Raw genomic sequence first — 190,134 nt, forward strand, 5'->3', positions numbered from 1 at the left:
TTAGTAGATGCTTCTTTTTTATTTAAGACTGGATTGCGAGATGAGATGAAGAAAGTGGTAGCTCAATATCAACAATCGTACCTTTATTTAATTCGCTTGAAATGTGTAATCTACCATGATGTTCTTCAATTATTTTGTAACACATCATTAATCCTAGTCCTGTGCCTTTTTCTTTTAAACTATAAAAAGGTTCGCCTAGACGGGAGATACGATCTTCAGGAATGCCGCAACCTTCATCGATAATTCGTATTAAGATGAAATTATCCTCTAATGGTTTTGTTTGGATGAAAATATTTCCGCCATTTGGCATTGCTTCTATCGCATTTTTTAATATGTTTATAAACACTTGTTTTAATTGGTTACCGTCACATTGAATATCATATACGTAATCAAAATGATCCATGATGATATGAACGCTATGCATAATTGCAGTCGGTAAAATAAATGTAACTACCTCTTCAATTAAAGTTTGTATGTTACAAGTTTGGATAGATAATACTTGTGGCTTAGACATCGCCATAAATTGACTCGTGATGGATTCCATTTGTGAAATCTCACTTAACATAACATCGATATACCATTTCTGCTCCTCACTTATTTCAGGGAGGAGCAACGTTAGAAAACCTTTTAGAGAAGTGAGTGGATTTCGAATTTCATGGGCAATTCCAGCTGTCAGTTGTCCGACTACTGCGAGCTTCTCTGATTTTCGTAGTAACTTTTCAGTTTCTTTTAGCTCAGTAACATCTCTCCCCATCACGATAAGACCTTTGCGAGAACCATCAGGATGATAAAGCGGAACTTTTGATATACTTAAGATTAGATCGAAATCATCTCTATGTATAATAAATTCCTCGCCATGAAGAATTTGTCTTTGTTGCCATGCTAGTTCATCGATTTCTTCACAATGTAAAAAAGCTTCTCGGTATGCTTCATTATATTGAATGAGTTCGCTATCTTTTTTCCCGTGGTAAGGTACATGATGGAAATTGAAGCAAGAAAGTGCGTAATCATTTGCCTCAAGCCAGCGCCCTTCATGATCTTTAAATATAACAAACGCAGGCATGGAGTTTACTAATGTACGTAATCTCTTCTCACTTTCTTTTAGCATATTCTCAATTCTTTCTGATTTTTCAAGTGGCTTCATAATAGCATATACGCCAGTAAGACGATTTTGAACAAAAATAGGAACTAGTTTTGTCACAACATCTAATAAGAATCCATTTTTATGATAAATAGATAAGATATACTCTTGTTGATTATCCGCTTCAGTATTCTTTATATTTTGTAATACTTGCTCAGAAATATGGGCTTCTAAAATAGAGGTAATATTTTTCTGTTCTAATTCTAAAGAAGTGTAACCTAATATTCTTTCGGCAGAAGGATTTATATGTAGAATAACTCCTTCTAAATTTAATGAAATAATACTATCAGGATTGTGTTCGAACAGAGATGCGTACATTTCTGTTAATGAACGATCTTGTATATGGTTTCGCAAACGTCTAGAAATGTTCGGATGACGTTTTTTTTGAGTTGGTGAATATTTTTTACGACTCATAATAGTTCCTCCGTACAAATAGCATCTAAAAAGATTTGTCTATTCATAACTATAATATAGATGTAATGTGTATTTCTATAAAAAATGGAAGTTATAGAATAAATTTTGTTTTTTTTATTTTTTGCAAGGTGAATGCAGGATGGTAATAAGGGGAGCTTATATTGTTTTATAAACCTTTTGTAAGTTACAGACGGCTGTTTTCCGTATAACATTAGGGTAGAGGAGGGGGAGAGAAAATGAAAAATTATATTCAAGGGATTGATCACGTGCAAGTAGCTGCACCTGTAGGGTGTGAAGAAGAGGCGCGTGATTTTTATGGGAATACGATTGGTATGGAAGAAATTCCAAAGCCAGAAGAGTTGAAAAAACGAGGTGGATGTTGGTTTAAATGCGGAAATCAAGAAATCCATATTGGTGTCGAGCGGAACTTTACACCAGCTAAAAAGGCTCATCCAGCTTTTTATGTGAATGAAATTAATGAATTTAAGCAAACACTTATAGAGCAAGGTGTTAAAGTGATTGATGATTATGCACGGCCAGATGTAATTCGATTTTACGTGTCAGATCCATTTGGAAACCGAATTGAATTTATGCAAAATAAAGACTAGGTGGATTCCCACCTAGTCTTTAACTTCTTCTGAAAAGTCCTAACACTTCTACAGTTTCTGTAATATTAACGAAAGCATTCGGGTCGATTTCAGAAATTGTTAGTTTCATACTTGCTAATTCTTCACGAGAAACGACGGTCATAAGTACACGCTTTTTCTCGCTTGAATAAGCACCTTCGCCATCAAGTAACGTTATTCCACGTACAACAGTTGAAAGAAGTTGTTTTTTCATTTTTTCTGCTTCATTTGTTACAATCATAAGTGTAACTTTACGATGTTTTGTATGAACAGCATCAATTACTTTACCAGTTACATAAATTGAAAGTAAGCTTGTAAGTGCAACATCCCAGGTGAAGAAGAATCCTGCGATTATTACAACGACTGCATTTAAAATAATAAGGAATCCGCCAAGTTTAATGTCTCGCTTGCGGGATAAAAGCATACCGATAATATCAAATCCACCAGTGGATCCATTACAGTTAAAAACAAGACCAATACCAGCTCCGGCGATGACACCTCCGAAGATAGAAGATAACAATGGGTCTGTTGCTACGACTTTTACTGGAACGTAGTATAATGCAACAGATAATACAACTACAGAGACAACTGTGTTAAAAATTACTTTTTTTCCAAGACCTATGTACCCTAAAATAAGGATAGGTAAGTTTAATACAAAGTTAATAATGCCTGTGTTTACAGGGGTTACAATCCCTAAAATAATAGCAATTCCGCCAATTCCACTACTTAAAATTTTGTGGGGGATAAGGAAAAGATTAAAGGCAACCGCAATAATAATAGAACCGATAATAACACCAAGGAATCTGACCATTTCTTTCCCGTCCTTCACTGAAAAATTCATATTATTTCAAGATTATATATGATATTGAAAGTTTTGGGTAAAAACAGTTTATTTAGGTAAATTAGATTAATCAAAAGAATTTGAGTATTTTATCATTTGAAAGGGGATACAGTTGTGAAGATAAAAACATATCAACAGAAAAGCCCGTTGAAGCAAGAATGTGAGGATTCTTATTTTTGTAATAAAGAAAAAAAGATTTATGGTGTATGTGACGGTGCAACACCACTTGTCCCGTTTCGTGATGAAAAGGGACATAATGGAGCATACATCGCTTCGCATTTATTTGCAAGTTATTTTACTGCATTACGAGAGAATCATAGTTTACAATTTGCAGTTGCCAAAGCAAATGAAGCATTGCAAAGCAAAATGTTAGAATATGAAGTAGACACGAGAAAAAAAGAGCATTTGTGGTGCACATGTATCGCGGCAGTCCAAATAGTTGGTGAGAAAATTGAATATGCGCAGCTTGGGGACTGTATGATTGTCGCAACTTTTCAAAATGGAACGATGCAAGTATTAACGAAAGACACAGTTGAAGGAATTAGTAAAAGAGCAAAAAAGAAGAGGGAAGAAGATCGTAAAAAAGGGTTATCTGTACCAGAAGAATATGTTTTTCAAGATGTTCGAGAACAGTTAAAATACAATCGTTATCTTGCAAATATGCCAAATGGTTATTCAGTTGCAAATGGAATGAAAGAAGCGATACATTATTTACAACATGGTGAATTACATACAGATGAAGTGAGTGGGATTTTTATTTGTTCAGACGGGTTATTTCACCCAGATTGGTCATTAGAACAAACTGTTGCATATATAAGAAAGAATAGTATAAACGAATATATAGCAATTATTGAAGAGCTAGAAGCGGAAAAGAGAATAAGGCCAGATGATAAAACGATTATTATGATTGATTTTTAAGAGGAGGCAGTTCAAATGGAAATTAAACGTGTCAATCTAACATTTCAAGATGAATTAGTTTCTTTAGAAAAAGTAAACAAACTGATTATTCACCATACAGCTGAAGATGGATGGGACGTGTATAAAACGCATGAATTTCATCAAACTGTAAGGGGGTGGAGCGGAATTGGTTACAACTATTTTATCGAAAAGGATGGAACTGTAGTGGAAGGACGAGGTTTACATATTGGAGCGCACGCGAAAGACCATAACCGCCATACAATTGGAATATGTATGACGGGAAATTTCGATAAATACGATCCAACTCCTGCACAAGTGAATGCATTATATTCTTTATGTAAACTGTTTATGAAGCAATTTGCTATAAAGAAAGAAAATATACTCGGTCATAGAGAGTTAGAAGGAGTTACAAAAAGCTGTCCTGGTAATCGTTTTTCTATGGTAGAGTTAAGGAAGATACTATCTTAAATATAGAGGAGTAACAACGATGATGAATATAAAAATACCAAATGATAAAAAAGAAGAACTTGTAGCACAAATTCAGCAATTTTTTATGGAAGAAGATTTAGATGAAATTGGACGTTTCCAAGCAGAGCGTTTAATAGAAGAAATGATTAAATTAGTTGGACCGTTTGCATATAATCAAGCAATTGGAGATGCAAGAAAGCTTGTAAGTGAGAAATTAACGAATATGGAAGAAGATTTATACGTGCTAGAAAAGAATGAAGGAAAATAAAAAAAGAGCCGATGGGCTCTTTTTTTATTTTTCTTTCTTGTGTTCTTTATATTCATGTACTTTTTCTTTTACATTACCAACTGTATCTTTAGCAGTGCCTTTCACCTTATCCCATTTTCCTTCAGCTTGTAATTTCTTATTGTCAGTTACTTTCCCAACAACTTCTTTTACTTCACCTTTTACCTTATCAATGGCACCTTCTACTTTTTCTTTTAAACCATGATCATGTTTAGTCATACATTTCTCCTCCTTGTAGTTTGATTAGAATTCTCTTTTCATATTGCAAGTTGAATGATGTATCTAGTAATATCGTAACAAATCTAGTTTGAATATTCAAATGATTAATAGGATAGAAAAGGATTTGTCATAAAATGTTTAAAAATGTAACGGAAGGAGAAATAAAGTAAATTATATGTCTTTTGCGGTCCATATTGATTTTGTATAAGCAATTTTCATGTGGGCACGTTCCATGTTATTTTGACTGCCGCTACCGAACCTTGCTTGTCCAACTATTAAAGTACAATTTGATTCAATAGCTGTCTTAATTCGTTTTTGAATTAATGCAGTATGACAGCCTTTACGCTGAAATTCTGGCAAAGTAGCAGAAGCAGCTAATGATGCGACACCCTTATTTATATACAGGACACCAATACCAGCAGGGATATTTTGAACTTCAGCTATGAAAAAATGCCATCCTGGTTCATTGTAAAGAATTTCATTATTTTGGCGCACGCTATCTTTTGTAAAGGATGGCATATTAAATCCATGTACATAAATGTTTGCAAAAATATCAAACTCATTTTCTTTTAGTTTTCGTATTGTAATATTAGAAGGAAGAAGTGATGAACCCTCTCTCGGTATACTATACAAAGCAGTATGGAAGCTAGATTGATAAAACCCTTTTTGAGATAAGTATTGAAATAATTTAGTTGTACCTTGTGCTGGGGTAATTTCAAAACGACAAGGGATTTGTAGTGATTCATAATAAGAAATGATTGCATCAATCGCATCTGCATTTGTGATACCTTTTACCGTATTAAAAGCAGGACCAGCAATTATTTTTGATGAAAAGGCAGTGGCGCTACCGAATTTTTTCATTTGCACTTGCATTGGGTTTCCGCTTATTGTTTGTAGTCTCTCTAATCTAGAAGAGAGCATATCAATTTCTGCATTTTCAATTTCTGTTGCTATATCGAGTGTCATAACAGTAGTCATAAAATTCCTCCGTTAATAAATATATTTCATAGTACATATACGATTTTTGTTTTGAGATTCCTGTTGAAATGTGAGAGAATAAGAGGCTTTTTGGAAGGGAAATGGAAGTGAGCTGTCGAAGGGAGTGGAAACAGATTAAAGGTGGTGCTCTCATGAAACAAAAAACCGTGCAGACATGCTCTAATTGTGGTTCTCAAAACATAGGAGAAGGTGAGTTTGTCGGATATGCACAAATACGGAAAAAGGAAACGATGTTCACATCTTCACCAGTAGATGCTTATATTTGTACAGATTGCGGGAATGTCCTTTTATTAAAAGTACGACATTATGAAAAGTTTAAGCAGAAGCCGTTATGATTATTGAAAAGTGTTTTTATTAAAGAAGCTAATAGGAGTAATATTTTACATATATATGAATATGCCTTATATAAAGAGATGACAACATATACTGTACATAGTTCGTTATATGACACATAAAAATATATAGAAGAAATTGTGAGGCAGTAGGAGGAAGAAAAAACAGCTCCTCTTGGAATATTTCATATTTAAAACTCCTTTAAATAAATAAAGGAGTTTTTTGTTTTTTTATAACAATAATTACCTTTAATTGTTATAAATGTTTATTAGGAGAGGGTGGTTTATTAACGCCATAATCATAGAAGAATAATAGCTAAATCGTATACAAAACCACTATATAACACATTCGCAACCGTAAGTTGACAAAGTGCAACCGCGGGAAGATAGAGATAAAGGCAATGTTTACATACAATTTAGGTAAGAAAACAAAGGGGGGACACACATATGGGATTTGGTGAAAAGCTTTTTAAATTAAGAAAAGAAAAGGGCCTTTCTCAAGAAGCATTAGCTGAAAAATTAAACACAACAAGGCAAGCGGTTAGTAAATGGGAAAACGGTCAAGGTTTTCCTGAAACTGAAAAGTTAATAATGATTGGAAATGTATTTGAAGTATCACTTGACTATTTATTAAAAGAAACTGCTGAGCAAAGTAACGAAAAGGAAAATAGTTATTATGTAAGTAAGGAAATGGCAGAAGGGTATGTAGTGTATGGACAAAAAATTTCTAAATATATTGCATTAGGATTTAGCTTGCTTATTTTATCTACAATACCGTACTTATTATTTAAAGAAAATGCAACAATGTCTACGTTTCTTGTCATTATCATTGCAGTGCTTGGAATCGGAGCAATGATGGCACCTGTAACGATAGAAGAGAGTCGATACAATGTATTGAAAAAGGAAGAACTACTATTTGATCAAAACTTTCTAAAAGAATTGACCAAAAGATATGCGACTATTAAGAAGAAGTATACGGCAGTAGTGATCGTTGGATTTTGTTTTATTGCAGCAGGAGCGATACCGTTTTTATTTGAGAAAAAACGAATTACTTCAGGAGAACTCGTACAGTATTATCCTTATTGTGTTGTACTTATTGCTATCGGAGTTTATCTTTTTGTTCGTGTGTTAGGGGTGTTAGAGACGTATCGGATTTTAGTAGAAAATAAGGAATACAGTAATCGTTTTATTTTTAAATTGAAAAAGAAAGTAAGGAAAATGGTAGATAGTTTATAAAAAATAAAAAACATGTTTCGAATCAATGTATTCAAAACATGTTTTTTATCGTTCTGAATTATTTCCAAAGAAATAATTCAGAAAATACAGAAAAATATCGTAATCATTTGTAGAAGTCTGTTATAATAAACGGAAAATGAAAACGTTTTAAAGGGGGACATAACCAATATGATGATGAATGTACCGCTAACAATTAGTTCTATGATGGAAAGAGCAGAAAAGTTATTCTCAAAGAAAGAAATTGTTTCTCGCACACATGATACCATTACGACATTAACGTATAAGCAGCTAGGAGAAAGGACGAGAAGACTTTCTAGTGCGTTAAAAAAGCTTGGGATTAAGGAAGGCGAACGTGTAGGAACGTTAGCGTGGAATCATCATCGACATGTGGAGGCGTATTTTGCTATTCCTGGTATTGCTTCCGTTTTACACACAATTAATATTCGTTTATCTCCTCAACATATTTCATACATTATTCAGCACGCAGAAGACCGAATTGTACTTATAGATGAAGATCTCGTACCGCTTGTTGAAAATATTCAATCACAATTATCAACTGTACAAGCTTACATTATTATGACTGATAAAGATGAACTCTCGAACACTACGCTGAAGCCTGTATATCATTATGAAAAGCTATTAGAAGAAGGCGATCCCAATTTCCAATTTGTAAAAGATATTGATGAAAATACACCAGCTGGTATGTGTTATACGTCAGCGACTACAGGAAATCCGAAAGGTGTTGTATATACGCATCGTAGTACTGTATTACACTGTATGGCACTCGGTTTAGCTGATACAGCTGCTTTATCGGAAAGTGATGCAGCAATGGCAATCGTCCCGATGTTTCATGTGAACGCTTGGGGACTTCCTTTTGCGGCTACTTGGTTTGGATCAAAACAAGTTCTTCCAGGACCGATGTTTACGCCAAAAATTTTATTAGAAATGATCCAATCTGAAAAAGTGACGTTAGCTGCCGGTGTGCCGACAATTTGGCTTGGTGTATTACAAGAGTTAGAAAATAATAGTTACGATTTATCTAGTATGACGAGAATACTATGCGGTGGTGCAGCTGCACCGAAAAGTGTTATTAAAGCATTTGAACAGAAACATAATGTTCCGTTCATACATGCATATGGTATGACTGAAACGAGTCCACTCGTAACACTTGCACGTTTAAAAAGTTATGAAACGGAATTATCGTATGAAGAGCAACTAGAAATTCGCTCTAAACAAGGATATCTTGTACCTGGTGTCGAGATGAAAGTAGTCGGTACAAATGGTGAAGTGAAGTGGGATGGTACTGAGATGGGAGAATTATGTTTACGAGCACCTTGGATCGCTGAAAGCTATTATAACGATGATCGTACTGTCGAAGGTTTTCGCGATGGATGGTTATATACTGGTGATGTTGTCACAGTGGATGAGGAAGGTTGCGTGAAAATTGTTGACCGTACGAAGGATGTTATTAAAAGCGGGGGAGAATGGATTTCTTCGGTCGATCTTGAAAATGCTTTAATGGCACATGATGCTATATTTGAAGCGGCTGTCGTTGCAGTTCCTCACCCTCAGTGGCAAGAGCGACCAATTGCCTGCGTTGTTCAAAAGAAAAATAGTACGGTTACAAAAGAAGAAATATATGAGTTTTTAAAACCACAGTTTGCGAAGTGGTGGTTGCCAGACGATATTGTCTTTATGGAAGAAATACCGAAAACATCTGTTGGGAAGTTTTTAAAACAGGCGCTTCGGAAAGAACTGGAGCATTTGCATAGAGAGAAATAAGTGAACTTTTATTTGTAAACTCTAATACATTAACGGTTGACAAAAGAGGAGTGGAAAGATAATATAATTTTTGTGATATGTTATCTAAAAACAATTTTAAGTTTACAAATAGGAGAAGCAAATATGAATACAAAAAATTTAGTTTTCGTCGCTTTATTTAGTTCTATTATGGGAGTGTTAGGGTTAATACCTCCGATTGCTCTTTCTATTACACCAGTTCCAATTACATTGCAATCACTCGGTGTTATGCTTGCGGGTGGGTTGTTAGGATCACGTCTAGGTGCGTTAAGTCAGCTTATTTTCTTACTTATTGTAGGAGTTGGAGCACCATTGCTTGCTGGTGGACGCGGTGGCCTTGGTGTATTTGTTGGACCAAGTGCAGGATATTTACTTGGTTACATCATTGGGGCGTTTGTTATTGGTTATTTAATTGAGCGTTTACGTGAAGTTTCTATTATAAAAGTATTATGTATTAATATAATTGGTGGTATTTTCGTAGTTTATGTATTTGGTATTACTGTACAAGCGTTCTTAATGGAAGTTTCTGTATGGGAGACAATGAAAGTGAGTGCTGTGTTTTTACCAGGGGATTGTATAAAAGCAATTATTGCGGCAGTTCTCGTAACAAAATTACATCGTTCATTGAAACATATTATTACGCCCGCTTTAAAGAATGGAAAATATACAAATGCGGGATGATAAAGGGAAGAAACACGTTAATTGCGTGTTTCTTTTTATTATTATTGTAAAGAAAGGACGTCTCATATGGGGATTACAAAAGAATATAAAAAGCATGCCTCTTTACAACCAAATAAAATAGCGATAAAGGAAAATGATAGAGTTTTAACATATAAAGAGTGGTTTGAATCAGTTTGTAAAGTAGCAAGCTGGTTAAATGAAAAAAAATCGAAGAATAAAACGATAGCAATCCTATTAGAAAATCGTATAGAGTTTTTACAACTATTTTCTGGTGCCGCTATGGCCGGGTGGGTTTGTGTTCCGTTAGATATAAAGTGGAAACAAGATGAGCTCAGAGAAAGAATTGAAATTAGTAATCCGGATATGATTGTGACAGAACGATATAAGGTGAATGATCTATTGGATGAAGAAGGAAGAGTAATTGAAATTGATGAGTGGAAAAGAATGATAGAGAAATATCTTCCTACATATTCCACTGTAGAAAGTGTACAACATGCTCCTTTTTATATGGGATTTACATCAGGATCAACAGGAACAGCAAAAGCATTTTTACGTGCACAACAATCGTGGGTTCATAGTTTTGATTGTAATGTACATGATTTTCATATGAAAAGGGAGGATTCGATTTTAATAGCTGGGACGCTCGTTCATTCTCTTTTCTTATACGGGGCAATAAGTGCATTATATGTAGGACAAACAGTGCACATTATGAGAAAGTTCTTTCCAAATCAAGTATTAGATAAGTTAGAAACTGAAAATGTATCAGTTATGTATACAGTTCCGACAATGCTTGAATCTTTATATAAAGAAAGTAGATTAATAGAAAATAAAGTGAAAATTATTTCGTCAGGAGCGAAATGGGAAGCTGAAGCGAAAGAAAAAATAAAGAATATATTTCCTTATGCGAAAAGATATGAATTTTATGGTGCATCAGAGTTAAGTTTTGTAACAGCACTAGTCGATGCAGAAAGCGAAAGAAGGCCAAATTCAGTAGGAAAACCTTGTCATAATGTGCAAGTTCGAATATGTAATGAAGCAGGCGAAGAAGTACAAAAAGGTGAAATAGGAACTGTTTATGTGAAAAGTGATCAGTTTTTTATGGGATACATAATAGATGGGGTTTTAACACGGGAGTTGAATGCAGAAGGTTGGATGACAGTGCGAGATGTAGGCTATGAAGATGAAGAAGGCTTTATATATATTGTTGGTAGAGAGAAGAATATGATTTTATTTGGAGGAATCAATATTTATCCAGAAGAAATAGAAAGTGTATTACATGAACACCCAGCTGTTGATGAAATAGTTGTAATTGGTGTGAAAGATAGTTACTGGGGTGAAAAGCCCGTCGCGATCGTAAAAGGAAGTGCTACGAAACAACAATTAAAGAGTTTTTGCTTACAGAGATTATCCTCTTTTAAAATACCGAAAGAATGGCATTTTGTAGATGGAATACCTTATACAAATAGTGGGAAAATCGCTCGTATGGAAGCAAAAAGTATGATTGAAAACCGGGAGAAAATATATGAATAGAGCAGTTATTGTAGAGGCGAAAAGAACACCTATTGGTAAGAAGAATGGGATGTTAAAAGAGTATGAAGTTCAGCAATTAACAACGCCGCTTCTTACGTTTTTAAGTAAAGGGATTGAGAGGGAAATAGATGATGTCATATTAGGTAATGTTGTTGGGCCAGGAGGGAATGTTGCGAGACTATCTGCTTTAGAGGTGGGACTTGGCTATCATATTCCTGGTGTAACGATTGATCGGCAATGTGGTTCTGGTTTAGAAGCAATTCGAACTGCGTGTCATCTCATTCAAGGCGGGGCAGGTAAGTGTTATATCGCCGGGGGAGTAGAGAGTACAAGTACGTCACCTTTTCAAAAAAGAGCAAGATTTTCACCTGAAACAATTGGTGATCCTGACATGGGAGTAGCGGCTGAATATGTTGCGGAGCGTTATAATATAACGAGAGAAATGCAAGACGAGTATGCTTGTCTTAGTTATAAGCGGACACTGCAAGCGTTAGAAAAAGGATATATACATGATGAAATATTTTCTTTTAATGGATTATTAGATGAATCTATAAAGCCAGAAATGAATTATGAACGAATCATTAAAAGAACAAAGCCCGCATTTTTACAAAATGGAACAGTAACGGCAGGTAATTCGTGCGGTGTAAATGATGGGGCATGTGCTGTTCTTGTAATGGAAGAGGGACAAGCCCGAAAGTTAGGATACAAGCCTGTACTTCGTTTCGTTCGTAGTGCTGTAGTGGGAGTGGATCCCAAGCTTCCAGGGACTGGTCCGATATTTGCGGTGAACAAATTATTAAACGAAATGAATGTAAAAGTAGAGGACATCGATTATTTTGAAATAAATGAAGCATTCGCCTCAAAAGTTGTTGCTTGCGCAAAAGAGTTACAAATTCCGTACGAAAAAGTAAATGTAAATGGTGGAGCAATTGCGCTCGGTCATCCGTACGGTGCATCTGGTGCTATGCTTGTAACACGTTTGTTTTATCAGGCACAAAGAGAGTCTATGAAATATGGAATTGCTACATTAGGAATTGGAGGCGGGATAGGGATTGCGCTATTATTTGAGAAAGTAGAAGACTAGCGAGGTAACTAGTTTTCTACTTTTTGAGGAACATAAATATTGCTACCAGGCTTCGCTTTCATTTCGTTCCAAGCAGCAATCGCATCAGCTTTTGCTTTCCCTTTATTATTTGGATCTTCGAAAAAGTCACGAGTAAAGCGATTATATTCAAATTGTGTACCGATAGTTGTTTTGTATGTAGGGTCTTTTTTTCGTTCGTTTTCTTCATGCCAAAAAGCTATCGCGTCTTCATATGTTTTTCCAACATTCTCTTTGAAAAATTTTTGAAGAGCTACTGTAAAGCGGAAGTTTGTTCCGATTTTTTCTTTGAAAAAAGCACGAACATCTTCGCTACAGCGGTGATTGTTAGTAATAATCGTTTGAAGAGAAAGGTCTTTATAGGATAGGGAAGCTTTACTCACCTTTTGAACAGAGCTGTTTTTTAATATTTTACCAGTAGTTAAATAATGTGAGATACGCTCGGTTATTTCGATCTTAGAGCCACTAGCTGGCAACCCATTCTCACGACAAAATGTTTGGAGTTCTGCTTTTAACCAATAATAGTTTTGGAAATCTTCAAGTGATATAGACTTTGTTAAAGTTGGACGCATGAATGTAACAACTACTTTCTTCCATAATTTTCTTCAATTATAAAACGTATGTTCTTTTTATGGAAGGGTTAATTTGTAAATATAATGGGAAGAGGAGATTACATATGGAAAATGTAATGCAAGTTCGAGTTACGGGAATTTTAATTGAAGATGAAAAAGTATTGCTAGTAAAGCAAAAAGTTGCTAATAGGAATTGGTCTTTACCTGGAGGAAGAGTGGAGAATGGTGAAATGTTAGAAGAGGCGATGATTAGAGAAATGAGAGAAGAAACGGGATTAGAAGTTAAAATTAAGAAGCTACTCTATGTTTGTGATAAACCGGATGCCAGTCCATCTTTATTACATATTACATTTCTACTTGAAAAGCTTACAGGGGAAATTATGTTACCCTCTAATGAATTTGATCATAATCCAATTCATGATGTGCAAATGGTGCCGATTAAAGATTTAAGTCATTATGGTTTTTCGGAAACTTTTATAACTCTTATAAGTGAAGGTTTTTCAAATGCAGGGAGTTACCAAGGATTGAAACAAAATATTGGCCTGTAACTATAGAGTAAGGATAGCTGTTAGCTATCCTTACTAAAAATGCTTTACACCGCCGACTGTAAAGAAGAAACAAGCTGATTTAAAAATTCATCTCCGCTCATAATTGCTTTCCCGCCACCGCGAGCACTCTTCTTATTTCCGCCACCTTTTCCTTCGATTGTAGGAAGAGCGTCTTTTAAAAGAGCATTCATATCGAGTGATACTGATTTTCCGCAAGCGAGAATACATTGTAGTTTGTCATCATTTTCGATGACGAAATACGTAATTGCATGCTCTTGTTGTTCTGTAATAATAGCGGAAAGCTTTGCGATTTCTTGCATAGAACGATTTGTAAATACTTTAGAAATAAGTATGTCAGCATGAATTTTTATAGGCTGTAGAAGTAGTTCATTTGCCTCTGCAAATAATAATTTTTCATTCATTGTTTGTATTGCTTTTTCGTTTTCTTTTTGAGAAGTAAGCAGTTGCGCCACTTTTGCTGGAATATCAGTTTCGCTACTGTTTAATTGTTTAGAAACATCTTTCATAATTTGTTGCTGTTGTTCCATTAATTTAAGTGTACGCCAACCAGCGATAAACGTTAAGCGTATACCACCTTTATTGCGCTCCCATCCTAGTACTTGAATAGGACCAACTTCACCAGTTCGTTTCGGATGCGTTCCACCACAGCCGTTGTAGTCAAAGTTTTCGATAATAACAACCCGTATATTTTCTGTCATAGTCGGTTCTTTACGAAGGGGCAACGTTTTCGCTTCTTCTAAGTTCATCCACTGGATGCGGATTGGATGGTTTTCAAAAACAATTTTGTTTGCAATTTGTATTGCTTTTTCAACCGTTTCTGCATGAAGATTTTCTGTTTCTAAATCAATTGTTACTGTTTCTTTACCAAGATGGAATCCAATTGTAGGCATGTTAAAATGGTCCCAAAAAGCAGCAGATAAAATGTGCTGAGCTGCATGTTGTTGCATATGATCAAAACGGCGCTCCCAATTGATTTTACCTTCTACGTCTTCTGTATGTAATTGTTCTGCAATGTAGTGACGAATTTCTCCGTTTATCTCTTCTACATTGATTACATTGATATCATTTAATGTACCAGTATCATATGGTTGTCCGCCACCTGTCGGATAAAATGCTGTTTCATTCAAAATAACGTATAAGTTACCGTCTTTATCATAATCTTGCTTTATAATTTTAGTAGTAAAGTCTTGCTTATAAGCGTCAGTGTAATATAATTTGTGCTCCAATTTTCTTTCTCCTCTCGCATTAACTAGTTTCATTGTAATGCAATTGAAATTAGTTTCCTAATATTTCAGAAGAAAGAAACTATTTTTAGAATTTTCTTGCTATAATAAGGGAAAGAAAATGCGGGGGTGGAATAAATATGTTATATGAAAACGGCGTAGATAAACTGCTTAGTTTAAGTAGAAATATTTCCGAATTATATCGAGAATTAAACGAAATGACCCGGATTTTAACGGATTGTAATCGAGAAAGTGTGAAGTTTGATCGATTATATGTAAAAGAGTTACTTTGGAAGAAAGAAGATGTAATAGAGAAATATGACCAGCTACTTGTACAACTTTGTATTAACGAATGCTTTGATCTAAAAAGTGTCATTACAGGGGAATATAAGTATACATATGAAGAAGTAGAAAACATAGTTTTACAATTTAATGAAAAGTATAATGTCGCAATCTTAATTAAAGATGTGTGTAAAGAATTACAGTTCACATATGGAATTGATATGGACATAACGAGAACAACTCGGGTATCAACAGCTCAAGTATAGAAAAAGGAAAAGAAAGCAGATCCTTTGCTTTCTTTTTTTTGTGAAAATAGAGAGAGTAGGTTTAACGATGAAGGGGAAGTTACAGCATATTCATCCGCTTGGAATGAGTATTATTTTAGGGACATTGTTTGCTAGGTTTGCAACTTCAATGAGTATCCCTTTTTTAGCGATTTATTTAACGACTGTTAAAGGTGTATCAGCTGGAATGACTGGTGCTATTATCGGAACGAGTGCACTTGTTGGTGTTTTTGCTAGTTTTATCGGAGGGAATTTATCAGATCGATTTGGCCGGAAAACGATTATGCTCTGGTCCATGATCGTTTGGATTTTTGTGTTTATAGGTTTTTCACTTGCGGATCATGTTTTAAGTTTCTTTTTATTAAACGCTTTAAATGGATTATGTAGGTCGTTTTTTGAGCCAACATCAAGAGCATTATTATCAGATTTAACAAAGCCTGAGTATCGGTTACTCGTCTATAATTTACGATACGGTGCAATAAATGTTGGAGTTGCAATTGGACCAATTGTTGGATTACAGATTGGAAGTGCAAAATCAACAATTCCTTTTTTAGTAGCAGCTGGGGTATATATTCTATATACAGCTATATTAGCGTTCCAATTTAAGAAGTATCCAATGGAAAAAAAGAAATTGAGTAAAGAAAAACCTGTTACAATGCTAAATGCAATACGTATATTGCGAAAAGATATAGTATTTTTAGTTGCTTTAGTCGGTATTATTTTGAGTAATTGCGGTTTTTCACATTTAACGACGACAGTATCTCAATATTTTGCAAATGCACATATATTTGAGGGTGGGGTGAAGCTATTCTCATATATGCTCGCTTTAAATGCAATTGTTGTAGTGATGATCCAATACCCTGTTATTCAAATGTGCAAAAAGTATACACCGTTAACATCAATTATGGTTGGGACTTTATTTGTGAGCGGGGGATTATTTGGCTTTGGAATAGTAGAATCTATGCTAGGTGCTGCCGTTTGTACAATTATTTTTACAATTGGAGAAGTCTTAATGTTTTCGATGACGGATGTATTTATTGATGATATTGCTGTTGCGCATCTAAAAGGAACATACTTCGGTGCGATGGGCTTTTCGGGAATTGGAGCAGTAATAGGTCCGTGGTTCGGAGGAGTACTTCTCGATTACTACGGGTACCAAAATGGGTTTGCGGTATTTTCAGCACTAGCTATATTTTCAACTGTGGCATTTCCTGTGCTTTTAGTTACAAAAGGTTTATCGAAAAAAAGATATGATAGAAATTCTAATATAGAAATGCATGCGAAATAACATAAGCCCCAGTAACCAACTGGGGCTTAGTTTGAATTATATTAACTCTTAATTTGAAAAAAGAACTTTTTTTTCATGCTTATCAGCAACTTCATTTTTGGAAATATGAATGGCTAAAAATCCGTTTTCTAAGCAGGCTAGCATCTTTTTATAAATGATAGTAGTAGGTAAAGGGATTGTTCGTTGTAAGGAAATGTTTTTATGAAGTATGCATATAGCTAGGCCTGTCTCTAACTTTTTAATGAGTACATTTTGTTCCGTGACATTTTGTACATCTGTTTCCAAAATATATTCTTCTTCGGTTTCGCAAAGATCGATGTGAATTTGATTTGGAAAGCTAAAGTTACTATAAGAATCGGAACAAAATTGATCCATCCATTCTTCGAAACCATCAACATGAAAAAGACAATTCTTCTTTTTCTTGCCCATGTAAGACACCCTCCGTAAAATATCAATTCATATCATGTTATGCATGAATGAATTAGGGGTGAAGAATAAATGGAAAAATATAAACATTGTATGTGGAAAAGATAGCTAGTGTGCACTTTTTGTTTTACATATCATGATGCGCATGATGTTTTTGGCGTGAATGGTTACGGTTTTTTACTTTATGAGATCCGCTTAATGGTTCAGGTTGTCCTTTTTTTTCTTTCGCTTCACGATTGTTTTTTCCCATTGTATATGACACCTCCTCTTTCTTTTTAGAATGAGAGAAGTTGACGATTTTATACGAGAATGTTTTTAGAAAAAAAGGTAAAGATAAAGGGGACTAACAATTATAGAAAGGGGATTATATAATGCCATATCATAAAGATAAGCAACAAGCCTTTCAAGCGGCACAGCAAGGAGTTACACAAGCAGAAAATGCATTTAATAATATTGTGAAAAATGACCCTAACTACGGTCATGATTTAAAAGAGTTACGCCAAGAGGTCCAGGAAGCATATGAACAAATTCAAAATGCACTAGAGGTAGCTTCAGAAACACAACGTCCACAACTTGAGCAATATGAAAATAATCTCCAAAATATAATGCGAAATGTAGATCAATTAGAAAAGTAAATGAGGTTGTTGTTTATTCGACAACCTTGCTGCTTTAGTGAACGTTATGCTAAAACAGAAAATTTTTCTATTAGTTTTTTCTTTGCTATGTGCAGTACATATATTTCAAGTGGAAAAAGTGGAAGCGAAAATGTTGCTCAGAAAAGAGTTAGAACCAACTGGTTATGTAACATGGGAAGTACCTAATAATGAAAAAATTATTGCAATTACATTTGATGATGGGCCAGATCCAACGTATACACCACAAGTTTTAGATTTATTACGTCAATATAAGGCGGAAGCGACATTTTTTATGATTGGATTTCGAGTTCAGCGTAATCCATATTTAGTGAAGCAAGTGTTAAAAGAGGGACATGAAATTGGAAATCATACGATGAATCATTTGTACGCAAGTAATTCGTCAGATGAAAAATTAGAAAATGATATTTTAGATGGAAAGAAATTTTTTGAAAAATGGGTGAAAGAACCTTTGCTATTCCGTCCTCCTGGCGGATATATTAACGATGCTGTATTTAAAACAGCGAAAGAGGCTGGCTATCAAACCGTTCTATGGTCGTGGCATCAAGACCCGCGTGATTGGGCAAATCCAGGGGTTGAATCCATTGTAAATCATGTAGTGAAAAATGCTAAAAGTGGCGATATTGTATTGTTACATGATGGAGGGAATGATCGTAGTCAAACGGTAGCAGCACTAGCAAAAATTTTACCTGAGCTGAAAAAACAGGGCTATCGATTTGTAACGGTTTCGGAATTACTACGTTATAAACATTAGAAGAAATCCCAAAAGGAAAATAGACCTTTTGGGATTTTTCTTTACTGGTTCTTTTTACGTTTCTTATTATTTTGTCGCTCTGCTGGAGTTAAAGGCTCGTTTGCAAATTCTTCATTGTAACCAGTTCCTTGTCCTTGTGCAGATGCAGCATTCATTCCTGAAATAGTATGATTTGCTTTTCTTTTACCCATTTTATTTCACCTCTATAACATTTTTTGTATGTTGAATGATGAGCAGTTCATAGTATGTATGAACTGTAAGTAAACCGCTGATAGAGCACTTTACTTTATGATAATAGTATTCATAAGGAGCATGAAAGCTATTCAAATTTAGAAACATAAAGAAAACTTATGATAATCTATAAGTTTCTTATTATTTACTTATTTAGAAAGTTGTAATAAGATATTATCGTAAGGTATTGAAAAGTTTGTCTACATTTTATATTCAGACAACTTAGTCACGTTTAACAGGGGGGAAACATAATGGTCAAACATAATCCATTTCAATCACGTGCAACTTTTGAAGTAGATGGAAAAACGTATCATTATTATGATTTGAAAGCGCTTGAAAATGCAGGGGTTGGCAACGTATCTCAATTACCATATTCCGTGAAAGTTTTACTTGAATCAGTACTTCGTCAAGTAGACGGACGTGTAATCACAGAAGAGCATGTTACAAATTTAGCGAAATGGGGAACGAAAGATGTGCAAGATATCGATGTTCCATTTAAACCATCTCGTGTAATTTTACAAGATTTCACTGGTGTTCCAGCTGTTGTTGATTTGGCTTCGCTTCGTAAAGCAATGGCAGACATGGGTGGGGATCCTGACAAAATTAATCCTGAAATTACTGTAGACCTTGTAATTGACCACTCTGTACAGGTTGATAGAGCGGGTACGGCAGACGCGCTTGCATTCAACATGGACTTAGAGTTTAAACGTAATGAAGAACGTTATAAATTTTTAAGCTGGGCACAAAAATCATTTGATAACTACCGTGCAGTTCCACCAGCTACAGGCATTGTACACCAAGTAAACCTTGAATATTTAGCACCAGTTGTTCATGCTGTGAAAAATGCTGAAGGTGACTTAGTTGCATACCCAGATTCATTAGTTGGAACAGACTCACATACAACAATGATTAACGGTATCGGCGTTCTTGGATGGGGCGTTGGTGGTATTGAAGCAGAAGCAGGAATGCTTGGACAGCCTTCATACTTCCCAGTACCTGAAGTAATCGGTGTGAAATTAACTGGCACACTTCCAAGTGGTACTACAGCAACAGACGTTGCATTAAAAGTAACACAAGTATTACGTCAAAAAGGTGTAGTTGGTAAATTTGTTGAGTTCTTCGGTAATGGACTAAAGAGCATGCCTTTAGCTGACCGTGCAACAATTTCAAATATGGCACCAGAATACGGCGCAACTTGTGGATTCTTCCCAATCGATGATATTTCATTAGAATACTTACGTTTAACAGGTAGAGATGAAGAGCAAATTCGTATTGTTGAAGAATACTGTAAAGCGAACGGTTTATTCTATACAGCAGACAGTAAAGATCCAATCTACACTGATCTGGTTGAAATTGATTTAAATACAATTGAATCTAACCTTTCTGGACCGAAACGCCCACAAGATTTAATTCCACTTTCAGATATGAAAGATGCGTTCCACAAAGCTGTTGTAGCACCAGTTGGAACACAAGGACTTGGATTTAATGAGCAAGAGTTCGATAAAGAAGTGAAGGTTACATTAGAAGATAAAGAAGTAACGATGAAAACAGGTGCAATTGCAATCGCTGCAATTACAAGCTGTACAAATACATCAAACCCATATGTATTAATTGGGGCAGGTCTAGTTGCGAAGAAAGCAATTGAAAAAGGACTTGTAGTACCTGAGTACGTAAAAACATCATTAGCACCAGGATCTAAAGTTGTTACAGAGTACTTAGATAAGTCTGGTTTAACAACATATTTAGATCAATTAGGTTTCCAAACAGTTGGTTACGGCTGTACGACTTGTATCGGTAACTCTGGTCCATTAGCGCCAGAATTAGAAGAAGCAATCGCAGCAAACGACTTATTAGTAACATCTGTTTTATCTGGTAACCGTAACTTTGAAGGTCGTATTCATCCACTTGTAAAAGCAAACTACTTAGCATCACCACCACTTGTTGTGGCATATGCACTTGCAGGTACTGTTGATATTGACCTGAAAAATGATGAAATCGGTAAAGATGCAAATGGCAATGCTGTTTACTTCAACGATATTTGGCCATCAGCTAAAGAAATTGAAGATGTAGTTCAAAGTGTTGTTACATCTGAACTGTTCAAGAAAGAATATGCACAAGTATTTAACAGCAATGAGCGTTGGAATGAAATCCAAACTTCAAACGAAGCTTTATATACTTGGGATAATGATTCAACATACATTCAAAACCCACCATTCTTTGAAGGTTTATCTAAAGAGCCAGGTGAAGTTGAAACGTTATCAGGTTTACGCATAGTTGGTAAATTTGGTGATTCTGTAACGACAGATCACATTTCACCAGCAGGTTCAATTGGTAAGCACACACCAGCTGGACGCTACTTATTAGAAAACGGCGTACAACCAGTTGACTTTAACTCTTACGGTTCTCGTCGTGGTAACCATGAAGTTATGATGCGTGGTACATTTGCAAACATCCGTATTAAAAACCAAATCGCACCAGGAACAGAAGGTGGATATACAACATATTGGCCAACTGGTGAAGTAACATCAATCTATGATGCTGCTATGAAATATAAAGAAGATGGAACAGGTCTTCTAGTTGTTGCTGGTAAAGATTACGGTATGGGAAGTTCTCGTGACTGGGCTGCGAAAGGTACTAACTTATTAGGTATTAAAGCAGTAATCGCAGAAAGCTTCGAACGTATTCACCGCAGTAACTTAGTATTAATGGGTGTATTACCACTTCAATTTAAAGATGGCGAAAGTGCTGAAACGTTAGGTCTTGTTGGTAACGAGTCATTTGAAATTCAAATTGACAAAACAGTTAGACCGCGCGATCTTGTAAAAGTAGTTGCAACTGATTTAGATGGCAACGAAAAACAATTTGAAGTAGTAGCTCGTTTCGATAGTGAAGTAGAAATTGACTACTACCGTCACGGTGGTATTCTGCAAATGGTTCTTCGTGAGAAAATCGAAGAGTCAAAAGTGTCAAACTAAATAATTGAAATGAAAAATAAGGAAGCTAACAATAGTTAGCTTCCTTATTTTATGGAAAGGGATGAAACCATATGGTTTCATCCCTTTCTTTTTACTACGAAAAGTGGAGGGAACGTCATGAAAGAATATAAAAGAATATTGTGGCCGTTACGAAAAGAGAAAATATTAGTAATGGCAGCTGTATGTAGTGGGATAATTGCTGCTATTTTAAATTTATCACGCCCAATTTTCATGGGATTAATTGTAGACAATCTTATTCAAAGGGAGCTAAAAGGTGCGTATTTATATATAGCTTTGTTTGCGGGTATTCGCTTTTTAATGTGGACGAACAATCTTTTATTTGATTATATAAGCTCAAAAGCCAGTCAACGTATATTACAAACGAAACGTATAGAATTATTGCGTCACTATTTCTCATTACCGTTTGAAGAGAGTGAGAAGATTAAGCAAGGGGAGTTAGAAACTTTGGTCGTATCTGATATTCCGAACTGGGTCAGATTATATGGTTCTATATTAATAGAGTATATACACGCTATTGCCCAATTTATTGGAGCTTTCATAGCACTACAACATATAGATATACAGTTTATATTGTGGGTAACTCCGTTTTTATTTTTCAGTGCAATTGTTCCAATACTGATGGGAGAAAAGGTAAGGGATATTGCAAGCATTGCTCAAAAAAATCAATCGAGTGTTGTAGAGATGGTGTCACAGTTTGTAAAGGGTATACAAGATTTACGTAGTGTACAAAAAGAAAAATGGGCCATTCGCTTATTTAAAGGAGTAACGGCACAATCTTATAAATCGGAAGTAAAGAAGACGATGATGCAACATTGCATTGGAGTAGTTGGAACAGTGATTGAAACAGGAGCATATATCGTTGTTCTCATTGTAGGCGCACAAAAAATAATGAAAGGGGAAATGGAAGTTGGTTCACTTGTTGCAGTGTTAGCTACAATTGAAATGCTCTTTTTCCCAGTCCGTTACGTGGGCGATTTATTAATGATGACACAAGTTGCAGTCGCTTCGGCAAATAGAGTTTTTTCCTTTTTAGATAAAAGAGTGGCAGATAGTAATGTAGAAAGAGCGATGGGGATGATAATAACAAATGTTTCATTTCAGGAGAGTGAAGAAGAGAAATGTAGAATTAATAATATTGATTTGCAAATTAATCCTGGTGAATTCGTTATCATTGTCGGAGAAAGTGGTGCAGGAAAAACAACACTTTTAAAATTAATGACAGGTTTGTATAAACCATCTAACGGTAGTGTTGTTTATTATGGTCAAAAGGCTCGAATGACTACAGTGTGGCAAGAACCTCGTTTCTTTCGGACGACAGTAAAAGAGAATATGTATTTCCGGGAGGAGTATTTAGAAAACGAATTAGAAAAAAATATTGACCTTATAAATATGAAGCCGATAATTAGAGATTTACCTAAGGGGATTCAAACTGTACTACATAAAAGTGGAGAAGAGCTTTCGGGAGGAGAAAGAAAACGTCTTGCATTATTACGAGCGATTGGTTCAAATCCGAATCTTATTATTTTAGATGAACCGACTGCGGGGTTAGATCCGAGTAATCAAGAAACTGTTTGGAATATGATTGAAGGACTAGGAAGAGATGTAACGAGAATTGTGGCAACACATGATGTAGAGAAAGTGATACTAGCGGATCATGTTGTCATAATGAGAGAAGGAAGTATTGTTGCATGTGGAAGTCCTGAAAAATTAATAAATAGTCATTCATTTTGAAAGAGATGTGAATAAAGATAAGAGCAGCGCCCTTATCTTTATTCAATATCATTTATTTGATATTGGATAGATTCTGAATGATTTAGATCTACGTTAAAAGTAGCAGTCATAAGGAAAGTTGCAATTCCAAGGATTAAGAAAAGGACGAATGAGACTAGAGAGATGTAAAGACAAATACGCCCTACTTTCTTTTTTTCAAGATCGTTACTAAAGAGTGAAATGATCCATGTAATAATACCGATTGGGTATAAAAGAAAACTAAGAATATATAATGTTATTTTTTCGAATGAATTCATAAAAAATCCCCCTTTTGTTGAAGTTTATATAACTACGAAAGTAAAAAGGTGAATGGGCCCATAAGAAGATAAACAACACTTCATCTGTTTTTCTAATTATATGATAAAAAGGAAAAGATTACACTTCAAATGAGAATATTCTAATTATTTCGACTCTGAATATTTCCAAGCTTGTCCGTATAAGCTAAAATAAGGTATATAGTATTTGAGTAATTAAGTTATAAGAAGATAAATACGTTAGGGTGATATAACATGTGGCGGAAGCTTACGATTATTGTAGTGTTACTTTGTTTAGCGGGATATGCAGCTTATGAACAGTTTGGTAAAAAAGAGCAGATGGTACAAGGGGAGCAAGAACAAAGTGAAGCTGCTATGAAAGAGATGATTGCAAGTAATGGTATTGAAATAGGGAAGAGTGCGCCAGACTTCGAATTAACGAAGTTAGATGGAACGAATGTAAAGCTATCAGATTTAAAAGGAAAGAAAGTGATTTTAAACTTTTGGGCAACGTGGTGTGGACCTTGCCAACAAGAAATGCCGGATATGGAGGCTTTCTATAAAGAACATAAAGAAAACGTAGAAATTTTAGCAATCAACTATACGCCTTCAGAAAAAGGTGGGGGGGAAGAAAAGGTAAGCAATTTTGCTAAAGAAAAAGGAATTACTTTTCCTATTTTATTGGACAAGAACATTGATGTGACAACAGCGTATAAAGTAATTACGATTCCAACTTCGTATTTTATAGATACAAAAGGTGTCATTCAAGATAAGTTTATTGGGCCGATGACGCAAAAAGAGATGGAGAAAAGGGTTGCTAAATTAAAATAATGGTGAAAAGGTAGAGGTGGAGAGTTCCCATTTCTGCCTTTTCTTTTTCAAGTAGTAATAACTTCATGATATGATGTAAGAAATATAATCGTTTAGAGATAAAGGAGTGTATGGAGTGGGGAATGTATCCTTACCGTTAGATTATGTTGTAATTGATTTTGAAACAACAGGATTTAACCCTTATAATGATAAAATTATTCAAGTTGCAGCGGTGAAATATCGTAATCATGAACTGGTAGATCAATTTGTTTCATACGTGAATCCAGAGCGACCAATTCCGGACCGAATAACGAGTTTAACCGGTATTACCAATTATCGTGTTTCAGATGCACCGACGATTGAAGAGGTATTACCTTTATTTTTAGCATTTTTACATACAAATGTTATTGTGGCCCATAATGCTTCTTTTGATATGCGCTTTTTGAAAAGTAATGTAAATATGCTAGGGCTACCTGAACCTAAAAATAAAGTAATTGATACTGTATTTTTAGCGAAGAAATACATGAAGCATGCGCCTAATCATAAACTTGAAACGTTAAAGCGAATGCTTGGAATTCGTTTAAGCTCTCATAATGCATTTGACGATTGCATTACGTGTGCAGCTGTTTATCAAAAGTGTGCAGCTATTGAAGAAGAAGGACAGAGAAAAGTAAATAAGGTCTCACTTGATGAAATCGTAGTATACGAAGCGGTGAAAGAAATGCTTGCACGTAATAAGCGTAATGTAGAATGGCTACGTTGTATGAACGTAGGAAGTTATTTAGATATAAAAGCTTTTTATCCAGTTATGAGATTAAAGGTAAAAGGGCGAAAGAAATATGTATTAACAGAGATATTAGAAGAAGATGTGAAAGAAATATGTACAAGTTTAAAATGTGAACCGGCGTTAAAAAGTGAAGTTGGTAATACGAGAATTATGCTTAATAGCTTAGAGGATGTTATGAAATTAGAAAGTTATATTTTAGAGCAGTATGATTTTGTATTACAGGCGCTTCATGATTATAAAGAAAATGAAATGAATGCAGATGAAAAGTTGAAAGAGTATTTAAATATTATGGTATGAAAAACTCCGTGTGCAATATATTGTACACGGAGTTTTTTTAGGAGTACCAAAACATAAAATTTTCTTACAAATCTGATTAAAGAGTTTTTCGTTTGCTCATACTATGTAATAAGAAAGTGAAGGAGAGAGGGTGAACAACATGAGAAGAAGTCGCCGTAAATCGTTTGAAGAACTTGTAAATGAAAATAAACAACAATTATTAAGCGATCGTGATGCAATTGATCGCATTGAAGAGCGCATCGAAAAACGTTATGAAATGAAACTTTTTAAGCAAGCTGAATAATTCTTAACGCTAGTACGATACTAGTGTTAAGGAGGCGATAGTAATGGGTAATCCGAAAAAAAATTCAAAAGACTTTGCACCAAATCATATTGGAACACAATCGAAAAAAGCTGGTGGAAATAAAGGAAAGCAAATGCAAGATCAAACAGGTAAACAACCGATTGTTGATAACGGTTAAAAAGGAGAATGTTATCATTCTTCTTTTTTGTGAGGAAATGAAAGATGAGTTTTTAGCAGTAATATGAAAAAAAGGGCTGACTTTTGTCAGCCTTTTTTCGTAATCGTAAAATTTTCAACGAGTAAACGCCAATTTTGCGGGAATGGTAAACCGATTTTCCAGTAACTAATACCGCCTATACCTTGTTCTTTCATTAAATTGAATTTACTTTGAACAGACCGTGAATCTTCAAACCAAACTTCGTGTTGCACGCCGTTTTCATCAAAGTAATTAAAATGAGGAGCTTGGGCTGTGAAATCATAACGAATAGGAACATTATATTTACGAGCTAGTGCAACAGCTGCGACAGAGCTAATTGCTTTTGCGGGTGGATTTCCTTGTTTAAATGGAAGCTTCCAATCAAACCCGTATAAATTTTGCCCCATCATAATTTTTTGTGGAGGCATTTGAGATTTTGCATATTGAAGTACTTCTTTCACTGGACCGATAGGAGAAATCGCCATCGGTGGACCGCCTTGCCATCCCCAGTCATATGTCATAATGACGACGAAATCAACAATTTGCCCTTGCGCTTTATAATCGTGAGCTTCGAAAAATTTTCCCTTTTGATTTGAACTTGTTTTCGGTACGAGAGTTGTGCTCAATGTGTACCCGCTAGGTAAGCGTGTTTTTACATTTCGTAAAAAGCGATTATACGCCTCGCGGTCTTCAGGTGCTACACTCTCGAAATCGAAATGAATGTCTCGCATGCCATATTTTTGAGCTGTTTGCAAAATGTTAGTAATGAATTTGTTTTGAATCGTTGCGTCGCGTAAAATAACTGATGTTAGATCGGCACTGAAATTACCATTTTCAATATTTGTAATAACGAGCATAGGGATTGTTTTACCTTGCGTTGCAATATTAGCAATTTTAGCTGTTTCAGTAGGTTCTTTTAATGTGCCATCTCTTTTTGCCTCAAAACTAAAATAGGCTAAGTATGTTAAAAATGGATTGATGGCGCGTGTCGCATTAACTAAACTCTCTTTAATCGGTATAGTTGAAGGTTGTAAATAAGCGATGGATTCTACAGCTCGTTTTGTGCCTTTTGGTACATATAATTGTTGTCCGACATGGAGAATAGATTTTAAAGATAAATTATTAACTTTAGCTAAACTAGCGAGGGGGACATTATATGTTTGAGAAATTCGATATAGGCTGTCACCAGGCTGTACATAATAATTATTTCCTTTCGTATTAACGATAAGTGCCTGACCAACAACGAGCGTTTCAGCTGGATTTAGTCCATTGTCTTTTACTATTTCGTCAGGTGTTGATCCATATTTTGATGCCAAGCTATATACGCTATCACCACTACGAACAGTTACAATTTGAATCATATGCTGGCTCCTTTCAGTAAAAGATTCACTGTTTTTATTTTATTTTTGATGTCACTGTATTATGATTAAATGTATGCAAGGTAGCAGAAGTGAAAGAAGGCGAATACATATGTTTGTAGCAGAACATGAAGTTGAAATCCGTTATGCGGAAACAGATCAAATGGGTGTTGTTTACCATTCAAACTACTTAGTGTGGCTTGAGTTAGGTCGCACGAAACTTATACAAGATTTAGGTTTTTCATATGTTGAAATGGAGAAAGAAGGAATTATTTCTCCTGTGTTAGATTTACAAATTTCATATCGTAAAGCGATGCGTTATGGAGAAAAGGCAATCGTAAAAACATGGGTAGATACTGTGAGCCCGCTTCGCGTTGTATATGGATATGAAATATATAATGGTGATGGTGATCTTTGTATTACTGCAAGTACGACGAATATTTGTGCGAAAAAAGAAGGATTCCGCCCTGTATCATTTAAAAAGTTATATCCTGAGTGGTATGCGAAATATGAGGAAATTAAGAAAAAATAAAAAAGCGTGGCAGAAGCCGCGCTTTTTTATTTTTCATAATTAAATTGTGGGAAGTCGTCACCTTCATTAAGTGTAACAGATAAATTATGTCCATCGAAGAACCATTCATCATCGCCTTCAATAAAGAAGTTAATACCTTCTTCTTGAATTTGAACAGCAGGGTGTGCAGGATCATCTTTACGAATACCTAAAGAAAGTCCTTTTTGCACAGTACTGCAACCACCGTATTGTACGAAAAAGCGTAGTGTTTCATTTGATTGTAAGTTTAATTCAGTTTTATACCATTGTGCTGCTTCTTTTGTTACGGAAAGATTCATGTATAGTTCCTCCAAGTTATGTTGCTTTTTCTTTAGTATAAAAAATAACGCAAAAAGACGCTATTAATATGCTTCACGTTTTCTTTTTGCGTTATGTGGGTTACGATCTTATTTTTGCTTTTTTGAAAAGTTTGCTTTTGGTTCAGTTTTATTTATAATTCGTCCGATATTTGCACGGTGTTTATAAATAACCATACCTGCTAATAAACACATCGCAATAATGAAGATTTTATCCCCGCTAACAATGGATGCAATAACAGCAACAACTGCTGTTACCATAGAAGAAAGTGATACGTATCTTGTTGTAAATAAAAGGGTGAAAAATACAACAGCCAATATTGCAAAAACAACTGGTGAATAGCATAATAGCACCCCAGCAGAAGTTGCAACTGCTTTACCACCACGGAATTTCGCGAAGATCGGGTAGACATGTCCAAGAACAGCCGCTAACCCGAACCATAGTGGGTGAATATCTAATCCGAAAATCATTGGTAGACTTGTTGCTAATGTCCCTTTTAAAATGTCAGCAATTGTAACGGTAAAACCTGCTTTTTTCCCTAATGTACGGAATGTGTTTGTTCCGCCTAGATTACCGCTCCCGTGCTCACGAATATCGATTCCGTAGCCAATTTTTCCAACAACTAGTGCAAATGGAATCGAGCCAAGCAAGTAGGCAACGATAAATAAAAGATATGTAGTAACCATAAGTTCAGTCTCCTTTATTCAAATGTGTTGATAAAGGGTAAAAAGAGTTTTTCCCGTATATTGTACCATACATTTGTAAAGAGCACATTTCTTTTTTGTAAATGAAAAATTCATTATTTCGTGAAAAAAATTTCACAGTAATGTTACATTTCTCACAGAAACAGCAAGACTATATGTAGTAACATTTTAATCAAAAGACAACAACATATTGGTGGAGGGTTATAAATGTTACAAAATAATACACGTGGAGAAGAATTAATGAAAGTGTTCGAGACGATAGTCCACGGCAATGAACAAGATTTAATGCAAGAAAATGCAAATGTAGACGGCCGCTCTCCAATGGGTGTAATGGGAACGTTCGCATCTGAGAGTGCAAAATATTATGCTGTTGAGAATTTATTGTCAGATCAAGTGAAAAAAGCGATAAATGAAAATATATTATATCCACATGATTTAGATTTTTATGCGACAGGAACGACGACTTGTTCGCAAATTCCGTTAGCGCAAATGCTTGCTAACGGTTTTCATACTGGACATGGACATATGAGACAACCACAAGACATTAAAAGTGCATTGGCTCTTTCGTCTATTATTTTTCAAGCGAATCAAAATATGCAGCATGGCGGTCAATCGTTTGCACTCTTTGATATTGATTTAGCACCTTATGTACGAAAAACAATTGAGAGACATAAAAAACGATTACAATCATATCCGCTTACGAAAGAACAAATAGAAGAATTTGCATGGAAAGAAACGGAAAATGATACGTATCAAGCGTGTGAGGCTTTCGTTCATAATTCGAATAGTATGCATAGTAGGGGCGGAGGACAAGTCCCGTTTATTTCTATTAATTACGGAACAGATACATCAAAAGAAGGAAGAATGTTAATTAAACAACTATTAAAAGCAACACAAGCTGGACTTGGTAAAGGAGAGACACCAATTTTTCCGATTCAAATTTTCAAGATGAAAAAAGGTGTGAATTTTGAAGAAAGTGATCCGAATTACGATTTATTTGAATTAGCATTAGAGACAACTGCAGAGCGATTATTCCCTAACTTTTCATTTTTAGATGCTCCGTTTAATGCAGTGCATTATGATGGAAGACCAGAAAGTGAAGTATGTTACATGGGATGTCGTACCCGTGTTATGTCTAATATACATGGAGAAGAAACAGCGATTGGTAGAGGGAATTTATCATTTACGTCTATCAATTTAGTGAAATTAGCGTTAATTAGTGGTTCAAAAGAAGCATTTTTTGAAGCGCTAAACTACTATTTAGATTTAGGAATTAAGCAGTTATTAGAAAGATTTGCGTATCAATGTACGAAGCGAGCAAGAGATTTTCAGTTTTTATATTCACAAGGTGTATGGCGTGGTGGAGAAGCATTGCAGCCTGAAGACTCCGTAGCTTCGATTTTAAAACAAGGGACGTTAAGTGTTGGTTTTATCGGTCTTGCGGAATGTTTAGTAGCTTTAACAGGAAAGCATCATGGGGAAGATGAAGAATCATGGAAACTTGGGTATGAAATTATTTCCTTTATGAGAGATAGAATGGATAAAGCGACAGAAGAACATCAACTGAATTTCTCGATAATTGCAACTCCAGCAGAAGGATTATCAGGAAAGTTTGTGAAAAAAGATAGAGAAGAATTTGGCGTAATTAGCGGTATAACGAACCATAATTACTATACGAATTCATTCCATATTCCAGTTTATTATAACATTCAAGCGATAAATAAAATCCGTTTAGAAGGCCCGTTCCATGCTCTCTGTAATGGAGGACACATTACGTATATTGAACTGGACGGAGCAGCGATGCATAACAAAAAGGCATTAAAACAAATTGTACAAGCCATGGCAGAACATGGCGTTGGATACGGTTCAATTAATCATCCTGTTGACCGTTGTAAGTGCTGTAGTTATCACGGGGTTATTGGAAATGAATGTCCAAGTTGCGGGAATGAAGATGAGGCTAATATAGAAAGAATTCGCCGCATAACAGGCTATCTTGTAGGAGATATGTCGAAGTGGAATAGTGCGAAACGTAGTGAAGAGATAGATCGGGTGAAACATAAATGAAAGTGATGAATATTATTCATGATAGTGTAGTAGATGGAGAAGGATTGCGGACAGTCGTGTTTTTTGCGGGCTGTCCGCATCGTTGTGTCGGTTGCCATAATCCAAAATCGTGGAATATTTGCAACGGAACGGAAATGACAGTAGAAGAAATTGTGAAAGAGATTGCAAGTAATCCATTAACTGATGTAACATTTTCAGGTGGAGATCCATTTTTTCAAGCTGCTGAAGTGAAAAAGGTAGCAAAAATCGTGAAAGATTTGAAAAAAAACCTATGGATGTATACAGGTTATACGTTAGAAGAGATACAGAGTTCTCAAAATAATGATATGATAGAGTTGTTACATTATGGGGATGTTTTAGTCGATGGAAGGTTTGAAATTGAGAAAAAAGATTTAACACTTCCATTTCGCGGAAGCTCCAATCAACGTATTATTCGATTGAAAGAGTAAAAAGGCGGGATAGATTATATGAATAAAACAGTATTGCTTGTTGAAGATGAAAGAAGATTACGTGAAATTGTTAGTGATTATTTTCGTAATGAAGGCTTTGAAGTAATCGAAGCAGAAGATGGGAAAAAAGCGTTAGAGTTATTTGCAGAGCATGAAATTGATTTAATTATGTTAGATATTATGTTACCGGAAATAGATGGATGGTCTGTTTGTAGACGAATTAGAAAAGAATCAGCAGTACCAATTATTATGTTGACAGCGCGTTCGGATGAGGATGATACATTGCTAGGTTTCGAATTAGGTGCAGACGAGTATGTAACGAAACCATTTAGCCCGAAAGTATTAGTAGCTCGTGCAAAGACGTTATTGAAACGTGCGGATGGTGCGGTAGGAGTAGCGGAAGAAAATGCTATGTCTTTAGCTGGAATAGAAGTGAATCGTCTATCTAGAACTGTTTTAGTAGATGGAGAAGAAATTATATTGACACATAAAGAATTTGAACTTCTTGTGTATTTAATGGAGAACAAAGGAATTGTGTTATCACGTCAACATTTATTAGACCAGTTATGGGGATATGACTATTACGGTGATGACCGAACGGTTGATACCCATATTAAAAAACTTCGAAATAAGTTAGGAGATAAAGCGAAGCATATCGGTACTGTTATTCGAGTTGGTTATAAATTTGAAGAATAATCTAGAACGATTTGTGTAATTTAGCCTAGGAAAATGGCGATTTTATACTCTCTTTTGAAGGTAGAATGTACAAAAAATACTTTTCTTGTCTACAATGTTAGATAGGAGTATTTTTTAAATTGGATTTCACGATGAGTTCACAAGAAGGACACAAAACGTGACTATACTGAAAATACGAATTCACCAGAGAGGGGAAATAAAACATGGGATATTACGACGGACCAAATTTAAATGAAGAGCATAGTGAAACGAGAGAAGTGAGAAAATCAGGTAGTAAAAAAGGCTATTTCTTCACAGGTTTAGTGGGAGCTGTAGTCGGAGCGGTTTCGATTAGTTTTGCAGCACCATATATGCCATGGGCTCAAAATAATGGAGCACCAGTATCATCATTTAGTTCGGATTCAAAAGTAGAAGGTACTGTAGTTCCTGTTGTAAATAAAGCGAAAAATGAAACTGATTTACCTGGTATGATTGAAGGAGCGAAAGACGTTGTTGTAGGTGTTATTAATATGCAGCAAAGTGTTGATCCATTTGCAATGCAACCGACAGGTCAAGAACAACAAGCTGGTTCAGGATCAGGTGTTATTTATAAAAAAGCAGGAAATAAAGCATATATTGTAACAAACAACCACGTAGTAGATGGTGCAAATAAACTTGCTGTAAAACTAAGTGATGGTAAAAAGGTAGATGCAAAGTTAGTAGGGAAAGATCCTTGGTTAGATTTAGCTGTTGTTGAAATTGACGGCTCTAATGTGAATAAAGTTGCAACTTTAGGTGACTCAAGTAAAATCCGTGCGGGTGAAAAAGCAATTGCAATCGGTAACCCACTAGGATTTGATGGAAGTGTAACGGAAGGCATTATTAGTAGTAAAGAACGTGAAATTCCAGTTGATATTGATGGCGATAAACGACCAGATTGGCAAGCACAAGTTATTCAAACAGATGCAGCGATTAACCCAGGTAATAGTGGTGGTGCATTATTTAACCAAAATGGTGAAATAATTGGGATTAATTCAAGTAAAATTGCACAGCAAGAAGTTGAAGGAATTGGATTTGCTATTCCAATTAATATCGCAAAGCCAGTTATTGAATCACTTGAAAAAGACGGAGTGGTAAAACGTCCAGCTCTTGGAGTAGGTGTCGTTTCGTTAGAAGATGTGCAAGCTTATGCAGTCAATCAATTGAAAGTACCGAAAGAAGTAACGAATGGTGTTGTATTAGGTAAAATTTACCCAATATCACCGGCAGAAAAAGCTGGTTTAGAGCAATATGATATTGTAGTAGCATTAGATGATCAAAAAGTAGAAAACTCACTTCAATTCCGTAAATATTTATATGAAAAGAAAAAAGTAGGCGAGAAAGTAGAAGTTACATTCTACCGTAACGGTCAAAAAATGACGAAATCGGCTACTTTAGCAGATAATTCAGCTACAAAGAATCAATAATCGAAATAAAAGAAAGTCTCTTTCATATTGAAAGAGACTTTCTTTATCGGCTATACTAAAGGAATAGGAGGGATTAATTATGACAATTGAAAACCCAACTCGTACGGAAATTGGTGAAGTGTTAAAGAAAAGCAAAACAATTGCGGTTGTTGGATTATCAGATAAGCCAGAACGTACATCGTATATGGTTTCAAAAGCAATGCAAGATGCTGGATACCGTATTATTCCAGTTAATCCAACAGTAGATGAGGTGCTTGGAGAAAAGGCAGTTTCTTCACTAAAGGATATTAAGGAACACGTTGACATAGTAAATGTATTTCGTCGCTCAGAGTTTTTAATGGGTGTTGCAAAAGAATTTGTAGAGATTGATGCAGATGTTTTTTGGGCACAATTAGGAGTACAAGATGAAGATACATATAAACTTTTAAAAGAAAAAGACTATACTGTAATAATGGATCGTTGTATTAAAGTAGAACATGCGATGACAAAATAGTATAGATTTAAAAGTAGAAAGATTGATTCAGCCCTCATTATAGATAAGTAGGGCCGATGAACGAGGTGTTCATCATGAGATTTTTTAAAGGCTGTTTTTGGGGATTGTTATTTGTAATCCCATTTTGGATCTTGATCATTTGGATCATAATAAAGGTTTGGAATGTGTAATCTTGGAATACATATCCATTTCTCGTTGACAAACGATTATTTTTCTGAAATAGTAGCCTAGAGGAATCCTTGTGAGAAAACAAGGATTTTTCTATTGAAGATGGTATATAAAAGAGATAAGATAACTTGCCAAAACTATAGTCGAGGCGTTATTCTATAATAGAAACATATGTTCTGATTTTGGATTAGGAAAGGGGCAAGGAGTTTGGCGAAGCATCAGTTCCAATATAATGAAGATGCGATTCAAGTGTTAGAAGGACTTGAAGCCGTTCGAAAACGCCCGGGTATGTATATCGGGAGTACGGATAGCCGTGGATTGCATCATTTAGTATATGAAATAGTAGATAACTCCGTTGACGAAGCGTTAGCGGGATTTGGCGACGAAATTTCAGTCGTAATACATAAAGATAATAGTATTAGCGTTATAGATAAAGGGCGAGGAATGCCTACGGGAATGCATAAACTTGGGAAACCTACACCTGAAGTTATTTTAACTGTACTTCATGCAGGTGGTAAGTTTGGTCAAGGTGGCTATAAAACGAGTGGTGGTTTACACGGTGTTGGGGCATCAGTTGTAAACGCTTTGTCAGAATGGTTAGTAGTAACAATTAAACGTGATGGTAACATTTATGAACAACGCTTTGAAAATGGTGGCGTTCCTGCAACGACGTTAGAGAAAATCGGGAAAACAAAAGAGTCTGGTACGACAATGCACTTCAAACCAGATACAACGATTTTCAGCACGACAAATTACAATTATGAAACATTATGCGAGAGATTACGTGAATCTGCATTCTTATTAAAAGGAATGAAAATCTCGATAAAAGACGAACGTAATGATTTAGAAGATATATTTCATTATGAAACAGGAATCGAAGCTTTCGTTTCATATTTAAACGAAGAAAAAGATTCAATTCACCCGGTTGTATATTTCACTGGTGAACAAAACGGGATTGAAGCAGAACTAGCATTCCAGTTTAATGATGGTTACTCAGAAAATATTCTTTCGTTTGTAAATAACGTACGTACAAAAGATGGTGGAACACACGAAGCTGGATTTAAAACAGCAATGACGCGTGTGTTCAATGAGTATGCTCGTAAAGTTTCATTATTAAAAGAAAAAGATAAAAATTTAGAAGGTACAGATATTCGTGAAGGTGTAGCGGCTATCGTTTCTGTACGTGTACCAGAAGAAGTACTTCAGTTTGAAGGACAAACGAAAGGGAAACTTGGTACAAGTGAAGCTCGTTCTTCTATTGATGCCATTGTCTCAGAGCATTTAGCTTACTTTTTAGAGGAAAACCCGGATGTAGCTACACTTCTTGTGAGAAAGGCAGTTAAAGCAGCGCAAGCACGTGAGGCTGCTCGTAAAGCGAGAGAAGAAGCACGTAGTGGTAAGAAGAAGAAAAAATCAGAAGGTACGTTAAGCGGGAAGTTAACACCTGCACAATCACGTAATCCTCAGAAAAACGAATTGTATTTAGTAGAGGGTGACTCTGCTGGTGGTTCAGCGAAACAAGGACGAGACCGTCGTTTCCAGGCCGTATTACCATTACGTGGTAAAGTAATTAATACAGAGAAAGCAAAGCTTGCTGATATCTTTAAAAATGAAGAGATTAATACAATCATTTATGCGATTGGCGGCGGTGTAGGAAATGAATTTGATGTTGAAGATATTAACTACGATAAAGTTGTAATTATGACCGATGCCGATACGGATGGAGCTCATATTCAAGTATTGTTATTAACGTTCTTCTACAGATATATGAAGCCACTTATCGAAGCGGGTAAAGTGTTTATCGCACTCCCTCCTTTATACAAAGTAAGTAAAGGAAAAGGTAAGAGTGAAGTAATTGAATACGCTTGGTCAGATGAGGAATTAGACGGTGTAACGAAAAAAGTTGGAAAAGGCTATATGTTACAACGTTATAAAGGGCTTGGTGAAATGAATGCGGATCAATTATGGGAAACAACAATGAATCCTGAAACGCGTACATTAATTCGCGTGAAAATTGATGATGCAGCAAGAGCAGAGCGTCGCGTTACAACATTAATGGGCGATAAAGTAGAACCGCGCCGTAAATGGATTGAACGCAATGTACAGTTTGGCATGCAAGAAGAAGGAAATATTTTAGAAAATGAAATGATTATGGAGACGGAGGTGGAATAACATGCAAGCAGAGAAGTTTCATGACCTCCCGCTTGAAGACGTGTTAGGTGATCGCTTTGCACGTTATAGTAAATATATTATTCAAGATCGTGCACTTCCAGATGCACGTGATGGCTTAAAGCCAGTACAAAGACGTATTTTATATTCTATGTATGTAGAAGGTAATGTACATGATAAAGCGTTTCGTAAATCAGCTAAAACAGTAGGTAACGTTATTGGTAATTATCATCCACATGGAGATTCCTCTGTATATGAGGCAATGGTACGCTTAAGCCAAACTTGGAAAGTACGTAATGTTTTAGTTGAAATGCATGGTAATAATGGTAGTGTAGATGGGGATCCAGCGGCAGCAATGCGTTATACGGAAGCTCGTTTATCACCAATCGCATCTGAATTATTACGTGATCTTGATAAAGAAACAGTTGAATTCGTGTCAAACTTTGATGATACGAGTGAAGAACCAGTTGTATTACCAGCAGCGTTCCCGAATTTATTAGTGAACGGATCTACAGGGATTTCCGCTGGTTATGCAACAGAAATTCCTCCGCATCATCTTGGAGAAGTTATTGATGCTACAATGATGCGTATTGATAAGCCAAATAGTACTGTTGATGATTTATTAACAGTTATGAAAGGACCAGATTTCCCAACAGGCGGTATTATTCAAGGGATTGATGGTATTAAAAAGGCGTATGAAACAGGTAAAGGTAAAATTATTATTCGCGGAAAAGCAGAAGTTGAAACAGTGCGCGGTGGGAAACAACAAATTGTAATCACTGAAATTCCTTACGAAGTGAATAAGGCAAACCTTGTAAAGAAAATGGATGAATTACGTCTAGATAAAAAGTTAGATGGTATTGCTGAAGTGCGTGATGAGACAGATCGTACTGGTTTACGAATTGTTGTTGAATTAAAGAAAGAAGCAAACGCCGAAGGTATTTTAAATTATTTATATAAAAATACAGATTTGCAAATTCCATATAACTTTAATATGGTAGCGATTAATAATCGTCGTCCAACACTTATGACATTACCAAAAATTTTGGATGCTTATATTGGACATCAAAAAGAGGTTATTACGAGACGTTCGCAATATGAATTAAGAAAAGCAGAAAATCGTCAACATATTGTAGAAGGTTTAAAGAAAGCATTATCGATTTTAGATCAAGTAATCGAGACAATTCGAGCTTCAAAAGATAAACGTAATGCGAAAGATAATTTAAGTGCAAAATTTGGCTTTACAGAAGCACAGGCGGAAGCAATTGTTTCCTTGCAATTATATCGCTTAACGAATACAGACATTACGGCGTTACAAGAAGAAGCAGATGAGCTTAATAAGAAAATTCTAGAGCTACAGTCAATTTTACAAAGTGAAAAAAGATTACTTCAAGTCATTAAAACTGATTTGAAGAGAGTTAAGAAAACATATAGTGATGATCGCCGTGCTATTATTGAAGAACAAATTGAAGAAATTAAAATAGACGTAGAAGTGATGATTCCACAAGAAGATGTCATCGTTACTGTAACGAAAGAAGGATATGTGAAACGTACTGGATGGCGCTCACATAATGCATCAAACGGCAAAGACTTCGGTATGAAAGAGGGTGACATCTTACTTGAACGATTCGATACGAATACGACTGAAACAGTTCTTTTATTCACAAGTAAAGGGAACTATATATATCTTCCAGTATACGAAATGCCAGATATTCGTTGGAAAGATTTAGGTCAGCACGTTGCAAATATCGTTTCACTCGACCGAGATGAAACGATCATTTGGGCAACGGTTGTACCGAACTTTGAGGAAGAAAAACGATTTATCGTATTTGTAACACGAAATGGTATGATAAAGAAAACAGAATTAAATCAATATAAAGTTCAGCGTTATTCAAGGGCATTCGTTGCTGTAAACTTGAAAAAAGATGATGAAGTTGTCGATATATTTGCGACAGATGGAACGAGTGATATCGTTCTTGCTACACATGGTGCATATGCACTTATTTTCCATGAAGATGAAGTAAGTCCAGTCGGTGTAAGAGCTGCTGGTGTGAAAGCAATTAATTTAAAAGAAGATGACTATGTCGCTTCTGGTAAACCGTTAAATGGTGATAAAGATCAACTTATTCTCGTAACGCAGCGTGGTGCTGTAAAACGTCTAAAAGCATCAGAAATTGAAAAATCAACGAGGGCGAAGCGAGGTCTTGTTATTTTCAAAGAGTTAAAACGTAATCCGTACCGCATTGTCGGTATTGAAATTGTTCGGGACGATGAATTAGTTTACATGAAGACAGAGAAAAACATTGTAGAAGAGATTGATCCGAAAGCGTATCGAAATAAAGACCGGTATAGTAATGGTAGCCTAGTGCTAGATGTAAATGATACTGGTGAAGTAGTAGAAACGTGGACGAAAAAACGACCGGAGTAAAAAAAGCATCTTGCTATGAATAGTAGCAAGATGCTTTTTTCTAGGCAATTTATTATGTAAATAATAATAATCTTGTTATAATAACTGAATGAAATCGTTCTCATAAAGTGAAACTTTAATCAATGGGGATTTTCTTCATCCTCACTGATTATTAGTTGAACTAATCGGGCTTTAACAAGCAGTTGATTCCTCACCTAATTCCTTAGCTTTCACTGAATTTTGGGTTAGGAATCTTACTGCCCGTTAAAGCGGCACAAATGGAGGGGCAACATGAAAAAAATAGGTGTAGGGATTGTAGGATTTGGTTTTTCTAGTACGACATTTCATATCCCACTATTACAAACAATAGAAGAATATAATATTCGAGCTGTATTATCCTCAAAAGAAGAGGTAGTAAAAGAAACATTACCAAACGCTAATGTTGTTAGTACAATTGATGAATTGGTGAAGCGAGCTGATGTTGACTTAGTTGTTATTACATCACCTAATACAACTCATTTTCCATATGTAAAAGAAGCAATTTTAAACGGTAAGCATGTTGTTGTAGAAAAACCATTTGTTGTTTCAATTGAAGAAGGGGAAGAGCTTATTACATTAGCAGAGCAGCATAATGTAATGTTAAGCGTATATCATAATCGTCGTTTTGATAATGATTTCTTAACAATTAAGAAATTGTTAGGAGAAAACAGAGTAGGGAATGTATACGCATATGAATCAAATTTTGATCGTTTCCGTCCACATGTACGTGATCGATGGAGAGAAAAAAATCTACCAGGTTCCGGTATATTATACGATTTAGGATCGCATTTAATTGACCAAGCGTTATCAATATTCGGGAAACCAGATGCGATAAGTGCAGATGTAATAAAACAACGACCAGGTGCAGAGGTGGATGATTATTTCCACATAGTACTGCATTACGGAGTTAAACGTGTCATTTTACGTAGCAGCAGTTATGTGAAAAAAGCTGGACCGCATTTTATAGTGCATGGAGAGAAAGGTTCTATCGTGAAGTACGGTATGGATTCGCAGGAAGAGCAATTAAAAAATGGAATGAAGCCAGGCAATAACGGTTATGGGGTAGACGATGAAGAGAATTTTGCTACTTTAGAAACAGAAGAAAGCTTAGAGCGTATTCCAACAGAAGTCGGTTGTTATGACAATTATTATAAAGGTGTACGAGATAGTATATTAAATGGTGAGGAACTACCTGTAACAGCAAAAGAAGGTTTAGATGTTATTAAACTGATTCAATTAGCGATTGAAAGCAGTGAAAAGGGTAGAGTCATTTCTATAAAATAAAAAGACACGAATTTCGTGTCTTTTTTATTAGGAATATGTGAATATGATTAATTAATTAGTTTAGTCGTTTATCATACATTAATTGGATTTGTATGCCATAAGGATCTTCAATAATACCATATGCTTCACTAAATATATTTTTTTCTAGCTGAGAGATTATTTTCACATGCTTATCGGAAATTAAATTATTATAAAACCTTTGTATTTCTTCTAAATTAGCGCTTTGAATGCAAAGTGACATGTTATTTCCAACGTTATAACGTTCATTAGTATTCATTGTATCTTCTGCTATCATTAGCTTTGTATTCCCAATTTGTAAAACAGAGTGAGCAATATGATCTTTATTTTCACTTGTAATTTTAAAAGAACTATCTCTTTTCGCCAGTTCTTCATACGTAACAATCATTAACTTTTTGGCTTCTAAATTACGTATATAAAAATTAATCGCCTCCTTTGCTTGCCCATTCATTGAAAGAAAAATAGCTATTTCTAATGTCATAAATATATAACTCCTTTATTAGTTGATAATTATAATATAGATTAAAAGGGTTTCAATACATGACACCTTTTTGGGAGGGAAATATGAAAAAAACGGAACGAATAAATGATATGCTTATTTTCTTAAAGAATAAAAGATATTTTAATTTAAAAGATTTAATGACTAGATATGATATTTCTAAAAGTACCGCGTTGCGAGATATTCAATCATTGGAAGAAATAGGTGTACCCATATATTCAGAACTGGGTAGAAATGGAAGTTATAAAATTATAGAAAATAATGTGTTATCACCAATTTATTTTAGTGTGGATGAAATGTATGCGTTATACTTTTCAATTCTTACGCTAAATGGATACAAGACAAAACCATTTAATGTAGAAAGTATTGCGCTTGAAAATAAATTTAAACATGTATTACCTGATAATGTGAGTAAAAATATTTCAATCATGGAACTAACGCTTTCCTTTGAAGTAACAAATCATAGTAATTTTAGTCCGTTCTTAAAAGAAATTTTACAGGGGATTTTTGCTGAGCGAGTTTATCATTTAACATATTTAAAAAAAGGTGAGGAGAAAGCATTGGTTGCCCAATTTATTCGAATAGAATCTAAATTTGGCCAGTGGTATGCTAAAATCTTTAATTTTGAGACAAATCATGTTCAAATAATTAGATGTGATAAAATTCTTTCTATTGTGGAAACAAGCAATGTTCATCCAAAAAATCTTGAAGAATTATTAAGTTATCTTACTACTTTTCACAGGAAGCCTGATGCAATTGATTTTAGCGTCATTGTTAATCAAAAAGGAAAAGACATTTTTGATAAAGAGAATTACCCTTCCATGAGGTTGCAAAAGGAAAATGAAAATTACATTATAACAGGCTATTTTAACAAGCAAGAATCTGATTTTATTTCAAATTATTTTCTGAATTTCGGTGAAACGATTATTTCGATTCAGCCTGTTATGCTAAAAGAGTTAATCTATAATAAGGTGTTATCTATAAAGCAGCATTTAACTTCTTTAAGATAAAGTTAGTTTTAGCTATTTATTTGATATGAGAAAGCCCTTGAGATTTAAATATCCAAAGGGCTTTTTGGTGATTGTATTTGTTTTTTAGAAACAATTATTTTTCTGGGACGGACAGTCCATAAAAGAACATCGTGACGATATCTTGTATATGTTTTTCGCGATTTCCTTCAAGAAGTTGTGCCCCAAAATCATCACCTAATTTAGTAAACATTTGAATGTAAAGTAACATCATTTCTTTAGTAAGGTGTGGATTAATTTCGTTTTTGCGCTGAGCTTGTTCTAATATTTCTAAATACCAGGGCAGGATTTTTTCATTTTGATAACTATAAATAAACTTACGGAGTTCTTCATCCCTTTGCATCATTTGCAGTAACATATCAGGTTGAAATAACCCGCCAGTATTCATTTTTCTTACAATCATTTTTTGCATCATATCATGAAAAGGTAATTTTTCTTCTGCAAGCTCTTTATAATATTGAAATTCAGATATGATAAATTCTTGTATAAGCTCCCTAAATAACGCATCTTTACTTCCGAAATGATTATAAATTGTAACTTGAGAAACGTTTGCTTCTTTTGCGATATGTTCTATTTTCACTTCATTAAATCCACGTTCTGAAAATAATACGAATGCTGCTTCTTTAATGGCACGCTTTTTCTTTTCTTTTACTCTTTCAAAGCCGTTCAATGCAATCACCTCACTTAAAATATACAAGAAAAAATAATGGAAAACAATAATTTTGAAATATGGACTAATAAATATTTCAAAAAGTTGTTGCGAATATGGAAGGTGAGGAGTACAATAATTTTGAAATATCACATATTCAATATTTCAAAAAATGAGGTGGAATTATGATTTCAGTTCAAGATGTCACAAAACAGTTTTCGAATGGAAAAGGTTTGTTTCATATTACATTTGATGTAAAAGAGGGAGAAGTATTTGGTTATTTAGGACCGAATGGTGCCGGAAAATCAACGACGATTCGTAATTTAATGGGATTTATAAAACCGACAGCTGGTAAAGCGACAATTTTTGGATTAGATTGTTGGAATGAAGCAGCGAAAATTCAAAGGGAAGTTGGTTATCTACCGGGTGAAATTTCTTTTATTGAAGGAATGAACGGATTAGAGTTTTTAAAATTAATGCAGGGAATGCGTGGATTAAAGGATACGAAAAGACGAGATGAACTGATAGAGCGTCTGCAATTTGATGTGAAAACACCGATTCGCAAAATGTCTAAAGGAATGAAGCAAAAAGTAGGGATAGTCGCTGCATTTATGCACGATCCAGAGGTGTTAATTTTAGATGAACCAACATCTGGACTTGATCCACTTATGCAGCAAGTGTTTATAGATTTAATATTAGAGGAAAAGCAAAGAGGAAAAACAATCCTAATGTCATCACACATTTTTACTGAAATTGAGAGAACTTGTGACAGAGTAGCTATTATTAAAGATGGTCGACTCGTAACGGTTGAAAATATTCACGATTTACAAGGAATGAGAAGACAGGTGATAGATGTAACAGTATCATCACAAGAAGAGATTGAGTCCCTTACAAAGTGTAATTTGCAATTTGAAGCGGTAAAAGGCAGAGAGGCATCTATCATTGTACAAGGAAACTATCAAACTGTTTTACAAACACTTTCAAACTATAATGTAACGGCACTTCAAACGAGAGCGATGGATTTAGAACATTTATTTATGCATTATTACGATAAGAAAGAAGGGGTAACGCATGAATAAGCAATTGTTTTTAGCTAGTTTGAAAGAAACACAAAAAAGTATTTTGAGTTATGCGTGTGGTGCGGCTTTATATTTGTGGTTATTAATTTGGATATTCCCGTCAATGGTATCAGCGAAAGGGCTAAATGAATTAATAGCTGCCATGCCTGATAGTGTGAAAAAAATCGTTGGTATGGAAAGTCCGATTCAAAACGTAATGGATTTTCTAGCGGGCGAATACTATAGTCTATTGTTTATTATAATTTTAACAATTTTTTGCGTAACAGTTGCGACACATTTAATTGCTCGTCATGTAGATAAAGGAGCAATGGCATACTTGCTAGCAACACCTGTATCTAGAGTGCAAATTGCTATTACACAAGCTACTGTTCTCATATTGGAACTTCTGATTATTGTATCTGTTACGTATGTAGCTGGGTTAGTAGGTGCAGAATGGTTTTTACAAGATAATAACTTAAATAAAGAATTATTTTTGAAGATAAATATAGTCGGAGGGCTCATATTTTTAGTCGTTAGTGCGTATTCATTTTTCTTTTCTTGCATATGTAATGACGAAAGAAAAGCACTAAGTTATTCAGCGAGTTTAACTATCCTATTTTTCGTATTGGATATGGTAGGGAAGTTAAGTGATAAGTTAGAATGGATGAAAAACCTATCATTATTCACGCTGTTTCGTCCGAAAGAAATCGCTGAAGGATCATATAATATATGGCCGGTAAGTATAGGTTTAACTGCTGGAGCGCTTTGTATTTTCATCGTAGCAATTGTAGTGTTTAAGAAGAGGGATTTACCGTTATAAAGTAGAAAGTCCACTGAGAAAGTGGGCTTTTTTTATTTGTAAATTTAAACTAGTATTGTTTATCGCATAACACTTATAAAGGGTATTTATCTTTTGGATTACAAAAATATTCAAAAAATTGAACCTTTTTCTAGGTTCATACGTCTAATACATGTAAAGTTAAATTGGAAGTGATGAAGTGAGGATGAAACAGGAGGAGCAATTGTGAAAGTAATCCCTTTATATAAAATAATTATAAAAGAAGAAACGGATGTTGCTTTAGCGAAAAAAGGTGATCATGAAGCCTTTATAGCGCTTATACATACAGAAAAAGTGAAGATGTATCGAATAGCAAAGGCGATGTTACGTGATGAGACAAATATAGAGGATGCGATACAGACAACAATTTTAAAGGCCTATGAAAATATAAAAAAATTAAAAAAAGAAGAATTTTTTCAAACTTGGTTAATTCGAATACTAATAAATGAGTGTAACAATATTATTAGAGCGTATAAAAATGTAATTGTGACAGAAGAGAATGATTACAATATGAGTGCGTGTGATCAGTATGAAGATATAGATTTGTGTAATGCGATTCAATCGTTACATGAAGAATTAAGAGCTGTTACGGTGCTTTATTATTATGAAGATATGAATCAAGAGAGTATAGCAAAGCTGTTAGAAATACCGAAAGGAACAGTGAAATCAAGATTGTCACGCGCGAGGGAACAACTACAAAAACGATTAAAGATGGAATAGGGGGTGTAAAGGATGGATAATGAAAAATTATTTGATGAGAAATTAAAAAAGAGAATAAAAGATGAAAATGTTATAGTACCTCCAGAGTTAAATGAAAAAATTAATGGCACGCTACATAATCTTAAGGTAAAAAAGAAGAGTTACAAAATTCATATGATGATAATTAGTGCAGCGGTTTGTATACTTTCAGTGGTATCTATGTCTGAGTTTTCTATACAAAGTTTTGCGCAAAATGGTGGAGTATTTGAATATGTAAAGAAAAAAGCGTTTTCTGATTTTGAAAATGAAGAAGAAATAAAATCGAATGTACATTATCCAGATAAAGAAAAGATTCATCAAAAAATGCTAGATTCTATTGATTATTTTAAAAATATTTCAGGACAATTTGAGGAATATTCTAGCTCATCAAGAATTGCTACAACATATAAGTATGCGATTGATACGGAGAAACAAAGAGGTATCTCTTCGAAAGAAGATAAACTAGCCAAAAAACGAACAATTATATATAACGAGGGGAAGAAAAAAGAGTTTGATGATGAGAAGTATACCTATAAAGAGACAAAATGGAACCCGAAAGAAAGAAACAATGAACTATTAAAATTAAATCCTACGGAAAGGTTAGTGAGAAAATCAGATGAGAAAAAGCGATATGATGATGAATATATAGGGCTAGCTAAATATAGTATTCAATCAGAATTCGCAGATTTGTTAATTCGATATAAAGATTGGAATTATAAAGAAACGAAATATCTTGGATTAGATTGTTACAAAATTGAAGGAGTCATCAACATAGAGATGCCTGTTAGCACCTCTGAAGATTTAAGAGGGAAATTCGAAATGGTTGTGGAGAAAAATACAGGGATTATGTTGAAATTTCTTAGTTTTCAAGAAGGCTTGATTCAATATTCAGTTACGACTGAATGGATACAAATAGATAAGGGATTGAAAGAAAGTATGTTTCAAAAGGATAGCGCTAAATATGAAAGAATGAAAAACATATTGGATGAATAGAAACAGGAGGAGAGTAAATGGAGAATCATTCATCTTTAAGAGAAGAGAAAAATAAGCAAAAATATAAAAAGAAAACGATAATAAGTTTACTACTGGCGGTATTACTATTTGGTGGAATTGGCTATGGAGCCTATGTATATATGAAAACTTCTAGTCTCGTACAAAAATCTAATTTGAATTTAGCACGAGGTGAAAAATCCAATTTACGTGAGAAATCTGTAAAGCCAATTGCAAATCATGTTTCACTTTTAATTATGGGAATTGATGAAAATCAAGAACGACAAAAGGAATATAATGGTGCATTTCATACAGATGCATTATTGTTAGCGACTTTTAATAAAGACGATAAATCAGTGAAATTAACGAGCATACCGCGTGATACATATACATATGTTCCAGTTGAAAAGAAAAAAGATAAAATAACCCATGCATATGGAAGTGGTTTCGTTAAAAATGGTAGAGATGGAGGACCGCAAGCTTCTGTGGAAGCGGTAGAAAAATTGTTACAGGTGCCCGTTGATTATTTTGTGAAATTTAATTTTGGTTCCTTTACTAAAATTGTTGATGGGTTAGATGGTATTGAAGTGGATGTCCCGGTTGAATTTACGGAGCAAAATAGTAAAGATGAACCTGATGCGATTCATTTGAAAAAAGGATTACAAAAATTAAATGGGGAAGAAGCACTTGCACTAGCAAGAACGCGCCATATTGATAGTGATGCAATGAGAGGACAGCGCCAACAACTTGTTATTGAAGCGATTTTAAGTAAATTAAAAAGTGTAGGATCGATTACGAAGCTAGAAAAAATAGTTGAGGCGGTTGATAGTGATTTTAAAACAAATTTAGTAATGGATGATATTTTATCTTTTTATAAATACGGTTTAAACGGTTCAGTTGAAAAAATACAATTAGCTGGTGATGATTTATACTTACCTAATGGCCCAAACGGGCAACGTGTATATTATTATAACCCTAATAAAAAAGATCTACAGAGTTTGAGTAATACTCTTAGAACACATCTAGGGTTAAGTGAAAAGCAAATTGAGGAGAATTAAAGCAGACGAAATGTCTGCTTTTTTATTTTTGTAGAAAAGAGGTTTGTTACGATATACATTATTTATTAACAATAATTTACAAGTTTGTTTATAGTGAAGGGATATAAAGACTATTAAATCAATACATAGAATTCCATGAGGTATAGTGTTTCGAAAGGTTAAGGAATTTTTATGAATATTACTGTAAAAAAATAATTTTTTAAAAATTTTCAATAATAACACTTTACAAAACTCAAAAAATTAGTAGAATAATAGTTAATAAGAATCTTCTGATAAATATATAAAGAAAAACAGAATTATCAGAAAATTCTTAAGTGAGAGCGTTAAGAATTAGGGAGGGTACAGAAAGTGAAAAAGAAAAAAATGAAAAAACTAACAGCGGTTGTAGTACCAGTTTTAGCAATGAGTATGGCATTAACAGCATGTTCTACATCAGGTGGAGATAAGAAGACAAGCACAAATTCTAGCTCTGGTGGAGATAGTAAATCAGAAGGAAAATTAGCAGCAAAACAAGTACTAAATCGTACTGAAACAAATGAGATTCCAACAATGGATACTTCTAAAAATACAGATACATTAGGTTCTCAAATTTTAGGGAACACAATGGAAGGTTTATATCGATTAGATAAAGATAACAAACCAATCCCAGCTGCTGCAGAATCAAGCACGAAGAGTGAGGATGGTAAAAAATATACATTTAAATTACGTAAAGATGCAAAATGGTCAAATGGTGATCCTGTAACAGCGAAAGATTTCGTATATGCATGGCAACGCCTATTAGATCCAAAAACAGCTGCTGAGTATGCATTTATCGCATTCCCAATTAAAAATGCAGAAGCGGTGAATAAAGGTGAAAAACCTGTAACAGAACTAGGAGTAAAGGCAGTAGATGATACTACTTTAGAAGTTGAATTAGAACAAGCAGTACCATACTTCTTAAACTTAGTAGCATTCCCATCGTACTATCCGTTAAATGAGAAGTTTGTAAAAGAAAAAGGGGATAAATACGGTTTAGAGTCTGATACAACAGTATATAATGGACCGTTTGTTCTAACTGATTGGAAGCATGAGCAAGGCTGGAAATTAAAGAAAAATGATCAATATTGGGATAAAAAGACTGTAAAACTAGATGAGATTAATTATAGTGTTGTAAAAGAACCAGCAACACGTGTGAATTTATATGATAGTGGTCAAATTGATGTTGCTTTATTAACGGGAGAGTTTGTTGATAAGTATAGAAATAATAAGGAAGAGTTTGGGACTTATTCACAAGTAAGTACTTACTTTATTCGTATGAACCAAAAACGTGGTGGACAAGATACACCATTAAAGAGTCAAAAATTACGTGAAGCAATTGCCTACTCTATTGATAAGAAAAATTTAGCAAATGTTATTTTAAATGATGGATCTAAACCAGCAGACTTCTTAGTACCGAAAGGATTAGCAACTGGACCAGACGGTAAAGACTTCCAAGAAACATTTAAAAACGGTATCAAACCAGATGCGAAAAAAGCAGCTGCTGCATGGGAAGCAGCGAAAAAAGAACTTGGAAAAGATCAAGTTACAATTGAGCTATTAAACTATGATACTGGTAATGCGAAAAAAGTTGGGGAATATGTAAAAGATCAAATCGAGAAGAATTTAAAAGGTGTAACAGTTAATATTAAACTTCAGCCGTTCAAGCAAAAACTAAAATTAGAAACAGAGCAAGATTATGATATTTCATATGGCGGTTGGAATCCAGATTATGCGGATCCAATGACATTCTTAGATATGTTCCAGTCTAATCATTCTCATAACCAAATGAGCTTCGCTGATTCTAAGTATGATGATATGATTAAAAAAGCTGGTGGAGAATTAATGGGCGATGCGAAGAAACGTTGGGAAGAGCTAGGACAAGCTGAGAAATTACTTCTTGAGAAAGATGTAGCAATTGTGCCTTTATACCAACGTGGTGATGCATATGTTCAAAAACCAAATGCAAAAGGCATCGTTCACCATAACATTAGCCCAGAGTATAGCTTCAAGTGGACATATATGACTGAAAAAGATGGAAAATAATTTTTAAACAGTGATGCTATATTTAAGTGGATGTATACAAGTTTCTTAGCTTATTTTGTAGTGAGAATCTCGTTAGCCACAATAGAAAGATAAAATGATAGAGCATTCCAAAAGTAGATTATTTACTTTTGGAATGCTCTTTTTATTATGAGATTACATGTAAATAAATCGATAGATGTAAGGAAGAATTTGTATCATGACAATTGTAAAAAATACGTTTTACTATAATGAAAAAATAATTTTTAGAATATTTTAAAAATAACTTTACAAAAGCGGAAAAAATAGTAGAATATTAATTAATAAGAATTTTCTGATAACTAGTTATTAGAAAGTCTATCAAAAATGGTTTCGTACATATAATTGGGGAGGGTACAAAAATGAAGAAAAAGATGAAAAAGTTCACGGCGGTTGTAGCGCCAGTTTTAGCAATGAGTATGGCGTTGACAGCGTGTTCTGGATCTGGTGGGGAGAAGAAATCAACTACGACGTCTAGTGGTGGTGGGGAAGAGAAAAAAGCTGAAATTAAATATGCAGCGAAACAAGTATTAAATCGTACAGAAAATCAAGAAATTCCGACGATGGATGTTTCAAAATCTACTGATACATTAGGTTCTCAAATTTTAGGGAACACAATGGAAGGTTTATATCGATTAGATAAAGATAATAAGCCAATCCCAGCTGTGGCAGAATCTAGTACGAAAAGCGAGGATGGCAAAAAATATACATTTAAACTACGTAAAGATGCAAAATGGTCAAACGGTGATCCTGTAACAGCGAAAGATTTCGTATACGGATGGCAGCGCTTACTCGATAAAAATACAGCTGCAGAATATGCGTTTATCGCTTTCTATATTAAAAATGCAGAAGCAATTAATAAAGGTGAAAAACCTCTAACAGATTTAGGAGCAAAAGCGGTAGATGATTATACACTAGAAGTAGAATTAGAAAAGCCAGTACCGTATTTCTTGAATTTAATGGCATTCCCATCGTACTATCCTTTAAATGAAAAGTTCGTAAAAGAAAAAGGAGATAAGTTCGGTTTAGAAGCAGATACAACGTTGTATAACGGACCGTTCGTTATGGCGTCATGGAAACATGAACAAGGATGGCAATTAAAGAAAAATGATCAGTATTGGGATAAAAAGACTGTGAAATTAGAAGAAATTAACTATAGTGTAGTAAAAGAAGTTGCGACGAAAGTAAACTTATATGATACAGGATCAATTGATTTTACACTATTATCAGGAGAATTTGTTGATAAATATAAATCGAACAAAGAGGAGTACGGTGAGTATTCAGAAGCAAGTACATTCTTCTTACGTTTAAATCAAAAGCGTAACGGACAAGATACACCGTTAAAGAGCAAAAAACTACGTGAAGCAATCGCATTATCAATTGATAAAAAAGGTTTAGCGAACGTTATTTTAAATAACGGTTCAAAAGCAACAGATCAATTAGTACCAAAAGGGCTTGCGACAGGGCCTGACGGTAAAGATTACCAAGATACATTTAAAAATGGTCTAAAATATGATCCGAAAAAAGGTGCAGCAGCTTGGGAAGCAGCGAAAAAAGAACTTGGAAAAGATCAAGTGACAATTGAACTACTAAGCTATGATGATGGAACTGCGAAAAAAATTGCTGACTATTTTAAAGATCAAATTGAGAAAAACTTAAAAGGTGTAACGGTTAACACGAAAATTCAGCCGTTCAAACAAAAACTGAAATTAGAGTCAGCGCAAGATTATGAAGTTTCATTTGCAGGTTGGAGCCCAGATTATTCGGATCCAATGACGTTTATTGATATGTTTGAATCGAAGAGCCCATATAACCAAATGAGTTATTCGAATCCAAAATATGATGAAATGGTAGCGAAAGCAGGTAATGAATTATTGTCTGATCCGAAGAAGCGTTGGGAAACGTTAGGAAAAGCAGAGAAATTGTTCCTTGAAGAAGATGCGGGATTAATTCCTTTATATCAAACAGGTAGAGCGTATGTAATGAAACCGAATGTTAAAGGAATTGTGAAACATAACATCAGTCCAGAATATAGCTTTAAGTGGGCTTATGTAACGGAAGGGAAATAATAAATAAGAGCGTTTTAAAGGTAGATAAATGACTTTTAGAACGCTCTTTTACTATTAAATTAAATAGAGAAGAATAAGAAAAGTGGTACTTACATATAGTAGATGTGGGAGAATTCGTATAGTAGTAATAGATTGTTATTGAAGTAAATAAATTAATTATTATGAATGTTTTTAAAAATACTTTACAATTCGAGAAAAAATAGTAGAATGATAATTAGTGATAATTTTCTGATAATTTAAATTAGAAATCTCTCAAAGTTAGTTTCGTACATATAATTGGGGAGGGTACAAGAATGAAGAAAAAGATGAAAAAGTTTACGGCGGTTGTAGCGCCAGTATTAGCAATGAGTGTGGCGTTAACAGCATGTTCTGGATCTTCTGGTGGGGAGAAGAAAACGACTACGACGTCTAATAGTGGCGGGGAAGAGAAAAAATCCGATATTAAATATGCGGCACAGCAAGTAATGAATCGTACAGAAACGAATGAAATTCCGACGATGGATACTTCTAAAAATACAGATACGTTAGGTTCTCAAATTTTAGGAAACACGATGGAAGGGTTATATCGTCTAGATAAAGATAACAAGCCAATTCCAGCGGCGGCAGAATCTAGTACGAAAAGCGAGGATGGCAAAAAATATACATTCAAATTACGAAAAGATGCAAAATGGTCAAACGGTGATCCTGTAACAGCGAAAGATTTCGTATTTGCATGGCAACGTCTAGTAGATCCAAAAACAGCTGCTGAGTATGCGTTTATTGCTTACTATCTTAAAAATGCAGAGGCAATAAATCAAGGGAAAGCAGAAGTTTCTACATTAGGTGTAAAAGCGGTAGATGATTATACGCTGGAAGTTGAACTAGAGAGACCAGTACCATATTTCTTAAATTTAATGGCATTCGCGTCATACTATCCATTAAATGAAAAGTTCGTAAAAGAAAAAGGAGATAAATACGGTTTAGAGTCTGATACGACAGTTTATAATGGACCGTTTGTACTTACTGATTGGAAGCATGAACAAGGTTGGAAATTAAAGAAAAATGATCAGTATTGGGATAAAAAGACTGTAAAACTAGAAGAAATCAACTATAGTGTAGTAAAAGAACCAGCTACAAGAGTAAATTTATATGATACAGGTGCGATTGATTTTACACTTTTATCAGGTGAATTTGTTGATAAGTATAGAAATAATAAAGAAGAGTTTGGTGCATATTCAGAAACAAGTACGTTTTACTTGCGTCTAAATCAAAAACGTGGTGGGCAAGATACACCGTTAAAGAGTAAAAAATTACGTGAAGCAATTGCATTATCAATCGATAAGAAAGCTTTAACGAATGTCATTTTAAATGATGGTTCAAAACCAGTGGATTATTTAGTACCAAAAGGTTTAGCAGCTGGACCAGACGGTAAAGATTTCGCAGAAACGTTTAAAAATGGTTTTAAACAAGACTCTAAAAAGGCAGCAGCAGCCTGGGAAGCTGCGAAAAAAGAACTTGGAAAAGATCAAGTGACAATAGAGCTATTAAATTATGATACTGGTAATGCGAAAAAGGTTGGGGAGTATGTAAAAGATCAAATTGAAAAGAATTTAAAGGGTGTAACAGTAAATATTAAACTTCAGCCATTTAAGCAAAAACTAAAATTAGAATCAGACCAAGATTATGATTTCTCATATGGTGGCTGGAATCCAGATTATGCGGATCCAATGACATATCTTGATATGTTTGAAACGAAAAATTCACAGAATCAGATGAGCTATTCAAATTCAAAATATGATGACATTATTAATAAAAGTAAGACGGAATGGATGGCTGATGCAAAAAAACGTTGGACAGAGCTAGGGAAAGCAGAAAAATTGTTACTTGAAGAAGATGTAGCGCTCGTACCTTTATATCAAAGTGGTAGATCGTATGTTATGAAACCAAATGTAAAGGGAATTGTAAAACATAATATTAGTCCGGAATATAGTTTCAAATGGGCGTATGTAGAAGAGAAATAGTAAAAGAAAAAAGCGTTCTCAAGTTGCAACATTGCACTTGAAAATGCTTTTTTTTCTGTGCACTATTTTTTTGAGGATGAATATATGTATTATAGAAAACTTGAAGGAGAGTCCTATGAAGCGAAACACATACATCGATTTCCTAGCTTATTACGGAATAGGAAGTGCTCATCCTGGTGGTTTTACGTTAACAAAACAATTGTTAGCACAACTGCCTTTTAAATATGGAGCGAATGTCCTTGAAATAGGTTGCGGTACGGGAAAAACAGCGGCATATATGACAAGGGAATTTGGTTATAAAGTAACAACTGTTGAAAAGAATGAAATTATGATTCAAAAGGCAAAAGATAGATGGTTGTTTGAAGGGTTAGCTATACAATTAATTGAAGGAAGTGTAGAGCAATTACCTTGTTTGAATAACTCATTTGAGTTCGTACTTGGAGAATCAATCATCGCTTTTACAGAGAAAGAAAGGGTTATCTCGGAGTGTTATCGTGTATTACAGCAGGATGGTAAGCTTGTTGTCATTGAAATGATTATTGATAGGCACATTGATAAGGGTGAGGAAGAAAAAATCGCCCAATTATATGGCATGAAAGAACTATTAACTGAGAATGAGTGGGTACAATTATTTCAGAAAGCAAATTTTAAAAGAATCACAATTGCTGGCGGTGGCACGATTGCAGAAACAATCTCTGGCTATGTAGAAGAGCCAGAATGGAATGTATCCTCACATATTCCGAATGAGTTATATGAGGCGTGGGTACAGCATGAAAATGTACGGCTTATGTACCAACACATTTTAGGGCATCGTATTTTTATATGTGAAAAATAAAGAGAAAGAGTTGGCTAAAGGTAGCCAACTCTTTACTATGTTAAATGAAAAATAATGCAGCTAATGTGATTCCGAAGATGAAACCAAATCCGAGTTCAACACCCCAGCCACAACCGCCGCCACCCCAGCCGCCGCCACCACAACTACCGCAACCACGGCCACCACATCCGCAGCTGCTAAATCCACCACCGCATCCAAATCCGCAACTATCACATCTGCTAAGGCCGCCGCAAAGGTCACAACCACCGTTTGCATAAGCATCATAGTATCCGAATCCTGAATCAAAAGATGAGCGCTGTTGCACCGGTTCGATCCATACAGAGTTTTGTGTCAAATCAATTATTTTACCTAAATGTATACGGCCATCACGGTCTTCAATCCGAACAACTTTTCCGAAATAACGTCGGCATGTATCATAACATTTTTGTCTATGCATGTTCTTTCCTCCTTCCGCATTACAGTAATACGATATGTAAGGGGGACAAGTGCGGCTTGTACGAATGTCCTATCTATCATAATTGTTATAGGAAAGGGGAAATATAAGAAGAGGATATATAAGGAGGAAAAGGCATGAAATCTACAGATCAGTTTCAGACATACGAAGTACCGTGGGAAGAATTTATTGAAGCGTTGCGAGAGGAAATGAAGAAGCAAGTAGGAGCAGATATTATTGATACAGTAGTTTGCAATTTAGAAGATGGTTTTGAAGTGTATACATATGTGCAGGGGGATTTAGATTTTGAATATAAGGAAGGGCTTGAGAGAAAATATGGAAGTGATGCGAAGATACCTAATGTGTTAACGATAATGTTATTAGCTAGTATTTATAATACAAGTGAAGCGAATATACGCTTGCATGCGGATAATAAAGAGAATCCGATTGTTGAAGTGTATGTAAAGCAATGAAACACGCTGTGAAAAGCGTGTTTTTTATTTGTATGATAAAATGTTAGAAAATTGAGAAATGAGGTGGGGGATTGGGAATTAAACATCTTAATTTAACAGTTACAGATGTAACAGCATCTAGAGAGTTTTTAGAGAGGTATTTTGGTTTAATTTGTAGTGGAACAAGGGGGAATGCCTTTGCAGTTATGCGTGATAATGATGGATTTATACTAACTTTAATGAAAGGAAAAGAAGTTCAGTATCCAAAAACATTTTACGTAGGATTTCCACAAGAAAGTGAAGAACAAGTAGATAAGATAAATCAAAGATTGAAGGAAGATGGATTTTTGGTCGAGCCTCCTAAGCAAGCCCATGCGTATACGTTTTACGTTGAAGCACCCGGTGGATTTAAAATAGAAGTGATGTGTTAAGTTAAAAATCAAACTTTTTGTTATGTGTTTTTAAAATAAAAAGTAGGAAAAGTCTGTTTTAAGCGTGGAGCTTAAACAGGCTTTTTTACTTATATAATTGGATAGAGAATGCTAGAAGGAATATTACCAAGTGTATAACCTGTTTACATAATAAAGTTATGGTGGGTTAGTTGTCCTAAAATACAAGTCATATATCTTGTTTCCTCTCATAAATTTAAACATAGGAATTTGTCTACAAAGGTGGCGAAGCCTCATCATGAAAATCCGAATTTGTGCCACGTTCATGCTGTTTCTATTTATATGTTTACCTTTATCAGCTTTTGCAAAAGGAGAGGAGGCAAAGGAAAGGGTCGTTTCACTTGTATATGACGATTCGGGCAGCATGAGAAATAACGATCGCTGGAAATATGCCAATTATGCTTTGCAAAGTTTAGTTGCGCTATTAGATGAAAAAGATAAATTTTCTTACGTTCAAATGAGTAAGCCGAATGATCCATTAAACATTTCGTTAACGAAGGATAAAAGGCAAACAGAAATTGAGGGAATTGGAGCGTGGAAAACGTATTTAAATACTCCATTTAGCGCGGTAGAAACGGCGATGCAATCTATAAAAAAGGAAGCAGATATAGATGGAAAACGTGAATTTTGGCTTATTGTATTAACTGACGGGGCATTTAATGATTTAGAGAAAGATAAGGTTGGCGGAAAAGAACAAATTTTGCAGAAATTAGCCCAGTTTAAGAAAGAAATGGATGCAAAAAAGATATCGTTACACCCAGTCTTAATTACGATGGAAGAAGATTTAGGACAACAAGAAAAAGAACAATTAAACACGTTTAAAGAAATATGGAAGAAAGAGATAAATGGTGTTACGATGCCGTCAAGCGGAGAAGATGGCATTGTAAAAAGTGTAAATCAGGTGGCAGCATTAGTTGCAAATCGTGATCCATTCTCCTCTGTTGAATCGATTGTAAAAACGAAAGTAGTGGGGAAAAGAGTAGAGATTACAACACCGTTTCCATTAAAGCGTATGACGCTTGTACGACAATCGCCTTCTCTGCCCGATTATCAGGTCACACAAATTTCTAAACCGTTACAATTACAATCTTCTTTTTCCATACATGCACCAGGAGAAGCAAAATTGTTCGGAAATATAGTTCATATAAGTACGGAAAATCAGGAAGTTATTAAACCAGGAACTTATACGATAGAAGTAGACCAGGACATTGAGAAAGAAGGACTACAAGTACTAGTTGAACCAGCGCTTAATTATACGGTTTCTACTTATGACAAAGATGATAGTAGTCAAAAAAATGTAGAGGAAATGCACGAAGGGGTTACTGCTGTTATTGAAGCGAAGCCTACGGAGTTGCCAGTTCAGTCTTCTTACTTTCAGGCAGAAGTAGAAATAGACGGAAAACAATATCCGATGAAGTGGGACGATAAAAGGCATGTGTTTTATTATGAAACTAAGCTTGGTAAAGGGTTAGTACGCGGGAAAGTTCATATGAATATAAAGGGGTTTTATAGACAGACGAAAGAATTTAAAATTGAAACAGCTGAGAAACCAAAATTATCACTTCAAACTGTTACAAAAGATTATGAAGAAAAAGTGACAAATTTAGAGAATAGTAAACCATTTGTTTTGCAGCCACAGTTAGATGGTAAGCCGATGACAGAAGAAGCTGTAAAAAAACTATTAAAATCTACTGGTGTCACATCTAAACAATCAATCAATTATGAAATAAAGCAACATGGAAATCAGATCTATGTTTATCCTCGTCCCTATTACTCCGACACATTTAATTTTACAGATACCGGCACCGTAGAAGCTACCATCGTAATGCAGGATTCAAAATTACAAGAAGTAAAGAAAAACATAACATTCCATATTCAAGATGCTCCGTTTTATGAAAAATATGCGCTTATTTTTAAGTTTGTCATTCCTATCACTTTATTACTGCTAGTAGTAGGAATCATTGTTTTAGGATGGATTGTTCGGCCGAGATTTCACCGGAAGGCACTACTGTATTATGAATGGGATCAAGAGGTAGCGAAAGATTGGCTATATCAATCTGAGCCAGAATTACTTCGAAATAAATGGTGGAACCATTATTTTGGTATCCCATTTAGAGCAGAAAGAAAAACAGTGCAATCCGTTACGTTTATAGCGAAGAAAGGTTCGAAATCTGTCTTTGTAGCGAAAGAATCACAAGTAGTTGGAATGATTATTGATGGGATGTTTATAACAAAAGATGAAGTAGGAATGGAACATAAGACACTATATCCAAATGAACTTTTACTAATTGATAGAGGATATGGTAAGGAGATTTACAAGTATGAATGTGAATAGTAGATAGGGATAAGACGGGGATGGAGTATTGATTCTCTTTCCCTTTTTTCAAACAAGCAAGAATAGGAAGGTGGTTCACATGACATTACAAGTTCCAACAATATTAATTGGTTTAGGTGGAATCGGTAGTACTGTGACGCATCAAATATATGAAAAATTGCCTGAAGAGCGCCGGAAAAAGGTAGCAATGCACGTATTTGATACAGATGTGAATACATTAAGTAAATTTGATCATATTCGAAAGTTTAAGACACAAACAAGTTCTAGTAAAACGCCTAGGGAGTATATTGCGGGAGATCCAACGATCCCAGAGTGGTTTCCGATGGATCCGACTATACTTGATAAGCCATTAACAGAAGGAGCAGGACAGTTACGCGTCATTTCACGTTTAGCATTACGTGCTGCGATGAAAGAAGATAAATTGACGTCTTTTTGGCAAGAAATCGAGAAAATTTTTCCGGTTACAAGTGATCAAACGGAATATGGTGTGCGTGTCATTATAGTAACATCACTAGCAGGCGGAACAGGTTCAGGGATGTTTCTGCAAATTGCATTATATTTACGTGAAATGCTTCGGAAGAAATTGCAGCATCATAACATTTTAATACGCGGTGCGTTTTTAATGCCGGATGTTTTAGTAAAGACGAGAACGGTTAGTGCGAAAGAGTTTGAAACGGTGCAAGCAAATGGCTATGCATCGTTAAAAGAATTACATGCTATTACGCTCGGTTCTACTGGAGAATTATCAAAACGCGGTGGCGTAACAATTGAATTAGAGTATCGCCCTGATCAAGTAGATGAAGACGGAAGAACGAATCATACAATTAAACAACATCATTTACCGTACAATTATTGTTTCTTATACGATTACGAAAATCTACATGGACACCATTTACACAATTTATCAGACTATATGGAACAGATGGCAAATACAATTTATTTACAGTTATTTAGCCCGATGTCTACAAGTCATTTTGCACAGGAAGACAATCAAATTCAGCAATTAGCAGAATCAAGTGGAAAAGGACGATATTGCGGGGCAGGAACGGCAAAACTCATTTATCCATATGAGCATGTGTTAAAATATTGTGCTTTAAAATGGGCGGTGCAAGGTTTAGATGAATCGTGGCTGCATTTAGATCAACTGTTTCAAGAGAAGAAGCAAAGATACGACCAAGATGTAAAACGTGGGATGCAGCGTGAAAAGCCGGAGAGAGGTAAAAGTTATTTAGAGGACTTGGAGCATCTTGCTACCCGTCCAGAGCAAGCTCATATTTTCTATAGACAAATGTACAATGAAACACGTGAAGGAGCAGAAGGTGGTAAGCTCGGAGTTGCGAAATCAAAACTGTTTTTAGAAGCTGTAGAAAGTTATGTACAACGAACGGTGCAAAAAGATGAGGAATTAAATCGTCTGCAACATGAGTGTAAAATTTCAGCTGCGAAACTGAAAATGATGGAACAAATGAAAGGTGAAGTGGCAAGAGTGGATCATGCGGTTCGCTTATATGCATATGCGATTCCGAGCCGTGTACATGAACATGTAACGACACTTTTATATGACATGATTGAATCAGACCGCTTTTCACCAAGTGGTTCTGAAGGGCAGTCCTATCAATTAAATACATGGTTTTTAAAGAAAACAGATCCAGTTCACCCAGTAGCAGCACGTTTTATGTTATATGAAATTCGAAAACAGTTAGTAGAAAAAATGAATCGATTACATGAAAATAATGAACAAAAGCGTAATGTAATTCAAAACTACGATAAAAAATTTAATGTAGGTAATATCGATGGCACGGTAACGGCTGTACGCCGAGTAGAAATTGCTCAACAACAAGGCTGGTTCGGAAAAATGATTAATAATCAGCAACGTTTATTCAAAAGAGAATTTGAAGACATCGTAACGCAATATGTACACAAATTAAATGAATATCGAAAAGAAATGCTATTAGAACTTGTGTATCAATCGCTATATCAGGCAGTTAATAAAATGATTCAATATTGGGAAAGATTTTTTGATAATTTACATGAAACACGTGAAAATTTATTGTTTGAAATCCAAAAGCGCAGTAAGGAATTTGAAGGGAAAACAAACCCGACGAATGTATATGTATTAGCAGAGGAACAGCTGCAAGAAAAGATATGGCAAGATATGCAGCAACATTTAAATTTAGGTGTACTACCGAAAGATATATCAGCGGAAATTTATATGAGTTTGTATGGGGAATATTGTCGTGATGCGAAAACAGAAGAGATTCAGTCGAAAAAGGTAGAGGATTTCTATCGCGAACATATACTGAGCTATTGTTATGACGAACTGCAAGTACGCTATCGTGATAAATTAGAATTGAATATTATTGAAGCATTGCGAAAAGAAGCAGATTATAAGAAACGTGATCGCAATGAATACGTGCGTGAAAAAATTGAAGACCTGTGCCATTTAGCAAGTCCGTTCATTCCGAAAGTTGCTCATCATAGGGAATTACAATATTGGGGTATACATCCTTCTTTAAAGAAAGAGCTACAAGAGGAATTGATTCAAGAAATGTTTAAAGAAAAAGATACAGTACACGAAGCCTTTTCGCCATTTGAAGTGATCTGTTATCGAGCACATTATGGCTTATCGCTGCAAGATTTTCCTAAATTATCATCAGGACATATTTCAAACGGATTTATGAATGATAAAGGGGACTATTTCCAATCGTATTATCGCCGTGTAAACAAATTAAATAGTAAAAAATCTAGTTTAACGCCGCATTTAGATAAGTATTGGCACTTACCAGCCTTTATGCCAGATTTGAATGCGACTCAAACAAAATTAGATTATGATAAATGTAATCGTGCATTACTATACGCATATATGTATCGCTGGATTAGTTTAGTTGCTGTTGATGGACAGTTTGTGTATCAATATAACGGTGTGGGACGTAGCTTTTTAATTCAGTCGATGGGGAAAAATATTTCAAGCGAAAGTTATAAATTACACAGAGCATTGCTTCATAATCCGTTTATTTATGAAAACATCTTGTCACGATTTGAAGAAGAGCAAGAAAAGGCGATGATACAAGGTGGACATTTATATACACATCCGTTCGTATTAGGAGCCCAAGATGTAAGATGGCTTAGAAAAGAACATGTCCACAATCTTTTAGACATGATTTTAATGTATGACCGTGAAGCGAAGTATGATCCGACGTTAGAAGAAACATCAGATGAATTATTAAGACTATTCCTTGATGAAATCGAGTTGTATTTCCAGAACTATTACGGTACAGGTGCTGATATGGTTGCAAAGAAAGAGAAAGAAATGTTTATTAAACAATTGTGGGATCGCTCGCATGCGAAAGGATATGTAGATCCAAATAGCGCTCCGTATAAAAAATGGCAAAATTTATTAAGTATTCAAGATGAAGAAGAAACGCCAAAAACGAATGTATAGTGAATGAAAAGGGAATCCTTAAAAGTGGCAATACAACTTTAGAAAAGAGGGATTCTGATGCCGTTTTTAGGAAGTGTATATCAAATATTTGGGTTATATCCGGAACTTTATTATGGGATGATTTCAGCAGAGTTGCAAGAGGAAGCTCAGAAGGAGCATCTTGAAAATAGTAGTGCAGAAGCTGAAGTGGAAGAATAAAAAAAGTGCAGATGAAAATCTGCACTTTTTTGTTAGTATTAAAATGGTGAAATAACCTCAAATTAATTATTATTTTTGAATAGTAATTAATTTGAGGTTATTATGATTTTCATTACATTGTATGTAATGAAGGTTGTATGAAAATCAATGTAATAAAATGAATATGAATATTAAGGTGGAAAACAACAATGTTTTTAAGAAAATAATTATGTATAAAAATAACATTTGATACATAATCAACCGATTATTTTTGAGTGATTTATTATTGACAATATAATTAATTGTATGATAAATTCAATCAGCATTCTTAATGGTTTTTTGGTATGATTACTATTTTGAAAATTCAATACGGTATAAAGAGATTGAATTTTCTGTTTTTATGAGGTGGGTTACTAAGTCTATAGGGGAAGTGAACTATGTATATTTTTATTTTTAAAATAGAACAGTAATAAAGAATGTAACAAGTAAGAGATAAACTTGAAAAAGAGGTTTCAAAGAATGAGTCTTTTCATAAAGAAAGCAATGGATGAAGAAAAGAAAAAAGTATTGAATCAAACTTTAGGAGCGATTGATTTAACTCTTTTAGGTATTGGAGCAATTATTGGTACAGGTATTTTCGTATTAACTGGTATTGTAGCAGCGAAACATGCTGGTCCGGCGATTGTATTATCTTTTGTATTAGCGGCAATTATATGTGCATGTGTAGCTTTCTGTTATGCTGAATTTGCATCTACAGTTCCAGTTTCGGGAAGTGTATATTCATATACATATATGACACTAGGTGAGATTTTTGCATTTATAGTTGGCTGGTGTGTTATGCTGGAGTATTTATTAGCGACTTCTGCGGTTGCAGCAGGCTGGTCAGCATATTTTCAGTCATTGCTACTAGGTTTTAATATTCACATTCCTACGGTTTTTGCTTCGGCACCAGGAATGGGGAAGGGTGGAATCATTGATTTACCAGCAGTTCTTATTATTTTAGTTGTTACATTTTTATTAAGCCGTGGTGCAAAAGAAAGTGCACGAATTAATAATATAATGGTTATTATTAAACTGGCTGTTATTGTAGGATTTATTGTTGTAGGGACACAATATGTAAGACCAGAGAATTGGCAACCATTTCTACCGTTTGGTTTTCACGGTGTGGTAGGGGGCGCTGCTACTGTATTTTTTGCTTTTTTAGGATTTGATGCAGTTGCAACAGCCGCAGAGGAAGTGAAGCGTCCACAACGTAACGTGCCAATTGGGCTACTTGTTTCCTTGTTCATTTGTACCGTTCTATATGTAGGTGTTTCATTCGTGCTAACTGGAATGGTTCCGTTTACGGAATTAAATGTTGCTGATCCGGTTGCATATGCGTTGCGCACTGTAGGAGAAGATAGAATTGCTGGGTTGTTATCGGTGGGAGCGATAGCGGGGCTAACAACAGTTCTGTTAGTAGCTATGTTTGCATTTGTTCGTGTATCTTACTCGATGAGTCGAGATGGACTGTTACCAAAAAGACTTTCAAGTGTCCATAAACGTTTACAAACTCCATTTTTTAATACGTGGGTTACAGGTATACTAGCAGCTTTATTAGCGGGATTAGTGGATTTGAATTTATTAGCTAATTTAGTGAATATGGGAACGATAACAGCATTTGTGTTTGTATCTATAGCTGTCATTGTATTAAGAAAGACGCATCCTGATATGAAGAGGCCATTCCGTGCCCCTCTAGTACCTTTTTTACCTATCGTTTCAATAGTAAGTTGTATATATTTGGCTTTGAACCTTTCTAAGCTTACTTTAATTAGTTTTGTGGCATGGATTATAATAGGCGTTTTCATATATTTTGTATATGCTAAAAAACATAGTAATGTTAGAAATGGAAATAGAGTATAGTCCATTGAAATAATACTTGTAATGGAAATGAAAACACGCTACTTATTCATATAAGAACAAGTAGCGTGTTTTTTCTATTTAATAATCCCATTTTCTAAAATTTTAATAGTTGGTGCCACTTTCACATTAGCTTTTGAAAAGGAACTTGGCCAATCATCTTCAACTTGTTTCCATTCTTCATATTGAAACGCTCTCGCATAATCACCAAATCCGAATGGATCAAGCTGCTGTTTTTGAATTTTGTGGATTAAATCGTTTAAATCATTGTTTAGTTGTTTTGTAATAAGAGAAGTTAATTTTTTTCTATCATTTTCTATATCCATGTTGAATGTAAGTTCAGATACGGCAATTTTTAAATCCATTTTAATATTAAATTTGAAGCGGTTATCGCTATAGTCTGTACCGATATCATGATTCATACTAAGAATATTTATTGTTATAAAATCGTCGCCTTTTGTATCTTTTAGATGGCTATTACTTTCAACTAAATTAGAGGGGATTTTCATTGTAAGTGAAACGGGTATATTAGCTTTCTTTTGCACCATAAGAAGAAGGGCACTTTCGTAGCGATTTAAAGACATCTTATAAGTTCCACGAGAGGTTAATAGTGCCGAACCGGTAACAATAACATCTTTCTTCCCTTTTTTTATTTCTGAAATAGCAGGAGTTACGCCTTTATTAAAAGTTTGTCTATGAAATTCATGGAATGTCGTAAACACGGTCCGATTGTATAGTTTGTTCGTATTAATTAAATCTGTTAAATATTCAGGAAGAGCAGGCTTATCTTTGAAATTATTATATATAACAGAAGAAATGGAGCCATCTACTGCAACCATGCGCATATTCCCTGTATTTTTAGGGTCGCGATACCAAACATCCAGATAAGGCATAGCTCCTTCTTGTTTTAAAAAATTCGTGCTAAACAATATAAGCTGTAACTTTTCTGTGGACACTAAACCGCTGCTTGAACTGTTAAACGTATCTTTTGCTTCTCGGGGTGTATGTACTTTCGCTTTATGAATTTCGTACTTTTTCTCTACATCTTCATTGAAAATAGGGTTTACGTGATACACAATTAATTTTCCTTTTGCTTTTGCGTCAAAACCGTAAATTAATGAGATGGATTGTTTTTCTAAATCAAGCCGATCTTCACAACCTGCTAAAAAAATTATGAGAAAACAAAATATAATAAAATGAATAAAGCGTCTCATTTAAACTTTTCTCCTTTTCCAATGCTGATAAAGTGTCATGTATAAGAGAAATACAACTGGGAATAGAAAAACGATAAAATAACTAGCAGTTCCCCAAAATTCCCGCAACGAACTTATCTGATAAGAAGAAGGGATATAAAAGAATAAGATGAAAATACACCCGAATAATAAAAAATAAATAGGTAATGAACTGCCTTTTTTGTTAAGTAATTGATTAATACCATCTGAAGCAGTAAAAATATAAGGAATACAGGAATCAAAAATAATAAAGAGATAAAATGACAAAAAGATAATTTCAAACCGCTCAAGAAATGAGAAATGAAACGGTGTAACAAGAGAAAGAGTTGGCCATAAAAACTTTGTTATACCATCTGGACTAAAATAAATAAAAGAAACGAACGTGATTTGAAGATAAATAAATAACGTAATCAAATTTGCAATAACAATTCCTTTTTTTGCAGATGCTTTGTTAGTTAAATAAGGATAAAGGACAAACGCAAACTCGAATCCGAGAAACGCAATGATAGTTGATTTTACGGTGTTTATAATTGGTAGCCATCCTTCCTTGATAAGAGGAAGAAGATATATAAAATGCCCATCTTTAAGAGGAATAAATAATAATAATGGCATCCAAAGTGTAAAGATGACAGTGAAAACAGCAAAACGACTAATAATAAGTGCTCCTTTACATGCAAGCATAAGCATTGGAATAGATAGCAAAATCATAATTAAAGACATAGGAGATCTAGGTAAAATCCAAATATGAATAACGTATAAGAGGGAAAAAATTAAGGAAACAGCTGCGAGTACAGCATATAAAATCCAAAAAATCATTACTACTCTTCCTAGCCATTTTCCAAGATAGCGTATCAGCACATCAAGTAAAGTATATCCTGGATGTTTTTCCATGATTTTTACAATACATAGACTGACTAAAGTAGTAATGACACATCCGATAATAATAGACATCCAGCCATCTGTATTCGCTCCTTGTGCAACTTCACGCGGGAGTGTAAGTACGCCGAATCCGACTTGAACACCACTAATAGTTAAAATGTATTGAAATAAAGTGATTTCCCTCTTTGCACGTTTTGTCACTTATTCTCCTCCTTTTCCTCAACATCTCTTTGCCGGTTATCTTGTTTTAATTGTAGAGATAGTGGCCGTTTCTTCATAATCTTCCAGGGGAAACGTACAAGGGTATCTTTTAAATCCGAAGCATATGACGGAGAAAAAGGACTACCATATGGCACACCAAGTGATTCCATAGAAAGAATATGGATGATAATGATTGCCATTCCAACCATAATTCCAATGACGCCAAATAAAGAGGCAGCTATCATCATTGGGAATCGAAGAAGCCGAATTCCTGCTGACATTTCTAAGTTAGGAATAATGAAAGAGGCAACCGCAGTAATTGATACGACGATAACCATAACGTTACTAACAATCCCAGCTTGAACCGCAGCTTGTCCAATTACAATTCCTCCTACGACGCCGATTGTTTGTCCAACAGGCCCAGGAAGCCGAATCGCTGCTTCTCGGAGCATTTCGAGAACTAATTCCATTAATAAAGCTTCTAATATGGGGGGAAAAGGAATTTTGGCTCGAGATTCTCCAATCGTTAACAACAATTTAAGCGGAATCACTTCATAATGGAAGGAAATCATAGCAATATAAAGAGCAGGAGCAAATATTGCAATAAATAACCCAGTGAAACGAAGGAGTCGTATAAAAGATGGAATCATAGGTCTGAAGCTGTAATCATCTATCGTCTGAAAAAAGGATGAAAAGGTCATCGGTCCTATTAATACGCCTGGTGAGCGATCTACAACAACAGCAATTCGCCCATTCAAAATATGATGTGCCGTTGTGTCAGGACGTTCAGTGATAGACAATTGTGGGAAGAGAGTATAGGAATTATCTTCAACAAATCCTTCTAATTCACCGGTAGTAAGAATAGCATCTACTTTGATTGATTCAATGCGGCAGGCCATATCTTGTACAACATCTTCGTTTGCAACATCTGCAAGATAAAGTAAAAAAACTTTAGAGGTTGCTCGTTCGCCAACAGTGAATTCCTTCACTTTTAATTCGCGATTTGGAATATAGCGACGAATAAGTGCGATACTATCACTTGCCACTTCATTAAATCCTTCGTGTGAGCTTTTTATGGAAGTCTCTGTTGTAGGTTCTTCAATACTCCTTTTTGGCGCCGCTTGCGTATCTAGTTCTAAAGCTGATAATTGCCCGTTTATAAATAAAATACTTTTGCCATGTAAGAGAGATTGCTCAATGTCTATCCACTTCTGAACTTTTTTAATATTCCCTATAGAAACAGAAGATTCCCAAAAATCATCTTCATTCCATTCTTTAAATAAGAGAGGACGAAGAATATCTACATTAATAACAGTTTTATCTACAAGTCCTTCCATATATATAAGAGCAGCTTCTTTTCCGTTTTTTAACGGGAAAGTGCGTGTAATTAATTCTGGAATACCACTAAATAATTTAGATAAGTGTTTAAGATTAAGCGGCATGGAGGAAGAAATTTCTTTATTTAATACAGTTTCAGATTGCTCATGAGTAGAGAAAGATTTTTCGCCCCTTATCCATTTTCGAAAAGATCCCATATATTCACCTTATTCCTCGTTGAACTTTATATGGGTTATTATGGATAGTTACATACAGACATATGCGCAGTTTAAAATTTATATTGTATATTTGTACATTTAACGCTATAATTATAGTGTTAAAGATGGAATCGTGATATGACCTGTTATGAATCTATCGTTTTATTTATGAATAAATGGATTGGTATTTTAGCAAGATGTGCTAATAAACTACTCCACCATGATGATAGCGTGCCCAAAATGTGGTGCGTATATTTTCGTGGTGGAGTTTTTTTATTCTCAAAAAGGGGGAGAGACCATGAATGACAACATGGTTCATATTACAATTGACGGAAAAAAGTATACAGCGGAGCCTGGTTCAACGATATTGGGTGTTATTAATGAGAACGGGATTGAACATCCGCAAATTTGTTACGTGCCAGAAGTAGATCCTATTCAAACATGTGACACTTGTATTGTAGAAGTTGACGGAAAGTTAATGCGTTCTTGTTCGACGATAGCAACGGAAGGTATGGACATTGAACGTGCTTCTGTTCGCGCAAAAGAAGCACAAACAGAGGCGATGGATCGGTTACTAGAAAATCATTTATTATACTGTACAGTATGTGACAACAACAATGGGAACTGTAAATTGCATAATACAGCAGAATTAATGGAAATTGAACATCAAAAATATCCTTATGAACCGAAAGTAGATGTAAGTGAAGTTGATATGACGCATCCGTTTTATCGCTATGACCCTAATCAATGTATTGCATGCGGTCAATGCGTTGAGGTGTGTCAAAACTTACAAGTAAATGAAACGTTATCGATAGACTGGGAAGCGGAACGCCCACGAGTTATTTGGGATGAAGGAGTAAATATTAATGATTCTTCATGCGTTAGCTGTGGTCAATGTGTAACGATTTGCCCTTGTAACGCTTTAATGGAGAAAACGATGCTCGGTGAAGCTGGATTTATGACGGGATTAAAACCAGATATTCTTGAACCGATGGTAGATTTAATTAAAGAAGTTGAGCCTGGATATAGCGGTATTTTTGCGGTATCAGAAGTGGAAGCGGCCATGCGTGATACTCGTACGAAGAAAACGAAAACAGTATGTACATTTTGTGGTGTAGGTTGTTCGTTTGAAGTGTGGACGAAGGGGCGTAAAATCCTTAAAGTACAGCCATCTTCAGATGCACCAGTTAACGCAATTTCCACTTGTGTAAAAGGGAAATTTGGTTGGGATTTCGTAAATTCTAAAGAACGAATTACAAAACCTTTAATTCGTAAAAATGGAACGTTTGTTGAATCTACATGGGAAGAAGCACTGAATGTAGTTGCAAATAAATTAGGTACTATTAAAGAAGAGTACGGTAAAGGTTCTATCGGATTTATTTCTTCCTCTAAAATTACAAATGAAGATAATTATGTAATTCAAAAATTAGCTCGACAAGTATTTGGAACGAATAATATTGATAACTGCTCACGTTATTGCCAATCACCAGCAACGGATGGTTTGTTCCGTACAATTGGTATGGGCGGTGATGCAGGAACGATTAAAGATATTGCGCAATCTGGTCTTGTTATTATTGTAGGATGTAATCCGACAGAAGGTCATCCTGTTTTAGCTACACGTATTAAACGTGCACATAAATTACACGGACAAAAGTTAATTGTAGCTGATCTTCGTAAAACAGAAATGGCAGAGCGATCAGATGTCTTTATTAGTCCAAAACAAGGAACAGATCAAGTTTGGTTAATGGCTGTTACAAAATATATGATTGATCGAGGTTGGCATGATCAGGAATTTATTAATGAGAATGTAAACTTCTTTGAAGATTTCAAAGAAAGTCTAGAAGAATATACACTTGCATATGCAGAAGAAGTAACAGGTATTTCAAGAGAAACACTTATTCAAATGGCTGAAATGATTCGTGATGCAGATGGTACATGTATCCTTTGGGGTATGGGGGTAACGCAAAATACAGGTGGTTCTGATACTTCCGCTGCAATTTCAAACTTACTTCTTGCAACAGGGAACTATCGTCGTCCAGGAGCAGGTGCATACCCACTTCGAGGTCACAATAACGTACAAGGTGCTTGTGATATGGGTACTTTACCAGGATGGCTTCCAGGATATCAGCACGTTACTAACGAAATGGAACGTGCGAAATTTGAAACTGCTTACGGAGTGAAAATTGATAGTGAACCAGGTCTTAATAATATTGAAATGCTTCACGCAATTGACGAAGGAAAAATGAAAGCAATGTATCTTGTCGGAGAAGATATGGCTCTTGTAGATTCTAATGCGAATCATGTACATGAAGTGTTGTCGAGCCTTGATTTCTTCGTTGTGCAAGATGTTTTCCTTTCTAAAACTGCTCAATATGCAGATGTTGTATTACCAGCAGCGCCATCTCTTGAGAAAGAAGGTACTTTCACAAATACAGAGCGCCGTGTCCAAAGATTATATCAAGTTCTTCCTACGTTAGGAGATGCGAAACCAGACTGGTGGATCGTCCAGGAGGTTGCGAATAAACTAGGGGCAAACTGGAATTATAGCCACCCAAGTGAAATCTTTGCTGAAATGGCAAGTTTATCACCATTATTCTCGCAAGCGAACTATGAAGTGCTTGAAGGATGGAACAGTTTCCATTGGGGAAGTTTTGATGGAACAAATACACCACTTCTGTTCCAAGATGGATTTAACTTCCCAGATAAAAAAGCTCGTTTTGCGATTGCTGACTGGGTACGTCCAGCTGAATTTCCAGCGGAGTTCGACCTTCACATTAACAACGGTCGTATGCTTGAGCATTTCCATGAAGGGAATATGACAAATAAATCAACAGGTATCCAAACGAAAGTACCTGGTGTTTTCGTTGAAATCTCTCCAGACCTTGCAAAAGAACGTGGCGTAAAAACGGGTTCGTTAGTTCGTCTTGTCTCTCCTTTTGGAGCATTAAAATTACGTGCACTCGTTACAGATCGTGTAAAAGCGAATGAGTTATATTTACCGATGAACTCTACAGATAACGAAACGGCAATTAATTTCTTAACAGGTCCTGCTGTGGATGTACGTACGAATACACCTGCGTATAAACAAACGAAAGTGCGTATGAAAGTGTTAGAAGTTGATGGCGAAAATCCGATGCCAAAAGCGAACCCACGCAATAAAAAACGTCACCCTCAAGCTGGAATTGAGGTACATCGTAAGTGGGCACGTCCAGGGTATGTGCATTTAACGGATAAGTAGGAGGAGAAAACTATGGCTGCACCTATAAAAATGATTCAAAAACAAGAATTAACTGAGGAAGAAATAAAACAGCAAAAATTAGATGATTTAAAGGAGCTTTTAACAAATAATGAAGAAGCTCTAAATCAGATGTTTAATATAGTAGGGGAATTAAATGACATTGGAATGCTAGAAGCTGCAAATTCTATGCTGAAAGCGAAAGAACCAATTGCAAAGATTGTTCTAGGTCAAGTAACTCGTGAGCCTGTTACAAATTTAATTAATAATATGATGGGTGCGGCAGGTGCGTTAACTGAACTTGACCCAGAACTTACGAAAAAGCTTATAGGTAGTTTATTAGTCGGGCTAGAAGAAGGTAATGAACATCTAGAAAGTAATAAAAAAGTAGGGGTATTCGATCTTATGAAAGTATTGAAAGACCCAGATATTAACCGCGCTATCGGGTTTGGGCTTCATTTCTTAAAAGGAATGGGGAAAGGGTTAAAAGACGAATAAACTTCATGAAGTGAACCTTTCCGCCCAAATATTTGTAGGAAATAGTTTGGGCGGAAGGCTCATTTTGGTAAAATATATAATAAAGTAAAATGAGGCTTTTGGGAGGTATAATTGTATGTCAAAAAAAGTACATGAATTTAATGATATGATCCGAAAACTTCGAAAGGAACTTTTCGGAAAAGGACCAGAACGAATTCATACTGTTTTTGCGGAAAATATGGCTATAGCGACTCTTTATGGAAACTTAACACCTACTGAAAAATTTATTTCAAGTACGATGGACGGTGCGGAAATGGTTCATATGGCTAGAACGAAAATGATTCAAGAAGTGTATGCTGCGAATTCCCGTGAACATTTGGAGGAACTTGTTGGAGCGAAATTAGTGAATTTGTTTTCAGATATGAAAGTAGAAGAAGATATTGCAGTTTCTGTATTTGTTTTTGATAAAAATATAACGTGAGAGAAGGATACTGATCGTGAAACCGATACGGGTAGAAAGAGAAATCTTTCGTTATGAACAGGGAGCATTTAAGCACATAGAGGACAGCATTGTAACAGAGTTTCCTGTCACCATTAAAATGAACGGACAGGAGTTTGTTACAATGGTTAGTACTCCAGAATATATAGAAGATATGGTAATAGGCTTCTTAGCGTCTGAAGGAATCATTCGGAAGTATGAAGATATTGATAGTGTATGGGTGCAGGAGAAAGAAGGCTTTGTGCATGTAACAACGACAAAAGTAAATCCGTATTATGAACAAATGCAAAATAAACGCTATATTACGTCTTGTTGTGGTATGAGTAGGCAAGGGTTTATTTTTGCAAATGATGCACTAAGTGCAAAAAAAATGAAGGGTGTCCATGTACAGGTTACGGCAGAGGATTGTTTTCGGTTAATGAAAGAAATGCAGCAATCTGCGGATACGTTTCATCATACTGGTGGGGTTCATAATGCAGCTTTATGTGATGTGAATGGTATTATTTTAAGCCGAATGGATATTGGTAGGCATAATGCACTAGACAAAATTTACGGTTATTGTTTAAGAAACGATATTTCTATAAAAGATAAAATCATTGTTTTTAGTGGTCGTATTTCTTCGGAAATATTATTGAAAGTTGCAAAAATCGGTTGTGAAATTATACTATCAAAATCAGCTCCAACTGAGTTAGCTTTGCAACTAGCGGAAGATTTAGGTATTACGACAATAGGATTTATTCGTAATCACTCCTTAAATGTATATACCCATCCAGAACGTGTTTTAAATATAAAATAAAAGTGAGGCAATGAAGATGAAATCAGTTACATTAGACAAGTTGCAACGTCCGTTAAAGGATTTACGTATTTCAGTTACTGATCGCTGTAATTTTCGCTGCCGATATTGTATGCCAGAAGAAATATTTGGTCCTGATTACTCGTTTTTGTCTAATGATAAAATTTTATCTTTTGATGAGATTGAAAGGATAACACGTATTTTTGTTTCTTTAGGTGTAAGAAAGTTACGAATTACGGGCGGAGAACCGTTACTTCGAAGAGGTCTTCCAAAGCTTATTGAGCGCCTTAATAAAATTGATGGTGTAGAAGATATCGGTTTAACAACCAATGGATCGTTACTTAAAAAGTTTGCTCCTGATTTATATAAGGCGGGACTATCACGTGTAACAGTTAGCTTAGATTCCTTGGAAGAAGATCGGTTTTTCTATTTAAATGGTAATAGGAGCAAAGTGCAAAGGGTTCTGGAAGGAATACAGGCTGCTGCTGAAGTTGGTATGAAAATTAAAATAAATATGGTCGTTCAAAAAGGGAAAAATGAACAAGATATTTTGCAGATGGCGCAATACTTTAAAGAAAATAAGCATATTCTTCGGTTTATTGAGTATATGGATGTTGGGAATTATAATGGCTGGGAGTTAGGTGAAGTTATTTCCAAACAAGAAATAGTAGATACGATTCATCAAGTTATGCCGTTAGAACGGATAGAAGCAAATTATTCTGGTGAAGTGGCTACTAGGTATCGTTATATAGGAAGCGATGAGGAAATAGGTATTATTTCATCAGTAACAGATTCTTTTTGCTCATCATGTACGAGAGCTCGTATTTCTGCAGAAGGAAAATTATATACTTGCTTATTTGCTTCTAAAGGAAATGATTTAAGAGAATTGCTTCGTTCTGAACATACAGATGAGGACATTACAGATGTAGTACGCGATATATGGAATAATAGGGAAGATCGTTATTCAGATGAACGCTTAAATCATACAAATAAGAAAGCAATACCTAAAATTGAAATGTCACATATCGGTGGTTAATATATAAAGCTAGCTTCATAGTGAAAAATGGAAAATTTACAAGAGTTGTGGATTTTCTATTTTATAGTAAAAGTGATGATTGATATCTCTGTAAAAGATGTGCAGAGAAATTAAGCAGCATTCAAAAACCTTTATTTGAGGAGGTTTTTTGAAGCTGCTTTTTTATTTGGAGAAAATGGAGGAATGGGTAATGGCATTTCATAAGCCGGAACAAATTGCTGAGCTTGTCATTGAGGCCGGTGTTCAAAAAGTAAGACAGACATTGCCAGCGATGCTTATTCTCGGTTTTTTAGGAGGAGCGTTTATTGCGATAGGTTTTTTACTTAACATTCGAGTTTTAGGGAATTTACCTGAGCGCTGGGGAAGTCTAGTGAATGTTTTAGGAGGAGCAGTATTTCCTGTTGGACTCATGCTCGTAGTATTAGCAGGAGGAGAATTAATTACGGGAAATATGATGTCACTGTCTATGGCGCTTTATGCAAAGAAAATTACATTGATAAGTGTACTGAATAACTGGGTTTGGATTACTCTCATGAATTTTATTGGGGCAATTTTTGTTGCGTATTGCTTTGGGCATCTTGGCGGATTAACAGAGGGAGAGTATTTAAATAAAACGGTAGCGATAGCGGAAGGGAAGTTACATGAATCATTTGGGAGAACTTTAATTTTAGCAATTGGTTGTAATTGGCTCGTTTGTCTTGCTCTTTGGCTCGCTTACGGGACGAGTGATTTTGTCGGAAAAATCATCGGAATTTGGATTCCAATTATGGCATTTGTAGTGATTGGATTTCAGCAAGTAGTAGCAAATATGTTTGTCATTTCCGCTGTTATTTTTGCTGGTCATCTAACGTGGATGGATTTGGCTAAAAATTTTGTTCCTGTTTTTATCGGGAATGTAATTGGAGGAGCTGGGTTTGTTGGTTTTGCTTACTTTGCTTGTTATCAGAAACAACATTCTAATATGAAATAGAGTTCTTGAGAGGAAGGGTATGTAATGGCTGATCGGTATTCACGACAACAGTTGTTCAAACCAATTGGGAGTAAAGGACAAGAAAAAATTCGAAATAAACATGTGTTAATTGTAGGGGCAGGCGCATTAGGAAGTGCAAGTGCCGAAAGTTTCGTACGTGCAGGTGTTGGCAAGTTGACGATTATTGATCGTGACTACGTTGAATGGAGTAATTTACAAAGGCAACAATTGTACTCTGAACAAGATGCGAGAGAGAAAATGCCGAAAGCAATTGCTGCAAAAAATCGGTTAGAACAAATTAATTCGGAAGTACAAATACATGCTTTCGTAATGGATGCAACTTCAGAAAATATGAAAGGTCTATTAAAAAGTGTAGATGTAATCATTGATGCAACAGATAATTTTGATATTCGATTTGTAATAAATGATTTATCACAAAAACATAATATTCCTTGGGTATATGGTTCTTGCGTTGGATCGTATGGTATGAGTTATACAATTATTCCGCAAGAGACACCGTGTTTACATTGTATGCTGAAAAATATTCCTGTTACAGGTGTGACATGTGATACCGCTGGAATTATTAGTCCGACTGTTCAAATCGTCGCAGCATATCAAGTGGCAGAAGCACTCAAAATTTTAGTGGGAGATTTCTCAGCAATTAGAAAAACATTTTTCATGTTTGATATATGGAGTAATCAAAATCATTTTATAAAATTAGGGAAAATAAAAACAGACACTTGTCTCTCATGCGGTTTGAATCGAACTTATCCTTATTTATCATACGAAAATCAAACGAAAGCAGCTGTTTTATGCGGAAGAAATACAGTTCAAATTAGAACAGTAGACAATAGGAAATACAATTTTGATGATATAGAAAAAGTATTACAAAAACTGGGGAAAGTAGATCGGAATCCGTATTTACTATCTTGCCAATTCGATGATTACCGCGTGGTTGTTTTTCGAGATGGTCGTGTTTTTATTCATGGTACAAATGATGTTTCGAAAGCGAAACAACTATATTATCGCGTATTCGGTTAATAGAGAGGGTGTCAACAATGGAAAGAAGAGTGCCAATTACGGTTGAAGAAGCTGTTCGTAAAGTGATGGGATTTGCTGATAAAGGCTTAAAGGAGCTATTACCAATTGAATTAGCTTATGGACGTATATTAGCAGAGGATTTAGTAGCTGACCATGATGTACCGTCATTTAATCGTTCGCCGTATGACGGATTTGCTATTCGAGCAGAAGATACTAATTTAGCAAGTTATGAAACGCCAATTGTATTTGAAGTAGTGGGTGAAATTGGTGCAGGATCGCTATTCCATGAGAAAGTAGGTCCGTTTCAAGCAGTTCGAATTATGACGGGAGCACAAATTCCGAATGGCTGTGATGCGGTTGTTATGTTAGAGCTGACTCGTCAATATGAGAAGAATGGCAACAATTATATGGAAGTGAAGCGATCATTCAAAACGGGCGACAATATTTCTTTTCAAGGTGAAGATGCTCGTAAAGGAACGGTTCTTGCAAAGAAAGGATCGTACATTAATCCAGGTATTTCAGCTCTTCTTGCTACATTCGGTTATAGTGAAGTACCAGTTGCGAGAAAGCCTGTAATTGGACTGTTAGCGACTGGGAGTGAATTGCTCGATGTCGATGATTCATTACAGCCAGGGAAAATCCGAAACAGTAATACGTATATGATATTGTCTCAAATTCGAAGAGCGGGCGGCAGAGTAAAATATTTTGGGAAGTTTAGTGATGATTTTAATACGTGTTTTACAGCTGTGAAAGAAGCGCTTGGCCAAGTAGATATGTTAATTACAACGGGCGGTGTATCAGTAGGAGATTATGATTATTTACCAGCTATTTACGAAAAGTTAGGTGCATCTGTTCTTTTTAATAAAGTTGCAATGCGACCAGGAAGTGTTACAACTGTAGCACAATTAAATGGCAAGTTATTATTTGGTTTATCAGGAAATCCATCAGCTTGTTATGTAGGGTTTGAATTATTCGTAAGACCGTGTATTCGGACGTATATGTTTAGTGAAAAAGTACATTTAAAAAGAGAAAAAGCGTTATTAGGAGAAGATTTTCTAAAACCGAATCCATTTACAAGATTTGTACGAGCAAAATTGCAATATGATGAGGGAAAATTAATCGCTTATCCATCAGGGTTTGATAAATCTAGCTCAGTTTCTTCATTGGCAGAATCAAATGCGTTTATCGTATTGCCGGGCGGGACAAGAGGATATAAAAAAGATATGTTTGTTGATGTTCTTTTATTAGAAGATAACGAAGGTAGTGAATGGCCTTGGACATTTCATAAAGTGAGAGGTGGTTCTAATGAGACAAGCGCTATTTGAAATTGTAGATAATCCGATTTTAGTTGAAGAAGTAACGAATAAAGTCGCAAGAAGGGAAGCAGGTGCGATTACAACATTTATTGGTACGGTGAGAGAATTAACAAAAGGAAAACGAACGCTACATTTAGAGTATGAAGCATATAAACCGATGGCAGTAAAACAACTTATGAGAATTGGTGAAGAGATTAGTGAAAGATGGCCGGATGCAAAAGTAGCAATTACGCACCGTGTAGGGTGGCTAGAAATAATGGATATTGCGGTAGTCATTGCAGTTTCATCACCGCATCGTAAAGTAGCTTATGAAGCGAATGAGTACGCGATTGAACGTATAAAACGAATTGTTCCAATTTGGAAAAAAGAATTTTGGGAAGATGGAACGATGTGGATTGGAGATCAACTTGAAAACACACCATATCCAGAAGGAAAACCAAAGAAGGAAGAATGAGAAAATGATTACAATTTTATTATTTGCAAATCTGCGTGAGGAAGTTGGATCGGATCGATTAGTAATTTCAGAAAAGCAAGAAATGACAGTGCAGCAATTAAAAGAATGGCTCAAAGTCAGCTATTGTTTACAATCGCTGGATAAAGTGATGGTGGCTGTTAATGAGGAGTTTGTAATGAATGAAGAGATGATAAAGGCTGGAGATATAGTCGCATTAATCCCGCCCGTTAGCGGCGGGTAATAAGCTTTTTCACCAGATGAAGCGCCAAGAAGATGTTGTATATAAATTAGAATAAGAGAAGGGATGAGTTCCATGCTTACTCAAGAACAAATAATGAATGCATTAAAACATGTAGAGGATCCAGAGTTACACAAAAGTGTTGTAGAATTAAATATGGTTAGAAATGTACAAATGAACGGAACAGAGGTTAAACTTGAAGTAGTACTAACAATCCAAGGTTGTCCGTTAAAAGCAAAAATTCAACAAGATATTGAAGAATCACTTCATGCAATTGGTGCCTCTAAAGTGGAGGTAACATTTGGTTCTATGACACAAGAAGAACGTGCAGCTTTAACAGAGAAATTAAAGAAAAGTACTAGAACAGAAACTGGTATGCCGAGCATGCTTCGCCCGGATTCAGGAGTACGTTTTATTACTGTAACGAGCGGAAAAGGCGGAGTTGGAAAATCAACGGTGACAATTAATCTTGCAACTGCACTAGCGCGTATGGGCAAAAAAGTGGGGATATTAGATGCAGATATATATGGTTTTAGTATTCCAGCTATGATGGAAACGAATAAGAAACCAACGATGATTGATCAAACGGCAATTCCAGTCATTAGTCACGGTGTTAAAATCATGTCGATGGGATTTTTTACAGAAGGAAATAACCCAGTGATGTGGCGCGGACCGATGCTAAATAAATGGATTCAAAATTTCCTTGCGAATACGCACTGGGGAGAATTAGATTATTTATTACTTGATTTACCACCAGGTACAGGAGATGTTGCGATCGATGTTGCAGCGATGATTCCGCAAGCGAAAGAAATAATTGTTACAACTCCGCACAATGTAGCTTCATTCGTTGCTTCAAGAGTCGGTGTAATGGCAAAACATACGAAGCATGAGATTTTAGGTATTGTGGAAAATATGGCTTATTATGAAGAACAAGATGGATCGAAAAATTATCTCTTCGGAAAAGGCGGCGGCGAAATGCTTGCAGAACAATTGCAAACAGAAGTAATTGCCCAAATACCTTTTGCGAAACGTGAAGAAAATAATGGTTCATCTGTATATGATGAAGATTCTCTTGTTGGAGAAGTGTTTACATCGTTAGCTGAGGATATTATTTATAGAGGATAGAGGGGGAAGTTTAATATGGCGTGTAACATTGATCATTCTATTGAAGATGTGATGAATAAGCTCGAAAGTCAAAAGAATTCTTTACCTGAAGGGATCTTTAAAGAGTTAAAGAATTTTTTACAAGGTAATCATTCACAGAAATTATTAAATGATATTTTTCACCTTCTAAAAAAGTATGATTTAGTCAGTGAAGAAGAACGAGAGACGAGAAACGCACAATTATTGCACATTTTGAATTAAGTACTCTTTGGCTTTAGAATTTTTTCAGAAGGGGTGAATGTGATGGATATGAAAAAGATGATTGAAACGATAGAAGTAACTAGAGTGACTGACGAGGAATTATCGATTTCGAATTTACATCCAAAGCTTGTGAAGTTGTATAGTCAAAAAGATAGTACAGAGTATACGAAGCTATTAAAATATATTTTATCATTATCCGTGCAGCTGAAGCTGAATCTCGTATTGAAATATTTTGGTGTGCGTCCGATTGTTGCTGCAGACGAGCGTATGCAATTTCAAGAGATATTTAAATGCTTAGCTAAGAAAGATGAGGATGGGGAATGGTTTCTAAATTTGGTTTCTTTATATGTAGGGCTAATTGTAGTTCTTCATTTTGAGGAGAAAGTGATTGAGAGCAGTTTTTTTGATGATATGGTAGTGGGTGAATGTAATGAAATATAAGATTCTGCTCATAACATTTTTCTATTTAAATGCTTTAATTGCGATTTTAGTTGGTTTTGTAAATATGAAGGTAACTAATTAAGAAAAAGGAATGAAACTAGTTTGATAAAAAGAGTTCTTCAGTTGTTTCCGGCGTTTTTTCGTGTTACCATTAAGCGAATTTTTCATAAGGAGAGAAAGCGATGAAATGGATTTATTTTCTTATTATTAACGTTATAGCTTTTAGCCTTATGGGGCTTGATAAACGAAAAGCAAAGAAGAAACAGTGGAGAACGCCAGAAAGTACGTTGTTTTTATCAGCGGCAGCTGGGGGAGCAGTTGGAGCTTGGATCGGTATGTATATGTTTCATCATAAAACTCATAAAAAGAAATTTGTTTTCGGCATACCGTTACTTGTTGTAATAACGGTATGTTTATTATTCGTTGTATGAGAAATGTCGAAAGAAATGCAGATTGATTATTGGTAAAGTGAGCATGTGAGACCGTATAATGGAGAAAAAATGAGAAGAGGAGAAAAAGGAAGATGGGGAGTCAATCAGCAGAGCAAAAAAAAGGGATACTATATGCGGCTGGTGCTTATACGATGTGGGGAATTCTACCGATTTATTGGAAATGGGTTGAGGAAGTTCCAGCAGATGAAATATTAGCACACCGTATCGTTTGGGCGTTTGTTTTTATGTTACTTGTATTAGGTGTTACGAAGAGGTTTCGCCAGTTTATTGGGGAATTTGTGAATCTTTTTAAACGACCTAAATTATTAATGTCATTAACAATAGCTTCAGTCTTGATTAGCGGAAACTGGTTTGTTTATATATGGGCCGTTAATCATAATCATGTTATTGAAGCGAGTCTTGGCTATTATATTAATCCGCTTATTAGTATTTTACTTGGTACAGTCGTTTTAAAGGAAAAGTTAAACTTTTGGCAATATGTTGCAGTTGGTTTAGCAGGAGTAGGGGTTGTCATTTTAACAGTACGTTTCGGATCTATTCCGTGGGTTTCTCTTTCACTTGCCTTTTCATTTGGATTATACGGATTAACGAAAAAACTATTAAATTATGATGCTACAATTGGACTTACGATGGAAACGATGTTAGTGACGCCGTTTGCAATCATTTATCTTGTTATGACAGGAGCACATGGTTTCGGCTCATTTGGATCTATTTCAATGTTATCAACGCTACTTTTAATAGGAGCAGGTATCGTAACAGCATTACCACTATTTTATTTTGCAAAAGGAGCACAACTTATTCCGCTTTATATGGTGGGATTTTTACAATATATTGCACCAACAATTAGTTTGATTTTAGGTGTATTCGTATTTGGTGAACATTTCACATCTACTCATATGATTGCATTTTTCTGTATATGGGTTGCATTATTTGTATTCTCGATAGCGAAAACAAAGTTCTTAGTGCAGAAACAACCGAAATTTATAAAAAATAAATCAGCAAAAGTATCATAATGCGTAGTATTTTCTACGCATTTTTCTTTATACTGATACTATATAGGATTTCCATCATAGCTAGTAGGGAGCTGAGAACGTGGAAACAATTTTACATAATGATCCGCTTATGGCCGCTGTAATTTCATGGTTTTTAGCACAATTAACGAAAGTAGTCTTTAAATTAGTCAAAACGGGTGAATTTGATTTTGCAAAGTTTTTCGCTTCAGGTGGGATGCCGAGTTCTCATGCTTCAACTGTTACAGCACTTGCTACAGGAGTTGGGGTAGTAGAAGGTGTGGAAAGCTCGATGTTTGCGGTTGCTACTATTTTTGCCATTATTGTTATGTATGATGCTTCAGGAGTAAGGCTTGCAGTAAGTAAACAAGCAAAAATATTGAATGAGTTTTTTCACGGTAGAGAAACAGAATATAAGAAGTTAAATGAACTTGTTGGGCATACACCGTATGAAGTAGTAGTTGGTGCTTTATTAGGGATTATTGTCGGAGTAGGATATTGTTTATGAGCGGAACATTTTATATGTTCTGCTTTTCTTTGTTTTTATACATATTCAGCTACCTTTTTGAATATCGTTATACGGATTTCGAAAGGGTGGGTGAGTAACTTGTTATTATATGAAAAAGTGCATGAAGAAATAGCGAGAAGAACAACTGCACTTCAAACAATGCAACGGCAAGATGGTACGTGGCAGTTTTGTTTTGAAGGAGCGCCACTAACAGATTGTCATATGATTTTTTTATTAAAATTATTAGGTAGAGATAAAGAGATAGAACCGTTTGTAAAAAGATTAGCATCACTTCAAACAAATGAAGGAACATGGAAATTGTATGAAGATGAAATGGGTGGTAATTTATCTGCTACAATTCAATCTTATGCTGCCTTACTTGCATCGGAAAAATATACAAAAGAAGATGCGAATATGAAGCGAGCGGAAATGTTTATAAATGAGCGTGGGGGGGTAGCGCGTGCTCATTTTATGACGAAGTTTTTATTAGCAATTCATGGAGAATATGAATACCCTTCTCTCTTTCATTTGCCAACACCAATTATGTTTCTGCAGAATGATTCCCCTCTCAGTATTTTTGAACTGAGTAGCTCAGCACGTATTCATTTAATTCCGGTGATGTTGTGTTTAAATAAAAGATTTCGAGTAGAGAAAAAGTTATTGCCAAATTTAAATCATATTGCAGGCGGGGGCGGAGGATGGTTTCGGGAGGACCGATCTCCAGTTTTTCAAACGTTAGTAAGTGACGTGAAGAAAATTATAACGTATCCACTTTCTTTGCATCATAAAGGATATGAGGAAGTAGAACGTTTTATGAAAGAGCGTATTGATGAAAATGGAACATTATATAGTTACGCAACTGCCTCGTTTTATATGATTTATGCTTTACTTGCATTAGGACATTCTATTCAATCACCAATTATTCAGAAGGCTATAACGGGAATCACATCTTATATATGGAAGATGGAGAGAGGGAGCCATTTGCAAAACTCTCCGTCAACTATATGGGATACAGCTTTACTCAGTTATGCTTTACAAGAAGCTCAAGTTCCGAAAGCAAGTAAAGTGATTCAAAATGCATCAGCGTATTTACTAAGAAAACAGCAAACAAAGAAAGTAGATTGGAGTGTACATGCACCGGATCTCTGCCCAGGTGGTTGGGGCTTTTCGGATGTGAATACGACGATTCCAGATATTGATGATACAACTGCTACGTTAAGAGCATTGGCGCGAAGTAGAGGGAACGAAAATGTAGACAATGCTTGGAAGCGAGCGGTTAATTGGGTTAAAGGATTGCAAAATAATGATGGTGGTTGGGGGGCTTTTGAAAAAGGGGTAACGAGCCGTATATTAGCAAATTTACCAATCGAAAATGCAAGTGATATGATTACAGATCCTTCTACACCAGATATTACAGGAAGAGTGTTAGAATTTTTCGGGACGTATACGCAAAATCAATTGCCCGAGAAACAAAAACAAAGTGCGATAAATTGGTTAATGAATGTACAAGAGGAAAATGGATCGTGGTATGGGAAATGGGGAATTTGTTATATATATGGTACGTGGGCAGTGTTGACGGGTTTACGGTCACTCGGAATACCATCTAGCGATCCATCATTGAAACGAGCAGCTTTATGGCTTGAACATATACAGCATGAAGATGGTGGCTGGGGAGAATCTTGCCAAAGTAGTGTGGAAAAAAGATTTGTTACTTTGCCATTTAGTACACCATCCCAAACAGCATGGGCGTTAGATGCCCTCATTTCTTACTATGATAAAGAAACGCCAGTCATTCGCAAAGGTATTTCATATTTGCTCTCCAACCCTTATGTAAATGAAAAATATCCTACTGGAACAGGCTTGCCAGGTGGGTTTTATATTCGTTATCATAGTTATGCTCATATATATCCGTTGCTTACTTTGGCTCATTATGCAAAAAAATATAGAAAATAAACCGAGAGATGTCTCTCGGTTTATTTTGTTGGGTAGTAGGTCCCTTTTGAAAAGAATAAGGTTGTGATGTACCTTATTTTTCGGTTGATTGGCGTTTTTGACGTGCATCAGCGGCATTTGCACGTGCGTTTGCTTCTAAGTCATTGTGGTCAGCGAGTTCGCGAGAGAACTCAACATCAATGCCATCAGTTGCTTTGCTTTGTTTGAAATTCTTTTTGTTCATTCGACATAATCTCCTTGCACTTTATGCGACGTTGCAAAGTTAGTTTGACACAAATAGACTTTTTTATACAAAGAGGAATTGAAAAGCAAAAAGCCGAAATATACAGTATAAGTAATAGAAATGGGGGATAGGAATGGAGTTTTTAAATGGGAAAACAGCTGTTGTAACAGGAGCTGCACAGGGAATTGGAAAAGAGATTGCAAGGGTTTATGCAAAACTAGGGGCGAAAGTATTAATTAGCGATGTAAATGAAGAGAATCTACAAAAAACGACACGTGAGTTATCAGATGAAGGATATGAAGTGTGCTCATATCGATGTGATGTGAGTAATCAAAATGAAGCGAAGTCGTTAATTGAATATGCGGTTCAAAAATTCGGTACATTACATATTTTGGTGAATAACGCCGGGATTACAAAAGATGCAATGTTACATAAAATGGAGAAGTCTGCTTGGGAACAAGTATTACAAGTGAACTTAACTGGTGTTTTTTATTGTATGCAACCAGCGCTTCTTTACATGAGACAACAAGGGTATGGACGCATTATTAATATATCTTCAATTAGTAGAGAAGGAAACATAGGTCAAGCAAATTATGCGGCTACAAAGGCAGGAGTTGTCGGTTTAACGAAAACAGCAGCGAAAGAAGTTGGAAGCTTCGGTATTACTTGTAATGCGATTTGTCCGGGTTTTATGGATACAGATATGACAAAAACGATACCAGATAAAGTGAAAGAAAAGATGGTTGGTGCTATTCCAGTTGGTAGAATTGGAACGCCAGAAGATATTGCGAACGCAGCAGCTTTTTTAGCATCAGAATACGCATCTTATATTACAGGTGAAGTATTAAATGTGAGCGGAGGACTGCAAGTTTAAAGGAATACATAATGAAAAGAACCTGACCAGGTAGGTCAGGTTCTTTCTCATTAATTTAAGTTAAGCCAAACGCTCTTTACTTCTGTATAGTTATTTAATGCGTAAGATCCCATTTCACGGCCAAGACCAGATTGTTTAAATCCTCCAAATGGAGATGCTGCATCAAAGACGTTATAACAGTTTACCCATACTGTACCTGCACGTACTTTACTTGCAACATAGTGTGCTGTTTTAACATTTTCTGTCCACACACCAGCCGCTAAGCCGAATTGTGATTTATTTGCACGTTCAATTACTTCATCAATATCGTTAAACGGTATTGCAGAAATAACTGGACCGAAAATTTCTTCTTTTGCGATCGTCATTTCATCATTTACGTCAGCGAATACTGTAGGAGAAACGAAGTAGCCTTGATCGAATGGATTACTTCCTCCGCATAGTACTTCAGCTCCTTCTTCAATCCCTTTTTCAATGTAGCCCATTACACGTTTTTGTTGTTCTTCAGAAACGAGAGGACCAATTGTTGTTTCAGGGTTAAGACCGACACCTTGATTTAGTTTTTTAGAATAGAGGACGAGATCAGCCATGACATTATCATACATTTTCTTCGGAACAAATAAGCGTGATCCAGCAGAGCATACTTGTCCTTGGTTAAACATAACACCAGAAAGTGCACCAGGAATCGCGCGAGATAAATCAGCATCTGGCAAGATGATATTTGGTGATTTACCGCCTAATTCAAGTGTAACGCGTTTTAATGATTCGGATGCTTGTCGCATAATTTGTTTACCGACAGGAGTAGAACCGGTAAATGCAATTTTATCAACGAGTGGATGATTAACGAGAGCTTGTCCAGCTGATTCACCGAATCCAGGTACGATATTAATAACACCTTTCGGGAATCCAGCTTCTTCAATTAATTCAGCTAAGTATAGAGCAGATAGTGGAGTTTGTTCTGCAGGTTTTAAAACGATTGTACATCCTGTAGCAAGCGCTGCTCCCATTTTCCACATTGCCATAAGAAGCGGGAAGTTCCAAGGGATAATTTGACCAACGACACCAACAGCTTCATGGCGTGTATAGTTAAAGTAATCACCGGAAACAGGAATTGTTTGACCAACGATTTTCGTAGCCCATCCAGCGTAATAGCGCATATGCTCAATTGCAAGTGGTATGTCTGCTGCCATTGTTTCACGGATTGGTTTTCCGTTATCTAATGTTTCGAGCTGTGCAAGCTCTTCTTTATGTTCTTCCATTAGATCAGCTAACTTGTACATGAGACGGCTTCGCTCAGCAGTGCTCATAAGAGACCAAGGACCTTCGTCAAAAGCCATACGAGCTGCGACTACAGCTTTATGAATATCTTCGCGACCAGCTTCAGAAACGACGGCAAGTGTTTCACCAGTTGCTGGGTTAGGTGTTTTAAACGTTTTACCGGAAGCGCTTTCAATGAAAGATCCATTCACATATAACTTTTTTGTACCTTGAAGAAACTTTTCTACCTTTTCATGAAGATTTACAGCTAGTTGACTCATTGTATAACCCCCTTGAAAATATAATGTAAACGCAGTACGAGACGGCGCTTATTCCGAAATCAAGGATGTGGAAACTAGATGGAAAGCCTCTAATTAAAATCATAATTAATAAATACTGAAAATTCAAATTTCATTTGTGTTACAATTGTAAAAAATATGTAATGTAAGAGAAGCTTCTATATGATTATAAAAAATCCTGCTTGTTTTTGCTTTCTAGTAGGAAAAACTAGAAGAACAATGGTACAATAATACATCGTGAGAGGAGGGGGAAAAATGAAAGATTATCATGATGATCCACGCTTTCGAATAGCCCATAGAGAAGCGTTAATTGGTCTTGGACTTGCTATTATTAATTTTATAATATGGTACGGATTTGCTTATGGGCTTGGTAGTAAAGATCCAAGTGAATATACATATGTATTAGGTTTTCCCGCATGGTTTTTTTATAGCTGTATCGTTGGATTTATCGTTATGGTTATTTTACTTAGTTTAGTTGTTCGTTTTGTATTTCAAGATATTTCACTCGATGAGGAAGAAAAAAGTGAGGAATAATAGATGAATTGGTATGTAATCATTCCAATGATAATTTCGTTTATCGTTGTATTTTTAATTGGTGTATATGCTTCAAGACGCGTGCAAGCAACAGCACATAATAAATTTTTACAAGAATATTTTCTTGGTGGGCGTGAGTTAGGCGGTTTATTATTAGCGATGACAATGATTGCTACGTACGGTAGTGCAAGTAGCTTTATTGGTGGTCCCGGTATTGCTTACAATATGGGGCTTGGATGGGTACTATTATCTGCGATTCAAGTTGTAACAGGATATATCGTTTTAACGGTTATCGGTAAAAAGTTTGCAATTATTGCTAGGAAGATGGAAGCAATTACTCTTATCGATTATTTAAAAGGGAGATACAATAATAAAGCAGTTGTTATACTCTCTGCGTTATGTATTATTATCTTTTTATTTTCAGCGACAGTAGCCCAGTGGGTCGGCGGTGGACGATTAATCGAGTCACTAACGGGTCTATCGTATACAACAGCACTATTTTTATTTACTTTTTCTGTACTTGTGTACGTATTAATTGGTGGATTTCGTGCAGTCGCGCTATCAGATACATTATTAGGAATCATTATGTTAGTTGGAACGACAATCATTTTAATTGCTACTGTCATTGCTGGTGGTGGAATTGAAAAGATTATGCAGGAACTTGTTCAAATTAATCCAAATTTAATTACACCATTCGGAGCAGATGGCAGTTTAACGAAATCATATGTTACATCATTTTGGATTTTAATTGGAATTGGCGTTGTAGGTTTACCGCAAATTAGCGTGCGTGCCATGTCTTATAAAAATTCAAAAGCTATGCACCAAGCTTTAATAATCGGAACAGTTGTCGTTGGTACAATTATGATTGGTATGCATTTAACAGGTGTATTTGCAAGAGTAGTACTTCCAGGTATAACGGTACCAGATAAAGTAATGCCGCTACTCGCGATGGAAGTGTTGCCACCTTGGTTAGCTGGAGTTTTCTTAGCTGCACCAATGGCGGCGATTATGTCTACAGTAAACTCTTTATTATTACTTGTAAGCTCGTCAATTATTAAAGATATATACGTAAATTACATAAATAAAGATGCAGCAGACAGTACGATAAAAAAAGGAAGTTTGTGGATTACTGGTATTGTAGGGCTACTCGTTTATGCAGCGGCGATTAAACCACCAGATTTTTTAATATGGCTAAATTTATTTTCTTTCGGTGGATTAGAAGCAGCATTCATTTGGCCAATCGTATTAGGGTTATATTGGAGAAAAGGAAATGCTACAGGAGCGCTTGCTTCCATTTTCGTTGGAGTAGGTTCATATATGTGTATTCATCTTTTCTATCCAAATCCGTTCGGTATACATACAGTTGTCTTCCCAATTTGTTTTGCGTTTATCGCTTATGTTATTGGAAGTATGAGTGCTGTAAAAAAAACAGTATAGGTTAGCTGAAGAACGTAGTCCTTATAAGACTGCGTTTTTTCGTATGAATTTGTTCTTTTTTATTCTGTATATCCACGTTTATTCATAAATTAATAACAACTGAGGGGATGGAGTTGAGGTCGATGAAAAAAGTGTTATTTTTAGGAGACCCAGGCATTGATGACTCTTTAGCAATTATGTATGGATTGTTGCATCCTGATATTGATATTGTTGGAGTAGTAACGGGATATGGAAATGTAACACAAGAAAAGGCGACAAGTAATGCCGCATATTTATTGCAAATGGCAGGACGGGAAGATATACCTGTTATTAATGGTGCGAAAATTCCTTTATCCGGAGATGTTACAACGTATTATCCAGAAATTCATGGGGCAGACGGTTTAGGGCCAATTAAACCTCCAAAAACTTTTTCGCCAAATATAAAGCCTTTTTGTGCATTTTTTGATCTTCTTGAAAAATATAAAGGGGAATTAATAATAGTCGATGCTGGTAGATCAACAACACTAGCGACGGCATTTATTTTAGAAAAGCCGATGATGAAGTATGTGAAAGAATATTATATAATGGGCGGTGCTTTCTTAATGCCTGGCAATGTAACACCAGTCGCAGAGGCGAATTTTCATGGTGATCCGATTGCGTCGCAATTAGTTATGCAAAATGCTAAAAATGTGACATTAGTACCACTTAACGTTACATCTGAAGCAATTATTACGCCGGAAATGGTAAAATATATTACGAAACACTCTAAAACGAGTTTTAATAAGTTAATCGAGCCGATATTTACGTATTATTATAAAGCTTATAGAAAGTTAAATCCGAAAATAAAAGGAAGCCCAGTACATGACGTCGTTACAATGATGGTTGCGGCAAATCCATCCCTTTTAGACTATGTATATCGTCGTGTCGATGTAGATACAGCTGGAATTGCAAAAGGAGAGAGTATTGCTGATTTTCGGCCTCAACCTGATGCAAAAGCATTAAAAAATTGGGTGCGAATTGGTTGGTCGTTACATTATAAAAAGTTTCTTGAGGATTTTGTGAAATTTATGACGTAGACATAATAGGAGCATACAAGTTAAAATAATGGAGATGGTTATTTAAATGACCATCTCCATTATTTTGTTTTTTAATCATAAATAGAGAAGAGTTACACAATAGGAGAGGAATTTTACTTGAAAAAAAATATAGTATGCGCAGTAATTGTGGGTATTTTTGTTTTGCTAATATCGGGTAACTTTTTAGTGAAAAAAGTGTGGAGTTCAAATAATGATGATGCACAGTATATTGCATCTTTTATTGAAGAACATAAAGATGAAAAAAATAGTGCGCTTCTAGTAAAGAGAAATGATAAAGTTGTTTATTCTGTAAACCCAAATGTTGTATTGCCAGTTGCTAGTACGATGAAATTAATTGTGGCGCTTGAATATACGAAACAAGTTACTGAAGGGAAAATTGATTCGTCTAGTTTTGTGTCGATTAACGATGTGAATCGCTATTATGTGCCGAATACAGATGGTGGTGCACAAGATAGATGGCAAAAGTATTTGGAGAAGACGGGCAAGATAACTGAAGGAGCGGTTTCTTTAGAAGAAGTGGCAAAAGGAATGGTTAAGTTTAGTTCGAATGCAAATGCTGAATACTTAATGGAATTGTTAGGATTAGACAACATCAATCGAAATTTACAAAGTTTATCACTTCCTGCACATCAACCACTATTTCCAATCGTTTCATCTTTGTATATCCCGGGATATTTGCATAAAGAATTACATGTTCCAAAATATAAAATAGAGAAAAAGTTAAAAGAAATGTCTCAAGAGCAATATCGTGAATATTCGATGATTATTCATGAACGCTTAAAGAAGAAGGGACCATTATTACAGAAGGAAATTCCGCTTTATTTAGAGGAACGTTACGACAAAATTTGGTCAGATAGATTACCAGCAGCTTCTGCAAATGATTATATGGTATTACTTCAAAAGGCAAACCATAAAGGTGGCTTGACAGAAGCTGAAGAAAAAGTGTGGGCAAATATCGTTGAAACAGACATGAGTGCTAAGAAATACCGTAAAACATTTAGACATGCTGGACAAAAGAATGGTTACACACCATGGACGGTTACAAAAGCGGTTTACGCTATGGATAAACGTGGAAACTGTACAGAAATTGTGTTTTTGGCGAACAATTTAAATGAAGACGATAGTGCAGAAATACGGAAACATTTAGCAAACTTACATTTCCAAGTGTTGCAAAGTGATAAGTATGATGCGACTTTTATTAAATAAACTCGGTGCAGAGAGCACCGAGTTTATTTTTATGTACAGGCACTTTTTTTCTATCAATGGGTATGATGGGTAGTAATACTTAGGTGAGAGGGGAAAAGGTGATGAAACAGAGTAAGGAAGAGTTTATAAAGAGTGAAGGCGCTGATTTCCCTGGAAAAACATATGTGGATTGTGTATTACAACATGTATTTGATTTTCAACGAAATTACTTATTGAAAGATATGTTTCAAGTGCATAAAGCACATATTACGATGCTAACTGAAGAAAGTTTAATAAAAATAGAAGAAGCTAAAGTTATATTAAACGCACTTAGAAAAGTAGAGCGAATACCAAAAGATAAATTGGTATATACAGAGCAGCATGAAGACCTCTTTTTTTTAATCGAACATTTAATTTCTCAAGAAGCGAAATGCGATTTTGTAAGTAATATGCATATTGGTAGAAGTAGAAATGATATGGGTGTAACGATGTATCGCATGAGTTTAAGGCGGTATATATTACGATTAATGGAACATCATTTGCTATTGCAAGAAAGTGTACTGCAACTTGCTGATGATCATAAGGAAACGATCATGCCAGCTTATACACATACACAACCGGCACAGCCAACAACATTTGGTCATTATACTTTAGCAATTTATGATACGATGCAAAGAGATTTAGAACGAATGAAAAAAACGTACCAGCTTTTAAATCAGTCTCCAATGGGGGCGGCTGCACTCTCTACAACAAGTTTCCCGATTAAACGAGAACGAGTTGCTCATCTACTTGGGTTTACAACTGTAATTGAGAACTCATATGATGCTGTTGCCGGAGCGGATTATTTATTAGAAGTTAGCTCGCTACTTATGGTAATGATGACGAATACGAGTAGATGGATTCATGACTTTTTGTTGTTAGCAACGAAAGAATATGACGGTATTACTGTTGCAAAGCCATATGTACAAATTAGTAGTATTATGCCGCAAAAACGAAATCCGGTTTCAATTGAACACGCTCGTGCAATTACGAGTAGTGCTTTAGGAGAAGCATTTACAGTATTTCAAATGATTCATAATACACCATTTGGTGATATTGTCGATACGGAAGATGACTTGCAGCCATATTTATATAAAGGGATTGAAAAGGCGATTCGTGTTTTTTGTATGATGAATGCAGTGATCCTAACGATGAAAGTAGAAGAAGAAACGTTAAAAAGTCGTTCCTATAAACATGCAATAACAATAACGGATTTCGCTGATGTTTTAACGAAAAATTATGAAATTCCATTTCGGCATGCTCATCATGCAGCAAGTGCTATTGCAAATATGTCATTGGAGCAGAAAAAAGAACTACATGAATTACACTTCAAAGATGTAAATATGTATTTGCAAGAACGTTTTAAAATAAATTTATTAGAAAAAGAGTGGAAAGAAATTATATCGCCAGAAGCTTTTATTCAAAAAAGAAATGTATACGGTGGACCGAGTAAAAAAGAAATGAAGCGTATGATTAAAAATCGAAAAGAGTCCTTTCGAAAAGAAGAAGATGTATTTGAAAAGGAAAAACAGAGAATTTTACAAGCTGAAAATGCCTTGAATACATTAGCTTTGAATATTATTGAATCGTAAAAGAGGGATTTAATGAATTAATCGCCAATACTTAATTAAAATATAAATAGAGAGAAGAGATTGTCGATGATTCAATTACATGTATATGAAGAGATTTTTCATTTTAAAGAAGATGTTACACCATTTCTAGAAAAGAATGAGCAGGAAAACAATCTCATATTAGGTGTATTACAAATGGTTCAAGAACCGATATTTATGGGGATAGCGAAACAAGGAGAAGACATTGCGGTTGTATTTCTGCAAACAGAAGAGAAGAAACAAATCATTGTTGCAACTTCTGAAATTTCGGGAGTAGCTATTGAGGAACTTGCAAAAGAGTTAACGAAAGTATATCCGGATATTCCTGGATTGATCGGTAATAAGAAAATTGTACAGAAATTAGCGGAAGAGATTGCGGTATTAGAAAATAAGAAAATGAATGTTGCAATGGAGCAAGGTGTGTATGAGCTGAACAGAGTAAAGAAGAAGTGTAATGCGAACGGACTTTTCCGGGCGGTAAATAATGATGAATTACCATTAATAGAACAGTGGATATATCAATTTTGTGAAGACGTAAAGCTTCCTACTACGAAAGAAGAAGCAAAACAAACTGCGCATACATTAATAACTACAAATCGACTGTTTGGTTTGGAAGTAGATAGGAAACTTGTTTCTGTAGCTGCAAAAACGAGACCAACGAAAAATAATATAACAGTTAATTTCGTATACACGCCGAAAGAAGCAAGGAAAAAGGGATACGCATCTAATTGTGTAGCGGCACTTAGTCAACGTATGTTAGATGAAGGGTACAAGACGACTACGTTATATACTGATTTAGCGAATCCGATATCGAATAAAATTTATCAAGAAATTGGTTATGAGCAAATTGCGGAGTCTGTGCTTATATTTTTAGAGAAGTAAAACAAAAAGGTGTGCAATTTTAGCACACCTTTTTGTTATTCATCAATTCTAATAATCTCGCCTTGAGGGAAGTCCTCAGTTTCTAGTAAGTTACGAATAGCTTTCGCAACATATTCAGGTGATAATAGTTTTCCTTCTTCTTTTAATGCAATGAAGCGGTCCAAATTTATGAAATCTTCTTTATTTGTTTCACGAATTTGTGATTGCATATTAGTATCAACAACACCAGGTGCAAAAGCGACGATTTTTACTGGATATTCTTTTTCTACTTCTTCAGTTGCTACGCACTGTGTAAACATATTTACACCAGCTTTTGTTGTACAATAAGCGCCCCAGCCAAAGTAAGGATTTTTTCCTGCACCAGATGAAATGTTAATAACGCGTTTATCTACTTTCCAGTCTTTCGTATGTTTCATAAATGTAGATGTAAGAATCATAGGTGCAAGTAAATTAATGTGAACGTTCGTAATGAATTGTTCGCTTTTAGCTTTTTCAATTGGCTTCATAGGTGCAACTGTACCCGCATTATTAATTAAATGAATAGAGGATACATTGTCTTTTTTAATAGATGAAATGATCTCTTTAAAGTTAGTTTCTAAGTTATGTACATCTTGAAGATCTAGGGAATGAAAAATGCAATTGCTGTTATATTGCTCTGCAAGTTTTGTAAGCTCTTTATTTTCTCTTCTAGAAATAGAGATGACAGTTGTATTTTTTTCTAATAATTGCGTAGCGATTGCCTCACCTAAACCTTGTGAAGTTCCTGTTATGATAACGTAGCGCATAGTTTTATAAACCCCTCTCATATGTGCGGAATTTTGTTGGACAACGTACATTGTATAGTTTGTCTACATTTTATAGTATAGAGCACTTTTTACTATAATTGAAATGAGATGATTGTGTGCCTTTTATAAATAGGTTTACGACAACAGTACCTGGTGCCGTCACGTTTACTGGGAATACGCTGGGACTTAGCCCTACATCACCTGCACCAGGTAATATTTTTGGTACACTTGCTGTGTTTACGACAGTAAATACAGCATTGCAAGTACCAGGGTTCCCAGCAGGGACAACAGATGAATGGCAATTGAATTCTTCAAGTGCAATTTTAAATCTTCCAGCGGGAAGCAGTGTATTATATGCAGAATTAGTTTGGGCTGGTACTTTCCGGACTGATACGGAAGATGTGTTACCATTTTTAAATGATAACATTACATTTACAACGCCAGCAGGGACGTTTTCTGTTACGCCAGATCCTGCTACCGCGCAGCAAGGTTCAGTAGGAAATCAGTTTTATTATGCTCGCTCTGCCAATGTAACAAATCTTGTTAGTGCAGGTGGAGCAGGCACATATACAACGGGTGCTGTGCCAGCTGCAAGAACTTCAGCCGACCCAACAATCAGTCGTTCAGCTGGATGGACGCTTGAGGTTGTGTATCAAAATGCAAGTTTACCACTTCGAAATTTGTCAGTATATGCAGGTCAAGAAATTATCGATGCTTCATCCCCGCCAGTTGATGCTACAATTTCAGGTTTTGCTACGCCGGCAACAGGAGCTGTTACAGGAAGAGTGCTCGTAACTGCTCAAGAAGGTGATTCTAACATTGTTGGAGATCAACTTCGCTTTGGGCCGAATGCAAATGCTACAGTTGCATTATTCGGACCGAGAAATCCTGCGAATAATTTCTTTCAGTCACAAATTTGTAATGATAGTGGAAATTTAGATACGAGCGGCACGTTTGGAGATTTGAATCAGCCGTTAGGGGTAGCTTTGGCCGTCCGAAGACAAGGGTGGGATATTACGAATGTAGATGCCTCCTCATCTTTAGTAAACAGTCAAACATCAGCAACGGTTCGATTTGTTACAAATGGAGATGGATACGCAGCAGCTGGTTTTGGTGTTCAAATTGATGCAACAGGTCCAATTATTAATCCTGTTAAATCAGTTAATAGAACAGTCGCGGGGGTAGGGGATACTCTCACTTATACAATTACGGTCCCAAATACAGGAACAGGAAGTGCAGAAAACGTTGTATTACGTGATAGTATTCCGAACGGAACGACGTTTGTTGCAGGTAGTGTTACGGTAGGGGGAGTAACACAGCCGAATGCAAACCCTGCTAATGGAATTAATTTAGGTACAATCCCAAATAACACGCAAAGAATTGTTACATTTCAAGTTCGAATAACATCATTCCCGAATCCCAATCCTATTTTAAATCGTGCAATGGTGTCATATCAATTCCGTCCCTTCGTTGGTAGTCCTCCTATTACAAGTACGTCTTCTTCAAACACAGTACAAACGACAGTGAACCAAGCAACTATTAGTATGCAAAAATCTGTAGATTTACAGACGGCAACACTTAATGATGTATTAACGTACACAGTTAATGTCACAAATAATGGAAACGTCACTGCGAACAATGTTATTTTTGTTGATAGTATCCCTGCTGGAACAACATTTGTCGCAAATAGCGTTACGGTAAATGGAGTAGCGCGTCCAGGAGCGAATCCAGCAAGTAGTATTAATCTTGGAAGTATTAATGCATCGCAAACGACTGTAGTGCGCTTTCAAGTTCGAGTAACATCGAACCCTCTTGTCAATCCAATTCCAAACCGTGCGAGTGTAACATTTAACTTTACTCCAGTGCCTGGTCAACAACCAGTTTCAGGGCAAGCGACAAGTAATACTGTAGTTACGACAATTAATATAGCTGATATAACAACGAGAAAAACAGTGGATAAAGCTTTTGCAACGGTTAACGACGTTCTTACGTACACGGTAACAATTCAAAATACAGGAAATGTACTTGCAACGAACGTTATTTTTCAAGATCCGATCCCAATTGGAACGACATTTATCGCAAATAGTGTGACTGTGGATGGGGTTTCACAACCTGGGGTAAATCCAGCGACTGGGTTTACAGTAGCTAATATATCTCCTGGCGGAAGTAGGACTGTTACATTTCAAGTACGAGTAACATCTACACCATCGGGAGGTACGATTGCGAATCGCGGAAATGTATCTGCTAATTTCGTCGTTATTCCGAATCAGCCACCGATAACAATTAATAGACAAACGAATACAGTTGTGACACAAGTTAATACAGGCGGTTTAAATGTAATAAAAGAAGTAAATACAACGCAAGCGGCGGTAGGGGATACTTTAACGTACACAATTGCCGTCCAAAATACAGGGAATGTTCCGTTAACAAATGTATTTTTCCAAGACCCTATTTCTTCTGCTGTTTCATTTGTTGCAAATTCTGTAACAATTAATGGAGTACAGCAAAGTGGACTAAATCCGAATACAGGATTCTCTCTTCCGAATATTCCTGCGGCTCAAACGGTTGTAGTCACATTTGACGTAGTAATTGTACAGAATCCAGAAAATGAAGATATTTTAAATCAAGCAAATGTAACAGCAAGCTTTCAAGTGAATCCGAATGAACCAGCAGTAACAATCAATGTACCGAGTAATGTTGTGAATACGACAGTACAATCAGGAAACTTTGAAGTTGTGAAAGCAGTCAATACGGATGTTGCAACAGTAGGGGATATTTTAGTATATACAATAGAAGTCATAAATGCAGGTAGTGTACCAGCTACGAATGTATTTTTCCAAGATTCAATTCCCCAAGGGACATTATTTATTGAAAATAGTGTAGTTGTGAATGGTGTTTTACAAGAAGGGGCAGATCCAGAACTTGGATTCCTATTAAATAATTTGCCTACTGGCGCCAGTGTTATTGTTACATTTGAAGTATTAATTGATGAAATTCCCCAAGGAAATAATGTTGTAAATAATGCGAATGTAACTGGAGATTTCCTTGTAAATCCAACAGAGCCGCCGATTACTGTAACAGTACCAAGTAATACTGTTATGACGATCGTGAATTCTTCAGGGTTAAATGTAATGAAAAGTGTAAGTGCTACTGAAGCCGGTGTAGGAGATACGTTAACGTATACAGTTCGTATACAAAATAGTGGAACGGTGACAGCGACAAATGTATCATTCCTTGATCCGATTCCAGTTGGAACCACTTTTGTAGCGAATAGTGTAACAATAAACGGGACACCTCAACCAGGTTTAAACCCGACAACTGGATTTCCACTTGCTAATATTCCAGTAGGAGGAATGGTGACGGTCACTTTTCAAGTGACAATCACGAGTGTACCACCAAATAGAGTTCTTCCGAATAATGCGAATGTCACTGCTGATTTCCAAGTAAGTCCTCTCCAGCCACCAATTACAATTGTAACGATTAGTAATATTGTTGTGACGCGAGTGAATGTAGGATCACTTAATGTAATGAAGAGTGTAAATACACTACAAGCCGGTGTAGGAGATACGTTAACGTATACGATTCTTATTCAAAATACAGGAACTGTTCCTGCAACGAATATTGTTTTTCAAGATCCAATTCCGTCTGGTACTGCCTTTGTAGCAAATAGTGTGACGATAAATGGAGTCGTACAGCAAGGCGCGGATCCTATGCTAGGTTTCCCGGTACCAAATATTCCGGTCGGGCAAACGGCTACGATTACGTTTCAAGTTACAGTGACGAGTGTTCCGAGCGGTGGAAATATAAGAAACCAATCGAACGTTACTGCAAGTTTTCTTATAAATCCAGCAAACCCTCCAATAACGACTGTTACAAATAGTAATTTTGTAGTGACGCAAGTAAACACAGCACAGTTAAATATACAAAAATCTTCATCTGTACAACAAGCAGCACTTGGAGAAACTTACACGTATTCTGTTGTCATTCGAAATAACGGTACAGTAACAGCAACGAATGTCTCTTTCCTTGATCCAATTGCTTTAGAAACAACTTTTGTAGCAAATAGTGTAACGATAAATGGAACGCCACAACCTGGATTTGACCCAAATGTTGGTTTCCCGCTTCCTAATATTGCAGCTGGAACATCATTGACAGTAACGTTCCAAGTTACGGTAGTTGCACCGTCTACACGTGGAGCAGTATTAAATACAGCATCTGCTACAGCCACTTTCTTATTAAATCCTTTACAGCCACCTGTAACAACAATGAATTCAAGTAATACAACGGTAGTTACAATACCGTTACCTCCTCCTGGTGAAGTAACTGCAACAAAAACAGTTGATGTTGCAACTGGGGCCGTTGGGGATGTATTAACGTATACTGTGCTCATTTCAAACGTAGGAATTATCCCTGTTACAGATGTGTTCTTCCAAGATGTCATACCAGAAGGAACGACGTTTGTTGACAATAGTGTAACGATAGGTGGAGTGCAGCAACTTGGTTTAAATCCAGAAATAGGATTTACAGTTACTCCATTATTAATCGCTGGTGGAAGTATTGAGATCACATTCCAAGTGACGATTACAGAAATTCCAGATAATGAAGTCATATTAAATGATGCAGATGTTACATTTACTTCACAACCAAATCCGCAGGAACCACCGATTACGGAAACGATATTAACAAATTTAGTCGTTACGACAATTAATATAGCGTTTATTTTTCCATTGAAACTAGTAGATAAAGAAGTAGCGACGGTGGGAGAAATATTAACGTATGATGTATTGATTTTTAATTTCGGAACAGTGCCAGCGACGAATGTTCAATTTATCGATACTACTTCCGCGGGTGTAGCATTTGTACCAGGAAGTGTGAGCATAAACGGGGTACCAGCACCAGGATTAGATCCTTTCATTGGTTTTACAGTTCCAGATATACCTGTCGATGATTTTGTACTTGTCACATATCAGGAAGTGGTTACAAGCATACCAGAAGGTGGAACGATTGTTAATTTTGTAGACGTTACAGCTACATTTGCTGTAAGTGAAACAGAACCGCCTATTACGGAAACAACGACAAGTAATACGACATTAACAGAAATCAATGAGCCTGGTTTGAATGTTTTAAAATCAGTAAGTCAGCCGGTTGTTGCAGTAGGCGATACAATCACATATACAACAGTAGTTCAAAATACAGGAACAGTGCCAGCAACGAATGTTCAATATAGTGATGTATTACCTTCCTCTATAGCATTCGTGCCGAACACTGTAACGATAGACGGTGTGTTACAACCTGGATTCAATCCGAATAATGGATTCCCGCTTCCAGATATAAACCCAGGTGAAAGTGTAGAAGTCACATTCCAAGTAACCGTTGTTAGTGCGCCATCAAACGGAACAATTGCTAATACGGCAAATGTAACTGGAAGTTTTGTATTAGTACCAGGAGAACCACCAGTTATAGTAACAGAGCCGAGCAATACAACACTTACAACTGTAAATAGAGGGCAATTTAATGTTATTAAACAAGTAAATAGGGTTGCTACTCTCGTTGGAGATATATTAACGTATACGGTTCAAATAACGAATACAGGAACAGTAACAGCTAATGCTGTTCAGTTTGTTGATACCATTTCAGCAGGAGCGTCATTTGTACCAAATAGTGTAACGATAAATGGAGCCTCGCAACCAAACTTAAATCCAATTACTGGATTTGGAGTTGGTGATATACCGGTAGGTGAAACAGTTATAGTGACGTTTCAAGCGACAGTTACAAACATCCCGTCATCAGGAACAATTACGAACGTTGCAAATATAACAGGAAGCTTTACTTTAGTGCCAGGAGAACCACCAGTTGTAGTAACAGAGCCGAGTAATACGACGATAACTAGAGTGAATAGAGGACGATTCAGCGTTATAAAATCTGTAAATAAAGAAGCGACACGATTAGGAGATACGTTAACGTATAGTGTGCAAGTGACAAATACGGGAACGGTAACAGCAACGAATGTTCAGTTTATCGATGTTCCATCACCTAGTTTAGAATTCGTTCCTGGAAGTGTACAAATAAATGGGATTCCGCAAGTAGGTTTAGATCCATTTGTAGGCTTTGCATTGCCTGATCTTGCAGTAGGGGATAGTGTATTAATTACATTTGAAGTAAATGTAATCGCAGTTCCGCCTTCTAGTAGCATTATGAATACAGCAAGAGTAACGGGTGATTTCGAATTGATTCCAGGAGAACCTCCGTCTACAATTACAAATTCAAGTAATACGGCGGTTACGCCGGTAAATAGAGGCAGCTTAGATATGCTAAAAGAAGTAGACCATTCAGTTGTTGGTGTAGGAGAAACGGTAACGTATACTGTTCGTATATTAAATACTGGTACTGCTGATGCAATGAATGTTCAATTTATCGATGTGCTATCTCAGGAAGCTGATTTCGTTCCAAATAGTGTAACGATAAATGGGGTTCCGCAACCGGGTTTAAATCCGCAGATTGGATTTACGATACCTGATATACCAGTTGGTGAGACGTCACTTGTAACATATGAAGCTACGATTACAAGTTTTCCGGATGGTGGTACAGTAGTGAACGTTGCTGGGGCGTTAGCAGAATATATTTTAGTACCAGGGGAGCCGCCAGTTACAGTGATGGATACAAGCAATACAGTTATAGTGACGGTAAATACTGCAATCTTATTTGTTGCAAAAGGAGCAAACTTTGAAGTAGCGATGATAGGGGATGTTGTCACTTACGGAATCGCTGTTATAAATGATAGTACAGTTCCTGTGACCAATATTGTGTTAACAGATATCATTGATCCGAATACGCTATTTATAAATGGTACGGTAACGGTAAATGATGTACCTCTTCCATTTGCTAATCCGAATACTGGTATTCCGTTAGGTGATTTTCAGCCAAATGATGCAGCAATTATTAATTTCCAAGTTGTAATAATAGGAGGGCAAGTAAATAATTTAGTTACAAATACTGCTACAGCGAATGGGCTTGCAACTGTAAATCCGAATGAGCCGCCAGTAGTAGTTGAAGGTGATAGTAATACAGTTGTTATCCCGTTTATTCCTCAAAATGTCTCAACGACAGTCGTAAAAACGGCAGATTTACAGGTAGCAACAATTGGAGATGTCATTACGTTTACGACAGTCATCACAAATACGGGTGATACTGTAATGCAAAATATTCGTTTTCAAGATATGTTAGATAGTAGTGTTCGATTTGTTCCTGGAAGTGTAACGGTTGATAATACGCCAGTGCCGAATGTAAGCCCGGCAGTAGGGTTTCTTATCGGAAGTTTAAATCCTGGTGAAGCAAGGACAGTTTCGTTCCAAGTAGCAGTACAGAGCGCGCCAAATGGTTCAGGAAATTATATAAATCAAGCGAGTATTCGTTTTGAACATCAAGTAGGCACAGTATTGCCACCTGTTACACAAATAGTAGAAAGTAACATAGTTGTCATTCCATTTGTTCCAACGATTGAACAAATTTGCGAAACAAACTTTAATTGCTTAGATAAGATTCCATTTCAATGTTCTCCGTGTAATCATTTGCATGGACATAAAAAATAAAAACAGAAAGAGCATCCAATTATTTTTCAGGATGCTCTTTCTGTTTTAATCATATAGATTCATTTTCGGGCGAGGTGAAAAATTCTTCGATTTTGTCGGAGAGTAGTAATGGAATGGCTCCTTTTATAACAGAAATGTCCCAGTCCCACCATGCGAGATTCTCTAGTTTGTCAATCGTTTCTTGCGGGAAACGATATCGAACAAATTTTGCAGGATTACCAGCTACAATTGCATACGGGGGTACGTCTTTTGTAACAACGCTTCTGGCGCCGATAATGGCCCCGTTACCAATTGTAACACCAGATAAAATGCAGGATTGATAACCAATCCATACATCATTGCCGACTACGATATCACCTTTTGAAGAAGGGTGACCAGTAATATGTGCTCCTTCATCAAAAAGTGCATTAAATGGATAAGTTGTTATCCAGTCTGCGCGATGTTCACCGCCAAGTATGAAAACGACTTCTTCTGCTAATGAACAAAACTTACCTATTTTTAATTTTGTTTCATCGTTCCAAGAAAAAATGGTTGGCCCTACTTTACTATAAGTATAATCACCAATATCATATTTATTATATTCAGGTTTTTGATTTAAATATAACATGCTTCTTCAGCCTCCTTTCTCAATTAAGTGATACGTATGGAATATTATATGCAAGATGTAGTAATGTGAACTGTATTAATAGGTGAAATGAACAAAAGGGAGTGGGATGTATGCGATACGAAATGGGTTTATATAATAAACCGTTTCACTCAATTCAATCAGGAAAAAAAGTATATGAAGTACGCCTATACGATAAAAAACGTCAACTAATAAACAAAGGTGATGAAATCGTATTTACGAATCTTACGACAACAGAAATGATGACGGTAAAAGTAACGGAAATAAAGCGATACGAGAGCTTTAAATCTATGTATGAACAAATTGATAAAAAATTATTGGATTGTGAAAATGATAGTTTAGAGGAAATGTTAGAAAGTACATACAAAATATATACGAAAGAACAAGAAAAAGAGTGGGGAACAGTCGCGATTCGTATTGAGGAAATAAAATGATAAGAAATCGCGGGGCGGCTATTATTGTACAGGAAGGGAAAATCGCTCTTATAAAACGTATTCGAGAAGAGGAAATATATTATGTTTTTCCTGGCGGAGGGATTGAGGAAGGTGAAACGCCTGAAGAGGCAACGAAAAGAGAGGTATACGAAGAATTAGGGCTACATATAAAAGTGAAGCACCTTATTGCAAAGGTAAAATATAAAGGAAATGAATATTATTATGGTGCCTATATTACAGGTGGAGTGTTCGGAAGTGGAACAGCTGAGGAATTTCAGCGGGAAGGTAAAGGAAGTTATATTCCGTTATGGCTACCGATAAACGAGTTGGAAAAAGTGAATATAAAACCTTATGAAGTGGTCGGAAATATATTTAATCATTATAAAATATAACGTCTGACAACATACAAAAAAAACCATTGACATAGGCTTCTGATTTAAGTATTGTATTCGAGTATGTTTATAATCAGGAGGTTTATATGAGCAATCAAACTACTACACATCATGTGAAAATGACAACAGCGGATCCATCTGGAATTGGTCTATTTGGATTAGCGATGGTAACACTTGTAGCATCATCTCAAAAGTTAGGCTTAACAGATGGCGTTTCACTTGTATTACCATGGGCAATCTTTTTAGGAGGATTTGCACAAATCTTTGCTTGCATTCACGATGCAAAGCATAACAATACATTCGGTACGACAGCATTTGGTGCGTACGGCCTATTTTGGTTAGGTGTTGGAATGACTTGGTTAATTCAACTTGGAGTATTTGGCGAAAAATTAGCACAAGCTGCAGATTCAAAACAGCTTGGTGTAGCCTTTATCGGATATTTGATTTTCACAATCTTTATGACGATTGGTGCAATGGAAACACATAAAGTATTATTTATGATCTTCGTCCTTATTGATTTCTTATTTATTGGTCTTTCATTAAGTACTTTAGGTGTTATGCCGCACGCAATGCATAATTTAGCAGCATATTCTGAACTTCTTATTTCATTATTATCTTTCTATGGTTCAGCAGCAGCAGTGTTAAACACACACTTCGGAAAAGTTGTTTTACCAGTAGGGAAGCCTTTTGGTATTTTTAAAAAGTAATAAAAAAGCACAGATGATTGTATAGTCATCTGTGCTTTTTTTATTTATTCCTCTATTTGTGGGCTGTCTGAAAAATCCTGATTGGTGAGGGCTCATTAAAGTTTCACTTTATTTGAAATAAGTAATGTGAAATGTAAATAAAAGTAGAAAAAAATCAATTGAAATTGATTCTCATTATTAATATAATGAGAATGAGAATCATTTATTGTTAGAGGGGGATGCCAAAGTGGCAAAAATTTTAATAGCTTATGCAAGTATGTCAGGAAATACAGAGAGTATTGCTGATTTAATTAAAGTTAGTTTAGATGCTTTTGATCATGAAGTAGTATTGCAAGAGATGGAAGGCATGGATGCTGAAGAATTATTAGCTTATGATGGAATCATTTTAGGATCTTATACGTGGGGCGATGGTGAATTACCATTTGAAGCAGAAGATTTTCATGAGGACTTAGAAAATATAGATTTAGCTGGGAAAAAGGTAGCGGTATTCGGATCAGGTGATACGGCGTATGAACTGTTTTGTGAAGCGGTAACGATATTTGAAGAACGCCTTGTAGAACGAGGTGCAGAGCTTGTACAAGAAGGGCTGAAAATTGAATTAGCTCCAGAAGATCAAGAGGATGTTGAAAAATGCAGTAATTTTGCAATTGCATTTGCTGAGAAGTTCTAAGAATGGGAGTGTCAACGTGGAGACGATGTTAAGTGCAACTGCTATTACAAAGTTAAGAGATGGAAAACTGTTGTTAGCTACTACATATAATGGCTTATTTGTTGAACAAGACGGAGAATGGAAACGAATTTTAAATGGTTTTCAAAAACGAATTAGGGATTTACATAGCGAAGATAATGTAGTTTATGGTGTAGGTGACGAAGGGATTTTTATTCGTAGTATGAATGGTGGAGAGAACTGGACAATTCAGCGTTTTCCAACAAAAGCAACAAGTTGGAATGTATGTAGCAATGTACAAGGAACTGTTGTTGCTCATGGAGAAAAAACGCTGTATCTTTCTAATAATTTCGGTTCGACATGGGAGACTATTCATCCGTTTCTTGAGTATGGCAGTGCGGCACCATCTATTCGATCATTATTTTTATATAAACATTACTTATTTATTGGTACGAAAATACATGCTAAGTATGGTGGTGTTTGGCTCTTTGATTTGAAGACACGTAAATTAAAGAGGATTAAAATTACGATGAATCAAATGATCTCTGCGTTGACTTTACACAATTCTTATTTAGTAGCGGCAAGTGGATCGTGCAAGGGAGTTAGCGGGAATATTTCTTATTGTAAAATAGATGACAGTATTGCGAGTGAAAAAATATATTGGCATACATGTCAAAGTGAGCAGAAAGCAAGTAGTTATTTAGACTTAAGTGTAGACCAACATGTCTTATATACAACCTCAACACAAAATAAGGCGGGTATTAGTAGTGTGTGCCGTGTACTTCTTGACGAAGGTATTGTTACAGTATGTGATTCAGTTAAAGGGCACGGATGGCGCATTGTTAATCAAAAAGATGGTTATGTAGTAGCTGGATCAGGTGAATTAAAAGCAATGCAGTGGGAACAAAAAATAATTTAAGAAAAAACTTTACTTTTATTATATTGATATGATATAGTATGTTTAAACCATTTTACTTTTAATAATATAGAGATTTAAATGAGCTGTAACTTCCGAGGAGGATAGCAATGTTAAATCTCCTCAGGGGTTGCAGTTTTTTAATATCTGGCTTATTATTGTAAGGTGGTTGAAAATGAATATGTACATATAGGTACATTGTAGGAGGATTTTTTTCATGCAAAACGGTAAAGTAAAATGGTTTAACTCAGAAAAAGGTTTCGGTTTCATCGAAGTTGAAGGCGGAGAAGACGTATTCGTTCATTTCTCAGCTATCCAAGGCGAAGGCTTCAAAACTTTAGAAGAAGGTCAAGAAGTTACTTTCGAAGTAGAACAAGGTAACCGTGGACCTCAAGCTACTAACGTAAACAAGAAGTAATTTTTGAAAAAAGAAGGGCTCGCCCTTCTTTTTTTTGCATTTTTATAGATGTCCTCCTACTTACATATCATAATAAGACTGAATTTTCATTTATTTATTCGAAGGATTTTTGTATAAAGTACATGAATAAATAAATACTGAAAATAGAGTGTTTGTGTGAAAAAGGAATTTAGAAAGAGGTAAATAAATTGAAAAACGCTACACATTTCATTGTGTTTGATATTGAGAGGAATTTCAGACCGTATAAATCAGAAGATCCGTCAGAAATAGTTGATATCGGAGCTGTAAAAATAGAAATAGGTACAATGAAGATAATTGAAGAATTTTCGGAGTTAGTAAAACCAAGTGCACGATTAACTCGTCATACAACAAAATTAACCGGTATTACGAAGACAGATTTAATGGCTGTAGACAAATTCCCTCAAATTATAGAGAAATTTATTCAGTTTATCGGAGAAGATTCTATATTTGTTTCATGGGGAAAAGAAGATTATCGCTTTCTATCTCATGATTGTACATTACATGGTGTTGAATGCCCCATTATAGAAAAAGAAAGTAGAATTGATTTGCAAAAATTTGTTTTCCAAGCATATGAGGAATTGTTTGAACATACGCCAAGTTTACAATTTGCGGTAGAACAGCTCGCTTTAACGTGGGAAGGGAAACAGCACCGTGCTTTAGCAGATGCCGAAAATACAGCAAATATACTTCTTAAAGTGTATAGCGAGAGAGATATTAATAAGCGATACAAAAGACATGGTGAACTTGAACTTGTAAAAAACGGAAAACTAACAGAAAAAGCGAAAAAAAAGATGCGGAAATGGGTGTTTAAAGAACTAAAGAAAAATACAGAACGCCCTTTTGAATGGAGTACATTTGAAAGTAGTGACACGTGGGAAAGTATAACGGAAAGATATTATATAAGTGAAAATACAGTAGAACTCCTGAAAAAACATTTTCGTACGGCAGTGAGAAAAGCGGAACGACAGATTAGGTATTTGGCTGAGATGGAGGAGAATGTAGAGGTTAAATGACATTCTCCTCTATTTCTAGCTACATAAATTTAACATCATTATACTGATGGATGAATAAAGTATTCATATTAAATAGGAATTGATTTGTTGTGATTGGGCCATTATAATTGCTTTGAAAATTAAGGGGTGGTAAGAATTTTTAAATACATTCATAAAATTAGAGCCCATAGAAATGAAAGAGGGTAGAGTTAAATGGAAGCAATCTTTAACATTGTAACAGTTTTAGTTTTGGGGATAATATTTGCCACGCGATCAGCAGTAATTATACTTCCTTTCATAGCAAAGAAGAAGAATTGGAAAAAGCTTAATATATCTTTAAAGCGTGGTGTATTAAAGGTTAAAATCGAAGAATAAAATATGAGTTTTATACAAGGGAGGTGTGATAGTGATAGACTTGGATATTAAAGATGTCACCGTACAGATGGAATTAAACGGTGTCTTTTGGAATGAGGATGGGGTTGCTGAAATGACGGTGACTACAAAAGCTGAGTATTCTCTTCTTCTTCGTTTAGTAGTTGACTTAAAAAGTAAAACTATTAGGGCGACAAGTGCCGACATAGTAAATGGATTCTGCCCTCTGTGCAAACAGAAAAAGGACAAATGTAGTGAACTTAATGACCTACAAAACAAAATGGGAATTTTAGAAGAAGCCTACGATTGGGTGAGAGAGCATCCGGAATATCGTTTTCAATTATCTTTTTACGAGTATAATAAATTTGAGGTAGTGAAGTGAAGTTTTCATTTTACCAACATACATAGTGACTACTCTAATGGAAATACGCTTGTACAACAAGGAAGGAATTTACTGGATTCTGCAACAAGTGTTATCTTGGATTAAAAATAAATATTTTTGTTATAAAGCAGAAAAACTGATTCTTAGTAGAATCGGTTTTTTATATAACTATAAAATATGTCCACAATAAAAGAGCGCTTATTAAAAGCGCTCGGTAAAAATAGTTATATGGAAGGATTTATTCAATCCCGTTCGGATCATAAGAATATTGCTGCTTATTCTCAATCCGCTCAATCACATCTTGCAACTCATCCGGCTTCAGGAATTCAATAGGAGAGAAGCCTTTCTCAAACGTAAGTGTATCAGCCTCAATCATTAATACGTATCGGTCATTTACCTTCGCAATATGTATTTGATCCCCGAAATCAGCAAGCAAAGCCTTCACAGAGATATGATCTGCTTTTAGTTTTAATTCCACTTCAGGAGCGTGCTCGACGATTTGAGCGGTAGCTTCCATTACTTCTTCGGTTGAAAATTGTTCCATAATTTCCCGCTTCGGACTAGCAGCCCATACTTCCATCGCTTGGTCGAATTGTTCGCGTTCTTCCGTACCTTCTTCAAATACATCTTCAATTTGGTCGTATACCATGTCCATTACTTGTGTTTTCATAATTTCAGGCATAGAGCGTTCATATTCGACGAATTTTAAGAAGTCTTCAAAGTAGCGGGCATGTGATGCTTGGTGTATTTTTAGTTCGCCTACTTCAACCATCCCTTCTTCAGGCATGTACGGATATTGGATAGATTTCATATTCTTTGTTGTGATGGCCATTTCAACGTTACGAATCAGTGTTGATTCATCAGAAATAGAAGCAACCTTTGGTTCGAAGTCGCATTTCATTACGAATACAAATGGATCATCAAAGTATTTGCGTAGTTTTGCCTGAGCAATTAAAAATACACCACCGCGTACAGCGCTTGTGTCAAGATATGTATAAACGAGAGGTTCGCTCATATCTTTAAAGTTGTCCTTTGTTTCTGCAAAGCGAATACGATTAAAAAGGTTGTAATGAGGGTTTGAATCAAGTTCGTGCCCTTCCTCTACAATAAAGCGACCAATCTTTGTTGGGGCTTGTTCTGTTTTTGCATGACGTTCTACTTTTCGCTTCGATATTTTTAATAACTCACCATTCAAAAATTCTTTTAAGGAGCTATCTTCATATTCTTCAGCGTCTAAAGTTTGAAAATGTTTGTAGCGTTTATCAACTGCTTCACCTTTTCCTTCTACTTGTACAACATAAAAGGAAAGATAATTTATTTCAAAATCCATATTTATCACCTTGTTTCATTTCATTAACTCTTATCAGTATAGAGATGGAAAAAACTTTCGTCAATTTATATAAGGAAGGGGGAGCCCCTTCCTTATATAATTTTTATTTTCTTGATTAAAATCCGTCTTCTAATGCTGCGAATGGAATGTTTAGTCTGTTTTCTACTGTACGTAAACGTTGGTTTAAGCGGTTTAGTCTACGTGTATGGCGCTCAACTGTATTTTCTAGTTGACGTACTCTTTGTTCAAGCTCATTTACGCGTCTTTCTAATTGACGATTTCCAGTGCCAGGAAAAGAGATTGGAAGTTGGAATTGTCTATTTTGGTCATATGGATTCGTTTGCTCTGCTTGATCTATATTAGATTGATATTGTGCTTGTAAGTCATACTGTGGTTGTTGGTACGCATATTGATTATATGGATCATATGGATTGTAGGGATACATAATAACATCCTCCATTTCTTTAAAATAGGTTGAATTCACCATAATGTATGTGCAAAAGCGGAGCGGTGGCACGGCAAATACCTATTTATGTTGACGGGATTTCTCTTTATCCCGCATTAACGGGCAGTAAGACCCCACTGATTAAAGTTTCACTTTATAAAAAATAGCTTGAGGGTTTTTGATTTGTATTTCTTTTGCTTGATGGTATATACTGGATAAAAGAGAGAGTTTACATAAAAGTTACAATTCTATCAAACTCAAACTTTTATGTAAATATGTATAGACATTTATAAAAGAAAAGAGTAATTTATATAGAGTGAAAAATAACTTGTAACATTTTATAAACATATTGTAAAATGATTGTAACAAAACATACATAAAAATGAAATAAATACATAATAGTGATGTTGGGGAAAGGGAGAGAGTATATTGTTCCGTAAAGTAAAGGGTATATTAGTTGGGGTGTTATGTGTAGCTGTAGTGAGTGGCTGTGGTGCAAAAGTAAGTGATGTTGCATTGGTAAGTGATATTGGTGGGCACACTGTAGAGGCTAAAGCAGAAGTGCAGGATACTATTAGTTTAGTTGATGGTCGAACTGGTACTGAAGTGAAAAAATTAGATTTATCTGGTTTAGGCTATTTTGAAGATGAAGCGGAATTTAAAAAGTCTGTAACAAAGGTTGTTGGTGAGGTTGGAAAAAGCGTCGACAAAAAAATGGTTCCTTCACGTATAGCACCTGATGGAAGTTGGCAAGAAGGAAAACCTTCTTATGAATTAATGGAAAAAGAATTAGTAGATAAATTGTTAAACGTTGGTATGTGGGATGCTACGTATCAGTTGCCGATTGTGGAGAAAAAACCAGTCGCAACATTAAGTGATGCGCAAGGAAATGGTACGGTAATTGGTAGATATGAAACGAACTTAGGTGGTTCAACAGGTGGCCGTATTGAGAATATTCGTTTGTCAGCAGCGAGCATAAATGGAGTTGTGTTAGCAAAAGGAGACCGTTTCTCTTTTAATTCTTTAATCGGTGATACAACACCAGATAAAGGATATCAATTAGGGAAAGAAATAGTTGATGGTAAATTAGTAGATGGATATGGCGGTGGTGTTTGTCAAACATCTTCAACTTTATACAATGCAGCAGATCAAGCTGGCCTGAAAATGGTGGAGAGAACTACACATTCTAAAACGGTAGGTTATGTTCCACAAGGAAGAGATGCTACAATTGCATATCCATATTTAGATTTAGTATTTGAAAATACGAATGATGCACCTGTGAAGCTTTATATGGGCATTCAGGGTGGAAAGCTAGTTGCTGAAGTACATAAAATGAGATAAGAGTTATAAAGCCCCCTTTTCTGAAAGTTAGAAAAGGGGGCATTTTATTATGAAAATAAAAATGTATGTAAATTCTGACTTTTCTTATTTACATAGGATGATTTTAGTTGTATCCTTCATAGTAACGGTTATATGTAATGGGAAAATATAGGGATAAGGAGATGAGGTTATTCATGGTACAAATTCATCCGAAAACACGTATTGGTCATGTTGAATTTAAAGTGAAAGATTTAGAGCGTCAAATTTCTTTTTATGAGAATGTTGTAGGATTAGAGGTAATTAAGCAAGAGGGGAATAAAGCATATTTATCTGGAAAAGGTGGAAAAAACGCGTTACTTGTTCTTGAAAAGATAGAGGACGGGGTACTGCAAGAACCGCGTACGACTGGTATATATCATGTAGCCTTTTTAGTTCCGACTCGTGAAGCTTTTGCTTCTGCGCTATTTGGGGTTCTTCGTAATAAGAATGTAATTGACAGCCCGGCTGAGCAAGAAGGGCGTTATACATATTCAAATGAAATTTTACCAATTTCAAGGTTTAATAGTGCAAGTGATCATACATATAGCGAAGCTTATTATTTGCAAGATTTAGAGGGGAATGGTATTGAAATTTATGCAGACCGACCGCGCGATCAATGGGGAGAAGGGCCAGGAGGAAGTACACCACTTGATTTAAAAGAATTGGCAACACTCGTTGATTATGAGTTTGATGGTTTGCCTGCTAATACTGTCGTTGGGCATGTACATTTACGAATAGCTGATGTAGAGAAATCACATGAATTTTATGTGGAAACAGTAGGTTTTGAAGTACAGCAGCGTGAAGAGGATTGCTTATTTATTTCAGCAGGGGGATATCATCACCATATTGGTGCAAATACGTGGAACGGAGTAAACAATCCACACCCACCAGTACATGCAACCGGACTAAAGGTATATGCGATTGTACTACCGCATAAAGAAGCGTTAGATGAAGTGAAAGAAAGATTAATAGAAAAACAACATAAAATAAATGAAACTACAAATGGGTTTGCGGTAGTAGATCCAAGTGGTATTACAGTGCAGTTTGAAATAGAAACAGTGTAAAATAAGCGAGAAAGTGTATAATCACTTTCTCGCTTATTTGTGATTATTCATAGCTCAATCCAATATCTTCTTACTACATTCCCATCTTCCTCAGTGAAATCATCATCACGAATCCCGCCGTTATGCAAAATCGTTTTTTCAGAAGCGGTATTCACTGCGTCGCAAACGACAAGTACTTTCGTGATGTCTAACTCCTTCGTTTTTTCTAATGATAATGCTAGTAACTTCGTAGCATAACCTTTTCTTCTTTCAGAAGGGCGAATGCCATAACCAATGTGACCGCCAGCGTTAAATAAATGTTTGGTTAAACTATGACGTATATTAACAGCTCCCACAATTTTATTTTCATCTGTAACAAGCCAATATGTAGAATCTGGTACCCAAGTTTCAGGGATATTTATTCCGTTATGCGCATCGAGAAGTTCTTGAACCATAGCTGGGAAGTTGGTAGGATTTTTTGTGATAACCCACGGGATCATTGTTTCACCGCTATCTTTCCATTCGTTATAGAAATCTAAGTATTCTTCTTGTAAATCAGTAGTAGGTGTAAGTAATGAGACGTTCATTGTTAGTAAGCTCCTTTATTTATGTAGTTTTTATAAAAAATTATGAAACAAAGTGAAAGCGTTTTCCAAAATTTCTCAACCTAATTTCATGCAATCCACCTTTGGTTTTTTAGAAAATTAGTGAAGGTTTAAAATTAGGAGTTATTTATTTTATGTTAATATTTAAAATATTAACATAAAACAGTCGGAGTATTAAGTGTATTTTAGTGGTATTCTTTCATGTTGATAAATGGATGTTTGTGATAATTTTTGTTTTATCTATCTATAATGAATGAAAGGGGGAAGTGCCCGTGAGTGTAGATTTTGATTTTATTATACGAATCGGTGTTGCTGGCTTGTTAGGAGCAATGATTGGTATTGAAAGAGAAATTCGATCGAAAGAAGCTGGATTAAAGACTCATTTCCTCGTAGCGGTAGGAAGTGCGTTAATAATGGTTGTTTCGAAATATGCCTTTTCAGATATTGTGTATGAAGAGCATACGTCTCTAGACCCAAGTCGGATTGCGGCACAAGTCGTTAGTGGAGTTGGTTTTTTAGGTGCAGGCACAATTATTATTCAAAAGCAGGCGGTGAAAGGATTAACGACCGCGGCTGGTTTATGGGCTACTGCCGGTATAGGATTAGCAATTGGAGCGGGAATGTATGTAGTAGGCATTGGAGCGACGATTCTCGTTTTAATTGGTTTAGAAATTGTCAGTCGTATTTTTAAGGTGCAATTTTTATTTCCACAAAATATAACAGTGCAAATGTTTGTAAATAAACATGAAGCGGTACAACAAATATTAGAAACACTACAAGTGAAAGGCATCCCAATACTCTCATATGAGGTGGAAGCTTCACAGCAAGGTACAGAAACTGTTTATAAGGTAGGGATGCAACTGAAAAATATATCGTCAGAAGAAAAGAATGAGTTTATTCAGCATATGCAAACATTACCGGAAGTTACGTTTATAAAGTTAAAATCATAGTGTTGAAAACGAGGATAGATGTAGCGGGAATTTTGCTATTATCTATCTTTTTTGATATAAAATGCACGGAAAGTCAAGCGTTAATTTTACATGAAATGAATATATGTGTGAACGTTACCTTATTTTTTCTCAATACAGGACAAAAAGTAAAAATAGTAAAATAATGGAGCGGGACACTAAAAATGTAAGGTAGGGGAGAGCATGAAAGGCTATTCAAAGAAAATGTTAATAGGGGTAAGTTTTGCTAGTTTAATGTTAGGGAGTTTTCAAGGGGTCAGTTTGGCAGAAGATACTAAGGGAGAGCAAGTTTCTTATCGAAATGTGCTCAAAATGGAGCCAGTCGGTGTACAACTACCAGTACAAGAATTAGCTCATTCATCGAAAGTGCTCGAAAGCAAGTCTTTTGAGAAAAGGCTACAATTTGCCGATTTATCACAAAGACCACCTGAGGTGAAAAAAGAAAGTAAGCAATTAGCTGTAGCGAAAACTTATACAATTGCTGAATTAAATCAATTAAGCAATCAGCAGTTAGTAGATTTACTTGTAACAATTGATTGGGAGCAAATTACGGGGCTATTTCAGTTTAATACAGACAGTCTAGCATTCTATCAAAATGATAGTAGGATGCAGGCGATTATTGATAAATTGAAGCAGCAAGGACAAGCCTATACGAAGGATGATTCAAAAGGGATTGAGACATTAGTGGAGGTATTACGTTCAGGATTTTATTTAGGATTTTATAATTCGGAACTTAGTAAATTAAATGAACGGAGTTATCATGATAAATGCTTACCTGCATTAAAAGCGATAGCTAACAATTCAAATTTCAAGCTGGGTACATTAGAGCAAAATAGAGTGGTATCATCATACGGAAAGTTAATAGGAAACGCTTCGAGTGATGTGGAAACGATAACATCAGCTGCAAAAATTTTTAAACAATATAATGATAATTTTTCTACATTAGTAGATAATCTTTCAGCTGGAAATGCTATTTACGATATTATGCAAGGTGTTGATTACGACATTCAATCGTATTTGTACGATACGAGGAAAGCACCGAAAGATACAGTATGGTATCAGAAAATAGATAGTTATATTAATGAACTAAGTCGTTTTGCATTAATGGGAACGATTACAGCAAAAAACGGTTGGCTTATTAATAATGGCATTTATTATACAGGTAGACTCGGTACGTTCCATAGTACAGGAACGAAAGGGTTACAAGTTGTAACAGATGCGATGAAAATTTATCCGTATTTAGGGGAGCAATATTTCGTAGCTGCTGAGCAAATCGCAACGAATTATGGCGGAAAAGATGCAAATGGTAAAGTGGTGAATTTAGATCAAATAAGAGAAGATGGAAAGAAAAAATATTTGCCAAAAACGTATACGTTTGATGATGGGGCAATTGTTTTAAAAGCTGGAGATAAAGTGACAGAAGAAAAAGTAAAACGTTTATATTGGGCGGCAAAAGAAGTGAAGGCACAATTCCATCGTACGGTTGAAAGTGATCAACCTTTAGAAAAAGGAAATCCTGATGATGTACTAACGATGATTATTTATAATAGCCCAGCAGAATATCAATTTAATCGTCAATTGTACGGTTATGAAACGAATAACGGTGGTCTTTATATAGAAGGAACAGGTACGTTCTTTACTTATGAGCGTACGCCAGAAGAAAGTATTTATAGTTTAGAAGAATTATTCAGACACGAGTTCACGCATTATTTACAAGGTAGATATGAAGTACCAGGGTTATGGGGACAAGGGAAAATATATGAAAATGAAAGATTATCTTGGTTTGAAGAAGGGAATGCTGAATTTTTTGCAGGGGCAACGAGAACGGATAATGTTGTACCGAGAAAGAGTATTATAGGAGGATTATCTTCAAATCCAGCAGAGCGTTATACGGCAGAGCGAACGTTAAATGCAAAGTATGGAACGTGGGATTTCTATAATTATTCCTTTGCTTTACAATCGTATATGTACAATAAGAGATATGATATGTTCGATAAAATACATGATCTTATTAGGAAAAATGATGTAACAGCATATGATGCATATCGCTCTACATTAAGTAAAGATGCGAATTTAAATAAAGAATATCAAGATTATATGCAAATGCTAGTTGATAATCGTGAGAAATATAATGTGCCATTAGTATCAGACGATTATTTAGCGAATCATGTATGGAAGCCAGTTTCAGATATTGCGGCAGAAATCACAGCGGAAGCAAAATTGAAAAATGTATCAGTAAAGAAAAATAAATCACAGTTCTTTAATACATTCACACTACAAGGAACATATACAGGAACCGCAGCAAAAGGAGAATATGAAGATTGGAAAACAATTACACAAAACGTTAATGATACGTTAAAACGTTTAAGTGCAAAGGAATGGACAGGCTATAAAACAGTAACAGCATACTTCGTAAATTATCGCGTGAATGCATCAGGACAATTTGAATATGATGTTGTGTTCCACGGTATTAATACAGAAGAAGGTGCAGAGAATAAAGCACCAGTTGCAGTTATAAACGGTCCGTATAGTGGAAATGTAAATGAAGCAATTTCATTTAAAAGCGACGGATCAAAAGATGAAGACGGGAAAATTACTTCGTATAAATGGGAGTTTGGTGATGGAGCAGTAAGTAATGAGCAAAATCCAACTCACGTATATACAAAAGAAGGAACGTATACGACGAAATTAACGGTAACAGACGATAAAGGAGCAACTAATACTGCTACAGCGACTGTAACTGTTCAAAAGAAAGAAGATAACAGTGTAGAAAAAGAACCGAATAACTCATTCCAAACAGCAAACAAACTGCAGTTAAATCAAGTTTTACGTGCTAGTTTAGGAAATGGCGATACAAGTGACTTCTTTGAAATTAATGTGGAGACTGCTAAAAACCTTCAAATTAACGTAACGAATGAAAATAATATCGGAATGAACTGGGTACTTTATTCTGAAGCAGATTTAAATAATTATGTTACGTATGCTCAGCAGCAAGGGAATAAACTAGTAGGTAGTTACTACACGTATCCAGGGAAGTATTATTTACATGTGTATCAGTATGGCGGGGGGACAGGGAATTATACGGTGGAAGTGAAGTAGTAAAAAGGGAGTTGTCTTTTTCAATGAATGGCACAAGGTTTGTACTTTAATGGAAAAACAACTGTAGGAAATGTCTATAATGATAATAACAAATTAAGTGTCGAGAGATGTTATATTTACATTAAACCAATCTAATCAGTAAATGAGATAAAGTCGATGAACTAGTATTTCATCACGATGTAAGAAAAGTTATAAATATTAAGTGTTTTTAATTGAATTAAACTAAAGGATCAGAGTATATCTGTAACAATAGATAAGCTCTGATCCTTATTATTTTTAATTAATACACATGAATTTAAGATAATTAATAAGTAAGCTAGCGCTAGCGGGATTCTTAAAATTCATTTATGTAATTAACTAAACAGAAAGTTTTTATCGCATTAGTAAGGGATACTAATAGAAAAGCGTGTCCCTTTACCTAAGTTACTCTCTATCTCTATATCTCCGTTTAATTCTTTAATAATACTATAAGCAATCATAGTACCAAGCCCAGTTCCTTTTTCTGTTGTTGAATAGAATGGCAAAGCAATTCGTTTTATTTGTTGAGATGACATCCCAATTCCTGAATCAATAATATCAATTATGATATTTCCTTTTACTTTTTGTATATTTATTTGTAATAATCCACCATTTTTCATAGCCTCAATTCCGTTTTGGATGATGTTGTTTAGACAGAGTTTGAATTTTTCGGGGTCCCCATTTATATAAAAGGAATCTGTACTATTTTGTTTGATTTCAACTTTGTATGATAGAGCGAGTGGTGAAATAGTATCTTTCACCTGATTTAAAATGTGATTAATATCTATTTTCTCTTTTAGGGTGTTCTGTGGTTTGGTTAAAGATAAATAGTTATTAATAGTAGATTGTATTTGCTGCATTTCAATTAACATGATTTCTAAGTATTGATCCTGAGATAGCTTAGAGGCATGTTTTTCATTTAATAATTGAGTGAATCCATGTACCGTGGTTAGTGGATTGTGGATTTCGTGTGCAATTGACGCTGCTAGTTCGCTAGCTATATAAAATTTTTCAGCCCGTTGTAGCTTTTCTTTCATTTTATATTTCTCGATCATTCCCTCTATTAAATAAACTGATAATAATACTGTGAAAATATTAATGATTATGTAATTTAATAAAAATTCTATGAGAGTAGAGTCTATTTTCCCTCCTGTATGTATTTGAGTTACAATACCGCAAATAGAAAGTGAAGTTGTACATACTAAAATAAGGAGTAAGCTTAATAATACTTTTTTTTCTTTAATATACATAGGTAATAAGTAACGAAAGAGCATTGTTATACCAAAAATAATAGTGAAGATAATAAATGATGGAAGAACGCCATTTCCGCCTAAGTAAAACCGATAAGAAAGATATAAAATTCCTATAAAAACAATGTTTTTTGTATTTCCATATAGAAAAACTAATATAATAGGAATAAAACGTAAATCATAAATAAATCCCACATGTAAATGAAAAGGAAAAGTCATACAAAAAATAATAGCAATGGAGGAAAGGATAGAAAATAATATATTATTACATGTTGTTTTTTCTTTAAACTCTAGCCAAAATACGTGATAGCTAAGGATACAAATTATTATAATAAAGGTATTTAATAAAAGAGTAGAAATTCCCATAGTTTTGCATCTCCAATAGTTTGTAAGTAGAATTATGTATGAGTTGGACATAGATGTTTAGTATTAGTAGACTTTTTATCTAAAAAAGGAAGGGTACTTGAAAAATGCTGTTATATTACTCGTATTAAAATTGATAAGGAAGATAGAAAAAATCTATTTAAATTTATGTACATATGAAATTATAAACTAACTTTTGTATAGGTAAAATTGGGATTGAGTTACTGATAAAATAAGGTTTTTAAGTATGAATATTCTGTAAAAATGATATACATGGTGACTCCTGTTTTGTAGCCTTCGTTATATTAACATGGAATATATCAAATTACAAAGTGAAATTTTAGAAAAATTTTATTAGTACATTTTATCTGAAATAGAAATGCTATTTATGTGAGTATTTTGGTACTTACTCGTATAAAACTTTGTTAGAAAAAGACTTTAAAATTCACATGTTTTTTATGAAGCGTAATATTGTAACTTTATCTATGTGGGTTTCTCAATAACTATTAAGGTGCAGAGTTAAGATATATAGGTTTATAGATATGAATTATTACATAAAAACGCACTTGGAAAAGGATGTATGATGGTAATAGAATACAAACATCAAGGGGGAACTTAAAATGAAGTTAAATAAACTAGTGCTTAGTTGTGGAGTAGTTTCAGCATTAACACTTGGTGTGTTAGGGAATAATACTTATGCTGAAGAAGTACACAAAACGAATGATCCAATTCATGTAGTTGAACATGTTTCTGCAGACTTATTATTAACCCAAACAATGGATTATAGTGGCGAGGCTGAAACTTCTTTCGTATATGATGGGAGTACTGACTTAAGCTTCTCTATGAAAAATAATGGTCAAAATACAATGGGATATAGTGTAAAAGGTCCAAATACAGAGCTAATTGTTGGTGGTTATATAAAACCTGGAGAACAACAAATTAATGTTACAAATGTACGGAATGCTTTATCTCCATTACCGAATGGAACATATAAAATTTATGTTTCAAATGATGATGGTTCTAAGGGGCAATTCCAAGTTTCAGTAAGATCTATGAATTAAATTTAAAACGCTTTGCTTTTAAGTTAATTTAATCTTTACTTATTGGAAAGAAGCTAAATTGAATTGAGAATTACTGATAAAAATGAAAACGAGCACCTTATCTAATTGTGAGAGGGTGTTCGTTTTTTGCTATTAAACAGAAAACAATTATAAATACATTTTGATATTTCCATTGCTAACCTACTAGATTGTGTCAACGAGAGAATGTCTACTATAAAAGATATCAAAATAAAGATGATGTAACATTCCGCTAAATTATATGGGGAAATAGAAAAACCACTCTTATATGAGTGGTTTTTAGTAATTATTTTTAGGTTATACATTTAAAATTAGGCTAAGTTATAGAAATAATAAACATTTAATCCGTTGTTATTATTTTGGTTCTGGATAATGATTGTAGTATGAGATTCTAATAAATTCTTGGTAGACATTTGTTAATTTGGCATCTCTAAGAGCATCGTTGAATTTTTGCATACGTACACTCCCTTGAGCGTAGCCTCCACCTGGAGTATAAGGGTTTCTTGCTTCAAAGTCATCCAAAAATACTTTTAATTTTTTATAGTCTTGAGATTGATAGAAAGCCACGGCCTCTTCAGGAGTGACATCAAAGTAAGAGGATGACGTTGAGTTATAAGAAGCTGCTTGAGCAGTAGGTGCCTCTAGCATAGTTGCAGCTCCACCGAACATAGTAAGCGCCATAGAAGATACAATAATTTTTTTTAACATAATAAAACCTCCATGTAGAATATTGGATTAACAGTAACCCTGTAATCATTGTAGTTACATTGAAAATGATTATCAAATGCAATATTGCATAATGTATCCCGCTATTTGTGGGCAGTAAGACTCACGCCCAAAAATTCAATGAAAGTAAAGAAGTTAGATGGGGATCGAGCTGAATAAAGTTTTACTTTATTCTTTAAATGAGGAGTCACCCTTATATCTCAATGAAGGAGCGTAATAGAGAATTAATAGATTAAAAGAGGTGTATAAATTATTCGGATTAACCAGAAAATGAAAAGGCTATTTTTAATAGGGGGAAAGCTTAATAACTGAAGTGAAGGAATTGGTATTTATATATTTAACATACATATTTGTCTTTTAACTTGTAGGCGTGTTTTAGAATTTGTATATAGTAAATTCGTTAAAAAACTTGATAAATAATAAAATGTGTAAATTTTTTGACTATTTCATTAAAATTATTTAATATTTGTAATTTATTGTTTTATAATGATAATCGGGTCGATCGTGAATGTTTTAGATATTGCGATATATACTCGGATTAATTTATTCTAGGGAGGTTACAAAATTGGGTAAGAGAGTCATTATAAGAGTTTTTACATTATTATCAGTACTGGCATTATTCCTTAATGTATTTTTACCTAGGGCTAGTGCAGAGGTTATGATGCATGAGAAATATTCAATGGACTGGAGTTATAGTAATAGTCTAGGTAAGTACATTCGCACTGAAATGATTAAAAATTCAAGTGGTCAAATTGCTTATTGCTTAACTCTTGGATTAAAATCACCAAATGGTGAAGATCTTCCTGAAATGGGGAAAACAGATAATGTAGTATATAGAGTCTTATTAAATGGTTTCCCACAAAAAAGTGCTGAACAGCTGGGAGTAGCTAATAAAAATGAAGCGCATTATGCAACGCAACTTGCGGTTTGGAATGCATTAGGTCAACTCGATGTAAATGAATTAAAACATGAGAATAAAAATGTTGAAAAAGCAGCTAAGGCTATTATTAGTAATGCTAATAATAGTGAAGAGACTCAAGATGTTTTTATGAATGTGATTCCTGCTGAAAAGCAAAAAGCAGAATTAAAGGGTGAATTCTTCGAAACAAATCTATATTCAGTACAAACAAATGCTAAGAGTGGTTCTTATAAGGTAGTAGCGAAAAATGCACCTAATGGAGTTAGAATTGTTAGTGAAAATGGAGAAGTGAAAGATCAGCTTTCAGTTGGAGAAAAATTTCGTATCCAAATTCCTAAGAATACAAAAACGGGTGAATTTAATTTAAGTGTAGCTGCTAATTTAACTAAAGTTCAAGCAATTGCTTACCGTGGTACGGATACTGTTCAGAACGCTACAGTACTATTAGAAAGAAATGAAGAAAAGCTTAGTAGTGATCTTGCAGTAAATTGGGAAGCAGCTGGTTCTTTAAAAATTAAAAAGGTTGGAGAAAATGGAGAAGTTTTAGCTGATGCAGTATTTGAGGTCTTTAATGCAAATAATGAATCAGTTGGAAAAATCACGACTGGTGCTGATGGTATGGCAGAATTAAACAACTTACCAATTGGTACTTACACATTAAAAGAAATTAAAGCACCAACAGGCTATGTTTCAGATGATAAACTACAAACTATTGAAGTTAAGACAGGAGAAACAGGAGCTGTCCAAATAGTAAATAACAAAGTAAAAGGTAACATCGAAATTAAAAAGCTCAGTGATTCAGGAAAGGTTTTACCAAATGTTGAATTCACAGTCTTTACTGAAGATGGAAAAGAAGTGCAAAAAGTAGTAACAAAAGAAAATGGAATTGCAAACGTTGAAGGTCTTACGTATGGTAAGTATTATTTCTTAGAGACAAAAACACCTAATGGATATATTGGAAATAAAACAAAGTATCCTTTTGAAATTAAAGAGCACAATAAAACACTTACTTTTACAGTGGAAAATACCGAAGTGAAAGGTAGTGTAAAATTACTAAAAGTAGATAATGAAGATATTAGCAAAAAATTAGAAGGTGCAGTATTTGAATTGAAAGATGAAAGTGGAAAAGTAGTTGGGGAATATAAGACAGATAAAAATGGCGAGATTAACGTCAAAGATTTAGCGTATGGTAAATATTCATTTGTAGAAAAGGCTTCTCCACATGGTTACGTTCTTGTTAAAGAACCAATTATGTTCGAAATAAAGGAACATGGGAAGATTATTGAGTTATTGGCAGTTAATCATCTTATCAAAGGTGATCTAGAAATTACAAAGGTAGATGTAGCTGATGGAAATAACAAGCTTCCAAATGCAGAATTTACGATTTATAACGAAGTAGGAAAAGAAGTAGTAAAAGGAAAAACAGACGATAAAGGAATCGCTAAATTTGAAAAATTACCATTTGGAAAATACACATATAAAGAAACTGTTGCGCCAAAAGGTTATGTATTAAATGAAGAAACGTTCTCTTTTGAAATTAAAGAGAATGGTCAAATCATTAAACACATTGTCAAAGATGAAAAGATTCCTTCAATAAAAACAACAGCTACTGATAAAACAGATGGTACAAAAGAAATACACACGTCTAAGTCTGTAACAATCCAAGATAAAGTGGAATACAAAGACCTACAAGTAGGTAAAGAATACACTTTAAAAGGTAAATTAATGAATAAAGAGACTAATAAACCATTAGTTGTAAATGGTAAAGAAGTAACAGCTGAAACGAAGTTTACACCAAAAGAAGCAAATGGCTCTATTACATTAGACTTCACATTTGATGCAACTGGTTTAGAAGAAAAAGAGGTAGTAGTATTCGAAGAGTTATTGAAAGAAGGAAAAATTGTTACAACACATGCTGATATCAATGATAAAGGTCAAACAGTTAAGTTCGTTAAGCCATCAGTAAAAACGACAGCAACAAACAAAGCTGATGGTGGAAAAGAGATTCATTCAAAGGATTCTATCACTATTCAAGACAAAGTGGAGTATACTAACTTAGTTGTAGGTAAAGAGTACACTGTAAAAGGTAAACTAATGAACAAAGCTATTAACAAACCATTATTAATTGATGGAAAAGAAGTAACAGCTGAAACGAAGTTTACTGCAAAAGAAAAGAACGGTTTTGTAACATTAGACTTTACTTTTGTTGGTGCTGAACAGCAAGGAAGAGAAGTAGTCGTGTTTGAAGACTTATTACATGAAGGTCAAGTAATTGCCACACATGCTGACATTAACGATGTAGGTCAAACAGTTCGATTTGTAGAACCTTCTATTAAAACGACAGCAACAAACAAAGCTGATGGTTCTAAAGAGTTAGACGCTTCTAAATCTGTAACAATCCAAGATAAAGTGGAATACAAAGACTTAATCGTGGGTAAAGAGTATGTTGTAAAAGGTAAACTGATGGATAAAGCAACAAACAAGCCATTATTAGTTGATGGAAAAGAAGTAACAGTAGAATCTAAGTTTATTGCTAAAGAGAAGAATGGTTCTATCACACTAGATTTCACATTTAATGCTTCTGCATTACAAGGTAAAGAAGTAGTAGTATTTGAAGAACTGTATCAAGATAATATATTAGTAGCTATTCACGCTGAAATTGAAGATAAGGAACAAACAGTGAAATTTAAAGAGGTAAAGCCGGAACAACCTAAACCAGAACAGCCAAATTCAGATAAAAATACTCCAACACCAGAGCAGCCTAACGAGCAAGTAAAAGAACAACCACAACCTAAGCAAGAAATTCAATCTAAAATTGGATGGTTACCGCAAACAGGTACTAATCTTACAAGTTGGATATCTATGGCTGCAGGCGCATTACTGTTAATTGTTGGTGGAGTGATTTTCTTAAAACGTAAAAATGCATAGAAATTAAAAAATAAGCACATCTGTTTTTATAACAAGATGTGCTTATTTTTATCATTTTAGCCAAGAAGACTCCTATATTCAAGCGTGAATGGCATTTAAAATAGCAAATTTATTTGTAGTAAATAATACATAATTTTGTTTTACTGTTTTAATTAAAATACGATCTGTTGTCCCATAAGCTGTTCCAATACGTATGACATCTACTTCTTCAACACCAGCATAGGTAGCATCTTCGGTAATCTCAATCACATCACGTAATGGAATTGTAATCTCCGTCAATTGCCATGAAATAATTAACTCTTCATTTGTTTTTTTTACATTAATGCCTAGCATTATACCAAGACCCTTCAATAATAATACGCTACACTTCTAATCTTATTATATAAATTTTTAGATTTTTTATCTATATGTAGGAATAGAATTTATTTATATTTGTGAGCATCTTAATGATGTCAAACAAATAGAAGGATATACAGTCTTTCTATTAAGAAATATGGTAAGAACAAAAGTTCACTTCAAATTAATATGAATTTGATATGGTTGAGATATTATGAACGAGAAATAGTAAGAGTTGCAGGAAGGAAATGAATAATGAGACTTAAATTAGTAGGAATTTTCATTTGTGTAATTATGATGTTAGGTATCTTTATAATTTACACCAATCAATCTATTGGTAAAGAACCAGATAAGACGAACTATGAATCTCGTGAAAACTCCATAAATAAAGAGAAAGATAGTAGAGGAAAAGGGCAATCAAAATACAATGAAAGTTCTTTTGCTAGTATACAGGCTGTAGTTAATAAGGAATATGGATTACCCGAAGACTATAAACCAGAGGATTTAGTTGTACCAAATGTACCATTCTCATTTAGTGGAACGGTAGAAAAGAGTCACCTCCGTAAAGAGGCGGCAGAAGCACTGGAAAAGTTATTTGATTTAGCAAAGCAGGAGGGGATTCAGTTAAATGCTGTTTCGGGATTTCGTTCCTATGACTATCAACAACGATTGTATACAAACAATGTGAAAAGAAAAGGACAAGAGCATACGGATCGCTTCTCGGCAAAACCAGGACATAGCGAACATCAAACAGGGTTAACAATGGACGTTTCTTCTAAAAGTGCGAACAATGAACTAGAGTTATCCTTTGCTAATACGAAGGAAGGAAAATGGCTGAAAGAAAACGCGCATCGCGCAGGGTTTATCATTCGTTATCCTAAGGGAAAGGAAAGTATTACAGGTTATGCATATGAACCTTGGCATATTCGCTATGTAGGAGATATTGCTGAAAATATATATAAACAAAAGCAGACTTTAGAAGAATACATGAATCTATGAAAATAGAATTGAAGAATTAAACTGGCTATCAATAGACGTGAGATTGTAAAAGGCAGGGGATATAAATTAAGGTGTTTTTTAATTTTTTTGGTGAAGAGGGAAGGTCTCCCTCTTCTTTTTTCATTCCTTGTAAAATTTGAGGATGTCTTAAGGGAATGAAAAGATGGATTGTGTGAATTTATTAATATAGGCTACTTTAGGTGGCTTCTAGAGATGTTTTTTGAGGGAATACAATGTTATAAGTTTGTAGTATTCATTGCAGCAATTGACTATATTATAGGAGCATTCACGTTGGAATATAACAGAGAATTATAGAGTAAAGTAGGATTCAAAAGCATTGTTAAAAATGTTGGTGTTATAAGTTATTTTCCTATCAAAATAATTAGTCTTTTTTCAAAATTTAAGGTTGTTATTTTATTATATCTAGTAACTATTTATATTATTTAATAATTACTTTGTTTACTATTAAGGTGGTTATCTTACAAAATTGTAAGGTTATTTTAATTGACACTCGTATGTATAAGTAACTATACTGGTTACACAATATTGGTGAGTATATTTAATAATCTCTATCTATAAGTGTATGTCCGAGGATTATTTTTGGAGTAATAGTTCGATTTTAAATTCGTTATACTATATATAGCGATATAAATAACGTGATCTATTCTTTATTCAAAGTCGTATTATTTAAAGATTAATTATAAATGATATATTTACCAAATTGTAATAAATTGATAGAGGTGTTACATTTTGAAATATAAATTAATTGCTACAGGAATTCTTGCTGGAAGTCTATTATCCTACTCATCTAATACATTTGCAAATACTCATAAGTTCCCAGATGTTCCTGCATGGGCGGACAAATCCGTTAATTATTTAGTTGATAAACAGGTATTGAATGGCTATCCAGACGGAACTTTCGGTTCAAATGACTCATTAGACAGAGCTTCGGCTACAAAAATTATGACAAAAGTTTTAGGTATACAAATTGACTCTAATGCAAAACCATCATTTACAGATTCACAAAACCACTGGGCTACTCCGTATATTGCTGCTGCTGAAAAAGCTGGTATTGTTAAAGGTGAGGGTAATGGAATCTTCAATCCATCCGGAAAAGTAACTCGCGCTGCTATGGCTACGATGCTAGTAAATGCATATAAACTACAAAGCACATCAAATCATAACGAGCAGGTTAAATTTGAAGATTTAAAAGGGCATTGGGGAGAAAAATATGCCAATATTTTAATCGGTTTGAAAATTTCCAATGGTACTGAGAACGGTTGGCAACCAAATAGATTTATAACACGTGCTGAAGCTGCTCAACTTACTGCAAAAACAGATATGATGCAACATCGTCCAAAAAACCCATTAGAAAGTAAAACAATCATTATTGATCCTGGACATGGTGGCGAAGATCCTGGGAAATCCACAAAGGGATTACCTGAAAGTAAGATTGTACTAGACACTTCTTTACGTCTACAACAATTACTTGAAAAGCATACACCATTTACAGTTTTATTAACTCGTCAATCTGATAATAGACCAGGACATGATCAAAAAAGTTCTTTACAGGAACGTGTTAAATTTGCTAAGAAAAATCAGGGTAATATCTTTATAAGCGTACATGCAAATGCTTTTAATGGTAATGCAAAAGGGACAGAAACATATTACTATAAATCTTCTAAATCCGAAAAAACAAATCCTCATGTGGAAGAAAGTCGCGTTTTAGCAGAAAAAATTCAAACACGTTTAGTAGAGGCACTTCAAACACGAGACAGAGGAGTTAAACATGGAGACCTTCATGTTATAAGAGAAAATGACATGCCAGCTGTGTTGACGGAACTGGCGTTTATAGATAATGGTATTGATTACAGTAAATTATCTACGGAAAATGGCAGACAAATTGCAGCAGAAGCCATTTATGAAGGAATTTTAGATTATTATGAATGGAAAGGAAATAATGTATCTGAATATAGGCTGTAATAAGTAATTGAAAATATAGTAATTCTCGAAATGAAGAATTCTATAATTTTTTTGTATTTTTTTAAACAACAATTTTAAATTTGTATTTAAAATTGTTGTTTAAATCGTTACTTTATGTTTTAATAATATTGATAATAGTTATCAATAATAGTGAGAGGAAGATTAGTGAAACATGTGTTTTTAGTTAGTGTCATAAAGTTAATGAATTTCTATATTGTATGGCTATGAATCTATCTCTATTTTTGTGAACTAGAAATAATATATTTATATCTTTTAAATGTTTAAGAAGGAGTGGCTGTCTGTATGAAAAAAGCAAAAGAAATAGCTAAATGCGTTGCGGTAGCGTCCGTTATTATGTCTGGATCATTTGGTTTACAAGCAACATCTGCATTTGCAGAGTCTAAAGGAACTGTAGAAAATCTTCAAAATGGTGGGAAGGTCTATAATAGTTTTAAAACTACTTATGACATGAAGCAAAATATCAAAAATTCAATAAAGGTTTCTTTTATTGAGGATCCTTACGCAGATAAAAAGATTGCAATTGTTACCACCGATGGTAGTAATATAGATGCTAAATATACAATTAATAGCGGATACTATAACGCAGGTTTAAAATGGCCATCAGCCTATCATACTGAAGCAGAAATAACAAGTGGTGATAGTGCTCAATTCCATAAAGCTGCCCCAGTTAATACAATGACTTCAGCAAAGGTCACTTCTGAGGTAGGGTATACACTTGGTGGAAGTGTTAAAGTAGGAGTAAATGATAAAGGGCCAAATGCCGATGCAAGTATCACAGGTAGCTTTGCTTGGAAAGAAAGTGTATCTTATGATCAAGTAGATTATAAAACGGTATTGGAGACTCACACAGATAAAAAATTAAATTGGAAAGTAGGATTCCAATCATTTAATTTCCCAGAGTGGGGAATTTATAATCGTGATTCATTCAATACTTTCTATGGTAATCAACTATTTATGAAATCACGTAGTTATAATGAAGGAACGAATAATTTTGTTTCAAAAGATACAGTACCAGCTTTAACAGGATATGGTTTTTCTCCAAACGTAGTAGCGGTTATTACTGCTGATAAAACAGAAACTACATCAGATTTAAAAATAACAAATCGTAGAATTTCAGATCAGTACAATATCGAATGGGTAAGTTCAAAATGGTGGGGAACAAATAATAAAGATACATATAATGAATTCTTTACGAACCACTATAAATTAGACTGGAAAAACCATCAAGTTACTCTTGATAAACAAAAAGCCCTTGAAGAACAAATGAATAGTATCAACAGTGTGAATGATAAACTTAACAAAGGAAAAGGGAAATTATCTCTTTCAATGAATGGAAATCAACTCCAAGCTACGTCTAGCAATGCTGGTTATGGTATCAGTTACGAAGATAAAAATTGGGGTATCTTTGTAAATGGTGAAAAGGTCTATACTTTTAATGAAAAATCAACTGTAGGCAATATATCTAATGATATTAACAAATTAAACATTAAAGGACCTTATATCGAGATTAAACAGATTTAGTCAGAAAATGATGGACGATTGATGGACAATTATCTCATCAAGATACGAGTACGCTAGTTTATTTTAAATTTGTATAATGTAACGAAAGGACCAAAGTTTATCTATAAAATAAATAAACTTTGGTCCTTATTATGTTTTTATTCGCGCACGAAATTAAGATGAAATTAGATGTTTTTTGTCTATTCTTTTACTCAATTAGAAAAGAGCGTAAAGTAGTTGAAAGCTATTGATGCTACGCAAGGGGATATTGTTTAAAGTAATCAGAACCTCATCGGTTGTTAAGTTACCACTTTAAATATATAATTAAATTTCATTAAAAAGATACTCTATTCAAAGTCCTTATTGGGTTTTTGAAGTGAAATATATACTATTTGAGGTGTGTGAAATGGGGAAATCTCGAGAGCAGACGATGGAAAATATCTTAAAGGCTGCTAAGAAAAAATTTGGAGAGCGTGGCTACGAAGGTACGAGCATACAAGAAATTGCAAAAGAAGCGAAAGTGAATGTTGCTATGGCTTCTTACTATTTTAATGGGAAAGAAAACCTATATTATGAGGTATTTAAGAAATATGGCCTTGCTAATGAGCTACCCAATTTTCTTGAGAAGAATCAATTTGATCCTATCGATGCCCTTAGAGAATATTTAACGGTTTTTACTATACATATAAAAGAGAACCCTGAAATTGGATCATTGGCATATGAGGAGATTATTAAGGAAAGTGCACGATTAGAAAAGATTAAACCGTATTTCATAGGTAATTTTGAACAGTTAAAAGAAATATTACAGGAGGGTGAAAAGCAAGGAGTTTTTCATTTCTTCTCTATAAATCATACGATACATTGGATCACTTCTATTGTTTTATTTCCAAAGTTTAAAAAGTTTATTGATTCTTTAGGGCCAAATGAAACGAATGATACAAATCATGAATGGATACCAGAAGACTTAGTGAACAGGATTGTTACTGCATTAACAGATAAACCTAACGTGTAAATTATTCAGTGTATATGAATTCTATTATTACTATTTAAAGCCTAATTTCTCAATGTATTGTAGAGAAATTAGGCTTTTTTCAACACGTCATTAAAGTATTTATAATTCAATGACTCAATTTGCTGATTATATTTTCAAGTATTCGTTTTGAGCTACATAGATATAGTTTTTGTTGCAACTGTTTGTTGAAATGCTTTATCATGCTCAACAATAACCATTGTGGGATTAAATTGTTGAATAAGCTCTTCGATTTGCATACGGGAATAGATATCTATAAAATTTAGTGGTTCATCCCATATATATATATGAGCTTTTTCACATAAGCTTTTAGCGATAAGCAGTTTTTTCTTTTGTCCACCAGAATAATGAGATATATCTTTCTCAAATTGAATTCGGTCAAAGTCCATCTTACGTAGGATGGATTTAAATAAGGTCTCATCAATCTTGTGCTGTTCAATAAAGTCTGATAGCGATCCCTTTAAATGAGAAGTATCTTGTTGGACATAGGAAATGATGAGTCCTGTACCTAAAATAACTAAGCCTGTATGCTGTATCGGATGTCCTAGAATTAGTTTTAGGATACTACTTTTTCCGCTCCCATTCGTTCCATCAAGTACAATTCGGTCACCTTGTTCAACTATGAAGCTAATCGAATCATTCACAATTTGGTCATCGTACTTAACGGACACATCAACCAAAGTAATCAATTCATTTGATTTAAATTGTAATTGTTCCAATTTTAAGGACTCAGTTTTCTCCACATTTTTTAGTAATTTTGACTTTTCTTCAATAGCTTTTTGTTGTCTTGATTCAAGGTTTTTTGCTCTTTTCATCATCTTGGCTGCTTTATGACCTACAAACCCCTTATCCAACTTAGAGCCTGAATTCCTCGTTCCATTTTTTGAAGCTTCCACATCATGAGACCAACTTGCTGAACGCTTGGAAGACTGTTTTAATCTCCCTATGTCTTTTTGTAGACGCTCATTTGTAGCCTCTTCGTGCTCTTGCTGTCTATCAAAATTTAACTTCCAAGAAGAATAGTTACCACTCTGAACTTCAATATTTGCTCTATTTATAGATAGGATATGGTCAACGCACCCATCTAAAAAGATTCTGTCATGTGAAATTAAAATAAATCCTTTTTTCTTCCTTAGATAATCAGAGACTATCTTTCGTGCATCAGTATCTAAGTGATTTGTTGGTTCATCAATTAATAGGAATTGGCCCTCATTTAAAAACAGTGCAGCAAGCAACACCTTTGTTTGTTCCCCATTTGATAATGTTTTAAATGGTCTGTATATGACCTCAGCATCAACATTTAAATAGGATATCTCACGCAGAAATTCCCAATCTTCTGCTTGGGGACAAATTTCTTCAAGGATTTCATAAGTGAATTTGTTCTTATCTGCAACAGAGTAGGGGAAGTAATTGAATTCTACCGAAGCAAGGATTTTCCCACCATACTCATAATTCCCTAACAATAAATTAAAGAATGTCGTTTTACCTCGTCCGTTTCTACCGATAAATCCTAGCTTCCAATCCGTATCTATTTGGAAGTTTACACTTTCAAAAATATTATCAAAGCTACCTGGGTATGAAAAAGTTAAATCTTGGACTTTTATCATTGACATAATAATTCCTCCTTTATATATCGAAACGTTTCATATAAAGTCGGAACATCCATCCATTTTTTAATTGCTCTATATAAGTTTGATGGATATTAACGACTTATATAGAGCATTACATGTGTAACAATAGTGTCTGAAGTACTCATTTTTCTCGCTCCTTTATTTGTTAGGTACATTTAACAATTAATAAGTTCCAACTAACATAAACGGGAATAAAAAAATCTCCCAATTGTAATCGGAAGGATTAGTCTTTTGTCTATACTTAATAAGTACTTATTAATCATTTGAATCATGACAAATAAAGTATGAACTGAATTTTAAAAATGGATAGACTAACCCTATATTTTGTAGTTTGAAGTTATAAAATTCAACTTAAAATATAAATTAGTTAATCATTATTCATCCATCATTCCTTTCATAATTCTATTTTTAGAGTAACATTCTTTTTAGAGAGATGCAATATCAGCTTCAGCTTCACCTAATCCTAGATTATTTATAATTCTTTGAGTAAGGAGGAAATATGAAATTGACATCAATCTAAGTTGTAACTATAATAGTTACAGTTAGTTTCGAAAACTAATTCGAATTTCTATGTTAAAGATAGTATATTTTCATTCCTTTTTAAGTGTGACAGTTAGCAACTAACTATAATTCAATAGAGGATTGGATTTTATCTCATATTTAAAGAGTAGATAAGTTATACAATCCAAATTTATGATGCACAAATACTTGAAAAACTACATTTTTTAACTGATCCTTTTTGGAATCCTCAGTATTGAAAATTGTAAACATCTACAAAAAGTTAATAAGACTGTTGTATGTAGAAAGAAATCTTTTAAAAAGGTCATAATATGGATAATAGGTAGCACACATTTTAATTAGTAGGAGTTGTGCTACTATCAAGACATTTCTTAATAAAAGTATAGAAAAAACTCAAGAAGGTGAGTCCATTGCGTAAAAATGCATATGTGCAATTTTATGTATTGATATTGGCTTTAATAGCTTATATAAGCTTTTGCTTTATATTTTTATTTGTTCTTCCGAATCATTATTTCGTATCAGATTTTAATATCCGGATATCATCTTTAGTCGTTGAAACTACTGTATTTATCTCATTACTGTATTCTATATTATCCAGAAAAATTAAGTTAGGAGTATTCTGGATTTGCATAATTATTGCGATAGGGTGTTTCCTGATAGGAAATTTCATATCTGCTTTTCAAGTACTTAATGTAGAATTACCAATACAAAATTTTAATATCTCTGATATATTTTTGTTGTTTTTCTTATTTTTCTTTCTCTTTGCGTTTTTTTATAAAATTATGATGGAATGTAACAAATGGGAGAGAGCGTATTTACTTTGTGATTTATGCATTGTTGTTACTGCTATTTTTACATTAGAGTGGTACCTATTTAATAAACCTTCCGCAAATATCTTATTCTTTTCAATTGGAGATGTTTTTCTTTCATTTATTTTTCCGATTATAGATTTATTACTTCTATTACTTGGAGTTACACTAATCTTTCGACCTGCTATTTTCAATGCAAAAAGTAAATTGTTTATTTTTATCTTAGTATTAACTGGATTGGCTATTACGGACTACTTATATTTTTACTTACAAGATGATTTGTCAGATCGTTCAGTTATATTATTAAGGTGTTTGTATAGAGTTTTCCTATTATTTATCGCTATTGCTGCTACAATCCCAAAGAATACTTCTTCTAAAAGAAATTATTTTATTGTCAACCCGAAATTTGGAAGGGAACTTCTTGGCATATTTCCTTATCTTGCAGTTGCAGTCTTAATTGGCTTTACTTTGAAAGAACAAACTTCTTCAGCTACATTGATTACGGGAAATTGTATTGCTTTTGTATTTGTACTGATTCGTCATACAATTGTACGAATGCAAAACAAAGATTTAACCGAGACCTTAAAAGTGTTTAATAATCAATTAGAACAAACAGTATCTCAAAGAACAAGGGATTTAATAAACAAATCTAATGATTTGGTAAAAAATCAAGAGAGATTTAAGTCTTTATATGAGTATCATCCAGATCCTATTTTAACGATTGATTCAAATGGTATCGTATTAAATATAAACCAGGCTGGAAGTATGTTATTAGGAAAAGAAAGTGCTGCATTAATAGGGAAAGAGAGCTTCTCTATTTTTTTAGATGAAGATAAATCTGAATTGGAATCGGCTATAAAGAAAGGGAAACGATGTAGTTCATCTTCGTTACAGTTACGTGTGAAAAATAACAATGAGAAGGATATTCTCTTTTGGTATGTCACTATAGTTCCTATTATGATAGAAGGACAAACCTTTGGGAGTTATGTAATGGTAAAAGACATAACGAGGATGAAACAACAACAGGATGAGATAAATTATCTTGCGTTCCATGATACGGTGACGGAGATTGGAAATCGTATATTCTTCCAACAAGAATTAGATAGATCCATTAAGCGTGCACAAAAAACACAGGATAAGTTCGGGCTCCTGTATATTGATTTAAATCGCTTTAAGACCATTAATGATACATTGGGTCATTCGATTGGTGACAGAGTTTTAAAAGAAGTTGCCAAACGTTTTAGGACATGTCTGTCACCGACTATTCCTCTAGCAAGAATAGGTGGAGATGAGTTTGCAATCATTGTCCATAACCAAACAGAGCAACAGCTATTGGATTTGTGTAAAACTCTATTTCGTATAACTGAAGAACCATTTGTAGTAAATCAGCATAGTTTTTACTTATCTCTTAGTATAGGAATAGCAGTGTATCCATTTGGAGGAATAAATACTACTACACTTTTACAACACGCTGATATCGCTATGTATAGCGCAAAGGAAAAAGGTAACAATGCTGTTTGTATGTATGACGAGACATTATCACAAAAAGTAACTCGTCGATTACGATTAGAACAGGATTTACCAAATGCAATTGAAAATAATGAGTTATTTTTATTGTATCAACCACAAATTGATAGTAAGGCAGGTAAGGTTATTGGTGCAGAGGCTTTAATACGCTGGCAACATCCAGAGCTTGGGCTGATTTCTCCTTTTGAGTTTATACCTATCGCAGAAGAAACGGCGCAGATTATTTCAATTGGGAAGTGGACGTTACAGAAAGCGTGTCGACAACTGAAAGAATGGCATTCTGCGGGCTATTCAAATCTAAAGATGGGGATAAATTTATCAGCTATAGAGTTTGAACAGAAAGATTTTGTTCAAACAATGATATCTACCATAGAAGAGATAGGAGTACCTGCTAATTCAATTGATTTGGAATTAACAGAGCGAATAGCAATGGTAGATGAAAAAGAAACCTTATCGAAGTTAAAAGTATTAAAATCATATGGTGTACATTTATCAATTGACGATTTTGGTACAGGTTATTCTTCACTAGCGTATCTGCCTCTTTATCCAATTGATATTTTGAAAATTCCAAGAGAATTTGTTAATAGGATCGGAACTTCTACTGATGGAGATGAAATTATACAAACCATTATTTCACTTGCTCATACTTTAAACATGAAAGTGATAGCAGAAGGGGTGGAAACGAAGGAACAATTAAAAGTGTTACAACGTAATGGATGTTATCTAATTCAGGGCTATTACTACAGTAAACCTGTAAATGAAGATGAATTTATCGATTTTTTAAGTACAATGCAAAATGAATAAGTGAAAAATCAGTATCTGTATAAAGTAAAGTGAAAAGACGTTCTATCCATATGGATTTGAACGTCTTTCTTATGTTTATTTTCAGTAGTTATGCAGCAAGGTTTCAGCCTTTGAAAGTAAAATAAGTATCTATATTCCTTGTATTTTGGGCTAATGGGATATGAGGTGAAAATTGCTTCATGTGAAAACGCATTAGGGACAGCTTGTATATTCTTAAAGCAATTTGAAAAAGGATTAGCAGTTTGTATGGAATTAGGAAATGAAGAGTATGTATATCATTTCAATATTTTACATTCTCTTAATGAATATGAAGCAATTAAACTCTTAGAAGAAGTGAAAAAAGTGTTTCTTACTTCGAAAAGCAAGGTTTATGGGATTTCGTAGAAGAATATGCAGATCTAAAAAAGGAAGAAATTATACAATAATCACATGCTATCATTTTTAATAGCTAATTAACAAAGGGACTCCAATTATGGAGTCCCTTTGTTAATGGGGTAATGCTCTGGTTTATCTAATTATAACAATATTTGTAAAAAATGCAAAGGGGTCCTAGTTTGGAGGGGGAATTATTTAATCTTTTTTATTTAATAAAAGGGATAATATTTAGTTATCTTCGCTTCTTAATTATGTTTTCTATCACAATTTGAAGTGAATTTCATTTAATCTTATTTATTTTATAGGAATTATAAGGTATACTGAAAATAGGTGCGAAATGTACCATTTGAAAAAGAGTGAATTGCAAAAAGGAATCCGTAAAGGATTCCTTTTTTGTTTCTTTGAAAATGAAGCAATGTTCTAATTATCTCTTTCATTTCTATGAATGCGCTGCGATCTTATAAACTAAAAAAGAATTTTTGGGAAATTGCCATATTCCTGTAACAAAACAAAGGTATGTTATGTGTGTTAAATATAAAGAGAAAGAAGGAAAAGTTGTGAAAAAAATTTTGCCAATTGTTGCGTTATTAGGCATGATGAGTTTCGGAGTACAGGAAATGAATGTAAGAGCTGATACATACCACAAAGGCGATTCAAAAATTAGTTTTTGGGATTCGAAAAGAAAGGGTACTAATTTCATGAATAGTACGTCATTACCTGAAAACTATAAAAGTGCAAAAGAAGCTAATATTGAATATGTACGTTTAGCACCTGATAAATGGGCAAAAGATAAAGATTTTCTATTTGAGGATAAACCAGATACTTCTGGAAAGGATTTTCTGATAGGTAATGCAGATAACTATCAGGGATTAGTAAAGGAGGATTTAGAAAAATTAAAGGCGGATTTAGATGCCGCACAATCACAAGGAATGAAAGTTGTTCTTACAATGTTATCCTTACCTGGTGATCGATGGCGCCAATTTAATAATAACAAGAATGACGACAGAATATGGGAGGAAGAGAAGTATCAAGAACAAGCAAGTCAATTTTGGAAGGATCTTGCTTTGGAATTAAAAGATCACCCCGCGGTGGTTGGTTATAATATTATAAATGAACCACATCCAGAAACAGCTAAAAATAATAGATATAATGATTTTTGGACGGAAGATTATGAGAAATGGTATGCAAAAGTGAAGGGAACGACAGCGGATTTAAACAGATTTTATCAAAAAGTAATCAATTCCATTCGTGAAGTAGACCAAGAAACACCGATTATTTTAGATTCAGGTTTATATGCTACTCCATGGGCCTTTAAATATTTAAAACCAGTAAATGATAAAAAAACCCTATATGCATTTCATATGTATGAACCATATGAATTAACGAGTCAAGGTGAAAAACAAAATAAGGAGTATCAATATCCAGGATTAGTAAAAGTAGGAGATTTAGAGAAACCTGTAATGTGGAATAAGCAGGGATTAGAGCAATTTTTGAAGCCAATCCAACAATGGTCTAAGAAAAATCATGTATCATCTAATCGAATTATTGCAGAGGAGTTTGGAATTAACCGTACTGTTCCAGGAGCTACCCAATACATGCAAGATCTTATTTCTATCTTCAACCAAAAAGGTTGGCATAAATCATTCTATGCATTTCGTGAAGACACATGGACAGGGATGGATTATGAATTGGGAACAGGAAAAATAAAATGGGATGAAGAGGGTAAACCGATGCGTCAAGATAATTCACTCTGGGATGTAATAAAAAAAGATTTACAAACGCGTAAATAGTTTAGAATATTAGGCCTAAGGACTAAATGTAAGCATCTAATTCAAATAGAATTAGATGCTTTTTATTTCGAAAAAAGGTGGAGTTGAATTAAAGATTCCATCTTTTCTTTTGCATAAAGAGTACCAATCAGGTTTATTTACAACGAAAAATAAGATTTTTAGAGAATAGCTTAGAAAAAAATTGTGGAGGTTCAAACAAATGTGGTCACAATTGTTTAAACCTTTAAAGTAAATAAGTTTTATGAATTTTTTGTGAGATTCCAACCCTTAAATGTTGAAAATTATTTACTGATTTCTCCAATTGGGTGTATTTCTCCAATTAGATGGGAGTTTAGAATACAGAATCAAAACATAATAGGCTGTTATCGATGAGTTTATCGTAAAGTTGTTATTTAATGTGTCATCAAATAACATTTATATACAATAATAAATAAAGAAAAGGAGATATTTATGAAAAAATATAGAGTAATAGACACAACTTAAATAGTATGAATAGTTTAGATTGTAAAAACATGAAGAAGAAAACAAAAAATCCTTAAGAGTACTAAGGAAAAATGAGGGAGATAATATGGGGAATAATTCAAAACATAAAACTAGAAAAATACTTGCAGCTACTGCTACAGTAACTATGCTTGCGACTGGAATGATTTCTTCATCAGATGTCTTTGCGGAGCAAAAGGAGCAGCAAAAAAATTTATCGACATCACTGCAAAGTGAAAAGTCAGTTAAATCAGAAAATATAACATTTACAGTCCCAGGAAAAGGAGATGTTGAGGTACTAAAACAACAGGAAAGAAAAAGTATGGCATTTAGTCCATATGAACCAACTGGTTTATATGCAAAACCAAATGAACAAATAACGATTAATGTAGAAGGTAATCAAGATATTCAGGTATATATTGGAACGTATTCGTATGATGCTTCTTGGAGAGAAGATTCTAAGATAAAATCATTTACATTAAAACCTGGTGTAAACACAATCCAATCTCCAAATGGGGGGCTGATTTATTTTTATAATAAACAGCAAGGTGGTACCATTCGAACAACAATCACAACAGGTGGAACGACTACGCCTTTCTTTGAACTAGGAAAGCATACGAAACAAGATTTAATAAACATGCTGGACCAATATCCTAATGCACATGCAGTGGAGTTAAAAGGCGAACGTGTATTAATTACGGCCAGCCCTGCACGTGTTAAGAAATATTTGTTGGGTTCTAATACAGATCCTGTACAACTCTTAAAAAAGATGGATGAAGCTACTCGAATTCAAGACAAAGTAGCTGGATTATCTGAAGAACAAGTAGATAAACATTATGTTCATTACGTAGAAGAAAATCATTCTCCTGATTATTATATGTATGCAACTTCTTATCGAACAGCATATGTAGGAGATGCAATCCAATACGTGTTAGATATTAATAAATTTATAACAGATGGCTGGGGCCCTTGGCATGAGGCAGGACATTTGAGACAACAATCGCCCTGGAAGTTTTATAATATGACAGAAGTACAAAATAATATATACAGCCTTTCTGTAGAAAAAGCATTTAATCAACCATCCAACTTAGAGAAAAGTGGAATTTATCCAAAAGCATTTCAATATTTAGAACAAGTGAATAAAAATTATGATGAAATTAGCGATGTTTTTGTAAAGCTTGTTATGCTTTGGCAACTACAGTTAGCGTATGGAGAGGATTTTTATCCTAAATTGCATCAATTGTATAGAGACATGCCTTCAAGTGAACTTCCACAAACTGATGAAAATAAAAAACAATTATTTATGATTTCAGCATCAAAAGTAGCCAAACAAAATTTGATTCCTTTCTTTGAGAAGTGGGGATTACGTCCAAATAACGATACCATTCAAAAGGTAGCTGCATTAGGATATCCAATTTTAACAGCAGAGATTTGGAAGGGTACGGATTCTAATCCAATTAAACCAGATATGCCTGATGTAAATAATATTTTAGAAGGAAACCAGTTTGCATGGTCGCTGAAAGGGATTGGAGATTTTGAATTCGCAAAAGTAAATTTAAATAAATCAACAGAAGAAATGCAAATTGATCTAAAAGCAGGTGTACCACATAACTACTTTGATAGTACATATGCAAGTATTAAAGTGCAAAACACATCAGGTAAAGTAGTATATAACAAGGAGTTTTATGGGAATAAACAGCAAAATGCTGGAACACAAAAAGTTTCAGTAAAGACCGGTGATCTTATTGAGCTTACACATTTAGAAGGCAGAGAGAGGGCAACATTAATAAATTTAGATAACAATAAACGTGAAAACCTTGATAAAAAAGTAATGTATGAAGTTACAAAGGATGGCCTGAAAAAAGTAAATCAAATTGTTAATCCGAAACCAGATACAGAAGCGCCCACACAGCCACAAGGATTATATGCAAGTAACCTTACTTCTAACAGTGTAGAGCTAAAATGGAATCCTTCTACAGATAATATAGGTGTAAAAGAATATCAGGTATTACGTGATGGACAATTGATTCAAACCGTACAAGGAACGACATTTATTGATCAAAACTTAACAGCTAATAAGGAATATAAATATGCAGTAAAGGCTGTAGATGCAGCTGGAAATACATCAATTCAAAGTGAAATTCTTCCGGTAAAAACCAAAGATCAAAATGTATCTTATGAAAAATGGGATCCAAAGAAGGCATATACAAAGGGCGATAAAGTAGAACATCAAGGGACGGTGTATGAAGCGGTTCAAAATCATCAAGGAAATGGTGACCCGAATTGGATATTTGCGTTATCTTTATGGAAACCACTTACAATCAAATAACATGTAAGAATTAGATGTGAAGATAGAACAACATAAAATTGGGGCAGTATTTTAAAGATTTACTGGATGTTGTTTGAATTTTGATAGATTTCTCTACTAAGTTATTATTCAATAATAAAAATTAGAAAAGGATGTAGATTAGTGATTAGTCAGAAAACGAAGAAAAGATTTAATAAAGTTATTATAATGACCGCAGCATGTAGCATGTTTTCTATGTTTGGAGCGTCTATTTCGCACACTAAAGCTGCAACACATTCAGCTGCTCCAGCAGTTTATGTGAGTCCCCAAAATATACCTGCCTCAGATATTATTAGTATAGACTGGTCACCAGTTCAGACTCCACCTTATACGTACTGGGCTGTACACAACTGGAATGCAGGTGGTGAAGCTGGAGGATATGCTGGTTTTCAACAACAAAGTGGGTTTGATGAAAATGGAAAACGTACTTTACATTTTGCCTTATGGGATCCAATTTCCTCAAAAGAAGCAATAAAGGCCGAATACTTATCTCCGAATTCGCAAGCTGGACCCTTTGGGGGAGAAGGAACAGGAATGAAGGTTCAAACAACTTATGGTTGGAAAGACTACAATTGGTACACAATGACAATGCGTTCATGGCAAGAAAATGGTCATACTAAATTTGGACAATGGATGAAAGATGTAACAAAGAATAAATGGCATCAGATTGCAATTATGGACTTTCCGGTTGCTAATGTTGCATTTAATCATGGATTAGGAATGTTTCAAGAAGACTGGGCTGATAGTGGACAGAATGTTCGAGAAGCGCGCCTAAAAAATGGTTATAGCCGAAAATTAGTTGATAAACAATGGAGTTCTTGGAATAATCAAAGTATTTCTGGAACGCATGATAATACTTATCAATATGATGGAGGATCTACTTCAGAATATGTATGGGTCAAAGCAGGAGGTAATACGCAGTCTACTATTGGGTCAGGAAAAATATTCACGCTAAATCAACCTACTCAACCTGAAATAGGAAAACTAGATTTTGATATCCAATCTATATATTATGAAAATGAAAAATTAAATGTATCTTGGAAACTAAAAGAAAATAGTACACCGCAATTTAAGGGGAAAATTGAAATTTATAACAATGAAAATATGACGGGCCAACCTATTAACGTAATTAATGATATTAAATCTTATCAAAATGGAATCAGTCAATCTATATCATTACCAACAAATGCTTATGCAAAAATTGTATTAACGGATATATTTGATCAAACTGTTGAGAAAAAGGTACAAATCAAAAATGAATCTCCAAACATTTTTGAAGGTAATGAATTTGCATGGTCGCTGAAAGGGATTGGAGATTTTGAATTTGCGAAAGTAAATTTAAATAAATCAACAGAAGAAATGCAAATTGATCTAAAAGCAGGTGTACCACATGACTACTTTGATAGTACATATGCAAGTATTAAAGTGCAAAATGCAACAGGGAAAGTAGTATACAATAAAGATATTTATGGAAACAAACAGCAAAATGCTGAATCGCAAAAAGTTCCAGTCAAAGTAGGCGATTATATAGAGTTAACACATCTAGAAGGTGTACATAGAGCCACTCTTACAAATGTAGATAATAGTAAACAAGAGAGCTTTGGAAAAAAAGCAATATACGAAGTTACAAAGGAAGGCCTGAAGAAAGTAGAAAAAATGCCAGAAGCAACAATTTTAGAAGGAAACAAGTTTGCCTGGTCATTAAAAGGATATAGTGATAGAGAAATTGCAAAAGTAGATTATGATAAAACGGTAGAAGAGATGAAGGTAAAACTAGAAGCAGGTGTACCACATTCCTATTTTGCTAGTACGTATGCGAGTATTAAGGTCCAGAATTCTTCTGGTAACGTTCTGTACAATAAGGAAATCGTGGGAAATAAACAACAAAATGCTGAAAACCAAACTGTGCCCGTCAAGGTAGGGGATTACATTGAATTTATCCATATAGAAGGAGAAGCAACAAAGGAAAAAACGCGAGCAACTTTAATTAACCTTGAAAATAACAAAAATGAAACCATTGGAAAAACAGCAAGATATCAAGTTACAAAAGAAGGCTTGAAGAAAGTAGAGAAAATGCCAGAAACAACGGTTTTAGATGGAAATCAATTCGCTTGGTCATTAAAGGGATATAATGATCGAGAAATCGCGAAAATAGAATATAACAAAGCAACAGAAAAAATGCAGCTTAAATTAGAAGCGGGTATACCCCATTCTTATTTTAGTAATACGTATGCAAGCATTAAAGTCCAGAATTTATCTGGTAATATTTTGTACAATAAAGAAATTATAGGGAATAGACAACAAGATGCTGAGAGCCAAACCGTTTCAGTCAAAGTAGGAGATTGTATTGAGTTTACTCATATAGAGGGAGAAGCACAAAAGGAAAAGACACGCGCCACACTTACTAATCTTGAGAATAGTAAGCAGGAGTATATGGGAAAGAAAAGAATATATCAGGTTACCTCTATGGGATTATTAATAAAGTCATAGATTTCACTACAAAAGTTAAATTATAGATTTATATATTATATAAAAATCTTAACCATTATACGCATTAAAAAATTCTCAAGAGAATATAGATCGGCGGGTATAGTATGAACATATTTAAAGGGTTTCTAATTTCATCAATTGCAATGACCACATTTGTAGGAACAGATCTAATTTTACAAAATGATAGTATTCATAATAAAGTTTACGCTGAATCTTATAATGTCACATACAAAGAAAGAGATTCACAGGAAGAAAGATTAGTTGTAAAGTTTAAAAATCAAATTGACTTACCTTATGAAGATGGTATTGAGAAACGAATAAAAAATGGGGATTATGATAACAATTTAAAGAAGTTATTTTCCGAAAATACAGAACTTACTTTGAATCGTCTGTTCTCATCTGTAAATCCGATAGAGATTGAAAAGTTATCAGTACAATCTAAATCAGTTGCTAATGAATCAGCTAATAATTTATTAAATTATTATATTGTACAAGCTCCTAATAACATAGAAATAGAATTATTATTGAAAAAATTTGAAACATCTCCTCTCGTAGAGGAGGCTTATATACAAGAAAAACAAATTTTGACACCTCCTGAAATACAGTTACCAGATTTGTCTGTAAATCCGTACGATGATCCTAGATTTCAAAATCAAGGATATCTTGAAGCGGCACCAAAGGGAATTAATGCCTCGCATGCTTGGAGCATTAAAGGTGGTGACGGAAAGGGTACAACTTTTGTGGATATGGAATATGGATGGTTATTGAACCATGAGGATCTAGTTAATAAAAATATAAAGCTTATGTCTGGACAAAATATAAGCCAGCATAGAGCTCATGGTACTTCTGTATTAGGAATTGTTTCATCAGAAGATAATCAAATTGGAAATATTGGAATTGCACCAAGTGCAAATGTAAAAGTAATATCCCAGATCAGGGATAATGGAATTTATAATACAGCGGATGCTATTTTAAGTGCTGTACATAATTTACAAGCGGGAGATATTCTTTTATTAGAGGCACAAGCTTCGTATGATGGGTATGGGGATAAATATTTACCTGTAGAAGTACATCCAGATATTTTTGATGCAATTCGTGTTGGTGCAGATAAAGGGATTATTATTATAGAAGCTGGCGCAAATGGTTCAAACGACTTAGATAATTTTAAAGATCGTAATGGAAAAAAGATCTTAAATCGAAATAGTCCAGACTTCAAGGATTCAGGTGCTATTATGGTTGGGGCGGGATCATCAACTGTTCCACATAAACGTTTATGGTTTTCAAATTATGGAAGTCGATTAGATGTATATGGATGGGGAGAAAATGTTGATACAACATCAGCAAATCCAAGTCAAAATACTACAAATTTATATACATCAACATTTAGTGGAACATCAAGTGCTTCACCAATTATTGCTGGAGCAGCAACTTCGATTCAAGGTATTGCTAAAGAACATCGAGGTTCTCCTTATACACCAGCCGAATTAAGAAATATCTTAAGTAATCCGAATACAGGAACAAAATCTCAAGATCCGTGGAATGATAGAATAGGTGTTTTACCTGATCTAAAATCTATATTAGATAACTTAGGTTTTAATTCAGATATACCGGACTCTTCTAGTATTTTAGAAGGAAACCAGTTTGCATGGTCACTAAAAGGAATTAGTGATTTCGAGTTTGCAAAAATTAATTTCAATAAGTCAACAGAAGAAATGCAAATCGACTTAAAAGCAGGCGTACCGCATCATTATTTTAATGAAACGTATGCGAGTATTAAAGTACAAAATGCATCAGGAAAAGTAGTATACAATAAAGACATTTATGGAAACAAACAACAAAATGCTGAATCGCAAAGAGTTCCAGTCAAAGTAGGAGACTATATTGAATTAACACATCTAGAAGGTATTCATAGAGCTACTTTAACAAATGTAGGTAATAGTAAACAAGAAAGCTTTGGAAAAAAAGCAATATACCAAGTTACAAAGGAAGGTCTGAAGAAAGCAGAAAAAATGCCCGAAGCTACAATTTTAGATGGAAATCAATTTGCATGGTCACTAAAAGGAATTAGTGATTTCGAGTTTGCAAAAGTTAATTTTAATAAGTCGACAGAAGAAATGCAAATCGCCTTAAAAGCAGGCGTACCGCATCATTATTTTAATGAAACGTATGCGAGTATTAAAGTACAAAACACATCAGGAAAAGTGGTCTATAACAAAGAGATTTATGGAAACAAACAGCAAAATGCTGAATCGCAAAAATTTCCAGTCAAAGTAGGGGATTATATAGAGTTAACACATCTAGAAGGTGTACATAGAGCTACTCTTACAAATGTAGATAATAGTAAACAAGAAAGTTTTGGAAAAAAAGTCATGTACGAAGTTACAAAAGAAGGCTTGAAGAAAGTAGAAAAAATGCCAGAAACAACGGTTTTAGATGGAAATCATTTTGGGTGGTCTTTAAAAGGATATAGTGATAGAGAAATCGCAAAAGTTGATTATAATAGGACAACAGAGAAAATGCAGGTGAATTTAGAAGCAGGCGTACCACATTCTTACTTTAATAATACGTATGCAAGTATTACAGTAAAGAATTCGACCGGTAGTGTTGTGTATAATAAGGAAATAGTAGGAAATAGACAACAAACTGCTGAAATCCAAAAGGTGCCCGTAAAAGCGGGAGATTACATTGAGATTACCCATATGGAAGGGGAAGCAGTAAAGGAAAAGACACGCGCTACACTTATTAACCTTGAGAATAATAAACAAGAATATATAGGCAAAAAAAGAACCTATCAAGTTACTTCAACGGGATTAAACAAAATAGATTAACATGAAGAACCTTCTAATTATTAGTTAGATGCAAATAGTCGTTCATTATGAACGGCTATTTGGCTTTTATTTAAAGAAAAGTGAAATGAAACTACTCTCTCTTTTGTATATACTCTCCTTGCCATCAACTGCTACATTTGTTTATCAGGGGGGGGAATTTTAAAAATGTGCTTGAGAATTGATAAATGTTTAAGTGTTATAGATTTGAGAAAAAAGAAACAGAATAGTAAGGTATTTGTTGATAAATCCTCTCTGTTGTTACAATATTTTACATATTTGGTATGATATATATATGAGTTCTATGTATATTAAGGGAGGAATGAGAATGAAAAGTTTCATAACACGTGCAAGTGGTAATACAATCTCAAAAAGGTTAGTTTTAATGGTGTTGTCGATGGTTTTAATGATATTGATGATTACACCATCGAATGATGTATCGGCAGCCAATCTATCAAAAGCAGGTTCACTAAAAGGCGTAAATTTATTTAATGGAAGTTGGACAGTTGCTATACAGGCAGCAAATTTACAATATGTTTCGGCTGAGCCTTCGGGAAATATAATAGCAAATCGTAATGCAGTTAATGGATGGGAGAAATTCGAATTAATTTCGACTGGGGAATTATATACGTACGCTTTAAAAGCTAAAAGTAATGGGAAGTATGTTTCGTTTGAGCCAAATGGTAGAGTAGTAGCAGATCGTACATCAATTGGTGCATGGGAAAAGTTTATCTTATATAATGGTGGAGACAATAGGATATATGTATTACAAGCACTAAGTAATGGTAGATATATATCAGCAAATGGTGGTAGAGAATTAACAGCTACTAGTTATGTAGCTGGAAGCTGGGAAAGATTTGTTATTGTATACTTCTAAACTTTGAAGTGTTATATATCTAAATGATAATGGCATGTTTAGTTGGTATAAATACCTAATACAATAAAGTTTTAAGCATGTAATACAAGTGTATATTAACGTGTAAAAGGGCTGCAAATAATTAGCAGTCCTTTTTGCATGGACTTACTGAGGTTATAATGAGAAGAAAAAGAACCCTATAGGGTTCTTTTTCAAGGCATATTAACAGTAAGGAGAATCATGAAATGCTACTTCAAATCTTTATTAGGGGAAAGATTTTGAAAAAGCTTAACACGTATTTATTTTTACATAAATGTAAGATGTAGTAAATTGATAATGTTTATACTTACTATTACTAATATTCAATTAAGATAGTTAATACTATTTGTATGGTGTTAATGAAGTACATATTTAGAAAACTAATAATAGCCCCAAGTTGGTTAAATATGTCTAATATTATATTTTATTTGTTAAAAGAGCTTATAGTTATATCATTTCAAAAATTAATTAACATTTAAACAATTTTAACTGAAATTGGATGTGTATTAAATAAAATAGACAAAGACCCTGTAATAAATACAGGGCCGGATACAGGGTTAAGGGAACGCATAGTTTCTTAATATCATAGTAGCATATATTCTTTGTATAGCTACATGAGGATTTTGACAGAATTAAGAACAAGACAGAAAATCTGTAGGAAAGCAAATATAGTGCTGGAAATGTGATTTTAAATTAAGCTATAGGTATATTGAAATGGATGAAAACTCTTGAGTACAATGATTAAATTGCCTTTAATTATGAGGTTTAGGTTAGAGGGATAATTGGATCTTACTGAAAAGAAAAAATGTTTTTTAGATTAAAAGAAGAAAAGACACCTTTTGGGTGTCTTTTCTTTAGGTAAACAGTTCACATATTGCTGAATTAGATACGAAACCATAATTCGACTACGAAGTAAATCCTAACATAATCTGAACAGAAAAAAATGTAATATTACATTTTTAGTTTTTAATTATTTTATTCAATATAGAGAAGCAACGTAAATAAAAGGGCATGCAGTAGTATCTGCAGCCCTTTTTAGGAGGAACTCAAGACACCATTAGGACATGTATTGGAAACAGGTTCAAAAATAGTATGTGTGAAAAGAAAAAGTCCTATACCAAAAGTAGACAGGACCTTATCTTTTTTACATTTTAAAAAATGAAATTCTGTCCTTTTGAAATCAGTACAGCACACACTTGGTTCGAAATGAAATTAGAAAAAGTATACATGAAAATGGCAGACAACTATTTTGTTGCCTGCCGGTGCCAGTGGGTTGAATGAGTTAGTCAATTCAATAAATTGTGCTATCCCATTACCAGAAGATTGAAGCCGCTAGTTCAAACGGCTTAGACATAGTTTGTCTAATAAAGAAAAAATTATGAGTAGAAATTTTGTTTGCTCTATATGAAAAGATAAATAGATATTCATCAGACAAGGATAATTTAGCATATCTTGAATAGGGTGTAGGAATGAATTAAAGAAAGGGATATTTGTTTAGGAAGGGACTGACTCAGGAGTGGGACTTTCGGACAGGGTTTGGGGAGCGGTGATTGCCTTTGGCATTGCGACTAATATCGTTGCTTGTATAATGGCAGTATACATTCAAAAATATGAGCTAATGATAAATCATCTTATAAATATTTTATTTTTAATAATTATCTCTTTAACGTTTATAAAGATGAAAATTAACAGATGGGTGGCTTTAGGATTTACATTAGTTGTAATAGAGAAAGGTATTAAAGCGGGATATGACTTCTACACACATAATTATTATAGTGTCAGTTGGAGTTTAGCTATTATTGTCTATTGCATATACGAGATGGAAAAGTATCATATTGAAATAAACGAATAGGCGCAACAAAAAGGTGTTAGTAGGTGGAATTCTTTTTAAAATACTATAAAAAAGACACTACAAGAGTGTCTTTTTTTTGAAAATACTCTATAATTAACTTTGGGGAAGGTAATGTTAGAGTATTCGTTTAGCATTATCTTTATATTTGATAAACCATGAAATCGAAAGATTTTGTGGTTTATTTTATGAACAATAGATATTACAGTATTGGCAGTGAGCTATTAATCATTTTAAGCATTAGGGGAGAATGGATTAAAAGTCTAACATCGAATAACGGTTCCGGAATATAGTGTTGCGAAATGATCTCCCATATCCCAAACGGTACTTGCCTGTATATAGCCCTTAAAGCCTTCTGAAGAATAATAAATCTCTTTTGGTATACTTTCTTTAGTTTGGAAATGTGCTTTAGAGTACTTTACATAATGGTTTTTAACAACTTTTGCTTCTGGAACAATAGTGTTTTTTTGTTCCAATGTTGGCCTAGCACTAGAAGGTGGTATGAATTTTACATTGTCTTGGTAATTAGGATCTAAGGTGTCAGCTTGTACACTGTGTGACGAAACAAAGGTGCTTAGACTACTTCCCGCGATTAAAGTTGCAAATACTAACTTTGAGAATTTTGTTAATCTACTCATTCTATAATCTCCTTTTTATTATTTTGTAAGGTATCTCCTTACACCTCACAGTCTATATCCACTACAAAAGGGTGTACATACATATTGATAGACAAAATTCTACAAAATACCGCATGTTTTTGGGATTTATGTATAATAATCCAATGTCTAATAGTCTATCAAAAGTAAAAAGTAGGTCTTATATAAAAGAAAATGAATAATTTATGCAGGTAATGTATATGGAATTATTGTTTAAATATTCTAAAATGAGTTGATAAAGATGTTGGTAGGTTTTTTGGAAAACAAATAATTTCCTAGGTGAAATTTGGAAGGAAGATTCTCTGTTAGAGTTTTTATAAGGGAATTCATTTTCGTAGATTCAAAATGTAAAAATAACTAAAAGAGCAAGTGTTTCAATGGGTAAAAAGCTATGTTGAGTCTTTTTTCTCTGTCGGTGGTCGTCTAATCAATGAAATGACGGATGCTTATGATAGTTTGTGTCTAGCAACATTCGTGTATAAACGAATGAATTAAGAAAAGGGTGAAATATTGGATAACTCGAAATGGATGCCTTTAAGTAATGTTGATGATGATGAAATTTGGGTAGGAGCAAGAGTTAGGTTGTACAATGTTGGTATGAATAGAGAAGATAAAAAAAATAATTTCTATGAATATATTATTTCTTATATCTACGACAACACTAAATACTTACAACTAACTAATTTAACAACAGGAAAAGCAGGTTATATTATTTGTGTCATTGAAAAAGAATTACCAAATAATTATGCTTTGGGCAGAACATTAAAGCAAAGAATAGGTTTAGAAAATACCTATTTTAGATTTGAATAATCAACAAATAAGGGAAGCACCAACTCTAAGGTGTCTTCCCTTATTTAATACAATATTAACAGAGCCTAAATAAAAAAGTGAGAAAAATGATAAACATTCTTCTCACTTTCATCAATTAGGGTGGCATATACATAAATATGCGTTTGGGTGGATTTTTGGATGAAAAATCCACATGCATAGTATAACAAACTACATAAGGTAGATTATATGTAATATTGCATATAGGGAAAGATTCTTCTATAGAAATAAAATACAGTTTATACTGAATTATTTATTTATTATAAGGTAATAATATATTATCGGATTTTATATCTATTACTTATGTATACGTGTTACAATGAATTTCTCCAATTTATTTTATTCTTTTATATAGAATTTATGGTTTAGTTATCTCTTACAACAAAATCGGCCGTAGTAAATGATTCATGAATAGTGTGATGCATTTAGAATGGTTCAAAGGCTGTTAAACATAATCATACAAAGAATAAATTTATGTAGTTATTTTTTAGAGAATTTATTATGGTAAAGACTTCATCCGATTTGAATAGCGCTAAATTAAAATTTTTATCCAATCAAGGTCAAATAATATCTGTTAAATGAAGGTTATGTTTCATCCATTTTATTGGGAACAATTCGTAGTTTTAGAATTGCTGAATATGGAAAGATAACATATTCGAAAGGAGGATAGATAAAACGCTGCCTGTGAAATTTAAATCGTTAAATAAGGAAGTTGAGATGATAGGATTTAATAGGGGTTTCATTTCGAATGGTACTGTAAATATATGTAGAAAAAATAAAGGAGAAAAATTTAAATAAACTATATCAGTAGTAAAAGTGAAAGGGAGAAGTATCTAGTGTTTAATATAAAAGAAAGATTGGGACAAATAAAGCTTAAAACGAAGTTGTCTATGGCATTTATTGCAATATTAATTATACCAAGTCTAATCGTAGGAATATCATCTTATAATAAAGCAAAAACAGATCTTAATGAAACAATTTTACAATCAGCACAAGATAATATAAGTATTTTAGATAAGATTGTTGATGATGAATTAGAAAATAAGCAAACAGATGTCTCTCATTTTGCAAAGGTACTCACACAAGGGGATTATAATCCTGAACAATCGCAAAATGTACAGAGTAAATTTGATCAATATATACAGTTACATCCAGAGATAGAAACGATTTATACGGCATCCAGTAACAATCAATTTATTCATGCACCTGTTGGAAAAATACCAGAAGGGTTTAATCCGTTAGAAAGCAGTTGGTATAAGGATGCAGTAAAAGCAAATGGAGAGATCATTGTTTCATCTCCATATAAATCAAAGTCTACAGGAAATATGGTAATAGCAATTGCAAAGCAAAATGCAGATAAAAGTGGTGTCATTGGCGTAGATTTGAATATTAAAGATATAGTAAAAACATCCAAAATGATTAAAATTGGAAAGCAAGGATTTGTATCTATAGTCAGTCAAGATAAAACAATAGTTGTTCATCCATCACTAAAGCCAGGAGAGAAATTAGAGAAAACTTTAGCGGATGAACTGTACAAAAAAGAAGATGACGTAATTACTTATAGCCTTAACGGGGAAGATCGAAACATAAGCTTTAAGACAAACAAAAAAACAGGTTGGAAAATAGCTGGCGTAATGCCTACGAAAGAAATTGAAGAAGCTACCAATCCTATTTTTTATAAAACGCTCACTATAATAGGGGCTTCATTATTGTTAGGTGGAATTGTAATTTTATTCATACTTAGATCTATTATTAATCCACTAAGACAATTAGTTATTTCGGCCCAAAGAATTAGTCAGGGAGATTTAACCGAGAAAATAGATATTCGTTCAAAGGATGAACTTGGTCAATTAGGCGGTAGTTTCAATACAATGGCAGAGTCGTTACGTAATATTATTTCTCAAATTAACACATCTGCAGGACATGTAGCTGCGTCTTCTGAGGAACTAACTGCTAGTGTAGAACAAGCAAGCGTTGCGACGGAACAAATTACAAAAGAGATGGAAGAGATCTCGAATAGTGCAGAGGTTCAAAATAATGAAGTTGAGTCTGGAGCTGAATTAATTGGTGAGGTAACACGAAATATTCAATATGTAGCTGAGAATGCATCTGAAGTATCGGCTTCATCCATATACACAAAACAAAAAGCCAATGAAGGTGAACAATTAGTAGAACAAACTGTAACACAAATGCAGTCTATCCATCACTCTGTTTCTCAATCCGATAATGTAATAAAATTATTAGATAAGAAATCGCAACAAATTGGAAGTATATTAGAAGCGATTCAAAATATTGCGGAACAAACAAATTTATTAGCATTAAATGCAGCAATTGAAGCAGCTAGAGCAGGAGAACAGGGGCGAGGATTTGCAATTGTTGCCGATGAAGTTAGGAAGCTAGCAGAGCAATCATCCGATTCTTCGATGGAAATTGGAAGTTTAATTAAGGAAATACAAGCAGACGTACATGAGACTGTAAAAGCTATGAATGCAGTAGGAGTAGAAGTACAGTCGGGAATTAAGGTTGCGAATGATACAAAACAAAGTTTTTATGAGATTTCAAAATCTGCAAATGAAATTGTATCAAAAGTACATGGTATGGTAGAACTATCAAATAAAATGACAACTGATGCAATGAAAGTTGATACATCGATTGATCAAATAGCTATGGCTGTAAAAGAGAATTCTTCAAGTATGCAAACGATAGCTGGTTCATCTGAGGAACAACATGCTTCTATGGAAGAGATAAATTCTTCAGCAATACAATTAGCGCAGATGGCGGAAGAACTTCAAGAGTTAATTGGTGGATTTAAGATTTAAGTTGAGATTCTAGGAGAGAATGCTAGAATCTTGTTACAGAGTGGAAATGAAAAATCTTATAACATAGTATATAAGTATAATACGTACTCTCTACACGTATTGAACAGGCAGATAAGCCATTTAAAAACCCTCCATTTGGAGGGTTTTTAAATACATTTACATTAAATTTGTTGTGGTGCACCACCAACACTATATGAAGGAGTAGGATAATGACCATGAGTAGCAAGCTGATTTGTTTTAGAAAACTGAAAAATTCCCACCGTTAATACCCCAATAAAAGCAATGCCAGATAATAATAAGCTAATTTTTTTCATTATTTTAAGACTCCTTTTTCAATTAATTTTAGTCTTGCTTGATAACAAATATGGAAATAGTCACTTACCTTTTTGTGGTTCTCTAATTGTCTACATTTTGTGGCAAATAATTCAGCGTATTCGACAACATATTCCCATAACTCTTCTTTCTCAAAGTATAAGATTCCTTCTTGAATGATTTTTTCTAATTCTTCCAATGGAATGTTTTCGTTTAAGCTTTTTAAAATAAAGAAGTGATGCATATATTCTTCGTTATGGATTTCTCTGCAGATTTTTAATCCCTTAACAATGAGTTTGCTAGCCGTCGATTGTTCTCCTAACTTATAATGTTCCTTAGCTTGTAGGAAGATAGCCTTGAAGTGTGTAGGGATTTTCTCTGTTACTTCTGAAAGGTGGCGAATAGCTAAAGTAGACATACTTTGATCAGAATACAGCCACCCCATAGTACTTTTTACGTATAACAAGGAATCTTCTACCTTATTCTTTTGTAGTAAATCAATTGCACATTGTAGATATTCTTCAGCTTGTTCGTACTGTTTTAAATAGATGCAGCAACCACCTAACAAACTATTACAAAAGGCTGTTTTTACTTCATAACCTTCATATTTTGAAAAGATTACTCTCGATTTATTTGCGTATTCGATAGAAGCAAGCATGTTATAGGTATGGTGATAAAAAGTAGCAATTCTATAGTAGAACTCAGCGTGTTCAATTTCATCTGGTATGTCTACTAATATCTTTTCTGCCAGTTTATAATGTTCCTCTGCCTCAGTAAAATTTGATATAAAAGTGGAATGAATGGATTTAAAAAAGTGATAATAGAAGCGTAGAAAATGGTCTGTAGGCATATCATAGTCACTAATGGCATCAAAGCTATTTTGTTGAATACCAAGGCTATCTGTTAAGACATTATAACGGAATTCAAGTAGTGAATAATATAGTAACAAATTTTGATCTTGATGTTCTTGATTTGGCTCAGTACTTAATTTGCTGATTTTTTCATCAATTTTCTTTTTTAGATTAGTAGCTTTTATAACTTGTTGAGATAGCATAGATCGATACCAGTCGTTTAATAGAGAGGTTAACTGCTCATTTCCTTTTACTGAGACACTCATAATATACGCCCCCATCTTATAGAAATATCCTAATCCAATTTAATTGTAACTATCATAGCAAAATAGAAGAAAAAATAGTATGATTTTACAACTTTTTCAAGAAAATTCAGAAAATAATCAATTGTTGTCGAATGTACTTAGAATAAAACATCCAAAAATTATCAAAAAATGATATGAGTCTTTATACGTTCTATTAGGTGAACTAAGAAACTGTGATTGAAGATTTATGAAATTTCCTTTTCTTAAAACGGATCAATTACATATTACTTTTTAAATTGTTTATCAGATACTATAGTATGTATTACAAACAAATATATAAATCTTGTGTGTGTAAATAAGAAGAGAATAAAGAAAACAAAAAAAGAACTTGTAAGAATTCCTACAAGTCCTTATTTAGATAATGTAAAAAGGTGAAACAGAATACCTCATTATTTTTAATAGGGAAATTATCTTACTTATGGCTTGGTTTTATAGAAGATTTGTTCTTATTGTTGATTAAAGGGAAATTTAAGACTGGTAAGGGGAAAGTGCATAAAAGAGAAAGTCTCCTTTACTTATTCTGAAAAGATAATTCAAAAAGCTATTTGTGTATAGAATAAGCTATGCATAAATTCATCAACATTGGTGATAATAAATAAGAGAATCAATATATAAGCATAAACTTGTTAAAGCTCAGTGTAATTCTATAAATAGTAGATATAATTATCTGAAAAATAACATTATTTACTTTTCGAGTAGGGTAAGTAGAAAAAAATAGGAAGTTTTTCTTTGAAGAAAGCTCTTTTGACAGGAATAGATTTTTTCATAACTAGAACAAATAAATTAATAATCGCATATACTGTATTGTCGTTAAAGCAAGACATTATTTTCTCAGAACAAGGGAATCACTAGAAAAATACGTGATTCCTTTATTCTTCAATATAATATCAATAGTTGATTTGAAATAACCGAAGAAATAAAATCTTTGTTAATGGACAATCACATAATTTTAGGTATAGTAGGTTTATAATTTAGACTATAAAAATTAATGTGTCTTTTATTATTTAACCAAGAAGACTCACTCCATAAGGAACTCACAGCAAGTATGAGCATGTGGGAGTAGTTCAAAGCATGCAATATTGTTTGATTTGGCTAATACATAGATTTATCATCTCAGAACTGGTGTAAGAATTATAATGTTTATACCATTCTATTGTATTTTCTAAAGTCTGTTGTAGGGACCATTTTGGCTGCCAATTAAGATTGAATTTTGCTTTGCTAATGTCAAGATTCAGTAAATTTGCTTCATGGAATTTTATTGGACCTATATTTTCTGCTGTCCAATCCCCGCAGCCCCAAATATCTAGTAAACTGGTCACTAATTTTTCTACTGGAACAATATTGCTTAGGGATGGCCCGAAGTTCCATGCTCCTGAATAAAGGATACCATTATTTATAATTTTTTCTGTAAGGAGTAAATACCCGCTTAAGGGTTCTAGTACATGTTGCCAGGGTCTAATAGCAGTAGGGTTTCTAATAATAATGTTTTTGTTTGATTCTAATGCTCGTATACAATCAGGAATAATTCTATCTATTGACCAATCGCCACCACCAATTACATTACCAGCTCGAACGCTTGCAATTATTTTCTTGTGTTGAGAAAAGTTTTCTTCTGAAAAGTAAGAATTTCGATAGGAAGAAATTAAAAGTTCGCAGCATCCTTTACTTGAGCTATATATGTCATGGCCGCCCATAGGGTCAATTTCACGATAACCCCAAGGCCATTCTTTATTTTCATAGCACTTGTCACTTGTCACCATAATTCCTATTTTAGCTGATTCATGTAATCGAATTGCCTCTAGTACATTCATAGTTCCTACAACGTTTACCTCGTATGTTTCTCTAGGATATTCATATGAATACTTAACTAGAGGTTGGGCAGCTAAATGGAATACAATTTCAGGTTTATAATCTGTAAAAACCTTATTTAATTTATTAAAATCTCTAATGTCTCCACGAATATCAATTATATTATTTTGAAGGTTAGTAATGTTAAAGTTATCATTTTTATTTTTGGGATCTAATGAATATCCGATTACAGTAGCACCTAATTCATTCAACCATAGGGATAACCAAGAACCTTTAAAACCAGTATGTCCAGTAATTAAAATTGTTTTTCCGTAAAAAGCATTATTAAAGTTTTGGTTTAACAATTAGTCCACCTCCTTTAGTACCCTATTTTTAGGGGGTTAGGTATAAATGTTTATTATTTTTATACCAATTAACAGTTTTTATAATTCCTTCTTCAATATTAATTCTAGGTTCCCAGGAAAGAGAGTTTTTTATTTTTTGCACATCTGCTTCAGGAACCCATCTTTCATTTGTTCTAGAGGAAATTGCACCGTAATTTGGTCTGGAATTGGTTTTCAAATGTTTGAATAATAATTCTACATAATGTTTCAAGGGGTGAATAGTGCCGCTCCCAATATTAAAGATTTCATTTTGTACAGTAGTATTTTCTACTGCTAGGATACAGGCATCTATTACATTTTCTATATAACAATAATCTCTTAATTGATTACATAAAGTTAAATTTACATCTTTGTTTTGTAATACTCGCAAGATTATATAGCTAAAAATTTTATGCGGCTCTTCGCCTTCTCCGAATATGCCAAAAGGTCTTAATGTTATAAGATTAATATTGTTTTCGCTAGCAATTTGATGGGCGAGTATAGTAGCAGCAGCTTTGGTACTTCCATAGATATCCACAGGAGTTAGTAACATATTTTCATGAATAGGTTCCATCTTGTTACCGTATTCAGAACTACTCCCAAAATTGATGATTTTTTTACAATTCACCAATTTTGCTGCTTGAATAATGTTACAAGTCCCTATAACATTTGTTTCTATAGCATGGATGTAATCTGTATGGGCAGAATTTACACCATAGGCTGCCAGGTGAAAGATATAATCGGGATTAATTTTCTTTATTGCATCTTGTACTTGTTTTTTATCTCGTATATCTATTTCATAGGTTTCAATATATTTTAGAATATCCTTTAGTCTCCAAGAGTTTGATGGTGTTCTTATGAAAAGAACAATTTTTGCTTGTAAATTTAAAAGTCTTCGTGCCAAGTGAGAACCAATAAAACCGTATCCACCAGTAATAAGGAAAGTTTTATTTTTAAATGAAGCAATCATAGTGATAATCTATCCTTTATTAAGATGTATTTTTAGTTGCTGAAATAAATAGATTTATTTTTAAATAAGGAAAGTATCAGTCTTAATTGTGATGAGGGGAGGGGTATTTAAAATGATTTTTTATTGTTGTTGTATCAATTTGGTCAGCAAATAAAGAGGAGGGAGATTTTTGAAAAGTATTATGAAGGGTATGACATGTCTTGTTCAATTGTTCAATATAAGGAATGTATATATAATCTAAAACTGCTGGAGGTAATTCTAAAGTTTCTTGTTTCCATAAATCGAACTCGTTTGGATTAATAATTTGCATACTTCCAAAATGAAAAGCTATTAATTCATCTTGATCAATAAAAACTTTATTATCTGTTTTAGATATAGAACTGCTATTTAAAATGACATTCCAAGGTGCTGCATCAATACCTTTATGAGTCATGATTTTTATATTAGAAAAGATGTTAGGAATGTGATTTAAATATTTTTGGTCACCCCATCTATTCATTTCAACATCATAATGATTATTACAATATTCTAGGCATTTATCTTTCCACCATGTTAAAATTTCTTTACTATTTTGATCGTTTTTGAAGCCTACTAAACCAGCTTGGTATATACCGTGTATGCTTTCAATTGCAGTAGAGCTTCTTTGAGGGCAAAGGAATACAGAGTATTTCCACCACTCATCAAGAATGATATTAGGTGCTGTAAAGAAATACATATCAGCATCACAATATATAATGTGATCAACTTCCGGATAAAGACTAAGGACATGTAGACATAGGGGCGCTTTTAATGTCCAACAATATTCTTGTAAACTTCTATCATTTTTTATACTGAGGAGTTCATGATTTTCAATTTCTTTTACTGGAATTAGTATGGCGTGCTTTAATTTTAATTTCTCTAATATTTGATAAGTTAAATCATCCATACAACAGATCCATACAGTAAATTTAGCGTTGAAATTTTCTAAGGAATAATAAGAGGTCAATCCTTGAATTAATCGTTCTTTACTTATAATCATGGAAAAGTTCATAAAATGATTGGATTGATTCATTTTTCTTCTTAATTGTGAATCTTTATATAAAGTTTGAGCTTTATTTATATCTTTTTTACTTAAAAATTGTTTAGTATCTTTATTGAATTTATCCTTTAATTGCTTTAAAACAAATTGAATTCTCTCTAAATACGGAGTGTAAATATGGTTTAATATATTATTGGGTATTGAAATTTCTCCCAAAGACCAAAGGTCAAAATCATTTTCAGTAAAGATAGTAATACATGCAAAATGGTAAACAACTAGTTTGTCGTTTTCAATAAATACATCGTTTTTAGTCTTGTCAATTTTATAATCGTTATTATATATACAGTTCCAAGGCGCAGCATTTATACCTAAGTTATTTGAAATTTTTACTTTTGGAAAATATATAGGGATATAATCTAAATACTTTTGGTCTCCAAATTTCCCCTCCTCAGCCTCGGCACTGCACCAATCTATACATTTATTTTTCCACCATCTTACACTTTTTAGTCCATAGAGATCATTCTTAAATCCAATTAGACCGGCCTGATATTTTCCATACATCTTTTCTACCCAATCACGATCTCTTTGGGGGGTTAGGAAAATAGAATGGTCACCCCATTCCTCAAAAATAATATTAGGGTCAGAGAAAAAGCATAAATCACCATCACAATATAGAATAGATGGTAAATCATAATTGACCAATAAATATTCTATCAAGACAGATTTTAAAGTCCAACAATATTCATTTACTTTTCTTTTTCTCTTAATTGCTTTTAGTTCACGATCTTCTAATTCTTCAACTTGTAAAAGGTTTACATTAATTAAACTCATTTCTTTTAATAGTGAATATGCAAAAGGATCTATACAACAAATCCACAATGTGAATTTTTCTGAGTACTGCATTAGTGATTGCTGTAAAGCAATAATTTTCAAGACATACTCACTACCTACAATGACGCAGAAATGATTATTTAGATCATGTTGTTGATTATAGAATTGGGGATGTCTTTTTTGAGTATTTTTTTTGGAGAGATTTGAAGCTTTAATTCCTGTTGAAAGTGGGTTAACTATTTTCTCATTAGAGGGGATATACAATCGAGGTAAACTTATTTTTTTATCATTAGAGTTCAATGCTTATTCAGTCCTCTCCACTAAAATTTATTTGGATTCCAACTTTCATTTACAGTTTTTAAATCTTTAGGTGTATCGACACTAGCCCAAAAGTCATTGTGTTCATAGACTGCGAGCTCATTGTCTTTTATTAAATTTCGAAGAGGATCTTCTTCTAGAACACAATCATCATTATTACTTAAATAATCGAATATTTCTTTGTTAAATACAAAAAACCCGCCATTAATTACTTCATCAAGTAATGGTTTTTCTTTAAAATCAATAGCAATTCCATCTTCGACCTCCAATAGGCCGTATTGACTATTTTTTTTAATTCCAGTTAATGTAGCAATTTTTCCTTTTTCTTTATGGAATGCTATTAGTTGATCAATATCTATATTGGCTAATCCGTCACCATAAGTTAATAAAAAGGTTTCACCCTGTACAAAGGATTCAAGTTTTTTTAGTCTTGCCCCGGTCATTGTATCAATTCCTGTATCTATAAAGTGTATATTCCAATTTTCTAATTCCTGAAGTAGCGTATATTGACTGGTTTTAAAATTCAAACTAAAGTCATTCTCTTTCCAGCTAAAGTCCATAAAATATTCTTTAATTTTCTCACCTTTATATCCTAAGGGCAAAATGAAATCAGAATGTCCATATTTTCTATACCAATTCATTATATGCAAGAGGAGAGGCTTTCCTTGAACTCGAACTAATGGTTTGGGAATGTCCTCTAAAATTCCTTGCATCCGAAGCCCTTTTCCGCCACACAAAATTATGACTTTCATAGATTTATTTCCTTCCTCTCTATATATTTTACTAATTTAAACTATGTAGTTTGTTTGATAAATGTATACACGGTTGTACCATAATGACAATCAACTAAAAAATATATGTTAGATTTATAATTCAAATGCTGATTAAACGTGAAGAATACGCACTGTAGTTTATTCTCAATCTTATGTAAATTAGGTTATTTTAAAATCAATGCTTTATTTTATTTAATACTAATGAAAGAAATTGCTTGTTTATAAGATAAAAGAAGGGGAGGGGAAACAAGGGAATTGAAGAAGCTTATAATGAAAAATCTAAGAAGGAAATTAACTATTTAAAGGAAAAGTGAACAAATATTAAATTGTAGATTTTACAAATTAAAAAAAGAGCACCGTATAAAGGTGCTCTAGTGATGGAATCAATTTTGTAAAGAACCATTTATTCAATAAAGAAGGACTTATGAATTATTATATGAACGGTTTATTAATTAAGTGTGTATCAATTAGATGGGAATTTTATTTCTCTACACCTATTTTAATTTACTGGCAAAATCATGTTAAAAGTAAGAAGGAAAGTATTAAGTTAATGTTATTTTATTTAAAATATAATCCCAATCGGAATCATCACCTTCCCATCTATCCTGATAACGTGGGAGTTCAATTGAACAAACCCTTGATATTCCCCAATTTTGTTCAACGATATTAGATATATCCTCCTTAAAATTGACAATAAGAATATTAAAATCTTTATTTGTAATTTCGGATAATACGTTTTTTAATTCAATCGCTTCATCTCGATTTCCCCAAATCCTAATGAATAAAATCGATTCACTACTATTTATTTTTTCAAGGAATCGATTAATTCTAGTGTCTAATTTAGCTTTAAAAGAAGGATAAGTTGATTTCCAATTCTTTTCTGAGTCAATAGGAAAGTCATGCATTGAAAAACAATTATAATAAGTGTCCTTTATACAATAGGTAATTCGTTCTGCCCATTTAGTTTGATTATCAAATTCTGATTCAATAAGACCGTAACTTTCTGAACCTTCTATGACCATATTTTCCAACTTCATAAATTTTTCAAACCGACTTTGAAGTAATCTGTTTACATCTGAAAGTGATGGATAATAAAACCAATCTAAAGGTCCAGAAAATGTTCTTAAATGGTGCCTTTTGATTTGGTTAGTGACTTGACACAATCCTCCTAAACTTACAATTACGCCATAGGATTTTTGTATATCATCTAGGTTCATCCTCATCATCCTTTTTAAAAGTAATTTAAATTATCTATTCAGTATATGATGCAATAACATATTGATGTGGACATATATATCAAAGTACATAGAGCTAAGGCATTTGTATAAACTTTAAAAGTTAAGATACCTAAGTTAAGGAATTTTATCTTTGACGTTATATCATAGAGTTGCTATTGGAATGAAAACTGGTAGGGATATTGCACCAGAGTTATTTACTCTCCAGTAACTTAAATTAGAAACCAGTCCTTGATTACTGTAGTAAAATTGTTGTCTTTTTAAAAGAATACTTAGATAAAAAAAGAAAACCCTATTGGTTAGCATTTAACGAGTAGAGTTTTCTTTGAATTAGCACCTTTTACATGATAAATATTGAAGAGGGAAAACCCACTTAGAAAAACTTTTAAGCAGAAAAATAGACTAGTCTATTTTAATTTCTAATGGTCCCAGTATCTTTTATTTTGACGTGTGTCTTTACATTTATTTTAGCCTCTGCTAACGCTTGCAACCAATCTCCTTTTACTTTTTTCCACTCTTTATATTGAAATGCTCTAGCATATAGGGATAATCCGATTGGATCAATTTTATTCTGCTGTATTTCATACAACATATTTTGTAAATTATTATTAATTTCTTTTTGAATGGCACTTTTTAAATTATTTATATTTTTTTTATTATCATAGTGCCCCTTAATTAAATTCGCATTGGTTTTTTCTATTAAAGCTACATTAGCATATATATCGAGATTAAATACAAACTTTCCGTTTTGAAAATTAACAAATACCTTCCTTGTCGCGTTCTGTACGAAGATAGAAGTGTTTATTTTTTTGTTGGACTTTTTAGGAGGAAGCGCAAGGTGTAGTATCATTCGCCCGCTACTTTTTTGCTTATTTATAAGATTGAAAAATTTAACATCTTTTTTAGGGATATGAGTTAAATATTTCCCTTTTCGATTTAAAAATGCAATTCCTACTGTGTCGATTTCATTCTTTGTTTTTTTGATAATTGGAACAGCTTGCGTCATTCCTTCTTCATTTTGTTCTCTCATTAATTGTTGAATTGTAGAAGAGACGGATTGGTTATTTTGAATTGACGATTCAATTACACCATTTATATAAGATGAAAGTGATGGTTTACTAGGCTTATGAATTTTAAAAATTTCTTCTGCAGGTCCATCTACAAGTACTACTTTAGCATTAATGGTAGCGTAAGGATCACGGTAAGAAGAATCAAGCTCCTGCAACCAATTTGCTTCTTGCGCTAATTTTTTCCCAATTAAAATGATTTCAGCTTTGGAAGCTGTCATAAAGCCTGTTAACTTTGTATCTATCTTACTGAATCCAGTATATACAGTTGATGCTTGTGTCCAATGTTCTATAGTACTTTTTGGTTGTTTATGATGAAAGAGTGGTATGCTTGTTCCAACTTTTATGTCTCCATTAGGGGTTCTATCCAAGCCAATTAACAGGATTAATGAAACCTTCTCAAGAGGAATTCTCTGACTACAACCAATTATATATACACAACAAATTACAATCCATATCCATTTTCGAATCAAAGTTGTTTCCTCCTAGTAATCCAAGTAAAAAGAATACTGTAAGCGAAAAATAAGATTGGTAATAGAATAAAGAAAACGACATTTAAGATATCCATAAGAGAATATATAAACAAATATTGATCCACATCGGGATTTAGGAAAATAAATAGGCCAACTATAAGTAACATAAAAGCAAGTAGCGCCCAATTGCGGGCGTTTTTTTGAAGTGAAATGGTCACAGATTCAAAACTGAAAAATAAATACGGATATATTGTAGTGGAAAATACAATTAAATAGTAAGCGATATATATAATTTCTAATCGTTCCATGAAAGAAAAACGAACCCCTTTTAACAGATGAAATACTGGCCAGATTACATCTTTTATCCCTTCTGGACTAAAGTATATATAAGAAAGGATAGTAACATATAGATAGAAAAACATGGTTCCAGTATTCGCTATTAGTAGTCCTTTTATGGCTTTTTGTTTTTTTTGTAAGAATGGGTATATATAATATGCAATTTCTAGGCCAGCATAAGGAGTAATGGTTTCTTTTGTTGCCTTTACAATAGGGTATAATCCTTCTTTAAATATAGGTAGTAGGTGTAAAGGATTGTAGTTAGTCTTTAGTGAAAAAAGAAGAAATAGCGGCATCCAAGTAGTGAAGAAGAAAACAAGCATAGAATAACTAGTAAGAGCCCTTAACCCACTCAGGGCTAAAATAATAAAAGGTAATAGTAATAATATGGTGATTTGATAAGCAGGAGTGGAAGGGAATATCCACACTTTTACAATATCAGTTGCCTTTAATAAAGTATTAAATCCAGCAAAAAATAGATAAAAGGCATATGCAAGAAAAAGAATTGTCCCTATCCATTTACCAAAGTATGTTTTTAAGATTTGTGAGAAATTTTTGTTAGGATTTTTTTGTAACATTAATATAATAAATACACCGATTATAGAAGTAACTATCCATCCGAGAATGATCGAAATCCAGCCATCTGTACCAGCAGTAGTAGCAAGTGGGCTTGGCATAATTAACATACCAGATGCGAGTTGCAGCGAATGAATGAAAATAATAAATTCGAATAAAGTTACTTTTTGGAACTTAAGATTCCCCATGTTAACCACCTTCTTTTTTCTTTCTTTGTTTCGGCTGTCCTGTACTCGAGCGGGTGGTAATCATCGAAATAGGAAATCTTACAAAAGAATCTTTTAACTCTTGGAGACGAAATGGTGCGATTGGCATTCCGTATGGTGAACCATAGGAAGTTAGTGAAACAAAATGAGCAAATAAGAGCATTAATCCACTAACAATACCTACAATCCCATAAAAGTAAGCCAATAACATCATTGGAAAACGGATAAGGCGTATAGAACTTGATAAATCATAATTAGAAACAATAAATGAAGCAATGGCTGTAATAGATACGATAATAACCATAACGTTACTAACAAGACCAGCTTGAACAGCTGCCTGTCCAATTACAATCCCTCCAACGATTCCAATAGTTTGTCCAATTGGTTGTGGTAAGCGAATGCCAGCTTCACGTAGCATTTCTAGTGTAATTTCCATTATAAAAGCTTCCAATAAGGGGGAGAAAGGGACTTTGACTCTTGATGTTGCAATAGAAGTGTATAAGTCTATAGGAATAATTTCAAAGTGAAAAGAGACTATAGCAATATAAAATGCGGGTAAAAAAATAGCTATAATAAATCCTGCAAATCGTAATAAGCGAAAAAATGATGCGATGAGCCAATGAATATTATAGTCATCTGGGGTTTGAAAAAATCCAATCAAATTCATCGGAACAACCATTGCACCAGGGGATCTATCCATTAATACTGCTACTTTCCCATCAAGTATATGATTTGAAATGGCGTCTGGGCGCTCGCTTAAATACGCCTGTGGAAAAGGAGTCCAATTTTGATCTTTTGTATAATTAGATAGCTCTCCAATACTTAATACCGCATCTGTTTTGATTTTACAGATTCTGGTTTCAATTTCTTGGACTACATCTGCGTTTGCTACATCACCTAAGTAAATTAAATAGACTAAAGAAGTGGCTCTTTCTCCAATCGTCAGCTTTTTGATTTTTAACTCTGTAGAAGGAATATATCGACGGATAAGACCTATATTTTTTGTGGCATTTTCAATAAATCCATCATGGGATCCTTTTATAGTAACTTCTGAAATTGGCTCTTGAATTGCTCTCTCTGCCCAGCCTTTTGTATTTATTAGAAGTGAACGCTTTTCTCCCTCCATAAACAGTACACATTGCCCCTCAAGTAATCCTTCTTTAATTTCATTCCATGTATATACTATTTTGGTATGAGTAGCAATAATATTAGAATTAAATATTTGACTGTCTTCATTTACTTCTTGTAATAATGGTGTAACAACATTGGTTTTTAATGCAACACCATCTGTAAGGCCTTCGAAATAATATAGTAAAATATTCGTGTTTGTTTTTAATTGCAAAGGATGTTCAATTAAATCTGCACTAATATCAAAGATGTTATCTAATGTATTTTTAAGTTCTTTTAAGTTACTTGTTTGGATCTTTTCAATGGTTTTATCTGTCTTAGTTTCTAAGGTCTCTTCATTTAAGGACAAAATTGACACCTCTTTAATATATAACGATTAGTTGTATTTATTATTTTTATATGATTGAATTTTATTCACTAATTTAAACTAATTGGAGATAAGAATTAATAAATTTGATGTGCTATATTATTAATTCAATAATTGGGAGCAAAAAGCAGATGTAATTTGTGTGGAAATTTCAGTATTAAGATAGAATTGAAATTTGAATGATTATAATAAAAAGAGCCCTTGATAGGTTCTTTTTTTAGTTGGTAAATATGATGTCAACAATAGATGGCGATAAAGGTAGTAATTTAGATGTCTTTATGTTAATCTGCTAAATTTTGTAAGGAGAATTCTTTTTTTCATACCTTCATACTCAATGAAAAAGGATATTTCATTTATTTGGGTGTTCTAGTGTATTTTAATTTTGCGCACCAACAAATTTTGTTTAGGGACAAAATGCGTTTTCTTAATTATCAGAAAAAACAGTGCGACAAAATTCCTATTAATTATTTTGGTAGGTATCAAATATTTCTTTGACCTTATTTTCTTGATATTACCGTACGTTTATATGTTTCTAAGGGAAAGAAATACTTTCATTTTTATTACCATCTATTGTTTGATTAAGATGGTAACATGAAAGTGAAACGTTTACAACCAGAAAATAAAGAAAAAATATTAAAATACGACTTTTTTCGACAATCATTCTATGTTTATATTTCATTTTATTATAGGAAAAGGCGGGGGAAAGCGGACCTTTTCCTATAAAATGTTTTGTTGGAATTAGAAATAACTAAAAAAGTAATATTATCTTAAAATTAAAATGAAATTCAATGATAAGGTTATAATTGAATTTTTAAACCTCATGTGTATTGAAAGTATGGTCAAATCTTAATCCACGTTGCGTTTCTTCCTTTTGTAACTAGCTTAATATGGCCAAACACTTGCAAGGAATTTAAAGCCTTACTGATTGTACTTTCTGCAATGTCTGGATAAGTGTTACGAATACTTTCCTTAGTAAAGGGTTGTTTTTGTTTAAGTATAAAATCCTGAATTCTCTCAACTTTAGTATGTTTACATATAGAATCTAGAACTGTGTTATGTAGATCTTTGTAAGCCTCTAATATAATGGTTAAAAACGTTTTTAACCAAAAGCTATTATTATGTTCCTCGCAGTACCAATTCACCGAAGATTTATAAATCGAATTGTAATAATCAGATTCGTTTTTCTTAATATATTTATCCAAACATACATATTTTACAAATGTATGTCCACTCTTAATTAACAGCAATTGCATTAACATAAATGCCAGCCTGTTATTACCTTGATTGAAAGGGACTATGCAATAAAAATTTAATATAAAACGAGCTATTAATAAAAGTGAATGTAGCCCCTTACTAGTATTTAATGAGTTGTATTGATCACATAATTGCTCCATAAACCGTGGGATAAGTTCATGCGGAAGAATGCGGTAACTATTCAAGTGCATTCCATGTTCTGGAACTCCTGGAATAATAAAAGGTTTTTCACGCCATTTGGCACTGTCAGAGGTAATATAATGTATTAGTTGAAAATGTAATTCCTGTATAGTTGCTGGATTAATTAATAAAGTACAGGAGTTTTTATGTACAAAAGAAAGTGTTTGATAATAGCAGAAAATAGCATCTTCAGAAATATTTTGAGGTACTATATCATCTAAAATAAGTTCTTTTAATCTTTTATTAGGAACTTTTATATCCTCATAAATAGTTGTGAAATTTTTTATGTAATGTAGTGGTATAGTTTTTTCTAAACTATTAAATATGTCAGGGTTTTGTTCCTGATAAGCAGCTAATTTTCCTTTGAATTCGCTAATTTCACTTATTAAATTGATTAACCTCCTTTTTAATTCAATATTTTTGTACTTATCATCAAAAAAGTCTCTCATTTTTGTTCCTCCTGTAACCCCTTAACACGTTGTTGCATATATCTTTCCATTCTAAAGGTATGCCACGAAATCATTGTAAAATAAAGATATTGTAGGTCTGATTTTGAATATATATATCAGAATCTATATTTTTATTTAACAATTAAAATGTGGAAATTATAAAGAAGAATCGTTACGATTCAATTTTAATAGGCATAATCCTAACATCAAATGCAAAAATGTACAATAAAAAAATATAAAATATAAAACTATCAAATCTTTTGAAAGATTATCTAAAAGAGTTTTAAGAAGTTGTAGGTATAGATGTTCTTTGGTTTAGGAGTAAATAATAAAGCGATAATAAAGTTTTCATAGGTAATTAAAAAGTAGATAGACTATTAATTTGTGACAATTACGTGCCTAATCTATCATATGCTTTTATGAGAATTCTAAAATTAAATCCTAACGAGCTGAATTTTCTATATTTAGCATAAATATTAGGGAGGCGTGCTGATGAAATGTATCATTTTATATAGAAATATGTAACGTTTAACACTCGTATTGTAAAATATTTTGACATACGTTAATTTAAATATTAGGTACAGGAACATTTAATAAAAACTCAGTACTAAAATACCCTTTAAACGTTTCACCCTAAGAACTTTTCTCAAGCACACTGAAGTTCATCCTTTGTTTCTGTGCCTTATTAGATAAAAATAACACAATAAATTATTAGAATGTGATAGTTAAAATTTTATTTTTAAATCTTTTCTATTTTTAAACCTTTTCTCTTTTCTTAAACATTAACAATTTCTTGATAATCTGTTTAAAGTAAGGAAATACAGGATAGAAAATAGCTATTAATAAAGAAAATACAGTTAAGCTAGATACCTTAAGTTATTTTATAAGTAATTAAGCGTTAGTTTGAATTAGTAGGGGTATTATATGTGTTTTAACCTCAAGTGTATATGTTTAAGGTTAAAGAATTTGTGAGTGGTATAAAAGTAGCGGAAGTCTGGAAGAAACGGATATAATCGGTTTCTTCTAGACTTTTTTGCTTTTTGTAATATAAAAAATTTATTTTTCCTACATGAGGAATTTTTTTGTTTTAATATTTGAATTTTTTGTGAAATTAAATGAAGTTTTTATTCTTCTTTTAATACATAATGTTACAAAATTGCTTAATTGTATTTACTTTATTTTTATAGGAGATTAAAAATAATAATAAATGTACCAATTTATGAGAGATATTAATATATTAATTGACGATTTGTTCGTTTATCCCTATATTGCTATTATATTAGCGAAAGCAATATATTGGGGGGACAAAAATGAAATTGAAATTAACATCTAAATTGGAAAGATTAAGAACAAGTAAAAAGGGGATTGGTGCTTGTGTTTTGGCTGCAGGCATGACAGCAATCACAATGACTCCTCAAAGTGCGTATGCACACGGGTTTGTTGAAAAGCCGAGTAGTCGTGCTGCTTTATGTAGTCAGAATTATGGGGCATTAAATTTAAATTGTGGAAATGTAATGTATGAACCTCAAAGTCTAGAAGCACCTAAAGGGTTTCCCGATGGTGGACCGATTGATGGTAAAATCGCTTCGGCAGGAGGACTATTTGGAGGAACTCTTGACCAACAAACAACAAATCGTTGGTTCAAAAACACAATTAAGGGTGGAGAAAATACATTTACATGGAAATATACAGCAGCACATTCTACAAGTAAATGGCATTATTACATTACAAAAAAAGGATGGGATCCTAATAAACCATTAACACGTGCGGAATTAGAACCAATTGGAACTGTAAAACATGACGGTTCGGCCGCATCAAATAATTTAACACATACAATTAATGTACCAACTGATCGTAATGGTTATCATGTTATTTTAGCTGTATGGGATGTAGCAGATACGTCAAATGCCTTTTATAATGTAATTGATGTAAATTTAGTAAATAATGAAACACCTGATACAGTAGCTCCAAGTCAACCAACTGAATTAAATGCCTCTAAAGTTTCTGCCAATAGTGTTGAAATAACATGGAAGGCCTCTACTGATAATATAGGTGTAAAAGAATATCAAGTGTTACGTAATGGAGAAGTAATTAATACGGTACCAGGTACAACTTTTATTGATAAAAAACTAAAAGCAGATACGGAATATACTTATACAATAAAGGCATTAGACTCTGCTGGAAACATATCAAAAGAAAGTGAAAAACTAAAGGTTAAGACAACACATGCAATCCCAGATATAGAGGCTCCAGCTCAACCAAAAGGATTACATAGTATGGGTACAACGGCGACAACTGTTGATTTGATGTGGAGTCCGTCAGAAGATAATGTAGGTGTTGACCATTATATTGTATATAGAGAAAGCGCTGGGGTTATGAATAAAATTGGGACGGCGGCTAATACATCCTTTATGGATAAAGATTTGAAGGCTAATACATCGTATAAATATGTAGTGACGGCGGTTGATTTAGCTGGAAATGAATCTAGTAGAAGTGATGTTTTGAATGTAACAACAAAGTTAGAGGATTCCGCATATGAAAAATGGGATGCAAGAAAAGCATATACTAAAGGTGATAGAGTAATACATGAGGGGAAAGTGTACGAAGCGGTTCAAAATCATCAAGGAAATGGCGACTCAAATTGGATTTTTGCTTTATCGCTTTGGAAGCCAGTTTTGAATAAATGATAAGCTGAAAAAGGTAGTTAACAAATTTGGATTGCTCTTTAAAAATTAAGGGCCGTTCCAAATATAATTATCTAATGGATTAAATGATATGTTAATAAAGTGAAATTTTAATCAGTGAAGGTTTTGTTCATCCCCCACTGATTATCATCCCTCACCAATCGGGCTTTTACGGGCGCCCGTTAATGCGGGATAAAATTTAAACGCCATCCTAATGTTTACGAAATGAAATTAAAAAAGAATCCCAATGGAATTCCATTGGGATTCTTTTTTTCTAATTTGTAATAGCGTATATTTTCACTGTGAATTTTCTAGTGGCACCAATTGGACTTGCAATATAATATTTAGTATTTGTGTAAGCTTCAGTCCTAGATTCATGTGAAATATTTTTCCAACGAGTAGAATCTATTCCTAGGGAAACATCAATCATTACATTGAAAGAAATAGTAGAAGGATAATCTTTTTCTGAAGGCTCAATAACCCATTTTAATTCTTTGGTACCTACAGGTAAACTATCAATTTTAAAGTTTTGGCTGGATCGATTTTGTTGCCCTGATAAAGGACTAGATTCAGATGATATTTGTGAAATTAATATTTCTTTTTCATTTGAATGTATACCATTTAATTTAATGATACTATCAATTAAACCTGGACCGGGAAAATCAGCTGCGATGATACCAGAATGTTTAATTGCGCCTTGTTGTAAGAGTTCGGTCCCAAGTGTATTCATCCCCCCATAGTATACTTGTCCGTTTCTATCACGAGGGAAATCACTCCACGCATTAGTGGAATTCGTTTGAATCAATTTAGGACTACTGTCAGTATTCCTGCTCTCTTTTCCGCTTGCAACAAACCAAGGATATACATTATTTAAAAATGCGGCTGCGCCTCCCGTACCACTAAAATGGTTGAGATAAATTTTTCCATTATTAAAATTAATATTTGTATTTTGTAGATGGTTTTTTATCGCAATCCATTTTGTATATATTTCGTCTGGTCCGCTTCCAATTTCAAATTTATCTTGTATATTTAAACCTTCGTAATCAATCCCGTACAATTGAGCGGATGTAAAGTTTTGTAAGATTACAATTTTTCCGCGGGTATCTCCTAAAGTAGGGTTATTTCTATCTGAAGTTGGTACGGAATTAGGATCCCAAAAATATGAAGCATTAACGTTTTTATATTTTAAAAATATCTCCTCAAATGATAGAGATCCACTTTCAGGATTAGTTTCTTCTTTTAAGCGCATTAATATTGTTTCTGTTGGATGATCTTTTAAAAATTGAATGGTCTCTTTTAATACATCTTCAAACACTGCTTTTTGATTTACAACGCCATGATACATTGCAAAAGAATCTTTTACACGTTTAACACGCATATCTACATATCGAATTCCGGAATTTAATTGTTGGGATAAACTCATAGTTTGATTTCTTGTCAAATTTTCATCAAGAAAACTCGCTCCATGTAAAGCCATCGTACCGTGAGTCCCTGGAATAGATATTTCACTTATTTTTGTTGAACCTTCTATTTTCGACATCCACGATGGATTTTGATACCCTATATTGGATTCATAGGAGTAACCTGGATGACTATCAGCTAAAATAGTAGATGGTGTACTTAAACTTGCTAGTGTAATACAAGTAAGGATGCTAATTTTAAAGAAATTTCTCATTTTTATTTTGTTCATTTTTTCTCTCCTGACCTTTAAACAATTGTTATATGATTTTTTACTATATTTATTGTTTTTCATTCTTAAGATAATAAATTTTTGTATTTAAAAATAATTAACAATAGGAGGAGTAAGTTATTTGAGACTTTAATAATTTTTTATTATAAATTGTCCCTAATAGCCAAGCGGATTCTTGAAAACTCGAAGTATAGCCTCCAAAAAACAACTGTTTATCGTATTGAATACAAACAAAACAGAAGTCCTAAAAAAGACTTCTATTTTGTGACATATAATGAATGATAAGGTGGTAAACAAATCAAGATAATGTGATTGAGTGGTAAAAATTTATTAATAGCTGTTTTAGAATCTCTTATAACAAGGCTGATTACAAAAAGCGGATCTCTACACTGCTAATAAAAATTGAAAAATTCTACTCATTAAAACTTAGACTAACTACAGTTGCAATTGATTGGGCTGCATGTTCCCAGCTTCCATCTATAACTTTACCAATCTGCTGACCAAGTGCATTTAAATCATTTGGATTAACTGGAATTCCATTATACGCAGCAAGAATTGATAAAAGTGGAGCAGCAAATGGTGTCCAACCACCTCTATCAATATTAAATACAGGTTTATCTAGTACCTTTCCATCTTGTACTGTAAACTCATAATAAAATTGATCATCTGGACGAAAACTTAAATGATGAGAGATTTGCCCCTTAACATATTTTTTTCCTGCACCTAGATTTACTACTTCTATTTCCTTTACATTAAATTCATGTTCAAATACTTTGATTTTTTTGACTTCTGGACCATTTAAGGCAGCTTGAACGGCTGTTTCCAAATTGTTTTGTGCAAAAGGTTGAATACTCAATTGTGCCTCTTTTTGTTGAATAGGAGCCTCCTTTTCTGCAGCAAACACCGAGGTAGTAGGTAGTGCACCTGTAGCTAACGTAGCTGCAAGTGCCGTTGTCATCATGATTTTTCGTTTCATCTTCATAGTTTTCCTTCCTCTCTTAAAGTTATGATATATAATTTTTTAAGATTGACACGGTACAATTTTTTTCATAATGCACGCAAAAAACTGGTTTAAGAACTATGTGAAAAACGTGTCGGAAAATTAAAATTAATTATATATGTATTTTAAATGATATATATCTACACATATTTTTTCAATTTTTAGATAAATTAAACAGTCATTACTGCATAAGAGTCAATTTAGCACTTTATTTATCTATACACTTCCTATAAACACATTTAGTTCATAGTAAAAGTAATATATTTGATATTAAATGTCTTGCATAATGCGATAAAATTTCACAATTTTTTATCAATATATACAGAAAAAAGTAACGAAACTTAAGTGATATTTAATACTTTTCATATTTGTGAAGTATGTGAATTTACTTATTGTAACATCTAAGATGTTAGATGTTGTTTTTTAAACATTACTTATCCGGATTCATGAAAAGTATTTTAATATATTTTTTATTTTATATAAAAATATATAGTTTTAATATTAAAACTAAAATATGGAAGTAACATAGGGGATTTACGCATATAGTAATGTTGATGGTGAAATTAACGAAATTTTCATTTAAATCAGATAAATCTATGATGTTTTTAACTTATAATAATGTTACTACGATGAAAAAATGGCTACTAATTAGTTAATTTAAAAATCAATTTTAGATAGGAAGAGGATAATGAAGACCAGAGATACTTATAAAATTATTGTAATTGGTGCTGGGACTGCAGGAATATCTTCTACTGCACATTTATTAAGAAATATCCCCCTATTGAAAGAAAGTATAGCGATTATTGATCCGTCAAAAAAACATTATTTTCAGCCACTATGGAGTTTAGTGGGGGGAGGAATTGTTTCAAAGGAAAGTACAATGCGTGATCAAGAATCGCTTATTCCAAAAGGGGCAACGTGGATCCCTAAAAGTGTTGTTAAGTTATTTCCGGATGAAAATAAGATACTGTTAGATGACGGACTGCTGCTTGAGTATGAAATTCTTATTGTAGCAGCTGGTATACAAATAAATTGGGAAGGTATTAAAGGCTTAAAAGAATCTATTGGGACTAATGGGGTATGTAGCAATTATTCTTATACATATGTTGATTCTACTTGGAGAGAAATCGAAAAATTTAAAGGAGGAAATGCGCTTTTTACCCACCCTAATACTCCTATTAAATGCGGTGGTGCTCCACAAAAAATTATGTATTTAGCAGAGGAGTATTTTTGTAATAGTGGTGTAAGAAACAGAAGTGAAGTAATGTTTTATTCTGCAAACAGTAACATCTTTCAGGTTCCGCGATATGCAAATACTTTAGAACAAGTACTAGAAAGAAAGCAAATTATAACGAACTATAATAAAAACTTAGTAGAGATTATCGCTGAAAAAAGAGAAGCAATTTTTGAAGATATGCAAACAATGAAAAGAGAAACAGTACCATATAGTATGATACATGTTGTTCCACCAATGGGACCACCTAACTTTATCAAAGAAAGTGAGATAAGTGATCATCAGGGCTGGGTAGATATAAGTCCTTATACTTTGCAGCATGTACAGTATAAGAATATTTTCGGACTTGGAGATTGTACCAATTTACCTACCTCTAAAACTGGAGCAGCAATTCGAAAGCAAATACCTGTCTTAAAACAAAATATTATGGACGTACTTAACGGAAGAGACTTGCAGGCTAAATATGATGGATATACATCATGTCCGATTGTTACAGGATATAAAAGTCTTATACTCGCTGAATTTAACTATGAACATGAGCCACAAGAAACGTTTCCATTTAATCAAGCGAAAGAACGGTATAGTATGTTTTTACTTAAAAGATATATGTTGCCATATATGTATTGGAATTTAATGTTGAAAGGGATTATGTAAGGAAAGATAGAGAGTAGTTGTAAAAATTGAAAAGTAATTTGAAATAAGTATTCGGAGGGAATAGTTATGCTTTTAAAATATTTTTATGATGAAAAATTAGCTCATGCTTCCTATTTAGTTGGTTGTCAGAAGGAAGGCGTAGCAATTGTTATTGATCCTAGCCGCTATATAGAACAATATATAGAATTTGCTAAGAAAGAGGGGATGGAAGTAATTGCTGCGGCTGAGACTCATATTCATGCCGATTTTCTTTCTGGGTCTAGAGAACTTTCTTATCTTTATCATGCAAATTTATATGTATCTGATGAAGGAGATTGTGATTGGAAATATCAATATCTTAACGAAGGTCGATACAAATTAGTTAATGAAGGCACAGAGTTTAAAGTAGGTCATATAAAATTTAATGTAATTCACACCCCAGGGCATACGCCTGAAAGTATCTCTTTTTTAGTAACTGATACAAGTCAAAATAATTTTACGAATGATAAACCGATAGGGATTTTCACAGGTGACTTTATATTTGTAGGAGATATAGGAAGACCTGATTTATTAGAAACAGCTGTTGGTATGAAAGATACAGCACAAATAGGAGCGAAACAATTATTTGATTCTATACAAAAAGTAAAAATACTCCCTGATTATTTGCAAATATGGCCATCACATGGTGCAGGAAGCGCATGCGGAAAAGCATTAGGAGCAATTCCAACTTCTACATTAGGTTATGAAAAGATGTTCAATTGGGTATTTCAATGTAATGAAGAAAGTGATTTTGTATCGATTTTATTGACGGGACAGCCAGAGCCTCCAAAGTATTTTTCATTAATGAAGAATTTAAATAAGTATGGTCCTCCAATTCGTAAGAAGAGAAAGATTACTACTATTAATACAGTAGAAGAACTCCAAGAAGTTATGAGGAGTGTTCAGCAAATAGTTGATATAAGGGATGTAGAGAGTTTTGCTTCTGGTCACATTGAAAAATCAATTAACATACCTTATAACAATTCTTTTACAACTTGGTGTGGATGGTTACTAGATTATAAAACAGAGACTTTAATCATTCTAGATGAGGAAAAGGTTAAAGTGGAGGAAGTCATTAGGGACTTTGAATCTATTGGGCTAGATAATATTGTTGCTTTTGTACCTTTAAAAGTAATAAAAAAATTTGATATATTAGAAAGTTACAAGGAAAAAACATCAATTGAATTATATCGGCATATAAAAGATAGAAGTGTTAAGGTTATCGATGTGCGTAGTAAAAAAGAGTGGGAGGAAGGACACCTTCATGATGCAATACATATTACTTTAGGTAATCTATTTGAGAAGATAGATTCTATACCAAAAGATTGCCCAATAGTTTTACAATGTCGAACCGGGTTGCGTTCAGCTATAGCAGCTAGCATTTTACAAAAAGCTGGTATAAAGGAAGTAGTGAATTTAAAGGGGGGATTTATTGCATGGAAAAAAGAAGGGCTTCCTTATACAACATGCAATCTCAACGCGTAGGAAAATATTATATGACAGGTAAGAATAATTAAAAGAAGTTATAGATGACGTGTTAGACAAGGAAAGCATAATTGTTGCAGCTTCAGGAAATACATTAGGATTATTAATTGATTATCCAGTTAAATATGAAAATGTAATGTTTGTTTCAGCATTAAAGAATTTGACATTGGATCCATCTTTTATCGAATGGCAGTGTTGGAAGTACTTAGGTATTATCAATAAGAACCCAATCAAAAATTCTCTTGGATGCAAGAGAATTTTTTTATTGGGAATAGTAAGGGTGAGGGGAGGTGCATTACAAATGGGAAAAGGTAGAAGTAATAATGCTGGGAAAAAGCAACCGAATTTTGATGATTCATCTAATTTTGCTAAACAAAGTCAACCGACAGAAAAGAAGAAGAAATAAGAACAGGAGCTCTCTTGATAAAGGGAGCTCCTGTTCAAAGTATATTGACGTTCCAGAACAACATATCGATGAATTAACCCAATAGTCTTAAAAACAAGGTTTGAATTTTTACAAATGGCACTTAATTTAATATTATTGTCCTGCTTTTTTATACTTATTGACGCGTTAAATTCATTTGAAATGCTCCCTTAATGGCGTTGGGCGTGACCTCAATTAAAATTTTTTAAACCTAATGGGACTTACCATTAAGAGGGCGAGGATTAAAGTAATCCATGCATTGCTATATGAAAACAATCCCATACCAGCCAATGATAATCCTGCAGCTGGAATAGGTAACCCCTTAAAATATCCAATAGTTGGTTTAATACTAAATTTAGCTAATCTTAAAGCACCCATTATTGGGAAAAGGATAAATGCTAAAGAAGTTAAAATCGAAGGTGTTGCTATCGTATGAAATAAAAGCGCAGGAGCGACGCCGAAACTAACAATATCAGCTAAGGAATCCAATTCTACGCCAAACTCACTGTTCACTTTTAATTTTCTCGCAATTCTTCCATCAAGAAAATCTAAAACAGCTGAAAAGAAAATGAAAATGGAGGCTACTCCCAAATATTCATTCATATTCAAGGTGATTGAGAAAACGCCGCACAATAAATTTCCAATCGTAAATAAATTCGGTATGATTTTTACAAGCTGATTAAACAAGTTTGTTCCTCCTAAATTAATTAAACTTCACATTTCTGTAGCAATTTCTATATATTCTTCCGTTATTCTTAAAAATATATGACCACTGTATTACTGTAAGCTAATTAAATTTCGATAAGAGAAAAATTGATTTCTTAAACGTTCCGCTGGTTTATAAAAATGTTTAATCATTTTCAGTACGCGTTATTGAATATTAGCACTTGATAGTTGATATTTCGAGTAGTCAGGGATTTTCCGGTTCTGGTGCAAAAAATTCAAGGTAATTAAAAATAATCTCTAAAAAGGAGACATAATGATACTATTATTTTAAAAAGGTTCGTGGTTGGTATCGAATATAAAAAATTGGAATTTTTATACAAAAAGCACCCGAAAGGGTGCCTTTTGTACCTCTTAAAATGACTGAAGATGCGTTTACTTGAGTTCATTAGATAGTTAGAGGTTGATAGACTATCTTTAACGAAAATGTTGCGTAGTTCATCTACATTATATATCGATTTAATAATGAACGGGGATTTAGAAAGTTCCAAGGAAAGTACATATCAACCTGATTGGAAGATTGGAAATTTAATAACTGGTGATACATTTTACTTAACGCAATATTTTGGTGCGCAAATGAAAATTTTTAAAGTCCACACAAATGGTACCCTAGAACGATTTCAAACAATAGAACCAGAATTAAAATAAAATTTTTGCAGGATCAATTAAATTCATTCCTTGTTATGCAAACACATTTTCAGCGGAAATAACTTCATCACTATTTTGCGCTAGACAGACTTTATAAAAAATGGTTACATTTCCTGATCTTGAAATAATCCTCTCAAATTGCAATTCTACTTTTTTTGCAAATTTTACTGCATCAACAATATTTGTAGAAGTAAATGCTACAAAAGTTTTTCAAATGAAATTTATAAAAGCTTGATAGGCAATACCAAGGGAAAAGACCGTAGCTACCATATGTGCAGTCCATTTAGGCATATTTAAATTTAATACGGTATTGTACAAGATTCCATATACGATACAAATGATTAATACAAATGCAATGAATTGAAGAGCTAACAAAAATAGTGGTTGATCCATTTATTCTCACTTCCTTTGTTTGATATATTAATATAATTTATTTGAAAGTAGAAGTTTTATTTCTATAAAGTTCCAAAAAATTGATGTGAAAGGGATATTAGTAATCACAAGAATTGATGCAACTATGATGTAACTAAAAATAGTATTACAAAATCAATAAAATAGTAAAGAAGGTCGCCATTCACGGCGACCTTCTTTACTATGCGTTATACCCAAATAATTTTAAATCTTCTCCAGACCCTGAAATGATTTTCTCAAAGCGTAATCCTACTTTTTCTAAAAGCTTTCCTGAGGCGATGTTATCTATAGAAGTAATTGCTACAATTCGTTTCATGCCGAGCTTTTGTACACCGTATTCGATTATTGCAGAAGCTGACTCGTAGCCATATCCTTTTGAACGGAATGTTTCTAAAAAGGCAAATCCGATATCAACGTCTTCTAATGAATCTCTTTTAATAAGGCCACACATACCAAGTGGAGTGAGATCTTCTTTTCGTTCTACTAAGTAAAGGCCAAATCCGAGTTTGTTATACATATCGATGGGACCGTTTACAATATAATTTTTTGCATCTTCTAAGTTTCTAACCCCTTTGTCACCGATAAACTGAATCCATGCAGGATCGTTTACTAACTCAAGAATAAAAGAAGCGTCTTTTATATCAAACCAACGAAGATTTAGACGTTCGGTTTCAAGAACTATCAATTATTACACCACCTTTAAAAAGTTATAACAATTAGTATGGATTGTGTAAAACAAAAGTGCAACATATTTTAATGGGGGTGTTTGTTCACATAAAGTTCGTTTGTTTTGTATAGAGAGATATTTTATAATTAGGATTGATTGTAAAGAGTGAGATACTTATACAATGACTCCTAGGTGACTAGGAGTTTTTACTATATAACTATCATTATTACTAAATATGACACACTACACATTCTACTCAAGGAGGTACATAATGAAGAAATTATATAATGCATCGTTTACGTATTTGATTATCGGTTTATTATCAGGGATTTTCGCTAGGGAGTATGGTAAGTATAAAGGGATTTTAGGATCTACTTTGTTAAATCTTTTGCATACACATACACTTGTACTTGGCTTTTTCTTCTTTTTAATTGCTTTAGGATTAGCAAAAGTATTCGCGTTTCATGAAGTGAAAGGGTTTAATAAGTGGTTTGTTTTACATAACATTGCATTAACATTAATGTTAGGTTCGCTAGCAGTGAGAGGGCTTCTTCAGTTAAATGGAGCTGACTTTAAAGGGTTAACTTATATTGTAGGGTTTTCTCATTCGTTGATGGCAGTTACTTTAATTTGGTTTATGTTGTTAATAAAGAAATCGTTTAAAATGTAGTGAAAAAGAACTTGTAGCGCGTGCTGCGGGTTCTTTTTTGTATGTTCAGGTTAAATAATCTTATTTTTCTAATTATTTTGTATAAAGATGGTATACTTGTTTTAAAATTAAAAAGGAGAGTTGATTATGGAAATAACAATTGAACATGTAGTAAATGAATTAAGAGGCATACTTCCTGAAGATCGAGTAGTAATAAATATGACAGTACGAGAGTTACATAGTAAAGATGAATCTTACCACGTTAGTAGTTTACCTGATGTAGTTGTTTTTCCAAAAACGACCGAAGAAGTTAGCACGATAATGAAAATAGCGAGTCAGCACGGAACAGCTGTCGTTCCATTTGGAGTAGGATCCAGTTTAGAGGGACATGTAATTCCTTACGAAAAAGGAATTACAATGGACTTTTCTCTTATGAACAAAATACTTGAAATAAGAGAAAAGGATTTTCTTGTGAGGGTACAGCCAGGGGTGACGCGCTCTCAGCTTAATAAAGAATTGAAAAAGTATGGATTATTTTTTAGTGTAGACCCAGGAGCTGATGCAACGTTAGGAGGAATGGCTGCTACAAATGCGAGCGGAACGACAGCGGTAAAGTATGGTGTAATGCGTGATCAAGTTCGAGATTTAGAAGTCGTTCTTGCTGATGGAGGAGTAATACATACCGGGAATTTAGCGGCGAAGTCATCATCAGGTTATCATTTAAATGGTATTTTCGTAGGATCAGAAGGAACACTTGGATGTTTCACGGAGTTAACTTTAAAAGTATACGGTATACCAGAACATGTTATGGCTGCGAGGGCATCGTTTCCAACTATAAATGATGCAGTAGAAGCTGTAATTAACATATTACAAGCAGGTATTCCAATCGCGAGAATTGAACTCGTTGATGAATTATCTATGAAACAAGTAAATTATTATAATGAAACAAGTTACAGAGAAGAACCGACACTGTTTTTAGAGTTTCACGGCAATGAAGCAGGGTTAAAGCAAGATATTGAATTTACGAAAGAAATCGTTCTTGATCATAAATGTATAGAAATTACGTTTGAGACGGAAACAGCAGCGAGAAATAAACTGTGGGATGCAAGACATAACTTAGCGTACTCTTACGTGCATAGTTATCCTGGTAAAAAGCTAATGAGTACAGACGTATGTGTGCCAATTTCGGAATTAGCTGGAGCGATTCAACATGCGAAAGAGGTATTAGATAAAGTAGGACTTATTGGCGGTATTCTAGGTCATGTTGGAGATGGGAATTTCCATGTACTCTTAATGATTGACACAAATGATAAAGAGGAAGTAAAGAAGGCGGACGAAATAAACGAAAGTATCGTTCTGTATGCTCTTAAACGAGGAGGAACGTGTACAGGAGAACATGGCGTTGGAATCGGAAAACGAAAGTATCAAGAAGAAGAACATGGGGCGGCATTATTTGTAATGGAGAAAATAAAGAAAGCTCTTGATCCGCAAAATATTTTGAATCCGAATAAGGTGTTTCAATTAAAAGATAGGGGCTGAGTGGATGAAAGTACTAGAAGCGATAAGTAATATAGCTGGAAAGTATTTTGCATTTTGGGTTATTTGTATTGCAGCTGTTGCATATTTCATTCCCGCGCCATTTCTCGGGTTAACTAGTTACATAACGATTTTACTTGGGGTTGTCATGTTTGGGATGGGATTAACATTGAAGGCTGTTGATTTCAAAATCATAGCTACAAAACCATTACCAGTTATTATCGGTGTATGTGCTCAGTTTATTATTATGCCACTTGTCGCATACGTACTAGCCTACGTTATGAATCTGCCAGCGGAATTAGCAGCTGGGTTAGTGTTGCTCGGTTCAGTACCGGGTGGCACTGCATCAAATGTTATGGTTTATTTAGCAAAAGGGAACTTAGCGTTGTCTATTGCAATGACTTCAGTATCAACGTTACTAGCACCAATTGCTACACCGCTCATTCTACTATTACTTGCAGGGCAATGGATGCCAGTAAATGCTATGTCCATGTTTCTTTCTATCGTACAAGTCATTATTGTGCCTATTATTTTAGGACTAGTAGTGAAAAAGTTTTTCCCTCATATCGTTAATAAAGGAATGACTGTTATTCCTTTAATATCAGTTGTAGCAATTATCATAATTGTTTCTGCAGTTGTTTCAGCAAATGTAAGTAGCATTACTTCTTCAGGACTTCTTATCTTTATTGCGGTGATGCTCCATAATGCTTTCGGTTTTTTGCTCGGATATATAACTGCGTTCGTACTTGGACTAGACGAAGGGACAAGAAGGGCTATTTCAATAGAAGTAGGAATGCAAAATTCAGGTTTAGGTGTTGCGCTGGCGACAGCACATTTTGGACCGGTTGCTGCACTCCCGAGTGTATTAGCGGCAGTATGGCATAACATTGCAGGGCCAATATTAGCAACCATCTGGTCAAAAAATACAAAGAATACTTTCAGCGATGAAAATGTATCAATAAATATAGAAAAATAGGAATGATAAATAATGCAAAAACGTATTGTACATTTTGAAGGAATGGTTGTATTTTTAGCCACGATTTATATGTATTCGATATATGAGTTTAGTTGGATTATATTTTTTGTATTCCTTTTAGCGCCGGATCTATCAATGTTAGCATATGGTATTAATAATCACGTTGGTGCGAAAATATATAATGTATGTCACACATATATCATATCCATATTAATTGTTCTAATAGGTGTCTATTTTAAGATGGATATCGTTATAATGATTGGCTTAATATGGACAGCACATATTGGAATGGATCGAATGTTTGGATATGGATTGAAATATGAGACGGATTTTAAGGATACTCATATTCAGAGGTTATAAGAAAAAGTATTCATATTTACAGCGGGTCTATTAAAATATTGAACAAAATTCAGTGAATGAATTTCGTTCAATTGTTGAGAAATATATATATAGATAGATATAAATAATCGAATTATGTTATTTTTATGATAATTAAAAGAAGGAGAGTGGATTTGATGAATATACAAATCACTGGCAATGAATTAATTAATAAGATGCTGAATGATTGGTATCGAGATATTAGAGCTCAACGTATAAGTGAAGCAAAAAAATTAAAAGAAGAGATCGATAAAAAGCTTTATATTATCGAATCAGATATAAAGGTTTCATTTCACTATTATCTGTTAGAATTTCGATATAAAGTGCTAATAGATGGTTTAGGTAATTTGAAAAAAGCTTTTGATAAAATAGATGCATTGCCTAAACCAAATGATGAATATTCTAATTATTATTATTATTTATTCAAAGCCATTCATTATACAATTCTTACTAATTATAGTGAAGCTAGCAACTATTTTGAAAAAGCTGAAGGGTTATTAGAGTATATTTCAGATGAAATTGAATATGCAGAGTTTAATTATAGAGTTGCTATATTAAAATACCACTTGCATTACGCATATTCAGCTATTGAATACGCTTCAAAGGCAAGAGATATCTTTGTTAAACAAGCAGGGTATGAAGTGAACATAGCGCTGTGCGAAAATATATTAGGATTATCTTTTTCGGAATTAAAGCAGCATGATAAAGGTGAGGAATATATTGCGTCAGCAATAAACATTTTACAAAAAAATGATGCAGAAATGTTAGTATTAAGAATCAGACATAATTTAGGTTTATTGTATGCGAGTCAAAATCTTTCAGTTTTAGCAATTAGACACTTATCTGAGGTTTCTAAAAAAATGCCTACTCATTATAAGGCAATTTTTTTAGAGGCAAGAGAATATTATAAATTAGGTGAAATAGAAAAAGCGAAGGAATTAATTGAAAGTGGATTGAAGGTTTGTGAGGAATTAAAAAATGATGAATATAGATATCACTTTTTAATTCTAAAGGGATTTTGTCAGCATTTAGAGGTAGGAAAAATAGAAAAAATTATTCTTGAAGGTTTTTCTTACTTTGAAAGAAAAAATTTATCGGAGTATATTCACGAATATACTGAAAGTCTGGCATTAGAGTTTCATAAAGTAGGTAATATAGAAAAAGCAGAAAAGTATTTTTTTATGAGTTATGAAATAAAAAAGAGAATATTTGAAAAAGAAGCATTAAAATAAAGAAAAAACTTGGATTATCTATAATGGGAATAGCAGCTGGAGTTATGGGGTTTTATGGTAGAAGGTCTTTGCAATAAATTAGCTCACAGTGGATATGGTGGAACGTTTATAATTATAAAACCTAATGAAAATCCATATGCTGTCTCTGAAGATACAACGATGCCTGCAAAACAAACCTTCTATTGAACGTGGGTAATTAAACAAGTCACAAATTATAATTTGTGACTTGTTTAAGGTTGGATACTAAATGTGTTGCTTTCAATATTGAAAGCAACTTTTAAGTTTGTGATTAATAGTTAACTTAATAAATTTTGGGTTAAAATAAAAACAAATTTTTAATCAAGTCCCACAAAAAGTACGATAAGGGCGATTCGTCGGTGCAGGCGGAATGCAGTATTCTTCTTGATCTGTAGAATACGCATAAGGATTTGATAAAGCTTCAAGGAGTTTCTCCAATACGCTATAGTCGTCATTTGTAACAGCTGCTTCTAGTGCTTCTTCTACACGGTGGTTCCTCGGGATGATTGATGGGTTATTATTTTTCATCATCTCGTAGGCGTTTTCTTTTGATTGTTCTTGTCTTTCTAATCGAGATTGCCACAGTTTGTACCATTCTTTAAATTCAGGACTTTCAAATAGAGCTGTATTTTCGATAGCATCGAGAGTTAATGAACGGAATGTATTTGTATAATCCGCTTTATATTTCTCCATCATTTTTAAAAGTTGCTCAATAAGTGATTGATCTTGTTCTTCGTTGCTAAATAGTCCTAATTTCTTTTTCATTCCAAGGAACCAATTGTTTTCATACTGTACGCTAAATTTCGAAATTTCGTCTTGAGCGATTTTTAGTGCTTCTTCTTCATCTTCGTGCAGAATCGGTATTAAAGATTCTGCTAGTCGTGCGAGATCCCATGCGGCCATATATGGTTGATTTCCATATGCATAACGACCTTGTGTGTCAATAGAGCTAAATACGGTTCCTTGGTCGTAATTGTCCATAAATGCACAAGGACCGTAATCAATTGTTTCGCCACTGATCGTTATATTGTCAGTGTTCATTACGCCGTGAATAAATCCAACAAGTTGCCATTTTGCGATAAGACTGGCTTGTCTTTTAATGACTTCTTGTAGTAATGCAGTATATCGGTTTTTATGAGATTCAATTTCTGGGTAATGCCTTTTTATCGTATAGTCAGCTAGTGATTTCAGGTCCTCTATTGAACCACGAGCTGCAGCATATTGAAATGTACCGACCCGTATATGACTACTAGCGACTCTAGTTAAAATTGCTCCAGGTAATTTTGTTTCACGATAGGTTGGTTCCCCGGTTGTAACAACTGCTAAACTGCGAGTAGTCGGAATATCAAGTGCATACATTGCTTCACTAATAATATATTCACGTAGCATCGGACCGAGTGCAGCACGGCCATCTCCTCGGCGTGAATAGGGAGTAGGGCCAGAACCTTTCAGTTGAATATCGAAACGCTCACCTGAAGGAGTAATTTGTTCGCCAATTAAAAGAGCACGACCGTCGCCTAACATATTAAAATGTCCGAATTGATGACCAGCATATGCTTGAGCTAATGGATGAGCTCCTTCTGGAAGTCCATTGCCAGCGAAAATGGCAATTTCAGCTTCCTTTTTCAGTTCTTCAGGGGTTAAGCCAAGAGATATCGCTAATGAATGGTTTAGTTTAACTAACTCCGGTGAACTTACGGGAGTAGGGGGGATTTCTGTATAAAATGATTGTGATAAAGTCGTATAACTATTATCTAAATTCCAACCTGTTTCATTATTTTTAGTCATTGTATCTCCTCCTTTTTGTATTTTAAATTATGTATTTGTACGTATATATTCTTTGTAAAGTTAACTAAAAGTATAATATAATATTTCCCCTTGCAATCTATTGTAAGGACTTCATTGCACTATGTCTATTTAACAGTAAATACAAAACTCCATTTTAAAAAAAATGGAGTTTTTATTATTACTTAATTTTTACAATTATCTTTCCTTTTGCTCTTCCAGACTCTGAATATTCCATTGCTTTTTGCGCATCTTCAAAAGGAAAAACTCGATCGATTACAGGTTTGATTTGTCCAGCTTCAATATAGTTTGCAATAGTACGTAATTGATCCCCGCTTGGCTTCATAAATAAAAATGAATATTGAGCATTATGCTTTTTTTCAAGTGCAGTAAGTTTTTTGCTGGCTAATGAAAATAAGAGAGTTTTAAAGAATCCTGAACCAAATTCTTTACCGAAGCGAGCGTTCGGCATGCCTGAAACGGAAACAATGTTTCCTCCGCTTTTTATAATATTGAATGATTTTTCAAGTGTTGCACCGCCGATTGTATCAAATACGGCATCATAATTTTTTAGTATATCTTCAAATTTCTCTGTTTTGTAATTAATAATTTCATCTGCGCCAAGAGACGTTACTAAATTCGCACCAGCTTCACTAGCAGTCGTTGTAACAATGGCACCCATTATTTTTGCTAGCTGAATAGCGAAAGTACCAACACCACCGGATCCAGCGTGAATTAAAATCTTTTGTCCTTTTTGTAATTGCATGATGTCATGTAATGCTTGATATGATGTTAAGCCAACGAGTGGAATCGAAGCAGCTTCCTCAAAATTTAAATTTTTCGGTTTTAAAGCTATATCATCTTCATGAATGGCTATATACTCCGCGAAAGTACCAATCTTATTTTTTCTTGGGCGTGCATATATTTCATCATCGACTTTAAAGTTAGTCACTTTTGCCCCAACCTTTACGATGACACCGGAAAAGTCATTACCAAGGATTAGGGGCATCTCATATTTAAGCAACATCTTCACTTTTCCATCGCGTATTTTAAAATCAATTGGATTAATACTAGCTGCATGAATTTCTGCGAGCACTTCATACTCATTAATTTCAGGAGTAGGTACCTCTGCCATACGCATTGGGACTTTTCCGTACTTATCAATTATCATTGCTTTCATTTCTTATACCTCCAAGTTTTAATAAAAGTTTTGCAATAGCTTCTCAATATCTAATACAAGATTTTTTAATAAACCTAATTTTGTACGTATATCAATATAATAAAAATTCTTTGTACCTTCTTTTCTCATTAAAATAATGCCAGCTTCTCGTAAAATCTTGAGGTGATGTGATACGGCTGGACGGGAAAGGTGTGTTTGCTTCGTGATTTCTCCTACACGTAATCCTGTTTGACATTCCGTTTCCATTAGCACTAATAAAATAGCTTGACGTGTTTCATCACCAATTGCCAATAATACTTTTTGAGAATCAATAAAATCTTTTTTTATAATATTTAATTGTTCTTGTTTATTCATTTCAATCACTTTGCCTCCAGGTAATTAGTCGAAAGGTTTAAGATGATGAACCATTACTTCGATACGGTAATGCTACATGATTGTTGTATGAGGTGCAATATTGAGAAAGAAAATCGAGACGAATGAATTTTTTATTGTTGAAAATTATAGGGAGATAGAAAAGGGATTGGAAGGACTACATAACACAATAGATGAGGTTTTAAAAACAAAAAATGATGTAACAATAAAATAAGCGGTCGTAACCTTGTATAATCCATAAGGTTACAATCGCTTATAATGTTTGTATTATTTTTGATTTTTACGATAGAACATGGTTCAACGTAAAGTACGTTCTTTTGTTTTACACTTTCATACAGACACAATTCAGGTGGATTATAGATGTATGAAAAAGTAAAAGGAATTTTGGGGCGTAATCTATCTATATGATAATTCAAAATAAAATATAAGTCTATATTTTAATGTTTTTTTGATTATATTTATGTCACTGAGCTCAGAACAATGATGTGGAGGGTAAATATATGAAATCGAATTATGTACCAGTTTTAATTGTTGGAGGGGGATTATCTGGGTTAGCGTCTGCGTTATTTCTTGCAAAACATAACATTGAGTACTTACTTATTGAAAGGCATCCGTCTACTGCCATTCATCCGAAAGCAGGCGGTCTTACTTTACGTACAATGGAGTTGTTTCGAGAATTAGGCTTGGAAAAAAGAATTAAATTGGCAGGTAAAGCATTAGAGAACTGCCGAGGAAGAATAGCGGTTCATACAATAGCTGAGGCGAATAAAGAAGAATTGGAACAAATGAGAGCGACGCAATACGGAAACGATGAAGAGTTACTTCAAAAAATAGAAAAGATTAGTCCATCAAAACAAACTGCGTGTTATCAAATTATTTTAGAAGAGATGATGTTACAAGAAGCGAAAATGCTAGGCGGGCAACTATCTTTTTATCATGAATTAGTTTCATTTGAACAAAATGAAAACGGGGTAAAAGCAAAGATTCGAAATCGTGAAACAGAAAAAGAAAGTGTCATACATTGTGACTATGTAATTGCAGCAGATGGAGCGAAAAGTAAAATACGTGAGCAGTTAGGGATTAAAACTGAGGGGCGTGGAACCATTGGTGGCTATTATATGAATATTTATTTTGAAGCAGACTTAAGTGAGTTTATACAAGGAGACGCATTCGGTTTTTCGATGGTAGTTCATCCGGAGGTTCTTGGTGCACTTATCCCGGTTGATAACGTAAAAAAATGGATTTATCATGTAGCCTACGATCCATTAAAAGGAGAGGGGCTAGAGGACTTCACTATAGAACGTTGTAAACAAATTATTCAAATAGCAATTGGAAGTACAAATGTTGAATCAGAAATATTAAGTGTTTTACCGTGGGAAGCGGCCGAAAGTACAGCGGTGAAATTTCAAGAAAATCGAACCTTTTTAGTTGGAGATTCAGCACATATTATGCCGCCAACAGGAGGACTTGGTTCAAATACAGGAATACAAGATGCACATAACTTAGCTTGGAAATTAGCGGCTGTTATAAAAGGGAAGGCAAAACCAAAACTGTTAGAAACATATCATGAAGAGAGACACTCTGTTGCAAAATTAACGACAGCTTATGCAAGTAGTTTACTGTTTCGTGCTGCGAATAGAGAGGAAGGCAGTTTGAATAATATGGATGGTTTAGCTGTTACAGTTGGATATCAGTATTGTTCAGAGGCGATTATAGATAATTCAGTCACTCCACATAGAATGGATAGCATAGAGTTGAACGGAAGACCTGGAACGCGAGCGCCACATTTATGGGGAACGTATGAAGGGAAGGAAGTTTCTATATTAGACTTATTCGGTAACAGTTTTGTATTACTTACAAGAGTAGAAAATAGTTCTTGGGCTGAAGCAGCACATACTGTTTCAGCCAAATTAGGAATAAATATAAAAGGGTATCGTGTTGGCTTAAGTGGAGACTTTATTGTTCAAGAAGATATTTTTAGCAAATTATATGGTATAGAGAATGGAGGTGCTGTATTAATTAGACCAGATGGCTTGATAGGATGGTGTTCGGAAAAAGCGGTAGTAAATCCAGATATAGTATTGGACGAGGTAATGGGAATTTTATTATGTGATTTTTAAGTGAAAATAGAAGTATTGTCTTATATGGGACAATACTTCTATTTTTTTTAGCTGACAAAATAAAAATTATGAAGTGAAAAGACATTATTATTATAAAAATATGTATTAATTCTCTTTCTTTTTTGTTGTTAGAATTTTTTTAGTTTTTAGTTTTAAACGTTGGTAATTACTAGATTGAATCATTTTTTTATTGTATTATATTTCCTAGAGATTACATATTACACTAGGGAGTGGGACTACTTGACTATTGAACCTCTTATTTTATCAAATAAAGAAGTATATGTATTAACTGGTATATTTGACCATGAAACGATGATTGGAATTGAGAACCCCTTTGAAAATTGATCAGATGAGGAAATAGACAAAGAATTGGATGTAATGTACGAGAATTGGACAAACGAAGAGCTACTCATAATAAAAGAAGATGAAACATTATGTGACAAACAACTTTTAGAATATTTTCGTATTTGTTTAACTACAGGGTTTGTTATTGAAGTACAGATAAGTAAAAACAGCGCTTTAGAAAAAAACATTTTCTATTTTAGTGAAAAAAAAGTTATACAAAATGTAATAACAGATGCTAACGGTGAAATACAATGTACATTTAAAGAATGCGGGGCACCAGAGGTAGCTTGGCAATTTATATATCAAGCATTACAGCCTAAAAATACTTTCTCTCATCCAAATTATACATTTAAAATCCCTTCTTCTGCATATAAGGAAAATATTTTAAATCAATCAAACAAGCAATTAGTAGATTACTTGAAACTTTACTTAGATGATGAAGCTTCCTTAGAGTTAGCAAACATTATACATAATCGTGAAGAGTTAAATACTGTTCAAGTTCATTATTATATAAAAGACTCATGGTCTACAGACTGTATTCATTTTTTATATAGTCAAAATCAATATTGGCTAATCCAAAAAGTTTTAGATAATGAGCAAACACAAACGAATTTTATTTGTCTTGACACCTTTACAATTGCTGAAGAGATAAAGAAAATGGTACTTTATCTTAAATCATTAGGCGGTGAAACAAGGTGAGTGGCGAAATTAAGGTTACTCCTGACCATTTAAGGAAATTGTCTTCTAATATAGAACAAACAGCTCATGAGCTGTTTGAAACATATCAACGTATCAATCAGCAGTTATTTGATATTCCATTCCAGGTATCTGGAAGAGATGCTGTGTTAAATCAATCCCAATACGCAGGATCAATGTTAGCTACTATAACGACCGCTTTAAAAGAACATAGTGATTCATTAAGAAAAGCTGCTGATCGTTTTGAGAAGGCTGATCAACAAGAAGTTTCATTTGGAGAAGAAGCAATTGATATAAATTGGTTCGCACCGTTTGGTGGCGATATTGGTGATTGGAAAGATAACCCTGCAGGGTCTGCATTTACTTTACTGGGTACTGTAACGGAAGGTGCAGCTGCCTATAAATTGGCATCTTTACATAATAAAGGCTTGCGTGTAACACCCTACACAGATAGAAAAGGAAAAGAAATGGTAAGATTTCAAAATCGGACCGTACTAAAGGATAAAAATGGACTTAATGTGATAAGGCGTACAAAATTACCTTTAGCCGAAGTAAAGCAAATAGACGATGTAAAAAGACATGTTTTATCACCAAAAGAATTTCTTAAAGATTCATTGAAATTAAAAACAAATGCTTTAGGCTATGCAGCTGTAGGATGGGATGTAATTAATGATACAAAGGAAAATATTGAAAATAAAGCGTCAAAAACTAAGATAGCTGGTGATATTATTGGTGATGCAGCAATTGGGGTTGGTACAACTGCTGTAAGTGCCTTTGCGGGAGCCAAGCTAGGTGCAGCTGTTGGAACTGTTTTTGGCGGTCCAATCGGAACTGTTGCTGGAGCTTGTATTGGCTTTGGTGTTTCTATAGGAGCTAGTATAATAACAGATGGAATTAAGTTTAACAAAGGTGATTGGAATCATGATGGTAAACAGGATTCA

Annotated in this window: 165 protein-coding genes and 1 pseudogene; 116 read left to right on the plus strand and 50 right to left on the minus strand. The window is 34.1% G+C overall.

Annotated features, from left to right (window positions below; all coding sequences use genetic code 11):
* Positions 1-22: 22 nt before the first annotated feature.
* Entirely contained in the window at positions 23-1,555 is a 1,533-nt protein-coding gene (locus OXT04_RS19405; protein ID WP_000087652.1) for a BA3702 family sensor histidine kinase, read from the minus strand.
* A gap of 236 nt (positions 1,556-1,791) precedes the next feature.
* On the opposite strand from OXT04_RS19405, the gene OXT04_RS19410 reads away from it, so the two are divergent.
* Positions 1,792-2,163, plus strand: coding sequence for a VOC family protein (locus OXT04_RS19410; protein ID WP_000800772.1), 372 nt, complete (start codon positions 1,792-1,794; stop codon positions 2,161-2,163).
* Between the two features lie 19 nt (positions 2,164-2,182).
* Here OXT04_RS19410 and OXT04_RS19415 read toward each other — a convergent pair whose 3' ends face one another.
* The gene (locus tag OXT04_RS19415; RefSeq protein WP_000251344.1) at positions 2,183-2,992 is read right to left on the minus strand and encodes a YitT family protein; all 810 of its coding nucleotides are present in this window, start codon (positions 2,990-2,992) and stop codon (positions 2,183-2,185) included.
* Positions 2,993-3,118: 126 nt separating this feature from the next.
* On the opposite strand from OXT04_RS19415, the gene OXT04_RS19420 reads away from it, so the two are divergent.
* The 3 genes from OXT04_RS19420 to OXT04_RS19430 are packed head-to-tail and all read left to right on the plus strand — an operon-like array spanning position 3,119 to position 4,676.
* A complete protein-coding gene (locus OXT04_RS19420) occupies positions 3,119-3,940 on the plus strand; it encodes a protein phosphatase 2C domain-containing protein (RefSeq protein ID WP_002041632.1) in 822 nt (273 codons plus the stop codon).
* A gap of 15 nt (positions 3,941-3,955) precedes the next feature.
* Complete coding sequence (locus OXT04_RS19425; protein ID WP_000404003.1) at positions 3,956-4,408, plus strand: peptidoglycan recognition protein family protein; 453 nt, start codon at positions 3,956-3,958, stop codon at positions 4,406-4,408.
* A 19-nt stretch (positions 4,409-4,427) separates the two neighbouring features.
* Positions 4,428-4,676, plus strand: coding sequence for a DUF2164 domain-containing protein (locus tag OXT04_RS19430; protein ID WP_000981066.1), 249 nt, complete (start codon positions 4,428-4,430; stop codon positions 4,674-4,676).
* A 24-nt stretch (positions 4,677-4,700) separates the two neighbouring features.
* Here the strand turns inward: OXT04_RS19430 and OXT04_RS19435 are convergent, their stop codons facing one another.
* Complete coding sequence (locus tag OXT04_RS19435; RefSeq protein WP_000160410.1) at positions 4,701-4,913, minus strand: CsbD family protein; 213 nt, start codon at positions 4,911-4,913, stop codon at positions 4,701-4,703.
* Between the two features lie 171 nt (positions 4,914-5,084).
* On the minus strand, positions 5,085-5,891 hold the full coding sequence (locus OXT04_RS19440; protein ID WP_000214344.1) for a GNAT family N-acetyltransferase: 807 nt from the start codon (positions 5,889-5,891) through the stop codon (positions 5,085-5,087).
* Between the two features lie 152 nt (positions 5,892-6,043).
* On the opposite strand from OXT04_RS19440, the gene OXT04_RS19445 reads away from it, so the two are divergent.
* The 7 genes and pseudogenes from OXT04_RS19445 (at position 6,044) to OXT04_RS19475 (ending at position 12,575) form a co-directional block, all read left to right on the plus strand.
* A complete protein-coding gene (locus tag OXT04_RS19445; protein WP_000810949.1) occupies positions 6,044-6,247 on the plus strand; it encodes a hypothetical protein in 204 nt (67 codons plus the stop codon).
* Positions 6,248-6,250: 3 nt separating this feature from the next.
* Positions 6,251-6,394: pseudogene (locus tag OXT04_RS19450) on the plus strand (GNAT family N-acetyltransferase); the annotation flags it as partial.
* A 297-nt stretch (positions 6,395-6,691) separates the two neighbouring features.
* The gene (locus OXT04_RS19455; protein WP_090977375.1) at positions 6,692-7,480 is read left to right on the plus strand and encodes a helix-turn-helix domain-containing protein; all 789 of its coding nucleotides are present in this window, start codon (positions 6,692-6,694) and stop codon (positions 7,478-7,480) included.
* Between the two features lie 168 nt (positions 7,481-7,648).
* The gene (locus OXT04_RS19460; protein ID WP_267416816.1) at positions 7,649-9,262 is read left to right on the plus strand and encodes a long-chain fatty acid--CoA ligase; all 1,614 of its coding nucleotides are present in this window, start codon (positions 7,649-7,651) and stop codon (positions 9,260-9,262) included.
* Between the two features lie 123 nt (positions 9,263-9,385).
* The gene (locus tag OXT04_RS19465) at positions 9,386-9,961 is read left to right on the plus strand and encodes a biotin transporter BioY (protein ID WP_001093335.1); all 576 of its coding nucleotides are present in this window, start codon (positions 9,386-9,388) and stop codon (positions 9,959-9,961) included.
* A 66-nt stretch (positions 9,962-10,027) separates the two neighbouring features.
* The gene (locus OXT04_RS19470; RefSeq protein WP_267416819.1) at positions 10,028-11,491 is read left to right on the plus strand and encodes an acyl-CoA synthetase; all 1,464 of its coding nucleotides are present in this window, start codon (positions 10,028-10,030) and stop codon (positions 11,489-11,491) included.
* Positions 11,484-12,575: an acetyl-CoA C-acyltransferase gene (locus tag OXT04_RS19475; RefSeq protein WP_001078010.1), complete on the plus strand. Its 1,092-nt coding sequence runs from the start codon at positions 11,484-11,486 to the stop codon at positions 12,573-12,575. The genes OXT04_RS19470 and OXT04_RS19475 overlap by 8 nt, the downstream gene beginning before the upstream one ends.
* A gap of 8 nt (positions 12,576-12,583) precedes the next feature.
* On the opposite strand, the gene OXT04_RS19480 is transcribed toward OXT04_RS19475, so the two are convergent.
* Entirely contained in the window at positions 12,584-13,165 is a 582-nt protein-coding gene (locus OXT04_RS19480) for a DUF6434 domain-containing protein (protein WP_001247912.1), read from the minus strand.
* 104 nt (positions 13,166-13,269) lie between these two features.
* Between OXT04_RS19480 and OXT04_RS19485 the strand changes: the two genes are divergently transcribed.
* Entirely contained in the window at positions 13,270-13,713 is a 444-nt protein-coding gene (locus tag OXT04_RS19485; RefSeq protein WP_000432571.1) for an NUDIX hydrolase, read from the plus strand.
* A gap of 44 nt (positions 13,714-13,757) precedes the next feature.
* Here OXT04_RS19485 and OXT04_RS19490 read toward each other — a convergent pair whose 3' ends face one another.
* The gene (locus OXT04_RS19490) at positions 13,758-14,960 is read right to left on the minus strand and encodes an alanyl-tRNA editing protein (protein WP_151527221.1); all 1,203 of its coding nucleotides are present in this window, start codon (positions 14,958-14,960) and stop codon (positions 13,758-13,760) included.
* Between the two features lie 137 nt (positions 14,961-15,097).
* Here OXT04_RS19490 and OXT04_RS19495 point away from each other — a divergent pair, with 137 nt between their 5' ends.
* Complete coding sequence (locus OXT04_RS19495) at positions 15,098-15,505, plus strand: hypothetical protein (RefSeq protein ID WP_000965149.1); 408 nt, start codon at positions 15,098-15,100, stop codon at positions 15,503-15,505.
* Positions 15,506-15,572: 67 nt separating this feature from the next.
* Positions 15,573-16,811 carry an MDR family MFS transporter gene (locus tag OXT04_RS19500; protein ID WP_267416831.1) on the plus strand — a complete coding sequence of 413 codons (1,239 nt, stop codon included), beginning with the start codon at positions 15,573-15,575 and terminating at the stop codon, positions 16,809-16,811.
* A gap of 48 nt (positions 16,812-16,859) precedes the next feature.
* Here the strand turns inward: OXT04_RS19500 and OXT04_RS19505 are convergent, their stop codons facing one another.
* Entirely contained in the window at positions 16,860-17,240 is a 381-nt protein-coding gene (locus OXT04_RS19505; protein ID WP_000516758.1) for an Hsp20/alpha crystallin family protein, read from the minus strand.
* 124 nt (positions 17,241-17,364) lie between these two features.
* Positions 17,365-17,487 carry a small acid-soluble spore protein P gene (locus tag OXT04_RS19510; RefSeq protein ID WP_000517649.1) on the minus strand — a complete coding sequence of 41 codons (123 nt, stop codon included), beginning with the start codon at positions 17,485-17,487 and terminating at the stop codon, positions 17,365-17,367.
* A 121-nt stretch (positions 17,488-17,608) separates the two neighbouring features.
* Here OXT04_RS19510 and OXT04_RS19515 point away from each other — a divergent pair, with 121 nt between their 5' ends.
* Positions 17,609-17,872 (plus strand): hypothetical protein, encoded by a 264-nt coding sequence (locus tag OXT04_RS19515; protein ID WP_001146295.1) that lies wholly within the window; start codon positions 17,609-17,611, stop codon positions 17,870-17,872.
* A 46-nt stretch (positions 17,873-17,918) separates the two neighbouring features.
* Positions 17,919-18,644, plus strand: coding sequence for a polysaccharide deacetylase family sporulation protein PdaB (gene pdaB, locus OXT04_RS19520; RefSeq protein ID WP_061665781.1), 726 nt, complete (start codon positions 17,919-17,921; stop codon positions 18,642-18,644).
* Positions 18,645-18,685: 41 nt separating this feature from the next.
* Here the strand turns inward: pdaB and sspO are convergent, their stop codons facing one another.
* Complete coding sequence (sspO, locus tag OXT04_RS19525; protein WP_000518057.1) at positions 18,686-18,835, minus strand: acid-soluble spore protein SspO; 150 nt, start codon at positions 18,833-18,835, stop codon at positions 18,686-18,688.
* A 291-nt stretch (positions 18,836-19,126) separates the two neighbouring features.
* Here sspO and acnA point away from each other — a divergent pair, with 291 nt between their 5' ends.
* Positions 19,127-21,850, plus strand: coding sequence for an aconitate hydratase AcnA (acnA, locus tag OXT04_RS19530; protein ID WP_063246457.1), 2,724 nt, complete (start codon positions 19,127-19,129; stop codon positions 21,848-21,850).
* A 117-nt stretch (positions 21,851-21,967) separates the two neighbouring features.
* Positions 21,968-23,602 (plus strand): ABC transporter ATP-binding protein, encoded by a 1,635-nt coding sequence (locus OXT04_RS19535; protein ID WP_086387325.1) that lies wholly within the window; start codon positions 21,968-21,970, stop codon positions 23,600-23,602.
* 38 nt (positions 23,603-23,640) lie between these two features.
* Here the strand turns inward: OXT04_RS19535 and OXT04_RS19540 are convergent, their stop codons facing one another.
* The gene (locus tag OXT04_RS19540; protein ID WP_001083875.1) at positions 23,641-23,898 is read right to left on the minus strand and encodes a hypothetical protein; all 258 of its coding nucleotides are present in this window, start codon (positions 23,896-23,898) and stop codon (positions 23,641-23,643) included.
* A 252-nt stretch (positions 23,899-24,150) separates the two neighbouring features.
* Here OXT04_RS19540 and OXT04_RS19545 point away from each other — a divergent pair, with 252 nt between their 5' ends.
* The 4 genes from OXT04_RS19545 to sspN all read left to right on the plus strand — a co-directional run bounded on the left by OXT04_RS19545 (position 24,151) and on the right by sspN (position 26,250).
* Complete coding sequence (locus tag OXT04_RS19545) at positions 24,151-24,726, plus strand: TlpA family protein disulfide reductase (protein WP_000269064.1); 576 nt, start codon at positions 24,151-24,153, stop codon at positions 24,724-24,726.
* Positions 24,727-24,841: 115 nt separating this feature from the next.
* Positions 24,842-25,789 (plus strand): 3'-5' exonuclease, encoded by a 948-nt coding sequence (locus OXT04_RS19550; protein WP_065229193.1) that lies wholly within the window; start codon positions 24,842-24,844, stop codon positions 25,787-25,789.
* 139 nt (positions 25,790-25,928) lie between these two features.
* Positions 25,929-26,072 (plus strand): FbpB family small basic protein, encoded by a 144-nt coding sequence (locus OXT04_RS19555; protein ID WP_001254699.1) that lies wholly within the window; start codon positions 25,929-25,931, stop codon positions 26,070-26,072.
* A 43-nt stretch (positions 26,073-26,115) separates the two neighbouring features.
* Positions 26,116-26,250: an acid-soluble spore protein SspN gene (gene sspN / locus OXT04_RS19560; RefSeq protein ID WP_000527987.1), complete on the plus strand. Its 135-nt coding sequence runs from the start codon at positions 26,116-26,118 to the stop codon at positions 26,248-26,250.
* 86 nt (positions 26,251-26,336) lie between these two features.
* On the opposite strand, the gene OXT04_RS19565 is transcribed toward sspN, so the two are convergent.
* Positions 26,337-27,629 (minus strand): glycoside hydrolase family 18 protein, encoded by a 1,293-nt coding sequence (locus OXT04_RS19565; RefSeq protein ID WP_000614858.1) that lies wholly within the window; start codon positions 27,627-27,629, stop codon positions 26,337-26,339.
* Positions 27,630-27,738: 109 nt separating this feature from the next.
* Between OXT04_RS19565 and OXT04_RS19570 the strand changes: the two genes are divergently transcribed.
* Positions 27,739-28,158 carry an acyl-CoA thioesterase gene (locus tag OXT04_RS19570; protein ID WP_000495808.1) on the plus strand — a complete coding sequence of 140 codons (420 nt, stop codon included), beginning with the start codon at positions 27,739-27,741 and terminating at the stop codon, positions 28,156-28,158.
* Between the two features lie 26 nt (positions 28,159-28,184).
* Here the strand turns inward: OXT04_RS19570 and OXT04_RS19575 are convergent, their stop codons facing one another.
* Together OXT04_RS19575 and plsY are read right to left on the minus strand one after the other, a co-directional pair.
* A complete protein-coding gene (locus OXT04_RS19575) occupies positions 28,185-28,475 on the minus strand; it encodes a HesB/YadR/YfhF family protein (protein ID WP_001054455.1) in 291 nt (96 codons plus the stop codon).
* 108 nt (positions 28,476-28,583) lie between these two features.
* Positions 28,584-29,180: a glycerol-3-phosphate 1-O-acyltransferase PlsY gene (gene plsY, locus OXT04_RS19580; RefSeq protein ID WP_000258974.1), complete on the minus strand. Its 597-nt coding sequence runs from the start codon at positions 29,178-29,180 to the stop codon at positions 28,584-28,586.
* 225 nt (positions 29,181-29,405) lie between these two features.
* On the opposite strand from plsY, the gene OXT04_RS19585 reads away from it, so the two are divergent.
* The 8 genes from OXT04_RS19585 (at position 29,406) to OXT04_RS19620 (ending at position 40,412) form a co-directional block, all read left to right on the plus strand.
* Positions 29,406-31,262 carry an anaerobic ribonucleoside triphosphate reductase gene (locus OXT04_RS19585; RefSeq protein WP_000940082.1) on the plus strand — a complete coding sequence of 619 codons (1,857 nt, stop codon included), beginning with the start codon at positions 29,406-29,408 and terminating at the stop codon, positions 31,260-31,262.
* Positions 31,259-31,711 carry an anaerobic ribonucleoside-triphosphate reductase activating protein gene (nrdG, locus tag OXT04_RS19590; RefSeq protein WP_000867078.1) on the plus strand — a complete coding sequence of 151 codons (453 nt, stop codon included), beginning with the start codon at positions 31,259-31,261 and terminating at the stop codon, positions 31,709-31,711. The genes OXT04_RS19585 and nrdG overlap by 4 nt, the downstream gene beginning before the upstream one ends.
* An 18-nt stretch (positions 31,712-31,729) precedes the next feature.
* Positions 31,730-32,407, plus strand: coding sequence for a response regulator transcription factor (locus OXT04_RS19595; protein ID WP_001044679.1), 678 nt, complete (start codon positions 31,730-31,732; stop codon positions 32,405-32,407).
* Between the two features lie 203 nt (positions 32,408-32,610).
* Entirely contained in the window at positions 32,611-33,852 is a 1,242-nt protein-coding gene (locus tag OXT04_RS19600; RefSeq protein WP_000542643.1) for a S1C family serine protease, read from the plus strand.
* A gap of 79 nt (positions 33,853-33,931) precedes the next feature.
* Positions 33,932-34,345, plus strand: a complete 414-nt coding sequence (locus OXT04_RS19605; protein ID WP_000151392.1) for a CoA-binding protein — start codon at positions 33,932-33,934, stop codon at positions 34,343-34,345.
* Between the two features lie 375 nt (positions 34,346-34,720).
* Positions 34,721-36,685, plus strand: coding sequence for a DNA topoisomerase IV subunit B (gene parE / locus OXT04_RS19610; RefSeq protein WP_001062197.1), 1,965 nt, complete (start codon positions 34,721-34,723; stop codon positions 36,683-36,685).
* A gap of 1 nt (position 36,686) precedes the next feature.
* Positions 36,687-39,110, plus strand: a complete 2,424-nt coding sequence (gene parC, locus OXT04_RS19615) for a DNA topoisomerase IV subunit A (RefSeq protein ID WP_001147467.1) — start codon at positions 36,687-36,689, stop codon at positions 39,108-39,110.
* 270 nt (positions 39,111-39,380) lie between these two features.
* Complete coding sequence (locus OXT04_RS19620; protein WP_000719780.1) at positions 39,381-40,412, plus strand: oxidoreductase; 1,032 nt, start codon at positions 39,381-39,383, stop codon at positions 40,410-40,412.
* Between the two features lie 55 nt (positions 40,413-40,467).
* Here OXT04_RS19620 and OXT04_RS19625 read toward each other — a convergent pair whose 3' ends face one another.
* Complete coding sequence (locus OXT04_RS19625) at positions 40,468-40,911, minus strand: VOC family protein (RefSeq protein ID WP_000171338.1); 444 nt, start codon at positions 40,909-40,911, stop codon at positions 40,468-40,470.
* Between the two features lie 59 nt (positions 40,912-40,970).
* On the opposite strand from OXT04_RS19625, the gene OXT04_RS19630 reads away from it, so the two are divergent.
* Complete coding sequence (locus OXT04_RS19630) at positions 40,971-41,939, plus strand: helix-turn-helix transcriptional regulator (protein ID WP_002094112.1); 969 nt, start codon at positions 40,971-40,973, stop codon at positions 41,937-41,939.
* A gap of 94 nt (positions 41,940-42,033) precedes the next feature.
* Here the strand turns inward: OXT04_RS19630 and OXT04_RS19635 are convergent, their stop codons facing one another.
* On the minus strand, positions 42,034-42,636 hold the full coding sequence (locus OXT04_RS19635) for a TetR/AcrR family transcriptional regulator (protein WP_120460340.1): 603 nt from the start codon (positions 42,634-42,636) through the stop codon (positions 42,034-42,036).
* Positions 42,637-42,791: 155 nt separating this feature from the next.
* Here OXT04_RS19635 and OXT04_RS19640 point away from each other — a divergent pair, with 155 nt between their 5' ends.
* The 9 genes from OXT04_RS19640 (at position 42,792) to OXT04_RS19680 (ending at position 54,268) form a co-directional block, all read left to right on the plus strand.
* A complete protein-coding gene (locus OXT04_RS19640; protein WP_025118000.1) occupies positions 42,792-43,685 on the plus strand; it encodes an ABC transporter ATP-binding protein in 894 nt (297 codons plus the stop codon).
* Complete coding sequence (locus tag OXT04_RS19645; protein WP_001041424.1) at positions 43,678-44,484, plus strand: ABC transporter permease subunit; 807 nt, start codon at positions 43,678-43,680, stop codon at positions 44,482-44,484. The genes OXT04_RS19640 and OXT04_RS19645 overlap by 8 nt, the downstream gene beginning before the upstream one ends.
* A gap of 204 nt (positions 44,485-44,688) precedes the next feature.
* Positions 44,689-45,222: an RNA polymerase sigma factor gene (locus tag OXT04_RS19650; protein WP_065229191.1), complete on the plus strand. Its 534-nt coding sequence runs from the start codon at positions 44,689-44,691 to the stop codon at positions 45,220-45,222.
* Between the two features lie 12 nt (positions 45,223-45,234).
* Entirely contained in the window at positions 45,235-46,233 is a 999-nt protein-coding gene (locus OXT04_RS19655) for an anti-sigma factor (RefSeq protein ID WP_090977398.1), read from the plus strand.
* A gap of 17 nt (positions 46,234-46,250) precedes the next feature.
* Positions 46,251-47,288: an LCP family protein gene (locus OXT04_RS19660; RefSeq protein ID WP_267416889.1), complete on the plus strand. Its 1,038-nt coding sequence runs from the start codon at positions 46,251-46,253 to the stop codon at positions 47,286-47,288.
* A gap of 348 nt (positions 47,289-47,636) precedes the next feature.
* Positions 47,637-49,349, plus strand: coding sequence for a peptide ABC transporter substrate-binding protein (locus tag OXT04_RS19665; RefSeq protein WP_141537120.1), 1,713 nt, complete (start codon positions 47,637-47,639; stop codon positions 49,347-49,349).
* A 377-nt stretch (positions 49,350-49,726) separates the two neighbouring features.
* On the plus strand, positions 49,727-51,433 hold the full coding sequence (locus OXT04_RS19670) for a peptide ABC transporter substrate-binding protein (RefSeq protein ID WP_000728442.1): 1,707 nt from the start codon (positions 49,727-49,729) through the stop codon (positions 51,431-51,433).
* 293 nt (positions 51,434-51,726) lie between these two features.
* Complete coding sequence (locus tag OXT04_RS19675) at positions 51,727-53,433, plus strand: peptide ABC transporter substrate-binding protein (protein ID WP_267416896.1); 1,707 nt, start codon at positions 51,727-51,729, stop codon at positions 53,431-53,433.
* Positions 53,434-53,548: 115 nt separating this feature from the next.
* A complete protein-coding gene (locus OXT04_RS19680) occupies positions 53,549-54,268 on the plus strand; it encodes a class I SAM-dependent methyltransferase (protein WP_071714658.1) in 720 nt (239 codons plus the stop codon).
* 40 nt (positions 54,269-54,308) lie between these two features.
* Here the strand turns inward: OXT04_RS19680 and OXT04_RS19685 are convergent, their stop codons facing one another.
* Positions 54,309-54,704, minus strand: a complete 396-nt coding sequence (locus OXT04_RS19685) for a hypothetical protein (RefSeq protein ID WP_053563839.1) — start codon at positions 54,702-54,704, stop codon at positions 54,309-54,311.
* 134 nt (positions 54,705-54,838) lie between these two features.
* Here OXT04_RS19685 and OXT04_RS19690 point away from each other — a divergent pair, with 134 nt between their 5' ends.
* The 6 genes from OXT04_RS19690 to OXT04_RS19715 all read left to right on the plus strand — a co-directional run bounded on the left by OXT04_RS19690 (position 54,839) and on the right by OXT04_RS19715 (position 63,458).
* Complete coding sequence (locus OXT04_RS19690; protein ID WP_000842905.1) at positions 54,839-55,174, plus strand: hypothetical protein; 336 nt, start codon at positions 54,839-54,841, stop codon at positions 55,172-55,174.
* 71 nt (positions 55,175-55,245) lie between these two features.
* A complete protein-coding gene (locus OXT04_RS19695) occupies positions 55,246-55,584 on the plus strand; it encodes a VOC family protein (protein ID WP_097822750.1) in 339 nt (112 codons plus the stop codon).
* Between the two features lie 256 nt (positions 55,585-55,840).
* The gene (locus OXT04_RS19700; protein ID WP_267416905.1) at positions 55,841-57,937 is read left to right on the plus strand and encodes a vWA domain-containing protein; all 2,097 of its coding nucleotides are present in this window, start codon (positions 55,841-55,843) and stop codon (positions 57,935-57,937) included.
* A gap of 79 nt (positions 57,938-58,016) precedes the next feature.
* The gene (locus OXT04_RS19705) at positions 58,017-61,379 is read left to right on the plus strand and encodes a tubulin-like doman-containing protein (protein ID WP_098360623.1); all 3,363 of its coding nucleotides are present in this window, start codon (positions 58,017-58,019) and stop codon (positions 61,377-61,379) included.
* Positions 61,380-61,436: 57 nt separating this feature from the next.
* Positions 61,437-61,577 (plus strand): hypothetical protein, encoded by a 141-nt coding sequence (locus OXT04_RS19710; RefSeq protein WP_001116193.1) that lies wholly within the window; start codon positions 61,437-61,439, stop codon positions 61,575-61,577.
* Positions 61,578-62,075: 498 nt separating this feature from the next.
* A complete protein-coding gene (locus OXT04_RS19715) occupies positions 62,076-63,458 on the plus strand; it encodes an APC family permease (RefSeq protein ID WP_000051664.1) in 1,383 nt (460 codons plus the stop codon).
* 74 nt (positions 63,459-63,532) lie between these two features.
* On the opposite strand, the gene OXT04_RS19720 is transcribed toward OXT04_RS19715, so the two are convergent.
* Genes OXT04_RS19720 through OXT04_RS19730 form a run of 3 tightly spaced genes read right to left on the minus strand, consistent with a single transcriptional unit; the run spans position 63,533 to position 67,302 of the window.
* Positions 63,533-64,669: a Ger(x)C family spore germination protein gene (locus OXT04_RS19720; protein ID WP_098366199.1), complete on the minus strand. Its 1,137-nt coding sequence runs from the start codon at positions 64,667-64,669 to the stop codon at positions 63,533-63,535.
* Positions 64,670-65,767 carry an endospore germination permease gene (locus OXT04_RS19725; RefSeq protein ID WP_000166524.1) on the minus strand — a complete coding sequence of 366 codons (1,098 nt, stop codon included), beginning with the start codon at positions 65,765-65,767 and terminating at the stop codon, positions 64,670-64,672.
* Positions 65,764-67,302 (minus strand): spore germination protein, encoded by a 1,539-nt coding sequence (locus OXT04_RS19730; RefSeq protein WP_000534547.1) that lies wholly within the window; start codon positions 67,300-67,302, stop codon positions 65,764-65,766. The genes OXT04_RS19725 and OXT04_RS19730 overlap by 4 nt, the downstream gene beginning before the upstream one ends.
* Before the next feature lie 298 nt (positions 67,303-67,600).
* On the opposite strand from OXT04_RS19730, the gene fdhF reads away from it, so the two are divergent.
* The 17 genes from fdhF (at position 67,601) to OXT04_RS19815 (ending at position 83,090) form a co-directional block, all read left to right on the plus strand.
* A complete protein-coding gene (gene fdhF / locus OXT04_RS19735) occupies positions 67,601-70,540 on the plus strand; it encodes a formate dehydrogenase subunit alpha (protein ID WP_098366197.1) in 2,940 nt (979 codons plus the stop codon).
* Between the two features lie 12 nt (positions 70,541-70,552).
* Positions 70,553-71,035, plus strand: a complete 483-nt coding sequence (locus OXT04_RS19740; RefSeq protein WP_000729897.1) for a helical membrane plugin domain-containing protein — start codon at positions 70,553-70,555, stop codon at positions 71,033-71,035.
* A gap of 115 nt (positions 71,036-71,150) precedes the next feature.
* Positions 71,151-71,495: a Na-translocating system protein MpsC family protein gene (locus OXT04_RS19745; RefSeq protein WP_000039582.1), complete on the plus strand. Its 345-nt coding sequence runs from the start codon at positions 71,151-71,153 to the stop codon at positions 71,493-71,495.
* Positions 71,496-71,511: 16 nt separating this feature from the next.
* A complete protein-coding gene (gene fdhD / locus OXT04_RS19750; protein WP_098564608.1) occupies positions 71,512-72,309 on the plus strand; it encodes a formate dehydrogenase accessory sulfurtransferase FdhD in 798 nt (265 codons plus the stop codon).
* A 16-nt stretch (positions 72,310-72,325) separates the two neighbouring features.
* Positions 72,326-73,342, plus strand: a complete 1,017-nt coding sequence (gene moaA, locus OXT04_RS19755; RefSeq protein WP_000844119.1) for a GTP 3',8-cyclase MoaA — start codon at positions 72,326-72,328, stop codon at positions 73,340-73,342.
* Positions 73,343-73,532: 190 nt separating this feature from the next.
* Positions 73,533-74,312 (plus strand): formate channel, encoded by a 780-nt coding sequence (locus OXT04_RS19760; protein WP_000863998.1) that lies wholly within the window; start codon positions 73,533-73,535, stop codon positions 74,310-74,312.
* Between the two features lie 24 nt (positions 74,313-74,336).
* Positions 74,337-75,353 carry a molybdopterin-synthase adenylyltransferase MoeB gene (locus OXT04_RS19765; RefSeq protein ID WP_098366196.1) on the plus strand — a complete coding sequence of 339 codons (1,017 nt, stop codon included), beginning with the start codon at positions 74,337-74,339 and terminating at the stop codon, positions 75,351-75,353.
* 17 nt (positions 75,354-75,370) lie between these two features.
* The gene (locus tag OXT04_RS19770) at positions 75,371-76,678 is read left to right on the plus strand and encodes a molybdopterin molybdotransferase MoeA (protein ID WP_098366195.1); all 1,308 of its coding nucleotides are present in this window, start codon (positions 75,371-75,373) and stop codon (positions 76,676-76,678) included.
* The gene (moaE, locus tag OXT04_RS19775) at positions 76,659-77,123 is read left to right on the plus strand and encodes a molybdopterin synthase catalytic subunit MoaE (RefSeq protein WP_098360627.1); all 465 of its coding nucleotides are present in this window, start codon (positions 76,659-76,661) and stop codon (positions 77,121-77,123) included. Before OXT04_RS19770 ends, moaE begins: the two co-directional genes overlap by 20 nt.
* A gap of 4 nt (positions 77,124-77,127) precedes the next feature.
* The gene (gene moaD / locus OXT04_RS19780) at positions 77,128-77,364 is read left to right on the plus strand and encodes a molybdopterin converting factor subunit 1 (protein ID WP_000628502.1); all 237 of its coding nucleotides are present in this window, start codon (positions 77,128-77,130) and stop codon (positions 77,362-77,364) included.
* Between the two features lie 72 nt (positions 77,365-77,436).
* The gene (locus OXT04_RS19785; protein WP_098366194.1) at positions 77,437-78,486 is read left to right on the plus strand and encodes a P-loop NTPase; all 1,050 of its coding nucleotides are present in this window, start codon (positions 77,437-77,439) and stop codon (positions 78,484-78,486) included.
* Between the two features lie 15 nt (positions 78,487-78,501).
* Positions 78,502-78,726, plus strand: a complete 225-nt coding sequence (locus OXT04_RS19790) for a group-specific protein (protein ID WP_098360629.1) — start codon at positions 78,502-78,504, stop codon at positions 78,724-78,726.
* 42 nt (positions 78,727-78,768) lie between these two features.
* On the plus strand, positions 78,769-79,167 hold the full coding sequence (locus OXT04_RS19795) for a hypothetical protein (RefSeq protein WP_098360630.1): 399 nt from the start codon (positions 78,769-78,771) through the stop codon (positions 79,165-79,167).
* Between the two features lie 182 nt (positions 79,168-79,349).
* Entirely contained in the window at positions 79,350-79,598 is a 249-nt protein-coding gene (locus tag OXT04_RS19800) for a DUF1294 domain-containing protein (RefSeq protein ID WP_000871349.1), read from the plus strand.
* Between the two features lie 92 nt (positions 79,599-79,690).
* Entirely contained in the window at positions 79,691-80,632 is a 942-nt protein-coding gene (gene rarD / locus OXT04_RS19805) for an EamA family transporter RarD (protein ID WP_023522694.1), read from the plus strand.
* 79 nt (positions 80,633-80,711) lie between these two features.
* The gene (locus tag OXT04_RS19810; RefSeq protein ID WP_000447821.1) at positions 80,712-81,137 is read left to right on the plus strand and encodes a divergent PAP2 family protein; all 426 of its coding nucleotides are present in this window, start codon (positions 80,712-80,714) and stop codon (positions 81,135-81,137) included.
* A 99-nt stretch (positions 81,138-81,236) separates the two neighbouring features.
* Positions 81,237-83,090: a terpene cyclase/mutase family protein gene (locus OXT04_RS19815; protein ID WP_000928138.1), complete on the plus strand. Its 1,854-nt coding sequence runs from the start codon at positions 81,237-81,239 to the stop codon at positions 83,088-83,090.
* A 73-nt stretch (positions 83,091-83,163) separates the two neighbouring features.
* On the opposite strand, the gene OXT04_RS19820 is transcribed toward OXT04_RS19815, so the two are convergent.
* Positions 83,164-83,313 (minus strand): YfhD family protein, encoded by a 150-nt coding sequence (locus OXT04_RS19820; protein WP_001035815.1) that lies wholly within the window; start codon positions 83,311-83,313, stop codon positions 83,164-83,166.
* A gap of 133 nt (positions 83,314-83,446) precedes the next feature.
* Here OXT04_RS19820 and fabG point away from each other — a divergent pair, with 133 nt between their 5' ends.
* A complete protein-coding gene (gene fabG, locus OXT04_RS19825; protein ID WP_267416954.1) occupies positions 83,447-84,187 on the plus strand; it encodes a 3-oxoacyl-ACP reductase FabG in 741 nt (246 codons plus the stop codon).
* Positions 84,188-84,237: 50 nt separating this feature from the next.
* Here fabG and dhaS read toward each other — a convergent pair whose 3' ends face one another.
* Entirely contained in the window at positions 84,238-85,722 is a 1,485-nt protein-coding gene (dhaS, locus tag OXT04_RS19830) for an aldehyde dehydrogenase DhaS (RefSeq protein WP_000080273.1), read from the minus strand.
* Positions 85,723-85,995: 273 nt separating this feature from the next.
* Between dhaS and OXT04_RS19835 the strand changes: the two genes are divergently transcribed.
* The 6 genes from OXT04_RS19835 (at position 85,996) to OXT04_RS19860 (ending at position 92,503) form a co-directional block, all read left to right on the plus strand.
* Entirely contained in the window at positions 85,996-86,274 is a 279-nt protein-coding gene (locus OXT04_RS19835) for a YhdT family protein (protein WP_000656237.1), read from the plus strand.
* A gap of 3 nt (positions 86,275-86,277) precedes the next feature.
* Entirely contained in the window at positions 86,278-87,711 is a 1,434-nt protein-coding gene (gene panF, locus OXT04_RS19840) for a sodium/pantothenate symporter (RefSeq protein WP_001104824.1), read from the plus strand.
* A 122-nt stretch (positions 87,712-87,833) separates the two neighbouring features.
* Positions 87,834-88,766, plus strand: coding sequence for a nucleoside hydrolase (locus tag OXT04_RS19845; RefSeq protein ID WP_000756465.1), 933 nt, complete (start codon positions 87,834-87,836; stop codon positions 88,764-88,766).
* 117 nt (positions 88,767-88,883) lie between these two features.
* The gene (locus OXT04_RS19850) at positions 88,884-89,993 is read left to right on the plus strand and encodes a serine hydrolase (RefSeq protein WP_095690403.1); all 1,110 of its coding nucleotides are present in this window, start codon (positions 88,884-88,886) and stop codon (positions 89,991-89,993) included.
* Positions 89,994-90,094: 101 nt separating this feature from the next.
* The gene (gene argH / locus OXT04_RS19855) at positions 90,095-91,603 is read left to right on the plus strand and encodes an argininosuccinate lyase (protein WP_097821394.1); all 1,509 of its coding nucleotides are present in this window, start codon (positions 90,095-90,097) and stop codon (positions 91,601-91,603) included.
* 66 nt (positions 91,604-91,669) lie between these two features.
* Complete coding sequence (locus tag OXT04_RS19860) at positions 91,670-92,503, plus strand: GNAT family N-acetyltransferase (RefSeq protein WP_000615371.1); 834 nt, start codon at positions 91,670-91,672, stop codon at positions 92,501-92,503.
* 35 nt (positions 92,504-92,538) lie between these two features.
* Here the strand turns inward: OXT04_RS19860 and OXT04_RS19865 are convergent, their stop codons facing one another.
* Positions 92,539-93,288, minus strand: coding sequence for a (S)-benzoin forming benzil reductase (locus tag OXT04_RS19865; RefSeq protein WP_097821393.1), 750 nt, complete (start codon positions 93,286-93,288; stop codon positions 92,539-92,541).
* Positions 93,289-93,404: 116 nt separating this feature from the next.
* Between OXT04_RS19865 and OXT04_RS19870 the strand changes: the two genes are divergently transcribed.
* Positions 93,405-100,877: a DUF7507 domain-containing protein gene (locus OXT04_RS19870; protein WP_267416975.1), complete on the plus strand. Its 7,473-nt coding sequence runs from the start codon at positions 93,405-93,407 to the stop codon at positions 100,875-100,877.
* Positions 100,878-100,926: 49 nt separating this feature from the next.
* Here the strand turns inward: OXT04_RS19870 and OXT04_RS19875 are convergent, their stop codons facing one another.
* Positions 100,927-101,484, minus strand: coding sequence for a CatB-related O-acetyltransferase (locus tag OXT04_RS19875; RefSeq protein WP_000966309.1), 558 nt, complete (start codon positions 101,482-101,484; stop codon positions 100,927-100,929).
* A gap of 110 nt (positions 101,485-101,594) precedes the next feature.
* Between OXT04_RS19875 and OXT04_RS19880 the strand changes: the two genes are divergently transcribed.
* The 9 genes from OXT04_RS19880 to OXT04_RS19920 all read left to right on the plus strand — a co-directional run bounded on the left by OXT04_RS19880 (position 101,595) and on the right by OXT04_RS19920 (position 106,803).
* The gene (locus OXT04_RS19880; protein ID WP_267416978.1) at positions 101,595-101,936 is read left to right on the plus strand and encodes an ASCH domain-containing protein; all 342 of its coding nucleotides are present in this window, start codon (positions 101,595-101,597) and stop codon (positions 101,934-101,936) included.
* Positions 101,933-102,328, plus strand: coding sequence for an NUDIX hydrolase (locus tag OXT04_RS19885; RefSeq protein WP_000620821.1), 396 nt, complete (start codon positions 101,933-101,935; stop codon positions 102,326-102,328). Before OXT04_RS19880 ends, OXT04_RS19885 begins: the two co-directional genes overlap by 4 nt.
* Positions 102,329-102,414: 86 nt before the next feature.
* Positions 102,415-103,035, plus strand: a complete 621-nt coding sequence (locus tag OXT04_RS19890) for an acetate uptake transporter (protein WP_000070938.1) — start codon at positions 102,415-102,417, stop codon at positions 103,033-103,035.
* A 226-nt stretch (positions 103,036-103,261) separates the two neighbouring features.
* Positions 103,262-103,705 (plus strand): flavodoxin, encoded by a 444-nt coding sequence (locus tag OXT04_RS19895; protein WP_001062759.1) that lies wholly within the window; start codon positions 103,262-103,264, stop codon positions 103,703-103,705.
* Between the two features lie 16 nt (positions 103,706-103,721).
* A complete protein-coding gene (locus tag OXT04_RS19900) occupies positions 103,722-104,621 on the plus strand; it encodes a WD40/YVTN/BNR-like repeat-containing protein (protein ID WP_000449497.1) in 900 nt (299 codons plus the stop codon).
* A 214-nt stretch (positions 104,622-104,835) separates the two neighbouring features.
* On the plus strand, positions 104,836-105,036 hold the full coding sequence (gene cspB, locus OXT04_RS19905) for a cold shock-like protein CspB (RefSeq protein WP_001179150.1): 201 nt from the start codon (positions 104,836-104,838) through the stop codon (positions 105,034-105,036).
* A 188-nt stretch (positions 105,037-105,224) separates the two neighbouring features.
* Positions 105,225-106,070 (plus strand): exonuclease, encoded by an 846-nt coding sequence (locus OXT04_RS19910; protein WP_065229172.1) that lies wholly within the window; start codon positions 105,225-105,227, stop codon positions 106,068-106,070.
* A gap of 192 nt (positions 106,071-106,262) precedes the next feature.
* A complete protein-coding gene (locus OXT04_RS19915; RefSeq protein ID WP_080477938.1) occupies positions 106,263-106,424 on the plus strand; it encodes a hypothetical protein in 162 nt (53 codons plus the stop codon).
* Between the two features lie 31 nt (positions 106,425-106,455).
* On the plus strand, positions 106,456-106,803 hold the full coding sequence (locus tag OXT04_RS19920; RefSeq protein ID WP_000566112.1) for a hypothetical protein: 348 nt from the start codon (positions 106,456-106,458) through the stop codon (positions 106,801-106,803).
* Positions 106,804-107,041: 238 nt separating this feature from the next.
* On the opposite strand, the gene OXT04_RS19925 is transcribed toward OXT04_RS19920, so the two are convergent.
* Entirely contained in the window at positions 107,042-108,133 is a 1,092-nt protein-coding gene (locus OXT04_RS19925; RefSeq protein ID WP_000345035.1) for a DUF3900 domain-containing protein, read from the minus strand.
* A 115-nt stretch (positions 108,134-108,248) separates the two neighbouring features.
* Positions 108,249-108,578 carry a hypothetical protein gene (locus OXT04_RS19930; protein ID WP_000283707.1) on the minus strand — a complete coding sequence of 110 codons (330 nt, stop codon included), beginning with the start codon at positions 108,576-108,578 and terminating at the stop codon, positions 108,249-108,251.
* A 429-nt stretch (positions 108,579-109,007) separates the two neighbouring features.
* Between OXT04_RS19930 and OXT04_RS19935 the strand changes: the two genes are divergently transcribed.
* Together OXT04_RS19935 and OXT04_RS19940 are read left to right on the plus strand one after the other, a co-directional pair.
* Positions 109,008-109,919: a VanW family protein gene (locus OXT04_RS19935; protein ID WP_267416986.1), complete on the plus strand. Its 912-nt coding sequence runs from the start codon at positions 109,008-109,010 to the stop codon at positions 109,917-109,919.
* 173 nt (positions 109,920-110,092) lie between these two features.
* Entirely contained in the window at positions 110,093-111,001 is a 909-nt protein-coding gene (locus OXT04_RS19940) for a VOC family protein (protein ID WP_098675917.1), read from the plus strand.
* 47 nt (positions 111,002-111,048) lie between these two features.
* Here OXT04_RS19940 and OXT04_RS19945 read toward each other — a convergent pair whose 3' ends face one another.
* On the minus strand, positions 111,049-111,567 hold the full coding sequence (locus OXT04_RS19945; protein WP_267416987.1) for a GNAT family N-acetyltransferase: 519 nt from the start codon (positions 111,565-111,567) through the stop codon (positions 111,049-111,051).
* Positions 111,568-111,857: 290 nt separating this feature from the next.
* Between OXT04_RS19945 and OXT04_RS19950 the strand changes: the two genes are divergently transcribed.
* Entirely contained in the window at positions 111,858-112,535 is a 678-nt protein-coding gene (locus OXT04_RS19950) for an MgtC/SapB family protein (protein WP_000109730.1), read from the plus strand.
* Between the two features lie 201 nt (positions 112,536-112,736).
* Positions 112,737-115,652 (plus strand): collagenase ColA, encoded by a 2,916-nt coding sequence (gene colA / locus OXT04_RS19955; protein WP_267416989.1) that lies wholly within the window; start codon positions 112,737-112,739, stop codon positions 115,650-115,652.
* Positions 115,653-116,032: 380 nt separating this feature from the next.
* Here colA and OXT04_RS19960 read toward each other — a convergent pair whose 3' ends face one another.
* On the minus strand, positions 116,033-117,286 hold the full coding sequence (locus OXT04_RS19960; RefSeq protein WP_000513023.1) for a sensor histidine kinase: 1,254 nt from the start codon (positions 117,284-117,286) through the stop codon (positions 116,033-116,035).
* 617 nt (positions 117,287-117,903) lie between these two features.
* On the opposite strand from OXT04_RS19960, the gene OXT04_RS19965 reads away from it, so the two are divergent.
* Positions 117,904-118,344: a hypothetical protein gene (locus OXT04_RS19965; RefSeq protein WP_000773517.1), complete on the plus strand. Its 441-nt coding sequence runs from the start codon at positions 117,904-117,906 to the stop codon at positions 118,342-118,344.
* 372 nt (positions 118,345-118,716) lie between these two features.
* On the opposite strand, the gene OXT04_RS19970 is transcribed toward OXT04_RS19965, so the two are convergent.
* Entirely contained in the window at positions 118,717-119,070 is a 354-nt protein-coding gene (locus OXT04_RS19970) for a hypothetical protein (RefSeq protein ID WP_000913814.1), read from the minus strand.
* Between the two features lie 583 nt (positions 119,071-119,653).
* Between OXT04_RS19970 and OXT04_RS19975 the strand changes: the two genes are divergently transcribed.
* Complete coding sequence (locus OXT04_RS19975) at positions 119,654-122,935, plus strand: VaFE repeat-containing surface-anchored protein (protein ID WP_097821385.1); 3,282 nt, start codon at positions 119,654-119,656, stop codon at positions 122,933-122,935.
* Positions 122,936-123,013: 78 nt separating this feature from the next.
* Here OXT04_RS19975 and OXT04_RS19980 read toward each other — a convergent pair whose 3' ends face one another.
* A complete protein-coding gene (locus tag OXT04_RS19980; RefSeq protein WP_267417002.1) occupies positions 123,014-123,268 on the minus strand; it encodes a SunI/YnzG family protein in 255 nt (84 codons plus the stop codon).
* A 258-nt stretch (positions 123,269-123,526) separates the two neighbouring features.
* Between OXT04_RS19980 and OXT04_RS19985 the strand changes: the two genes are divergently transcribed.
* From OXT04_RS19985 to hlyIIR, 4 genes are all read left to right on the plus strand, one after another.
* A complete protein-coding gene (locus OXT04_RS19985; RefSeq protein ID WP_001237442.1) occupies positions 123,527-124,270 on the plus strand; it encodes a M15 family metallopeptidase in 744 nt (247 codons plus the stop codon).
* Positions 124,271-125,020: 750 nt separating this feature from the next.
* On the plus strand, positions 125,021-126,253 hold the full coding sequence (locus tag OXT04_RS19990) for an N-acetylmuramoyl-L-alanine amidase (protein ID WP_000875659.1): 1,233 nt from the start codon (positions 125,021-125,023) through the stop codon (positions 126,251-126,253).
* Between the two features lie 303 nt (positions 126,254-126,556).
* Positions 126,557-127,795, plus strand: a complete 1,239-nt coding sequence (gene hlyII / locus OXT04_RS19995; protein ID WP_000709371.1) for a hemolysin II HlyII — start codon at positions 126,557-126,559, stop codon at positions 127,793-127,795.
* Positions 127,796-128,180: 385 nt separating this feature from the next.
* Complete coding sequence (gene hlyIIR / locus OXT04_RS20000) at positions 128,181-128,786, plus strand: hemolysin II regulator HlyIIR (RefSeq protein WP_267417009.1); 606 nt, start codon at positions 128,181-128,183, stop codon at positions 128,784-128,786.
* Between the two features lie 152 nt (positions 128,787-128,938).
* On the opposite strand, the gene OXT04_RS20005 is transcribed toward hlyIIR, so the two are convergent.
* A complete protein-coding gene (locus tag OXT04_RS20005; RefSeq protein ID WP_000061792.1) occupies positions 128,939-130,417 on the minus strand; it encodes an Lsa family ABC-F type ribosomal protection protein in 1,479 nt (492 codons plus the stop codon).
* Between the two features lie 947 nt (positions 130,418-131,364).
* Here OXT04_RS20005 and OXT04_RS20010 point away from each other — a divergent pair.
* The 8 genes from OXT04_RS20010 (at position 131,365) to OXT04_RS20045 (ending at position 147,148) form a co-directional block, all read left to right on the plus strand.
* Positions 131,365-134,094 carry a sensor domain-containing protein gene (locus tag OXT04_RS20010; protein WP_267417013.1) on the plus strand — a complete coding sequence of 910 codons (2,730 nt, stop codon included), beginning with the start codon at positions 131,365-131,367 and terminating at the stop codon, positions 134,092-134,094.
* Between the two features lie 153 nt (positions 134,095-134,247).
* The gene (locus OXT04_RS20015) at positions 134,248-134,478 is read left to right on the plus strand and encodes a hypothetical protein (protein ID WP_029948057.1); all 231 of its coding nucleotides are present in this window, start codon (positions 134,248-134,250) and stop codon (positions 134,476-134,478) included.
* Positions 134,479-134,990: 512 nt separating this feature from the next.
* Positions 134,991-136,259, plus strand: coding sequence for a glycoside hydrolase family 5 protein (locus OXT04_RS20020; protein WP_000337846.1), 1,269 nt, complete (start codon positions 134,991-134,993; stop codon positions 136,257-136,259).
* 568 nt (positions 136,260-136,827) lie between these two features.
* A complete protein-coding gene (locus OXT04_RS20025; RefSeq protein ID WP_000527910.1) occupies positions 136,828-139,068 on the plus strand; it encodes a M60 family metallopeptidase in 2,241 nt (746 codons plus the stop codon).
* A gap of 141 nt (positions 139,069-139,209) precedes the next feature.
* Positions 139,210-141,576, plus strand: coding sequence for a putative mucin/carbohydrate-binding domain-containing protein (locus OXT04_RS20030; protein WP_097821379.1), 2,367 nt, complete (start codon positions 139,210-139,212; stop codon positions 141,574-141,576).
* Between the two features lie 104 nt (positions 141,577-141,680).
* Positions 141,681-144,404, plus strand: a complete 2,724-nt coding sequence (locus tag OXT04_RS20035) for a putative mucin/carbohydrate-binding domain-containing protein (protein WP_097821378.1) — start codon at positions 141,681-141,683, stop codon at positions 144,402-144,404.
* Between the two features lie 325 nt (positions 144,405-144,729).
* Complete coding sequence (locus tag OXT04_RS20040) at positions 144,730-145,278, plus strand: fascin domain-containing protein (RefSeq protein WP_000834557.1); 549 nt, start codon at positions 144,730-144,732, stop codon at positions 145,276-145,278.
* Between the two features lie 1,534 nt (positions 145,279-146,812).
* The gene (locus OXT04_RS20045) at positions 146,813-147,148 is read left to right on the plus strand and encodes a hypothetical protein (RefSeq protein WP_097821377.1); all 336 of its coding nucleotides are present in this window, start codon (positions 146,813-146,815) and stop codon (positions 147,146-147,148) included.
* Between the two features lie 260 nt (positions 147,149-147,408).
* On the opposite strand, the gene OXT04_RS20050 is transcribed toward OXT04_RS20045, so the two are convergent.
* Complete coding sequence (locus OXT04_RS20050) at positions 147,409-147,783, minus strand: hypothetical protein (protein WP_000088962.1); 375 nt, start codon at positions 147,781-147,783, stop codon at positions 147,409-147,411.
* 546 nt (positions 147,784-148,329) lie between these two features.
* Here OXT04_RS20050 and OXT04_RS20055 point away from each other — a divergent pair.
* Both OXT04_RS20055 and OXT04_RS20060 read left to right on the plus strand, forming a co-directional pair.
* Positions 148,330-148,611, plus strand: coding sequence for a hypothetical protein (locus tag OXT04_RS20055; RefSeq protein WP_267417086.1), 282 nt, complete (start codon positions 148,330-148,332; stop codon positions 148,609-148,611).
* A gap of 854 nt (positions 148,612-149,465) precedes the next feature.
* Entirely contained in the window at positions 149,466-151,448 is a 1,983-nt protein-coding gene (locus OXT04_RS20060; protein ID WP_141537081.1) for a methyl-accepting chemotaxis protein, read from the plus strand.
* 161 nt (positions 151,449-151,609) lie between these two features.
* On the opposite strand, the gene OXT04_RS20065 is transcribed toward OXT04_RS20060, so the two are convergent.
* From OXT04_RS20065 to OXT04_RS20115, 11 genes are all read right to left on the minus strand, one after another.
* A complete protein-coding gene (locus tag OXT04_RS20065) occupies positions 151,610-151,762 on the minus strand; it encodes a hypothetical protein (protein WP_000724110.1) in 153 nt (50 codons plus the stop codon).
* Positions 151,762-152,877, minus strand: a complete 1,116-nt coding sequence (locus OXT04_RS20070; RefSeq protein ID WP_000116965.1) for a response regulator aspartate phosphatase — start codon at positions 152,875-152,877, stop codon at positions 151,762-151,764. Before OXT04_RS20070 ends, OXT04_RS20065 begins: the two co-directional genes overlap by 1 nt.
* A gap of 1,103 nt (positions 152,878-153,980) precedes the next feature.
* The gene (gene rfbG / locus OXT04_RS20075) at positions 153,981-155,069 is read right to left on the minus strand and encodes a CDP-glucose 4,6-dehydratase (protein WP_267417023.1); all 1,089 of its coding nucleotides are present in this window, start codon (positions 155,067-155,069) and stop codon (positions 153,981-153,983) included.
* Between the two features lie 28 nt (positions 155,070-155,097).
* Positions 155,098-156,057 (minus strand): NAD-dependent epimerase/dehydratase family protein, encoded by a 960-nt coding sequence (locus OXT04_RS20080; RefSeq protein ID WP_000561952.1) that lies wholly within the window; start codon positions 156,055-156,057, stop codon positions 155,098-155,100.
* 82 nt (positions 156,058-156,139) lie between these two features.
* Positions 156,140-158,206 (minus strand): hypothetical protein, encoded by a 2,067-nt coding sequence (locus OXT04_RS20085; RefSeq protein ID WP_001087519.1) that lies wholly within the window; start codon positions 158,204-158,206, stop codon positions 156,140-156,142.
* A gap of 20 nt (positions 158,207-158,226) precedes the next feature.
* Entirely contained in the window at positions 158,227-158,976 is a 750-nt protein-coding gene (locus tag OXT04_RS20090) for a sugar phosphate nucleotidyltransferase (protein WP_000864429.1), read from the minus strand.
* Positions 158,977-159,539: 563 nt separating this feature from the next.
* Entirely contained in the window at positions 159,540-160,214 is a 675-nt protein-coding gene (locus OXT04_RS20095; protein WP_016512478.1) for a papain-like cysteine peptidase, read from the minus strand.
* Positions 160,215-160,644: 430 nt separating this feature from the next.
* The gene (locus OXT04_RS20100) at positions 160,645-161,772 is read right to left on the minus strand and encodes a Ger(x)C family spore germination protein (protein ID WP_000619978.1); all 1,128 of its coding nucleotides are present in this window, start codon (positions 161,770-161,772) and stop codon (positions 160,645-160,647) included.
* Positions 161,769-162,872, minus strand: coding sequence for a GerAB/ArcD/ProY family transporter (locus OXT04_RS20105; RefSeq protein WP_000527368.1), 1,104 nt, complete (start codon positions 162,870-162,872; stop codon positions 161,769-161,771). The genes OXT04_RS20100 and OXT04_RS20105 overlap by 4 nt, the downstream gene beginning before the upstream one ends.
* A gap of 1 nt (position 162,873) precedes the next feature.
* Positions 162,874-164,367, minus strand: coding sequence for a spore germination protein (locus OXT04_RS20110; RefSeq protein WP_000055701.1), 1,494 nt, complete (start codon positions 164,365-164,367; stop codon positions 162,874-162,876).
* An 857-nt stretch (positions 164,368-165,224) separates the two neighbouring features.
* Complete coding sequence (locus OXT04_RS20115; protein ID WP_001204217.1) at positions 165,225-166,268, minus strand: Fic family protein; 1,044 nt, start codon at positions 166,266-166,268, stop codon at positions 165,225-165,227.
* 1,310 nt (positions 166,269-167,578) lie between these two features.
* On the opposite strand from OXT04_RS20115, the gene OXT04_RS20120 reads away from it, so the two are divergent.
* Positions 167,579-168,955: a lytic polysaccharide monooxygenase gene (locus tag OXT04_RS20120; protein ID WP_025966609.1), complete on the plus strand. Its 1,377-nt coding sequence runs from the start codon at positions 167,579-167,581 to the stop codon at positions 168,953-168,955.
* 271 nt (positions 168,956-169,226) lie between these two features.
* Here the strand turns inward: OXT04_RS20120 and OXT04_RS20125 are convergent, their stop codons facing one another.
* Both OXT04_RS20125 and OXT04_RS20130 read right to left on the minus strand, forming a co-directional pair.
* Complete coding sequence (locus OXT04_RS20125) at positions 169,227-170,642, minus strand: phosphatidylinositol-specific phospholipase C (RefSeq protein WP_065229160.1); 1,416 nt, start codon at positions 170,640-170,642, stop codon at positions 169,227-169,229.
* Positions 170,643-171,054: 412 nt separating this feature from the next.
* On the minus strand, positions 171,055-171,624 hold the full coding sequence (locus OXT04_RS20130) for a hypothetical protein (protein WP_061661124.1): 570 nt from the start codon (positions 171,622-171,624) through the stop codon (positions 171,055-171,057).
* Positions 171,625-172,330: 706 nt separating this feature from the next.
* Here OXT04_RS20130 and OXT04_RS20135 point away from each other — a divergent pair.
* From OXT04_RS20135 to OXT04_RS20145, 3 genes are all read left to right on the plus strand, one after another.
* The gene (locus tag OXT04_RS20135) at positions 172,331-173,530 is read left to right on the plus strand and encodes an FAD/NAD(P)-binding oxidoreductase (RefSeq protein WP_061661125.1); all 1,200 of its coding nucleotides are present in this window, start codon (positions 172,331-172,333) and stop codon (positions 173,528-173,530) included.
* 66 nt (positions 173,531-173,596) lie between these two features.
* Positions 173,597-175,033: an MBL fold metallo-hydrolase gene (locus tag OXT04_RS20140; protein ID WP_098329517.1), complete on the plus strand. Its 1,437-nt coding sequence runs from the start codon at positions 173,597-173,599 to the stop codon at positions 175,031-175,033.
* Between the two features lie 49 nt (positions 175,034-175,082).
* Entirely contained in the window at positions 175,083-175,439 is a 357-nt protein-coding gene (locus OXT04_RS20145; RefSeq protein ID WP_000884563.1) for a hypothetical protein, read from the plus strand.
* A 213-nt stretch (positions 175,440-175,652) separates the two neighbouring features.
* Here OXT04_RS20145 and pssA read toward each other — a convergent pair whose 3' ends face one another.
* Positions 175,653-176,144, minus strand: coding sequence for a CDP-diacylglycerol--serine O-phosphatidyltransferase (gene pssA, locus OXT04_RS20150; RefSeq protein WP_016512483.1), 492 nt, complete (start codon positions 176,142-176,144; stop codon positions 175,653-175,655).
* Positions 176,145-176,645: 501 nt separating this feature from the next.
* Between pssA and OXT04_RS29815 the strand changes: the two genes are divergently transcribed.
* Positions 176,646-176,828 (plus strand): DUF5065 family protein, encoded by a 183-nt coding sequence (locus tag OXT04_RS29815; protein ID WP_043352867.1) that lies wholly within the window; start codon positions 176,646-176,648, stop codon positions 176,826-176,828.
* 210 nt (positions 176,829-177,038) lie between these two features.
* Here OXT04_RS29815 and OXT04_RS20155 read toward each other — a convergent pair whose 3' ends face one another.
* Positions 177,039-177,221, minus strand: a complete 183-nt coding sequence (locus tag OXT04_RS20155; protein ID WP_071714626.1) for a hypothetical protein — start codon at positions 177,219-177,221, stop codon at positions 177,039-177,041.
* Between the two features lie 199 nt (positions 177,222-177,420).
* A complete protein-coding gene (locus OXT04_RS20160; protein WP_016512486.1) occupies positions 177,421-177,924 on the minus strand; it encodes a GNAT family N-acetyltransferase in 504 nt (167 codons plus the stop codon).
* 253 nt (positions 177,925-178,177) lie between these two features.
* On the opposite strand from OXT04_RS20160, the gene OXT04_RS20165 reads away from it, so the two are divergent.
* The 6 genes from OXT04_RS20165 (at position 178,178) to OXT04_RS20190 (ending at position 182,863) form a co-directional block, all read left to right on the plus strand.
* Positions 178,178-178,576, plus strand: coding sequence for a DUF2871 family protein (locus OXT04_RS20165; RefSeq protein WP_016512487.1), 399 nt, complete (start codon positions 178,178-178,180; stop codon positions 178,574-178,576).
* A 126-nt stretch (positions 178,577-178,702) separates the two neighbouring features.
* Positions 178,703-180,094: an FAD-binding oxidoreductase gene (locus OXT04_RS20170; RefSeq protein ID WP_016512488.1), complete on the plus strand. Its 1,392-nt coding sequence runs from the start codon at positions 178,703-178,705 to the stop codon at positions 180,092-180,094.
* A gap of 4 nt (positions 180,095-180,098) precedes the next feature.
* The gene (locus OXT04_RS20175) at positions 180,099-181,067 is read left to right on the plus strand and encodes a bile acid:sodium symporter family protein (RefSeq protein ID WP_072939282.1); all 969 of its coding nucleotides are present in this window, start codon (positions 180,099-180,101) and stop codon (positions 181,065-181,067) included.
* Positions 181,068-181,079: 12 nt separating this feature from the next.
* On the plus strand, positions 181,080-181,427 hold the full coding sequence (locus OXT04_RS20180) for a DUF4260 domain-containing protein (RefSeq protein WP_001172065.1): 348 nt from the start codon (positions 181,080-181,082) through the stop codon (positions 181,425-181,427).
* A 155-nt stretch (positions 181,428-181,582) separates the two neighbouring features.
* Positions 181,583-182,677, plus strand: a complete 1,095-nt coding sequence (locus OXT04_RS20185; RefSeq protein ID WP_267417067.1) for a response regulator aspartate phosphatase — start codon at positions 181,583-181,585, stop codon at positions 182,675-182,677.
* Positions 182,678-182,731: 54 nt separating this feature from the next.
* Positions 182,732-182,863 carry a hypothetical protein gene (locus OXT04_RS20190; protein WP_000229164.1) on the plus strand — a complete coding sequence of 44 codons (132 nt, stop codon included), beginning with the start codon at positions 182,732-182,734 and terminating at the stop codon, positions 182,861-182,863.
* 153 nt (positions 182,864-183,016) lie between these two features.
* On the opposite strand, the gene OXT04_RS20195 is transcribed toward OXT04_RS20190, so the two are convergent.
* The 3 genes from OXT04_RS20195 to OXT04_RS20205 form a co-directional block, all read right to left on the minus strand.
* Complete coding sequence (locus tag OXT04_RS20195) at positions 183,017-184,483, minus strand: protein adenylyltransferase SelO (protein ID WP_267417069.1); 1,467 nt, start codon at positions 184,481-184,483, stop codon at positions 183,017-183,019.
* A gap of 178 nt (positions 184,484-184,661) precedes the next feature.
* Positions 184,662-185,660 (minus strand): NADP-dependent oxidoreductase, encoded by a 999-nt coding sequence (locus OXT04_RS20200; protein WP_075717383.1) that lies wholly within the window; start codon positions 185,658-185,660, stop codon positions 184,662-184,664.
* A gap of 18 nt (positions 185,661-185,678) precedes the next feature.
* On the minus strand, positions 185,679-186,023 hold the full coding sequence (locus OXT04_RS20205; RefSeq protein WP_000571870.1) for an ArsR/SmtB family transcription factor: 345 nt from the start codon (positions 186,021-186,023) through the stop codon (positions 185,679-185,681).
* 91 nt (positions 186,024-186,114) lie between these two features.
* Here OXT04_RS20205 and OXT04_RS20210 point away from each other — a divergent pair, with 91 nt between their 5' ends.
* From OXT04_RS20210 to OXT04_RS20225, 4 genes are all read left to right on the plus strand, one after another.
* Positions 186,115-186,246: a hypothetical protein gene (locus OXT04_RS20210; RefSeq protein ID WP_001227549.1), complete on the plus strand. Its 132-nt coding sequence runs from the start codon at positions 186,115-186,117 to the stop codon at positions 186,244-186,246.
* A 286-nt stretch (positions 186,247-186,532) separates the two neighbouring features.
* Positions 186,533-188,152: an FAD-dependent oxidoreductase gene (locus tag OXT04_RS20215; protein WP_097821701.1), complete on the plus strand. Its 1,620-nt coding sequence runs from the start codon at positions 186,533-186,535 to the stop codon at positions 188,150-188,152.
* Positions 188,153-188,509: 357 nt separating this feature from the next.
* Positions 188,510-189,196 carry a hypothetical protein gene (locus OXT04_RS20220; protein ID WP_267417088.1) on the plus strand — a complete coding sequence of 229 codons (687 nt, stop codon included), beginning with the start codon at positions 188,510-188,512 and terminating at the stop codon, positions 189,194-189,196.
* A partial coding sequence (locus OXT04_RS20225) for a WXG100 family type VII secretion target (protein ID WP_267417078.1) occupies positions 189,193-190,134 on the plus strand: 942 nt, incomplete at its 3' end. The genes OXT04_RS20220 and OXT04_RS20225, both read left to right, overlap by 4 nt.

Origin of the sequence: Bacillus sp. GC_Bacil_1, assembly GCF_026540675.1 — a bacterium.
GTDB lineage: Bacteria > Bacillota > Bacilli > Bacillales > Bacillaceae_G > Bacillus_A > Bacillus_A cereus.

Excerpts from the sequence above, each read along its gene's own strand:
- OXT04_RS19405 (WP_000087652.1), bottom strand. The coding sequence starts at position 1,555 with ATGAGTCGTAAAAAATATTCACCAACTCAAAAAAAACGTCATCCGAAC.
- OXT04_RS19410 (WP_000800772.1), top strand. The coding sequence starts at position 1,792 with ATGAAAAATTATATTCAAGGGATTGATCACGTGCAAGTAGCTGCACCT.
- OXT04_RS19415 (WP_000251344.1), bottom strand. The coding sequence starts at position 2,992 with ATGGTCAGATTCCTTGGTGTTATTATCGGTTCTATTATTATTGCGGTT.
- OXT04_RS19425 (WP_000404003.1), top strand. The coding sequence starts at position 3,956 with ATGGAAATTAAACGTGTCAATCTAACATTTCAAGATGAATTAGTTTCT.
- OXT04_RS19430 (WP_000981066.1), top strand. The coding sequence starts at position 4,428 with ATGATGAATATAAAAATACCAAATGATAAAAAAGAAGAACTTGTAGCA.
- OXT04_RS19435 (WP_000160410.1), bottom strand. The coding sequence starts at position 4,913 with ATGACTAAACATGATCATGGTTTAAAAGAAAAAGTAGAAGGTGCCATT.
- OXT04_RS19440 (WP_000214344.1), bottom strand. The coding sequence starts at position 5,891 with ATGACTACTGTTATGACACTCGATATAGCAACAGAAATTGAAAATGCA.
- OXT04_RS19445 (WP_000810949.1), top strand. The coding sequence starts at position 6,044 with ATGAAACAAAAAACCGTGCAGACATGCTCTAATTGTGGTTCTCAAAAC.
- OXT04_RS19455 (WP_090977375.1), top strand. The coding sequence starts at position 6,692 with ATGGGATTTGGTGAAAAGCTTTTTAAATTAAGAAAAGAAAAGGGCCTT.
- OXT04_RS19460 (WP_267416816.1), top strand. The coding sequence starts at position 7,649 with ATGATGATGAATGTACCGCTAACAATTAGTTCTATGATGGAAAGAGCA.
- OXT04_RS19465 (WP_001093335.1), top strand. The coding sequence starts at position 9,386 with ATGAATACAAAAAATTTAGTTTTCGTCGCTTTATTTAGTTCTATTATG.
- OXT04_RS19470 (WP_267416819.1), top strand. The coding sequence starts at position 10,028 with ATGGGGATTACAAAAGAATATAAAAAGCATGCCTCTTTACAACCAAAT.
- OXT04_RS19475 (WP_001078010.1), top strand. The coding sequence starts at position 11,484 with ATGAATAGAGCAGTTATTGTAGAGGCGAAAAGAACACCTATTGGTAAG.
- OXT04_RS19480 (WP_001247912.1), bottom strand. The coding sequence starts at position 13,165 with ATGCGTCCAACTTTAACAAAGTCTATATCACTTGAAGATTTCCAAAAC.
- OXT04_RS19485 (WP_000432571.1), top strand. The coding sequence starts at position 13,270 with ATGGAAAATGTAATGCAAGTTCGAGTTACGGGAATTTTAATTGAAGAT.
- OXT04_RS19495 (WP_000965149.1), top strand. The coding sequence starts at position 15,098 with ATGTTATATGAAAACGGCGTAGATAAACTGCTTAGTTTAAGTAGAAAT.
- OXT04_RS19500 (WP_267416831.1), top strand. The coding sequence starts at position 15,573 with ATGAAGGGGAAGTTACAGCATATTCATCCGCTTGGAATGAGTATTATT.
- OXT04_RS19505 (WP_000516758.1), bottom strand. The coding sequence starts at position 17,240 with ATGGGCAAGAAAAAGAAGAATTGTCTTTTTCATGTTGATGGTTTCGAA.
- OXT04_RS19510 (WP_000517649.1), bottom strand. The coding sequence starts at position 17,487 with ATGGGAAAAAACAATCGTGAAGCGAAAGAAAAAAAAGGACAACCTGAA.
- OXT04_RS19515 (WP_001146295.1), top strand. The coding sequence starts at position 17,609 with ATGCCATATCATAAAGATAAGCAACAAGCCTTTCAAGCGGCACAGCAA.
- pdaB (WP_061665781.1), top strand. The coding sequence starts at position 17,919 with ATGCTAAAACAGAAAATTTTTCTATTAGTTTTTTCTTTGCTATGTGCA.
- sspO (WP_000518057.1), bottom strand. The coding sequence starts at position 18,835 with ATGGGTAAAAGAAAAGCAAATCATACTATTTCAGGAATGAATGCTGCA.
- acnA (WP_063246457.1), top strand. The coding sequence starts at position 19,127 with ATGGTCAAACATAATCCATTTCAATCACGTGCAACTTTTGAAGTAGAT.
- OXT04_RS19535 (WP_086387325.1), top strand. The coding sequence starts at position 21,968 with ATGAAAGAATATAAAAGAATATTGTGGCCGTTACGAAAAGAGAAAATA.
- OXT04_RS19540 (WP_001083875.1), bottom strand. The coding sequence starts at position 23,898 with ATGAATTCATTCGAAAAAATAACATTATATATTCTTAGTTTTCTTTTA.
- OXT04_RS19545 (WP_000269064.1), top strand. The coding sequence starts at position 24,151 with ATGTGGCGGAAGCTTACGATTATTGTAGTGTTACTTTGTTTAGCGGGA.
- OXT04_RS19555 (WP_001254699.1), top strand. The coding sequence starts at position 25,929 with ATGAGAAGAAGTCGCCGTAAATCGTTTGAAGAACTTGTAAATGAAAAT.
- sspN (WP_000527987.1), top strand. The coding sequence starts at position 26,116 with ATGGGTAATCCGAAAAAAAATTCAAAAGACTTTGCACCAAATCATATT.
- OXT04_RS19565 (WP_000614858.1), bottom strand. The coding sequence starts at position 27,629 with ATGATTCAAATTGTAACTGTTCGTAGTGGTGATAGCGTATATAGCTTG.
- OXT04_RS19570 (WP_000495808.1), top strand. The coding sequence starts at position 27,739 with ATGTTTGTAGCAGAACATGAAGTTGAAATCCGTTATGCGGAAACAGAT.
- OXT04_RS19575 (WP_001054455.1), bottom strand. The coding sequence starts at position 28,475 with ATGAATCTTTCCGTAACAAAAGAAGCAGCACAATGGTATAAAACTGAA.
- plsY (WP_000258974.1), bottom strand. The coding sequence starts at position 29,180 with ATGGTTACTACATATCTTTTATTTATCGTTGCCTACTTGCTTGGCTCG.
- OXT04_RS19585 (WP_000940082.1), top strand. The coding sequence starts at position 29,406 with ATGTTACAAAATAATACACGTGGAGAAGAATTAATGAAAGTGTTCGAG.
- nrdG (WP_000867078.1), top strand. The coding sequence starts at position 31,259 with ATGAAAGTGATGAATATTATTCATGATAGTGTAGTAGATGGAGAAGGA.
- OXT04_RS19595 (WP_001044679.1), top strand. The coding sequence starts at position 31,730 with ATGAATAAAACAGTATTGCTTGTTGAAGATGAAAGAAGATTACGTGAA.
- OXT04_RS19600 (WP_000542643.1), top strand. The coding sequence starts at position 32,611 with ATGGGATATTACGACGGACCAAATTTAAATGAAGAGCATAGTGAAACG.
- OXT04_RS19605 (WP_000151392.1), top strand. The coding sequence starts at position 33,932 with ATGACAATTGAAAACCCAACTCGTACGGAAATTGGTGAAGTGTTAAAG.
- parC (WP_001147467.1), top strand. The coding sequence starts at position 36,687 with ATGCAAGCAGAGAAGTTTCATGACCTCCCGCTTGAAGACGTGTTAGGT.
- OXT04_RS19620 (WP_000719780.1), top strand. The coding sequence starts at position 39,381 with ATGAAAAAAATAGGTGTAGGGATTGTAGGATTTGGTTTTTCTAGTACG.
- OXT04_RS19625 (WP_000171338.1), bottom strand. The coding sequence starts at position 40,911 with ATGACATTAGAAATAGCTATTTTTCTTTCAATGAATGGGCAAGCAAAG.
- OXT04_RS19630 (WP_002094112.1), top strand. The coding sequence starts at position 40,971 with ATGACACCTTTTTGGGAGGGAAATATGAAAAAAACGGAACGAATAAAT.
- OXT04_RS19640 (WP_025118000.1), top strand. The coding sequence starts at position 42,792 with ATGATTTCAGTTCAAGATGTCACAAAACAGTTTTCGAATGGAAAAGGT.
- OXT04_RS19645 (WP_001041424.1), top strand. The coding sequence starts at position 43,678 with ATGAATAAGCAATTGTTTTTAGCTAGTTTGAAAGAAACACAAAAAAGT.
- OXT04_RS19655 (WP_090977398.1), top strand. The coding sequence starts at position 45,235 with ATGGATAATGAAAAATTATTTGATGAGAAATTAAAAAAGAGAATAAAA.
- OXT04_RS19660 (WP_267416889.1), top strand. The coding sequence starts at position 46,251 with ATGGAGAATCATTCATCTTTAAGAGAAGAGAAAAATAAGCAAAAATAT.
- OXT04_RS19670 (WP_000728442.1), top strand. The coding sequence starts at position 49,727 with ATGAAGAAAAAGATGAAAAAGTTCACGGCGGTTGTAGCGCCAGTTTTA.
- OXT04_RS19675 (WP_267416896.1), top strand. The coding sequence starts at position 51,727 with ATGAAGAAAAAGATGAAAAAGTTTACGGCGGTTGTAGCGCCAGTATTA.
- OXT04_RS19680 (WP_071714658.1), top strand. The coding sequence starts at position 53,549 with ATGAAGCGAAACACATACATCGATTTCCTAGCTTATTACGGAATAGGA.
- OXT04_RS19685 (WP_053563839.1), bottom strand. The coding sequence starts at position 54,704 with ATGCATAGACAAAAATGTTATGATACATGCCGACGTTATTTCGGAAAA.
- OXT04_RS19690 (WP_000842905.1), top strand. The coding sequence starts at position 54,839 with ATGAAATCTACAGATCAGTTTCAGACATACGAAGTACCGTGGGAAGAA.
- OXT04_RS19700 (WP_267416905.1), top strand. The coding sequence starts at position 55,841 with ATGAAAATCCGAATTTGTGCCACGTTCATGCTGTTTCTATTTATATGT.
- OXT04_RS19705 (WP_098360623.1), top strand. The coding sequence starts at position 58,017 with ATGACATTACAAGTTCCAACAATATTAATTGGTTTAGGTGGAATCGGT.
- OXT04_RS19710 (WP_001116193.1), top strand. The coding sequence starts at position 61,437 with ATGCCGTTTTTAGGAAGTGTATATCAAATATTTGGGTTATATCCGGAA.
- OXT04_RS19715 (WP_000051664.1), top strand. The coding sequence starts at position 62,076 with ATGAGTCTTTTCATAAAGAAAGCAATGGATGAAGAAAAGAAAAAAGTA.
- OXT04_RS19720 (WP_098366199.1), bottom strand. The coding sequence starts at position 64,669 with ATGAGACGCTTTATTCATTTTATTATATTTTGTTTTCTCATAATTTTT.
- OXT04_RS19730 (WP_000534547.1), bottom strand. The coding sequence starts at position 67,302 with ATGGGATCTTTTCGAAAATGGATAAGGGGCGAAAAATCTTTCTCTACT.
- fdhF (WP_098366197.1), top strand. The coding sequence starts at position 67,601 with ATGAATGACAACATGGTTCATATTACAATTGACGGAAAAAAGTATACA.
- OXT04_RS19740 (WP_000729897.1), top strand. The coding sequence starts at position 70,553 with ATGGCTGCACCTATAAAAATGATTCAAAAACAAGAATTAACTGAGGAA.
- OXT04_RS19745 (WP_000039582.1), top strand. The coding sequence starts at position 71,151 with ATGTCAAAAAAAGTACATGAATTTAATGATATGATCCGAAAACTTCGA.
- moaA (WP_000844119.1), top strand. The coding sequence starts at position 72,326 with ATGAAATCAGTTACATTAGACAAGTTGCAACGTCCGTTAAAGGATTTA.
- OXT04_RS19760 (WP_000863998.1), top strand. The coding sequence starts at position 73,533 with ATGGCATTTCATAAGCCGGAACAAATTGCTGAGCTTGTCATTGAGGCC.
- OXT04_RS19765 (WP_098366196.1), top strand. The coding sequence starts at position 74,337 with ATGGCTGATCGGTATTCACGACAACAGTTGTTCAAACCAATTGGGAGT.
- OXT04_RS19770 (WP_098366195.1), top strand. The coding sequence starts at position 75,371 with ATGGAAAGAAGAGTGCCAATTACGGTTGAAGAAGCTGTTCGTAAAGTG.
- moaE (WP_098360627.1), top strand. The coding sequence starts at position 76,659 with ATGAGACAAGCGCTATTTGAAATTGTAGATAATCCGATTTTAGTTGAA.
- moaD (WP_000628502.1), top strand. The coding sequence starts at position 77,128 with ATGATTACAATTTTATTATTTGCAAATCTGCGTGAGGAAGTTGGATCG.
- OXT04_RS19785 (WP_098366194.1), top strand. The coding sequence starts at position 77,437 with ATGCTTACTCAAGAACAAATAATGAATGCATTAAAACATGTAGAGGAT.
- OXT04_RS19790 (WP_098360629.1), top strand. The coding sequence starts at position 78,502 with ATGGCGTGTAACATTGATCATTCTATTGAAGATGTGATGAATAAGCTC.
- OXT04_RS19795 (WP_098360630.1), top strand. The coding sequence starts at position 78,769 with ATGGATATGAAAAAGATGATTGAAACGATAGAAGTAACTAGAGTGACT.
- OXT04_RS19800 (WP_000871349.1), top strand. The coding sequence starts at position 79,350 with ATGAAATGGATTTATTTTCTTATTATTAACGTTATAGCTTTTAGCCTT.
- rarD (WP_023522694.1), top strand. The coding sequence starts at position 79,691 with ATGGGGAGTCAATCAGCAGAGCAAAAAAAAGGGATACTATATGCGGCT.
- OXT04_RS19820 (WP_001035815.1), bottom strand. The coding sequence starts at position 83,313 with ATGAACAAAAAGAATTTCAAACAAAGCAAAGCAACTGATGGCATTGAT.
- fabG (WP_267416954.1), top strand. The coding sequence starts at position 83,447 with ATGGAGTTTTTAAATGGGAAAACAGCTGTTGTAACAGGAGCTGCACAG.
- dhaS (WP_000080273.1), bottom strand. The coding sequence starts at position 85,722 with ATGAGTCAACTAGCTGTAAATCTTCATGAAAAGGTAGAAAAGTTTCTT.
- OXT04_RS19835 (WP_000656237.1), top strand. The coding sequence starts at position 85,996 with ATGAAAGATTATCATGATGATCCACGCTTTCGAATAGCCCATAGAGAA.
- panF (WP_001104824.1), top strand. The coding sequence starts at position 86,278 with ATGAATTGGTATGTAATCATTCCAATGATAATTTCGTTTATCGTTGTA.
- OXT04_RS19845 (WP_000756465.1), top strand. The coding sequence starts at position 87,834 with ATGAAAAAAGTGTTATTTTTAGGAGACCCAGGCATTGATGACTCTTTA.
- argH (WP_097821394.1), top strand. The coding sequence starts at position 90,095 with ATGAAACAGAGTAAGGAAGAGTTTATAAAGAGTGAAGGCGCTGATTTC.
- OXT04_RS19860 (WP_000615371.1), top strand. The coding sequence starts at position 91,670 with ATGATTCAATTACATGTATATGAAGAGATTTTTCATTTTAAAGAAGAT.
- OXT04_RS19865 (WP_097821393.1), bottom strand. The coding sequence starts at position 93,288 with ATGCGCTACGTTATCATAACAGGAACTTCACAAGGTTTAGGTGAGGCA.
- OXT04_RS19875 (WP_000966309.1), bottom strand. The coding sequence starts at position 101,484 with ATGTTATATTTAAATCAAAAACCTGAATATAATAAATATGATATTGGT.
- OXT04_RS19880 (WP_267416978.1), top strand. The coding sequence starts at position 101,595 with ATGCGATACGAAATGGGTTTATATAATAAACCGTTTCACTCAATTCAA.
- OXT04_RS19885 (WP_000620821.1), top strand. The coding sequence starts at position 101,933 with ATGATAAGAAATCGCGGGGCGGCTATTATTGTACAGGAAGGGAAAATC.
- OXT04_RS19890 (WP_000070938.1), top strand. The coding sequence starts at position 102,415 with ATGAGCAATCAAACTACTACACATCATGTGAAAATGACAACAGCGGAT.
- cspB (WP_001179150.1), top strand. The coding sequence starts at position 104,836 with ATGCAAAACGGTAAAGTAAAATGGTTTAACTCAGAAAAAGGTTTCGGT.
- OXT04_RS19915 (WP_080477938.1), top strand. The coding sequence starts at position 106,263 with ATGGAAGCAATCTTTAACATTGTAACAGTTTTAGTTTTGGGGATAATA.
- OXT04_RS19925 (WP_000345035.1), bottom strand. The coding sequence starts at position 108,133 with ATGGATTTTGAAATAAATTATCTTTCCTTTTATGTTGTACAAGTAGAA.
- OXT04_RS19930 (WP_000283707.1), bottom strand. The coding sequence starts at position 108,578 with ATGTATCCCTACAATCCATATGATCCATATAATCAATATGCGTACCAA.
- OXT04_RS19940 (WP_098675917.1), top strand. The coding sequence starts at position 110,093 with ATGGTACAAATTCATCCGAAAACACGTATTGGTCATGTTGAATTTAAA.
- OXT04_RS19945 (WP_267416987.1), bottom strand. The coding sequence starts at position 111,567 with ATGAACGTCTCATTACTTACACCTACTACTGATTTACAAGAAGAATAC.
- colA (WP_267416989.1), top strand. The coding sequence starts at position 112,737 with ATGAAAGGCTATTCAAAGAAAATGTTAATAGGGGTAAGTTTTGCTAGT.
- OXT04_RS19960 (WP_000513023.1), bottom strand. The coding sequence starts at position 117,286 with ATGGGAATTTCTACTCTTTTATTAAATACCTTTATTATAATAATTTGT.
- OXT04_RS19965 (WP_000773517.1), top strand. The coding sequence starts at position 117,904 with ATGAAGTTAAATAAACTAGTGCTTAGTTGTGGAGTAGTTTCAGCATTA.
- OXT04_RS19970 (WP_000913814.1), bottom strand. The coding sequence starts at position 119,070 with ATGTTAAAAAAAATTATTGTATCTTCTATGGCGCTTACTATGTTCGGT.
- OXT04_RS19980 (WP_267417002.1), bottom strand. The coding sequence starts at position 123,268 with ATGCTAGGCATTAATGTAAAAAAAACAAATGAAGAGTTAATTATTTCA.
- OXT04_RS19985 (WP_001237442.1), top strand. The coding sequence starts at position 123,527 with ATGAGACTTAAATTAGTAGGAATTTTCATTTGTGTAATTATGATGTTA.
- hlyII (WP_000709371.1), top strand. The coding sequence starts at position 126,557 with ATGAAAAAAGCAAAAGAAATAGCTAAATGCGTTGCGGTAGCGTCCGTT.
- hlyIIR (WP_267417009.1), top strand. The coding sequence starts at position 128,181 with ATGGGGAAATCTCGAGAGCAGACGATGGAAAATATCTTAAAGGCTGCT.
- OXT04_RS20005 (WP_000061792.1), bottom strand. The coding sequence starts at position 130,417 with ATGTCAATGATAAAAGTCCAAGATTTAACTTTTTCATACCCAGGTAGC.
- OXT04_RS20015 (WP_029948057.1), top strand. The coding sequence starts at position 134,248 with ATGGGATATGAGGTGAAAATTGCTTCATGTGAAAACGCATTAGGGACA.
- OXT04_RS20020 (WP_000337846.1), top strand. The coding sequence starts at position 134,991 with ATGTGTGTTAAATATAAAGAGAAAGAAGGAAAAGTTGTGAAAAAAATT.
- OXT04_RS20025 (WP_000527910.1), top strand. The coding sequence starts at position 136,828 with ATGGGGAATAATTCAAAACATAAAACTAGAAAAATACTTGCAGCTACT.
- OXT04_RS20035 (WP_097821378.1), top strand. The coding sequence starts at position 141,681 with ATGAACATATTTAAAGGGTTTCTAATTTCATCAATTGCAATGACCACA.
- OXT04_RS20040 (WP_000834557.1), top strand. The coding sequence starts at position 144,730 with ATGAAAAGTTTCATAACACGTGCAAGTGGTAATACAATCTCAAAAAGG.
- OXT04_RS20050 (WP_000088962.1), bottom strand. The coding sequence starts at position 147,783 with ATGAGTAGATTAACAAAATTCTCAAAGTTAGTATTTGCAACTTTAATC.
- OXT04_RS20055 (WP_267417086.1), top strand. The coding sequence starts at position 148,330 with ATGCCTTTAAGTAATGTTGATGATGATGAAATTTGGGTAGGAGCAAGA.
- OXT04_RS20065 (WP_000724110.1), bottom strand. The coding sequence starts at position 151,762 with ATGAAAAAAATTAGCTTATTATTATCTGGCATTGCTTTTATTGGGGTA.
- OXT04_RS20070 (WP_000116965.1), bottom strand. The coding sequence starts at position 152,877 with ATGAGTGTCTCAGTAAAAGGAAATGAGCAGTTAACCTCTCTATTAAAC.
- OXT04_RS20080 (WP_000561952.1), bottom strand. The coding sequence starts at position 156,057 with ATGATTGCTTCATTTAAAAATAAAACTTTCCTTATTACTGGTGGATAC.
- OXT04_RS20090 (WP_000864429.1), bottom strand. The coding sequence starts at position 158,976 with ATGAAAGTCATAATTTTGTGTGGCGGAAAAGGGCTTCGGATGCAAGGA.
- OXT04_RS20095 (WP_016512478.1), bottom strand. The coding sequence starts at position 160,214 with ATGAACCTAGATGATATACAAAAATCCTATGGCGTAATTGTAAGTTTA.
- OXT04_RS20105 (WP_000527368.1), bottom strand. The coding sequence starts at position 162,872 with ATGGGGAATCTTAAGTTCCAAAAAGTAACTTTATTCGAATTTATTATT.
- OXT04_RS20115 (WP_001204217.1), bottom strand. The coding sequence starts at position 166,268 with ATGAGAGACTTTTTTGATGATAAGTACAAAAATATTGAATTAAAAAGG.
- OXT04_RS20120 (WP_025966609.1), top strand. The coding sequence starts at position 167,579 with ATGAAATTGAAATTAACATCTAAATTGGAAAGATTAAGAACAAGTAAA.
- OXT04_RS20125 (WP_065229160.1), bottom strand. The coding sequence starts at position 170,642 with ATGAACAAAATAAAAATGAGAAATTTCTTTAAAATTAGCATCCTTACT.
- OXT04_RS20130 (WP_061661124.1), bottom strand. The coding sequence starts at position 171,624 with ATGAAGATGAAACGAAAAATCATGATGACAACGGCACTTGCAGCTACG.
- OXT04_RS20135 (WP_061661125.1), top strand. The coding sequence starts at position 172,331 with ATGAAGACCAGAGATACTTATAAAATTATTGTAATTGGTGCTGGGACT.
- OXT04_RS20140 (WP_098329517.1), top strand. The coding sequence starts at position 173,597 with ATGCTTTTAAAATATTTTTATGATGAAAAATTAGCTCATGCTTCCTAT.
- OXT04_RS29815 (WP_043352867.1), top strand. The coding sequence starts at position 176,646 with ATGAACGGGGATTTAGAAAGTTCCAAGGAAAGTACATATCAACCTGAT.
- OXT04_RS20155 (WP_071714626.1), bottom strand. The coding sequence starts at position 177,221 with ATGGATCAACCACTATTTTTGTTAGCTCTTCAATTCATTGCATTTGTA.
- OXT04_RS20165 (WP_016512487.1), top strand. The coding sequence starts at position 178,178 with ATGAAGAAATTATATAATGCATCGTTTACGTATTTGATTATCGGTTTA.
- OXT04_RS20170 (WP_016512488.1), top strand. The coding sequence starts at position 178,703 with ATGGAAATAACAATTGAACATGTAGTAAATGAATTAAGAGGCATACTT.
- OXT04_RS20175 (WP_072939282.1), top strand. The coding sequence starts at position 180,099 with ATGAAAGTACTAGAAGCGATAAGTAATATAGCTGGAAAGTATTTTGCA.
- OXT04_RS20180 (WP_001172065.1), top strand. The coding sequence starts at position 181,080 with ATGCAAAAACGTATTGTACATTTTGAAGGAATGGTTGTATTTTTAGCC.
- OXT04_RS20185 (WP_267417067.1), top strand. The coding sequence starts at position 181,583 with ATGAATATACAAATCACTGGCAATGAATTAATTAATAAGATGCTGAAT.
- OXT04_RS20190 (WP_000229164.1), top strand. The coding sequence starts at position 182,732 with ATGGTAGAAGGTCTTTGCAATAAATTAGCTCACAGTGGATATGGTGGA.
- OXT04_RS20195 (WP_267417069.1), bottom strand. The coding sequence starts at position 184,483 with ATGACTAAAAATAATGAAACAGGTTGGAATTTAGATAATAGTTATACG.
- OXT04_RS20200 (WP_075717383.1), bottom strand. The coding sequence starts at position 185,660 with ATGAAAGCAATGATAATTGATAAGTACGGAAAAGTCCCAATGCGTATG.
- OXT04_RS20215 (WP_097821701.1), top strand. The coding sequence starts at position 186,533 with ATGAAATCGAATTATGTACCAGTTTTAATTGTTGGAGGGGGATTATCT.